This is a genomic window from Nocardioides sp. YIM B13467, assembly GCF_042788075.1.
In the GTDB taxonomy this organism is placed as follows: domain Bacteria; phylum Actinomycetota; class Actinomycetes; order Propionibacteriales; family Nocardioidaceae; genus Nocardioides.
Genome location: NZ_JBHZPJ010000046.1, coordinates 167615 through 398300 on the forward strand (window position 1 = coordinate 167615; position 230686 = coordinate 398300).

At 68.6% G+C, this 230686-nt stretch carries 205 protein-coding genes, 5 tRNA genes and 3 pseudogenes (2 of these 213 cut by a window edge); 80 read left to right on the plus strand and 133 right to left on the minus strand.

Annotated features, from left to right (window positions below; genetic code table 11):
* The 4 genes from ACFX43_RS08135 to ACFX43_RS08150 all read right to left on the minus strand — a co-directional run.
* A protein-coding gene (locus ACFX43_RS08135) for a sulfurtransferase (protein ID WP_378819245.1) crosses the window boundary here: on the minus strand, window positions 1–8 show its beginning. The gene continues 841 nt to the left of window position 1, outside the view; the window shows 8 of its 849 coding nt (coding positions 1–8); the start codon lies at window positions 6–8; the stop codon falls past the left edge of the window.
* A 38-nt stretch (window positions 9–46) separates the two neighbouring features.
* A complete protein-coding gene (locus ACFX43_RS08140; RefSeq protein WP_378819248.1) occupies window positions 47–493 on the minus strand; it encodes a DUF4395 domain-containing protein in 447 nt (148 codons plus the stop codon).
* Window positions 494–735: 242 nt separating this feature from the next.
* Window positions 736–1197, minus strand: coding sequence for a thioredoxin family protein (locus ACFX43_RS08145; protein ID WP_378819251.1), 462 nt, complete (start codon window positions 1195–1197; stop codon window positions 736–738).
* A gap of 29 nt (window positions 1198–1226) precedes the next feature.
* On the minus strand, window positions 1227–1517 hold the full coding sequence (locus ACFX43_RS08150) for a MerR family transcriptional regulator (RefSeq protein ID WP_378819254.1): 291 nt from the start codon (window positions 1515–1517) through the stop codon (window positions 1227–1229).
* Between the two features lie 94 nt (window positions 1518–1611).
* Here ACFX43_RS08150 and ACFX43_RS08155 point away from each other — a divergent pair, with 94 nt between their 5' ends.
* The gene (locus tag ACFX43_RS08155) at window positions 1612–2046 is read left to right on the plus strand and encodes an Hsp20/alpha crystallin family protein (protein ID WP_378819257.1); all 435 of its coding nucleotides are present in this window, start codon (window positions 1612–1614) and stop codon (window positions 2044–2046) included.
* A 90-nt stretch (window positions 2047–2136) separates the two neighbouring features.
* Here the strand turns inward: ACFX43_RS08155 and ACFX43_RS08160 are convergent, their stop codons facing one another.
* Window positions 2137–2406, minus strand: a complete 270-nt coding sequence (locus ACFX43_RS08160) for a MoaD/ThiS family protein (RefSeq protein WP_378819259.1) — start codon at window positions 2404–2406, stop codon at window positions 2137–2139.
* A 122-nt stretch (window positions 2407–2528) separates the two neighbouring features.
* Here ACFX43_RS08160 and ACFX43_RS08165 point away from each other — a divergent pair, with 122 nt between their 5' ends.
* From ACFX43_RS08165 to ACFX43_RS08180, 4 genes are all read left to right on the plus strand, one after another.
* Window positions 2529–3275, plus strand: coding sequence for a response regulator transcription factor (locus tag ACFX43_RS08165; RefSeq protein ID WP_160026765.1), 747 nt, complete (start codon window positions 2529–2531; stop codon window positions 3273–3275).
* Between the two features lie 9 nt (window positions 3276–3284).
* On the plus strand, window positions 3285–4103 hold the full coding sequence (gene mshD, locus ACFX43_RS08170; RefSeq protein ID WP_378819262.1) for a mycothiol synthase: 819 nt from the start codon (window positions 3285–3287) through the stop codon (window positions 4101–4103).
* 11 nt (window positions 4104–4114) lie between these two features.
* Entirely contained in the window at window positions 4115–5101 is a 987-nt protein-coding gene (locus ACFX43_RS08175) for an ADP-ribosylglycohydrolase family protein (protein ID WP_378819265.1), read from the plus strand.
* A 345-nt stretch (window positions 5102–5446) separates the two neighbouring features.
* A complete protein-coding gene (locus tag ACFX43_RS08180; RefSeq protein ID WP_378819268.1) occupies window positions 5447–5737 on the plus strand; it encodes a hypothetical protein in 291 nt (96 codons plus the stop codon).
* A 25-nt stretch (window positions 5738–5762) separates the two neighbouring features.
* On the opposite strand, the gene ACFX43_RS08185 is transcribed toward ACFX43_RS08180, so the two are convergent.
* From ACFX43_RS08185 to ACFX43_RS08195, 3 genes are read right to left on the minus strand one after another with little or no spacing between them, the layout of a single operon-like run.
* A complete protein-coding gene (locus ACFX43_RS08185) occupies window positions 5763–6722 on the minus strand; it encodes a YgfZ/GcvT domain-containing protein (protein ID WP_378819271.1) in 960 nt (319 codons plus the stop codon).
* 12 nt (window positions 6723–6734) lie between these two features.
* Window positions 6735–7163 (minus strand): Fur family transcriptional regulator, encoded by a 429-nt coding sequence (locus ACFX43_RS08190; RefSeq protein WP_378819274.1) that lies wholly within the window; start codon window positions 7161–7163, stop codon window positions 6735–6737.
* A gap of 5 nt (window positions 7164–7168) precedes the next feature.
* A complete protein-coding gene (locus tag ACFX43_RS08195) occupies window positions 7169–7669 on the minus strand; it encodes an FABP family protein (RefSeq protein ID WP_378819277.1) in 501 nt (166 codons plus the stop codon).
* A 60-nt stretch (window positions 7670–7729) separates the two neighbouring features.
* Between ACFX43_RS08195 and ACFX43_RS08200 the strand changes: the two genes are divergently transcribed.
* Window positions 7730–8089, plus strand: a complete 360-nt coding sequence (locus tag ACFX43_RS08200; protein WP_378819279.1) for a DsrE family protein — start codon at window positions 7730–7732, stop codon at window positions 8087–8089.
* A gap of 102 nt (window positions 8090–8191) precedes the next feature.
* Complete coding sequence (locus tag ACFX43_RS08205) at window positions 8192–10819, plus strand: hypothetical protein (protein WP_378819282.1); 2628 nt, start codon at window positions 8192–8194, stop codon at window positions 10817–10819.
* Between the two features lie 88 nt (window positions 10820–10907).
* Here the strand turns inward: ACFX43_RS08205 and ACFX43_RS08210 are convergent, their stop codons facing one another.
* Window positions 10908–11954, minus strand: a complete 1047-nt coding sequence (locus ACFX43_RS08210; RefSeq protein WP_378819285.1) for an alpha/beta hydrolase — start codon at window positions 11952–11954, stop codon at window positions 10908–10910.
* Window positions 11955–12076: 122 nt separating this feature from the next.
* Here ACFX43_RS08210 and ACFX43_RS08215 point away from each other — a divergent pair, with 122 nt between their 5' ends.
* The 3 genes and pseudogenes from ACFX43_RS08215 (at window position 12077) to ACFX43_RS08225 (ending at window position 15978) form a co-directional block, all read left to right on the plus strand.
* Window positions 12077–14272: an RNA degradosome polyphosphate kinase gene (locus tag ACFX43_RS08215; protein WP_378819288.1), complete on the plus strand. Its 2196-nt coding sequence runs from the start codon at window positions 12077–12079 to the stop codon at window positions 14270–14272.
* An 82-nt stretch (window positions 14273–14354) separates the two neighbouring features.
* On the plus strand, window positions 14355–14972 hold the full coding sequence (locus tag ACFX43_RS08220; protein WP_350842069.1) for a DUF47 family protein: 618 nt from the start codon (window positions 14355–14357) through the stop codon (window positions 14970–14972).
* A gap of 4 nt (window positions 14973–14976) precedes the next feature.
* Window positions 14977–15978, plus strand: a pseudogene (locus ACFX43_RS08225) (anion permease).
* Between the two features lie 70 nt (window positions 15979–16048).
* Here the strand turns inward: ACFX43_RS08225 and pstB are convergent.
* The 5 genes from pstB to ACFX43_RS08250 all read right to left on the minus strand — a co-directional run bounded on the left by pstB (window position 16049) and on the right by ACFX43_RS08250 (window position 21103).
* Window positions 16049–16822, minus strand: a complete 774-nt coding sequence (gene pstB / locus ACFX43_RS08230) for a phosphate ABC transporter ATP-binding protein PstB (protein ID WP_141801331.1) — start codon at window positions 16820–16822, stop codon at window positions 16049–16051.
* Between the two features lie 9 nt (window positions 16823–16831).
* Complete coding sequence (gene pstA, locus ACFX43_RS08235; protein WP_378819292.1) at window positions 16832–17905, minus strand: phosphate ABC transporter permease PstA; 1074 nt, start codon at window positions 17903–17905, stop codon at window positions 16832–16834.
* Complete coding sequence (pstC, locus tag ACFX43_RS08240) at window positions 17902–18861, minus strand: phosphate ABC transporter permease subunit PstC (protein ID WP_378819294.1); 960 nt, start codon at window positions 18859–18861, stop codon at window positions 17902–17904. Before pstC ends, pstA begins: the two co-directional genes overlap by 4 nt.
* Window positions 18862–18961: 100 nt before the next feature.
* The gene (pstS, locus tag ACFX43_RS08245) at window positions 18962–20059 is read right to left on the minus strand and encodes a phosphate ABC transporter substrate-binding protein PstS (RefSeq protein ID WP_378819297.1); all 1098 of its coding nucleotides are present in this window, start codon (window positions 20057–20059) and stop codon (window positions 18962–18964) included.
* A gap of 177 nt (window positions 20060–20236) precedes the next feature.
* Window positions 20237–21103: an NUDIX domain-containing protein gene (locus ACFX43_RS08250; protein ID WP_378819300.1), complete on the minus strand. Its 867-nt coding sequence runs from the start codon at window positions 21101–21103 to the stop codon at window positions 20237–20239.
* Window positions 21104–21153: 50 nt separating this feature from the next.
* Here ACFX43_RS08250 and ACFX43_RS08255 point away from each other — a divergent pair, with 50 nt between their 5' ends.
* Complete coding sequence (locus ACFX43_RS08255) at window positions 21154–22287, plus strand: hypothetical protein (RefSeq protein WP_378819303.1); 1134 nt, start codon at window positions 21154–21156, stop codon at window positions 22285–22287.
* A 5-nt stretch (window positions 22288–22292) separates the two neighbouring features.
* On the opposite strand, the gene ACFX43_RS08260 is transcribed toward ACFX43_RS08255, so the two are convergent.
* From ACFX43_RS08260 to ACFX43_RS08280, 5 genes are all read right to left on the minus strand, one after another.
* Window positions 22293–22439, minus strand: coding sequence for a hypothetical protein (locus ACFX43_RS08260; protein ID WP_165111317.1), 147 nt, complete (start codon window positions 22437–22439; stop codon window positions 22293–22295).
* A gap of 244 nt (window positions 22440–22683) precedes the next feature.
* Window positions 22684–22887, minus strand: a complete 204-nt coding sequence (locus ACFX43_RS08265) for a cold-shock protein (protein WP_045548871.1) — start codon at window positions 22885–22887, stop codon at window positions 22684–22686.
* A gap of 350 nt (window positions 22888–23237) precedes the next feature.
* Window positions 23238–24386, minus strand: a complete 1149-nt coding sequence (locus ACFX43_RS08270) for an MFS transporter (protein WP_378819307.1) — start codon at window positions 24384–24386, stop codon at window positions 23238–23240.
* Window positions 24387–24582: 196 nt separating this feature from the next.
* Window positions 24583–24655, minus strand: a tRNA-Lys gene (locus ACFX43_RS08275).
* Window positions 24656–24686: 31 nt separating this feature from the next.
* Window positions 24687–25562: a helix-turn-helix domain-containing protein gene (locus tag ACFX43_RS08280; protein WP_378819309.1), complete on the minus strand. Its 876-nt coding sequence runs from the start codon at window positions 25560–25562 to the stop codon at window positions 24687–24689.
* A gap of 165 nt (window positions 25563–25727) precedes the next feature.
* Between ACFX43_RS08280 and ACFX43_RS08285 the strand changes: the two genes are divergently transcribed.
* On the plus strand, window positions 25728–26426 hold the full coding sequence (locus ACFX43_RS08285; protein ID WP_378819312.1) for a TetR/AcrR family transcriptional regulator: 699 nt from the start codon (window positions 25728–25730) through the stop codon (window positions 26424–26426).
* Between the two features lie 58 nt (window positions 26427–26484).
* On the opposite strand, the gene ACFX43_RS08290 is transcribed toward ACFX43_RS08285, so the two are convergent.
* The 12 genes from ACFX43_RS08290 to ACFX43_RS08345 all read right to left on the minus strand — a co-directional run bounded on the left by ACFX43_RS08290 (window position 26485) and on the right by ACFX43_RS08345 (window position 40877).
* Window positions 26485–28320, minus strand: coding sequence for a bifunctional metallophosphatase/5'-nucleotidase (locus tag ACFX43_RS08290; protein ID WP_378819315.1), 1836 nt, complete (start codon window positions 28318–28320; stop codon window positions 26485–26487).
* Window positions 28321–28458: 138 nt separating this feature from the next.
* Window positions 28459–29778, minus strand: coding sequence for a M20 family metallopeptidase (locus tag ACFX43_RS08295; RefSeq protein ID WP_378819317.1), 1320 nt, complete (start codon window positions 29776–29778; stop codon window positions 28459–28461).
* A gap of 25 nt (window positions 29779–29803) precedes the next feature.
* Window positions 29804–31627 (minus strand): serine hydrolase, encoded by a 1824-nt coding sequence (locus ACFX43_RS08300; protein WP_378819319.1) that lies wholly within the window; start codon window positions 31625–31627, stop codon window positions 29804–29806.
* Between the two features lie 67 nt (window positions 31628–31694).
* Window positions 31695–33170, minus strand: coding sequence for an amidase (locus tag ACFX43_RS08305; RefSeq protein WP_378819321.1), 1476 nt, complete (start codon window positions 33168–33170; stop codon window positions 31695–31697).
* Between the two features lie 19 nt (window positions 33171–33189).
* Complete coding sequence (locus ACFX43_RS08310) at window positions 33190–34800, minus strand: AbgT family transporter (RefSeq protein WP_378819324.1); 1611 nt, start codon at window positions 34798–34800, stop codon at window positions 33190–33192.
* Between the two features lie 106 nt (window positions 34801–34906).
* A complete protein-coding gene (gene mgrA / locus ACFX43_RS08315; protein WP_378819326.1) occupies window positions 34907–35968 on the minus strand; it encodes an L-glyceraldehyde 3-phosphate reductase in 1062 nt (353 codons plus the stop codon).
* The gene (locus tag ACFX43_RS08320; RefSeq protein WP_378819329.1) at window positions 35965–36378 is read right to left on the minus strand and encodes a DoxX family protein; all 414 of its coding nucleotides are present in this window, start codon (window positions 36376–36378) and stop codon (window positions 35965–35967) included. Before ACFX43_RS08320 ends, mgrA begins: the two co-directional genes overlap by 4 nt.
* 42 nt (window positions 36379–36420) lie before the next feature.
* The gene (locus ACFX43_RS08325) at window positions 36421–37665 is read right to left on the minus strand and encodes a type II toxin-antitoxin system HipA family toxin (protein ID WP_378819331.1); all 1245 of its coding nucleotides are present in this window, start codon (window positions 37663–37665) and stop codon (window positions 36421–36423) included.
* Window positions 37649–37993, minus strand: a complete 345-nt coding sequence (locus ACFX43_RS08330) for a helix-turn-helix domain-containing protein (RefSeq protein WP_378819334.1) — start codon at window positions 37991–37993, stop codon at window positions 37649–37651. Before ACFX43_RS08330 ends, ACFX43_RS08325 begins: the two co-directional genes overlap by 17 nt.
* A gap of 78 nt (window positions 37994–38071) precedes the next feature.
* Window positions 38072–39097, minus strand: coding sequence for a 4-hydroxy-2-oxovalerate aldolase (gene dmpG, locus ACFX43_RS08335; RefSeq protein ID WP_378819337.1), 1026 nt, complete (start codon window positions 39095–39097; stop codon window positions 38072–38074).
* Complete coding sequence (locus ACFX43_RS08340; RefSeq protein WP_378840794.1) at window positions 39094–40068, minus strand: acetaldehyde dehydrogenase (acetylating); 975 nt, start codon at window positions 40066–40068, stop codon at window positions 39094–39096. The genes dmpG and ACFX43_RS08340 overlap by 4 nt, the downstream gene beginning before the upstream one ends.
* Window positions 40069–40073: 5 nt before the next feature.
* Window positions 40074–40877 (minus strand): 2-keto-4-pentenoate hydratase, encoded by an 804-nt coding sequence (locus ACFX43_RS08345; RefSeq protein ID WP_378819339.1) that lies wholly within the window; start codon window positions 40875–40877, stop codon window positions 40074–40076.
* Between the two features lie 69 nt (window positions 40878–40946).
* Here ACFX43_RS08345 and ACFX43_RS08350 point away from each other — a divergent pair, with 69 nt between their 5' ends.
* Window positions 40947–41717, plus strand: a complete 771-nt coding sequence (locus ACFX43_RS08350; RefSeq protein WP_378819342.1) for an IclR family transcriptional regulator — start codon at window positions 40947–40949, stop codon at window positions 41715–41717.
* A 6-nt stretch (window positions 41718–41723) separates the two neighbouring features.
* Here the strand turns inward: ACFX43_RS08350 and ACFX43_RS08355 are convergent, their stop codons facing one another.
* The 6 genes from ACFX43_RS08355 to ACFX43_RS08380 form a co-directional block, all read right to left on the minus strand.
* Window positions 41724–42002, minus strand: a complete 279-nt coding sequence (locus tag ACFX43_RS08355; protein ID WP_378819344.1) for a hypothetical protein — start codon at window positions 42000–42002, stop codon at window positions 41724–41726.
* 34 nt (window positions 42003–42036) lie between these two features.
* Window positions 42037–42570: a GNAT family N-acetyltransferase gene (locus tag ACFX43_RS08360; protein WP_378819347.1), complete on the minus strand. Its 534-nt coding sequence runs from the start codon at window positions 42568–42570 to the stop codon at window positions 42037–42039.
* A gap of 60 nt (window positions 42571–42630) precedes the next feature.
* Window positions 42631–43707, minus strand: a complete 1077-nt coding sequence (locus tag ACFX43_RS08365; RefSeq protein WP_378819350.1) for a PDR/VanB family oxidoreductase — start codon at window positions 43705–43707, stop codon at window positions 42631–42633.
* Complete coding sequence (locus ACFX43_RS08370; RefSeq protein ID WP_378819353.1) at window positions 43704–44615, minus strand: metal-dependent hydrolase; 912 nt, start codon at window positions 44613–44615, stop codon at window positions 43704–43706. Before ACFX43_RS08370 ends, ACFX43_RS08365 begins: the two co-directional genes overlap by 4 nt.
* Window positions 44612–45451: an alpha/beta fold hydrolase gene (locus ACFX43_RS08375; RefSeq protein ID WP_378819355.1), complete on the minus strand. Its 840-nt coding sequence runs from the start codon at window positions 45449–45451 to the stop codon at window positions 44612–44614. Before ACFX43_RS08375 ends, ACFX43_RS08370 begins: the two co-directional genes overlap by 4 nt.
* 144 nt (window positions 45452–45595) lie before the next feature.
* Window positions 45596–47038, minus strand: coding sequence for an NAD(P)/FAD-dependent oxidoreductase (locus ACFX43_RS08380; RefSeq protein WP_378819357.1), 1443 nt, complete (start codon window positions 47036–47038; stop codon window positions 45596–45598).
* 310 nt (window positions 47039–47348) lie between these two features.
* Between ACFX43_RS08380 and ACFX43_RS08385 the strand changes: the two genes are divergently transcribed.
* The 3 genes from ACFX43_RS08385 to crcB are packed head-to-tail and all read left to right on the plus strand — an operon-like array spanning window position 47349 to window position 49162.
* Complete coding sequence (locus ACFX43_RS08385; protein WP_378819360.1) at window positions 47349–48290, plus strand: ATP-binding protein; 942 nt, start codon at window positions 47349–47351, stop codon at window positions 48288–48290.
* A gap of 18 nt (window positions 48291–48308) precedes the next feature.
* Entirely contained in the window at window positions 48309–48797 is a 489-nt protein-coding gene (locus ACFX43_RS08390) for a fluoride efflux transporter FluC (protein WP_378819363.1), read from the plus strand.
* The gene (gene crcB / locus ACFX43_RS08395) at window positions 48794–49162 is read left to right on the plus strand and encodes a fluoride efflux transporter CrcB (protein WP_378819366.1); all 369 of its coding nucleotides are present in this window, start codon (window positions 48794–48796) and stop codon (window positions 49160–49162) included. The genes ACFX43_RS08390 and crcB overlap by 4 nt, the downstream gene beginning before the upstream one ends.
* Here the strand turns inward: crcB and ACFX43_RS08400 are convergent.
* Together ACFX43_RS08400 and ACFX43_RS08405 are read right to left on the minus strand one after the other, a co-directional pair.
* Window positions 49159–49515 (minus strand): metallopeptidase family protein, encoded by a 357-nt coding sequence (locus ACFX43_RS08400; RefSeq protein ID WP_378819369.1) that lies wholly within the window; start codon window positions 49513–49515, stop codon window positions 49159–49161. The genes crcB and ACFX43_RS08400 overlap by 4 nt on opposite strands.
* A 30-nt stretch (window positions 49516–49545) precedes the next feature.
* A complete protein-coding gene (locus tag ACFX43_RS08405; RefSeq protein ID WP_091046290.1) occupies window positions 49546–49893 on the minus strand; it encodes a WhiB family transcriptional regulator in 348 nt (115 codons plus the stop codon).
* Between the two features lie 282 nt (window positions 49894–50175).
* On the opposite strand from ACFX43_RS08405, the gene ACFX43_RS08410 reads away from it, so the two are divergent.
* On the plus strand, window positions 50176–51219 hold the full coding sequence (locus ACFX43_RS08410; RefSeq protein ID WP_378819373.1) for a hypothetical protein: 1044 nt from the start codon (window positions 50176–50178) through the stop codon (window positions 51217–51219).
* Window positions 51220–51326: 107 nt separating this feature from the next.
* Here ACFX43_RS08410 and ACFX43_RS08415 read toward each other — a convergent pair whose 3' ends face one another.
* From ACFX43_RS08415 to ACFX43_RS08440, 6 genes are all read right to left on the minus strand, one after another.
* Window positions 51327–52061 (minus strand): hypothetical protein, encoded by a 735-nt coding sequence (locus ACFX43_RS08415; RefSeq protein ID WP_355019591.1) that lies wholly within the window; start codon window positions 52059–52061, stop codon window positions 51327–51329.
* A 503-nt stretch (window positions 52062–52564) separates the two neighbouring features.
* Window positions 52565–52638 (minus strand) — tRNA-Asp (locus ACFX43_RS08420).
* A 77-nt stretch (window positions 52639–52715) separates the two neighbouring features.
* A complete protein-coding gene (locus ACFX43_RS08425; protein WP_378819376.1) occupies window positions 52716–54524 on the minus strand; it encodes a hypothetical protein in 1809 nt (602 codons plus the stop codon).
* A 51-nt stretch (window positions 54525–54575) separates the two neighbouring features.
* Window positions 54576–55217: a response regulator gene (locus tag ACFX43_RS08430; protein ID WP_378819379.1), complete on the minus strand. Its 642-nt coding sequence runs from the start codon at window positions 55215–55217 to the stop codon at window positions 54576–54578.
* Complete coding sequence (gene macS / locus ACFX43_RS08435) at window positions 55214–56347, minus strand: MacS family sensor histidine kinase (protein WP_378819382.1); 1134 nt, start codon at window positions 56345–56347, stop codon at window positions 55214–55216. The genes ACFX43_RS08430 and macS overlap by 4 nt, the downstream gene beginning before the upstream one ends.
* Before the next feature lie 108 nt (window positions 56348–56455).
* A tRNA-Glu gene (locus tag ACFX43_RS08440) sits at window positions 56456–56528 on the minus strand.
* 115 nt (window positions 56529–56643) lie between these two features.
* Here ACFX43_RS08440 and ACFX43_RS08445 point away from each other — a divergent pair.
* From ACFX43_RS08445 to ACFX43_RS08455, 3 genes are all read left to right on the plus strand, one after another.
* Window positions 56644–56717, plus strand: a tRNA-Phe gene (locus ACFX43_RS08445).
* A gap of 125 nt (window positions 56718–56842) precedes the next feature.
* Complete coding sequence (locus tag ACFX43_RS08450; RefSeq protein ID WP_378819384.1) at window positions 56843–60262, plus strand: SCO7613 C-terminal domain-containing membrane protein; 3420 nt, start codon at window positions 56843–56845, stop codon at window positions 60260–60262.
* Window positions 60263–60295: 33 nt separating this feature from the next.
* Entirely contained in the window at window positions 60296–61609 is a 1314-nt protein-coding gene (locus ACFX43_RS08455) for a hypothetical protein (RefSeq protein WP_378819386.1), read from the plus strand.
* 42 nt (window positions 61610–61651) lie between these two features.
* Here ACFX43_RS08455 and ACFX43_RS08460 read toward each other — a convergent pair whose 3' ends face one another.
* Window positions 61652–61843, minus strand: a complete 192-nt coding sequence (locus ACFX43_RS08460; RefSeq protein ID WP_160026710.1) for a DUF3073 family protein — start codon at window positions 61841–61843, stop codon at window positions 61652–61654.
* A 288-nt stretch (window positions 61844–62131) separates the two neighbouring features.
* Between ACFX43_RS08460 and ACFX43_RS08465 the strand changes: the two genes are divergently transcribed.
* A complete protein-coding gene (locus ACFX43_RS08465; RefSeq protein ID WP_378819389.1) occupies window positions 62132–64264 on the plus strand; it encodes a PhoX family protein in 2133 nt (710 codons plus the stop codon).
* Window positions 64265–64372: 108 nt separating this feature from the next.
* On the opposite strand, the gene purM is transcribed toward ACFX43_RS08465, so the two are convergent.
* Window positions 64373–65434, minus strand: coding sequence for a phosphoribosylformylglycinamidine cyclo-ligase (gene purM / locus ACFX43_RS08470; RefSeq protein ID WP_378819392.1), 1062 nt, complete (start codon window positions 65432–65434; stop codon window positions 64373–64375).
* A gap of 14 nt (window positions 65435–65448) precedes the next feature.
* Window positions 65449–66966: an amidophosphoribosyltransferase gene (purF, locus tag ACFX43_RS08475; RefSeq protein WP_350661121.1), complete on the minus strand. Its 1518-nt coding sequence runs from the start codon at window positions 66964–66966 to the stop codon at window positions 65449–65451.
* Between the two features lie 179 nt (window positions 66967–67145).
* Between purF and ACFX43_RS08480 the strand changes: the two genes are divergently transcribed.
* From ACFX43_RS08480 to ACFX43_RS08490, 3 genes are all read left to right on the plus strand, one after another.
* Window positions 67146–69035, plus strand: coding sequence for an ATP-binding protein (locus ACFX43_RS08480; protein ID WP_378819395.1), 1890 nt, complete (start codon window positions 67146–67148; stop codon window positions 69033–69035).
* A gap of 47 nt (window positions 69036–69082) precedes the next feature.
* A complete protein-coding gene (locus ACFX43_RS08485) occupies window positions 69083–70924 on the plus strand; it encodes an ATP-binding protein (RefSeq protein ID WP_378819397.1) in 1842 nt (613 codons plus the stop codon).
* A 173-nt stretch (window positions 70925–71097) separates the two neighbouring features.
* Window positions 71098–72867: a sensor histidine kinase gene (locus tag ACFX43_RS08490; RefSeq protein ID WP_378819399.1), complete on the plus strand. Its 1770-nt coding sequence runs from the start codon at window positions 71098–71100 to the stop codon at window positions 72865–72867.
* Here ACFX43_RS08490 and ACFX43_RS08495 read toward each other — a convergent pair.
* Entirely contained in the window at window positions 72864–74228 is a 1365-nt protein-coding gene (locus tag ACFX43_RS08495) for a dipeptidase (protein ID WP_378819402.1), read from the minus strand. The two genes, ACFX43_RS08490 and ACFX43_RS08495, sit on opposite strands and share 4 nt — an antisense overlap.
* Window positions 74229–74237: 9 nt before the next feature.
* Window positions 74238–74594: a sterol carrier family protein gene (locus tag ACFX43_RS08500; RefSeq protein ID WP_378819404.1), complete on the minus strand. Its 357-nt coding sequence runs from the start codon at window positions 74592–74594 to the stop codon at window positions 74238–74240.
* A gap of 63 nt (window positions 74595–74657) precedes the next feature.
* Here ACFX43_RS08500 and ACFX43_RS08505 point away from each other — a divergent pair, with 63 nt between their 5' ends.
* From ACFX43_RS08505 to ACFX43_RS08515, 3 genes are read left to right on the plus strand one after another with little or no spacing between them, the layout of a single operon-like run.
* Window positions 74658–75386, plus strand: coding sequence for a hypothetical protein (locus ACFX43_RS08505; protein WP_378819406.1), 729 nt, complete (start codon window positions 74658–74660; stop codon window positions 75384–75386).
* A gap of 9 nt (window positions 75387–75395) precedes the next feature.
* Window positions 75396–76184 carry a serine hydrolase gene (locus tag ACFX43_RS08510; RefSeq protein WP_378819409.1) on the plus strand — a complete coding sequence of 263 codons (789 nt, stop codon included), beginning with the start codon at window positions 75396–75398 and terminating at the stop codon, window positions 76182–76184.
* A gap of 8 nt (window positions 76185–76192) precedes the next feature.
* Window positions 76193–76753, plus strand: coding sequence for a GNAT family N-acetyltransferase (locus ACFX43_RS08515; protein WP_378819411.1), 561 nt, complete (start codon window positions 76193–76195; stop codon window positions 76751–76753).
* On the opposite strand, the gene ACFX43_RS08520 is transcribed toward ACFX43_RS08515, so the two are convergent.
* Window positions 76733–77689 carry a helix-turn-helix transcriptional regulator gene (locus ACFX43_RS08520; RefSeq protein WP_378819413.1) on the minus strand — a complete coding sequence of 319 codons (957 nt, stop codon included), beginning with the start codon at window positions 77687–77689 and terminating at the stop codon, window positions 76733–76735. The two genes, ACFX43_RS08515 and ACFX43_RS08520, sit on opposite strands and share 21 nt — an antisense overlap.
* Window positions 77690–77906: 217 nt before the next feature.
* Here ACFX43_RS08520 and ACFX43_RS08525 point away from each other — a divergent pair, with 217 nt between their 5' ends.
* From ACFX43_RS08525 to ACFX43_RS08535, 3 genes are read left to right on the plus strand one after another with little or no spacing between them, the layout of a single operon-like run.
* Window positions 77907–78932: an ATP-binding cassette domain-containing protein gene (locus ACFX43_RS08525; RefSeq protein ID WP_378819416.1), complete on the plus strand. Its 1026-nt coding sequence runs from the start codon at window positions 77907–77909 to the stop codon at window positions 78930–78932.
* Complete coding sequence (locus ACFX43_RS08530; protein WP_378819419.1) at window positions 78929–79735, plus strand: ABC transporter permease; 807 nt, start codon at window positions 78929–78931, stop codon at window positions 79733–79735. Before ACFX43_RS08525 ends, ACFX43_RS08530 begins: the two co-directional genes overlap by 4 nt.
* Window positions 79736–79790: 55 nt before the next feature.
* A complete protein-coding gene (locus ACFX43_RS08535) occupies window positions 79791–81293 on the plus strand; it encodes a DHA2 family efflux MFS transporter permease subunit (protein WP_378819422.1) in 1503 nt (500 codons plus the stop codon).
* A 3-nt stretch (window positions 81294–81296) separates the two neighbouring features.
* Here ACFX43_RS08535 and ACFX43_RS08540 read toward each other — a convergent pair whose 3' ends face one another.
* Window positions 81297–82337, minus strand: coding sequence for a CAP domain-containing protein (locus ACFX43_RS08540; RefSeq protein WP_378819424.1), 1041 nt, complete (start codon window positions 82335–82337; stop codon window positions 81297–81299).
* A gap of 20 nt (window positions 82338–82357) precedes the next feature.
* Entirely contained in the window at window positions 82358–83089 is a 732-nt protein-coding gene (locus ACFX43_RS08545; protein ID WP_378819427.1) for a TetR/AcrR family transcriptional regulator, read from the minus strand.
* Window positions 83090–83192: 103 nt separating this feature from the next.
* Here ACFX43_RS08545 and ACFX43_RS08550 point away from each other — a divergent pair, with 103 nt between their 5' ends.
* On the plus strand, window positions 83193–83942 hold the full coding sequence (locus ACFX43_RS08550) for a DUF2306 domain-containing protein (RefSeq protein ID WP_378819430.1): 750 nt from the start codon (window positions 83193–83195) through the stop codon (window positions 83940–83942).
* Here ACFX43_RS08550 and purL read toward each other — a convergent pair.
* Together purL and ACFX43_RS08560 are read right to left on the minus strand one after the other, a co-directional pair.
* Complete coding sequence (gene purL / locus ACFX43_RS08555; protein WP_378819433.1) at window positions 83861–86149, minus strand: phosphoribosylformylglycinamidine synthase subunit PurL; 2289 nt, start codon at window positions 86147–86149, stop codon at window positions 83861–83863. The genes ACFX43_RS08550 and purL overlap by 82 nt on opposite strands.
* A gap of 41 nt (window positions 86150–86190) precedes the next feature.
* Complete coding sequence (locus tag ACFX43_RS08560) at window positions 86191–86835, minus strand: hypothetical protein (protein ID WP_378819436.1); 645 nt, start codon at window positions 86833–86835, stop codon at window positions 86191–86193.
* Window positions 86836–87017: 182 nt separating this feature from the next.
* Here ACFX43_RS08560 and ACFX43_RS08565 point away from each other — a divergent pair, with 182 nt between their 5' ends.
* Window positions 87018–88409 carry a sulfatase-like hydrolase/transferase gene (locus ACFX43_RS08565; protein ID WP_378819439.1) on the plus strand — a complete coding sequence of 464 codons (1392 nt, stop codon included), beginning with the start codon at window positions 87018–87020 and terminating at the stop codon, window positions 88407–88409.
* A gap of 326 nt (window positions 88410–88735) precedes the next feature.
* Window positions 88736–89830 (plus strand): tetratricopeptide repeat protein, encoded by a 1095-nt coding sequence (locus tag ACFX43_RS08570; protein WP_378819441.1) that lies wholly within the window; start codon window positions 88736–88738, stop codon window positions 89828–89830.
* 5 nt (window positions 89831–89835) lie between these two features.
* Here the strand turns inward: ACFX43_RS08570 and ACFX43_RS08575 are convergent, their stop codons facing one another.
* The gene (locus tag ACFX43_RS08575) at window positions 89836–91461 is read right to left on the minus strand and encodes a long-chain fatty acid--CoA ligase (protein ID WP_378819444.1); all 1626 of its coding nucleotides are present in this window, start codon (window positions 91459–91461) and stop codon (window positions 89836–89838) included.
* A 115-nt stretch (window positions 91462–91576) separates the two neighbouring features.
* On the opposite strand from ACFX43_RS08575, the gene ACFX43_RS08580 reads away from it, so the two are divergent.
* On the plus strand, window positions 91577–92641 hold the full coding sequence (locus ACFX43_RS08580; protein WP_378819447.1) for a DUF1152 domain-containing protein: 1065 nt from the start codon (window positions 91577–91579) through the stop codon (window positions 92639–92641).
* A gap of 6 nt (window positions 92642–92647) precedes the next feature.
* Here ACFX43_RS08580 and ACFX43_RS08585 read toward each other — a convergent pair whose 3' ends face one another.
* Window positions 92648–94078 (minus strand): PLP-dependent aminotransferase family protein, encoded by a 1431-nt coding sequence (locus ACFX43_RS08585; RefSeq protein WP_378819450.1) that lies wholly within the window; start codon window positions 94076–94078, stop codon window positions 92648–92650.
* Between the two features lie 78 nt (window positions 94079–94156).
* Here ACFX43_RS08585 and ACFX43_RS08590 point away from each other — a divergent pair, with 78 nt between their 5' ends.
* Window positions 94157–94780, plus strand: a complete 624-nt coding sequence (locus ACFX43_RS08590) for a YitT family protein (protein WP_378819453.1) — start codon at window positions 94157–94159, stop codon at window positions 94778–94780.
* 22 nt (window positions 94781–94802) lie between these two features.
* Here the strand turns inward: ACFX43_RS08590 and ACFX43_RS08595 are convergent.
* A tRNA-Arg gene (locus ACFX43_RS08595) sits at window positions 94803–94879 on the minus strand.
* Between the two features lie 468 nt (window positions 94880–95347).
* On the opposite strand from ACFX43_RS08595, the gene ACFX43_RS08600 reads away from it, so the two are divergent.
* Window positions 95348–97096: a hypothetical protein gene (locus ACFX43_RS08600; RefSeq protein WP_378819455.1), complete on the plus strand. Its 1749-nt coding sequence runs from the start codon at window positions 95348–95350 to the stop codon at window positions 97094–97096.
* A gap of 19 nt (window positions 97097–97115) precedes the next feature.
* Here the strand turns inward: ACFX43_RS08600 and ACFX43_RS08605 are convergent, their stop codons facing one another.
* Window positions 97116–97943: an N-acetylmuramoyl-L-alanine amidase gene (locus ACFX43_RS08605; RefSeq protein ID WP_378819458.1), complete on the minus strand. Its 828-nt coding sequence runs from the start codon at window positions 97941–97943 to the stop codon at window positions 97116–97118.
* 17 nt (window positions 97944–97960) lie between these two features.
* The gene (locus ACFX43_RS08610; protein ID WP_378819461.1) at window positions 97961–99385 is read right to left on the minus strand and encodes an aminopeptidase P family protein; all 1425 of its coding nucleotides are present in this window, start codon (window positions 99383–99385) and stop codon (window positions 97961–97963) included.
* Window positions 99386–99509: 124 nt separating this feature from the next.
* Here ACFX43_RS08610 and ACFX43_RS08615 point away from each other — a divergent pair, with 124 nt between their 5' ends.
* The 5 genes from ACFX43_RS08615 (at window position 99510) to ettA (ending at window position 106861) form a co-directional block, all read left to right on the plus strand.
* Window positions 99510–100676 carry a PrsW family intramembrane metalloprotease gene (locus ACFX43_RS08615; protein WP_378819464.1) on the plus strand — a complete coding sequence of 389 codons (1167 nt, stop codon included), beginning with the start codon at window positions 99510–99512 and terminating at the stop codon, window positions 100674–100676.
* The gene (locus ACFX43_RS08620; RefSeq protein WP_378819467.1) at window positions 100673–102538 is read left to right on the plus strand and encodes a dynamin family protein; all 1866 of its coding nucleotides are present in this window, start codon (window positions 100673–100675) and stop codon (window positions 102536–102538) included. The genes ACFX43_RS08615 and ACFX43_RS08620 overlap by 4 nt, the downstream gene beginning before the upstream one ends.
* Window positions 102539–102580: 42 nt before the next feature.
* Window positions 102581–104233 carry a GTP-binding protein gene (locus ACFX43_RS08625; RefSeq protein ID WP_378819470.1) on the plus strand — a complete coding sequence of 551 codons (1653 nt, stop codon included), beginning with the start codon at window positions 102581–102583 and terminating at the stop codon, window positions 104231–104233.
* A 312-nt stretch (window positions 104234–104545) separates the two neighbouring features.
* Complete coding sequence (gene ssb / locus ACFX43_RS08630; protein WP_378819472.1) at window positions 104546–105097, plus strand: single-stranded DNA-binding protein; 552 nt, start codon at window positions 104546–104548, stop codon at window positions 105095–105097.
* Window positions 105098–105178: 81 nt separating this feature from the next.
* Window positions 105179–106861, plus strand: coding sequence for an energy-dependent translational throttle protein EttA (ettA, locus tag ACFX43_RS08635; protein ID WP_378819475.1), 1683 nt, complete (start codon window positions 105179–105181; stop codon window positions 106859–106861).
* 81 nt (window positions 106862–106942) lie between these two features.
* On the opposite strand, the gene ACFX43_RS08640 is transcribed toward ettA, so the two are convergent.
* Window positions 106943–108238: an MFS transporter gene (locus ACFX43_RS08640; protein WP_378819478.1), complete on the minus strand. Its 1296-nt coding sequence runs from the start codon at window positions 108236–108238 to the stop codon at window positions 106943–106945.
* Window positions 108239–108446: 208 nt separating this feature from the next.
* On the opposite strand from ACFX43_RS08640, the gene ACFX43_RS08645 reads away from it, so the two are divergent.
* Entirely contained in the window at window positions 108447–108926 is a 480-nt protein-coding gene (locus ACFX43_RS08645; protein ID WP_378819482.1) for a MarR family winged helix-turn-helix transcriptional regulator, read from the plus strand.
* Window positions 108927–108972: 46 nt separating this feature from the next.
* Here ACFX43_RS08645 and ACFX43_RS08650 read toward each other — a convergent pair whose 3' ends face one another.
* Entirely contained in the window at window positions 108973–110187 is a 1215-nt protein-coding gene (locus ACFX43_RS08650) for an acetyl-CoA C-acetyltransferase (protein WP_378819485.1), read from the minus strand.
* Between the two features lie 136 nt (window positions 110188–110323).
* On the opposite strand from ACFX43_RS08650, the gene ACFX43_RS08655 reads away from it, so the two are divergent.
* Window positions 110324–111166, plus strand: a complete 843-nt coding sequence (locus ACFX43_RS08655; RefSeq protein WP_378819487.1) for an acyl-CoA thioesterase — start codon at window positions 110324–110326, stop codon at window positions 111164–111166.
* Between the two features lie 6 nt (window positions 111167–111172).
* Here the strand turns inward: ACFX43_RS08655 and ACFX43_RS08660 are convergent, their stop codons facing one another.
* The 3 genes from ACFX43_RS08660 to corA form a co-directional block, all read right to left on the minus strand.
* Complete coding sequence (locus ACFX43_RS08660) at window positions 111173–111733, minus strand: hypothetical protein (protein WP_378819490.1); 561 nt, start codon at window positions 111731–111733, stop codon at window positions 111173–111175.
* A 120-nt stretch (window positions 111734–111853) separates the two neighbouring features.
* Window positions 111854–112882, minus strand: a complete 1029-nt coding sequence (locus ACFX43_RS08665) for a magnesium transporter CorA family protein (RefSeq protein WP_378819493.1) — start codon at window positions 112880–112882, stop codon at window positions 111854–111856.
* A gap of 17 nt (window positions 112883–112899) precedes the next feature.
* Window positions 112900–114042 carry a magnesium/cobalt transporter CorA gene (gene corA / locus ACFX43_RS08670; RefSeq protein ID WP_378819496.1) on the minus strand — a complete coding sequence of 381 codons (1143 nt, stop codon included), beginning with the start codon at window positions 114040–114042 and terminating at the stop codon, window positions 112900–112902.
* Window positions 114043–114349: 307 nt separating this feature from the next.
* On the opposite strand from corA, the gene ACFX43_RS08675 reads away from it, so the two are divergent.
* From ACFX43_RS08675 to ACFX43_RS08700, 6 genes are read left to right on the plus strand one after another with little or no spacing between them, the layout of a single operon-like run.
* Window positions 114350–114502 carry a hypothetical protein gene (locus ACFX43_RS08675; protein WP_378819498.1) on the plus strand — a complete coding sequence of 51 codons (153 nt, stop codon included), beginning with the start codon at window positions 114350–114352 and terminating at the stop codon, window positions 114500–114502.
* On the plus strand, window positions 114499–116163 hold the full coding sequence (gene kdpA, locus ACFX43_RS08680) for a potassium-transporting ATPase subunit KdpA (RefSeq protein WP_378819500.1): 1665 nt from the start codon (window positions 114499–114501) through the stop codon (window positions 116161–116163). The genes ACFX43_RS08675 and kdpA overlap by 4 nt, the downstream gene beginning before the upstream one ends.
* On the plus strand, window positions 116160–118232 hold the full coding sequence (gene kdpB / locus ACFX43_RS08685) for a potassium-transporting ATPase subunit KdpB (RefSeq protein WP_378819503.1): 2073 nt from the start codon (window positions 116160–116162) through the stop codon (window positions 118230–118232). The genes kdpA and kdpB overlap by 4 nt, the downstream gene beginning before the upstream one ends.
* 14 nt (window positions 118233–118246) lie before the next feature.
* Window positions 118247–118858, plus strand: coding sequence for a potassium-transporting ATPase subunit KdpC (kdpC, locus tag ACFX43_RS08690; RefSeq protein ID WP_378819505.1), 612 nt, complete (start codon window positions 118247–118249; stop codon window positions 118856–118858).
* 8 nt (window positions 118859–118866) lie between these two features.
* The gene (locus tag ACFX43_RS08695; RefSeq protein WP_378819508.1) at window positions 118867–121413 is read left to right on the plus strand and encodes a DUF4118 domain-containing protein; all 2547 of its coding nucleotides are present in this window, start codon (window positions 118867–118869) and stop codon (window positions 121411–121413) included.
* Complete coding sequence (locus tag ACFX43_RS08700; RefSeq protein WP_378819511.1) at window positions 121410–122096, plus strand: response regulator; 687 nt, start codon at window positions 121410–121412, stop codon at window positions 122094–122096. Before ACFX43_RS08695 ends, ACFX43_RS08700 begins: the two co-directional genes overlap by 4 nt.
* On the opposite strand, the gene ACFX43_RS08705 is transcribed toward ACFX43_RS08700, so the two are convergent.
* Complete coding sequence (locus tag ACFX43_RS08705) at window positions 122072–122395, minus strand: hypothetical protein (RefSeq protein ID WP_378819514.1); 324 nt, start codon at window positions 122393–122395, stop codon at window positions 122072–122074. The genes ACFX43_RS08700 and ACFX43_RS08705 overlap by 25 nt on opposite strands.
* Window positions 122396–122629: 234 nt before the next feature.
* On the opposite strand from ACFX43_RS08705, the gene ACFX43_RS08710 reads away from it, so the two are divergent.
* Entirely contained in the window at window positions 122630–124441 is a 1812-nt protein-coding gene (locus ACFX43_RS08710) for an amino acid transporter (protein ID WP_378840798.1), read from the plus strand.
* Window positions 124442–124447: 6 nt separating this feature from the next.
* On the opposite strand, the gene ACFX43_RS08715 is transcribed toward ACFX43_RS08710, so the two are convergent.
* The 3 genes from ACFX43_RS08715 to ACFX43_RS08725 all read right to left on the minus strand — a co-directional run bounded on the left by ACFX43_RS08715 (window position 124448) and on the right by ACFX43_RS08725 (window position 126902).
* Window positions 124448–125116 (minus strand): potassium channel family protein, encoded by a 669-nt coding sequence (locus ACFX43_RS08715; RefSeq protein WP_378819516.1) that lies wholly within the window; start codon window positions 125114–125116, stop codon window positions 124448–124450.
* The gene (locus ACFX43_RS08720; RefSeq protein ID WP_378819519.1) at window positions 125109–126467 is read right to left on the minus strand and encodes a TrkH family potassium uptake protein; all 1359 of its coding nucleotides are present in this window, start codon (window positions 126465–126467) and stop codon (window positions 125109–125111) included. Before ACFX43_RS08720 ends, ACFX43_RS08715 begins: the two co-directional genes overlap by 8 nt.
* Window positions 126468–126530: 63 nt before the next feature.
* Window positions 126531–126902: a globin gene (locus tag ACFX43_RS08725; protein WP_160025142.1), complete on the minus strand. Its 372-nt coding sequence runs from the start codon at window positions 126900–126902 to the stop codon at window positions 126531–126533.
* A gap of 86 nt (window positions 126903–126988) precedes the next feature.
* On the opposite strand from ACFX43_RS08725, the gene ACFX43_RS08730 reads away from it, so the two are divergent.
* Window positions 126989–127414, plus strand: coding sequence for an OsmC family peroxiredoxin (locus ACFX43_RS08730; protein WP_378819522.1), 426 nt, complete (start codon window positions 126989–126991; stop codon window positions 127412–127414).
* Window positions 127415–127474: 60 nt separating this feature from the next.
* Here the strand turns inward: ACFX43_RS08730 and ACFX43_RS08735 are convergent, their stop codons facing one another.
* Window positions 127475–128419, minus strand: coding sequence for a mechanosensitive ion channel family protein (locus ACFX43_RS08735; RefSeq protein WP_378819524.1), 945 nt, complete (start codon window positions 128417–128419; stop codon window positions 127475–127477).
* A gap of 120 nt (window positions 128420–128539) precedes the next feature.
* Between ACFX43_RS08735 and ACFX43_RS08740 the strand changes: the two genes are divergently transcribed.
* Complete coding sequence (locus tag ACFX43_RS08740; RefSeq protein WP_160025139.1) at window positions 128540–128830, plus strand: hypothetical protein; 291 nt, start codon at window positions 128540–128542, stop codon at window positions 128828–128830.
* A 29-nt stretch (window positions 128831–128859) separates the two neighbouring features.
* Here ACFX43_RS08740 and helR read toward each other — a convergent pair whose 3' ends face one another.
* Together helR and pepN are read right to left on the minus strand one after the other, a co-directional pair.
* Entirely contained in the window at window positions 128860–131088 is a 2229-nt protein-coding gene (gene helR, locus ACFX43_RS08745) for an RNA polymerase recycling motor ATPase HelR (protein ID WP_378819527.1), read from the minus strand.
* A gap of 199 nt (window positions 131089–131287) precedes the next feature.
* Complete coding sequence (pepN, locus tag ACFX43_RS08750; RefSeq protein ID WP_378819530.1) at window positions 131288–133831, minus strand: aminopeptidase N; 2544 nt, start codon at window positions 133829–133831, stop codon at window positions 131288–131290.
* A 201-nt stretch (window positions 133832–134032) separates the two neighbouring features.
* Here pepN and ACFX43_RS08755 point away from each other — a divergent pair, with 201 nt between their 5' ends.
* The 7 genes from ACFX43_RS08755 to ACFX43_RS08785 all read left to right on the plus strand — a co-directional run bounded on the left by ACFX43_RS08755 (window position 134033) and on the right by ACFX43_RS08785 (window position 141450).
* On the plus strand, window positions 134033–135709 hold the full coding sequence (locus ACFX43_RS08755) for a CHAP domain-containing protein (protein WP_378819533.1): 1677 nt from the start codon (window positions 134033–134035) through the stop codon (window positions 135707–135709).
* 40 nt (window positions 135710–135749) lie between these two features.
* Window positions 135750–136394, plus strand: a complete 645-nt coding sequence (locus ACFX43_RS08760; protein WP_378819535.1) for a DsbA family protein — start codon at window positions 135750–135752, stop codon at window positions 136392–136394.
* 59 nt (window positions 136395–136453) lie between these two features.
* The gene (locus tag ACFX43_RS08765; RefSeq protein ID WP_378819538.1) at window positions 136454–137005 is read left to right on the plus strand and encodes a TIGR03086 family metal-binding protein; all 552 of its coding nucleotides are present in this window, start codon (window positions 136454–136456) and stop codon (window positions 137003–137005) included.
* Between the two features lie 12 nt (window positions 137006–137017).
* Entirely contained in the window at window positions 137018–137575 is a 558-nt protein-coding gene (locus ACFX43_RS08770) for a maleylpyruvate isomerase family mycothiol-dependent enzyme (protein ID WP_378819541.1), read from the plus strand.
* Between the two features lie 77 nt (window positions 137576–137652).
* On the plus strand, window positions 137653–138870 hold the full coding sequence (locus tag ACFX43_RS08775; protein ID WP_378819542.1) for a peptidoglycan recognition protein: 1218 nt from the start codon (window positions 137653–137655) through the stop codon (window positions 138868–138870).
* A gap of 55 nt (window positions 138871–138925) precedes the next feature.
* Complete coding sequence (metG, locus tag ACFX43_RS08780) at window positions 138926–140731, plus strand: methionine--tRNA ligase (protein WP_378819544.1); 1806 nt, start codon at window positions 138926–138928, stop codon at window positions 140729–140731.
* 53 nt (window positions 140732–140784) lie between these two features.
* A complete protein-coding gene (locus ACFX43_RS08785; RefSeq protein ID WP_378819547.1) occupies window positions 140785–141450 on the plus strand; it encodes a CTP synthase in 666 nt (221 codons plus the stop codon).
* A gap of 6 nt (window positions 141451–141456) precedes the next feature.
* Here the strand turns inward: ACFX43_RS08785 and ACFX43_RS08790 are convergent, their stop codons facing one another.
* Complete coding sequence (locus ACFX43_RS08790; RefSeq protein WP_378819550.1) at window positions 141457–142182, minus strand: GPP34 family phosphoprotein; 726 nt, start codon at window positions 142180–142182, stop codon at window positions 141457–141459.
* A 7-nt stretch (window positions 142183–142189) separates the two neighbouring features.
* A complete protein-coding gene (locus tag ACFX43_RS08795) occupies window positions 142190–143146 on the minus strand; it encodes a helix-turn-helix transcriptional regulator (protein WP_378819552.1) in 957 nt (318 codons plus the stop codon).
* A gap of 113 nt (window positions 143147–143259) precedes the next feature.
* Between ACFX43_RS08795 and ACFX43_RS08800 the strand changes: the two genes are divergently transcribed.
* Window positions 143260–144381, plus strand: coding sequence for an epoxide hydrolase family protein (locus ACFX43_RS08800; RefSeq protein WP_378819554.1), 1122 nt, complete (start codon window positions 143260–143262; stop codon window positions 144379–144381).
* A 58-nt stretch (window positions 144382–144439) separates the two neighbouring features.
* Here the strand turns inward: ACFX43_RS08800 and ACFX43_RS08805 are convergent, their stop codons facing one another.
* The 3 genes from ACFX43_RS08805 to ACFX43_RS08815 all read right to left on the minus strand — a co-directional run bounded on the left by ACFX43_RS08805 (window position 144440) and on the right by ACFX43_RS08815 (window position 146778).
* Window positions 144440–145105 (minus strand): GPP34 family phosphoprotein, encoded by a 666-nt coding sequence (locus ACFX43_RS08805; protein WP_378819557.1) that lies wholly within the window; start codon window positions 145103–145105, stop codon window positions 144440–144442.
* A gap of 69 nt (window positions 145106–145174) precedes the next feature.
* Window positions 145175–145618, minus strand: coding sequence for a VOC family protein (locus ACFX43_RS08810; RefSeq protein ID WP_378819560.1), 444 nt, complete (start codon window positions 145616–145618; stop codon window positions 145175–145177).
* A gap of 68 nt (window positions 145619–145686) precedes the next feature.
* Entirely contained in the window at window positions 145687–146778 is a 1092-nt protein-coding gene (locus tag ACFX43_RS08815; protein WP_378819563.1) for a DNA glycosylase AlkZ-like family protein, read from the minus strand.
* A 153-nt stretch (window positions 146779–146931) separates the two neighbouring features.
* On the opposite strand from ACFX43_RS08815, the gene ACFX43_RS08820 reads away from it, so the two are divergent.
* From ACFX43_RS08820 to yjfF, 4 genes are all read left to right on the plus strand, one after another.
* Window positions 146932–147909: an ABC transporter substrate-binding protein gene (locus tag ACFX43_RS08820; RefSeq protein WP_378819566.1), complete on the plus strand. Its 978-nt coding sequence runs from the start codon at window positions 146932–146934 to the stop codon at window positions 147907–147909.
* 132 nt (window positions 147910–148041) lie between these two features.
* Window positions 148042–149625, plus strand: a complete 1584-nt coding sequence (locus ACFX43_RS08825; protein WP_378819569.1) for a sugar ABC transporter ATP-binding protein — start codon at window positions 148042–148044, stop codon at window positions 149623–149625.
* Complete coding sequence (locus tag ACFX43_RS08830; RefSeq protein WP_378819572.1) at window positions 149618–150679, plus strand: ABC transporter permease; 1062 nt, start codon at window positions 149618–149620, stop codon at window positions 150677–150679. Before ACFX43_RS08825 ends, ACFX43_RS08830 begins: the two co-directional genes overlap by 8 nt.
* A complete protein-coding gene (gene yjfF, locus ACFX43_RS08835) occupies window positions 150676–151680 on the plus strand; it encodes a galactofuranose ABC transporter, permease protein YjfF (protein ID WP_378819575.1) in 1005 nt (334 codons plus the stop codon). Before ACFX43_RS08830 ends, yjfF begins: the two co-directional genes overlap by 4 nt.
* Before the next feature lie 146 nt (window positions 151681–151826).
* On the opposite strand, the gene ACFX43_RS08840 is transcribed toward yjfF, so the two are convergent.
* The 17 genes from ACFX43_RS08840 to ACFX43_RS08920 form a co-directional block, all read right to left on the minus strand.
* Window positions 151827–152198 carry a DoxX family protein gene (locus tag ACFX43_RS08840; protein ID WP_378819578.1) on the minus strand — a complete coding sequence of 124 codons (372 nt, stop codon included), beginning with the start codon at window positions 152196–152198 and terminating at the stop codon, window positions 151827–151829.
* A gap of 191 nt (window positions 152199–152389) precedes the next feature.
* Window positions 152390–153421: a hypothetical protein gene (locus ACFX43_RS08845; protein ID WP_378819581.1), complete on the minus strand. Its 1032-nt coding sequence runs from the start codon at window positions 153419–153421 to the stop codon at window positions 152390–152392.
* Window positions 153422–153457: 36 nt separating this feature from the next.
* Window positions 153458–155032 (minus strand): glutamine-hydrolyzing GMP synthase, encoded by a 1575-nt coding sequence (gene guaA / locus ACFX43_RS08850; RefSeq protein ID WP_378819584.1) that lies wholly within the window; start codon window positions 155030–155032, stop codon window positions 153458–153460.
* 269 nt (window positions 155033–155301) lie between these two features.
* Window positions 155302–157020, minus strand: coding sequence for a GMC oxidoreductase (locus ACFX43_RS08855; RefSeq protein ID WP_378819586.1), 1719 nt, complete (start codon window positions 157018–157020; stop codon window positions 155302–155304).
* Entirely contained in the window at window positions 157017–158639 is a 1623-nt protein-coding gene (locus ACFX43_RS08860) for a succinic semialdehyde dehydrogenase (RefSeq protein WP_378819589.1), read from the minus strand. Before ACFX43_RS08860 ends, ACFX43_RS08855 begins: the two co-directional genes overlap by 4 nt.
* Window positions 158640–158896: 257 nt before the next feature.
* Complete coding sequence (locus ACFX43_RS08865; protein ID WP_378819592.1) at window positions 158897–159412, minus strand: hypothetical protein; 516 nt, start codon at window positions 159410–159412, stop codon at window positions 158897–158899.
* Window positions 159413–159973: 561 nt separating this feature from the next.
* Window positions 159974–160570 (minus strand): hypothetical protein, encoded by a 597-nt coding sequence (locus ACFX43_RS08870; RefSeq protein WP_378819594.1) that lies wholly within the window; start codon window positions 160568–160570, stop codon window positions 159974–159976.
* Window positions 160571–160613: 43 nt separating this feature from the next.
* Window positions 160614–162353 carry a glycerol-3-phosphate dehydrogenase/oxidase gene (locus ACFX43_RS08875; RefSeq protein WP_378819597.1) on the minus strand — a complete coding sequence of 580 codons (1740 nt, stop codon included), beginning with the start codon at window positions 162351–162353 and terminating at the stop codon, window positions 160614–160616.
* Window positions 162354–162437: 84 nt separating this feature from the next.
* Window positions 162438–163019: a C40 family peptidase gene (locus ACFX43_RS08880; protein WP_378819600.1), complete on the minus strand. Its 582-nt coding sequence runs from the start codon at window positions 163017–163019 to the stop codon at window positions 162438–162440.
* Window positions 163016–164176, minus strand: a complete 1161-nt coding sequence (locus ACFX43_RS08885) for a dipeptide epimerase (RefSeq protein WP_378819603.1) — start codon at window positions 164174–164176, stop codon at window positions 163016–163018. The genes ACFX43_RS08880 and ACFX43_RS08885 overlap by 4 nt, the downstream gene beginning before the upstream one ends.
* Window positions 164173–164943, minus strand: a complete 771-nt coding sequence (locus ACFX43_RS08890; RefSeq protein ID WP_378819606.1) for a serine hydrolase — start codon at window positions 164941–164943, stop codon at window positions 164173–164175. The genes ACFX43_RS08885 and ACFX43_RS08890 overlap by 4 nt, the downstream gene beginning before the upstream one ends.
* Before the next feature lie 10 nt (window positions 164944–164953).
* Window positions 164954–165733, minus strand: a complete 780-nt coding sequence (locus ACFX43_RS08895; RefSeq protein WP_378819609.1) for an SDR family oxidoreductase — start codon at window positions 165731–165733, stop codon at window positions 164954–164956.
* A 105-nt stretch (window positions 165734–165838) separates the two neighbouring features.
* Window positions 165839–167167: an ABC transporter substrate-binding protein gene (locus ACFX43_RS08900; protein WP_378819611.1), complete on the minus strand. Its 1329-nt coding sequence runs from the start codon at window positions 167165–167167 to the stop codon at window positions 165839–165841.
* Window positions 167164–168258, minus strand: coding sequence for a branched-chain amino acid ABC transporter permease (locus ACFX43_RS08905; RefSeq protein WP_378819614.1), 1095 nt, complete (start codon window positions 168256–168258; stop codon window positions 167164–167166). The genes ACFX43_RS08900 and ACFX43_RS08905 overlap by 4 nt, the downstream gene beginning before the upstream one ends.
* A gap of 3 nt (window positions 168259–168261) precedes the next feature.
* Entirely contained in the window at window positions 168262–169140 is an 879-nt protein-coding gene (locus ACFX43_RS08910; RefSeq protein ID WP_355020746.1) for a branched-chain amino acid ABC transporter permease, read from the minus strand.
* A 12-nt stretch (window positions 169141–169152) separates the two neighbouring features.
* Window positions 169153–169857: an ABC transporter ATP-binding protein gene (locus ACFX43_RS08915; RefSeq protein WP_378819617.1), complete on the minus strand. Its 705-nt coding sequence runs from the start codon at window positions 169855–169857 to the stop codon at window positions 169153–169155.
* Window positions 169857–170675, minus strand: coding sequence for an ABC transporter ATP-binding protein (locus ACFX43_RS08920; RefSeq protein WP_378819619.1), 819 nt, complete (start codon window positions 170673–170675; stop codon window positions 169857–169859). The genes ACFX43_RS08915 and ACFX43_RS08920 overlap by 1 nt, the downstream gene beginning before the upstream one ends.
* A gap of 156 nt (window positions 170676–170831) precedes the next feature.
* Between ACFX43_RS08920 and ACFX43_RS08925 the strand changes: the two genes are divergently transcribed.
* Window positions 170832–172046, plus strand: a complete 1215-nt coding sequence (locus ACFX43_RS08925; protein ID WP_378819622.1) for a PucR family transcriptional regulator — start codon at window positions 170832–170834, stop codon at window positions 172044–172046.
* A 72-nt stretch (window positions 172047–172118) separates the two neighbouring features.
* Here ACFX43_RS08925 and ACFX43_RS08930 read toward each other — a convergent pair whose 3' ends face one another.
* Genes ACFX43_RS08930 through ACFX43_RS08965 form a run of 8 tightly spaced genes read right to left on the minus strand, consistent with a single transcriptional unit; the run spans window position 172119 to window position 179822 of the window.
* Complete coding sequence (locus ACFX43_RS08930; RefSeq protein WP_378819625.1) at window positions 172119–173201, minus strand: acyl-CoA dehydrogenase family protein; 1083 nt, start codon at window positions 173199–173201, stop codon at window positions 172119–172121.
* Complete coding sequence (locus ACFX43_RS08935) at window positions 173198–174385, minus strand: acyl-CoA dehydrogenase family protein (RefSeq protein WP_378819628.1); 1188 nt, start codon at window positions 174383–174385, stop codon at window positions 173198–173200. The genes ACFX43_RS08930 and ACFX43_RS08935 overlap by 4 nt, the downstream gene beginning before the upstream one ends.
* On the minus strand, window positions 174382–175614 hold the full coding sequence (locus ACFX43_RS08940; protein ID WP_378819631.1) for an acyl-CoA dehydrogenase family protein: 1233 nt from the start codon (window positions 175612–175614) through the stop codon (window positions 174382–174384). Before ACFX43_RS08940 ends, ACFX43_RS08935 begins: the two co-directional genes overlap by 4 nt.
* A 3-nt stretch (window positions 175615–175617) precedes the next feature.
* Window positions 175618–176652: a phosphotransferase family protein gene (locus ACFX43_RS08945; RefSeq protein WP_378819633.1), complete on the minus strand. Its 1035-nt coding sequence runs from the start codon at window positions 176650–176652 to the stop codon at window positions 175618–175620.
* Entirely contained in the window at window positions 176649–177284 is a 636-nt protein-coding gene (locus ACFX43_RS08950; protein ID WP_378819636.1) for an HAD family hydrolase, read from the minus strand. The genes ACFX43_RS08945 and ACFX43_RS08950 overlap by 4 nt, the downstream gene beginning before the upstream one ends.
* Window positions 177281–178282 carry an NADPH:quinone oxidoreductase family protein gene (locus ACFX43_RS08955; protein WP_378819639.1) on the minus strand — a complete coding sequence of 334 codons (1002 nt, stop codon included), beginning with the start codon at window positions 178280–178282 and terminating at the stop codon, window positions 177281–177283. Before ACFX43_RS08955 ends, ACFX43_RS08950 begins: the two co-directional genes overlap by 4 nt.
* On the minus strand, window positions 178279–179067 hold the full coding sequence (locus ACFX43_RS08960; RefSeq protein ID WP_378819642.1) for an SDR family oxidoreductase: 789 nt from the start codon (window positions 179065–179067) through the stop codon (window positions 178279–178281). Before ACFX43_RS08960 ends, ACFX43_RS08955 begins: the two co-directional genes overlap by 4 nt.
* Window positions 179067–179822: an SDR family oxidoreductase gene (locus ACFX43_RS08965; protein WP_378819644.1), complete on the minus strand. Its 756-nt coding sequence runs from the start codon at window positions 179820–179822 to the stop codon at window positions 179067–179069. The genes ACFX43_RS08960 and ACFX43_RS08965 overlap by 1 nt, the downstream gene beginning before the upstream one ends.
* Before the next feature lie 294 nt (window positions 179823–180116).
* Between ACFX43_RS08965 and lysS the strand changes: the two genes are divergently transcribed.
* Both lysS and ACFX43_RS08975 read left to right on the plus strand, forming a co-directional pair.
* Window positions 180117–181616 carry a lysine--tRNA ligase gene (gene lysS / locus ACFX43_RS08970; RefSeq protein WP_032872208.1) on the plus strand — a complete coding sequence of 500 codons (1500 nt, stop codon included), beginning with the start codon at window positions 180117–180119 and terminating at the stop codon, window positions 181614–181616.
* Window positions 181617–182046: 430 nt separating this feature from the next.
* Entirely contained in the window at window positions 182047–182772 is a 726-nt protein-coding gene (locus tag ACFX43_RS08975) for a LuxR C-terminal-related transcriptional regulator (protein WP_378819648.1), read from the plus strand.
* Between the two features lie 83 nt (window positions 182773–182855).
* Here the strand turns inward: ACFX43_RS08975 and ACFX43_RS08980 are convergent, their stop codons facing one another.
* Genes ACFX43_RS08980 through ACFX43_RS08990 form a run of 3 tightly spaced genes read right to left on the minus strand, consistent with a single transcriptional unit; the run spans window position 182856 to window position 184464 of the window.
* Entirely contained in the window at window positions 182856–183884 is a 1029-nt protein-coding gene (locus ACFX43_RS08980) for an alpha/beta fold hydrolase (protein ID WP_378819651.1), read from the minus strand.
* A 30-nt stretch (window positions 183885–183914) separates the two neighbouring features.
* Window positions 183915–184064 carry a hypothetical protein gene (locus tag ACFX43_RS08985; protein WP_378819653.1) on the minus strand — a complete coding sequence of 50 codons (150 nt, stop codon included), beginning with the start codon at window positions 184062–184064 and terminating at the stop codon, window positions 183915–183917.
* Entirely contained in the window at window positions 184030–184464 is a 435-nt protein-coding gene (locus tag ACFX43_RS08990) for an Ohr family peroxiredoxin (RefSeq protein WP_378819656.1), read from the minus strand. Before ACFX43_RS08990 ends, ACFX43_RS08985 begins: the two co-directional genes overlap by 35 nt.
* Window positions 184465–184636: 172 nt before the next feature.
* Here ACFX43_RS08990 and ACFX43_RS08995 point away from each other — a divergent pair.
* Window positions 184637–185050, plus strand: a pseudogene (locus tag ACFX43_RS08995) (ATP-binding protein); the annotation flags it as partial.
* 534 nt (window positions 185051–185584) lie between these two features.
* On the opposite strand, the pseudogene ACFX43_RS09000 reads toward ACFX43_RS08995, so the two are convergent.
* From ACFX43_RS09000 to ACFX43_RS09010, 3 genes and pseudogenes are all read right to left on the minus strand, one after another.
* A pseudogene (locus tag ACFX43_RS09000) lies at window positions 185585–187237 on the minus strand (CTP synthase); the annotation flags it as partial.
* Between the two features lie 14 nt (window positions 187238–187251).
* Window positions 187252–188898, minus strand: a complete 1647-nt coding sequence (gene steA / locus ACFX43_RS09005) for a putative cytokinetic ring protein SteA (protein ID WP_378819659.1) — start codon at window positions 188896–188898, stop codon at window positions 187252–187254.
* A 23-nt stretch (window positions 188899–188921) separates the two neighbouring features.
* Complete coding sequence (locus tag ACFX43_RS09010) at window positions 188922–189347, minus strand: condensation domain-containing protein (protein ID WP_378819661.1); 426 nt, start codon at window positions 189345–189347, stop codon at window positions 188922–188924.
* A gap of 56 nt (window positions 189348–189403) precedes the next feature.
* On the opposite strand from ACFX43_RS09010, the gene ACFX43_RS09015 reads away from it, so the two are divergent.
* From ACFX43_RS09015 to ACFX43_RS09025, 3 genes are all read left to right on the plus strand, one after another.
* Window positions 189404–190135: a hypothetical protein gene (locus tag ACFX43_RS09015; protein ID WP_378819663.1), complete on the plus strand. Its 732-nt coding sequence runs from the start codon at window positions 189404–189406 to the stop codon at window positions 190133–190135.
* Between the two features lie 73 nt (window positions 190136–190208).
* Window positions 190209–190850, plus strand: coding sequence for a hypothetical protein (locus ACFX43_RS09020; protein ID WP_378819666.1), 642 nt, complete (start codon window positions 190209–190211; stop codon window positions 190848–190850).
* A gap of 332 nt (window positions 190851–191182) precedes the next feature.
* Window positions 191183–193714 (plus strand): LuxR C-terminal-related transcriptional regulator, encoded by a 2532-nt coding sequence (locus tag ACFX43_RS09025; protein ID WP_378819669.1) that lies wholly within the window; start codon window positions 191183–191185, stop codon window positions 193712–193714.
* Between the two features lie 57 nt (window positions 193715–193771).
* Here the strand turns inward: ACFX43_RS09025 and ACFX43_RS09030 are convergent, their stop codons facing one another.
* From ACFX43_RS09030 to ACFX43_RS09050, 5 genes are read right to left on the minus strand one after another with little or no spacing between them, the layout of a single operon-like run.
* Window positions 193772–194416 carry an HdeD family acid-resistance protein gene (locus ACFX43_RS09030; RefSeq protein ID WP_378819670.1) on the minus strand — a complete coding sequence of 215 codons (645 nt, stop codon included), beginning with the start codon at window positions 194414–194416 and terminating at the stop codon, window positions 193772–193774.
* 1 nt (window position 194417) lies between these two features.
* Complete coding sequence (locus ACFX43_RS09035) at window positions 194418–194843, minus strand: hypothetical protein (protein WP_378819673.1); 426 nt, start codon at window positions 194841–194843, stop codon at window positions 194418–194420.
* 60 nt (window positions 194844–194903) lie between these two features.
* Window positions 194904–195449 carry a DUF1269 domain-containing protein gene (locus ACFX43_RS09040; RefSeq protein ID WP_378819676.1) on the minus strand — a complete coding sequence of 182 codons (546 nt, stop codon included), beginning with the start codon at window positions 195447–195449 and terminating at the stop codon, window positions 194904–194906.
* Between the two features lie 25 nt (window positions 195450–195474).
* The gene (locus ACFX43_RS09045) at window positions 195475–195798 is read right to left on the minus strand and encodes an SHOCT domain-containing protein (protein WP_378819679.1); all 324 of its coding nucleotides are present in this window, start codon (window positions 195796–195798) and stop codon (window positions 195475–195477) included.
* Between the two features lie 14 nt (window positions 195799–195812).
* Window positions 195813–196232, minus strand: coding sequence for a DUF6325 family protein (locus ACFX43_RS09050; protein WP_378819681.1), 420 nt, complete (start codon window positions 196230–196232; stop codon window positions 195813–195815).
* A 168-nt stretch (window positions 196233–196400) separates the two neighbouring features.
* Here ACFX43_RS09050 and ACFX43_RS09055 point away from each other — a divergent pair, with 168 nt between their 5' ends.
* Complete coding sequence (locus ACFX43_RS09055; RefSeq protein WP_378819684.1) at window positions 196401–198137, plus strand: SulP family inorganic anion transporter; 1737 nt, start codon at window positions 196401–196403, stop codon at window positions 198135–198137.
* On the opposite strand, the gene cls is transcribed toward ACFX43_RS09055, so the two are convergent.
* The 3 genes from cls to ACFX43_RS09070 are packed head-to-tail and all read right to left on the minus strand — an operon-like array spanning window position 198109 to window position 201130.
* Entirely contained in the window at window positions 198109–199587 is a 1479-nt protein-coding gene (cls, locus tag ACFX43_RS09060; RefSeq protein ID WP_378819687.1) for a cardiolipin synthase, read from the minus strand. The genes ACFX43_RS09055 and cls overlap by 29 nt on opposite strands.
* Window positions 199587–200255: a GAP family protein gene (locus ACFX43_RS09065; RefSeq protein WP_378819689.1), complete on the minus strand. Its 669-nt coding sequence runs from the start codon at window positions 200253–200255 to the stop codon at window positions 199587–199589. The genes cls and ACFX43_RS09065 overlap by 1 nt, the downstream gene beginning before the upstream one ends.
* A gap of 35 nt (window positions 200256–200290) precedes the next feature.
* Entirely contained in the window at window positions 200291–201130 is an 840-nt protein-coding gene (locus ACFX43_RS09070) for a YhjD/YihY/BrkB family envelope integrity protein (RefSeq protein WP_378819690.1), read from the minus strand.
* Window positions 201131–201280: 150 nt separating this feature from the next.
* Between ACFX43_RS09070 and ACFX43_RS09075 the strand changes: the two genes are divergently transcribed.
* Window positions 201281–201481 carry a hypothetical protein gene (locus ACFX43_RS09075; protein ID WP_378819693.1) on the plus strand — a complete coding sequence of 67 codons (201 nt, stop codon included), beginning with the start codon at window positions 201281–201283 and terminating at the stop codon, window positions 201479–201481.
* Here ACFX43_RS09075 and ACFX43_RS09080 read toward each other — a convergent pair.
* On the minus strand, window positions 201428–202552 hold the full coding sequence (locus tag ACFX43_RS09080; RefSeq protein WP_378819696.1) for an AI-2E family transporter: 1125 nt from the start codon (window positions 202550–202552) through the stop codon (window positions 201428–201430). The two genes, ACFX43_RS09075 and ACFX43_RS09080, sit on opposite strands and share 54 nt — an antisense overlap.
* Window positions 202553–202822: 270 nt before the next feature.
* On the opposite strand from ACFX43_RS09080, the gene ACFX43_RS09085 reads away from it, so the two are divergent.
* Complete coding sequence (locus tag ACFX43_RS09085) at window positions 202823–205366, plus strand: LuxR C-terminal-related transcriptional regulator (RefSeq protein ID WP_378819698.1); 2544 nt, start codon at window positions 202823–202825, stop codon at window positions 205364–205366.
* A gap of 21 nt (window positions 205367–205387) precedes the next feature.
* On the opposite strand, the gene ACFX43_RS09090 is transcribed toward ACFX43_RS09085, so the two are convergent.
* The 3 genes from ACFX43_RS09090 to ACFX43_RS09100 are packed head-to-tail and all read right to left on the minus strand — an operon-like array spanning window position 205388 to window position 206854.
* Window positions 205388–205840 carry a DUF6069 family protein gene (locus tag ACFX43_RS09090; protein WP_378819701.1) on the minus strand — a complete coding sequence of 151 codons (453 nt, stop codon included), beginning with the start codon at window positions 205838–205840 and terminating at the stop codon, window positions 205388–205390.
* 8 nt (window positions 205841–205848) lie between these two features.
* Window positions 205849–206364: a DUF1269 domain-containing protein gene (locus ACFX43_RS09095; RefSeq protein WP_378819704.1), complete on the minus strand. Its 516-nt coding sequence runs from the start codon at window positions 206362–206364 to the stop codon at window positions 205849–205851.
* A 4-nt stretch (window positions 206365–206368) separates the two neighbouring features.
* The gene (locus ACFX43_RS09100; RefSeq protein ID WP_378819707.1) at window positions 206369–206854 is read right to left on the minus strand and encodes a DUF1269 domain-containing protein; all 486 of its coding nucleotides are present in this window, start codon (window positions 206852–206854) and stop codon (window positions 206369–206371) included.
* Window positions 206855–206992: 138 nt separating this feature from the next.
* On the opposite strand from ACFX43_RS09100, the gene ACFX43_RS09105 reads away from it, so the two are divergent.
* Window positions 206993–207193, plus strand: a complete 201-nt coding sequence (locus ACFX43_RS09105) for a hypothetical protein (protein WP_160023944.1) — start codon at window positions 206993–206995, stop codon at window positions 207191–207193.
* A 23-nt stretch (window positions 207194–207216) separates the two neighbouring features.
* On the opposite strand, the gene ACFX43_RS09110 is transcribed toward ACFX43_RS09105, so the two are convergent.
* Genes ACFX43_RS09110 through ACFX43_RS09120 form a run of 3 tightly spaced genes read right to left on the minus strand, consistent with a single transcriptional unit; the run spans window position 207217 to window position 210558 of the window.
* The gene (locus ACFX43_RS09110; protein ID WP_378819709.1) at window positions 207217–208116 is read right to left on the minus strand and encodes an HAD family hydrolase; all 900 of its coding nucleotides are present in this window, start codon (window positions 208114–208116) and stop codon (window positions 207217–207219) included.
* Complete coding sequence (locus tag ACFX43_RS09115) at window positions 208113–209057, minus strand: formylglycine-generating enzyme family protein (RefSeq protein WP_378819712.1); 945 nt, start codon at window positions 209055–209057, stop codon at window positions 208113–208115. Before ACFX43_RS09115 ends, ACFX43_RS09110 begins: the two co-directional genes overlap by 4 nt.
* A gap of 1 nt (window position 209058) precedes the next feature.
* Window positions 209059–210558 (minus strand): arylsulfatase, encoded by a 1500-nt coding sequence (locus ACFX43_RS09120; RefSeq protein ID WP_378819715.1) that lies wholly within the window; start codon window positions 210556–210558, stop codon window positions 209059–209061.
* A gap of 108 nt (window positions 210559–210666) precedes the next feature.
* On the opposite strand from ACFX43_RS09120, the gene ACFX43_RS09125 reads away from it, so the two are divergent.
* Window positions 210667–212241, plus strand: coding sequence for a SulP family inorganic anion transporter (locus ACFX43_RS09125; protein WP_378819718.1), 1575 nt, complete (start codon window positions 210667–210669; stop codon window positions 212239–212241).
* A 257-nt stretch (window positions 212242–212498) separates the two neighbouring features.
* On the plus strand, window positions 212499–214109 hold the full coding sequence (locus tag ACFX43_RS09130; protein ID WP_378819721.1) for an ABC-F family ATP-binding cassette domain-containing protein: 1611 nt from the start codon (window positions 212499–212501) through the stop codon (window positions 214107–214109).
* A 9-nt stretch (window positions 214110–214118) separates the two neighbouring features.
* On the opposite strand, the gene ACFX43_RS09135 is transcribed toward ACFX43_RS09130, so the two are convergent.
* Entirely contained in the window at window positions 214119–214835 is a 717-nt protein-coding gene (locus ACFX43_RS09135) for a class E sortase (RefSeq protein WP_378819724.1), read from the minus strand.
* A 520-nt stretch (window positions 214836–215355) separates the two neighbouring features.
* On the opposite strand from ACFX43_RS09135, the gene ACFX43_RS09140 reads away from it, so the two are divergent.
* Window positions 215356–216354, plus strand: a complete 999-nt coding sequence (locus tag ACFX43_RS09140; RefSeq protein WP_378819727.1) for a DUF3644 domain-containing protein — start codon at window positions 215356–215358, stop codon at window positions 216352–216354.
* 228 nt (window positions 216355–216582) lie between these two features.
* On the opposite strand, the gene ACFX43_RS09145 is transcribed toward ACFX43_RS09140, so the two are convergent.
* The 9 genes from ACFX43_RS09145 to ACFX43_RS09185 all read right to left on the minus strand — a co-directional run bounded on the left by ACFX43_RS09145 (window position 216583) and on the right by ACFX43_RS09185 (window position 228104).
* Window positions 216583–217023: a DUF488 family protein gene (locus ACFX43_RS09145; RefSeq protein ID WP_378819730.1), complete on the minus strand. Its 441-nt coding sequence runs from the start codon at window positions 217021–217023 to the stop codon at window positions 216583–216585.
* A complete protein-coding gene (locus ACFX43_RS09150; RefSeq protein ID WP_378819733.1) occupies window positions 217023–217634 on the minus strand; it encodes a DUF488 family protein in 612 nt (203 codons plus the stop codon). The genes ACFX43_RS09145 and ACFX43_RS09150 overlap by 1 nt, the downstream gene beginning before the upstream one ends.
* A 13-nt stretch (window positions 217635–217647) precedes the next feature.
* Complete coding sequence (locus ACFX43_RS09155; RefSeq protein WP_378819736.1) at window positions 217648–218460, minus strand: hypothetical protein; 813 nt, start codon at window positions 218458–218460, stop codon at window positions 217648–217650.
* A 224-nt stretch (window positions 218461–218684) separates the two neighbouring features.
* Complete coding sequence (locus ACFX43_RS09160; protein WP_378819739.1) at window positions 218685–219758, minus strand: class I SAM-dependent methyltransferase; 1074 nt, start codon at window positions 219756–219758, stop codon at window positions 218685–218687.
* Between the two features lie 133 nt (window positions 219759–219891).
* Window positions 219892–221088, minus strand: a complete 1197-nt coding sequence (locus ACFX43_RS09165) for a hypothetical protein (RefSeq protein ID WP_378819742.1) — start codon at window positions 221086–221088, stop codon at window positions 219892–219894.
* A gap of 126 nt (window positions 221089–221214) precedes the next feature.
* Window positions 221215–224343: a type I restriction endonuclease subunit R gene (locus ACFX43_RS09170; protein WP_378819744.1), complete on the minus strand. Its 3129-nt coding sequence runs from the start codon at window positions 224341–224343 to the stop codon at window positions 221215–221217.
* Between the two features lie 142 nt (window positions 224344–224485).
* On the minus strand, window positions 224486–225100 hold the full coding sequence (locus tag ACFX43_RS09175; RefSeq protein WP_378819747.1) for a hypothetical protein: 615 nt from the start codon (window positions 225098–225100) through the stop codon (window positions 224486–224488).
* Entirely contained in the window at window positions 225100–226329 is a 1230-nt protein-coding gene (locus tag ACFX43_RS09180; protein ID WP_378819750.1) for a hypothetical protein, read from the minus strand. Before ACFX43_RS09180 ends, ACFX43_RS09175 begins: the two co-directional genes overlap by 1 nt.
* On the minus strand, window positions 226326–228104 hold the full coding sequence (locus ACFX43_RS09185; RefSeq protein ID WP_378819753.1) for an N-6 DNA methylase: 1779 nt from the start codon (window positions 228102–228104) through the stop codon (window positions 226326–226328). The genes ACFX43_RS09180 and ACFX43_RS09185 overlap by 4 nt, the downstream gene beginning before the upstream one ends.
* Window positions 228105–228532: 428 nt before the next feature.
* Between ACFX43_RS09185 and ACFX43_RS09190 the strand changes: the two genes are divergently transcribed.
* Both ACFX43_RS09190 and ACFX43_RS09195 read left to right on the plus strand, forming a co-directional pair.
* Complete coding sequence (locus ACFX43_RS09190) at window positions 228533–229972, plus strand: helix-turn-helix domain-containing protein (RefSeq protein WP_378819756.1); 1440 nt, start codon at window positions 228533–228535, stop codon at window positions 229970–229972.
* A 10-nt stretch (window positions 229973–229982) separates the two neighbouring features.
* Window positions 229983–230686, plus strand: the 5' portion of a protein-coding gene (locus ACFX43_RS09195) for a phosphotransferase (protein WP_378819758.1). 229 nt of this gene lie beyond the right edge of the window; 704 of the gene's 933 nt are visible here — the first part of the coding sequence; its start codon is at window positions 229983–229985; the stop codon falls past the right edge of the window.

The following is a 230686-nucleotide window of genomic DNA, read 5'->3' on the forward strand; positions in this document are numbered from 1 at the left end:
CGGGTCATCTAGGTACCTTTCGTTGGTGTTTCTTGCGTTCAGGGGATCAGGCGAAGCGCCTGATCAGCAGGTAGAGCTCGCAGCCGAGGCAGAACCGGAAGACGGCGTTGAGCACGGCCGCCACCAGCGCGAGGCCGAGGGCGATCTGCGCCACGAGCGTGGCGCCGAGGAGGTAGCCCAGGAGCGCGACCAGGAGGAAGGCGAGGCCGACCCCCTGGGCGAACCGGGGCGGGGCCGGGTCCTCGAGCTCGTCCGGGGCGCCGAGGCGGGGACGTACGAACTTCTTGAAGAGCCAGGCATGCGGGGTCCGCTGAACGCCGAGACCTGCCCCGATCGCGAAGAGCACGGTCTGGATGACCGTGACCACCAGAGCCCACGGCTGCGGGAGCAGCAGAGCCAGGATGATCACGACAACGGTCAGCGCCGCAGTGAACTGCGGGCCACGGGGGTCGATTCCGGTCTGTGTCGCCGTCTGGCCTGAGGTCTCGGACATAGGTGTGCTCCTGCGAGAGTGGAGGGGAGGTCGTCAGGACGAGCCTGACAGGCGAAAGCGATCCCCGGGGTCGACCAGGTCGACAAATCTCAGGGAATCAGCGGCAGGAACGACACAGCGCCGAGCGCACGCGGCAGTGATCCACTGCGCGGCGCTTGGTCAGCATGGTCGAGAACATGCGATGACAGTAGCGCGATGCTCGACGGCCACGAAACGAATGTCTCGCCATATGGACGAGCGTGTCAGGATTCGAGATTCACGGCAGGAATCGCACTCAGGACCTGCTCCTTGCGCGGAGCGCCCGAGGCACGTGCGATCTCATTGCCGGAGCCGTCGATCACCAGGGTCGTCGGCGTACGCAGGATGTCGAGGCGGCGCACCAGGTCGAGGTGGTGCTCGGCGTCGATCTCGACATGCACCACGCCCGGGACGATCTCGGCGACCTCACCCAGGATCCGCCGGGTCGCCCGGCAGGGCGCGCAGAAGGCACTGGAGAACTGCACCAGGGTCGCGCGCGCACCGAGCTCGGCCTCACCCAGTGCGTCTGTGACCGCGTCCCACGCGTGCGGCTCGGGCGGGTGATCCTCGTGGGTCACGTGGAGCTCCTTCGTGCCTCGGAAGCGGCCGTCGGTGAGCAGCCGGGACAGGCCGAAGCCGAGGGCGACGACTATCGCGATGACGGCGATCCAGGCTCCGGTGCTCATGGAACTATTGAACCGGTAACCCGCCCGACTCATTCCCTCGGTGCACGCCGAAGCCTCTCGTTGGCCGCCTCCAGGCGGCGTACGTCCTCCTCCAGAGCGAGCACGCGGGCGATGCCGGCGAGGTTGAGGCCGTCGGCGAGAAGGTCGCGGATGCGGACCAGACGCTCGACGTCGGCGCGGGAGTAGAGCCGGGTGCCACCCGAGGTCCGCGCAGGATCCACCAGCCCCCGCCGCTCGTAGACGCGGAGGTTCTGGATCTGCATGTCGGCCATCTCTGCGGCCACCGAGATGGCGTAGACAGCCCTGGTTCGCTCCGTCACGCGATCAATTCTGACACGTGGGGTTGAAATCATCTAGCGCATGGGATATATGAAAGGTGTATCCGTTGATATAGATCCCGTGAGGAGGGAAACCATGCTGATCCGAAGCACCGATCCGTTCCGCGAGTTCGATCGCATCACCCAGCAGCTCCTGGGCGGCGGCACCACCAACCGACCGGCCGTGATGCCCATGGATGCCTGGCGCGAGGGCGACCGGTTCGTCATCGAGTTCGACCTTCCCGGCGTCAGCCCGGACACGATCGACCTGGATGTCGAGCGCAACGTGCTCACCGTCAAGGCCGAGCGGGTCGCCAGGAACGGCGACTGGCAGATGCTCGCCAACGAGCGCGTCCGCGGCAGCTTCAGCCGTCAGCTCGTGCTCGGCGACAACCTCGACCTCGACCACATCGAGGCTGCGTACGACGCCGGCGTGCTGCGCCTGGTCGTGCCGGTCGCCGAGAAGGCCAAGCCGCGCAAGATCCAGATCGCCACGAGCGCCAAGCCGGAGCCCGCCGCGATCGAATCCTGAGGGAAGGTCCTGCCCGCCCCGGCAGGCCCTTACGCAGGTGAGTCGCCGGGTGCGGGGCTCCAGCCTCTGTCGAAACCAGCCTCTGTGGAACTAGCCGCCGGCGAACGGCGGCAGGAACTCGACCGTCGACCCCGGCGGGACCTCGATCCCGCCGGGGTCGCCCGTACCCGCCGGACGGTCGCCGATGAGCGCCGAGCAGACCTTCAGGACCTCAGGGAGGCGGGTGTCGGCATGCAGCGCCGCGGCGCGGCGTACGACTTCTGCCAGTGTCAACGGGCCGTCGACCTCGAACCGGTCGGACGGAGTCCCGGCCGCTGACTTCGCCGCGGCCCAGTAGCGGACCTCTATAACATTCGTCACTTTCTCGTGGACAACCTTCCTATGTCACCGTGAGGTTTCGTTAATATGGTGCAACGATCACCTCACCGAGGCTCAATGTTGCGTTTCGGTGCTCCTCTTTCTCTGACCGAGAGGCACCCCCAATGAGCTCGCTTCTGTTGCTGACCAGTTCGCTCCAGCCTTCGGCAGATGTCCTTCCCGGGCTTTCGCTCCTCGGCCATCAGGTGAAGATCCTTCCTGCTGAAGGTAGCGCGCTTCTCGAGGCGCCGGACTCCGACCTGCTGCTCGTAGACGGCCGGCAGGACCTCGCCCAGGCCCGTGACCTGTGTCGTCTGATCCGCACAACCGGCACCGACATCCCCGTTCTGCTGATCGCCACCGAGGGTGGCCTCGCCGTCGTCGCCCACGACTGGGGCATGGACGACGTCGTGCTGCACACCTGCGGTCCGGCGGAGCTCGAGGCCCGGATCAAGCTCGCGATCGGCCGCATCTCGGCGGCCCGCGAGGCCTCCGACCCCGAAGCCCACGTCATCCGCTCCGGCGAGGTCGTCGTCGACGACGCCACCTATACCGCCAAGATCGGCGGCCGCCCGCTCGACCTGACCTTCAAGGAGTTCGAGCTCCTGAAGTTCCTCGCCCAGCACCCGGGCCGCGTCTTCTCCCGCCAGCAGCTGCTGCAGGAGGTGTGGGGCTACGACTACTTCGGCGGCACCCGCACCGTCGACGTCCACGTACGTCGTCTGCGCGCCAAGCTCGGCCCGGAGAACGAGACCCTCATCGGCACCGTCCGCAACGTCGGCTACCGCTTCGTGCTGCCGTCGAAGAACAACGAGGCCGCCGCCGACGGCGCCCGGCTGACCCCGTCACCTCGCCTGGGGGCCGACGCCTAGGCTGCTCCTATGGCACTCACCGTCGATCAGGTCCTGGCCATCGCGAAGGCGACCGAGGCGTACGACGGCGTGGCGCCGCTCGATGAGGCGACCCTCCTGACGCTGCGTAACCGTCCTGAGGACGCCGCGATCTGGGGTGACGTACGCGGCTTCGGGCTGATGATCGGCACCGAGCTGTCGCTGGTGGTGCTGACCCAGCATCGCGGTGTCGGCCTGGGTCGCCAGCTGCTGCTCCGGGCGCCGTCACTGACGCCCGGGACGACGGCGTGGTCCCACGGGGACAACCCCGCCGCCGCCCGGCTGGCCGCGACACAGGGGTGGGAGCGCACCCGTGAGCTATGGGTGATGCGGCGCCCGGTCTCCGGTCTTCCGCCGGCTCCGGAGACCCCGGACGGCATCCTCGTACGCGGCTTCGAGCCCGGCGACGAGGCCGAGCTGCTTCGGGTCAACGCCGCCGCGTTCGCGCACCATCCCGAGCAGGGATCGCTGGACGAGGCCGGTCTGCGGGAGCGGATGGCGGAGTCGTGGTTCGACCCGTCCGGGCTGGTCACCGCGTGGGAGGGCGACAAGCTCCTGGCGTTCCACTGGACCAAGCGCCACAGCGAGACCAAGGGCGAGGTCTACGTCGTCGGTGTCGATCCAGCCGCTCAGGGCCGCGGCCTCGGCAAGCTGGTCACCCTCCTCGGGCTGAACCATCTGGCTGCTGTCGGCGTCGAGCGGATCCATCTCTATGTCGAGGGCGACAACACCCCGGCCGTACGTCTCTACGAGGGCCTCGGTTTCACCCGTGCCGCGGCGGACACGCACGTCCAGTACACCCGCGGCTAGTCTCTGGTCGCGTGACGCTGACCGATTCCCATCTCACCAAGTCTCAGAGTGACCGGGCCGTCGGGGCCATCGTCGGGACCGCTGTCGCGGACGCGCTCGGGGCTCACTACGAGTTCGACCGCCCTCGGCTCGGCGCGGACGAGAAGGCGCAGATGCTCGGCGGCGGGCTCGGCCCGTTCGCGCCCGGGGAGTGGACCGACGACACGACGATGTCGTGGTGCATCCTCGACGCCGCTGCGGGCGGTCTCGACCTGCGTACCGAGGAGGGGCTGACCGCGGTCGCCCGCAACTTCCGGACGTGGGCGGAGTCGGAGCCGAAGGACATCGGCAACCAGACCGCGCGGGTGCTCGACAACGCAGGTCCCGCGCCGACCGCCGCGCAGCTGCAACAGGTCTCTGAGAAGCTGCACGCGACGACCGGCCACACGGGAGGCAACGGCTCCCTGATGCGGACCGCTCCGGTCCCGCTCCGCTATCTCGGCGACCGCCCGGCAGTCGCCGAGGCAGCCGCCGCGGTGAGCGCCCTGACCCACTGGGACGAGCACGCCCGGTCCGGTTGCGTCCTGTGGTCCCTGGCGATCGAGCACGCGGTGATGCACGGCGAGCTCGACGTACGCTCCGGCCTCTCCCTCCTCTCCCCCGCCGAAGCCACCTTCTGGACCGAGAAGCTCGACGAGGCCGAGGCCGCGCCGCCGGCGACCTTCAGCCCCAACGGCTGGGTCGTCTCCGCGCTGCAGGCCGCCTGGTCCTCGATCGCCCAGACCCCGGTACCCGAACCCGACCCGGCGAGCCACTACGTCGACGCGCTCAACACCGCCATCCGGATCGGCAACGACACCGACACCGTCGCCGCCATTGCCGGTGGCCTCCTCGGTGCCCGCTGGGGCGCTACCGCCATCCCGGCGGAGTGGCGCGCCCTCAGCCACGGCTACCCCGGCATCCCCGGCGACTTCCTCGCCAGGCTCGCCCTCGACACCGTGGCCGCCGGCCGGCGCTGATCGGTGGCGCTGACCGACAGCAAGGTCGTCGGCGCCGCTCAGACAGAGATGTCGGTGCTCACGCCTACCGTCGCCATATGAAGCTCACCGCCCGGGCTGCCGCCGAGACGATCTCAGCCGCTCACAACATCGGCCTGCGAGATGCGGCGCGGGTGCTGACGGCCGGACTCGCTGGGCCGGCGACCAGGCAAGGGAGTGCGCTTCTCTATGACGAACAGCGGCTCGACGAGCTCCTCGAGCGCCCTGAATGCCCGGTCTCAGAGCTCGACCGGTGGCGCCCGTTGGTCGTCCGAGTCGACGTCGATCTACCTCGCACGCCTCAGCAGCTTGGATCCACCGGCCGGCATGCGACACCCCTTGATCGGCGTCGTCGCCGACTGGGTGGCTGTTGGCGCCGAGATCACCGGATACGACGAGGGCCGCTTCCGCCTCGAGCCGCCAGGGCCCTGGTTCGACTCGTTCCTGGATACCTGGCTGCCACTCCCGCCGAGGCGGCGCTGGGTCCTTTGGGGCGCGCCCGCGAGCGAGATCCAGGCCGGTGGCCGGCCTGAACGTACGGCATCTCAGGCGGCCTACAGGACCTCGCGCGACTGGCTGAGCGGCGATCTACCCGTCCGCTCGAACGGACGGTTCTGACCGACCCCAGGCAAGGTTGACCCGCTCAGCGCAAGGGGCGGATGTGGAGGCCGATCTCGGGGTCGACGAGGACCTCCTGAGCTACCGGCATCCCGTCCACGACGAGCTGCGCATCCACGGGTACGTTGCGCTTGACCAGCCCCAACGCGATCGGGCCGAGCTCGTGGTGGCGAGCCGACGAGCCGACGAAGCCGACCGTCTTCTCACCGAAGACCAGCTCCGAACCAGCAGCGGGCAGCCGGTTCTCCGAGCCGTCGAGGTGGAGCAGCACCAAGCGCCGCGGCGGGCGGCCGAGCGTGTGGACGCGAGCGACCGTCTCCTGGCCGCGGTAGCAGCCCTTGTCGAGATGGACCGCGTACTCCGGGCCGACGGTCTCCTCCGAACCCGGCACCCAGCCGACCTCGTTGGGGATCGTGCGCGCGTCGGTGTCCACGCCGAACCGCGGCTCACCGCGCTCGATCCGAAGAGCCTCGAACGCCCAGAACCCGCAGGCAGGGCCCGCGGCAGCGGCGTACGTCTCCAACGACTCGCGCGGGACGAACGAGTAGCCCTGCGCGGGACGCCAGACCGAAGCCTGCGACGCGTCAGACGTGACCGTCACATCTGACCAGAACTTCATCCGCTCCAGATAGGCGACCAGAGCCTCGCCGGCACCGGGCTCGGTCCACGCCAGGAAGGAGGAGCCGTCGTCGACGCCGGAGAAGAAGTGCTCGACATGTCCCTGCGGGGACAGGATCAGGGCCGAGGTCCAGACCCCGGGCGCCAGTCCCTCGAAGGCCTGCGAGGTCAGCGAGTGCAGCCAGGTCAGCCGGTCGGGACCGGCGATCCGTAGGACGTCACGGTGGGAGAGGTCGACGAATCCCTCACCGGAGGCCAACGTCCGCTGCTCCAGGTTGAACGATCCGTAGTGCGCGGCGACGGGTGCGTCGGCACCGTCACCGGCGACAGCACCGGGCAGGGACAGAAGCGGGCTGGCAGTCATCATGCTGTGCTCCTACTAGGGCTCGGAAGAACAGTCGACGCACGCCCCGAAGACCGTCAGATGAGCGACATCTACCTCGAAGGCGTACTCCTGGCGCAGCCGCTCGCAGATACCGTCGGCCACTGAAGGGTCAACACTGGTCACCTTCTGACACTTCCTGCAAACTGCATGAAAATGTGGCCTCCCCGAGACCGAGTGGTAGGTCGACGCCCGCTCGCCCAGGTGGGCGTGCCGAACCAGCCCCAGCTCCTCGAGCACCTCGAGGTTGCGGTAGACGGTGGAGAGGTTGATCGCCGAGGACGACTCACGTACCACCGCGAGCACCTCCTCCGGGGTGGCGTGCCGCAGCCGCTCGACGGCGCCGAGGACCAGCTCGCGCTGGGGCGTGAGTCGATAGCCCTTCGCCCGAAGGGCCTCGCGCCAGTCCTCAGCGGCCTCGGTCATCGCGACTACTTGACCCGCTTGAGCCGCGCCCACAGGTGCGGCTGCAGCGCCTGACCCATCGCGGCCATGTCGTACGCATAGAGAAGATCGCCCTCGACGTTGCCGTAGAGGCGTTTGCCGGCGGTGTACTCCTTCGCGGTCTCCGTGCGGGCGACCGCGTCGGTGGTGAGTTCGAGCTTCCCGCCCGCGGCCTTGCCGTACCACACCTCGACGACGCCGGTGCTGTGCGTCATCACCCACTCGACCTCGCCTTCGGGACGGAAGCGGAGGAAGCCGGTCTCCAGCGCCGCGTCGCGCACCTTGTCCCCCGTCTCGGGGTCGATGACCCACGAGCGCGCGAAGTAGTGGAAGAACGGCCGCCCGTCGTGGGTGAAGATCAGCTCCTGCCCGAACTCGAACTTGTCGATCGTCGGATAGTCACCGTGCCCGTTGCCCTGCCAGGTGCCGAGCATCCACGCACAGGGACCGGCATCGGGGTGAAGGTTCTCCGGAAGTTCGAAAGCCACACGCCGAGTTTAGGCCGTACGTCGGCTTCGACCCGAAACGCAAGCGCTAGTGTGCTCGGCATGCAAGAACTCGTGGTGAAGGTGACCGTGGGTGCCGAGGCGCCCGAGCGTACGAACCAGGCCTTCACGGTCGCCTCCGCGGCCGCGACCGCCGGCGCGAAGGTGTCCCTCTGGCTCACCGGTGAGGCGACCTGGTTCGCGGTGCCCGGGAAAGCGGAGGAGTTCACGCTGGAGAACGCGGCGCCGCTGCAGGAGCTGATCGGGCTGGTCATCGAGTCCGGCCAGGTGACCGTTTGCAGCCAGTGCGCCTCGCGCCGCGACCTGTCCGAGGACGACCTCATCGACGGCGTCTCCATCAAGGGCGCGGTCGTGTTCGCCGAGGAGATCCTGCGCGACGGCGTTCAGGCACTCGTCTACTGAGACTCCTTACCAGAACTACAGCAATGTAGTTCCAGGTAGCAGGCGTGTTAATCCTCTCGGAGACTCCACACACCGCCTACTTCGCCGTTAGCATTCACCCTCGTGAGCACGCAGACCCCCAGTGGCAAGTGGTGGAGCCGTGATTCGGCCGCCCAGCCGGGTGACGACGAGGACCTGACGGCGCGTGCTGCGGAGTTGGCCCGCGCCGCTGCCGCAGCCGAGTCACTTCGCATCGCAGCCGAGCAGGCGGCAGCCGAGCAGGCGGCCGAGCGGCTGGTTGCCGAGGAGGCTGCCGCCGAACACGCCACCGCCCGTGGGAAGGCCGACGAGACCGCCAAGCTCCACGCCCAGCTGGCCGCCGACGCCCACCAGGCGCGTGAGGTCGCGGAGAAGGCAGCCGAGAAGTATGCCCTCGCCAGGGTCGAGGCCGAGAAGCTCGCCGACACCCGGGCCAAGGAGCGCGCCGAGGCCGAGGAGGCCGCGGTCGCGAGGGGCAAGGAGCTGGAGGCGGCCGAGCGCCGCCTGCTCGAGGCGGCCCGTGTCGCCGAGGAGCAGGCCAGCGCACGCACCGAGGCCGAGGAGTCCGCCCGCGCCAGAGCCGAGGAGGCCGCCGCCGCGGCCACTTCCGCCGCTGAGGCTCACACCAAGGCGGCCGAGCACGCCGAGCTGGCCCAGGCCGCCTACGCCGCGCGCAGCGTCGCGGAGGCAGCCGCCGAGGATCGCCTCGAGGAGATGGACGAGCTTCGCGACGCGCTGGCGGCAGCCGAGAAGGCCGCCCGCAAGGCCGCGGACGAGGCCCGCGCCGCCTATGAGGCACGCAGCGAGGCCGAGGCCGCCGCCGAGGCCGCTTACACCGCCCGCGCCGCGGCCGACACCCGATCCGAGGAGCTCGCGCGGATGCGCGAGGAGGCCGACGCGGCCGCAGCCGGCCGGGCCGACGAGGCGCTGGCCGCGTTCACCGCGCGCCAGGCCGCCGAGCAGGCCGCCAACGACCGGGCGACCGAGGCCGAGAAGGCAGCCGCTGCGCGCATCACGGCCGAGGAGTCCGCGGTCGCGATGGCGACCCAGGCCGAGCTTGCCGAGCAGGCCCGCAAGGAGGCCGAGGCTGCGGCCGAGGCCGCCTATGCCGCCGCTGAGGCGGCCGCGACCGCCCGCGCCGAGGCCGAGGAAGCGGCGAAGGAGGCCTTCGAGGAGCGCAAGGCCGCCGACGCCAATGCCGAGGACCACGCGATGACCCGGGCCGCGGCCGAGGCCACCGCGGCCGACCAGTACGCCGTGGCAGCTGAGGCGCTTGCCGCGCGCACCGAGGCGGAGGAGGCCGCGCTGCGCGCCTTCAAGGCCGCCGATGCCGCCAACGACGCCCGTCTCGAGGCCGAGAAGAGCGCGAAGCAGTACGCCGAGTTCGCCGCTGCCGCCGCGCACGAGGCCAACGAGAACGAGGAGCGCTACCGGCAGCTCACCGAGCTCGCCTCCCAGGCCGAGCAGGCGGCCGAGTCCGCCAACCTCGCCCGGATGGCGGCCGACCAGCGCGCCTCCGAGCATGCCGATCTCGCGGTGCAGGCCCTGGAGGGCCGGCGCGCCGCCGAGCGCGCCGCGACCGAGGCCAACGAGGGTCGTCGCGCTGCGGAGTCCGCGCTGCGCACCGCCCACGAGTCGATGACCGAGCTCATCACCGGACAGGCTCGCGAGCGTGAAGAGGCCGAGCGCCGGATGACGGAGATGATGAACCGTCTCGCCGACGTCCAGCAGCAGGCCGCCGACGCCGTACGCCTTCGGGCCGAGGCCGAGGAGGTCGCCGGCCAGAAGGCGATCGACCGTCAGGCCGTCGAGGCCTCGATCCTGCACAACACCCAGCTGGTCGAGCAGGCCATCGTGGACCGGCAGATCGCCGAGCGCCGCAGCGCCCAGCTCGCCAAGCAGCTCGCCGACCTGCGCGAGGCCGTCATGCTCGCGGTCAAGGGTGGCAGCACCAACAAGCGTGCGATGCAGGCCCTCGAGCTCACCCTCGCCGCGACCCCGTCGCCGCCCGAGGCGCAGTTCCCGATCCCGGACGCTCCTGACGAGCCGCTCGTGGTCGAGCCCCTCGAGCCGGTCGAGCCCGTGAAGGCCACCGCTCCCGCGCCGGTCGACTCACCGGCAGCGCCGCCGGCCGGTCCTCCGACCGCGCCCGTGACGCTGCCCGAGCGGCAGACCGGCAAGAAGGAGGCCAACAAGTCGCAGTCCGAGGGCTCGCCCGCGCAGCCGGCGGACCTGCCCGACACCCCGAGCGACTCCCTCCCCCAGCGCTCGAGCGGCTGGCTGGCGGCGGTCAAGCTCGCCGAGTCCGGCAAGTTCCCCGGAGCCAAGATCCCCGGCGCTGGCAGCTCCGTGCCCGAGGCCGCCGCGGCTGCCGACGACGCGCCTGCCGACGAGTCGGAGGGCGAGCCGGTCGGCACCAAGAGGCTCACCGTCCGCACCTTCAGGCCCGAGGACGGCTCGCTCATGACCGAGAGCACCGTCACGGTCACCGAGGAGGGTGTGCTCGACGTACGCAAGGACGAGCAGACCCACACCTACGACCTCTACGACACCCACACCGACATCACCATCAAGGGTGAGCCGGCCGCCGACGAGTGGGTCGTCGAGTTCAACACCGACGAGGCGGGTGCGGTCCAGGTCGACAAGTCGATGGTCGACCCCGAAGCGTTCCAGCGGGAGGTTCTCCGCTGGCGCCCCGACATGGCTGGCTGAGCGGCTTGCTGGGATACCCGGTTAACCGGGTATCCCTGCACTTCTCAGGCGTTGCAACGCCTGAGAAGTGCAGGAAACACCTGAGAAGTCAGAGGTTGTCGCGCAGGACCTGCGCGATCTCGAGCACAGCGGCGCGTGAGGTACGCCCGGCGCCGACCACGTTCAGGAACCCGTGGATCTGGTCGGCGAAGCGCCGGTGCACAACCTTCACCCCGGCCTCGTCGAGCTTGGCGGCGTACGCCTCGCCCTCATCACGCAGCGGGTCGAAGCCCGCAGTCGCGACGTACGCCGGGGCGATCCCGGTAGCCGGGATCTCCGCGTACAGCGGGGCGTGGCGCGGGTCGCGGCGGTCGATGCCCTCGGGCAGGTAGTTGTCGGTGGCGGCGGCGATGAAGTCGGCGGTCAGGTAGAAGCCCTCGCTGAGGTCCTCGCGGCTACGGGTGTTCGCCTCCGACTGGGTCACCGGGTAGATGAGCAGCTGGAACGCGCAGTCCTCACCGACGGCGAGCGCGACCCCGGCGGCCAGGTTGCCGCCAGCCGAGTCACCGCCGACACCGATCCGAGCCGGGTCCGCACCGAGCTCGGCCGCATGCTCGACCGCCCACCGGAACGCCGCCACCGAGTCGTCGTACGCCGCCGGGAACGGTGACTCCGGCGCAAGGCGGTAGTCCATCGAGAGCACCTTGACGCCCGACTCGCTGGCCAGCAGCCGGCAGGGAGCGTCGTGGCTGTCGAGGTCACCGAAGATGAAGCCGCCGCCGTGCAGGAAGACCAGCAGCGGCGCATTGCCCGAGGCGCCCTCCGGGACGTAGAGCCGCGCCTTGAGCCCCGCGGCCCAGAGCTCGCGCACCGACCCGATCTCCTGACGACCGCCTCCGAGCTGCGACTGCCGCAGCAGCGCCACCCGCCCCTTCGGGATCGGCAGTGTCGACGGGTCCGGCTCCCCCGACACCTTCATCAGCGCGAGCATGATCTGCGTGTCCACCGCGAGCGCCTGCCCGTCGTACGTCACCGGCTTGCCGACGAGCCGCCGCTGCAGCGGCGCCGGGAGGTTCAGCGCCGCCGTGAACGCGGGTCGCTTCACCGGCACCAGCAACGGATCGATCAGGGACGAGACGCGAGCAAGAATCGACATGTGCCCAAAGTACCGGTTATCAGGGACATCGTGTAACAGGTAGTTCACCTGGCGACCGGGCCAAAGGTCAGAGTTCGGATCACGTCTCCCCCAAAGACACGCAGGTGAGTCACACTGGCCTCATGAGTCTCGACCCGCAGGCCCCCACCCGCTCGGCCGAGGACACCGTGAGCCTCACCGCGGTTCCTGACCAGCCGTTCGACGTCGAGCCCGAATACATCCCGGACCACGAGGCGCTGGCCGAGGTCGAGAAGTACGAGGACAGATTCCTCGACCGGGAGCTGTCCTGGCTGCGGTTCAACGAGCGGGTGCTGGAGCTGGCGGAGGACGAGACGCTGCCGCTGCTGGAGCGCGTACGTTTCCTAGCGATCTTCACCTCCAACCTGGACGAGTTCTTCATGGTCCGGGTGGCTGGCCTGAAGCGGCGGATCGCGGCGGGGGTGGCGGTCAAGGCCGCTTCCGGCCTGATGCCGCGTGAGGTCCTCGAGGTGATCTGGCGTACGACCCGGGAGCTCTCCGAGCGGCATGCCGAGGTGTTCCGCGGCAAGATCAAGCCGGCGCTGCTCGAGGAGGGCATCCAGCTGCTGCACTGGGAGGACCTCACCCCCGAGGAGGTCAAGGCCTGCAAGAAGCTGTTCAAGGAGCGGGTCTACCCGGTGCTGACGCCGCTCGCGGTGGATCCGGCCCACCCGTTCCCCTACATCTCCGGCCTCTCGCTCAACCTCGCCGTCCGGCTGAGGGACCCGAAGACCAAGAAGAAGCACTTCGCCCGGGTGAAGGTCCCGCCGATCTTCAGCCGCTTCGTGCCGCTGGGCAACGACCGCTTCGTACCGCTCGAGGAGGTCATGAGTGAGCGTCTGTCCAAGCTGTTCCCGGGCATGGAGATCCTCGAGGTGCACACCTTCCGGGTCACTCGCAACGAGGATCTCGAGGTCGAGGAGGACGACACCGAGAACCTCCTCACCGCGCTGGAGAAGGAGCTGCTCAGGCGGCGTTTCGGCCCTCCCGTACGCCTCGAGGTGCAGGAGTCGATGACCGACTCGACGCTCGACCTGCTGGTCTCCGAGCTCGGCATCTCCGACAAGGAGGTCTTCCGGCTGCCCGGTCCGCTCGACCTGCGCGGGCTGCACGGCATCGCCGACATCGACCGCGAGCAGCTGAAGTATCCGGCCTTCGTGCCGAGCACCCACCCGGCGCTAGCGCCGGTCGAGAGCGCCGCGCCGGTCGACGTCTTCAAGGCGGCCCGCCGTGGTGACGTACTCCTGCAGCATCCCTACGACTCGTTCGCGACCAGCGTGCAGCGCTTCATCGAGCAGGCCGCGGCCGACCCGCGGGTGCTGGCGATCAAGCAGACCCTCTACCGCACCTCCGGCGACTCCCCCATCATCGACGCCCTGATCGACGCCGCCGAGGCGGGCAAGCAGGTGCTGGTGCTGGTCGAGATCAAGGCCCGCTTCGACGAGGTGGCCAACATCCGCTGGGCGCGCAAGCTCGAGCAGGCCGGCTGCCACGTGGTCTACGGGCTGGTCGGCCTGAAGACCCACTGCAAGCTGGCGATGGTGGTCCGCGAGGAGCCCGACGGCACGATCCGTCGCTACACCCACATCGGCACCGGCAACTACAACCCGAAGACCTCCAGGCTCTACGAGGACATGGGGCTGATCACCACCAACGAGGGCATCGGCGAGGACGTCGCCCACCTGTTCAACAACCTGTCCGGGTGGAGCCGGGAGGCGACGTACGAGCAGCTTCTGGTGGCCCCCGGCAACGTGCGCAACGGCCTGATCGAGCAGATCCACGCCGAGGTCGCCCACCATCTGGCGGGGCGGCCGGCGAGGATCCGGCTCAAGGCCAACTCGGTGGTGGACGAGGCCATCATCGACGCGCTCTACCTGGCCTCCCAGGCAGGCGTGCCCGTGCAGCTGCTGGTGCGTGGCATCTGCGCGCTCCGTCCGGGCGTGGAGGGACTGAGCGAGACCATCGAGGTGCGCTCGATCCTGGGCCGGTTCCTGGAGCATTCGCGGATCTTCTGGTTCGAGAACGGCACCGCCGACGACGGGGACGGCCCGAGCGCCTGGATCGGCTCGGCCGACATGATGCACCGCAACCTCGACCGACGGGTGGAGGCCCTCGTACGTCTCCCCACCCCCGAGCTCGTGGCCGAGGTCGGCGCACTGTTCGATCTTGCATTCGAACCGACCACGGATGCCTGGCTCCTCGGGCCCGACGGGACCTGGACCCGAAACCACGCTCCCAACCATCTCCAGGCGATGTTGATCACACGACAGCGCCAGCGCAGGCGCGCCGCGGCGGGCTGAACACGCCCCTGGCTTTCGTCGTGTCAAGCGGACTCGCCTAACATGAGCCCGCAGGTCTGCCTCATCCAGCCAGGAGCCCCCCGTGCGTTTCCGAATCCGCCCGGTCGACACGTCGTTCTACGACCTGTTCACCGAGTCCGCCAACCACCTCGTCGGTGGTGTCTCGCTGCTCGCCGAGATGCTCAGCGACACAGCCGATCGCGAGGACGTCGCGCGACGGATGCGCGACGCGGAGCACGCCGCCGACGAGACCACCCACGAGATCGTCAAGAAGGTCAACTCGACCTTCGTCACGCCGTTCGACCGCGAGGACATCTACGCCCTCGGCTCCGGTCTCGACGACGTGATGGACTCGATGGACGAGGTCGTCGACCAGATCTTCGTCTACGGCGTCAACATCCTGCCCCCGGAGCTCTCCGACCAGGTCACCGTGCTCCAGCGGTGCGCCGAGCTGACCGCGGCGGCGATGCCCAAGCTGCGCTCGATGAAGGAGCTCTCCGAGTACTGGATCGAGATCAACCGTCTCGAGAACCAGGGCGACAAGAACCACCGTCGCATCCTCGCCAAGCTATTTTCCGGTGAGTACGACGCGATGGAGGTCCTCAAGCTGAAGGACATCGTCGAGTCCCTCGAGGACGCGATCGACGGCTTCGAGAAGGTCGCGAACACCGTCGAGCAGATCGCCGTCAAGGAATCCTGACACCGTGGAACTTGCCATCGTCATCGCGGTGGTCGTCGTCGCCCTGGTCTTCGACTACACCAACGGCTTCCACGACGCCGCCAACGCCATCGCAACCTCCGTCTCCACGCGCGCGCTCACGCCGCGCATCGCCCTCCTGCTCGCGGCGGTGATGAACTTCGTCGGTGCGTTCCTGGGCCAGAAGGTCGCCCACACCGTCTCCGACACGATCACGCCACCATCAGGGGCACATGGTCTGACCGTGGTGATGGCCGGCCTGCTCGGCGCGATCGCCTGGAACATGATCACCTGGTACTTCGGTCTTCCCTCGTCCTCGTCGCACGCGCTCATCGGTGGTCTGGCCGGTTCGGCGATCGCCGCCGGCGCGTTCGTCAACTGGATGACGGTGCTGGAGAAGGTCGTCATCCCGATGTTCATCTCGCCAGTGGTCGCCTTCGGCCTCGGGTTCGGCGTGATGCTCGCGATCATGTGGATCTTCCGCCGCGCCAACCAGCACAAGGCTCAGAAGGGCTTCCGGATCGCCCAGACGATCTCGGCCGCCGCGATGGCTCTCGGTCACGGCCTCCAGGACGCCCAGAAGACGATGGGCGTCATCTTCCTCGCCCTGGTCACCGGTGGCTTCCTCACGGCCGACGACGACCTCCCGTTCTGGGTGATCGCCGCAGCCGCGACCGCCATCTCCCTCGGCACCATGTCCGGCGGCTGGCGCATCATGCGCACCCTCGGCCGTCGCATCATCCACCTGGACCCGTCCCGCGGCTTCGCCGCCGAGTCGGTCGCCGCCTCGGTGCTCTACTCCACGGCGTACATCTGGGAGGCCCCGATCTCGACCACCCACACGATCACCTCGGCGATCATGGGTGTCGGCGCAACCAAGCGGTTCTCCGCGGTCCGCTAGGGTATCGCGAAGTCCATCGTCGCCGCGTGGGTATTCACCTTCCCGGCAGCCGGCACCGCCGCAGCCCTGGTCTACCTGCTCTGCCACTTCGTCTTCCAGCTGCCCTGATCCTGGCCGACGAGAACCGCCCTGCACCGTGTCGGTGCAGGGCGGTTTCGCATGTGGCGCGTGCGCCGGCTCAGCCGAAGCGACCGGAGATGTACGCCTCGGTGTCCGGGTTGTCCGGCTTGGTGAACATCTGCTTGGTGGGGTTGAACTCCACCAGGTGGCCCGGCTGGCCGGCGGCCTTCAGGTTGAAGAAGCCGGTGTCGTCGGAGACACGGGCGGCCTGCTGCATGTTGTGGGTGACGATCACGATCGTGTAGTCGGACTTCAGCTCGTGGATGAGGTCCTCGATCGCGGCGGTCGAGATCGGGTCGAGAGCCGAGCACGGCTCGTCCATGAGCAGCACCTCCGGCTGGACCGCGATCGCACGGGCGATGCAGAGCCGCTGCTGCTGACCACCGGACAGGCCCATGCCGGGCTTGCCGAGACGGTCCTTGACCTCGTTCCACAGGTTGGCGCCGCGCAGCGCGCTCTCCACGATCGAGTCCGCCTCGGACTTCTTGATCCGCTTGGAGTTGAGCTTGTTGCCGGCGAGCACGTTGTCGTAGATCGACATCGTCGGGAACGGGTTGGGCCGCTGGAAGACCATACCGACCTTGCGGCGTACGGCCACCGGGTCGACGTTCGGCCCGTAGATGTCCTGACCGGCGATCTGGATCTTCCCCTCGACGTACGCGCCGGGGATGACCTCGTGCATCCGGTTGAGGGTGCGCAGGAAGGTCGACTTGCCGCAGCCGGAGGGCCCGATGAAGGCGGTCACCGACTTCGGCTTGATGGACATGGAGACGTCCTCGACGGCCTTGAAGTCGCCGTAGAAGATGCTGGCGTCCTTGACTTGAATGGACATGTGTTTCTCCTAGCGCCCGGTCTTGGGGGCGAAGATCGTGCCGACGATACGGGCGATGAGGTTGAGGACCATGACGAGGATGAAGAGCACCAGTGCTCCACCCCAGGCGTACTCGACGCCCTTCGCCGTGGCCTCGGACAGCTGGGTGTAGATGAAGACCGGCACGGTCATCATCGGGCTGTCATCGAAGGCGTTGGTGTTCAGGTTCGGGTTGAACCCGGAGGCGACCAGCAGCGGCGCGGTCTCGCCGATCACTCGCGAGATCGCGAGCACGACGCCGGTGATGATGCCGCCGATGGCGGTCGGGAGCACCATCCGGGTGATGGTGCGCCACTTCGGCACCCCGAGCGCGTACGCCGCCTCCCGCAGGTCGTCCGGGACCAGCTTGAGCATCTCCTCGGTCGAGCGGACGACGGTCGGGATCATCAGCAGCGAGAGCGCGATACCGCCACCGAAGCCGAAGCGCGTGCCCGGCCCGACGATCAGGGTGAAGAGCGCGAACGCGAACAGACCCGCGACGATCGACGGGATGCCGGTCATGACGTCGACCAGGAAGGTGATCGCCTTGGCGAGGCGGTTGCCCTTGCCGTACTCGATCAGGTAGATCGCGGTCATGATGCCGATCGGGATCGAGATCAGCGCGGCGATGCCGGTGACGATCAGGGTGCCCATCAGAGCGTGGTAGAGGCCGCCCTGCTCATCGCCGGTGACCGAGCGCATCGAGAAGGTGAGGAACTCCGGGCTGATGGTCGCGGCACCGCGGGCGACGACCATGTAGACCAGCCAGATCAGCGGGATGACCGCGACCCCGAAGGCCGTCCACACCAGCCCGGTGACGAACTTGTCGGTCGCCGAGCGACGGTTCTCCACGAGCAGCGCCCACAGTGGGTAGCCGATCAGGAACCCGAGCAGGCCGATGACGGCGGCCCCGACGATGCTCACACCGAGCACCAGGGCCAGGCCGCCGAGGGCGACCGCGGCGACGCCGACCAGCCACTGGGCTCCTCGCGGGAGGGTGGCGTGGGACAGCTGGGTCTCCTGCTGAGCCGCGTCGTTCACAGAGGGGTCGATGTTGCTGCTCACTTGGCCCTCCCTCGGGCGACGATCCAGCGGGCGAGTGCGTTGATCAGGAAGGTGAAGGCGAACAGCACGAGGCCGGTCGCGATCAGCACGGAGAGTCGGTCGGGCGTGCTCTCCTTGTAGCCCTGAGCGATGTGAGCCGCGATCGTCTGCGGGTTGTTGGTGCCAATGATGAACAGCGAGATCAAGACCTTCGGCGAGGCGATCATCGCGATCGCCATGGTCTCACCGAGGGCCCGGCCGAGGCCGAGCATGACCGCGGAGACCATGCCGGAGCGGGCGTAGGGGAAGACCGCGTAGCGGATCATCTCCCAGCGGGTCGCACCGAGCGCGAGAGCCGCCTCCTCGTGCAGTCGCGGCGTCTGCGCGAAGACCTCGCGGCAGATCGAGGTGATGATCGGCAGGATCATCACGGCCAGCACGATCGAGGCGGTGAACAGCGTACGACCGTTGCCGGAGGGCTGGCCGTCGAAGAACGGCAGCCAGGCGAGGTTCTCGGAGAGCCAGGCGTGGGCCGGCACCAGGTAGGGGCCGAGCGCCACCGCACCCCACAGGCCGAAGACGACCGACGGGACCGCGGCGAGCAGGTCGATGACGTACGCCACCGGGGTGGCGATCCGGCGCGGGGCGTAGTGGCTGATGAAGAGCGCGATCGCCACGCTGAAGGGGACCGCGACGATCAGTGCCAGTACGGCGGCGTACATGGTGGCGTACAGCAGGGGCACGACCAGGCCCAGGAACGAGCCCTGGCCGGCGTAGTGCTGCTCGTCCACGTTGAAGCCCGGGATGCCCTCGATGCCCAGGAAGATGAAGACGGCTGCCAGCGCCACCAGAATCAGAGTGGCGGCGATGACGGCGAGGCCTCGGAAGACGACATCACCCACCGAGCCACGGCCGGAGGAAAGCTCCGACTTCGGGTCAACGCCAGGGTCGGCGCCGGGGTCAGCGGCGACAGTCACAAGGCATTCCTCGACTTTCTTGTTTGGGTTCTTAAGACAGCCGTACGGGCGGCGGCCGCAGCCACCGCCCGAACGGCGATCAGGTCAGACGTACCGGCACTTACTTGATGCCGCCGACCAGGTCGAGAGCCTTGTCGGCGATCTCACGGTCGAGCGGCGCGGAGCCGGCCTCCTCGGCGGCGACCTCCTGGCCCTCCTCGGAGAGGATGTACTCCAGGTAGCCCTTCACGTTGGCCGCGTCCTCGGCGTTCTCGTAGGTCGGGCAGGCCAGCAGGTAGGAGACCAGCACGACCGGGTAGACGCCGGCCTCGGTGGTGGTGCGGGCGACCTCGACGGCCATGTCGCTGTCGCTGGTGCCGACCGACTTCGAGGCGGCCAGGATCTTCGCGGCGGCCTCGGCGGTCGGCTCGACGAAGTCCTCGCCGACCTTGACCTTGGCGGTGGCGAGGTCGTTCTCGCGCGCCGCCGACTCGTCCATGAAGCCGATGTAGCCGGCACCCTGCATGGCGGTCACGACACCGGAGGTGCCGTCGCCGCCCTCGCCACCCTTGATGGAGGCGGGCCACTCACCGGAGGGCTCCTCGGCCCAGCCACCGGCGGCCGCGAGGTACTCGGTGAAGTTCTCCTGGGTGCCGGAGTCGTCGGAGCGGTGGACCGGGGTGATCGCGGTGTCCGGAAGCTTCGCGTCCGGGTTCGTGGCGGCGATCGCCGGGTCGTTCCACTTGGTGATCTTGCCCGCGAAGATGTCGGCGATCGTCTTGGGGTCGAGGTTGAGCTCGTCGACACCCTCGACGTTGAAGACGACGGCGATCGGCGAGACGTAGCCGGGAACCTGGATCGGGTCGGCGCCGCACTGCTCCTTGGCCTTGCTCAGCTCGCCCTCGTCGTCGTTGAGAGCGGAGTCGGTGCCGGCGAAGAGGTAGCCGCCGGTGATGAAACCCTCACGACCCGAGCCGGAGCCCACGGGCTCGTAGACGACGCTGAGGTCGGGGTTGGCGTCCTGGATGCCGGCGACCCATGCCGCCTGGCCCTTTTCCTGCGAGGAGGCTCCGCCACCCTTGAGGGTGCCCGAGAGGGTGCCTTCCCCGTCGCTGCCGCTGTTCTGCTCGTTGGCAGCGCCGCAGGCGCTGATCGCAAGAGCAAGGGCCGCAGCCGTGATGCCCGGGACGAGTGCCCGGCGCAGCGAGGTGGTGTTCACGCAAGTCTCCTGATTGATGATGCAGTCGATTCGGAGTTGTCGCGATGACCGTAAGGAGCCGAGGTGGACGGGAAACTCGGCGAAGGTGAACACAGGCTGAACGAGGAATTCAAAGTCGGTGGCAAATCAGTGTCAGTTCCGGGCACAGGAGATGAACAGGCAGGCCTCAAGCCTCTGTTAGACCTGAAATGCCTCAACAGCACGCACTTCACCTGCGCGCACGTGCAGCACCATCAGCTCGCCCTTCGCCAGCTTCGGGTCACGCATCCCCAGCCCCTCGAAGACCCACGGCAGCACCGGTCGGTGCGTGCAGATCACCGTCGGAACGGCCAGGTCACGCAGGGTGTCCGCAGCCAGGGCCGACACGCTACCTTCCTCCGCACCCTCCTCGCTCAGCAGGCTCATCTGCTCGGACGCAATGCCGGCGAGCCCGGCGTACGGCGCGACGGACTGCGTGCAGCGAACACTCGGCGAGGTGATCACCCGGCGGATGTCGTAGGCCATCAGCATGCCTGCGAGAGCGACCGCCTGGGTCCGGCCGGTGTCGTCGAGCGGCCGCTCCTGGTCTGAACGGGACCAGGCCGAACGGCCGACGGACGAGGCGTGACGGAGTACCACGAGGGGCGTGGTGGGGTCGCGTACGTCCTCGGCCTGCTGGAGCGTCGCCCGGTCGTGCGGGTAGGTGAGCCGCTGGCGCGCCTCGTCCACCGGCAGCCACTCGACGTCATCGATCTCGTCGTTGATCAAGTAGCCCTCGACGTCGTCGTCGGCGCCGACAGCGGTGCGGCCGACCCAGTAGTGGACCACCTTCTGCCCCGCCTCGACGGGATAGCGCTGCTGCTGGAGCGGGCGGCCGAGCGCGACCCGCAGGCCGGTCTCCTCGCGCACCTCGCGGATCGCGGCCACCGGCACCGTCTCGCCGGGGTCGACCTTTCCCTTGGGAAAGGACCAGTCGTCGTACTTGGGTCTGTGGACCAGTGCCACCTCCGGCAGGTCGTCGTGCTCGCGAAAAACCACTACGCCTGCGGCCGGGATCTCGGGCATGCGCACAGGGTATGTCGTGAAGGCGGCTGATTCGTCTAAGGTTCCTCGCAATGCTCCGCACCCCCCAGCTTCTCGGCCGCCCCAGGACGTGGGCAGACCGGTCGTCCCGAGTCGTACGCGCCCACCCCTTGTTGACCATCGCGGTGGGCGTCGTCGTCGTTGCGCTCGTCATCTTCCTCGCCCGAGCATGGGCGACCCGCGGGGGCGACCTCGACGAGGCGCTGCGGCTGGCTCCCGCCGAGGCGACCCGGGTCTCCTTCACCGACTGGACGGGAATCCGCGAGAGCGTCGGTGCCGATCTCGATGCCGACTCCACGCCGGAGGAGGTCCACGAGATGATCGACGAGGCCTATACGAAGGACCTCACCTCGACCTCGGTGCTCCCCGACGCCTCCGGTCTGCTGCAGCAGCACTTCGGCTGGTCACCCGCGACCCTCGACTGGGAGCTCTACACCCAGTCCACCGAGGGAGCGCTCATGATCGGGCACCTCGAGGACATGGACGCCGACCATCTCGTCGAGCAGCTCACCTCGATGGGGTTCACCGCTCCCGAGGACGATCCCGCGGACGGCGGCGTCTGGGACGGCACCCTGGTCCCGTTCTCCAGCTTCACCGACTCCGGCATCGACTCGACGATCAGCCCGCAGCTCACCTACATCGCCTTCCTGCCCGAGGATGACCTCATCCTCGCCTCGGACGGCAGGCGCTATCTGAGCGACCAGATCGAGAGCCTCGGCGACGGCGACCTGCACGAGCCGATGACGGACGCCGCCGACCGGCTCGGCGACCCTCTCTCCGCGTTCGTGTACGACGGCGACTTCACCTGCACCGAGATCGGGCTGGGCGGTGCCTCGGCCGCCGACCAGGACCAGGCAGACGGCCTCATCGACGCCGCCGGAGACATCAACCCGATCGCGGGCTTCGCCATGGCAGCCGAGTCGAACGGCGACGTACGTGTCGCGATGTCGTTCGAGAACGACGACCAGGCGCGTACGAACGCCGACACGCGGGCCAAGCTCGCCGTCGGCCCGGCGCCCGGCCAGGGCGGCACGTTCGACGAGCGGTTCGAGCTCGGAAAGGTGGCGGCCGAGGACGAGGTCGTCACCATGCAGCTACGGCCGAAGGACGGCGCGGCCGTGCTCTCCGACCTGGCGAACGGGCCGCTGCTCTTCGCGACCTGCTGACGCCTTTAGGGGATGATCCCGAGGATGCGGTCGATCTCCTCTTGGGAGAGGTGATCCTCGGACTCGCTGGCGGCGACGATGAGATTGGTCGTGAGCTCGACCTCGAGGAGCAGCTCGGGATCTTCCAGTGTCACATCGAACTGATCAGCCACGCTCGCCGCCTCCTCACGTCACGCTCAAAAAGCTCGTCTTCACATCATCGCCCAGTCTTGGTGGATCTGCGCGCTGATCCACCAAGAACCATCAAAAGTTGTCACATCAAGCGTGACACAGAAGCCTGAGAGGGCCCCAATCAGACCACGAGGCCCCAGCCGAACGGCTGGGGCCTCGTTGCAGATGATCATTGTCGGCAGGTGCCGAACCCGAGATCGCCTTAGCTACTCATAGAGCCTTGTTTCAGAGAGGGCGAACGTTCTCCGCCTGCGGGCCCTTCGGACCCTGGGTGACGTCGAACTCGACCTTCTGGTTCTCGTCCAGCGACTTGTAGCCGTTGGTCTGGATCGCAGAGTAGTGAACGAAGACGTCGTCGCCGCCGTCCTCCTGCGCAATGAAGCCGAAACCCTTCTCGGCGTTGAACCACTTAACGGTGCCCTGAGCCATCTGCTCGTTACTCCTTAGTCGGGGCGAGAGGCCACCAGGTTCGGTAGCCCCGCATCAGGGGCGGGTGACACGTCGCTCCGACCTGTGTTCCCGGACCGGGGTCCGGGCGGGCACAGAGCAGAAACGCCGTTGGATCACAAACTCCGCAGGCGTCAGACCTTCTGGAACTTGCACCTGTTGCGGGAGTGACACTAGCAACTCACGCGCCTGTGCGAACCCCCCTTGACCGATCGTTTTACGCGCGAAGCGGTGAAGGTTGCGCAACAGAGCCGTGAAACGACCGCTCAGCGGGACGTACGTCCACCGATTCCGAAACGGAGGAAACGCCTTCGGTGACTCGAAGACTGTCCTCATCGAGCGGGCGCGGCCGACTGGCTCGGCGGGCGGATCAGCAGGGTGAGCGTTGCGGCGATCCCGATGGCTGACGCCGCGATCATGGCGGCGGCCGGCCAGCCGAACAGCTCCACCGTCGCGGCCCCGCAAGCGGTTCCCACGCTGCCACCCACGAAGTAGACCAGCATGTACGCGCTGTTGAAGCGGGCCGGTGCCGCTGGATCGATGGCCAGAACTGCGCTCTGGTTGGCCACCTGCGCAGCGAACAGCCCTGCATCGAAGACGGCCAGGCAGATCAGCGTCACGACCGTGTTCGCAAGGCTGAAGCCCACCGTAGCGGCAGCTACTCCTGCCAGTACGAGGCCGACAACGATCACCCGGCGAGCACCGAAGCGGTCCGTGCCACGCCCTGCGACCTGGGTGGCAAGGATGCCTGAAAGGCCGGCCAGTGCGTACAGACCGATACGCTCGGCCGGGTACGAGAACGGCGGCTCGGAGAGCGCCACCGCCATCCCCGCCCAGATCACACAGAACGCGAAGAACCACAGTGAGCCACACAGGGCCGCAAGACGTAGGGTCGAATGGAGTGCGAACAAGCCAGGCAGGGAGCGCAGCGTGGCGAGGTAGCCACGCTGCGTGGTGCCGAGTGACTTCGGGACCGCGACCAGGCAGCACACCGCGACGAGGCCGCAGGCCGTAGCGAACACCAGCAGCATCCCGCGCCAGCCGATCTCGTCTGCTAGCCACCCGCCCACGATCCGGCCGGCAAGGATGCCGGCCGAGATGCCGGCGGTCACGATCCCCAGGACGGTTGCCCGCCGCTGCCGAGGAGCCAAACGGCTTGCGACCGAGCTCAGACCGGCCCCGACCGCTGAGCACGCCCCGACCACTCCGACAACCGGACCGAGCAGTATTGCGGTGGGGACCGCCGCACTCGCAGCGAGCGCACATGCAAGGACCCCGAACTGAGCGGCCAGAACCCGCGCAGGGGCGAAGCGGTCGACCAGCGGCACGAGCAGCGCAAGTCCGATCATGTAGCCGATCGGTCCGAACGCGAGCGCGATCCCGACCGCAGCGATCTGCGTGCCCAACGAGTCCGCCACATCCGCGATCGCTGGCTGCATCGGGTAGATCGTCGACGTGCCGAGGGCGGCCGCAACCGACATGAACAGGACTGCAGGACCACGTAGTGAGGCGGAAGCAGGAGCCGGGGATCTGGAATCTGTATGCACCCGACTGACCGTAGAGAAGCACGACCTGCGCTACTGGCGGGATTGCGACGTCACCGTCCCCCGGCGACTGCTGCGCCCATTGCGGAGCCAGGCCCCAAGTCGCATGCGCGACTTGGGGCCTGGTTGCAGGTAGGCCGTGTCGGTCTCGAACCGACGACCCATGGATTAAAAGTCCACTGCTCTACCAACTGAGCTAACGGCCCGCCGGGAGTCTACCGGAGCAGCGGCCGTGTCCTATTCGTGGTCGCCCAGCCGCGCCGACGACTTTCCGCGCTCGCTGATGATCCGGGCGCATCGCTCGGCGGCCGCCTCGCCGGTCAGCGCGTGCTCGAGCAGGAGCTGCGTCCAGCGCTCATAGCGGGCGACCTCGACCGGATCGGCGATCTCGAGGTCGCCGGCGCTGGTCTCGAGGGTGACGATCCGGTCGCGCTGGTCCCAGCCGTGCTGGACCAGAAGGGGGAAGCTCTCGAAGGGGACGATCCCGATCGTCGCCTGGGTGGTGGTCGCCAGGTTGGCGATGTGCTCGATCTGGGCGCGCATGATGTCGGGCGAGCCCACCAGGTGATGGAGGGCGGCCTCGCCGACCAGGATGGTGATCGTCCGGCCGGGCTCGTAGAGGATCGCCGAGCGACGGAGCCTGGCCGCGATCACGTGGGAGACCTCTCCGGCAACGGCATCCCGGTCATGCGAACCACCCGCCAGCGCCAAGAGGGCACGCGCGTAGTCGGGGGTCTGCAACAGCTCGGGGACACTGTGCGGCTGGTAGCTGGTCAGGACCTTCGTGGCCACCTCGGTCGCTGCGTACGCATCTTGATGCTGCTCCGCACCGCCGCCGCTCGGATGAGCGTCGCGGAACGCGGCGTGCTCCTGGTCGGCGCGGGCGCGCAGCGCGAGCAGCATCTCCCGGTCGGCACCCACCGCGGCCGCCCAGGCACGGACCTCGGCCTCGGAGACCGACTGCCGGCCGGACTCGATCTTCGACACCTTTGGCTGGGACCAGCCCGAGCCCAGGGCATCCGCCAGACCGGCTCCGGTCAGGCCGGCGGCGCGACGGGCATCCCGGAGCGCCTCGGTCAGTGCTTCACGGGCTCGACGGTTGGGGCGCGGCACGGCGACAGCCTCCTTCGACAGCTTCGACAGGTTCGACAGATTCGGCGAACCACCATCGTGCCCGATGGGCATACGATACGTCCAGATGCACATCATGATTGGCAAGATCGAAATATTATGCTCTACTGAATCCGGGGTCGACGTCGACAGGAAGGCAGGGCCTCGATGAGCATCCGACGAACCCACCCCGGACGACCACGCCTCGTCCCCTCGAACACGGCAGCCCCACCGCGCGAGCAGGTGCTTCACGCCGCGGCGCAGCTGTTCGTGACCAAAGGCTTCGCGGCGACCTCCACACGGGAGATCGCCGACAAGGTCGGGATCAGGCAGGCGTCGCTCTACTACCACTTCACCGGCAAGGACGAGATCCTCGCCGAGCTCCTGGAGCGATCCGTCCGACCCACCGTCGATCGGGTCGACCAGATCGAGCAGCTGACCGCGTCCGCGGGCCCCGAGGCCACGCTCTACCTGCTGGCCCTCGTCGACATCCACACGCTCGCCGAGGCGCCGGACAACATCGGCATGCTGGCCACCCATCCCGACGTGACCAGCAGCGACGCGTTCGACGCCTTTCGCAGCATTCGCGCCGAGCTCGCCGATGCCTACGGGCGGATCGCCACCCGGGCCGCGACGCGCGGCGTCGCGACAGCGGCCGAGCCGGGCCACCTCGGGGAGATGCTCATGCATCTGGTCGAGGTCACCACCACCCTCCGCGGCAGCGGTGCGCCGATCGACGACGCGACCGCCGCCGTCATCGCCTCGACCTGCCTGCGCGCGTGCGGGATCCCCGACAGTCGCATCACCCCGGCAGCCTCGTCCGCGACCACCCTCGTCGACGGGCTGTCGATGAAGGCGCCGACATGACAGCGGGCCCGACCGGCTCTGAGCTGGTCGGGCCCGCTGCGTACGAACGAATCTTCGTTCAGTGGGTCCCGGTGATGCGGTCGAGCGGGCCCGGGGTGTAGGGCGAGTTGGCCTCCAGGTAGTTGGCGAAGGCGTCGATGTCGAGGCCGCCGTAGTAGGGGTCGGTGCCCTTGGTGAAGGCCGCGAAGGCGTCGCCGCCGCCCTGCAGGAAGTTGTTGGTCACGACCCGGTAGGACGCGGCCTTGTCGATCGGCTGGCCGTTGAGCGTGACCGATCCGTCGACGGGACCCGAGGGGCTGATCTGGTAGGAGAAGCCCTCCGAGACCTGCAGGATCTTGTGGGACGCGGCGTTGGCTCCGGTGACCTGCTGGGTGAGCAGGTCGTAGATGTCCTGGCCGGTCATGGTCAGCGAGACGAGGTAGTTGTTGAACGGCTGCACCGTGAACGCCTCGTCGTAGGTGACCTCACCGACGGCCTCCCCGTAGGGCGAGTTGGTCGCGGTCAGGTCGGCGCGGATGCCGCCCGGGTTCATGAACGCGATCACCGGCGTCTGCCCGTTGACGACCGTCGACTGGTCGGCGAGCTGGGCGTCGGCGATGAGGTCACCGAGGGCGCTCTCGCCGGAGGCGTTGGTGGTGCGGGTGACGTCACCGGAGATCGAACCGAGCACCCGGGAGGCGATCGGGGTGACCAGCTCCTTGTAGGTGTTGATCAGCGTGGTCTGCTCGGGGGCCTTCGCCACGTCACGGGTGACGAGAAGGTTCGAGCCCTTGACCGACGAGCGGACGATGTCGCGCGACTTGAGGTTGTACTTCAAGTTGGTCTCGGTGTAGAGCCGGCCGAAGGACGATGCCGAGGTGATCAGGCGGGACTTGCCCTCGGGGTCCGGTACGTCGCAGACGTAGGGGTTGTGGGTGTGTCCGGTGACCACCATGTCGATCTCGGGGTCGAGATTCTGGGCGATCGGCACGATCGGCGAGCCGGCGACGAGCTCGCCGCCGCCTTCGCAGGTGTAGTCGTACCTGGCGTTGACGTCGTAGACCGTGCCGGTGGCGGGGTCGGTCCACTTCTCCCTCGGCAGGTTGGCACCCTCGTGGATCAGAGTGACGATCGCCTTGACGCCCTTCTTCTTCAGCTTGGGCACGAGCGCGTTGGCGGTCTCGACCTCGTCCTTGAAGGTGAGGCCCTTGACCCCCTCGGCGGTGACGATGTCGGGAGTGCCCTCCAGGGTCATGCCGATGAAGCCGATCTTGACGCCGTCGATCTCCTTGATCGCGTAGGACGGCAGGATCGTCTTGCCGCTCGCGTCCTCGATCACGTTGGAGGCGAGGATGTCGAAGTCGGCGCCCGCGTACTCGTGGGCGGCGCAGGAGTTCTGGTTGTCCTCGCCGTCGCCGTCGTCGATGCAGCCGCCGTCGGCGATGCGCTGCAGCTCCTTGTAGCCCTCGTCGAACTCGTGGTTGCCGACCGCGGTCACGTCCAGGCCGAGCTTGTTGAGCGCCTCGATGGACGGCTCGTCGTGGAAGGCGGCCGAGAGCAGCGGCGAGGCGCCGATCAGGTCACCCGCGGCGACGGTCAGGGAACGGTCGTGGCCCTTGCGCGCCTCGGCCAGGTGGGAGGCGAGGTATTCCACGCCGCCCACGTTGACGGTGTCATCGACCGGCTTGCCGGTGGCTGGGTCGATGTGGTGTCCGGTGACCAGTCGCCCGCTCGAACCCGACGGCGCCTCGAGATTGCCGTGGAAGTCGTTGAACGAGAGCAGCTGGACATCGACCAGGTTCTTCCCTGGTTTGGCTGAGGCAGAGTTCGCGAGCGGAGTGGCAACTGCGGCGGCCGCTAGGGCGACGACGGCAACGGCCACAGCGGGGCGAAGAGTTCGGGTGAAACGAGGCATTGCTGTGCTCCCCATCTGAGTGATCAACGAGGGGAACAATGCCCCTTCGGGTTCTGATTGTGAAGAGGTAACAGGATTACCGCCGCCGAATCGTCATCAACCGTTAATCAGTGGCAAATTTTTGCTTCGGGCTCCGCTTCAGCCAAAAAATTCGGTAACGTCCACCGCCCCGCCGGCCTCCTCGAACTCGTCGCGGACCGTCTCCCGCAGTTTCGCGTCGGAGAGGTAGTCGGCAGCCACCCCGGCGAGGCCGTAGGCGGCATCGACGAGCACCTCGTCGGCGTACGGCGTGACCGCGGCAGCGGCGAACTCGCGGCTGTGCAGCGACACGTCGGGCTCGGCGATCTTGACCATCGCATGCAGGCCGGGGACCCGGAAGGAGACGTTGCCGAAGTCGGTGGAGCCGGCGAGCAGGTCAGGGACGACGCCGGGCGCGAGGACGGTGTGGTTGCGCTCCTGGTAGCGACGGTTCCACGCCTGCGCCAGTCCGCTGTTGTTGCGGATCGGCAGGTAGACCGGCGACGTGTCCCAGCTGAACTCGACACCGCAGCCAGTCATCAGCGCCGCGCCCATCGCCATCTCCTCGAGCCGCTGGGAGAGGATCTTGAGCGTCTCCGGGTAGGTGGAGCGTACGTAGAACTCGATCGAGGCGTGCTCCGGGATCACGTTGGGGCGCAGGCCGCCGTCGGTGATGATCGCGTGCACCCGGTCGGTCGGCGGCATCTGCTGCCGGTTGAGCGCGACGCCGGTGTAGAGCAGGTTGGCCGCGTCCAGGGCGTTGCGCCCCATGAACGGCTGGATCGAGGCGTGCGCCGGCACCCCCACATACGTCACCTTCAGCTGCCTCCGGCCCAGGAAGACCGGCTCGGAGCTGTCGTAGGTGAACGGGTGGACCATGATCGCCGCGTCGACGCCGTCGAAGGCGCCCTTCTGCGCCATCAGCTCCTTGCCGCCGCCGCCCTCCTCGGCCGGGGTGCCGAGCCAGATCACGCGGCCACCGAGCTTGTCGATCACGCTCGCGATCGCCAGGAACGCGCCCACGCCGACCGTGGCGATCAGGTTGTGGCCGCAGCCGTGACCGATGCCGGGGAGCGCGTCGTACTCGGAGAGCACCGCGATCGTCGGACCCTCCTTGGTGCCACCCGCCGAGGCGTACAGGGCGGTCGGCAGGCCGTAGGCACCACGCGCGACCTCGATGCCGTGAGCCTCGACGAACTCGGCCAGACCGGCCGAGCTCCGGTGCTCCTCGAAGCCGGTCTCCGGGTGCTCCGCGAGGTCGTGGGAGACCGCTACCAGCTCGGGTCCCAGGTCCACGAGCTTGTCGCGGATCGCGTCCAGGATCCCCTTCGGCGCACCCGCCGAGGTCGACTCGGCGGCCTTCGTGATGAGCGCCTTGGCGTCTGTTTCGTCGCGGAGCTGGTTGACCAGGAACGGGTTCGGCTGCTGCGGCTGGCTCATGTGGCCAGAGGCTATCGGTGATGTGTCATCGATCGCTGAGGGCCCAGCCGTCGGCGACGATGCGTGCCTCGTCGGCGGGTCGGGAGGAGTCGAACGACGTACGCCGCCCCTGGCTCACCACGATGCCGTCGACGTAGATTCCGCGACCCTGGGAGGACGAGTCGGTCTCGTAGGTCCACCGCACCGTGGTCGTGCCGTCCGGGAGCTCGGCGCGGCCGCACAGCCATCGGCGGCCGCCGTAGCCGTTGACCGCCTCGCTGGTCTCCCAGCTCCAGTCACCACCCTCGAGCGTCCAGGGCAGCGGGCTGAAGGTGGTGCCGTCGGTGGAGTACTGCAGCCGGCCGAAGTCGAAGCGTGGCTCGGTGTCGAAGTAGTAGTCGAAGCGGACCTTCGCGCCGTCGGTGGCCGCGAGCGGCACGTCGAGCGTCGCCTTCTTCGCGTTCGTGCGACCCGAGAACCACGACGTACGTCCCCTCGCCGGCCGGACCGCCGAGGCCATGCCGAGCGCGTCGGAGACGGCGCGTCGGGAGGGGTTGTTGCTGCCCCAGTCGCGGCTGGGGTGGACGCGGTTGGTCATGAGCACGACGAGCTGGTGGCCGATCGGGTCCATCACGATGCTGGTGCCGGTGTAGCCGGTGTGACCGAAGGAGACCGGGGACCAGATCGGGCCGTGGTACCAGGTCGTGGCGAGCTCCCAGCCGAGGCCACGAGAGCTGGTGAACCGGGCTCCGGTGTAGTCGCGCAGCGACAGCCTGACCGTGTCCTCCTTCAGGATCCTGGTGCCGTTGTAGACGCCGCCGTTGAGGTACATCTGGCCGAACCTGGCCATGTCGGCCGCGGTCGAGAAGACGCCCGCGTGACCGGCGACGCCACCGAGCGCCCAGGCGTTCTCGTCGTGCACCTCGCCACGGATCATCGGGCGTCCCGCCCAGGGCTGGTACTCGGTCGCGGCGACACGGTCGAGGCGGTCGGCGGGCGGGTTGTACATGGTGTCGCGCATTCCGAGCGGCTCGGTGATGTGGTCGCGGACGTAGACATCGAGCTTCTTCCCCGAGACCCGCTCGACCAGGAGCCCGAGGGTGATCAGGTTGATGTCGGAGTAGCGGTAGATCTGCTCGGGCGCGTGCGTCGGCGTCGTGTCCATGATCGCCGCAACGCGCTCGTCATAGGTGTCGTAGCCCGCCCACAGCGACGGCGACGGGCCGGCGAGCAGGCCGGAGACGTGGGTGAGGAGATGGCGTACGAGGATCGCGTCCTTGCCGTGCGACGCGAACTCCGGCAGGTAGGTGACCACCGGCGCCTCGAGGTCGAGGCTGCCCTGCTCCATCAGCTGGAGGATCGCGGTCGTGGTGAGGAGCTTCGACATCGAGGCGATGTCCCACATCGTGTCCAGCCCGGCCGCGACCTGCTGATCGGCCGGGAGCTCGACGACGGTGGTGCCGTCGAGGCCGTATCGGAGCGCCTTGCCCACGCTCTCGTGGGCGACGATGACGCCGTCCTTGACCGCGATCGCGGTGGCCCCTGCGTACAGGGGGTGGGCAGGGTTCTCCGTCGTCGGCTCGAGGAACCGGGTCAGCTCGGTGCGGATCCTCGCGATCTGCGCCGGGTCGAGGCCGACCTGGCGGGCATGGCCGGGACGCAGGACGGTGCGCGGGGTGAAGGTCAGCTCGTCCGGCGTGATCGTCGGTGGCTGGCCGGCCAGCGAGGCCAGCGCCCTGATCGCCTTGGTGGGGTCCTCCGGGGTCGAGGCCACCGCGGCACCGCCGAGGAGAGTCATCGCGACTCCGCCCAGGGTGCCGCCGAGAAGCGTGCGCCGAGAGGTCATGAGCATGTCCGGAGACGGTGTCATACCCCGATACTGCCGCTCCGGCGCGAGCTTCGTGCGTGAAAGGAAATTTTCTTTCACGGCGCAGGTCTCAGAGCGTCGGCCAGTGCTCCGCCCACGGCTTCGTCTGCTCCAGCTGAGCTGCGACCTGCAGCAGCAGGCCGTCGTCGCCGAGCTGGCCGGAGAGCTGGATGCCCAGCGGCAGTCCGGTGGCGGTCCGGTAGGTCGGCACCGAGATCGCCGGGCGTCCGGTGATGTTGGCGAGCTGGGTGTAGGGCACCCAGCCGAGGTTCTCGGCGACCAGCTGGTCGATCATCCCGGTCGCGCGCATGACCCGTCCGCCGTGCACCTTGTGCAGCACCCGTGCCGCGGTCTGGAGCGCCTTGGGCGTGGTCAGCTGCCCGACCTTCAGCGGCGGCTTCGCCAACGTCGGAGTCAGCAGCAGGTCGTACGTCTCGTGGAACGCGCTGAGGCGGCGTACGTGGTTGCGGCGGTTGATGTGCGCAAGCTCGACGGCGACCACTCCCCCGGCCCGGCCGAGCTCGGCCACGGCCAGGGTGTCGGCCTCGAAGTCGGCGTTCTTGGCTCCGACGCGGAGCTTGGCCTCGGCGACCTCGGCAGCGGCGGAGGCGAACCAGATGGTGAGGAAGTCGCGGCCGAGCTCGGCGGCGTCGTAGGGCGCCTCGACCTCCTCGACGTCGTGGCCGAGCGCTTCGAGGGCCTTGGCCGCATCCTCGACGGCCGCGATCGCCTCCGGGTCGGGCGCGGTGATCGAGGACGTCGAGGTGAACCCGATCCGGAGCTTGCGCGGCGCGGTCGCGATGGCCTCGGAGAAGGCCGCGCCGGGGTGCGGCGCGTGGATCATCGCCATCGGCTGGTCACCGATGAGCGCGTCGTAGAGCCCGGCCGCGTCGCGGACCGTGCGGGTCACCACGCCCTGGACGACGAAGCCGTTGGACGCATCCAGGCTCTGCGGGCCCAGCGGCAGCAGCCCGCGGGTGGTCTTCAGACCGACCAGGCCGTTGCAGGCAGCCGGGATCCGGATGGACCCGCCGCCGTCGTTGGCGCCGGCGGCTGGGACGATCCCGGCGCCGACCGCGGCCCCGGAGCCACCCGAGGAGCCGCCGGGCGTGTGGTCCGTGTTCCACGGGTTGCGCGCGGCGCCGAACAGCTCCGGCTCGGTGATCCCCTTCGACCCGAACTCCGGGGTGTTCGTCTTGCCGAAGATCACCAGGCCCGCGTCCAGGGCACTCTGGGTGAAGTAGGAGTGCTCCTCGGCGACGTCGTCGACGAGCGACCGCGAGCCGTAGGTCGTCGGGTGCCCCTGATACTCCTGAGCCAGGTCCTTCACCAAGAACGGCACCCCGGCGAACGGCCCGCTCGGGCCGTCGCCGGAGACCTGGGCGTCGGCCTCGGGGATGTCCGCGACGATCGCGTTGATCCGCGGATTCACCGCCGCCGCCCGTTCCCGCGCCGCGGCCAGGACCTCGGCCGCGGTCACCTCCTTGGCAGCGACCAGCTGCGCCAGCCCGGTGGCGTCGTACGTCAGATACTCATCGACCCGCATGAGCGCAGGCTAGGGCATTTCAGTCCATCCGTGGGCTGACTCCCGGCCCGACGTCGAGCCCACCGAAGTAGAAGACCGTCAGCACCAGCAGCCAGGCGACCCAGAACGGGATCACGAACGGGAGGGTGCGGGAGATCAGGGTGCCGAGACCTGCTGCCGGTTCGTACTTTCTGATCATCATCAGCACGACGAACATGTAGGGGTTCATCGGCGTGATCACCTGGGTCGCACTGTCGCCGATGCGGAAGGCGGCCTGGGTGAAGCCAGGCTCGAAGCCGATCAGCGCGAACATCGGCACGAAGACCGCACCCATGATCGTGTACATCGAAGATCCGCTGATGATGAACAGGTTCAGGATCGAGCACAGGATGATGAAGCCGATGATCACCGGGAAGCCGGTAAGGCCGGTGGCCTGCAGCCCGTCGGCGCCGACCTTGGCGAGCGCGGGACCGACGTTGGACCAGTTGAACAGCGCGATGAACTGTCCGAGCATGAACGCCAGCACCAGGAACGGTGCCATCTCCTTGATGCCCTCACCCATCACCTTCGGCACGTCGGCGGCGGTCTCGAGGGTGCCCGCGACGAATCCGTAGACGATCCCCGGGGCGAGGAAGAGCACGAAGGTGATGAAGACGATCGAGTCCATCAGCGCGGACTCCGGCAGGAAGTTCCCGTCGTCGTTGCGCCAGGGCGAGCCCTGCGGGAGCACTGCCAGGACCATCGCGACCGCCAGGACCGTGCCGGTCGCGATCGCCGCCCGGAGCGCCTTGCGCTCCTGCGGCGTGAGCTGGGCATCCAGCGGCTGTCGGTGGCTCCTCAGGGCCGCGGCGACCTCTTCGTCGTTGCTCTGGAAGCGGTCGTCCGCGTCGCCTTCGACCTCGTCGGTCGGGACGTTCTGACGGACCATCCTCGGCTCGAGGACCCGGTCGATGATGAAGCCGGCGACCAGCGCGAGCACGATCGCCGAGGCGACGTTGAAGTAGTAGTTGGAGACCGGCGTCACCGCGGCGCCCGGGTCGGGGAGCGTCGCGGTCACCGAGTTGGTGATCCCGGAGAAGAGCGCGTCCAGGCTGGTCACCACCAGGCTGGTCGAGTAACCGGCGCCGGTGGCTGCGAACCCACCGACAAGGCCCGCCATCGGGTGCCTGCCGGCGGCCTTGAACACCGCGGCGGCCAGCGGCGGGATGACGATCATCGACGCGTCCGCCATCACGCTCGCGGTGACGCCGACGACCCCGAGGGCGTACGGCAGCAGCCACCGCGGCGCGGAGGCCAGGGTGAGGCGGATCCCCGCCGCGAGCAGCCCCGTCCGCTCTGCGACCGTCACGGCGAGCAGGATCGTCACCACGGTCAGCAGCGGCGGGAACCCGATGAAGTTCGCGCCGATGTTGACCGTGAGCCAGGTCAGCCCCTCGGCCGTGAAGAGCCCGTTGATCACGAGCGGCTCGTCGGCGCCGGGGAGGGTCACCTGGGTGTCCATGGCGGCCAGGAGTGTCGAGATCACCCCGACGACCAGGAACAGGATCAGGAACAGGATGAACGGGTCCGGCAGCTTGTTGCCGGTCCTCTCGACCCAGGCGAGCACCCGGTCGCCTCGCGTCGATGCGTTCGGTTCAGTGGTTGCGGACATACAGCTCTCCTACCGAGTCGGAGCGTGGGTTCGCCTGCAACAACGAAGGCCCCGCGACGCTAACAAATCAGCATCTCGGGCCGGCGCGATTTGGTGGGGCCGTTGGTCAGTTGAAGATCTCCCGGTAGTCACCCTCGACCCGGTCGCGCTTCCACAGGTCGATGCCGGTGGAGGCGGCGTACTCGTCGATCCTGGTCAGCTCCTCGGTCGTGAGCTCGGGGCCGGAGAGCGCGCCGATGCAGTCGGTGACCTGCTCGGGGCGAGAGGCGCCGATGACGACCGAGGTCATCCGCGGATCGCGCAGCGCCCAGGCGAGCGCCATCTGAGCGAGCGTCTGGCCACGGTCGACGGCGAGGGCGTTGAGCGACTCGATGCCGGCGAGCGTCTCGGGCGTGAGTGCCTCCGGGGTCAGGAAGCGGGCCTTGGCAGCGCGCGAGTCCTCCGGGATGCCACCACCACCGAGGTACTTGTTCGTCAGCAGCCCCTGCGCCAGCGGCGAGAAGGAGATCGCACCGGCCCCGACCTCGTCGAGCGTGTCCAGCAGGCCATCGGTCTCGAGCCAGCGGTTGAGGATGGAGTAGGACGGCTGGTGGATCAGCAGCGGCGTACCGAGGTCGCGCAGGATCGCCGCCGCCTCACGGGTCAGCGCCGAGGAGTAGGAGCTCAGTCCGACGTAGAGCGCCTTCCCGGACCGCACGATCTGGTCGAGGGCGCCCATCGTCTCCTCCAGCGGCGTGCTGGGGTCGGGGCGGTGGTGGTAGTAGATGTCGACGTAGTCGAGCCCCATCCGCTTCAGGGACTGGTCGAGGCTGGAGATCAGGTACTTCCGCGAGCCGCCGATCTTGCCGTACGGCCCCGGCCACATGTCCCAGCCGGCCTTGGTCGAGATCACCAGCTCGTCGCGCAGCCCGGCGAAGTCCTCGCGCAGATGGCGGCCGAAGTTCTCCTCGGCAGACCCGTAGGGCGGGCCGTAGTTGTTGGCCAGGTCGAAGTGGGTGATGCCCGCGTCGAAGGCCGTACGCAGGATCGCCCGCTGCCGCTCGAACGCCAGGTCGTCACCGAAGTTGTGCCACAGCCCGAGGCTGACCGCGGGCAGATCCAGGCCGCTGTGCCCGGTCCGCCGATACTGCATCGCGTCGTAGCGGGACTCCGAAGGAACGTACGTCATGCGCCGATCCCCTTTCCGGCGCGCAGCGCCACCTTGATCATCGGCCACTGCAGCGGCAGCCGCGCGACCGTACCAGCGAAGAACCCGGCCGACTTGGGGGTCCGCTTCCGGTTCGCCCGCTTCCCCGCATCGACGCTCATCTGCACGTTGGCCGGGAACACACCCACCAGCAGCGCGGCACTCGCGAGCCCCGCGATCCGACGGGTCTTCGGGTGCAGCAGCCCCAGCCCGCAGACGATCTCCGCGACCCCGGAGACCTCGACCACCTTGCGCGCATCCGGCAGCGCCGACGGCACGATCGGCTCGAAGACCTGCGGCCTCACCAGATGCAGGGTCCCCGACCCGAGGAACAATGCGGCCAACCCGGCCAGCGGCAGATCGAGCCGCGAAGAAGAAGATTCAGTGCTCACGGGACGACTCTGTCACGCTCGCCCAACGTGGGAGCCGGGCAGTCACCCAGTGACCCCAGGACTCCCGGATCGGCCTGCTGGATCGCCGTTGCGGAGATTTCTTACGAAGCTCGTGATGTCTTGGTGGAGCCTCGGGTGCGCACCCTCCAGCGGGTCCTCTTTCCCGACCACATCCGCGATGTCCGCAAGGCATTCGGCCACGATGGAGTCGGCACGACGTACGCCCCACGTCGTGATCTCGGCGACCAGATCAGCCGTCGTGAGACCGGCGTGGCGGTAGGTCCCGTTGACGGCGAGAGCCATCTTCCCGTCGATGTCGGCGATGTGGGTCTGGGGTACGACGTCGTAGGCGGGCGCTAGGCGGGGCTCGTTGTCGAGTGGATGGAGGATGCCAAGGTTCTTGGCGTGCATGTCGAGGTTGCCGACGGCGACCGCGAGCACGGCCATCTGCGCGAGGGTCACCATGTCAGCCGACTGCGTGGTCCGCTGGAGCGTGTCGGCGATACGACGCAGGCTCACCAGACCGCCGTATTCCTGGTATTTCTGATCACCCGAGGCTCCCAGCGCCTGGCTGAAGTCCTCTTGATGGATCCGACCGGCGGCCGAGCGGTCGAAGCGCTCGATGACCAGAGTCGGCAGACCGTCGAAGTCGTCGATCCAGGCGTCGTGACGGGCCAGCCCGAGCGCTCGCGAGATCCGGGCGCCGTACTCCTCGTCGAAGATCACGCTCGGACGCCGGTCCAGCCGCGGCTTGAGGATGTGGGTCGTCGGATGACCGCCCAGTGCCTGCGCCCAACCACCGTCCTGACGAACCAGAACGACCTTCGGCTGCACGCCCGCGAGAGACGACTTCCCGAGCAACGGCTCGTTGGCCAGCGGCGCACCGACCGGATCCTCGAGCAGTTGCCGGATTCCGACATCGCCGACCGGTTGAAGCGAAGGCGTCTTCGGCTCCGTCGGGTCATCGAGATCCCAGATCTGGAGCGCTCCCGCGACATCACGACCGTAGCGAGCGAGGAAACCCAAGGTGTCCCCGCGACGCAGCCCCGCCTGACGCAGCATGTAGTCGTACTGGTCGCCCTCGGGCAGCAGCTCAGCGAACCAGTTGCGGCGCCGCGAGGCCTGATGTTTGCGTGACACGGCGACGAGCGGAACCGCCACCGAGAGCACGGAGCTGTTCGCGCCGAAACGATCGACTCCGTCACTGCTCGGGACGAAGTCGTACGTCGCAGGCTGGCCGGTCAGCTCGCCGACGACCGTGCCGTAGAGCTCAACGGCGAGACGCATCGCGCTCGTCCTCCCAGGTGGCGGTCAGCTCGACTCCGGTTGCGCGCATCATGTCGAGCAGGCGGCGCACATAGATCGTCGACTTGCCCGATTCGACGTCACTGACCGTGCTCTGCGGCACTCCGACCGTATCCGCCAGCTCCGTCTGCGTCATCCCGCTAGCCAACCTTGCCTGCTGAACCGCCAGCCCGAAGTCGGCCGGCGCCCGCAATCGCGCACGACTCATCTCGATCGCTCCTTCCATCGCGATTTCACGATAGATCCAGAGTATCGCGAAATCGCGATAACACAACGGTATCGTGATTTCCTGATACCCGCATGACGGCACCCTTGGCAGCCTGAACCACCGTGACAAACTCGAAGATCGCAGCCACCTGGTGACTGCGATCTTCGAGTTAAAGGCTGATCAGGCGCCGGCAGCGTCCCGCTCTTCAAGCTTCGTGAGGCAGATGTCGACGATCATGTCCTCCTGACCGCCCACCAGTCCCCGGCGTCCGCACTCCATGAGGATGTCGCGGGTGTCGACGCCGTAGCGGGCGCTCGCGTTCTCGGCGTGGCGGAGGAAGGACGAGTAGACGCCGGCGTAGCCCATAGTGAGGGTCTCGCGGTCGACGCGTACGGGGCGGTCCTGGAGCGGGCGGACGATGTCGTCGGCGGCGTCCTGGAGCTTGAACAGGTCGCAGTTGTGCTTGAAGCCCGACAGGTTGGCGACCGCGATGAACGCCTCGATCGGACAGTTGCCGGCGCCGGCGCCGTGACCGGCGAGGGAGGCGTCGACGCGGTAGACGCCGTTCTCGACGGCGACGACCGAGTTGGCCACCGACAGCGACAGGTTCTCGTGGGCGTGGATGCCGATCTCGGTCTCGTCATCGAGCACGGATCGGTAGGCGCGGACCCGGTCGCGTACGTCGTTCATCGTCAGGCGGCCGCCGGAGTCGGTGACATAGACGCAGTGCGCGCCGTAGGACTCCATCAGCTTGGCCTGCTCGGCGAGCTGCTCGGGCGGGGCCATGTGGGAGAGCATCAGGAAGCCCGAGACGTCCATGCCCATCTCGCGCGCGGCGGCGATGTGCTGGGCCGACACGTCGGCCTCGGTGCAGTGGGTCGCGACCCGGACCGAGCGGACACCCAGGTCGTAGGCCCGCTCGAGGTCGTGGATGGTGCCGACGCCGGGAAGCAGCAGGGTCGTCAGGCGGGCGTTCTTGATGACCGAGGCCGCGGCTTCGATCCACTCCCAGTCGCTGTTGGAGCCGGGGCCGTAGTTGACCGAGCCGCCGGTCAGGCCGTCGCCGTGGGCGACCTCGATGGCATCGACGCCGGCCTCGTCGGCGGCGATGACGATCCGCTTGACGTCCTCGGGCGTGATCCGGTGGCGTACGGCATGCATGCCGTCGCGCAGCGAGACCTCTTGGACGTAGATGGGCGTGCTCACTTGGCGGCCTCCTTGGAAGCGGCGATGCGCTCGGCCATCTGCAATGCGGCCGAGGTCATGATGTCGAGGTTCCCTGCGTACGCAGGGAGGTAGTGCGCGGCGCCCTCGACCTCGAGGAACACCGACACCTGATGGGTGGGCCGGGTCGTCTCACCCTCGGCCAGCAGCGTCTCCACCGGCTGATCCGAGGGGATCTCCTGCACCTGCACCTTCTGCTTGAGCCGGTAGCCGGGGACGTACGCAGCGACGTCACCGACCATCTTCTCGACCGACTCGGTGATCTCCGCAGTCAGCTCCTCCAGGGAGCGCGACCCGCCCTCGACCAGCGCGTAGACGGTGTCGCGCATGATCAGCGGCGGCTCGGCCGGGTTCAGGATGATGATCGCCTTGCCGCGCTTGGCGCCACCGACCTGCACGATCGCGCCCGAGGTGGTCTCGGTGAACTCGTCGATGTTGGCCCGGGTGCCGGGACCGGCGGAGCGCGAGGAGATCGAGGCGACGATCTCGCCGTAGGCGACCGGCACCACCCGAGCGACCGCAGCCACGATCGGGATCGTCGCCTGCCCGCCGCAGGTCACCATGTTCACGTTCGGGGCGTCGATGTGCTCATCGATGTTGACGGCCGGGATGACGTACGGCCCGATCGCCGCGGGGGTGAGGTCGATCAGCCGCTTCCCGTAGGGCTCCAGCGCGGCCGCGTTGGCGACGTGCGCCTTGGCCGAGGTCGCGTCGAAGACGATCTCGATGTCGTCGAACCCCGGCAGCCCGATCAGCCCCTCGACCCCGTCGGCGGTCGTCGCGAAACCGAACCGCTCCGCCCGGGCGAGCCCATCGGAGGACGGGTCGATCCCGACCATCGCGCCCATCTCCAGGTGCTGCGACGTACGCATCACCTTGATCATCAGGTCAGTGCCGATGTTGCCCGACCCGATGATCGCCACTTTGGTCTTGGCTGTGCTTTCCGCTGGCATGGAGGTCACTTCCCTACGCTGAAGGCCACCGAGCCGAGGCCCGACACGGTGGAACGAACGGTGTTGCCCGGGCCGATCGGCCGCATCGGCCCGAGCGCGCCGGAGAGGATGAGCTGGCCGGCGCGCAGCGGCTCCCCGAAGTCGCGCGCGTAGCGAGCCAGCCACTGGACGGCGTTGACGGGGTCGCCCAGGCACGCCGCCCCGGTCCCGGTCGAGACCTCCTCGTCGTCGATCGACATCGACATCGAGACGTCCTTGGGCTCGAACTCGTCCAGCCGCCGGCGCTCGGTCCCGAGGACGTAGGCACCAGCGGAGGCGTTGTCCGCGACGGTGTCACCGAAGGCGATCTTCCAGTCGGCGATCCGGCTGCCGCAGATCTCGATCGCGGCAACGGCGTAGTCGATGGCCTCCCGGACCTGGCCGTAGGAGAGGTCACCCTCGGCCAGGTCGGCGGCGAGCACGAAGGCGATCTCGGCCTCGGCCCGCGGCTGCAGGATCGCGTCGGCGGGGATCACTCCCCCGTCGGGGTGGGCCATGTCGTCGAAGAGCACACCGAAGTCGGGGGTATCCACGCCGATCTGCTCCTGCACCGCCTTGGACGTGAGCCCGATCTTGCGGCCCACGATCTTCGCCCCGCCGGCGAGCCGGGTGGCGGTCAGGCGCTCCTGGATCGCGTACGCCGTCTTCAGGTCGGTCGCGTCCAGCAGGTCCCGCATCGGCGGCACGGGGGTGCCCGTCGCCGAGGCGGTCAGCAGCCGTTCTGCCGCGGCATCGACGGCAGCATCGGACGGGGAGGTCACTTCGTTCATATCCCCACGGTCTCAGCAGACGGGCGAAAGAAGCGGGGTAGGCGTCCCGCTGACCGGTACGGTGATCTCATGCCGCACCAGCCTGCCGATCTCGACACCGTGCTCGGCAAGGCGGTGACCATCCTGCGGGCCTTCACGGTCGACGATCAGGTGCTCTCGCTGGCCGAGCTCGTACGCCGCACCGGACTCCCGAAGGCGACCGCCCACCGGGTCGCCGGTGACCTGGTCACCAACCGCCTCCTGGACCGCACCAACCTCGGCTACCGCCTCTCCGGCGGCCTCTTCGAGCTCGGCATGCGGGCCTCGGTCGAGCGCTCGCTCCTGGAGCTGGCGATGCCGTTCCTCCAGGACCTCTACGAGCGCACCCACGAGACCGTCCACCTGGGCGTACGCGAGGGCCACGACGTCGTCTACGTCGCCAAGATCGGCGGCCACCGCCAGGCCAAGTCACCCTCCCGGCCGGGCGGCCGGATGCCGGTCCACTGCACAGCGATCGGCAAGGTCCTGCTCGCGTACGCAGATCCCGAGGTGCAGCAGGAGGTCCTCAGCAGCCCCCTCGAGCGGCGTACGCCTCACACGATCGTGGCGCCTGGCCTGCTGGAGCGACAGCTCGCCGCCGTGCTCGAGAACGGCGTCGCCTTCGAGCGCGAGGAGTCAGCCGCCGGGCTGCAGTGCATCGCGGCCCCGGTCCTCGCCGAGGGCGGCGACAAGGCGATCGCCGCGATCAGCGTCACCGGCCCGGTGGGCCGCTTCCGCCCCGAGGCCCACGTGACCATCGTCCGGGCCGCGGCTCAGGGCCTCTCCAGCCTGGCGAGTCGCCGCCGCTCCCTGTCCAGCTGACGCGGGTCAGTCCGTGCGTGCCGGCGGCAGGTCGGCCAACCTCGCGTCCGGATGCGCTCGAACGGCGTCGAGGAGCTCCAGCCACCCCCGGCCGACCTCGTCGAGCCTGTCCTCCGAGACGAGCCGGAAGGCAGCGGCGCGCAGCACATCGACACCCACCCCGGGCGTACGTCCGGTGCTGCGCAGCGCCGTCAGCACCTCCTCGACCTGATCGGCAGGCGCGGCGGGGTCACCGGCCAGCGCCCACTCCACCTCCCCCTCGGTCGCGACGCCCTCCTCGTTCACGCGGCCGCCTCGATGGTCGCTCGCTGGCGCTCGCTCATAGCTTCACCCAGTAGCGCCGGGTGAGGCCGTAGCCGTACGCAGCCGCGTCGATGACGTCCTGGAGCTCACCGCTCTGGGACTCGATCGTGCGCGCCGAGGCACCGTTGTCCTCGTCACAGGTGATCAGGACGCGCTCGAGACCCAGCGCCCGGGCCTCGTCGAGCACCAGACCCAACGCTCGCCGGGCGTGCCCCTGACGACGAGACGAGGGCCGCACCGAGTAGCCGATGTGCCCACCCACGTTCTCGAGGAACTCGTTGAGCTCGTGCCGAAGCTGGATGAACCCGACGACCTGGCCGTCGTCGGTGATCCAGAAGGACGAGGCGTGCACCCTCCCGGCGGGCGGCGGGATCATGAGGTTCCTGTCCCGCGCGGTCTTCGCGACCAGCCGCTCGCACGCCTCGCGGCTCACGTCGGCGGCCTCCTCGTCGGGGATGGCGGCGCCGTCGACATGAGCCCCGCCGAACTCGGCGACGGACGCCGCCCAGGAGTCGTAGAGATCGAGCGAGGGAAGGGCAAGTGCTGTCATGTCGCAAGCAGACCAGTCAACGGCCCGCCGGAACAAACCGATATCGCAGAACGACGGGTATCAGCCGTCGATCACCACGGTCCCCTTCGCACGCGAGACGCACAGGATCATGTGACCCTCGCGCTCGTAGTCGGCCAGCGCGTGGTCGCGATGCTCGACCTCACCCTCCAGCACCCGCACCCGGCAGGTGCCACAGAACCCCTGCTGACAGGAGTACGCCTGGGTCGGCCGCACGCGGCGGACCGCCGTCAACGCCGACTCCTCGGCGCCCACCTCCACGTCGACGTCGGAGTCCCCGAGGCGTACCCGGAACGGGCGGCCGCCGAGCACGGGCGGTGGGGAGAACCGCTCGTAGTGCAGCGTGTCGATCTGCGGATCGGGGATCTGCGCGCGGATCGCGTCGATCATCGGCATCGGCCCGCAGCAGTAGAGCGCAGCGCCCTCCGGCGCCAGCGAGATGATCTTGGCCGCGTCCGGGACGCCCATTTCGTCGTCTGGCCACAGCTGGATCTCGTGGTCGCCGACGATCTCCCGGATCTCAGCGAGGAACGGCATCGTCTCGCGCGAGCGGCCGGTGTAGACGAACTCGTACGGCACACCCCGCCGGACCACGTCGCGCAGCATCGGCAGGATCGGGGTGATCCCGATGCCACCCGCGACGAAGAGGTAGCCGGCGGACGAGTCGACGAACGGGAAGGCGTTGCGCGGCCCCTTCAGGACGAGCCGGTCGCCGACGGCGAGGAAGTGCGCCTCGACGGAGCCGCCGCCTCCGCCCGCGGTCGGCTCGATCCGCCGCACGCTGATCCGGTAGGCGGAGAGGTCGTCGGGGTCGGAGTTGAGCGAGTACTGCCGCAGCCGGCCGCTGGGCAGCACCACGTCGACGTGCGCGCCCGGGTCCCAGGACGGCAGATCGGTGCCGTCCTCACGCTCGAACCAGATCGCCTTGACGTCGAGGCCCTCCTCGTCGATCCGGCTGACGCGTACGTGCAGGTCGCGGTCGATCCTGCCGAGCGGCTTGCGGCGCCGCCAGGATCGGTAGGCGGCCTTGGTCCAGTAGCCCCCGACGATCGCCTCGAAGCCCCGGTAGAGCCGCGAGTCGGGGATGTCCGGGACGGCGTAGTGGGCGGGGCCGGTCACTGCGCCTCCGCGATGGCGTCGGCTCGCAACGCCGCCGGCGACTTGGCCAGGTAGCTCACCGCTTGGGCGGTCGAGCCCTCCTTGGACGGGTCATAGTTGGGCAGGAAGAACTTCCAGGTCGCCCACCCGATGCGTACGACGCCCGGCACCAGCCCGCGGCGCTCGGCGTCGATCAGCTTGATCAGCCCCGCCTTCGGTCGCTTCGCCGGATCGGGCTCGGTCGGATCGTTCTTCATCAGGTAGCCGGCACCTCGCCACCACAGGACGAGCAGGGCGGTGCCGCCGAGCAGGTACGAGCGAACCCGACGGACGTAGCGCCCGTCGACATGCTGGAAGACGTCGTAGGCCACGTTGCGGTGCTCGACCTCCTCGGCGCCGTGCCAGCGCAGCAGGTCGAGCATCGTCTCGTCGGCGCCGGCCTCGTCGAGCGCGGGCGAGTTGAGGACCCAGTTGCCGAGCACGGCGGTGAGGTGCTCGAGGCCCGCGATGATCGCGGCGCGCTCGATCAGCCACTCCTCCTTGGCCCGGCCGGTCAGGTCGCGGTCGCCCAGGATCTTGCGGAACAGGGCCTCGATCTCGGCCGCGAACGGACGTACGTCGAGACCGTTGTCGGTGAAGTAGTCCTGCACCTCCTGGTGGGCGGCGGCGTGCACGCCCTCCTGGCCGATGAAGCCGATCACGTCCTCGCGCAGCTGGTCGTCCTCGATCAGCGGCAGGATCTCGGAGAACACCTTGACGAACCACCGCTCGCCCTCGGGCAGCAGCAGATGCAGCACGTTGACGTAGTGGGAGGCGAAGACCTCGCCTGGGATCCACACCAGCGGCAGCTTGCTCCAGTCGAACTTCACGTTCCGCGGGTGGAGGGCCACCTTGGCCGGCTCGTGCCCGCGCTTGCTCTCCTTGCTCATCGCACACCCTCCTTCTCGATGAAGGCCGCGATCTCGCCCGCGACCAGCTCCGGATCCGCGGCCACCACCCAGTGTCCGCCGTCGATGACCTGGGTGACCAGCGACGTCGCGTACGCCCGGGGTGCCTCCGTCTGCAGCGGCACCGTCACGTAGTCGTCGTCACGTGGGGCGATCACCAGCACCGGCACCTCCGTCGACCGTGGCGACGGACGGAGCAGCTTGCCGAGGAAGTTGGCCCGGTAGAGCTCGACACCGTTGACCTGGTCCTTCGTCGGCCGCTCCTCGCCACCGACGAACTTGGCGAGCAGCCCCGAGCGCACCATCGCCTCGGGCAGCAGCGGCAGCTGGAAGGCGAAGACGTACCAGGAGTGGGCCAGCTGCCGCAGCGAGCTCCCCAGGTGGGTCCGCTCGCGCAGCCAGGTGGTCGCCATCCCGAGGTCGGGCCCCGAGATCGACACGTACGTCGCGATCCGGCTGCTCAGCGCCGGATCGGTCACCGACTCCCAGGTCTGGATCGAGCCCCAGTCGTGCGCCGCGACGTGCACCGGCGCGTCGGGTGAGACGGCGTCGATGACCGCCTTGAAGTCTGCCGAGAGCTGCGCCAGGCGGTAGCCGGCGGTCGAGTCCGGAACCCCCGACTCCCCCGTGCCGCGTACGTCATAGGCGACGACGTGGAAGCGCTCGGCGAGCACCTTTGCGACCCCGTCCCAGACGGAGTGGTTGTCGGGGTAGCCGTGGACGAGCACCACGGTCTCGGCATCGGCCGGCCCCTGCTCGTAGACAGCGAGCGTAAGCCCGTCGGTGGTGTCGACCACCCTCTTGGTCACCTCGGTCACGCGTCCTCCTCCGTCGCAGGCATCTCATCAGCAGTTTAATGAGACACCGTGTCCGCGAACAATAGCAAGCACGGATCCTGGATGGCGGAAACGGACCGACCCGCCGCAGACACGGTCGGCGGCGGGTCGGTCAGGAAGCGGTGGCTACGAGGCGCTGTGGGAGTCGGCCAGGCGCGACTCCTCGGCGGCTTGCTCCTCGAGCTCCTTGCGGCGGCGTTCGACCTGCAGAGCGACCTCGGCAGGGTCGTCGATGAGCGCGGCCATCCCGCCTGGGACACGTTCGAGCGCCTCCCGGGCGAAGATCTGCTGCATGGTGGTGGTGCGCTCGGAGCGGTCCTTGCCGATGAACGACATCATCCAGTGCAGGGTCGCGGTGAGCCGGTTGCGGAACCCGGTCATGTAGGCCAGGTGAACCAGCAGCCAGCCGAACCAGGCGAGGACGCCGGAGAGCTTGAAGCTGCCCATCATCAGGACCGCGTTGAAGCGGGAGATGGTGGCCATCGAGCCCTTGTCGAAGTACTTGAAGTTGCCGGGCTCCGGCTTGTTCTTCAGACGGGCCTTGATCGTCTTGGCCGAGTGCTTGCCGCCCTGGATCGCGACCTGCGCCACACCGGGAAGGTGGTCGAGGCTGATCATGTCGCCGACCACGAAGATCTCGGGGTGACCCGGCAAGGTCAGGTCGGGGTTGACGGAGATCCGACCTGCCCGGTCGAGCTCAGCGCCGGTCTGCTTCGCGAGTGTCTTGCCCAGCTCGGAGGCCTGGACGCCGGCGGCCCAGATCTTCGCGATCGAGCCGATCCGCTCGGTCCTGCCGTCCTTGAACTTCATCTCGATGCCGAACTCGTCGACGTGCGTGACCATCGCGCCGAGGATGACCTCGACACCGGCCTTCTCCAGCGCCTTCTCCGCCTTGGCGCCGAGCTTCTCCCCGAACGGCGGCAGCACCTGCGGCGCTGCGTCGACGAGCACGACTCGCGCCTTCTCCGAGGAGATGTGGGTGAAGTCGTTCTTGAGTACGCGGTGGGACAGCTCAGCGATCTGGCCGGCCATCTCCACACCGGTCGGGCCGGCACCCACGACGACGAAGGTGAGCAGGTCGCCGATCGGCTCGCCGCGCGAGGCGGTCAGCTCGGCGATCTCGAAGGCACCGAAGATACGCCCGCGCAGCTCGAGCGCGTCGTCGATCGACTTCATGCCGGGGGCGAACTCGGCGAAGTGGTCGTTGCCGAAGTAGGACTGCCCGGCGCCGGCAGCGACGATCAGCGAGTCGTACTCGACGTTGATCTCCTGGTTGAGAATCTGCGCCTTGACCTGCTTGGACTCGGTGTCGATCTCGGTCACCTCGCCGAGCAGCACTCTGGCGTTCTTCTGCCGGTGCAGGATGTCTCGGGTCGGCGGGGCGATCTCGCCCTGCGAGAGGATCCCGGTCGCCACCTGGTAGAGCAGCGGCTGGAACAGGTGATGGGTCGTCTTCGCGATCAAGGTCACCTCGACGTCGTCGCGGCCCTTGAACGCCTTCGCGGAGAAAAGACCCCCGAAACCGGAACCGATGATGACGACCCGGTGCTTTGCCTGGTCCGCTGACATTGACTAATCCCCTACCTCAAACGAGATCTTTTGAACGTTCCACCTCATATTCTGAACCATCGCGGCGGATCTGTTCATTCCCGGGCGCGACTACTTCGTCACAGTTGCCGGGCAGTCGCAGAGCATGTGTTCCCGCCGCGTGTCCGTTACCGAGTCGAAACCCCTTGACTTTAATCTGTGAGGGCGACCGGGACCTTGTGCCCTAGTGGTCCATGGCCCGGATCAGACACCTTCAAGTGCGGAAAATTCTTGCAACGAACAGCACACAACGAGACCGTGTGGATCCCGACCCGCGAGATCGGAGGAGAACATGCCGTTGAGCCGGCCAGCTCTCCTGCTCCGCACCGGTTCCCGCGCCGTCCAGGACGCCCGCGTCTGGGTCCGAGCGGCCTGCGAGGAGATCGAGCGCACCGACCTCGTCGACTGCGCTGAGTTCGGCGTCTCCGAGCTCGTCTCCAACGCGCTCTTCCACGGCACCGCCCCGGTCACGATCCGGATGCGCGGCACCGTCGGCCACCCGCGCGTCGAGATCCGTGATGGCTCGACCGAGCCGCCCCTGCTGCCGGTCCCGCTCGCCCTCGACGACGAGGACGAGGTCCTGCTGACGGTCGGTCGCGGCCTCTCGATCGTGGCCAGCGTCTCGGACGCCTGGGGCGCCGACATCGACGCGTCCGGCAAGACCGTCTGGTTCACCCCCGCGGCCGAGATCGACGAGGGCGACGGCGTCGAGGGCGTGATCACCGGACCTCCCGGCGCTCCCCCGAAGCCCGAGCGCCTCGGCACCGAGGCGGTCGAGGTCAGCATCCTCGGCGTACCTCTCGCCCTCTACAGGGGCTTCCAGCATCACTTCCGGGAGCTGCGGCGCGAAGTACGCCTCCTCTCGCTCGCCCACGCCAACGACTACCCGCTCGCCGCCAGCCTCTCGGCCCTGTTCGGCTCGCTGGAGCGCCAGCTCCTCGACGGCCTCGGCCACGGCCAGCTCTCCGGGGTGATCGGGTCGGGCTCGGGCCGCGACCGGGAGACGGCGGACCTGCACGTACGCATGCCGCGGTCCGCGGCCGAGACGATGCGCCGCTTCCTCGACATGCTCGATCTCATCGACGAGTTCTGCCGTCAGGAGCGGCTGCTCGTCCTGGCCCGCTCGCCCGAGCAGGTCACCTTCCAGCGCTGGTTCCTCGGCGAATACCTCACCCAGGCCGCCGGCGGCCGCCCCACCAGGTGGAGCGCGGCGCAGATGACCGGGCTCCATTAGAAGCCGTACGCTGTCGGCGTGCTGCGTGAGCATGGCGACCTGCTCGCCCCCATAGCTGCTGGCGGAGCACTCGGCTCGCTGGCCCGCTGGGGCCTCACCACCGTCCTCCCCCACGGCGGCCACTCCTGGCCGTGGGCGACCTTCCTCACCAACGTCTCCGGCTGCCTGCTGCTGGGCGCGCTGATGGCATTCGTCCTGGGCCCGTGGTCCTCTGTCCCGTTCTGGGGCCGCTACCTGCGCCCGTTCCTCGGGGTCGGCGTGCTCGGTGGCTACACCACGTTCTCGACCTACGAGCTCGAGACGTACGTCCTGGGCGGTCACGCGCCCGCACTCGCGATGCTCTACCTGCTCGCCTCGGTGGTATCCGGGATCGGCGCCGCCTGGCTCGGGCTGACGCTCGGCCGGGTGGTCGTGCTCGACAGCGGCCGCAAGGTCGTGGTCGACGGCATCGACCCCGACCTCGATCCCGACCCGGCCCCGGATCCGTGCCGAGGAGACGAGCGATGACCGCGCTCCTGGTCCTGCTCGGCGGCGCGATCGGTGCGCCGGCGCGCTACCTGACCGACCTCTACGTCCGGGAGTGGACCGGCACGGACTTCCCTTGGGGGACGATGGCGGTCAACGCCGTCGGCTCGCTCTTGCTCGGCCTGCTGGCCGGAGCGGCCGCGAGCGGCGTACTTCCCGGGTGGGTGCTCACCCTGGTCGGAACCGGTTTCTGCGGGGCCCTGACGACGTTCTCGACCTTCTCCTACGAGACCGTCCGCCTGGCCGAGGACGGCCGGTGGCGATCGGCCGCGCTGAACGTCCTCGGCTCCCTCGCCGTCGGGACGGCCGCGGTCAGCCTCGGCTGGTTTGTCGGCTCAGCCGTCTAGGCCCAGCCGAGCTGGTGAAGCTTCTCGTCGTCGATGCCGAAGTGGTGGGCGATCTCGTGGACGACGGTGATGCGGATCTCGGCGGCCAGGTCGATCTCGTCCACGCACATCTGCTGGAGAGGCTGGCGGAAGATGAAGATCCGGTCCGGCAGCGTGAGGCCGTAGAGGTCGTTGCGGTCGGTCAGCGCCACGCCGTCGTAGAGACCGAGGGTGTCTTGGGGCTCGCCCTCGGGCGGCCACTCCTCGACGAGCACGACGAGGTTGTGCACCTGGGCGGCCAGCTCGTCCGGAATGGCGTCGAGCGCCTGGTCCACGAGTTCGTCGAAGCGCTCCGGGCTTATCTCAATCCCCACAGAAGACATTCTGCCGGGTGACAGTTACCGCTACGCAACTGCTTCCGAAGTATTTTTCCGAAGGTTTGCGCGAGCCTGGCGCTCCAGGTCCCGCTGACGGAGCTCTCCGTTGCGCGGGCGACCGCGGGTGCGCTTGCGAGCGACGACGATTCCCTCGTAGAAGACCTCGCCTCCCCACACGCCGTGCGGCTCCTGCCGGGCGATCGCACCCTGCAGGCAGGAGCGCTGCAGCGGACACGTACGACACAGCTCCTTGGCGCGGTCCGCGTCCGCGCTGGTCGCGGCGAACCACAGATCGCCGTCCTCGATCGCGCACGGCAGCTCGCTCCAGTGCACGCCGGTCGTCTCTCTTGCCGTCGCCACAGGCGAACCAGTCATCACAGCCCCATCCCCTCGCTGATCCCCGTCGTCAGGGATACCCACAGAAGAGGGTGGTCGGATGGCCTGTCAGTTTTCTGTCAATAGGCAGGTGCTTGGAGCGGTCACGCAGAGTTGAGATGTCATCTACATCAGGGGATTCCACAACATCGCGACCCTGCTGGTACAAACTGTCCACACTAGAGGGAGGAAGGGCTAGGGTTTGCGAACATGCGCTCAATGAGAAGGGCCTCGGCGTCCATCACCGTAGGCCACCGACCCGTGGAGGATTTCCACCGACGGATGGCGCATGATCCCAACAGTCGAGCCATCGCCTCGGAGACCCGCGACTGGCTGCTGGTGAAGTCCCTGCTGCAGCCCGGTGAGGTCCAGTGGGCCCGGGTCGCGGTCAAGTTTCCTCACGAGGGGAACGCCTCGGGTCACGCCTTCCTGACCGACCGCCGGGTGATGTTCGAATTCCACGAGCGCGTCTTCTCCGTCAACCTGGCCGTCCTCACCTTCATCGGCGTTCCGCCGCCGCCCAGCCTGGGCGACTTCATCATCGAGGCGCTGGTCCCCGGATCGTCCTACTCCACGACGATGAAGATCCGGGACAAGGACGCCTTCCACGACTTCTTCCCGACCCTCGACTACGCCGCGCGAGCCGCCGGCGCGCAGGTGAACGTCGACGCCAGCTGGGGTGGCGAGTACGGCACCGGGAACCCCTACGGTCAGCCCTCCCCGAACAGCTACGGCGTCGCGCCCGCCCCAGGGTCCTACCCCAACGCGGGCTCCTACCCGAACACCGGCTCCTACTACCCCAACCAGGGTCCGTACGGAACCAACACCGGCTCCTACGGCCAGGCGCCGAACACAGGTGCCCAGCGCGCCGTCGGCAACGGCTACGCCGGACAGCAGGGGGCCCAGCAGCGTGCCCGCGAGGAGGCCGCGCTGATCGAGGCCAACCTCGCCCACGCGCTGCCCGCCTTCCTGCACGAGGGCGAGTCGATCGTCGCCGGGGCCGACATGATCCAGAACATGACCGACGTCGAGATGAAGGTGATGGCCACCGAGTCACGCCTGATCGTCGTCGAGGGCAACATCCTGTGGGCCTCCCCGCTGGAGCACACCCACGTCATCTACGCCGGTGGCGAGCGCAGCCACCTGCGGCTGCTGGCCGACCGGGTCACCGAGACCATGGCGCTGACCCCGGGACCGCCGACGGCCAACCCGTCCGACCGGCGCCGTCTCGTACTTCGTACGCTGCGCGACGCCGCTGCCGGCGAGCAGCTGCACAACCACCTGACCACCAACGGTGGCCAGGTCTTCGACGCCTGGCCCGAGTAGTCGCCGCGGCGTACGAGATCTGCTTCTACATACGACGAGAGCCCCAGCCGCGTGGCTGGGGCTCCGTCTTTGCTGCTGTGTGGATCTCGACCCGCGGGTCGCGGACTTCAGTCCTGCGGGTTGAAGAACAGACCGAGGGCGACCGCCCAGACGAGGTGCCACAGGTAGACACCCAGGACGGTGCCCCACCCGAGGTTGATCGAGAAGAAGCCCGGGTCGATGCCGATGACGTCCTCCGGGTGCAGGGCCGGGATCCACCAACCGCAGGAAGCGGTGGCGAGGAACATACCCATGCCGAGCGAGCGCGCGAGGTTGCTCGAGGTGGTGTGGGTCTTGCCGAGCCACGGGAAGATCACCAGAGCGTAGGCGAGCGCGAAGACCATGCCGTTGAAGTAGTGGAAGCCCATACCGGCGAACCACTGCGAGACGGCGAAGCCGGCCTCGTTGGCGGTGGCGTTCGGGGTCAGGATGACGCCGTTGAAGAACGCGAAGTCCAGCGGGCCCTCCATGATGCCGAGGCCGTAGATCCAGTAGCCGAACATCGTGGCGAGCTGGGTGGCACCGAAGCCGGCGACGAGAGCACCGATCAGACGGTTGTTGTTGACGAACTGCGGCCAGTGCGTTCCGGTCGTCTGCGCCATCACGGCCGGCTGCTGGATCGCCGGCTCCTGGTACTGCGGCTGGGCCTGGGACTGCTGCGGACGCTGGTCCCAACCAAGGGCGGGGGGCTGCTGCTGCGCGGGGGCGGCCGGGGTGCGGTAGGCACCGTTCGTCTGCATCCGTGACGCAAGCTCGTCCGCACTCGCCGCATGGGGCGGCCGATGCGGGTAGTACGACGACATGGTGGTGTTGCCTCCTGAATACCGAACGTCTTAGTCGTTCCCCCGTGCCCTGCCGAATTGCGACGTCGACACAAGCGGCAGAATCCTCTCACGAGAGGACAGCAGCCCGCACGTTACCGCCAAATCGGCTTATATCCCACAGGGACGAACGGCCCGAACCGGGGGTGAGATCGAGGGATCTCTGGCCCGAGACTCCTGCCGAAGCAGGACGACCACCCTCCCACGCTCGAAGCCTCCCGCGCTCGCCACACTCCGGCGTGTCCCCCGCTCCGGGAACAACACCCGACCCACAAGTCACACGTGAAGAAACAAGACCCTCCAGCCACAGCACCAAGCCAGCGCAAGACGAAGGATCTCCACGAGATCGGCCACCGCATGAGCGAACGATCCCCCGAGGAACCTAAGGGGGTGCGGGGGATATCCCCCGCCGCGGCCGGAGGCCGCCATGTAAATCGAGAAACGACGTGGGCTGCTTTGCAGCCACACGTCGTCTTCGTTTCGAGCGACCCTGACGAGACTTGAACTCGCGACCTCCGCCGTGACAGGGCGGCGCGCTAACCAACTGCGCTACAGGGCCTTGTTTGTTTCCGCTGTGTGCGGCAACGAGAAAAACATAGCCCATGGGTGCGGGGGATTCACAATCGGGGAGGGGTCCTACTCCTCGAAGGGCTCCTCGCCCTTCGGTTCCTCGTCGGTGAGGCCCTCCACGAGCCGGTTCTTGACCATGTAGGCCATGGCCCGTTCGGCCGCGCGGGCCTTGCGCCGGAGGGCCTCGACACCGGGAGCCTTCTCGTCGCTGTAGGCCGCGAGCCGGGCGACCTCGCGCCCGGTCTGACGCTGGATCTCGGACATCGCGAGCCAGACGCCGAGGTCCTGCTCGAGGCCTTCGCGGGAGCGCAGGATCGCGGCGGTGAGGAGCTGGATGACGGTGACCTCGACGTCCTCGGCGGTGGACGAGCTCGAGACGAGGGTGGCGGCGATCGTGCCGGCGCCGGTGGTGGTGATCGCACCGGCGGTGACGAGTCCGCCGACCATCCCGCCGGGTCCGAAGGCGGAGAGGGCGCCGATGATCGCCGCTCCCCCGGCGAGCCCGGCAGGGGCGGCGAGCGCGAGCCCGATCGGTCCGGCGACCAGCACGGCCGCACCGATGCCGATGCCGACCCACAGCTTCCACTGGTCGACCGGGTAGACGGCCTTCGAGGCGGACTGCATGGCGATGTGCAGGTTCTCGCCGAGCCCGCCCCCGAGCCCCATCCAGACCGTCAGGTCGTGGAATGCCTGCCGGCGTACGTCGTCGGGGACGTCGATCTCGTAGGGTCGCACCGGGTTGGCGGTCGCCAGCGCCACCAGGGCGAGGACGGCCTCCTCCTTGGAGAGCTGGGTCAGCGGCTTGGGCCGGGGCAGGTCCCGGTCGCTGGGACCCGCCGGAAATGGCACTGTCGGCGAGACGCGCAGGTCGAGGAGCTGTTGGGGGATGCGTACGCCGTCGGTCCGGTAGTTCTCGATCAGCCGTTCCAGCACCTCGTGCTGGACGACACGCAGGGCGGCGCCGAAGCGCTCCTGGGTGGCGCCCTTGAGGTGGTCGCGCACGAACTGGGCGTAGGCGAGCCACAGGGCCAGGCGGACCTCGAGCGAGTTCAGGGCGACGTCGGGGGTGCCCTCGACGATCGCGAGCTCCTTGGTGAGGGAGCCGAACAGGCCGCGCCCGATCGCGGTGGCGACCGGCTTGGAACGGAGGTAGGTGGTGGTGCGGTGGTCGAGGCCGAGCCCGACCTGGAGGTCGAGCGCCCACGGGAAGTGGCGCCAGATGCCGCGCAGGCCGGTCACCGCGTCGCCGTTGCTCCAGACGTTGACCCACCAGCCGACGTGGTCGACCGGCGCCTTCATCTCCAGGCGGTCGGAGTCCTCGTGGAGGTTCGGGTGGGCGGCCGGGCTGCCGATCGTCACCAGCCCGGTGACCGTCAGCTTCGGCGGGAGCCGGCGCAGCAGGTCGATCGCGATGATCGAGCCGAGACTGTGGCCGACGATGACGATCTCGCCCTCCTCGGGGAGCTCGTCGAGGACCATCCGCAGCGTACGTGCCCGGATGCCGGGTTTGGTCACGTAGTTGTGGGCCTGACGGAGGACGCGCAGCACGATCGGCGCCAGCGAGTCGGTGACGCCGACCGGCGAGGCGGGCACCGGTTCGCCGAGGATCGACTCGAGCTCGGCGGTCGCGCGCTCGACCCGGCGGCGTACGTCCCTCTGGTCGGCCGCGCTCAGCCTCGGCGTGGTGACCGGCGGGATCTTGATGGTCTTGTCGCCGTCGTCGGTGCGGAGCACGTCGGGATACTTCGGCGCGATCACCTCGACCTCGTCGAGCCCCGGGTAGCCGGCAGCCTGCAGCGAGCTGTCCAACGCGCGGCGCCAGGCGTCGCGGGGGTCGCCGTTGCCGACGCCGTGAAGGTAGAGAAGCGAGACCACCTCTCGATTCTCTCCCATGCCGGGAGCAGCTCCGCCTATTTGGCGGACGGGTCAGTCGGCGTCCAGGCCCTGCTCGATGGCGTAGCGGGTGAGCTCGACGCGGTTGTGCATCTGGAGCTTGCGCAGGGTGTTCTGTACGTGGTTCTGGACCGTGCGGTGGGAGAGCACGAGGCGGTCGGCGATCTGGCGGTAGCTCAGCCCCTTGGCGACGAGCTTGAGGATCTCGGTCTCGCGGTCGGTGAGCGCGGGCTTGTCGCCGCGCACCTCGGTGGCGGCGCTGTGCTGGAACTCGCCCAGGACCAGACCGGCGAGGCCGGGGGTGAAGACCGGGTCGCCGGCGGCGACGCGGCGTACGGCCTCCAGGAGCTCGTCGCGGGAGGCCGACTTGACCAGGTAGCCGGTCGCGCCGGCCTTGACCGCGGCGAGCACGTCGTTCTGCTCGCCCGAGGCGGAGAGGATGAGGACCTTGGCCACCGGGTGCAGCGCGATGATCTCGGTGGTGACCTGGACACCGTCGGGCTCGGGGATGTGCAGGTCGAGCACCACCACCTCCGGCCGGGTCGCGGCGAACCGGGTGATCGCCTCACGGCCGGTGCTGGCGGTGGCGACGACTTCGAAGCCCGCACCGGTCAGATCACGCTCGACCGCGTCGCGCCACATCGGGTGGTCGTCGACGACCATCACTCTGCTCATGTACGCACTCCTGTTCGGGGGACCGTGAGCTCCCACTCGGTCCCGGTTGCTCCGGTGATCAGTTCTGCCTTGCCGCCGAGATCCTCGATCCGGCCACGGATCGACTCGCTGATGCCGAGCCTGCCCTGCGCCCCGGCCTCGACGACCCGGCCGTCCGCGATGCCCGGCCCGTCGTCACGCACCGAGACCTCGACGTGGTCGGGGAAGGCCTGCAGGAGCACCCAGGCACGGGCGTCCTCGCCGACATGGCGGCGTACGTTGTCCAGGGCCGCGCGGGTCGCCGCGACGATCTCCTCGGCCGGGTGTGCGGGCGTCTCGACGGCGGTAGCGGGTCCGGAGACGGTCACGGTGCCGGTCTCGAGCTCGGCGAGAGCGGCGGCCAGGTCGACCATCCCGACGGCCGGGCCGCGGCCGGGCTGCTCGCCGCGGACCAGCGCTCGCAGCTCCCGCTCCTGCTCCCCCGCCAGCCTCCCCAGCTCGGCGGCGTCACCACCCAGCTCGCCTCCGCGGCGCTGGACCAGGGCCAGGACCTGGAGCACCCCGTCGTGGACCGCCCGGGCGAGCCGTGCCCGCTCCTCGGCCCTGGCCGCGGCGCGCTGGGCCTCGTCTCTTTCCAGCGCCATCCGCTGCACCGACTCGCACATGTAGCCGACCACCGGGCCCCCGATGACCAGCAGGAACGCGTTGCCGTAGATCGACTGGTCGATCTCCTGCCGCAGCACCAGGTCGACGGCCGCCAGCGCCGCCCCGGCCAGCAGCCCGCCGATCCAGCGGTAGTGGATCGCGCACGCGAGCAGCGCGCCGCTCACCCAGAACCCCGGCACGCTCGCCTGGAACCCCGGCCCCTTCACCAGCGGGGTCACGAGCAGGAGCCCGAGCGCGATCGCCAGGTCGGCGCCGACGAGCACCGCCGTGCGGCGGGCGGGTGCTGCGTACGCCCAGACGGCGAAGGCGGTCCACCCCACCATGACCAGCGCACAGATCAGCGCGGCCGCGGGCGGGTCGAAGTTGGCGGCGCGGTAGATGGTCAGCCCGACCGCGTTGATGAGCACGACCACGCGCAGGACCGCCAGCGCCCGGAAGAGCCGGCTCTCGACCTCGATCGCCGCTGGCGACGTCCACGCACTCACAGTCGGAAGTGTCGCATCCGAGCGCCCCGGCGCGTCCTGGATATGAGTATCCGTGCGGATGCCGGCCGGGCCGTCGCGCGGCGAGACTCGAGACATGGAAAGACTGTGTACCCCCTACCGGATTCGAACCGGCGCTACCGCCGTGAAAGGGCGGGGTCCTGGGCCGCTAGACGAAGGGGGCCTGCCGGGACATCCTAGAGGTCTGCGTCCGGGGCCGCCAAAGCGAGGCCGTACGTCCGGTTTCGGGTCCCGATTCGGAACGTCGCGGTCGCTTCCGGTAATGTTTCACCTCGCTTGGGCAGGTAGCTCAGTTGGTACGAGCGATCGCCTGAAAAGTGATAGGTCGGCGGTTCGACCCCGCCCCTGCCCACAAGCAACAACCGGCTTCGACCTGCAGTTATGGGTCGAAGCCGGTTGTCATTCTGGATCAAGTCTCAGCGCACACCCTGCGTTTCCCGCACGCGCTTCGGCGGATCTACGCAAGGATGGTTGGCTGTGAAGTACGCCGATCCTGGTCGCTGCCCCGACTGCCGGGAGGCCTTCGAGCCCGGCACCAGCCCCTGCCCGCACTGTGGGCTGCCGCTGGAGAACGCCGTCGCGCAAGAGCTCTACGGCACCCTGCTGCGGGCCGACGTACTCATGACGCGGTTGCGCTCGATCCGGGAGGAGGCGAGCCGAGCCGCGCGACGGACCCCGCCGCCCGCTCCCCTGCCGGTCTCCGCGCCGCCCGCGGCACCGCCGCAGATCCAGCCCGAGCCCGAGGCCATGCCGCTCGCGGCCCCGGCCGCGACCGCGATGGCCGGACCGGCGCCGTTCCCCGGTGCTCCGGTCGCCCGGCGGGCGCCGATCACGGTGCCACTGATCCTGGTCGGCGTCGGCGTGCTGTTCCTGCTGGTCGCCGGCGTCATCTTCCTCGCGGTCGCCTGGGCCACGATGGGCGTCGGCGGCCGCACCACGATGCTGCTCGTCTTCACCGCACTCTTCACGATCGGTGGCGCGGTGCTGATGCATCTCGAGCTGCGGGCCGGCACCGAAGGCGTCTGGACGCTCGCGCTGGGACTGCTCGCCCTGGACATAGCCGGGATGAAGTACGCCGGTTGGCTCGACGGAGTCGACTGGGACCGTGGCTTCCTGGTCATCGTCGGCGTGGTCGTCTTCCTGGCCGGCACCGCGATGTCCCTGATCGGCGCGCGCAGCGAGAAGCTCACCGCGGTGATCGGGCCACAGGTGGCGGCCGCCGCCGGCGTACTCACCGCCCTGATCGGTCTCGAGCTCATCTCCGACCTCATCTGGTTCCCGCTGATCGCAGCGGTCATCGCCCTCCTCGTGGTGATCGTGGCGAGCAAGACCGAGCTGCAGGCGCTGACCCTCGGCTCGATGGTCGTGATGGCGGGCTTCTGGTTGATGCTGCTCGTCCGCGGCCTGGCCGATCCCGCCCTGACCGGTTCCGAGCTGCTGCGCGGCGGCACCCTGCCGCTGCTGCTCGGCGCCGCCGCGGTGCTGACGGTCGTGGCGCTGCTGTTCCCGCTGCCCAAGGACGCGAAGGTCGCGATGGTCGGCGTGTCTCTCCTGATCACCGCCTACACCTTCACCCAGCCCGCTCTCGATGACGGCGCGGTCACCCTGACGGTCGTGGCCGTGGTGGTCACCCTGGTCGCCGCCGGCGCGCTCGTCGCGCTCCCCCGGCCCTGGCGCTGGGCCGCCGCCGCGTTGACGCCGTACGCCGTGGGCCTGGGCATCACCGTCCTCATCCTGGCGGTCTCGGCCGCCGTCCGGCTCGCGGCCGTTCCCTGGACCGAGTCCGCGTTCTCCCCGGTCACTGGTCCGGAGCCGTTGCTGCCGGGCTGGCTGACGCTGCCGGCGATGCTCGCGATCCTCGCCCTCGGGACCGCCTGGTTCTACCGGTACAACCCGCCCGCTTTCCGCACCTACCGACCCACGATCGGCTGGATCACCTTCTCGGGCGGCGTCTCCGGGTTCGCGATCACGGCCGCCTGCTACGGCGCTCCGCTGCTGTTCCCGGCGCTGTTGCTGCTCGGTGTCGCCGTCGCGCTGGCCTGGTGGGCGGAGCGGTGGCCACGGCTCCTCGCCGCCGGCATCTTCGGGCTGGTCGCGCTCGCCGCGGCGCTGCCCAGCGATCTGCTCACCGTAGTCGTCGCGCTCGGGCTGGCGGCGGTGGCTGCGTACGCGGGTCAGGGTCTGCTCGGCGCCGACCGCGAGGTCGCTGCGAGCTACTCGGTCACGACGCTCACCCTCGGTCTGTGGTCGCTCGCGCCGCTGATCGACGTGGAGCGGCAGTGGGCCGCGTGCGTGATCGTCACGGTCCTCGGACTGATCACGCTCTTCCGCTTCCGCGGGTCGGGCTGGTGGGCGGCCGTGGCCTGCGCCGCGATCTCGATCGGGATCGGCGCCGCCGACGTGACCTGGGCGGCGGTCTTGCTGACCATCGCCACCATCCTCGCTGCGGCCATCGGCCTGCACCACCGCCAGCCTCCCGCGCTGGCCGTGGCGGGCACTGTCGGGCTCGGCGCGGCCACGGCCGCGGTCCTCTCCAACGACGTGCTCGCGCTGGCCGTGACCCTCATCCTCACCGCCCTGGGCATCATCGTCGACCGCGTCCAGTCCGGCACGACCCGGGAGGTCGCGACCGCCTACTGGATCCTCGCCCTGACCGCCACCGTGTGGCAGGCGGCCCGGCTGGCCGACATCGAGCGTCCCTACACCGCTGTGGTGGTCGTCGTGGCGATGGGCGTCATCGTGCTCGTACGCCGCAGTCCCGCCATCGAGGCCGCGGCCGCCACCGGTGCCGCGGTGTCGATCGGCCTGGGTGCCTTCGAGGCCGGGGCGCTCGACACCGACTGGCTGGCGATCCTGCTGCTGATCGCCGGTGTCATGTGCATCGCGACGATCCTGCGACACGAGCCGCAGCAGTCCGGGCCACGGCTCACTGTCGCCGGTCTGCTCGGTCTGGGATCGCTCGGCGCCGCCTTCACCAACGAGCTGCTGGCGCTGGTCGTGGCCGGGGTGCTCACCGCCGCGGCGGTCGCCGTCGACCGGCTCACCCAGGAGTTGCAGACCAAGGCCGTCACCGCGCCCTACTGGATCATCACGCTGACCGCGTTCTGCTGGATGTTCGCCAACCTCAACGACATCCCCAAGCCGTACGCCGCGGCCGGGATCATCGTCATCCTGGCCGTCGTGACGATCTTCCGGCTGCTGCCCTCGGCCGAGATCACCGCCGCCGTCGCCGCGGTCGTCACGATCGTCGTCGGCACGGTCAGCCTCGGTCCCGAGATCGTCCTGACCCCGGACGGGCCCACCGCGGTCGGATCTCGCGGAGTAGATCTGCCCTGGCTGAGCATCCTGCTGATCCTGGCCGGCGCCGCCGTCTCCGCGCATGCGATCGCCCACCACGAGCGTCGCTGGCTGGGTTGGGCCGGTGCCGGCCTGGCGACCATCGCGCTGTGGATCCGGCTGGCCGACACCTCGGTCACGACCTGGGAGTACTACACCCTGCCGCCCGCGATCGCGCTGGTCGTCTTCGGCGTGGTCAAGCTCCGCCTCGACCGGGAGGTCGCCTCGCTGCCGGTACTCGGGCCGGGCGTCTTCCTCGCGCTCATCCCGTCCGTCCCGGCAGCACTCCAGGACCCGGTCTCGATGCGGACCGCCGTGCTCGGCATCGCCTGCCTGGTCTTCATCCTCGGCGGCGCCTGGCTGCGTTGGGCAGCACCGTTGGTCGGTGGCGCCCTGGTCGCCTCGGTCCTGGCTCTGGCGCAGATGCCGTCGGCGCAGGCGCTGCAGCAGTGGTGGGTGCTCGGCGCGGCCGGACTTCTGCTGCTCTTCCTCGGCATCACCTGGGAGGCGCGGCTCCACGACCTGCGCCGGGCCACCGCCTATGTGCGGGGGCTCCGTTAGGCGGACGCCCACGCACCCGGAAGACTGGAGCCGATGTTCCCCGAATTCGAGATCGTACGTCGCCAGCGACCCGTCACGATCGCGGTCGAGTCCAGCACCTTCTCCCGGCCCGCGGCCAACGCCGCGATCGAGGCGGCCTGCGACGGCCCGGTCTCGCTGAGCCTCACCTCTGGTGGGGATGTGCTCACCGGGAGCTACGACGGGCGGCGGGTGTGGCTCGAGGTGACGACCGGGTCACGGCGTACCTCTCACGCGAGCCGGCGCCACGGCAGGGTCGGACGCGGGGTCGGACGCGGGGTCGGCCGGTTCGCGCTGACGCTGACCGGGACGATGTTGACCGCGCTGACCTATGAGGGTGGCGCGTGGGTGGCCAGAGCACGGGTCGATCTCACCGAGGTCGGGATCGAGCCGCGAGACGAGTCCTGGCTCGCCGGCCTGACCGCCGGCCACGAGGGCTCCGCCGAGGACGTACGCAGCGGCGCCTTCGGACAGCTCGGCCTGCGCGACATCCGGGTGGTGACGTACGCCGACGGCTCGCCGTTCCGCGAGGAAGACGGCACCTTGCTGCTCACCGCCACCAGCGCCGGGCCGGGTTTCTTCCCCACGGCGCACACCTCGGTGTGGGCGCTGGACCCGGTGACGTACGACCTCGTCCATCGCGGCGCGCTCTACTTCCGCCGGGACGGCCTGGTCTACGGCGACCACGCGACCCACCTCGTGCGCGACGGCGACGAGTGGCTGGTCACGACGAGCACGTGGGGAGGGTTCAAGGCACCCGACAAGACCGACCCGGGCAAGCCGTGGAGCCCGGTCGGGGTCACGATCGGCCGCTCACGCGCGGACCTCACCCGAGGCGAGCACGTCCTCGACTCGACCCCGCTCGCGCTGCCGACGGACGGGCTGATGTCGGTCGGCGTCTGGGATCCCCACGTCCTACGCCGCGACGACGAGTGGCTGGTCGGCTACGTCAGCGCCAGGAAGTACTTCGACTTCCATACGGTGCTCGCCAGCGGACCAAGCCTGGACGCGCTCAGCCTCCGGGCAGCGCGAACCGACCGGACAGCCACCGAGGGCACCACGCTTGTCCCGCTGGGCGGCACAGTGGTCGTCGGCGCCAGCGACGGACGCGACAACCCGCGTCGCGTCCGTGCTCGCTACCCGATCTTCGACCTGGACCTCAACGAGGTCGCAGAGCTCCGATCGGCGTACGTCACGAACCTTCCGTGGCCCACTTTGATCCCGGTGGGGGACGAGTGGTTGCACGTCGCCTTCGACGGCACGCCTCACGGCGGCCGGCTACCCGGCTACGGCACTCACGGGGAGGTAGTGATCAGCCGATCAGTCTGAGGGGATGTCGACCAGGACGTTGCCGCCGTTGGCCGACAAGCCCTAGTCGCGCGAGGATCCCGCGTCGTAATCCGACCAGTCGTCGTAGTCGTCCGGCTTCGGATCGGACTTCTGACTGGTGTCTTCATCACCATGAAGTTCGCGCGCAAGGGCCCCGAAGTCCGTCTCATAGGTCCGGTACTTCAGGTCGCGTGCGACCTTCGTCTGCTTGGCTTTCGCTCGGCCGCGCCCCATAGGGTCCAGCCCCCTCGTCGCACTTGGCCGGGATAGTCCCGGGCTGTTCACAGGTTTCTCGTAGGGATAACGCTACCGGTTCATGCCAAGAATCCGCACGCCGGGGTGTCGAAAATCCGTTCGCTAGGAGCGAATGTTACTGAGGTCACACGAATCTGAGCCTGATGACTCGTCATTCGCCGTTCACCCTGACGACAGATTGAGGGGTCGGACGGTTGTCTCACCGCGCATAGCCTCCCTTCCGATTCTTGGGAGACCTGACAACAACGCGTCTTGAACGGAAATGCAGTGACCGAACTGAGCGACATCCAGACCGACACCGCCTGTCCCTCGTGCAGCGACGAGGCTGCGCCCGCCGTCACCGACGGCCGGCGCTCCATGTTGTCCCTGCTTCCCATGGCCGGACACACGCGCGGCAAGCGCAGCGCGGTGACCTGCGCCCTCAAGTGCGACAGCGCTTGCGCCAAGCCCGCGCCCAACACCTCCGACAACGGCTACTTCCGTGACATCGCCGGCAAGGCGCTCAGCCGCCGCCACGCGCTGGGCCTGGCCGGTGCGGGCGCGGTCGCTCTCGCGGTCGGCAGCAGCGGCCTGGCGGCCGCCGCCAGCCCCGTCCAGGCGGGTCTCGCCGCCGGGCGCGGCCACGGCGGGCGTACGAACCTGCCGTTCAAGGCGATCACCCCCGTCGCGGCCACCGAGGACACCTTCGTGGTGCCCCAGGGCTACACCTGGGAGCCGATCATCCGCTGGGGCGACCCGATCCTGCCCGGCGGCGTTCCCTTCGACGCCAACAGCCAGACCGCCGAGAAGCAGGCGCTCGCCTGGGGCTACAACAACGACTACACCGACGTCATCGTGACCAACAAGGCCGGCACCAAGGCCCTGCTGTGCTGCAACCACGAGTACGTCAACCCGGACATCATGTTCCCGCCGGACCTCGACGCCACCGAGCAACTCGAGATCGCGATGGCCGCCCACGGTTTCGGGATCGTCGAGCTCGAGCGCTCCGCGCCGGGCAAGAAGTGGAACTACGTGCCGTCGGCTCCGAAGAACCGTCGCATCACGGCCTCGACCCCGTTCGAGTTCACCGGTCCCGCTGCCGGCAGCGACCTGCTCAAGACCGCGGCCGACCCGACCGGCACCGTCGCGCTGGGCACGATCGGCAACTGCGCCGGTGGCACCACGCCCTGGGGCACGATCCTGTCGGGCGAGGAGAACTTCAACGGCTACTTCCGTGCCACCGGCACCTCGGCGGCGGAGAAGCGCTACGGCCTGACCGATGCTGCCTCGACGTACGGCTGGGAGGCCATCGAGCCGCGCTTCGACGCGCGCTCGGCCGACTACGCCAACGAGCCGAACCGGTTCGGCTACATCGTGGAGATCGACCCGACCGACCCCACCTCGACCCCGCGCAAGCACACCATGCTCGGCCGCCTCAAGCACGAGGGCGCGAACGTCGTCATCGCCGACAACGGTCACGTGGTGGCCTACACCGGCGACGACGAGCGGTTCGACTACCTCTACAAGTTCGTCTCCAAGGGCCGCTACGACAAGCGCAACCGTCGCAAGAACCTCGAGCTCCTCACCGAGGGCAGCCTCTACGTCGCCCGCTTCCACGGCGACTCCCCCGCCACCGAGATCGACGGCACCGGCAAGCTGCCCAGCGACGGCAAGTTCGACGGCTACGGCCAGTGGATCCCGCTCGTCGTCAACGGCCGCAGCAAGGTCTCCGGGATGAGCGTCGAGGAGGTCCTCGTCCACACGCGCCTGGCCGCCGACAAAGCCGGCGCCACCAAGATGGACCGCTGCGAGGACGTACAGCCCTCGCCGAAGACCGGCAAGGTCTATGTCGCCTGCACCAACAACTCGCAGCGCGGCACCACCGGCAAGGCCGGCGTGGACGAGGCCAACCCGCGCAACACCAACCGCGACGGCCACGTCATCGAGATCACCGAGGACGACGGCGACCACACCTCGCGCGTCTTCCGGTGGAACCTCGTGATCGTCGCCGGCGACCCGGCCACCAACGCGTCCACCTACTTCGCGGGCTACCCGAAGGACAAGGTCTCGCCGATCTCCTGCCCGGACAACCTGGCCTTCGACTCCGAGGGCAACCTCTGGATCTCCACCGACGGCCAGCCGAGCTCGATCCAGAAGCTCGACGGGCTGTTCAAGGTCCCGCTGGAGGGTCGCGAGCGCGGCCACGTCCAGCAGTTCCTCGCGGTGCCTCGCGACGCCGAGACCTGCGGCCCGGTCATCCACGACCGCGACGGGTCGGTCTTCGTCGCCGTCCAGCACCCGGGCGAGGAAGGCACCTGGGACGCGCAGAACTCCCTCTTCCCCGACTACGTCGAGGGCACCGCCGGTGAGGGCGAGTTCGCCGGCCCGCGGCCCTCGGTCGTACAGGTCCTCAAGGGCTGATCGTCATCGTGACGGGATACCCGGTTAACCGGTGAAACCTGCACTTCTCAGGTGCTGCAATGCCAGAGAAGTGCAGGAATACCCTGTTAACCGGGTATTCCTACGAGCTCACCAGCCCGCGTAAGAACCCGTCAACTCGACCTTGCCGCCGGGCGTGGCGGTGACCTCACCGGCGGCCCAGGCGCGGATGTCGTAGCCGGCGAGGATGCGTACGGCCTCGTCGACGTCCTCGGGGTCGATCAGTGCGACCATGCCGACGCCGCAGTTGAGGGTCATCTCCAGGTCCTGCAGGGCCACGGAACCGGTGCGGCGGACGAGGTCGAAGACGGGCGCCGGGGTCCAGGTGGTGCGGTCGATGCGCGCGGAGAGCTCCGACGGCATGACCCGCTCCAGGTTGGCGGCGAGGCCGCCTCCGGTGACGTGGGACATGGCGTGGGTCCTGGTCCCGCGGGCCAGGTCCAGACATGCCTTGGCGTAGACGCGGGTCGGGGTGAGGAGCTCCTCGCCGAGCGTACGGCCGAACTCGGCGACCTGCGCGTCGAGCGTGTAGGCGCCGGAGTTGAGCAGCACGTGGCGGACCAGGGAGTAGCCGTTGGAGTGCAGGCCGGAGGCCCCCATGGCGAGGACGACGTCGCCTTCCTTGACCAGGTTCGCACCGAGCAGGTTGTCGGCCTCGACGACGCCCGTGGCAGCGCCGGCCACGTCGTACTCGTCGGCCCCGAGCAGCCCCGGGTGCTCAGCGGTCTCGCCGCCGACCAGCGCACAGCCGGCCTCGACACAGGCCTCCGCGATGCCCTTGACGATCGCCGCGACCCGCTCCGGGACGACCTTCCCGGTGGCGATGTAGTCGGTCATGAACAGCGGCTCGGCGCCGCAGACGACCAGGTCGTCGACGACCATGCCGACCAGGTCGAACCCGATCGTGTCGTGCTTGTCCAGCGCCTGCGCGATCGCGACCTTGGTGCCGACACCGTCGGTGGAGGTGGCCAGCAGCGGGCGCTCGTACGCCTTCAGGGCACTCGCGTCGAAGAGACCCGCGAAGCCACCGACCCCGCCGAGCACCTCGGGGCGCCGGGACTTCTCGATCCAGACCTTCATCAGATCCACGGCGCGGTCGCCGGCGTGGATGTCGACACCTGCTGCGGCGTACGCGTTCTGGCTCTGGCTCACTGGTGGATCTCCGATCACGGGTTGTTCAGGACCGGCAGGGCCTTGCCCTCGGTCGGGGACTGCAGCGAGACCTCGAGGAGGTGCTTGCCGAGCATGCTCTCGTCGGGCAGCTCTACGGGGTATTCGCCGGTGAAGCAGGCGGTGCAGAGCGAGGTGCGCTCCTGGCGGGTCGCCGAGATCATCCCGTCGAGGGAGATGTAACCGAGCGAGTCCGCACCGACGGAGGCGGCGATCTCGTCGACGGAGAGACCGTTGGCGATCAGCTCGGCGCGGGTGGCGAAGTCGATGCCGTAGAAGCACGGCCACTTGACGGGCGGCGACGAGATCCGCACGTGGACCTCCAGGGCGCCTGCCTCACGCAGCATCCGCACCTGGGCGCGCTGGGTGTTGCCACGCACGATCGAGTCGTCGACCACGACGACCTTCTTGCCGCGCACCATGTGCTCGAGCACGTTCAGCTTGAGCCGGATGCCGAGCTGGCGCAGGGTCTGGGAGGGCTGGATGAAGGTGCGCCCCACGTAGCCGTTCTTCACGAACGCCTGGCCGAAGGGCAGGCCGCTCTCCAGCGCGTAGCCAGTCGCGGCGGGGATGCCGGATTCGGGCACCGGGATGACCAGGTCGGCGTCGACGGGGAACTCGCGAGCCAGTTCGCGGCCCATCTCGACGCGGGACTCGTGGACGTTGCGGCCGGCGATGTTGGCGTCGGGGCGGGCCAGGTAGACGTACTCGAAGACGCAGCCCTTGCGGTCGGCCTCGGCGAACCGCACCGAGCGCAGGCCGGACTCGTCGATGATGATCATCTCGCCGGGCTCGACCTCGCGGACCACGCTCGCGCCGACGGTGGCCAGCGCGGCGTCCTCCGACGCGATCACCCAGCCGCGGTCGAGGCGGCCGAGGACCAGCGGACGGATGCCCTGCGGGTCACGCGCGGCGAACAGGGTGTCCTCGTTCATCCACACCAGCGAGAAGGCGCCGTTGATCGTCGGCAGCACCTCCAGCGCGCGCGCCTCCAGCGAGGAGTCGGGGTGGAAGGCGAGCAGCTCGGTGAGCAGCGAGGTGTCGTTGGTCGAGACCGGGGCGTGGCGGCCCTCGGAGTGCTCGGGCAGCGCCTCGACGGCCGAGCGCATCTCGGCGACGTTGATCAGGTTGCCGTTGTGGCCGAGGGCGACGGAGCCGTCCGGCGTCGGCTTGAAGATCGGCTGCGCGTTCTCCCACACCGAGGCTCCGGTGGTGGAGTAGCGGGCGTGGCCGATGGCGACGTGGCCCTTGAGCGACTCCAGGGTCGGCTCGTCGAAGACCTGGCTGACCAGGCCCATGTCCTTGTAGACCAGGATCTGACGCCCGTTGCTGACCGCGATGCCCGCCGACTCCTGGCCACGGTGCTGCAGCGCGTACAGGCCGAAGTACGTCAGCTTCGCGACGTCCTCGCCCGGCGCCCACACACCGAAGACACCGCAGTGGTCCTGGGGACCCTGGTCGTGGGGGTCGAGGGCGGCGGTGAGCCGGCCGTCGCCACCCTTGCGTCGGGACACGTGCCTACCTGAGCTGGTGAGGTTGACCACGGCATCGAGTGTAAGGGCGTACGCAGGCGATCACCGAACCCTTGACAGTCCTGTAAGGGTGGTCACATGAACGTCTCGGAATCATGAATGTAAAGAACGATCCACGTCTGCCCTACCGCCCGGGACCGACATCCCGGATAATCGATCCGATGACTTCTCCAGCGCCCAAGCCCGCCGGCGGGCACCGACTGACGGTGCCACCGGGATTCGCCCCACCACCGTTGGGCGGGAAACGCGCCAGAAGCGACCTCACCACGACGATGACCACGATCACGACCGATCTGGCCGAGATCGGTGGTCTGCTCACACCTGGTGAGGATCTCTCCGACCTCCAGCTGATCGCCGACAGCCTGACCGCGCTGGCGGGATTCGAGATGGCCACGATCAGCGTCGCGCGGGCCGACGGCCACCTCCACATGGTGGTCGTCTCCGGCCAGGACTCCGCCCGCGCGGACCTGCTCGGCACCGTGACCCCGATCGAGCGGCTCGAGGCCGAGCTCGCCCGGGCCGACGACTGGGGCATCTTCAAGTTCGTGCCGGCGGAGCGGCTGGACCCGACCGCGGACGTGTACGGCTGGATCCCGACGATGACGACGGTCGACGCCGCCGGCGCCTGGAACCCGCTCGACCTGCTGGTCGCGCCGCTGCGCGACGACGCCGGAAAGCTCCGCGGGACCCTGATCGTCGACGTACCGACCGACGGGCTGCGCCCCAACCCGGAGAAGCGCGCCGTGCTCGGCCGCCACGCGGTGCAGGCGCAGCGCGCCATCCTGCTCGCCCTGGAGCGTGAGGAGCTCTCCGAGCAGGTACGCCTCGCCGAGGCCGCCCGCGACGTGATCCGCCGCGCCGGGCGCGAGCTGGACCCCGACGAGATCCTCAACTCGCTGAGCACCGGGCTGGTCGACGTGCTCGACCTGACCGACTTCTGGCTGCACATGTCCAAGCCGGGGGGCCGCGGCATCCGCACCAAGGTCTACCGGGAGGACTTCAAGCTCCCGATCGAGGACCTGACCAGCCCGTTCATGGTCGACTACGGGCAATACCTCTGGGACCAACGCAGCATCACCGTGCAGACCCCCGACGGCGCCGAGCGGCTCCCCCACCCCGACCCGGAGACGCAGCAGCTGATCACCGAGTGGATCCGCCACTACAAGGTCGGCTCGATCGTCGGGGTCCCGATCGGCTCCGGCCAGACGTGGTACGGCGCGATGCTCCTCGGCCGCGGTCCCGACAAGCCCCACTGGAGCGAGCTCGAGCTGATCACGGCCGCCGACCTCGGCCGCGACTTCGGCCGTGTGGTCCACAACTCCAGGGCCTACCTGCGCCAGAAGGCGGCGGTCGACTCCCTGCGTGAGCTCGAGGCCCATAAGAGCCGGCTGATCGCGACGGTCGCCCACGAGCTGAAGAACCCGCTCTCCGCGTTCCGGTGGAACATCGAGTCGCTCCCCTACGCGGAGTCCGAGGAGGAGTACGCCGAGGTGCTGACCGCACTGACGCGCAACCGCGACCGCACCGAGAAGATCGTGGCCGACCTGGCGATGCTGTCGAAGGTCTCCGACCCCGACCACCTGCCGACCACGGTGCCGATCCAGGTCGCGCCCGTGCTCGAGGAGGTCCACAGCCAGCTCAGCGCCGAGATGCCCACCAGCGACGCCCACGAGCTCGTCTTCGAGATGCCGTCCGACGACGTCTACGTGACCCTGGCTCCGGGTGATCTGGACCGGGTCGTGATCAACCTGGTCACCAACGCGATCAAGTACAGCCCCGAGGGCGGTCAGGTCATCGTGAGCACGCGCACCAGCCCCGGCTGGTTCGAGCTCCGGGTGACCGACCACGGCCTCGGGATCTCGCCGGAGGACCAGGACCGGCTCTTCACCGAGTTCTTCCGCTCGACCAACCCCACAGCCCTCAAACAACCAGGCACCGGACTCGGTCTGACGATCGTGTCTCGAATCGTCAGTCGACGCGGCGGACTGATATCCGTCGACTCGACCCCTGGCGTGGGAAGCACATTCCGTGTGACGCTGCCCATTGTTTAACCTTACGCACCGGTAACGGGTTGCATTTCCATCTCGGCGGAGAACTCATGACCAGTACGCCCTCAGAGGGTCCGGACGCGCCAAGCGGCGCCTCCGAGGCGTACCCGAGCCCGGATCCCGGTCTGCAGCTGATCGCGGAGGGGGTCACCGAGCTCGTCGGCTTCGGCGCCGCCGTCATCAACATCCGCCGCGGGGACGAGTTCGAGATCGTCGCGGCGTACGGGGACGAGACCGGCCACACCGTCGAGGGCGAGATGACCGTCGCCGAGATGCTCGGCACCCGGTTCCCGGTTTCGGTGGTCACCGACCTGCTGGACATGTCCGTGGACTGGGGCGACATCAAGTTCGTCCCCCACGAGAAGAACACCATCGGCGAGGCGGAGGGCTACTGGGTCCCCGACACCGACGAGGACATCCTGAAGGACCCGCAGGACTGGCACCGGCTCGACGAGCTCCTGGCGCCCTTCTACGACGAGAACGGCGAGCTCGTCGGAGTGCTGTCGATCGACCGTCCGACCAACGGCCGCCGGCCAGGCCGGCGCCAGCAGCGGATCCTCAACCGGTTCGCCCGCCAGGCGCGGCGAGCGGTGCTGCTGAGCCTGCAGCGCGAGTACCTCGAGGAGCGGGCCAACAACCTGATCGAGGCCCAGAGCTTCCTGCGCGAGGCCAACTCCCAGCTCGGTCTCACCGGGGTGCTCGAGGCCACCCAGGAGGCGATGAGCCGCGGTCTCGACGCCGACGGTCTCTACGTGCAGGCCCAGGACGGCGAGGGCGGGTCCGTGGCGTACGCCTCGCCCGGCCTGGGTTGGACCGCCACCGAGAGCAACATCGCGGCCGGTCAGGCCTACCAGAGCACCCGGCTGTGGAACCAGGGCCAGCACGCCATCGTCAACCGCGAGCTGCTCCTCCAAGCGCTGCATCACGGTGGTGCCGAGCGAAGGAAGTTCGCCAAGATCGGCATCGAGTTCCTCGATGCCGTCGGGGCCGACTCGCTCCTGGTCGTGCCGATCGGTGTGGAGACCACGGCGCTGGGTCATCTCGTGCTGGTGCGCGGCTCGGGCAGGCCGCGCTGGACCGACGCCGAGGGGCGCCTCGCGATGGAGTTCGGTCGCGACTTCGGGCGCATCGTGCTCACCTCCAACGCCTACACCCAGGAGCGTGACCTCGCCCAGCGACTGGCCACCGCCGACAAGGTGCACAGCCGGCTCATCGAGGCCGTCGCGCAGGAGCTGCACAACCCGCTGACCGCCCTCACCACCGGCATCGACGCGATGCGTCACGAGGACCGCGGATCGCCGACCTGGTTCCAGCAGGTCGGCAACCTGATCAGCCGGTCCGACCAGCTGGTCGCGATGGTCGACGACCTGCTGCTGTTCTCCCGCTTTTCCGACCCCTCCTCGCGGCCGACCCTGACCTACGTCGACCTGACCTCTCTCCTGCAGGAGATCTACGAGCAGAGGACGTACGAGTCGGAGAAGCGTGGCATCGAGGTGAGCATCGACGTGCCCTCGCGCAGCGTCCAGGTGCTGGGCGACCGCAGCGAGATCAAGGCGGCGATCCTCCGGCTGGTCGACAACGCGCTGGTCTACACCCACCGCGGCGGCCACGTGCGGCTCTACATCGTGGAGAGCGCCAGCGAGGCGGCCATCTCGGTGACCGACAACGGCGTCGGCATCCCCGCGGCGGAGCAGATCCAGGTCTTCACCGAGTTCTACCGCGGCTCCAGCCAGGCGATCGGCGGCCGGAAGGGCGTCGGCCTCGGGCTCAGCATCGTCGACCGGGTCGCGCGCCGCCATGACGGCCGCGTCACGCTGCGCTCGGAGCCCGGCACCGGCACCCGCGTCTCCCTAGTCCTTCCGTTGGCCAACGACGCCACCTCGCTTGGTTAACCAAACGTCACAATCTGGTCGAGACGGACGCCTACGGCTGCACAGCGCGCGCGTTTCGTGCAACACTCCGTGGTGCCCAGGTCCTCAGGACTGCCACGCAGTTGCAACACCCTCCCTGACCGACCTACCCGAGAGCAAGGATGCCCCCACCACAGTCAGTCGATGCCCTCGACGTGCCTGCGAGCACGCCGAGCAGGACGTCGCTGCCGGTGGCGGATCCCGCGCTCCAGATGATCTCCGAAGGCATCTGCGAGCTGCTCGGCTTCGGCATCTCCGCGATCAACGTCGTCCGTGGTGACGAGCTCGAGGTGGTCGCGGTCCACGGCTTCACCAGCGGCCTGAACGCACACGGGCGGCGGCAGACGGCCGAGGAGATCCTCGGCACCCGGTGGGCCCTCTCCGACCTGCGTGACAACCTCTCCCGCGGCGAGAACTGGGGCTCTTGGCGGTTCATCCCCCAGGAGCGGGTGAACCTTCACGAGGGCAGCTGGGTCTCCACCACCAACATGATCGACGCCCCCGACGCGTGGCACCCCCACGACATGCTGATCGCGCCGATCCTCGGTGACGACGGCTCCATCCAGGGCTGCCTCTCGGTGGACATGCCGGTCAGCGGGCGCCGACCCGACTTCACCCAGCGCCGGGTGCTCAACCGGTTCGCCAAGCGCGCCCAGCGGGTCGTGCGGGGCTACCTCGAGCGCGAGCGGCTCTACGAACGCGCAGCGAACCTCGAGACCGCCAAGGAGTTCCTGCGCGACGCCAGCTCCAAGCTCAGCCTCGCCGACGTGCTCGACGCCAGCCACGACGCGTTGATCCGCGGCCTGGGCGCCGACGGGATCTGGATGGCGACCAAAGGTCCCCACAACGAGATGGTCGTGCACGCCACCCCGGGCCTCAGCTGGGACCCCGACCCGGGCCTGGCCGCGCTCACCTCGCGGAACACTTCCCGCTACTGGGCGGATGGCACCTACTCGATCCTGTGCCGCGAGCGGATCACGGACTCCTCGGAGTGGAACGAGCAGGCCAGCGTCGTCAACAAGTTCTTCGAGACCCTGGGAGCGGGGAGCGCCCTGGTCGTACCGGTCGGCGCCGACCACGAGTGGCTCGGCCACATCGTCCTGCTCCGTTCGCCCGGTCGGCCCACCTGGACCGACGCGGAGGGCCGGCTGGCGATGGAGCTGGGCCGCGACTTCGGACGCATCGTGCTCACCGCCAACGCCTACACGCAGGAGCGCGACCTCGCCCAGCAGCTCGCCCGCGCCGATCGCGAGCGCAACCGGCTGATCGAGGCCGTGGCCCGCGAGCTCCGGATCCCGGTGAACGCGCTCGGCACCTCGCTCAATGCGCTGGCCGGCGAGCAGGCCAACACCCTGCCGTGGATCGTCCAGGTGGAGACGCTGACCGTACGCAGCGCCCAGATCGAGGGCATCGTCAGCGACCTCCTCCTCCTGTCCCGGATCCGCGACCCAGCCAACGCCCCCGGCGAGACCACGATCGAGGTCTCCGAGATGCTCGACGACGTGCTCGACGAGCTCGATCCCGACGCGGCGCAGAAGGACATCGAGTGCGTCCTGACGACCCCGACGGGACCTGCGTACGTCGTCGGTGACCCGCGCGAGCTGCGCGCGGCCTTCCTGCACCTGGTGAAGAACGCGCTGACCTACAGCTACCGCGGCTCGCGGGTGCAGGTGATGCTCTACAGCGCCGGCAGCGAGGTCACGATCATCGTCGCCGACGCCGGTGTCGGCATCGCCTACGAGGAGCAGCCGGAGGTCTTCGACCCGTTCTACCGAGGCTCCAACTCCGCGCTGGGTGGTTCGCGCGGAGCTGGGCTCGGGTTGACGCTGGTCGAGCAGATCACCAGGCGCCACCACGGGTTGGTCGAGCTCGACTCACGCCCTGGTGAGGGCACCCGGGTGGCGCTGACGCTGCCTGGGAGCTAAGAGGCGCCCAGCTTCTGGAGCAGCAGCGCCTCGGCGACGACGACCCTCCGGAACTCGGCGAGGTGGAGCCCCTCGTTGGCGCCGTGGGCGCGGGTGTCGGGGTCCTCGACGCCGGTGACGAGCACCGATGCCTGCGGGAAGGCCTCGAGGAACTCCGCGATGAACGGGATCGAGCCGCCCACGCCCATGTCAATCGGGGCGGTGCCGTCCCAGGCCTCGGTGAAGGCGGCACGGGCCGCGTCGTAGGCCGGGCCGGTCGCGTCCAGGGCGATCGGCTCACCGGTGTCGACGACCTTGGTGGTCAGCTCCGCGCCCCACGGGACGTGCTTCTCCAGGTGCTGGGTGAGGGCGGCGACGGCGTTCTCACCGGTGTCGCCGGGGGCGATCCGAATGGTGACCTTGGCGCGCGCGGTCGGGGACAGCGTGTTGGAGGCGCCGTCGACCTTCGGAGCGTCCAGGCCGGTGATCGTGATCGCCGGCTGCGTCCACATCCGCTCGACGGCGCTGCCCTTGCCGACCCACTGCAGGCCGGCGAGAGCCCCGGACTCGGCACGGAGCCGCTCCTCGGGGTAGTCGACGTCGGCTGCCGGACCGGATACGAGCCCCTCCACCGCGGGAGCGCCGTCCTCGTCCCAGAGGCTGTTGAGGAGGCGTACGAGGGCCATGATCGCGTCGGGAGCCAAGCCGCCCCACATGCCGGAGTGGACCGCGTGACCCAGGGTGCGGAGCTCGACGTCGACGCGGATCAGACCGCGCAGCGACGTCGTCAGTGCCGGGACGCCGATGTCCCAGTTGCCGGAGTCGGCGATGACGATGACGTCGGCCCTCAGCTTGTCCTGGTACTTCCCGAGCAGCTCGGGGAGCGTCGCGGAGGCGACCTCCTCCTCGCCCTCGATGAAGAGGCGCACGGTGACGGGGAGCTCACCGTTCTCGTCGAGGCTGGCAAGCGCCCGGACGGCGCCGATGTGGGCCGCGATGCCGGCCTTGTCGTCGGCCGCACCGCGTCCGTAGAGCCGGTCGCCGACCTCGGTGGGCACGAACGGCGGGGTGTCCCAGTCGGCGTGGTCGTTCTCCGGCTGGACGTCGTGGTGGGCGTAGAGCAGCACCGTCGGGGCACCCTCGGGGCCCTTCTTCTCACCGACGATGGCCGGCGGGGCGCCGTCGAAGGCACGCACGATCTCCACGTCGAAGCCCTCGGCCGCGAAGAGGTCGCGGGTCTTCTCCGCGCTCTTCTCGACCTCGCTCAGGCGCTCGGGGTCCGCGCTGACCGACTCGATCCGCACCAGGTCCTCGAGGTCCTTGCGGATCCCGGGGAAGAGGTCGTCTACACGGGCCTTGATGTCTTCGGTGGAGTGGCTCATAGGGTGAGATTACAAGGGCAGGTAAGCAGACAGGTCGGTGCGTTCTCCTGAAGCCCTGACCCGGGCCTGATCGACGGCATCGGACCAGGTCATCGCCCCGGTGGCGAGGGCGATCCAGGTGACCGCGTCGGTCTCGATCACCGCCGGCGGAGTGCCGCGGGTGTGCCTGACCCCTTCGACGCACTGCACCGCGGCGTACGGCGGGACGCGCACCTCGACGCTCCTGCCCGGCGCACGCTCCTCGAGCACGGCGAGGAAGTGCTTGGTGAGGAGGCGGAGATCTGCCTTGGCGGGCTCCTCGGCGCGTACGCGATCCAGGGCATCGGCCACGTCGGCGGCCGCCGCGGGCTTGAGTCGAGCTGGCACGTCCTCACCCTATCTGCGGCAGTTGCCCACCTCGGCGGCGCACGGCCACTACGCTCCGTTGACGTGGGACTGGAGAGACTCGAGTCGGAGATGGTGCTGACGACCGTCGAGACGCTGCACGGACGGATCGCGGCACGCTTCCCCGACCGGGGCCTGGTGAAGGTCGCCGAGGAGCTGGCCGGCCTGATCAGGGAGTCCTCCGGCGTCGGGGACCGGCTCCGGCAACGGTTGGTGTGGACGCGTGCGGTCTCCCGCGTGCTCATCCTGGCCGTCTTCGCGCTGACGCTGGCCGCCATCATCTGGGGCCTCGCGACGGCGTTCGGCGACGAGACGCTCACCGGCGTCCAGTGGCTGCCGCTGATGGAGAGCACCGTCAACGACCTCATCTTCGCCGCGGTGGCGGTCTTCTTCCTCTACACGATCCCGGAGCGGCTGCTGCGGTCGCGGGCGCTGAAGCTTCTGCACCGGCTGCGCTCGCTGGCCCACATCATCGACATGCACCAGCTCACCAAGGACCCCGAGCGGTTGCGTACCGGGTTCACGCCGACCCCGGCCAGCGTCCGGCTCACCCTCGACGCCGACGAGCTGATCCACTACCTGGAGTACTGCTCCGAATTGCTCAGCCTCGTCGGCAAGACGGCCGCACTGTGTGCCGAGGACTCCCAGGACAACGTCGTCCTGGACACGGTCAGCACCGTCGAGGGCCTCACCGTCGACCTCTCCCGCAAGATCTGGCAGAAGATCCAGGTCGTCGGCGAGCTGCGTGAGGACCAGTCCTCCTCATCTGTTTAGGTCCGTTGTATGAGTTCACGGACGGAATGGTCGATCCTCGCGGTCGACACCGGCTCCGGTGAGACCCTCGTCGAGTCCGCCCCGGCCCTGCTGCTGCCGACTGCCAGCGTCGCCAAGATCTTCCTGCTGCACCACCTCGCCGAGCTGCTCGACGAGGACCCGTCGCTGGGAGAGCTGATGCTGCGCAAGGACGGCGTCGCGCCGGTCGCCGACAGCGGCCTGTGGCAATATCTCGACGCCCCCGCGCTGACCATGACCGACTGCGCCCGGCTGGTCGGCGCGGTCTCGGACAACCTGGCCACCAACGTGCTCCTCGACCACGTCGGTCTCGCTCCGGTCCAGGCCGTCGCGCGGCGGCTGGCCGCGGGCGGGTCGATGCTGAACGACTCGGTCCGGGACGTACGCAGGCCCGAGGACCCGCCGATGCTCTCCATCGGCTGTGCCGCCGACTGGGTCGCCTACTTCCGTACGCCGCACCCGACCGTCATGTCCTGGCTGGCGCCATCAACGGACCTGTCGATGGTCTCCGCGGCCTTCGGCCTGGATCCGCTGGCCCACGCCGATCCTTCCCCTACAGATCTGGGCGACCTGCGGGTGTGGAGCAAGACCGGCACCGACGACGGTGTCCGCGCCGAGGTCGGGCTGCTCGACGTCGGCGGCCGGCAGGCGGCGTACGCGGTCATCTGCCGTTTCCAGGGGGAGGTCATCCCGGTGCTGGCTCAGATGCGGGCGTACGGCACGCTGATCCTGGATGCGTTGCAGGGCGGCTACGCTCCAGGTCCCGGTCCGGCACGGTAGGAGATCAGTTGTTCAGCATCGACCTCGGGAACGGCGCGGAGATGGTCCTGCGTGACCGATCGACCGACTTCGCCGTCCACAAGCTCATCAACACCAACCTCGACCACCTCCGCGAATGGGAGCCGTGGGCTCACGGGCAGCAGACCATGCTCAGCGTCGCCGGGTTCGGCACCTACCTGCTGGACCAGTGGGTCAAGGGCGAGGCGGTCCCGTGCGTCATCCGCCAGGACGGCCAGGTCGCCGGCGCCACGACCGCGCGGATCAACCTCTACGAGAAGTCGGCCACGATCGGCTACTGGCTGGGCGAGGCGTACGAGGGCCGTGGCCTGATCACCCGGGCCGTCTCGGCGCTGCTGGACACCCTCTTCAACGAGTACGACATCGCCCGGGCGATCATCGACACCTCGGTCATGAACAAGCGCAGCCGTGCGGTCGCCGAGCGTCTCGGCTTCACCCACGAGGGCACCATGCGCGGCGCACAGGCCTATCCGGGCGAGCGCCGGGACCTGGTGGTCTACGGGCTCCTGCGCGAGGAGTGGCTGGCCCGATCAGGACGTGACGGCGCCTGAGCGGACGAACCGCTCCCCCACCCGCTTGACCAGCTCGGCCAGCTCGGCGGGCTGCTCGACCGTGAAGTCGGCCTCGACGCCGGCGAGGATCATCATCGGCCAGCTCAGATCGTCGACCTGCATCCGCAGCCGGCAGCCACCCTCGGCGGGCTCGACCTCGCCCCAGCGCCCCACCCGACGCGCTACCACGTCGGGCTCGACGCCGAAGAGGACGCAGACGTCGAAGGCCGCCGGACGGGAGCGGATCCCCGCCTGCACGTACGCCGCCGCGTCCCCGCCCGGGATCTCGCGGGGGCGGAACATCTGGCCGGTGGTCATGGGGTCGCTGACCCGGTCGACGCGGAAGGAGCGCCAGTCCTGGCGCACCCGGTCGTAGGCGAGGAGATACCAGCGGTTGCCGAGCGTCACCAACCGGTGGGGCTCGACGCGGCGCTGGGTCGGCTCGGCCTCGGGCGCCCGATAGGTGAAGGTGAGCGCCTCGTCGTCGCGGCAGGCCTGCGCCAGGATCCCGAGCACGCCGGCGTCCAGCGGCACCCGGCCGCCCCAGGGGATGGAGTCGGTCTGCGAGGTGACCGCGTCCATCCGCCGCCGCAGCCGCGGCGGCATCAGCGCGACGACCTTCCCCAGCGCCTGGGCGGAGATGTCCCCCATCCCCGCGACCATGCCGGCGGCCGCGGTGCGCAGCCCGACGGCGATCGCGACCGCCTCCTCGTCGTCGAGCAGCAACGGCGGCAGCGCGTTGCCGGCCCGGAGCTGGTAGCCGCCGGCCACCCCTCGCGTGGCGTCCACGTCATAGCCGAGATCGCGCAGCCGCTCGATGTCGCGCCGCAGCGTACGGTCGCTGACCTCGAGGCGTACGGACAGCTCCGTGCCGGGCCAGAAACGGTGGGTCTGCAGCAGGGAGAGGAGCTGCAGCATCCGGGCGCTCGTGCTCATGAAACCGACCTTAGGCGCCATTGCGGTCAGTTCGTGGCCTGATTCCTGGTGGAACCTGTTGGATCGAGCCCGCACGTCGGTCGGCTCGCCCCCTCCTCGAGCCGACCGACGCCGCGCTACCCCTCTCTTACCCACTCGCCGGGCTTCTAAACCGGATCCGGGAAGAAAGTTTCGAAAGCGGACAGAAGCTGACCGGATGAGGTCAGAGGCTGAAGACATGACGAACCACAGCAACCAGCGGCCGGTGATCCGCACTCAGGCGCTGACCAGGCACTTCACCCGAAGCAAGAAGACCGTCGAGGCCGTACGCGGGCTCGATCTCGAGATCCACCAAGGTGAGCTCGTCGCCTTCCTCGGTCCCAACGGAGCGGGCAAGTCGACCACCTTGCGGATGCTGACCACCCTCATCCCGCCCACCTCGGGCACCGCCGAGGTCGCCGGCCACGACGTCGTCCGCTCACGCGGCGCCGTCCGGCGCTCGATCGGCTACGTCGGCCAGGGCAACGCCGCCGCGTTCATCCAGCGCGGCCGCGATGAGCTGATGTCCCAGGCTCGCGCCCACGGCATCCCGAGAGCCGCCGCGAAGGCGCGCATCGAGGAGCTGCTCGTGGCCTTCGACCTCCAGGAGTACGCCGACCGCCCGGTCCAGACGCTCAGCGGGGGCCAGCGGCGGCGGCTCGACATCGCGATCGGGCTGCTCAACCACCCCGAGGTGCTGTTCCTGGACGAGCCGTCGACCGGCCTCGATCCGCAGAACCGCGCCAACCTGCAGGAGCAGATCCGCCGCCTCCACGAGGACGGCACCACGATCGTGCTCACCACCCACTACCTCGAGGAGGCCGACGCGCTCGCCGGACGGGTGATCGTCATCGACCACGGCGTGGTGATCGCCGACGACACCGCCACCCGGCTCAAGGAGAGGCTCGGCGACCTGGTGCTCCTCGGCTTCGGGACCGAGGCGGACGCCACGGCCGCCGCGGCCCGCGCCGAGTCGGCACTGTCCGGTCCGACCGTCATCGAGCGCACCGGGACGCAGCTCTCGATCCGCTCGCCGCGCGGCGCCGACAACGCGCCGGCGATGGCCATCGACCTGGCCGCCCACGGCACCCCCGCGATCCGCATGGAGGTCCACACCCCCACCCTCGACGACGTCTTCCTCGACCTGACCGGCCGCAGCCTGCGCGAGTCGGCCCAGTCCACCTCCCAGTCCGCCACCACCCAGACCGAAGGAGCAGCAGCATGACCACCCTCACCGTCCCGACCGCACAGGTCCGGAGCACCACCCGAGTGCCGAGCCGCCCGACCGGCTTCCTCACCGACACCGGGACCGTGCTGCTCCGCGAGCTCACGCCCAAGCTGCGCCAGCCCGCCTCGATGCTCTTCGCGATGATGCAGCCGCTGGTCTTCCTGGGTCTCTTCGCGCCGCTCCTGCCCGCCGTCGAGAGCGGGAGCGCGCTGCAGTGGTTCGTGCCGGGCATCGTCGTCATGACCGCGCTGATGGGCGCCTCGATGACCGGCGCGGACCTGACCGCCGAGATCCGCTCCGGCTCCCACGAGCGGCTGCTCGTCTCGCCCCTCTCCCGGCCGTCCCTCCTGGTCGGGCGGGCCCTGAAGGAGGTCGTGCCGGTGCTGTTCCAGACGGCCGTCATCCTCGCCGTGGTGACCCCGTTCAGCTTCGACCTCCACCTCGGCGGGGTCCTGGTCGGAGCCGTCATCGTCTCGCTCTTCGCGATCGGCCTCGGTGCGCTCAGCTTCGCCCTGGCCACCGCCGCGAAGGAGCAGGACTGGGTCTTCTGGACGGTCCAGCAGATGCTGATCTTCCCGCTGCTGCTCCTCTCCGGCGTCCTTCTCCCCCTCGACGGCGCCCCCGGCTGGCTGCGGTTCCTCAGCGACATCAACCCGATGACGTACGTCGTCGAGGCCGAGCGGGCGCTCTTCGCCGGTCAGTTCCCGGCCGATGTCGTCATCGGCGGTTTCATCGCGGCCGCTGCCGTCGCGGCGGGCGGGGTGCTCGTCGGCGTACGGACGATGGAGAGGTCGAGCTGAAGTCGGGCCGAAACCCCCTTGATCTCAAGTTCACTTTAGCTTCCACACTGGACGCATGACACCCCGACTCCGCACGGCCCCGAGCCCGACAACGATCGTGCTCACCGTCATCGCCGGCACGGTGATGATCCCGATCGACATCACGATCGTCGCGGTCGCGATCGCCCGTCTCTCCCAGGAGACGGGCGCTTCGCTGCCGGTGATCCAATGGGTCGCCACCGGCTACACGCTCGCTCTGGCAACGGTCATCCCGGCCGCGGCCTGGGCGATCAGCCGGTTCGGCGCCCGCCAGGTCTTCCTGACCGCGATCGGCGTCTTCACGATCGGATCCGGCCTGGTCGCGGCCTCGTGGAACGTCGAGTCGCTGATCGCGTTCCGGGTGCTGCAGGGGCTGGGCGGCGGCTTCGTCATGCCGGCCGCGATGACCCTGACGCTGCGCTCGGCGCCGCCCGAGGAGCGTGGCCGGCTGATGGCCCTGATGGGTCTGCCGGTGCTGGTCGGCCCCGTCTTCGGACCGGTGCTCGGCGGCTGGCTGCTCGACACGATGTCGTGGCGGTGGATGTTCCTGATCAACCTGCCGCTGGGCCTGATCGGCCTCGTCCTCGGGATGCGCAACCTGCCGCGCCTGGAGCGCGGTCCGAGCGCCCGCCTGGACGTACGCGGCCTGCTCCTGCTTCCGCCCGCGATGGCGCTGCTCGTGCTGGGCACCTCGTTCGCCGAGGGCACGCTGTTCGAGGCGCAGGTGCTGGTCCCGATCGGGGCCGGGATCGTCCTGGTGGCGCTCTTCGTCCGGCACGCGCTCCGCGCCGCCGCTCCCCTGCTCGACATCCGGCTCCTCGGCCGTCGCCTGACCGGCGGTAGCGCCGCACTGCTGGTCTGCTTCGCCGGCGGCTACTTCGGGTCGATGATCCTGGTGCCGCTCTACTGGCAGGTCGTACGCGGCGAGTCCGCGACCACCGCAGGACTGCTGATGGCTCCCGCCGGCATCGCGGCCGGGATCATGATCCAGGTCTCCGGCCGACTCATCGACCGCTTCCCGCCGCTGCCGGTGATCGGCTCGGGCATCGTGATCTCCACCCTGGGCTTCGGTGCCCTGGCGCTCCAGCTGAGCGCGGACGCGCCGATGCTGGCCCTGGCCACGACCCACGCCATCGCGACCGCGGGCGCCGGGTTCGTGATGCTGCCGACCATGACCATCGCCACCCGCTACCTCGAGGACAGCGCCATCCCGGCCGGCTCGACGATGATCAACGTGCTGAACCAGGTCGCCACCGCCCTGTGCACCGCCGGCGTCTCGGTTCTCCTGGCCGCTGCACTCTCGTCCCGTCTTCCCGGACTGGGCAGCGATGGCATCGGAGCGCTCAGCTCCCTCGCTCCCGCCGAGCGAGCAGCCGTCGCGCCGCTGGCCGCCGAGGCCCTGCAGGTCGCGTTCTGGCTGCCGGTCACGATGATGGCGATCTCGGGCGTGGTCGCGTTCCTCGTCTTCCGGCGTACGCCGTCGGCTCGGAGCGTCTCCATCGACAGCCCGCGGCCTGTCGCCGCCGCGGTCGGCGACTAGGTCCTACCAGGGGCGGCGGTCGCCGGGATACCGGTCGGGGCCGCCCGGGTTGGGGCGACCAGGATTCGGGTAACCCGGGTTGGGGTGACCCGGACCGGGTCCGGCGGGATGGACCTGGCCCCGATAGACCGGTCCGCCGCCGGGGTACGGCCCGACGGGCCGGACGTGCCGAGGGCCCTGCGGGTCAGGCCGGGGTGGTTCGCGGCGCCGGCGCCGGGCCAGGAGCAGAGCGATGAGCAGCCCCAGACCCGACAGCGCGAGCATCCCGACGGCGATCTCGACATAGCCGATCCCGAAGAGCCCGCTCGAGCCAGGAGTCGGACCGCCGGAGGCGTCGGTGAACGTCACCGGGCCCGCCGTCTCCGAGTCGCCCACGGGCGCGACCGAGGAAGACTCCGACTCGGAGTGTGACGCCGAGGGCGACGTCGACGGCGACGCGGAAACGGACGCGGAGGGCGTACGCGACGGGGTCGGCGAAGCCGTCGCCGACTTCTTGGGCTTCGCGGTCTGCCGAGGAGTCGGTGCCTTGGTCTCCGTCGGGGTGGTCGGCGCCGGCGCGGTAATGGCCTTCGGCTTCTCGGTCGGCCGCACGCCCGGCGGGTACTTCGCGAAGACCTGGACGCCCCAGCTGGTGCCGTCGACCTTCACGAAGGCGATCCCGATGTGGGTGTAGTCGCCCAGGATGTTGGCCCGGTGCCCGTCGGAGTTCATCCAGCCCCGATGCATCTCCGCGCCGGTCGGGTAGCCCATGGCGACGTTCTCCCCGACCCCCTGCCACCCCTCCGGCACCTGCTCGGCGAGGTCGGGGTTGTGCGAGAGCGCCCGGTCGGCGGCGATCTTGTAGGCCCACTTCCGCGCCAGACCGTCGAGGGCGGAGTCGCGCGTCAGCGGGTCCAGGCCAGCGTCAGCACGAGCGGAGTTCGCCAGCCGCTTGATCGTTCCACCCTCCCCCGCGGACGCCGGACCAGCGCTGACGAGCAGCGCGGCAACCGCCAGCAGAAGGGCGAGGACATAGGACGCGGGGCGATGCAGGTGGGGGAACATCCCCGCCAGGGTATCTACCTTTACTTGGGAGTGCTGCGTCCCGTGTGGCGCTCGATGTGGGCAGCGATCCCCGCCATCAGCAGGCCCTGCCCGAAGGCCGACGGGTCGTCGGAGTCGGACTCCTCGCCCGGCCCAGCGGGCCGCCAGGTGGCCATCGACTCCATCAGGTTCGGGAAACGCTCCGGATCCGCGTACGTCACGAGCATCTCCTCGAACCTCGCATAGGGGTTCTCCGGGAACCGGGCGGCCTCGATCTCGATCCTCGCCTCACCCAAGGCGTACTGCGAGATGATGCCCAGAATCGCCATCTTCTCCTCGGGGGGCAGCGTCACCTCGCGGAGGTAGTAGAACCCGAGATCGATCCAGGCGAGGCGGTTCGGCCCGGGAAGCGTGCCGACGAGAGGCAGATCGAGGAACCACGGCCGACTCAGCGACAGGTCGACCTGCGCGCGCATCCAGGCTGCCAGACCATCGCGCCAGCCCAGGTCGCGCGACGGCGCCGGCAGCTCCGCACAGAGACGGTCGGCGAGCAGGATGAGCAGCTCATCCTTGTTCTTCACGTGCCGATACAGCGCCATCGGGGAGCGGCCCAGCGCCTCGGCGACCCGCGCCATCGAGACAGCGGCGAGGCCCTGCTCATCAGCGATGACGTAGGCGGCCTCGACGATCTGGGCAACGCTCAGCGCCGGCTTGGGGCCGCGTCGGCCGGGCGGGGACTTGCCCCACAGACGAGGGATCAGGTCGGAACTCATCCCCTCCATCATGCCCTGCTCCCTCCAGAAACGGGTTGACCGCGTCTCGCTTCTGCGTACGCTATAAACTGTTAATCACGTACGCTATTAGATCGGACAGCTGATGAGCACTTCGCAACGACCTCTGGCACGCCAGTGGTGGGTCTTCCCGCTGGCCGCCGCGACGGTGATCTTCCTGGTGACGGCGCTGCCGCGGTACGTCGGGCTGGATCCGTCGCAGTCGCTCGTCGAGACCGACCGCGGGCCGGTGTTCTACCCGGCGCTGGTGACACACATCTTCTTCGGCTCGGTGATGCTCTGCTGCGGCGTACTCCAGCTGTGGCCGTGGCTGCGCGCGAACCATCCGACGGTGCACCGCTGGACCGGGCGCACCTATGTCGTCACTGCGATCCCCACCGGCGTGGGGGCGCTGGTCACCAGCCAGTTCCCCGCCGCCGGACCGTCCCAACAGGTCGGCAACACCTTCTTGGCCGTGCTGTTTCTGCTGTTCACCGTGCAGGGCTACCGGGCCGTGCGGCAGCGGCGGTTCAAGGACCACCGGGAGTGGATGTACCGCAGCTATGCGATGGCGTTCTCGATCGTCGCCAACCGCTTCTGGAATGTGGTCCTGCTCATGATCTACGTGCCGGAGGCCATGACCGGCAACGACATCGGCCTCGATGACCCCACCCTCGCCAGCGCCGCCTCGGCCTCAGCGTGGGTCAGCTGGGTCGTGAACCTGCTGATCGCCGAGTGGATCATCCACCGCAAGCCGCGCCGGCGACGCACCGATCAGGCCAGCGCGTCCCGCAGGGTCGAGCGCCAGACGCCGGTGAGCTCCTCGAGCGGGATCTCGACGCTGCCGCCGTCGTAGGAGATCGAGTACGCAGCACCACCCGTCACACCGAGCTGCGTCGCCGCGACCCCGTGGCGCTCGGCCAGCGAGGTGAGCCGCTCGACGTCGGCGGCCTTCACGGTGACGACCGCGCGGGCGACCGACTCCGAGAAGAGCGCGACGAACGGGTCGCCGGCGAGCGTGACCGAGACGCCGATCCCCGACGACATCGCCGGCTCGGCCAGCGCCTGCATCAGGCCACCGTCGGAGAGGTCGTGGGCGGAGGTGACGAACCGCGCCTCCAGCAGCAGCTCGCCGAGCGCCTTCTCGGCCGCCAGGTTCACCTTGGGCGGCAGCCCGCCGAGGTGGCCGTGCACGACGTGGGCCCACTCCGAGCCGGAGAGCTCCTCGTGGGTCTCACCGAGCAGGACGACGACCTCGTCGGCCGCCTGGAAGTCCGAAGGCGTACGCGTGGTGACGTCCTCGATCACACCGAGCGTCGCGACCACCGGCGTGGGGTGGATGGCGGTCTCGCCGGTCTGGTTGTAGAGGGAGACGTTGCCGCCGGTGACCGGGATGCCGAGCTCGAGGCAGGCGTCCTTCAGGCCGCGGGTGGCCTCGGCGAACTGCCACATCACGTCGGGGTCCTCCGGGGAGCCGAAGTTGAGGCAGTCGGAGATGGCCAGCGGCTTGGCGCCGACGGAGGCCACGTTGCGGTAGGACTCGGAGAGCGCGAGCTGGGCACCGGCGTAGGGGTCCAGCTTGGCGAAGCGCCCGTTGGCGTCGGTGGCGAGCGCGACACCGAGGTTGGTCGACTCGTCGACGCGGATCATGCCGCCGTCGGCAGGCTGGGAGAGGACGGTGTTGCCGCGCACGTAGCGGTCGTACTGCTCGGTGATCCAGGACTTGTCGCACAGGTTCTCCGAGGCGACGAGCTTCAGGATGGTCTCGCGGAGCTCGTCGGCAGAAGCCGCGCGCGGGAGCTTCTCGGCCACGTCGGCCTGCAGCGCGTCCTGCCACGCCGGGCGGGCGTAGGGGCGCTGGTAGACGGGGCCGTCGTGGGCGACGGTGCGCGGGTCGACGTCGACGATCGGCTCGCCGTGCCAGTCGACGCGGAGCCGGCCCTCGCCGGTGACGGTGCCGATCGTGGCGGCCTCGACGTCCCACTTGTCGCAGATGGCCATGAAGGTGGCCTCGTCCTCGGGCGCGATGACGGCCATCATCCGCTCCTGGGACTCGCTCATCAGGATCTCCTCCGGCGCGAGCGTCGAGTCGCGCAGCGGGACCTTGGTCAGTTCGACGTGCATGCCGCCGTCACCGGCAGCGGCGAGCTCGGAGGTGGCACACGAGATGCCGGCCGCACCGAAGTCCTGGATGCCGCGGACGATGCCGGCGGCGAAGAGCTCGAGGGTGCACTCGATCAGCAGCTTCTCCATGAACGGGTCGCCGACCTGAACGCTCGGGCGCTTCGCCGGACCGTCCTCGTCGAACTCGACGCTGGCGAGGATCGAGGCGCCGCCGATGCCGTCGCCACCGGTGCGCGCGCCGTACATGATCACCAGGTTGCCGGCGCCCGACGCCTTGGCGAGGTGGAGGTCCTCGTGACGCAGTACGCCGACGCAGAGCGCGTTGACCAGCGGGTTGCCGAGGTAGGAGGCGTCGAAGACGGCCTCACCACCGATGTTGGGCAGACCGAGGCAGTTGCCGTAGTGACCGATGCCGGACACGATCCCGGGCAGCACCCGATGGGTGTCCTCCTCGGACAGCGGTCCGAAGCGGAGCGGGTCCATGACGGCGACCGGCCGCGCGCCCATCGCGAGGATGTCGCGGACGATGCCGCCGACGCCGGTCGCGGCGCCCTGGTGGGGCTCGACGTAGGAGGGGTGGTTGTGGGACTCGACCTTGAAGGTGACCGCGTAGCCCTGCCCGACGTCGAGCACGCCCGCGTTCTCACCGATGCCGGCGAGCATCTTGCCGGCCGGGGTCTCCTGCGGGATCTCGCCGAACTGCTTCAGGTGCACCTTGGAGGACTTGTAGGAGCAGTGCTCCGACCACATCACCGAGTACATCGCCAGCTCCGCGCCGGTCGGCCGGCGGCCGAGGATGCGCTTGATCTCGGCGTACTCGTCCTCCTTCAGGCCGAGCTCGGCCCAGGGCTGCTCGCGGTCGGGGTCACCGGCAGCGTGGTGCACGGTGTCCAGGAGCGGAAGATCGGACGCAACGGCAGCGGACGAAGTCTCGGTCACGGGCAGAAATCTACGTCAGAAGTGCCCAATCCCCTTAGTCGTCAGCGGGGCAGCCCGCGCCACTCGCGCAGGTCGCGGATCTCACCGAACTCGTGGAGCGCCTGCCGAGCCACCTCGCCGTCCCCGGCGTAGGCGGCGACGCTCCAGCCGTGACCCTCCACCATCTCGGCGGTGACCCAGGAGGCCTCGCCGTGCGGGGTGGGCAACCGGCGCGGGCGCCAGAACAGCGACATCGCGCCGTCGAGGCGCTGCTCGATCATCGGGGTCGAGCCGATGGCGGCGTACTTCCTCTGGCCGGTCCGCCACTCGCTCCAGTAGGCGTAGTGGAGGTAGACCTGGGAGCCGCGCCAGGACATCGAGCACTCCACGAAGAGGTCGCGCGCCTCGGTCTCACCAGGGGCGCACTCAGCGCTCCGGGCAGCGTCCTCGTAGCCCGGGAAGACCCACTTCATGCCGTCCGTGCCGCGCGGGTCCGGGCACCGGGTCAGGGAACCGGAGCCGTTGCCGTCCCAGCAGACGTAGGGCGTGTTGACCTGCCTGGTGGTCGAGCTGACCTGGTCGGCGACCGCGAACGGCCCGATCACCTCGCCGCCGTGAGCGACATGGATGATCCCGGCGACCGTGAGCGCGAGCATGACCGTGATCGCGAAGAGGACCGGCGTCACCCGATCGCGTCGCTGCTGCACAGGCCCCCACCCCCTTGGCGATCCGTTCCTTTACCAAGGTAACGCCGCCAGGCGGGTTTGGTTAGGGCCCATATGTAACGGGACCAACGTCCTGTCGCGTCCACCAGCCGAGACCTCTGCCCACCGACTGAACCACGACCTAGTCTTCTATTCGTAGTTATTCACTAAAGAAAGGCTATACGGTGTCCTCCCCCAGCACGTTCAGCCGACGCAGCCTGCTCGCCACCGGGGCGGGCGCGGTCGCCGCCACCGGCCTCGCCACCCCCGCCAACGCAGCCGCCGAGGTCCCGTTCAAGGCGCGTAAGGTCAACCGGCCCAAGCGCAAGCCCAACCTCCTGGTCATCTTGGGCGACGACCTCGGCTGGGCCGATCTGTCCGCCTACGGCTCCCCTGACATCAAGACGCCCAACCTGGACCGGCTCGCGGCCTCGGGCGTGCGGTTCACCGATGCGTACTCCGCCTCCTCGGTCTGCTCCCCCACCCGTTTCGGCCTCTACACCGGGCGCTACCCCGGTCGCCTCGCCGGCGGGCTGCCGGAGCCGATCGCGTCCCCCAACGAGCTACACGGGATCCCGCTCGACCACCCGACGCTGGCCTCGCTGCTCAAGGACCAGGGCTACGCGACAGCGCTCTTCGGCAAGTGGCACTGCGGATTCCTGCCCTGGTACAGCCCGACCCGGGTCGGCTGGGACGAGTTCTTCGGCAACTTCTCCGGCGGGATCGACTACTTCTCGAAGTTCAGCCACAACGGGGCGTACGACCTCTACGAGGACGAGGTGGAGGTCGAGGACCTTCGCTACTACACCGAGATCGTCACCGAGAAGGCCGTCGGCTTCATCGAGCGCGACCACGACGCCCCCTGGCTCCTCAACCTCAACTTCACCACCCCGCACTGGCCCTGGGAGGGACCCGAGGACAAGGCGGTGAGCGATGAGCTGACCGCCCGGATCGAGGGCGGTGAGAAGGGCGTGCTCTTCCACAACGACGGCGGCTCGCTGGCGACGTACAAGACCATGGTCGAGGACCTCGACCAGTCGATCGGCCAGGTCCTCCGGGCGCTCGAGCGCACCGGCCAGCTCCGCGACACCGTCGTCTTCTTCGCCAGCGACAACGGCGGCGAGCGGTTCTCCAACGTGTGGCCGTTCACCGGAGCGAAGTCGAGCCTCAACGAGGGCGGCATCCGGGTGCCCACCATCCTGAGCTGGCCCGGCACCCTGCCCGGCCGCCAGGTCAGCGACGAGCCGGCGGTCACGACCGACTGGACCGCGACCTTCCTGGAGCTCGCCGGCGCGACGCCGTCGCCGGAGTATCCGCTGGACGGCACCAGCCTGGTGCCGCTCCTCTTCGGCGGCCGGCCGCGCGAGACCCAAGACCTCTTCTGGCGCATGCGCGGACAGCGGGCGCTGCGCCGGGGCTCGCTGAAGTACCTGCAGCTCGACGGCACCGACCACCTCTACGACCTGAGCGAGGACGTACGCGAGCAGGCTGACCTGGCCCGGAAGCGGCCCGAGGATCTGGCGGAGCTCCGTGCGGCCTGGGAGAAGATCGACGAGACCCTGCTGGCGTACTCCTGACGTACGCCTGGCGAGTCCACTGGTAACTAAGTGACGGTTGTGACTACCGTGACGAAATATGGGGGACTTCACCAGGTTCAAGTACGTCAGACGGGTACTCGGCGCAGGCTTGATCTCGGGCGTCGTCGGCGTCGGGGGGGGGGGGAAAACCCNGCGAGTCCCGCCTGGACGGGTTCGGCGGCGGGCGTGGTGACCTCCGGGCGACCTTCTCGTGGTCGGTCCAGCACCTGCCCGATGCCGCGGCCGAGCTGTTCCGGCTGATCGGCCTGCATCCCGGGCCGACGCTCACCGTCCTGGCCGCGGCCAGCCTGGCCGGGATCTCTCGTGTGCGGGCCCGTCGCCTGCTCGACGAGCTCACCGAGGCCAACCTGCTGACCGAGGTCGCGCCCGCCCGGTTCGTGCTGCACGACCTGCTCCGGGAGTATGCCGCCGACCTCGCCACCGGCGAGCCCGCGGAGGTCCGTGAGGCGGCCGAGCTGCGGATGATCGACCACTACGTCTTCAGCGCTCGGGCGGTGCACAGCGCCTACGACCCGCACCAGCGCCACCTCGATGCGCTGGAGCCGATGCGCGACGGGGTCACCCCCGAGGTCGTCGGCGACAGCGTCGAGGCGCTGGCCTGGATCGGCACCCAGCTGCCGGTGATCTCCCGGGTGATCGACGTCGCCGTCGCCCGGGGAATCGCACCCGACCGGATCGTGCTGCTCGTCGGTGCCCTCGAGCGTCTGCTCGACCTCCAGGGACGCTGGATCGAGCTGGCCGCGCTGGCCGAGGCCGCGCTCCCGGGTGTGCGCCGCAGCGTCTCGCAGGGCGGCGACCCCGCCGGGCTCGGCGTCATGCACCGCGCCGCCGGGGCGGCCTGCGGGCGGCTGGGGCGCGTCGAGGACGCCCTCGACCACCTCGGCCGGGCCCTCGATCTGGCGATGGAGTCCGCCGACCTGGTGGGCGAGGGAAAGACCCTGCATCGGCTGGCCACCGTGGCCACCGCCTCCGGCGATCATGCCGGGGCTGCGGCGTACGCAGCTCGGGCGGCGGAGGTCTTCGCTCGCGCGGGCGACCCGATCCGGGCGGCCTGGACGACCGGGCGGCTGGGTCTCTACGAGGCCCTCGACGGTGCGTACGAGGCCGGGCTCCGTCACTGCGAGGCGGCGCTCGCGGACCTGCGCCGGGTGGCGCCCGGCTACCGCAGCGAGGGCAACGTCATCGCCACCATCGGCTGGATCCACCAGCAGCTCGGCTCCGTCGACGAGGCGGCCGGTCACTTCGAGGAGGCTGTGACCAAGCTCCGTGCCGCCGGTGACCTGCCCGGCCTGGCCGACGCGCTCGGCCACCTGGCCGACGCCCGCGCCGCCCTCGGGAAGGACGAGGACGCCCGCTGCGCGAGGGTCGAGTCCGCCTCGATCCTCGCGCAGCTGGGCTGACTGCCTTAAGCCGTGGGCAGCTTGTAGTCGGCGTACTCCTCACGCAGGGTCTTCTTGGAGAACTTCCCGACCGAGGTCTTGGGCACCTCGTCGATGAAGACCACGTCGTCGGGCACCTGCCACTTGCCCAGGTTGTCGGCGAGGTAGCCGAGCAGCTCCTCCTTGGTCACCGACTCGCCGTCCTTGACCACCGCGAAGGCCAGCGGCCGCTCGCCCCACTTCGGGTGCGGCACCGCGACGACGGCCGCCTCGGCGATGCTCGGGTGGCCCATGATGAGGTTCTCGATCGCGACGGTCGAGATCCACTCGCCACCGGACTTCACCAGGTCCTTGGTGCGGTCGACGATGCGTACGTAGCCCAGTGGGTCGATCGCAGCGATGTCACCGGTGCGCAGCCAGCCGTCGGGTGAGAACGACGTCGGTGCGTCGACCTTGTAGTAGCCCGACGCGATCCACGGGCCGCGGCACTCGAGCTCGCCGGTCGTCTCGCCGTCCCAGGGAAGCTCGTCGGTGGTCCCGGGCTCCACGATGCGGAGCTCGACGCCGACGGCCGGGATGCCAGGGGACGTACGGTAGTCGGCCTTCTCCTCCTCGGAGAGGTCCGTGATCTCGGCGCGCTCGTTGTACACGCTGCCGAGCGGCGACATCTCGGTCATGCCCCACGCCTGGGTGATCGGCAGGCCGATCGCCTCGCGCCAGGCCTCCGAGAGCGACTTCGGCACCGCGGACCCGCCGCAGATGACCACCCGCAGCGAGGAGAGATCGGCGTCCTTGAGCAGCGGGACCATGCCCATCCAGATCGTCGGTACGCCGGCCGCGATCGTGACCTTCTCGGCCTCGAGGAGCTTGATGATGCCGGCGGGCGAGAGGTCGGGACCGGGCAGGATCAGGTTGGCGCCGGCCAGCAGGGAGGAGTGGGCGAAGCCCCAGCCGTTGGCGTGGAAGAAGGGCACCACCGGAAGCACGCGGTCGCGGTCGTTGGTGCCGAAGAGGGTGCCGGCCAGAGAGGCCAGCGCGTGCAGGTACTGCGAGCGATGGGTGTAGACGACGCCCTTCGGGTTGCCGGTGGTGCCGGAGGTGTAGCAGATCCCGGCAGCGGTGCGCTCGTCGGTGACCCGGCCCTCGATCACCGCCTCCTCGGCGTCGGCCATCAGCTCCTCGTAGGAGACGACCCGCGGATCGTCGGGGAGCGGCGTCGGCGCCCCGTCATCCATCACGACCACGTGCTTGAGCGTGGTCAGCTGGGGGAGAAGCGGAGCCAGCAGACCGAGCAGCGACCGGTCCACGAAGACGGCCTCGTCCTCGGCATGGTTGAAGGTGTAGACCAGCTGCTCGGGGAAGTAGCGGATGTTGCCGGTGTGCAGCACCCGGCCGGTGCAGGGGACGGAGTAGTAGAGCGCGAGGTGGCGCAGGGTGTTCCACGCGAAGCTCGCCACCCGGCCGTCCTCGGAGATGCCGAGCCGGTCGAGGACGGTGGCCTGCTTGCGTACCTCCACGGCCAGGTCCTTGAACGTGTTGCGCTCCAGACCTGTGGCGGTCTTGGTGACGATCTCCCGCGTCGGGAAGACGCGCTCGGCGCGCCGGATGATCGTGTCGATGGTCAGCGGTGCGTCCTGGATCAGTCCTTGCATGCTGCACATCGTGACCCAACGTGGCGCGCGTCACAACGAGTTCCCGCGAACTTCTTGCCGGGCGATGCGGCCGACCAGGTGGCGCGCCGGATGCCCAGCGGTCAGAATCGTCTGCGTGAGCACTCTCTTCGTCGCGGCCGGTGGTGGGGGTGATGCGCTCGGCGTGCTCCTGGCGCGTCGGGTCCTCGAGCCCGAGATGGACGACGGCGATGTGTTCGTGTCGACCTGCGCCTGGGAACGGCTCCGCATCGACCCGGTGCCCGGGCCGCGCTCACGGGGCGACTTCATCGGGCTCCGCCTGGTCGATGGTGTCCGGGCGGAGATATCGACCACGACGGACACCCTTCCTCCGGGCCGGTCCGTGCTGCCGCGGCTTGCCGGCGACGTCGAGGCGCGCCTCTTCCTGCACGACCTCGCGGACGGTGCGGTCGGACTCGCCGAGCAGCTCCAGCATCTCGCTCGGGCCCTCGGCGCCGACTCGCTCACGGTCGTCGACGTCGGTGGTGACGTGGTCGCCCGGGGAGACGAGCCCGGCCTGCTGAGTCCGTTGGCCGACTCGCTCACGCTGGCCGCGGCGTTGCGCAGCGGCCTGCCGGTGCGGCTCGCCGTCGTCGGCCCCGGCGTGGACGGGGAGCTCCCCGCCGAGCAGGTGATCGCCATCCTCGGCGGGCTCGGTGGGACTCATGTGGGAACGCTGGGGACCGCGGACGTGGACCGGGTCGGCGACTCGCTCGGCTGGCATCCCACCGAGGCGACGACGCTGGCCGCGGCAGCCGCGCGCGGCCTTCGGGGCGCCGTGGAGATGAGACGAGGACAGACCCCCGTCCCGGTGAGCGAGGCGAGTGCGACCGTGTGGCGCCTCGATGCCGTCGTGACGTACGACTTCCCGCTGGCCGAGGCGCTGATCAACACCCGCTCTCTGGGGAGCGCCGAGACGATCATCCGCGGCATCACCGTCGACGAGCTCGACTACGAGCGGCGGCGGGCCCGGGAGCGTCGCGAGATCCCGTCGCGAACCGTGACCGCAGCCGACGTCGCGAACGCGAGCCTGGCCCGAGGGGCCTCGCACATCACCACTCGCCGGCTCCTGGAGGCGACGAGCGGGGACGTACCGAGCTATGAGTCGGCACGCTTCGACGGGCTCGGGCTGTGGGCCCTGGATGCCCTCGCCCGGGGCTGAGCCCGGTCAGACAACGGCCTCGGAGGTGGTGAGGGCCAGAGCCGGGGTGGAGGCGGCACGCGGCCAGACCTCGGCGAGGATCTCGACCCCGCGCCGGACGAGCTCGGGCCTGGGCGTGATCGCCAGCCGCAGGTGACGCTCGTAGGCGCCGTCGACCCCGAACCTGGGCCCTGCGGTGACGAGCAGTCCGTGGGGTCTGGCGGCGAGGGTGAGCTGGGAGCTGACCGGCGCGGGCAGGCCGACCCAGGCGGAGAGGCCGCCGTCGATACGCGGCGGCAGCTCCCAGTCGGGAAGGTGCTCGCGCATCGCGTGGTAGAGCGCGGCGCGGCCGGCGGCGAGCTGGTCGGCTCGCTCGCGCAGGATCTCGGGGAGGTGCCGGAACAGGATCGTGGTGACCAGCTGCTCCCAGATCGGGGTGCCGAGGTCGGTGGCCGAGCGTCCGCTGGCGATCTGGGTCAGCAGCACCGGGTCGGCGCGGATCCAGCCGACCCGCAGCCCGCCCCACAGCATCTTGCTCGCCGAGCCGATGTGAACGACGCGGGCCTGGTGCTCCCCGGCCATCGCGGCCAGCGGCGGGAACGTGTGGGGGCGGTCGATGTTCAGCTCGGCGGTGGTGTCGTCGGCCACGAGGAGGGTGTCGACCTTCGCAGCGGCGTGCAGCAGCCGGAGCCGGTCCTCGGTCGACATCGAGCGAGACGTCGGGTTGTGGAAGTCGGGCATGACGTACGCCATCACCGGGGTCGTCCGGGCGATGGCCGCCTCCATCGCGGGCATGTCCCAGCCGGCGTCGGTGGTCACCGGACTCGTGATGATCCGGGCTCCGGCGAGGCTCAGGGCGTCGTACGCGTTGGGGTAGGACGGGCTCTCGGCGTAGGCCCGGTCGCCGCGACTGATGACGGTGCGGGCGAGCAGGGCGATCGCGCTCTGGCCACCGGTGGTCACCATGATCTGGTCGGGGTCGGTCGGCAGACCGCGATCGGTGTAGCGCGCCGCGATCTCGGCGCGAAGCTCCTCGATGCCCCACAGCGTGTAGCCGGGGCCGGTCATGTGGTCGGCCAGCCGCCTGGTCGCCTCGACGGCGGCCTCCGGGAGCCGCCGGGTGGCCGGCAGGGTGGCCCTGACCAGGTCGATCTCGCCGCCCTCGGTGAACGAGTCGGGTGCGGTGGGTGGCAGCTTCGTCGTCGTACCCGACCCCTGGACGCTCAGCGCGTAGCCGTGCTCACGCAGGCGGCGGTAGGCGGCCGTGATCGTGGTGCGGCTCAGCATGAGCCGCTCGGAGAGCTCGCGCTCGGAGGGGAGACGTACGTCCGCGGAGAGCCGCCCGTCGATCAGCAGCAGCTGGATCCGTTCGGCGAGGTTCTCGTACGCCGGGCCCTCCCCTTGCCACTGACCGAGCAGGCCAGCGAGCGCAGTGGCACCGATTCTTCCGCGAGGCATGAGGCCACCTTACCGTGATTGGCTTCTTTACCTTCGATTGGACCCGTGATTGGCTTTGCGATCGTGAAGGATCTCTCTGTGAAGTCGCTCTCTTGGTTGATAACTGGACTCTTCCTCTACGGCATCGCACTCGCGATGCTCGTGCAGGGCTCGCTGGGGCTGGCGCCGTGGAACACGCTGGCATCGGGACTCGTCGAGATCACCGGGATCTCCTTCGGGATGATGACCAACCTGATCGGGCTCGTCGTCCTGCTGCTCTGGATCCCGCTGCGACAGCGGCCCGGCGTCGGCACCGTGCTGAACGTCCTGCTCGTCGGCACCTCGGCGGAGATCGGCCTGTTGCTGCTTCCGCAACCGTCGGACCTGGTTTCCCAGGTCGCGCTCTTCACCGGCGGCCTGCTCCTGCTGGCCGCGGCGACGGGAATCTACATCGCGCCCGGCCTGGGCCCGGGCCCGCGCGACGGCCTGATGACCGGCCTGCACGAGCGGACCGGTGCCCCGGTCTGGCTCTGCCGTGCGGGCGTCGAGATCACCGTGCTGGCGGCCGGCTGGCTCCTCGGCGGAATGGTCGGCATCGGCACTGTTGCCGAGGCGCTGCTCATCGGTCCGATGGTGCACCGCACCCTGCCGTTCTTCCGGACGATGTACGCCGGGCGGCCGGACGCCGCCGCGGTCGCCGCCGAAACACGCGCGAGTGCATGATTTAACCCACACGAATTTCCTGTGGCGCCCCCGACAGGATTCGAACCTGTGACCGTCGGATTAGAAGGCCGATGCTCTATCCAGCTGAGCTACGGAGGCGTGGCCTGTGTGAGCACCCCGCTGGAAGGGGGTTTGCGCAGGCCGCGCACGATCTTACCGGTGCCCGTATCCCTTGTGTGCATCGGAATCCGAAACGCTGGCCGGAGTGTTACCAAGGTGTGGGGGGTATTTGGGTGCACTGTCCCCGCACTGTCGACGTGAGTGTCCGATTGGCGGACCACGAGGGTTCGAGACTGGGCCCGATCATCGGTAAGGTCCCCGGACATGACTATGGAGTCCATGTGCACCTCGTGCGGTGCAGCCGTCACCGGTATGCGCTTCTGCACAGGTTGTGGGACCCCCGTCAGAAGCGCTCATCAGCCGCCGTCGCAGGGTGCACCGGAGCCGGTCGCACCGCCGCGACTGCCGCAGCGGGGTGCCGATCCTGAGCAGGGTGGTCTGTCGTTGCCGAGGCGTGGGCAGGGAGCCGCTGCGCCCGCACCCGAGGCCGACACGGAGGCGGCCCCGTTGCCGCTCGAGCAGGTCAGGCGTACGCCGGGGGCCTCGATGGCGCCCCAGCTGAGCATGACCGCGCCCAGCGGTGAGCAGCCGGCCTTCGGTGGTGGCATGGCCCCGCCGCCGGCAGGTTCGGATGGTGGTGGCCTGTTCGGACTGGCGGCGCGTACGCCGAAGTTCGAGCCGGAGCTCGCCTCCCAGTCGCAGTCGCTCTTCCTGCCCAAGCGCAAGCGCGTCGCGGAGGAGCCCGAGCCGGCCCCGGAGCCGGATCCCGAGCCCGAGGCACAGGTGGCCGCGCCCGCGCCGCTGCCGGATCTCCCGACGCGGCCGGCCGCACAGGAGCGCGCGCCCGAGCCGCCTGCTCCCGCGCCCGCGCCCACCCCGCAGATGCCGGAACCGCAGGTGCCGCAGACCCCGGAGCCCATGGCCGCGCCTCCGCTGCCCGAGCGTCCGGCCGCGGCGTACCACCAGAGCGCGGAGCACCCGACCTTCGTCGAGCCCGCGCCGCAGTTCGGCGGCCCGGCCCCCGAGGCGGCCTACGAGGCGACCCACGAGGCGATGCCGCCGGTCGAGCGACGCCAGCCCGAGCCGGTCCGTCCGGACGAGACCCAAGTCGCGATGAGCCCTCGGTTCGACGCCGTCGACGAGGAGGCCTCCGGGGGCACCCGTCCGCGTGACGAGTTCGAGCAGTTCGCGCCGCCGCAGCCGCAGTTCGACGCCCCGGCGCCCGAGTCGCGCTACGACGACGGTCAGTCCGATCTCGGCCAGCCCGACCAGGGCCAGCAGGCCCCGACGTACGGCGACCCCGCCTACGCCCCGCTCGCACCGCAGCTCGAGCCGGACCAGGCCCAGTGGTCGCAGGGCTACGACAAGCCCTATGACCAGCCGTACGGCCAGGGCCCCGACCAGGGCTTCGACCAGGCGTACGAGCAGCCCTACGGCCAGCCGCAGGACCGGTCCCAGGACGAGTTCGGCCAGCCGTACGGTGACCCCTACGGCCAGAACCCCTACACCGACGCCACCCTCGTCGGGCAGCCGCCGGTCGGCGGTGGGCCCAACACCCCGGCACCGCCGCCGATGGCGCCGCAGGGCTACGACCCGTACGGGAACGGCTACGACGCCCGCTACGAGCCGCAGCGCGGTCAGGGCAAGGGACCTGGTGGTCTCGACCTCAAGCGCTGGGGCCTGATCGTCCTCGCGCTGGCCGTCGTCGTCGCGATCATCGCCTTCGTCATCGGCCTGATCAACAGCAACGGCGACGACGCCAACGCCGAGACCGGCACCACCCAGGGCGCGACCACGACCGAGGGCGGTGCCGCGGCCGAGGCGAAGAAGATCGACGACCTCATCAAGACCTCGGCCAAGGACAAGGCGGCCATCGGTGCCGCTCAGGCCGACCTCGAGGCGTGCGAGAACATCGACGAGGCGATCCAGACCTTCCAGGACGCCGCGGCCTCCCGCGAGAAGCTGGCTGCGGATGTCGCCAAGATCGACACCGCCGTCCTTCCGGGGTCGCGGAAGCTCGTCAAGAACCTCGAGTCCGCGTGGATGACCTCGCAGAACGCCGACCTGGCCTTCGCCGCCTGGGGCGAGAAGCGCAAGGTCAACGCCGACGGCGAGTGCGTGGGTGGCAAGGGCAAGCTGGAGAAGGCGACCACGCTCAGCCTGGCCAGCCACGACCCGAAGAAAGCGGCGGCCAAGGCGTGGGGGCCGATCGCGGAGGAGTACAACCTCGAGCCCGTCGAGTGGACGAAGCTCTGAGCTGAGCTCAGTCCTGGGCTCAGCGTGAGCGGAGGTACGCCGCCATCGCCCGTTTGATGGCGGCGGCCGTCCGCTCCTGGAACTGGTCCGACTTCAGCAGGCGCGCGTCCTCGGCGTTGCGCATGTTGCCCGTCTCGAGCAGCACCTGCGGCACCGTGGTGAGGTTGAGGCCGGCCAGGTCGTCGCGCTCCACGAACCCGCCCTCACCGAGGTAGGAGGCCAGCGGCATCCCGGTCTTCCGCATCTCGGTGCGGAGCAGTTCGGCGTAGTGTCGCGAGGGCTCGACGACCTCGTCGTTGGTGCCCGAGGGCACCGGGATCAGCAGCGAGTAGCCCCGCTCGGAGGCGGCCGCGCCGTCGGCGTGGATGTCGATCGCGACGTCGGCCTTCGCGTCGTTGATGATCTTCGCCCGCTCGTCGATGCACGGCCCGACCCCGTCGTTGCTGTCGCGGGTCATGACCACCTTCGCGCCGGACTCGCGCAGATCGGCCGCGAGCTTCGTGGCCACGGCCCAGGTGAAATCCGTCTCCGGGTAGCCGTCGTCGGTCGCGGTGCCCGTCGTGTTGCACGGGCTCTGCGAGCGCCCGTTCCACACCGGCTCGTTGATCACCTCGGGCGCGCCCGCGTTGCCGCCGTTGTGGCCCGGGTCGATCCCGACCACCGCGCCCTCGAAGACGTTGTCGGCCGACTCCGCCCCGGGGGCCGACGTCGACGAGGCCTCGGGACCCGCGGACGAGGCGGGTCCCGAGGTCGGAGCACGACCGGCGCTGCACGCGGCCACCGGCAGCACGAGCAGCACGACAGCCGCGAGAGATGCCCTCCGGCGTACGTCTTCCTTCACGGCCATCGGGCGACACTCGCCTCTCAGAGGTGCTGACCCATCCACGCCTCGACGTCGTCGGCCGTACGCGGCAGGCCGGCGGAGAGGTTCACGGAGCCGTCCTTGGTGACGACGATGTCGTCCTCGATGCGGATGCCGATGCCGCGCAGCTCCTCGGGGACGAGCTTGTCCTCCTTCTGGAAGTAGAGGCCCGGCTCGACGGTGAGGACCATGCCCTCCTGCAGCGGTCCCTCGATGTAGGCCTCCTTCGACGCGGAGGCGCAGTCGTGGACGTCGAGGCCGAGCATGTGGGAGACGCCGTGGAGGGTCCAGCGAGAGTAGGTCTTGTTGTCCTCGGAGAGCGCCTCGTCGACCGAGACCGGCAGCAGACCGAGGTCGTCGAGACCGTGGGCGAGGATCTCCATCGCGGCGAAGTGGCCGGCCCGGAAGGTCACGCCCGGGCGGATCGCCTCGATGCCGGCCTGCTGGGCCTTGTAGACGAGCTCGTAGAGGTTGCGCTGCAGCGGCGTGAAGGTCCCGGAGATGGGAAGGGTGCGGGTGATGTCGGCGGTGTAGAGGTTGTGGCCCTCGACGCCCATGTCGAGCAGCACCAGCTCACCGGGGACGATCGGGCCGTCGTTGTCGATCCAGTGCAGCGTGGTGGCGTGGGACCCGCCACCGACGATCGAGTCGTAGCCGAGGTCGTTGCCCTCCGCACGCGCGCGGCGGAAGAAGGTGCCCTCGATCCAGCGCTCGCCGTGCTTCAGGACCTGGTCCCACTCGCGCACCGCGTCGGTGAAGCCGCGCACGGTGATGTCGCAGGCCTCCTTGAGCTCGCCGAGCTCCCACTCGTCCTTGATCAGGCGCAGCTCGGAGAGCGCCTTGGCGAACTCCTCGTCGCGGGAGGCCTCGGCCGGGGCGACCAGCTTGTCGACGTCGGCCGAGACTCCGCGGAGGACGCGGGTCGGGGTGTTGCCGGAGAGGTCGGACTCGAGCTGGTCGACGTGGCGTACCTCGATGCCCAGCGAGTCGGAGAGCTCACGGGCCGAGGGACGCGCACCGGCCCAGAGCGCGCCGTACTGCCGGTCGCGGAAGAACTCGTCGGTGTCGCGGCCGCTGCGCGGGCGGGCGTACAGGACCGAGCTGCCGTCCGGCTCGATCACGACGACGGCGTCGGAGGTCTGGTTGCCGGTCAGGTGCACGTGCGCCGTGTCGGCGCGGAAGCGGTAGTCGGTGTCGTTGGCGCGGACCTTGTAGGTGCCGGCCGGGACGACCAGGCGCTCACCCGGGAAGATGCCCGAGAGGCGCTCCCGGCGGGCGGCCGCCCACGGCGTGATCGGATGCTCGGGAACCTCGACCTCGCGGTCGTCCCAGCCCTCCCTCATGAACTTGGACCACGCCTCCGGAACCGTCTGGTCGTGGCTCTCGGTGTGGTCGTCTGCAGGAGTGGGGGCGCCTTTGTCCGTCATACCGGAATCGTACGCCGCGCCGGATCCACAACGCTCGTGAGTTCCCAGGCCACGCGGGTGGCGGGGACGTCTCGATCGGTGTCGGGTCGCACGTGCGGTCCGCACGCCCGATAGTCTGGCGCGCATGGGGGCGATCCCGAAGGATCCGACGAGAAGCAACCGCACGTTCACCATCGTGGTGGGCGTGCTTGTCGTGCTGACCTCTTTGCCGGTGCTCGGCATCGTTCTGCTCAGCACCAGCGTCGTCAACGACCATCTTGCCCCGACCGGTGCGATCCTGGGAGTGCTCTTCGCGGCCATCCCGGTGGTGCCGCTGGTCTATGCCTTCCTATGGCTGGATCGCTACGAACCCGAGCCGAAGTCGCTGCTCGCGCTCGGCCTGGGGTGGGGCGCGTTCGTCGCGGTTGCCGCCGCGCTGATCGTGCAGAGCGTCGGGGCGCTGCTCGCCGGGTGGAGCCAGCCGACCCAGCTCGCGATCGTGGCTCCGGTCACCGAGGAGGCGGCCAAGGGTCTGTTCCTCTTCGTGCTGCTGGTCTGGCGTCGCCACCTCCTCGACGGGGTGCTCGACGGGATCGTCTACGCCGGCATGGTCGGCATCGGCTTCGCCTTCACCGAGAACATCCTCTACCTGGGCGGCACCTACAACGGCACGCCCGGCATGGGCGACAGCTCCACAGGACACATCGGCGAGTTCACCGCCGTCTTCGTGATGCGCTGCCTGTTCAGCCCCTTCGCGCACCCGCTCTTCACCGCCTTCACCGGCATCGGTATCGGCATCGCGGTGGTGACGCGCAAGCGCTGGCTCAAGGTCGTGGCACCGCTGCTGGGCTACGCCATCGCGGTGCTCGCCCACGGCACCTGGAACGGCTCGACACTGCTCTACGACGGGGCCGGGTTCCTGCTGGCGTACGTCGTGGTGATGGTGCCCGCGTTCGTCTCGATGGTGGTCTTCGCGGTGTGGCGGCGAAAGTCCGAGCGGATCGTGCTGACCCGGTCGCTGACCGACGCCGCCCAACGGGGGCTGATTCCCTACACCGACATCGGCTGGGTGGTCGATCTGCGGCGCCGGGAGCAGGCGCGGAGGTTCGCGTCGACCCACGGAGGGGCTCAGGGGGTTGCGGCCATGCGTGAATACCAGCAGGCTGCCATCGAGCTCGGATACTTGCACTGGCGATTCCTGCGCGGCAACCCGCCGCCCGACTTCGCCGCCCGGGGGAGGGCATACGTTGACCGCATCAGTGAGGTACGTCCACACATCGCGTTCCCGAGCGGGCAGGTGATGACCGGATGAGTGAAGACAACAGACACGACGACAACGCGCCGGAGCCTGCTCCTGAGACGCGGCCGGCGGCCTACGAGGCGCTGACCGCGGGGATGCTCGCGGAGAAGCCGACCACCGAGTTCGAGGCCGCCCGGGCCGAGATCGAGGCGTCCGGCGGCGAGAGCAACCGGATGGTGACCTCGCTCATCCAGCTCCACCAGGCGCTGACCGAGGTGACCCTGCCGCTGGACCTGCCCGGCGCCGACGAGCAGCGGGCCGCCAGGCAGAACATGGTCGAGCAGCTCGAGGACTACGTCATCCCGCGGATGATGACCATCGACGCGCCGCTCCTCGCGGTCGTCGGCGGCTCCACGGGCGCCGGCAAGTCGACGCTGGTGAACTCGCTGGTCGGCACCAAGGTGACCACGCCGGGGCTGCTGCGGCCGACGACCCGCTCGCCGGTGCTGGTGCACAACCCCGAAGACGGCCGCTGGTTCGGCCAGGACCGCCTGCTTCCCGAGCTGGAGCGGGTCAACCACCCGACCAACGACCCCGGCGCGCTGCAGCTGGTCGCCAGCGACCGGCTCCACCCCGGCCTGGCGATCCTGGACGCGCCCGACGTCGACTCGGTCGAGGAGGCCAACCGGGTGCTCGCGGCCGAGCTGCTCGCCGCGGCCGACCTGTGGGTCTTCGTCACCTCGGCCGCACGCTACGCCGACCAGGTGCCCTGGGAGTTCCTCCAGCTCGCCGCCAACCGCTCCACCGCGGTGGCCGTGGTGCTCGATCGCACTCCGACCGAGGCCGTCCAGACCGTCGCCGGCCACCTGGCGCGGATGCTCGCCTCGCGCGGGCTCAAGGACTCACCGCTCTTCATCGTCCACGAGGGCGAGGTCTCCGAACAAGGGCTGCTTCCGGCCGAGCACGTCGCCGAGGTACGCGCCTGGCTCGACATGCTCGCCGACGACGCCACCGCGCGACACCAGGTCGTCACCCAGACACTCGACGGTGCGGTGCGGGCGCTGACCCTGGAGGTCCACCCGATCGCCGACACCGCGGACGGTCAGGGAGAGGCCGCGCAGCGGCTGCGTACCGATGCGGACATGGCCTACGACGAGGCGCTCAAGTCGATCATGGCGGCGACCGCCGACGGCACGCTGCTGCGTGGCGAGGTGCTCGCGCGCTGGCAGGAGTTCGTCGGCAGCGGGGAGATCCTCAAGGCGCTCGAGACGAAGGTGGGGATGCTTCGAGACAAGATCCTCGGCTCGATCAAGGGCAAGCCCCAGCAGGCCGAACGGGTGACCGCGGCCGTACAGGGCGGCCTGGAGATGCTGATCCTGGAGCAGTGCGAGGCGGCTGCCGAGAGGGCAGAGGCGGCCTGGCAGATGAGTCCCGCGGGACGCGGGCTGCTCGCCGCCGGCCCCGCCGACCTCGGCCGAGCCTCGCGTGCGCTGCGGCCCAAGGCCGAGCGTGCGGTGCGAGACTGGCAGCAGGACGTGCTCGACATGGTCCGCAGCGAGGGTCAGGACAAACGTACGACCGCGAAGTTCCTCTCCTACGGGGTCAACGGCCTCGGCGTCGCGCTGATGGTGGTCGTCTTCGCCTCCACCGGCGGAGCGCTCGTCGGTGCCGAGGTGGGCATCGCCGGTGGCACCCTCCTGCTCGGCCAGAAGCTGCTGGAGGCGGTCTTCGGCGACCAAGCCGTGCGCGGGCTCGCCTCCCGGGCGCGCAAGGCGCTGGAGGTACGCATCGTGGGGCTCGTCGACGAGGAGCGTGCGCGCTACACGGGTCAGGTCGACGCGCTGCAGATCGACCATGGTGCACCGGAGCGACTGCGGCACGCTGCGCGGAAGGTCGGCGACGCCCGTTTCGCCAGCCAGCGCGGCGATGACTGAGACTTGTCAGACTGAGCTTTTTCAGGAAGGGAAGGGGGATCCTTGAGCGGCCTGCTCGAAGGTGCAAAGAACCTGGTCAGCCGAGGTGGAGACCTCGGTGATCGGCTGGACGGACTGACCGCCGCGACCGTGGCGGCGACGGGACGCCTCGACGACGGACTCGTCGAGGACGCGCGCGCCGTGGTCAACAAGGCTCAGGGACGCCTCAAGCTCTCCGCCGACCACACGGTCGTCGGGGTCGCGGGGGCGACCGGGTCGGGCAAGTCGTCCACGTTCAACGCCCTGACCGGGCTGGAGCTCTCCGCCGTCGGTGTCCGTCGCCCGACCACCTCGTGGGCGACCGCCTGCGTGTGGGGTTCGGAGGGCGCTCAGGAGCTCCTCGAGTGGCTGGGCATCCCCGAGCGTCACCAGACCACCCGCGACTCGATGCTCGACACCCGCCGTGAGGGGCACGAGCTCGACGGCGTGGTGCTGCTCGACCTGCCCGACCACGACTCCACCGAGGTCTCCCACCATCTCGAGGTCGACCGGCTGGTCGAGCTCGCCGACATGCTGGTGTGGGTGCTCGACCCGCAGAAGTACGCCGACGCGGCCATCCACGACCGCTACCTGCAGCCGCTCCGGACCCATTCCGAGATCATGGTCGTGGTGCTCAACCACATCGACCGCGTTCCCGAGGACCGTCGTGAGTCCATGCTGGGTGACGTACGCCGCCTGCTCGACCAGGACGGGCTGCGCAACGTCCCGGTGATCCCGGTCTCGGCCAAGCTCGGCTGGGGGATCCCGCAGCTCAAGACCGAGATCGCCCAGCGGGCAGCGGCGAAGCGGGCCAACAAGTCCCGGCTCTCGGCCGACATCAAGACCGCCGCCGTGAAGCTCGCCAAGGCGTCCGGTGACGCCAAGCCGCGTTCCCTGGCCAAGCCCCGGGTGGAGGCCCTCGAGGACGCCATCTCCGAGGCCGCCGGGGTGCCGACCGTGGTGGACGCGGTCGAGCGGTCCGTACGCACCCGGGCCGGCGCGGCCACGGGCTGGCCGCTGGTCTCGTGGGTCTCCCGGCTGAAGCCGGATCCGTTGAAGCGGCTTCACCTGGCGCTGGGGGAGGAGGCGACCCAGCTGGCCGGGCGCGCCCGGACCTCGCTGCCGCAGACCACCGCCGTCGAGCGCGCGCGGGTCGACACCGAGGTGCGTCAGCTGGCCGACGAGGCCGGCGCCGGGCTCGCCTCGCCGTGGCGCGACGCGATCCGGCGGGCATCGGTCTCGCGGATGGATGACCTCGCCGACCGGCTCGACGCCTCGGTCGGTGGAGTCGACCTGAACGCCGAGCGGCTGCCGCTGTGGACCGGGCTGGTCAAGGCGCTCCAGTGGCTCCTCATCATCCTCGCCACCGTCGGGCTGGTGTGGTCGGTGGCGCTGCTTCTCTCCGGAGCCGCTCAGATCGGCGACGTGACGCCCTCTGTCGCCGGTGTCGAGCTGCCGTACGTCCTCTTCATCGGGGGTGTCGGGCTCGGGCTGGTGCTGTGGGCCGTGTGCCATCTGCTGGTGATCAGCACCGCTCGACGGCGGGCGCGGGCGGCCGATGCGCGGCTGCGTACGGCGGTCGCCGACGTGTCCCGTGAGCTCGTCGTCGATCCGATCGAGACCGAGCTGGCCGCCTACACCGCCCTTCGGCACGGGGTGGCCAAAGCGCTGCGCTGACCAGCAAGTGGCGCGTCCCAGAAGTTCCTAGGCGCTTCGCGCCGCCATGGCACGCACCTCGCGGCGTTGGCGCCGCTCGAAAGACGCCCGGTATGACTTCGCGACGCCGCCTTGCGATGCACGCACCCTGACGACGCCAAGCATCCAGGACCTTCCAGGACGCGCCACCAGCGGGCCGATCACTGTCCACAGGCACGGTTCGATCCGGGGTTGTCCACAGGCGGACGTACGCCGCCCGGAACTGTCGGTGGTCGAGCGCAGGGTTGTCTCCGAGGCCCGCATCAGGCGGGCGCGAACTCTGAGGAGACTACGATGAACGACTCGATCATCACCCTGCGCGGCAACGTCGGCGCCGACCCCGTCGTGCGGAGCGTCGGTGAGTTCTCGGTCGCGAACTTCCGGATGGCGTGCACACCGCGGAAGCTCAACCGGTCCACCGGAGAGTGGAGCGACGGCGTGACGCAATGGTTCTCGGTGAGTGCCTGGCGTCAGCTGGGGGAGAACGTCGGGCGCTCGCTGCGCAAGGGCGACCCCGTGGTCGTCCAGGGACGGCTCTCGGCCCGCAGCTACGTCAACAAGGACGGGCTCGAGGTCAACACCTTCGAGGTCGAGGCGACCGTCGTCGGCCACGACCTCAACCGCGGCATGAGCAGCCTCTCGCGCAACCCGCGCACCCTGGCTGCGGCCGCCGCCCCCGCCCCCGAACCCCGCGATGACGACCCCGAGGGCGACCCGCTCGCCGGCTGGCGGGCGCCGGGCGCGGACCCGTGGGACCAGAAGCCGGCAACCGCGGACGATGGCGAGGCGACTGATGAGACGGAGACCCTTCGACAAGCTCAGGACACCGCCTCTGTGGCGGCCTGATGTGAGCCGGGCGGGTGCCGGGCCCGGTGGCGGGGTGCGCCGGTTGTACCGGCGTGCCTCTCCCTCATTAGGGTGGGCACCATGGCCGACTACATCCTCTCCCTGCGCAATGTGCGCAAGGCCCATGGCGACAAGGTCGTCCTCGACAACGTCACCCTCTCGTTCCTGCACGGTGCCAAGATCGGCGTCGTCGGCCCGAACGGCATGGGTAAGTCCTCGCTGCTCAAGCTGATGGCGGGGCTGGACCATCCCAACAACGGCGACATCGTCCGCGACCAGGACGCGACCGTCGGGATGCTTCAGCAGGAGCCGCCGCTGACCGAGGGCAAGACCGTCCTCGAGAACGTCGAGGAGGCGGTCGGCGAGATCAAGACGAAGATGAAGCGGCTCGAGGACGCCTACATGGAGATGGGTGACCCCGACGCCGACCAGGACGCCCTGATGGCCGAGACCGGCGAGCTCCAGACCTTCCTGGACAACATCAACGCCTGGGACATCGACTCCAAGCTGGAGCAGGCCATGGACGCGCTGCGCTGCCCTCCGGGCGACGCGCTCGTCGACAACCTCTCTGGTGGTGAGCGCCGCCGCGTCGCACTGTGCAAGCTGCTCCTGCAGGAGCCTGACCTGCTGCTCCTCGACGAGCCCACCAACCACCTCGACGCCGAGTCGGTGCAGTGGCTGGAAGGCCACCTGAAGAGCTACAAGGGCGCCGTCTTGGCGGTCACCCACGACCGTTACTTCCTCGACAACGTCGCCGAGTGGATCGCCGAGGTCGACCGCGGCTCGATCCACGGCTACGAGGGCAACTACTCCACCTACCTGGAGACCAAGAAGGACCGTCTCAAGGTCGAGGGCCTCAAGGACGCCAAGCGCGCCCGGATGCTCGAGAAGGAGCTGGAGTGGGTCCGCTCCAACGCCAAGGCCCGCCAGACCAAGTCTAAGTCGCGTCTGGCTCGCTACGAGGAGCTCGCCGCCGAGGCCGACAAGGCCCGCAAGATCGACACCGCCGACATCAACATCCCGCCGGGCCCGCGCCTGGGCGACGTGGTGATGGAGGCCAAGGGCCTGGTCAAGGGCTTCGAGGGCCGCACGCTGTGGGACGACATCTCGTTCTCGCTCCCGCGTGCGGGCATCGTCGGCATCGTCGGCCCCAACGGTGTCGGCAAGACCACGCTGTTCCGGATGATCACCGGCTCCGAGAAGCCCGACGCGGGTGAGCTCAACGTCGGCCAGACGGTGAAGATCTCCTACGTCGACCAGAGCCGCGGCGGCATCGACCCCAACAAGAACGTCTGGGAGGTCGTCTCCGACGGCCTGGACTTCATCAAGGTCGCCAACTTCGAGATGAACTCGCGGGCATACGTCGCCTCCTTCGGCTTCAAGGGTCCCGACCAGCAGAAGAAGGCCGGCGTGCTCTCCGGTGGTGAGCGCAACCGCCTCAACCTCGCGCTCACCCTGAAGCAGGGCGGCAACATGCTGCTGCTCGACGAGCCCACCAACGACCTCGACGTCGAGACGCTCTCCTCGCTCGAGGACGCGCTGCTCGACTTCCCCGGCTGCGCCGTGGTCACCTCCCACGACCGGTGGTTCCTCGACCGCATCGCCACCCACATCCTCGCCTGGGAGGGCACCGAGGAGAAGGAGGGCGAGTGGTTCTGGTTCGAGGGCAACTTCGAGTCCTACGAGGCCAACAAGATCGAGCGTCTCGGCCAGGAGGCCGCCCGCCCCCACCGCGTCACCCACCGTCGCCTCACCCGCGACTGACCAACCCGCGCCGAGTCGGCGCGTTCTGACCAAAACCCACGCCGAGTCGGCTCGTCACAACGAGCCGACTCGGCGCATTTGTCACAGGGTGGCTGGCTCCTGGGTCTCTGCCGGGCGTACGCCGTTCACGGCGGGGGTGATCCGGCGCTCCAGGCGCATCGAGGCGGCGACGATGCCGACACAGCCGACCACCATCAGGACGATGAACGCCGTCGACTGGCCGTGCTCGAGCAGGAACCCGGCGAGGATCGGGCCAATGATCGCCCCGGTCTGGAACGCGGCGGAGTTGATCGCGTTGTAGCGCCCGCGGAGATGGTCGGGCGCCATGTCGTTGGTCAGGGCGGGGTAGGCCGACTGCATCAGCGTCTCGCCGAGGGCGAAGAAGATCCCCTGGAAGGCGACCACGCCGACGATGGCCGCGACGGAGCCGGGCACCAGACCGGTCGCCCCGAACACCACCCAGGCCAGGCCCCAGATCGCGGCGGTGGCGACGAGCACTCGCGTGCGGCGCCGGCCGCTGACCCGGTTCATCACCCAGAACTGGGCGAGCACGATCACCGCGCAGTTCACCACGAATGCGAACCCGATGACGCGAGTGGAGACCTCGGCGATCTGACGCGAGTAGGCCGGGAACCCGCTCTCGATCTGGCCATAGCCCAAGGTCGAGAGCAGCACCCCGATCACCACCAGCCAGATGACCTCGGGACGGCGCAGGATCGTGGCGTACGACGCGGTGGCGTCGGGTTCGTCGGCAGCAGGACGTGCGGCGCGGCCGTGCAGGTGACGCAGCGGGCCGAGCAGGACCAGGGCCGGGATCGTGAAGGTGGCGGCATTGGCGAGGAAGGCGTAGGTGAACGTCTCGGGCCGGCTCACGTCGATGAAGAGACCACCGATGACGCCGCCGACGCCGATGCCGAGGTTGATCAGCGCGAAGTTCACCCCGTAGTAGCGCTGCCGCAGCTCACCCTCGACCACGGTGGCGACCAGGGCGTTCGCGGCCGGCCAGGACACCCCGGCCTGGACGCCCAGAAGGCACAGCGCCGCACCAGCGAGCACCGGGGTGGTGGCGAAGGCGAGCATCACGTCACCGGCGATCGCACACACCAGGCCGCCGAGGATGACGGGACGGGCTCCGTACTTGTCGATCAGGCTGCCCGCCGGGCCGGTGACCACGAAGCCGACGATGGCGATCAGGCCCATCAGGGTGCCGGCGAGACCGAGGTCGAAGCCGCGTACCTCATGCAGGTAGATGATCGTGAACGGCAGCGTCATGCCGCGACCGAGGAGCTGGATCGCGACCGTCGACAGGAGCCAGCGGCCCTCGCGTGGAAGTGCGGCTAGGAAGTCACGGAGACCGAGAGCAGGGGGAGTCGACACCGCACAATCTTCGCCTTTACCCGGGAACGGTGGCGAATTGTTTCTCGAGCCCCGGATCCCGAGGCTGGGGCCATAGGTCCCGGCCCGGTTCATTCGATGGTCCCGGCTGATTCAGGGCTGTCGTCCCGGTTGCGAATCGACAACTTCCTCGCCGTTAAGGGGTGCCAGTGCATGGAACGGCCCGGAGACAGGGCTAACGTAATGCCCCGTGGGTGATGAGACTCGGTGGCTGGACGAAGAGCAACAGCGCTCCTGGCGTGCGCTGATGATGGGGATGACCCTGCTCGATGACCGCCTGGACGCCGACCTACGCACCCGCTTCGACATCTCGCTCCCGGAGTACGAGATCCTCGTCCGCCTCTCCGAGAACGACGGTGCCATGCGGATGGCTCAGCTCGCCGACTCCCTGGCCCACTCGCGCTCCCGGATCACGCACACGATCACCCGGATGGAGCGTGCCGGGCTGGTCGAACGCCGCAACTCGGCCGAGGACGGCCGCGGCGTCGTCGCGACTCTCAGCGACCGTGGCTTCGAGCTGCTGCGCGAGGCGGCTCCGGTCCACGTCACCGGCGTACGCGACTACCTCATCGATCTGGTCAGCGAGGAAGACTTCGCGGCTCTGGGTCGAGTGATGAACGCCGTCTCCGACCATCTGATCAGCGACCGCCCCGGCATCGAGATGCGCTGAGATCTGCCGAGTCGGCGCGTTATAACGCGCCGACTCGGCGGGGAGATCAGATGCGCTCGAGGATCATCGCCATGCCCTGGCCGCCGCCGACGCACATGGTGATCAGACCGGTGGTCTTGTCGTGCCAGTCGAGGCTGTTGAGCATGGTGTTCTGCAGGCGCGCGCCGGTCATGCCGAAGGGGTGACCGACGGCGATGGCGCCGCCGTTGATGTTGAGGCGGTCGATGTCGATGCCGAGGTCCTGGTAGGACGGGATCACCTGGGCCGCGAAGGCCTCGTTGATCTCGACCAGGTCGATGTCGCCGATCGACATGCCGGCGTACTTGAGCGCGTTCCGGGTCGCCTCGACCGGGCCGAGGCCCATGATCTCGGGGGAGAGGCCGGAGACGCCGGTGGACACGATCCGGGCCAGCGGGGTGACGCCGAGCTCGGCGGCCTTGGTGTCGGACATGACCACGACGGCGGCTGCGCCGTCGTTAAGGGCGCAGCAGTTGCCGGCGGTGACGGTGCCGTCCTCGCGGAAGACCGGCTTGAGGCCGGAGATGGCCTCCAGGGTCACGCCCGCGCGGGGGCCGTCGTCGGCCGAGACGACGGTGCCGTCGGGGGTGGTGACCGGGGTGATCTCGCGGGCCCAGAAGCCGTCGGCGATGGCCTTCTCGGCGAGGTTCTGGGAGCGTACGCCGAACTCGTCCATCTCCTGGCGGGAGATGCCGCGCGAGGTGGCGAGGTTCTCAGCGGTCTGGCCCATCGCGATGTAGACGTCCGGCAGCAGGCCGTCCTCACGCGGGTCGTGCCACTTCTCGTTGGACGCGGCGGTCGCGGTGGTCCGCGACTGGGCGTCGTCGAAGAGGTGGTTGACGGTGTCGGGCAGGTGGTCGGAGGTGCCCTTGAAGAAGCGGGACACGGTCTCGACACCGGCCGAGACGATGATGTCGGCCTCGCCGGCCTTGATCCCGTGCAGCGCCATCCGCGAGGTCTGCACCGAGGAGGAGCAGTAGCGGGTGATGGTCGCGCCAGGCACCTTGTCCCAGCCGTTCAGCACGGAGACCACGCGGCCCATGTTGTTGCCCGACTCGCCGCCCGGCAGACCACACCCGAGCAGCAGGTCGTCGATGTCGTTGGGGTCGAGGCCCTCGACCTTGCCGACGGCTTCCTTGGTGATGAGTGCGGCAAGGTCGTCGGGACGGAAGTCCTTCAGAGATCCCTTGTTGGCTCGCCCGATCGGGGTGCGGGCGGCGGCGACGATGACTGCCTCAGGCATGAAGACTCCCGGTTACTGATGAGTAGGTAGAACTGTGGTCGACACCATACTCGCCCGGACAGCGTCTGGTCGCCAGGCCCAGTGCCCAAGATGATCTGGAAGGATCGGCCACGTGCGCCACCTCTACGAATGCCCCATGCGTTGGGCCGACCTCGACATGCTCGGCCACGTCAACAACGTCGTCTACGTCGACTACCTCCAAGAGGCGCGCGTGGACATGCTGCGCACGCACGCCCGGAGCCCGCAGACCCAGGGCCTGGCCGAGGGAGTCGTGGTGGCCAGCCACCAGGTCACGTACGTCGCCCCACTGCTCTTCGACTTCACGCCGGTCTACGTCGAGTCGTGGGTGACCGACATCCGGGCGGCCAGCTTCACGATGGCCTACGAGATCTTCCGCGATCAGGCCGACGGCACCCGCAAGGTCTTCCTGCGAGCGAGCACGGTCCTGGCGCCGTACGTCTTCGCCACCGAGTCGCCGCGCCGGCTCAAGCCCGAGGAGAAGGCCAACCTCCAGCCGTACCTCGAGGCTTACCCGGAGGAATGGTCGCCGAAGCCGCTCGCCCTGGGCGAGCCGAAACGGCTCGAGGACGGGCGCTTCCCGCTCTTCGTCCGCTTCTCCGACGTCGACGCCTACGGGCACGTGAACAATGTGAAGTACTTCGAGTACTTCCAGGAGTCGCGGCTGGCACTGATGATGCGGCTCAGGTCGCACCACGGCATCGAAGGCTGGCCGTCCGTCGTGGTCGCGCAGACCGACGTCACCTACCACGCACCGGTCCTCGCCCGTTCGGAGCCGTACGACGTGTGGAGCTACGTCTCTCGGCTGGGCACCAAGTCGATGACGATCGAGTCCGAGATCGCCGACGGAGACCTCAGGCTCGCCCGCGGGCAGGTCACGCTGGTCTTCTACGACCTGGAGTCCGGGAAGGCCATCGAGCCCAGCCCGCAGGTGCGTGCGGCCGTCGAGAGCGTGCTCTAGGCAGCCTCAGTCGCGCCGGTCGTCATCGTCGCAGTCGTCGCGGCGGTCGTAGCGGTGCTCATAGTGCTGGTCGCGCCGGCAGTCGTCGCCGTCGTCGCTGTCGCGGTCGCCGTACCAGCCATCCGGGTCCCACTGACTCCAGTCCCAGCCGTCCTGGGTCGCGGTGAAGTCCTGGCTGGGCATGGCCGGGACCTGACCTGAGGTCTCGTCCGACTTCTCGCCGCCGCGCGTCTTCCGGGCGCTCAGCGTGCTGCCCTCGGTGGGCTGGTTCGCGTTCGGTGTGGACTCGGGCGGCGCGAGCAGGTCACGGGAGGCGAGCTGGGTGGCGAGCGAGGCGTCGGGGGGAGGGGGCAGCGTGCCGACCGAGGTGTCCTCGGCGGCGTCGATGGGCTCGGGCGGACCGGTCGGGCCATCGGCGAGCCGGGTCTCCAGGCCGGTCGCCTGCTGCGCGGGCCGGCTCGACTGGTCCGGTCCGATCGACCGTATCCCTCCGATGAGCAGTGCCATCGCGACGAGGGCGACGACTGCAAGCCCGACTCCGACGATAGCCCGCTGAATTGCCCGCATGCGTCCTCCGAGAGCGCTCTGGTCAACTAAATGTTCTGCTTGAGTCCAGTAGCCTCCCAGTGCTTGCGTCGGTTGTCGAGAAGCGGGACCTTTGTCAGCGTTTCTTCAGCCGGCCCCGCATCACAGCCAGCGTCTGGCCTTGAGCAGCACGTACAGCACGATCGCGGCGACCACGATGATGCCGCTCGAGACGATGAAGCCGCTGAGCTGACCGAAGCCGGGGTAGGGGACGTTCTGACCGAAGAAGCCGGTGACCAGGGTCGGAGCGGCGATGATGGCGACCCACGCCGAGATCCGGCGCATGTCGTCGTTCTGCCGCACCGAAGTGGCGGCGAGCTCCTCGGTGGCCAGCGCCAGGTGAGTGCTGGTGCGAGCCTGGTAGAAGTCGATCACTCCGCGCACGAACTCGCCCTGCCCGTCGGCCATCGTGCGCACCATGTCGAACCGGTCGGCCAGCTCGGCCGCTCGTGCCGCCAGGCCCGCGACCGGTCCGGTCCCGCGCCGCGCCACCGCGCGACATGTCTCGGCGCTGTGCGTGGCGATGGTGCGTACGGTCAGCAGTGCGTGACCGACCTGGAACAGGTCCTCCAGAAGAGTCGCCGGATCGTCGTCGGGGTCGTCATCGGTGACCTGCTGCTCGATCCGCCCGGACTCGCGGGCGAGGTCGGCGACGAGCTGCGTCTCGCGGCGGATCATCGATGAGGCGATGGCGTGGGACAGGTCCCAGGACGTACGCAGGGCGACGTCGCCCTTCAGGATCCGCCGCCGCACGTGGTCGGTGTCGATGTGGGCCACCTCAGGCGCGACGACCGGGTTGACCGGACCGTGCACGGTGACCAGGTAGTTCGCGCCGATGAACTGGTCGAGCTCGACGTAGTGGACGTGCCCACCGGTCCCGAGCTTCGGGGCGTGCAGCACCGTGAAGACGTGGTCCTCGTAGAAGTGGAACTTCGAGATGTGGTTGCGGGCCATGCAGTCGCCCAGAGCGAGCGCGTGGAAGGGGAACCACTGTCCGAGCTGCTCGGATGCCGCCTCGTCGCACTGCGGCACGTCGATCCACACCACGGTGTCCGGCTCGTCGAGCAGATCGGGGACCTCCTTCGGGACGTGCTCGGTGAGCCCGGTCGGGCGCAGTGCGTAGACGATCATGTGTGGGGGGCCTCTCCTCAGATCCAGTTGCGGCGGCGGAAGAGGATATAGAGGACGACGTTGACGGTCAGCATCAGCCCGAGCGCCATGAAATATCCGTAGCGCCACTGCAGCTCGGGCATGAAGTCGAAGTTCATCCCGTATACCGTGCCGACCAGCGTGGGCGCGAACAGGATCGCTGCCCAGCCGGAGATCTTCTTGACCTCGTCGTTCTGCTGCACGCTGAGCTCGCTGAGCGCCTTCATCTCCTCGTTCTGCTGCTGCGCGACGAGGGTGGCGTTGACAGTCAGGATGTCGCGCAGCAGGTTGCGGAACTCGTCGATCTGCTCGACGGTCCCGATCACGTGGTCCTCGACGTCGCGCAGGTAGCGCTGGAGCTCCTCGTCGGTGCGGTACTTGGAGAACCCGGCGGCCAGGGAGCGTACGACGCCCAGCAGGGGCCGGGTCGCCCGCTGGAACTCGACCACCTCGCGGGAGAGCTCGTAGATGCGACGGGAGACCTGGGTGTCGCCGCGGAACATCTCGGTCTCGATCTCGTCGATGTCGTTGGCGAGTCCGGCCACCACCGGCGCGTAGCCGTCGACGACGCGGTCGAGGATGGCGTACAGCACCGCCTCCGGACCGAGCCGGAGCAGGTCGGGGTTGCTCTCCATCCGGCGGCGGACCGGCGAGAGGTCGGGCTGGGTGCCGTGCCGGACGGTGAGCACGAAGTCGGGACCGACGAAGAGGTGCAGCTCACCGAAGTCGATGTTCTCCGTCTCGTCGACGTACCAGGCTGCCCGCAGCACCACGAACAGCGTCTCGTCGTAGCGCTCGATCTTCGGCCGCTGGTGAGCCAGGATGGCATCCTCGACGGCGAGCTCGTGCAGGCCGAACTCCTCGGCCAGCGAGGCCAGCTCGTGCTGGTTGGGCTGGTAGAGACCTATCCAGGCCATCGCATCGTCGTGGTCGTGGAGCGAGCGGTACGTCTCGGCCAGCGTGGAGGGGGAGTCGACCCGGTCGCCGCCGACGTAGACGGCGCTGTCGATCATGCTGCCGCGAGCCGCCGGCTCAGGCGTCGAGGACCGACCGCCTCCGCCATGCAGCGACGGGGTCGTCGGGGGGTCGGAACGGCGCTGCTTGGTGAGTGCGCGCAGGGACTTGAACGGGTGCTCGGACATGATGGCCTCCGGGGATGATGCGAGCGGGATCGCGACGCGGGAACGCGACGCACCAGCCCGGCACGCTCTCCAGGTGGCCGGACCGGTCAGGGCGAGGTGGTACTCGGAGGTTGGCCGTCCATCTCAGCCACCTCCTCTTCCCTCGCTCCCGGTGCAAACCGACTGCCTGTATGTCCGCGCGGAGCCACGTCCGCACCGGCACATGGTAGGCGCCCCCGGTCAAGGATGCGTCAATCGTGAGGCGTACGCCGTCAGGGAACCGTCAAGGCCGGACCTGACCGGCCTCAGGCGGGGCTCCAATGAAGTCGTGCTAGATCTCGTCTACATCCTCATCACGCTGGTGTCCTTCGCAGGGCTCGCCGCGCTCGTCGGTCTCATCGACCGGCGGTTGGGCCAGCCCGCCGACACCGACACCGGCGCCGCCCCCACCGAGACCGAGCCGCGGGCGGTGAGCCGATGAGCCCCGTCGCCGCCGCCGTCCTGCAGATCGTCGTCCTGATCGCGGCGCTGGCCCTCGCGGTCCCTCTCTTCGGCCGCTATCTCGCCCACATCTACACCAGCCCGAAGCACCTGCGCGCCGAGGCCGTGGCCTACCGGGCGCTCAAGGTCGACGCTGAGGCCGACCAGCACTGGCGCTCCTACGCGATGTCGGCGTTGGGCTTCTCGCTGGCCGGGATCCTGTTCCTCTTCGCCTTCGGCCGGCTGCAGAACCTGCTGCCGCTCGATGGCGGCTTCGATCCGCTGCCCAGCGACGGTGCCTGGAACACCGCGGTCTCGTTCGTGACCAACACCAACTGGCAGTGGTACTCCGGTGAGGCGGCCACCGGTCACCTGATCCAGATGGCCGGGCTGGCGGTGCAGAACTTCGTCTCCGCCGCGGTCGGACTGTCCGTCGCCGCCGCCTTCGCGCGCGGGCTCGCCCGCACCCGCAGCCAGGGGAGGATCGGCAACTTCTGGGTCGATCTGGTGCGTACGACGGTCCGCGTTCTGCTGCCGGCCGCGTTCGTGGTCGCGATCGTGCTGGTCGCGGCCGGGGCGGTGCAGAACCTGCACGCCGTGCACGAGATGACCACGCTGACCGGCGGCACCCAGCCCCTGACCGGCGGCCCGGTCGCCAGCCAGGAGGCGATCAAGGAGCTCGGCACCAACGGCGGCGGCTTCTACAACGTCAACTCCGCCCATCCCTTCGAGAACCCCAACCCGTTCACCAACCTGCTCGAGATCTGGGCGCTGCTCGTGCTGCCGTTCTCGATGGCCTGGGCCTTCGGCCTGATCGTCAAGGACAAGCGCCAAGGGGGCGCGGTGCTGGCCACGATGGGCACCCTTCTCATCGTCGGCATCACCCTGCTGACCTGGGCCGAGATGGCCGGCCCCGGCACCGCCCCGCAGCTGGCCGGAGCCGCGATGGAGGGCAAGGAGACCCGCTTCGGCGAGGCGGCCACGGCGCTCTTCGCCGCGGCCACCACCGGCACCTCGACCGGTGCCGTCAACGGCATGCACGAGAGCCTGACCGCACCCGGTGGCGGCGTCGCACTGTTCGGCATGATGCTCGGCGAGATCGCGCCGGGCGGTGTCGGCTCCGGTCTCTACGGCATGCTCATGCTCGCCGTGGTCACGGTCTTCCTGTGCGGCCTGATGGTGGGACGTACGCCTGAATACCTCGGCAAGAAGATCAGCCGCGACGAGATGGTGCTGGTCGCGGTCTACATCCTGACCACCCCGATCCTGGTGCTGGTCGGCGCGGCGATCGCGCTGACCGCTCCGGCCGGGCTGGCAGGCCTCTCGACCGACGGCCCGCACGGTCTCTCCGAGGCCTTGTACGCGGTCACCTCAGCCTCGAACAACAACGGATCCGCCTTCGCCGGCATCACCTCGGGCACCCCGTTCTGGAACACGCTGCTCGGGATGCTGATGCTGCTCGGCCGGTTCGTCCCGATGGTCTTCGTGCTCGCCCTGGCGGGCCGGTTCGCGACCGCCAACCGGCTGCCGGACAACGCCGGCACCCTGCCCACCCACCGCCCGCTCTTCGTAGCCCTGCTGACCGGCGTCGCGCTGGTCGTCGTCGGCCTGACCTTCGTCCCGGCTCTCATGCTGGGCCCGATCGTGGAGTCCCTGTCATGACCCAGACCCCCGTACGTACCCGTGAAGAAGACACCGAGCACCACAACCATGTCGAGGCGGCACCGTCGGTGCTCACGACCAAGCAGATCGCCGAAGCGGTGCCTGGGGCGCTGCGCAAGCTCGACCCCCGCAAGCTGGTGGCGACGCCCGTCATGCTCGTGGTCGAGATCGGTGCGGCCGCCACGACCGTCATGTCGGTCCTCGACCCATCGGTGATGGGCTGGCTGGTCACCGTCTGGCTGTGGCTCACCGTCGTCTTCGGTGCCCTGGCCGAGTCGGTCGCCGAGGGTCGCGGCAAGGCCCAGGCGGCCAGCCTGCGTGCCCTGCAGACCGAGACCACCGCGCGCCGCCTGCAGGGTGGTCTCGGTGGTGCCGAGGAGGTCGTCGCCTCCACCAGCCTGCGTGCCGGCGACGTCGTCGTGGTCGAGGCCGGCGAGCGTATCCCCGGTGACGGCGACGTCATCGAGGGGGTCGCGAGCGTCGACGAGAGCGCGGTGACCGGCGAGTCCGCCCCGGTGATCCGCGAGTCCGGCGGCGACCGGTCAGCGGTCACGGGCGGCACACTGGTCCTCTCGGACCGGATCGTCGTCCGGATCACCTCCGACCCGGGCCACTCCTTCGTGGACCGGATGATCGCCCTCGTCGAGGGCTCGGAGCGGCAGCGTACGCCGAACGAGATCGCGCTCAACGTGCTCCTGACCAGCCTGACCGCGATCTTCGTGGTCGTCTGCTGGAGCCTCTACTACCTGGCCGGCTACTCCGGCGCGCACCAGTCCTGGCTGGTCCTGACCGCGCTGCTGGTCTGCCTGATCCCGACCACCATCGGTGCGCTGCTGAGCGCCATCGGCATCGCCGGCATGGACCGGCTCGTACGCCGCAACGTTCTGGCGATGTCGGGAAGGGCCGTCGAGGCGGCCGGTGACGTCGACGTGCTCCTGCTCGACAAGACCGGCACGATCACGTACGGCAACCGGCAGGCGTACGAGATCATCCCGGTCACCGGGGTCACGCTGACCGGCGCCGAGAACGCAGCGGTCCTGGCCAGCCTCTCCGACCAGACTCCCGAGGGCCGCAGCATCCTGACTCTCGTGGGTCGCTCCATGGGCGGGCCGCCAGAGGCCACGATGGTCGAGTTCTCCGCCACCACCCGGATGTCCGGCCTGGACAGCCCCGGCCTGAGCGTACGCAAGGGCGCCGCCTCCGCGGTGACGGCCTGGGTCAAGGAGAACGGGGGCCAGGTGCCTCCGGAGACCGCGGTGATCGTCTCCGAGATCGCCGAGACCGGTGGCACGCCGCTCGTTGTCGCCGAGCACCGCAACAGCGACCCGGCACGGGTGCTGGGCGTCGTACATCTCAAGGACGTCGTCAAGGACGGCATCCGCGAGCGGTTCGACGAGCTGCGCGCGATGGGCATCAAGACGGTCATGATCACCGGCGACAACGCGGCGACCGCCGCGGCGATCGCCAAGGAGGCGGGCGTCGACGACTTCCTCGCCGAGGCGACGCCGGAGGACAAGCTCGCGCTGATCCGCCAAGAGCAGCGCGGCGGACGGATGGTCGCGATGTGCGGCGACGGCACCAACGACGCGCCCGCGCTCGCGCAGGCCGACGTCGGTGTCGCGATGAACACCGGGACGACCGCGGCCAAGGAGGCCGGCAACATGGTCGATCTCGACTCCGACCCGACCAAGCTGATCGACGTGGTCGAGATCGGCAAGCAGCTGCTGATCACCCGGGGGGCGCTGACCACCTTCTCGGTGGCCAACGACGTCGCGAAGTACTTCGCGATCCTGCCCGCGATGTTCGTCGGCGCCTTCCCCGCGCTGGACGTCCTCAACATCATGCGGCTCTCCTCGCCGGAGTCGGCCATCGTCTCCGCGGTGGTCTTCAACGCGCTGATCATCATCGCGCTGATCCCGCTGGCACTGCGCGGCGTGCGCTACCGGCCGTCCTCGGCCTCGGCCCTGCTGCGCCGCAACCTGCTGCTCTACGGGGTCGGCGGCCTGATCGTGCCGTTCGTCGGCATCAAGCTGCTCGACCTCGTCATCTCCCTCATCCCAGGACTGTGACCAAGGAACCGAACATGTCTGATCTCTTTGCACTGCTACGTCACTCCCTCGCCGGGCTCCGCGTGCTCATCGCCGCGACCCTGCTGTGCGGGATCGCCTACCCGCTCGTCGTCACCGGCGTCGCCCAGACCGCCTTCGGATGGCGTGCCGACGGCTCCCTGGTCACCGAGACCGGCGCGCACACCGACGACCCCGCCGAGGCGGTCGGCTCGGCCCTGATCGGGCAGGGGAACGACGACGAGGGGCTCTTCTATCCGCGCCCCAGCGCGGCTGGTGACGGCTGGGACACGCTGTCCACCTACGGCTCCAACCTCGGCCCGGAGGACCCGGACCTGGTCAAGGCGATCACGGAGCGCCAGCGCGAGATCGCCGCGCGCGAGGGCGTCTCGGTCGACCAGGTCCCCGCCGACGCCGTCACCACCTCCGCATCCGGCATCGACCCGGACATCTCACCGGCTTACGCAGCCCTCCAGGTGTCCCGGGTGGCCCGTGCCAACGGGCTCTCGGAGGGGGCGGTGACGGCGCTGGTGACCGAGCACACCGACGGCCGGACCTTCGGGGTCCTCGGTGAGCCACGGGTCAATGTGCTCGAGCTCAACATCGCGGTGCGCGCGCAGAGAGGTTGAATAGGGACGTGCAGACCACGTCAACGGACGGACGGTCCCCGCGGAAGCGGGGCCGTCTGACCGTCTATCTCGGAGCCGCGCCAGGCGTCGGCAAGACGTACGCCATGCTCGGCGAGGCGCAGCGGCGCCAGGCGCGGGGGACCGATGTGGTCGTCGGGTTCGTCGAGACCCACGACCGCAGCAACACCGCGCGCCAGATCGTGGGGCTCGAGGTGATCCCGCGCCGGGAGATCGACTATCGCGGCGCGACCTTCACCGAGCTCGACGTGGAGGCGGTGATCGCCCGCGACCCGAAGGTGGTCTGCATCGACGAGCTCGCGCACACCAACGTGCCCGGCAGCCGGCACACCAAACGGGCCCAGGACGTCGAGCAGATCCGGGCGGCCGGGATCGACGTGATCACCACCGTCAACATCCAGCACCTGGAGTCGCTCAACGACGAGGTCGAACGCATCACCGGCGTACGCCAGCGGGAGACCGTGCCCGACGAGGTGGTCCGCACCGCCGACCAGATCCAGCTCGTCGACATGGCGCCCGACGCGCTGCGGCGGCGGATGGCCCACGGCAACATCTACAAGCCCGAGAACATCGACGCGAGCCTGACGTCCTACTTCCGGGTCGGCAACCTGACCGCGCTGCGCGAGCTGGCGCTGCTGTGGCTGGCCGACCGGGTCGACGACGCGCTCGGCGACTACCGCCGCGAGCACCGGATCGAGCACCCCTGGCCGACCAAGGAGCGGATCGTGGTCGCGGTCACCGGCGGCCCGGAGTCGGAGACGCTGCTGCGGCGAGCGGCCCGGCTGTGCCAGCGCGCGAAGGGGTCCGAGCTGCTGGCGGTGCATGTGGTCACCGCCGATGGGCTGGCCAGGCCGGAGACCGGGTCGATCGAGCGCGTCCAGGCGCTGACCGCGTCGCTGGACGGCACCTTCCACAGCGTCGTCGGCGAGGACGCGGCGACCGCCGTCGTCGACTTCGCAACCGGTGCCAACGCCACCATGATCATCGTCGGCGTCTCCCGCCACGGGCGGCTGCGAAGGCTCTTCACCGGCACCACCGGAGACCGGATCGCCACCGCGGCCGGCTCGATCGACGTACACCTCGTCACCCACGACGAGATCGCCCGCGGCTCGCGGGCCCGCGGCGGCCTCGGCTCACCGCTCAGCCGCACCCGGCAGACCCTGGGCTGGCTCAGCGCGCTCCTGGTGCCCTCGGCTCTGGTCTGGCTGCTCCACAACGACGGCATCGAGGGCGACATCTCCGACCAGCTCCCGCTGGCCAGCATGCTGCTGCTCGCCGCCACCGTCCTGGTCGCGCTCGTGGGCGGGCGCTGGCCCGCGGTGGTCGCCGCCCTGGCCGGGTTCGCCCATCTGAACTGGTGGTTCACCCAGCCCGTACACCGCTTCACCATCGCCGAGCCACGCAATCTGGTGATGCTGATGATCTTCGTCGCGGTCGCGGTCGGCGTCGCCACTGTCGTCGACCGTGCCTCCCGGCGAGCGGCCGAAGCACGCCAGGCCAGGGGAGAGGCGGCGACGATGGGAGCACTGTCCCGCTCGGTGCTCACCGGCCAGGACACCGCCGAGGCGGTCGTGAACCGGGTGCGCGAGACCTTCGCCCAGCAGGCGGTGGTCCTGCTGGAGGAGACACCGCAGGGATGGGTGCGGCTGGCGGGTGCCGGGATCGGCTACCCGGCAGACCCGGACCAGGGCGACGCCCAGGTGGCCGTCGACGACACCCACGTGATCGTCCTGCGCGGCACCCCGCTCCGGGCACGCGACCGACGGGTCCTGGAGGCCTTCGCGGTCCAGACGTCGCTGGTGCTGGAGCATCGCCGACTGCGCGACCAGGCCGACCGCGCCCTCGCCCTCGAGCGGGCGGAGCAGACCTCGACGGCCCTGCTTCGAGCGGTCTCTCACGACCTGCGTACGCCGCTGGCGACGATGCGGGCCTCCCTCGACGGTCTGCTCGTGGGCAGGGTGCCGGAGGAGGACCGCAAGGAGCTCGTCGAGTCGGCCGCGACCTCCGCCGACCAGCTCGAGGCGCTCATCGACAACCTGCTCGACCTCTCCCGGGTCGAGGCGGGTCTGGTGCACCCCGCGATGCGGGACGTAAGCCTGGAGGAGTCGCTGCCGCTGGCGGTCGCCGGCCTGCCGCCCGGGTCGATCGCCTTCGAGGTCGGCGAGGACACCCCGCTCGTACGCACCGACTCGGGCCTGCTCGAGCGCATCGTCGCCAACCTGGTCAGCAACGCGGTCCGAGTCAGCCGTCAGGGGCCCAACGCCGGCGAGCCGGTGCGCGTACTCGCGCACGAGACACCGGAGACTGTGGAGGTGATGATCGTCGATCGCGGACCTGGGGTGCCCGAGGAGCAGCGGGACCGGATGTTCGAGCCGTTCCAGCGTCTCGACGACACCTCGGCCGGCGGGCTGGGGCTCGGTCTGGCCGTGGCCAGGGGCCTGAGCGAGGCGCTGGGCATCCGGCTCTCGGCCGAGGACACCCCTGGAGGCGGCCTGACGATGGTCGTCGCGGTGCCGCGCGCGAGGAGTGGGAGGTGAGCCGCGTACTCGTCGTGGACGACGAGCCCGCGCTGCTGCGGGCGCTCGCCATCAACCTGCGCGCCGCCGGCTGGGAGGTCGAGACGGCGACGGACGGCCGCTCGGCGCTCGCCGCCGCCGCGGCCACCCACCCCGACGTCGTCCTTCTCGACCTCGGTCTCCCGGACCTGGACGGCACCGAGGTGATCGAGGGGCTGCGGGGCTGGACCCAGGTGCCGGTGGTCGTGCTCTCGGCCCGCCAGCATGGCGACGACAAGATCGAGGCGCTCGACCTGGGCGCCGACGACTACGTCACCAAGCCGTTCGCGATGAACGAGCTGATGGCGCGGCTGCGAGCTGCCGTACGCCGTTCCCAGGAGTCAGCGCCGCCGGCCGCGACCACCCTCGCCGTCGGCGACCTGGAGATCGACTTCGCCCGCAAGCGGGTGCACAAGGCCGGGAACGACGTACGCCTCACCCCGACCGAGTGGTCCTTCCTGGAGCTGCTCGCACGCAACGTGGGCCGGCTGGTCCCGCGCGAGCAGATCCTCAAGGAGGTCTGGGGTCCCGCGTATGCGCGCGAGACCCACTACCTGCGTGTCTACGCCGCCCAACTGCGCCGCAAGCTCGAGGACGACCCATCGCATCCGCGCTACCTGGTCACCACCTCCGGGGTCGGTTACACCCTGGACCCGGGGGAGTAGAGCGAGGCCACGACCCCCAGCACCAGGAGCAGCGCCAGGTGGCGCAGGTCGCTGGCGGCGAAGGTCAGCTGCCCGCCGGTGTTGACGGCGAACCCGGTGACCAGCCCCCAACCGGTCAACGCCAGCAGCAGGGCGTACGGAACGGTCAACATCAGCGCGGCCCCCGTGCTCATGGCGACCATCGTGATCAGCCAAGCCGAGAAGCCGACGCCGGCCACGGTGAGGACCGCCGTGGCCACCAGCAGCATGGCGGCCGCCGCTCCGGCGCGTACCGCCGTGACCTTCTCCAACAGCTCCATTTCTCCAGCCTGAGCCCATGATTGGGCTCCGACGGGGGTCTGGACGCTCCTCTGACACCAGCCCTGCGTAATCTTGACGGAATCCTTACGCCTTCCCGCGAGGCTCGGATGAGGCATCCGGGTCCACCGACCTGAAGAATTGTTCGGGTGACCGCAGTGATCGCGGCGAGCAGCGCCCCCGGCGCGGCAGAGCCCACCGAGACCCACGAGAAGAAGCATTCGTGGTGGCAGGTGATGTGCCTGACCGGCGTCGACTACTTCTCGACGCTGGGCTATCAGCCGGGCATCGCGGCCCTCGCCGCCGGGCTCTTGTCCCCGATCGCGACGCTGGTGCTGGTCGGGCTGACCCTGCTGGGTGCGCTCCCGGTCTACCGCCGCGTCGCGGCCGAGAGCCCGCACGGTCAGGGCTCGATCGCGATGCTGGAGCGGCTGCTGTCCCGCTGGGGCGGCAAGGCGTTCGTGCTCGCCCTGCTCGGCTTCGCGGCCACCGACTTCATCATCACGATGACCCTCTCTGCCGCCGACGGCGCCGCGCACGTGGTGGAGAACCCGCTCTTCCCGTCCACCTGGGACGGGCACAACATGCTCATCACCCTTGTGCTGCTGGCAGCCCTGGCCGCGGTCTTCCTGAAGGGGTTCAAGGAGGCGATCGGGATCGCGGTCGGCCTGGTGGTCACCTTCCTCACCCTCAACGCCGTCGTCATCGCCGTCGGTCTGGTGCACGTGTTCAGCGACCCGAGCGTCTTCACCCGCTGGAACGACGCCCTCTTCGTCGAGCACGGCAACACCACGACGATGATCGCGGTCTCGCTCCTGGTCTTTCCCAAGCTCGCCCTAGGGATGAGCGGCTTCGAGACCGGTGTCGCGGTGATGCCGCAGGTCAGAGGGGACAAGACCGACACCGAGGAGAACCCCGCAGGACGGATCCGTGGCACCAAGAAGCTGCTCACCGCGGCCGCCCTGACGATGAGTGTGTTCCTGATCGCCTCTTCCTGGGTGACCACCCTGCTGATCCCCACCGAGGAGTTCCAGGAGGGCGGCGCCGCCAACGGGCGCGCGCTGGCCTACCTCGCCCACGACTACCTCGGCAGCGCGTTCGGCACCGTCTACGACGTCTCCACCATCCTCATCCTCTGGTTCGCTGGCGCCTCGGCGATGGCCGGCCTGCTCAACCTGATCCCGCGCTACCTGCCGCGCTACGGGATGTCACCGGAGTGGGCGGCAGCGACCCGGCCGCTGGTGGTGACCATCTCGGCGGCAGCGTTCCTGATCACCTGGATCTTCGACGCCGACGTGGACGCCCAGGGCGGGGCGTACGCGACGGGTGTGCTGGTCCTGATGCTCTCCGCCGCGGTGGCCGTGACGTTGGCTGCGCACAAGGCCGGCCAGCGGGTCCGGGCGGTCCTGTTCGGCCTGATCGCGGCCGTGTTCGCCTACACCACGGTCTCCAACGTGATCGAGCGTCCCGACGGCGTCAAGATCGCGGCCTGCTTCATCGCCGCGATCATCGGGGTCTCGCTGGTCTCCCGGATCATGCGTTCCTTCGAGCTGCGCGTGACGAGCGTCGAGCTCGACAAGAAGGCCGAGATGTTCCTGCGCGAGGGTGCGCGCCGTCAGATCCGGCTGATCGCCAACGAGCACGAGGGCACCGAGGGGCCGGAGGAGTACGAGGACAAGCTGCGCCAGATGGTCCTCGACAACGACCTGGCCGACGACGGCGACATCATCTTCGTCGAGGTCCTGGTCACCGACCCGTCCGACTTCGAAGGCACTCTGAAGGTACGCGGAGAGGTGACCGGACGCCGACGGGTGCTGCGTCTGGAGGCGCCGGCGGTGCCCAACGCGCTGGCCGCCGTCCTGCTCCACGTCCGCGACGTCACCGGCGTGGTGCCGCACATCTACTTCGAGTGGACCGAGGGCAACCCGGTCACCAACCTGCTGCGGTTCCTGTTCATTGGAGTCGGCGAGGTCGCCCCGACCACCCGAGAGATTCTGCGCCGTGCCGAGCCTGACAGGTCGCGACGGCCGCATGTCCACGTGGGTTGAGGCGGCCTAGAGCCGCGCGAAGGCCTCGACCTTGTGCTGGGGCCCGGAGACGACGATCTCGTCGTCGGCGCGGATAACGGTCTCAGGCGTCGTGTAGGTGAACCTGCCTCCAGCAGGCTTGACCCCGACGACGGTGACTCCATAGGCCTGGCGAACCCCGACACCGGTGAGGCTGCGGTTGTGCAGCGCTGCTGGCGGCCGGGTCTTGACGAAGACATACCCGTCGTCGAACTCGATGTAGTCCAGCATCCGTCCTCGGACCAGGTGAGCGACGCGCTGTCCCATGTCGTGCTCGGGACGGACGACGCGGTGGACCCCGATCTGGGTGAGGATCCGCGCGTGCGGTGCGCTGATCGCCTTCGCCCAGACGTTGCGTACGCCGAGGTGAACCGCGACGGAGGCGGTGAGGATGCTCGCCTCGATGTCGGTGCCGATGCTGACGACCACGGTGCCGAACTCGCCCAGGCCGAGCTCCCGCATCGCGTCCTCGCTGGTCGTGTCGGCCTCGACCACGTGGGTGAGCAGGCCGGCGTGCTCCTGCACCGTCCGCGGGTTCATGTCGGCGGCGAGGACCTCCTCGCCCTCTTCGACCAGCTCCAGGGCGAGTGCGCTGCCGAACCGGCCGAGGCCGAGCACAGCGACGCCGCCGTGGGTGGTGGTGTCTTTCCTAGCCAATGAGGGGCCGTCCTTCCGGGAAGCGGTGCAGTCGCTCGCGGTCGCGGAGCGCCAGTGCGGAGACGAGGGTGATCGGGCCGATCCTGCCGACGAACATCATCGCGATGAGGACGAGCTGACCGCCCGAGGGGACGTCGTAGGTGAGGTTGGCCGACAGGCCCACCGTGGCGAAGGCGGAGACCGCCTCGAAGAGCACCTGATGGGTGGGTGCCTCGACCAGATGGAGCAGGGCGATGGTGCCGGAGACCACGAAGCCGACCGAGAGCAACGCGACCGTGAGCGCCTGACGGATGGCGCGCGGGTCGATACGCCGGTCGAAGGCTTCGACCTCGTGCTGGCCGCGCACCTCGGCGAGGATGACGAAGAAGAGCAGCATGAACGTGGTGATCTTGAGCCCGCCCGCGGTGCCCGCCGACCCGCCGCCGATGAGCATCAGTACGTCCGCGCCGAGCAGGGTGCCTTCGTTCATCAGCTCGTAGTCGAGGCTGTTGAACCCGGCCGTACGCGTCATGGTGCTCTGGAAGAAGCCGGCCAGCACCTTCCCGGGCCCGCTCAGCGCTCCAAGGGTGTCGGGGTTGCGCCACTCCGTGGCGATGAAGAACACCGACCCGATGATCAGCAGGCCGATGGTGCCCGAGACGGTCATCTTCGTGTGCATGCTCCACATCCGCACCTTCGTACGCTGCAGCAGCTCCAGCCACACCGGGAAGCCGAGGCCGCCAGCGATCACGGCGACGGCGATGGGCAGACAGATCCAGGGGTCGTCGACGTAGCTCATCAGCGAGTCCGACCGCAGCGCGAACCCGGCGTTGTTGAAGGCGGAGATCGCGTGGAAGACGCCGTCGTAGGCGGCACGCTCGGGGGAGGAGCCGTAGCCCAGCCAGAACCGCAGCGCCAAGGGGATCGCGATGATCACCTCGATGACCAGGCTGATCCCAACCACTCCCTTGACCACGCTGCGGACGTCGCCGAGTCCCGAGCTGGTGTGTTCCACCGCGGCGGTGAGCCGAAAGCGCAGCCCGAGGCGGCGGAAGACGATCAGCGCCAGCAATGAGGCCAGCGTCATGATCCCGATCCCGCCGACCTGGATCAGCCCGAGGATGGTGACCTCGCCGAAGGTCGACCAGTAGGTCGGGGTGTCGACCACGACCAGACCAGTGACGCAGACCGCGCTGGTCGAGGTGAACAACGCGGTCAGGAACGGCGCGTGGCCGGGTTCGGTGCGCGCCACCGGGAGCATCAGGAGCAGCGTGCCGATCAGGATCGTGACCGCGAACCCGGCGACGACGACCTGGCCCGGATGGCGCAGCAGCGGTCGTGGACGGCGCGCCCGGCGGGTAGGGGAGCTCATCGACACGGGCGCCACTCTAGAGGCACGACGTGCGCAGGCGTGGCGAGCGGGACCGCCGGAGGGTCAGCTGGGAGTGTTGATCATGAAGTTGGCCGCGTGCTCGGCGTACGCCCAGAACTGCGCGTCCTGCTCCGGGGTCAGCCCGGCGGCGTCGAGGCCTTCGCGGAAGTGCTGGAGCCAGCGGTCGCGGGCCTCCGAGGTGACCTCGAACGGGGCGTGACGCATCCGCAGCCGCGGGTGGCCACGCTGCTCGGAGTAGGTCGTCGGGCCGCCCCAGTACTGAGCCAGGAAGAGCGTCAGCCGCTCCTGCGCCGGACCGAGATCCTCCTCGGGATACATCGGCCGCATCAGCTCGTCGGTCGCCACGCCCTCGTAGAACTTGGCCACGATCGTGCGGATGGTGTCCATCCCGCCGATCTCCTCATAAAACGTCACTGAGCCATTCTTCCACGCGGGTCCGCGCTCGCCTGCCGTGGCAGGATCGGGGGCGTACGCATTCACACGAACTTTGGGAGATAACGATGGCCACCACCCGCACCGCCACCACCGTCTGGGAGGGCTCGCTCTTCGAGGGCGCCGGCAAGGTGACGCTGGACTCCTCGGGCCTGGGGACCTACGACGTCTCGTGGCCGGCCCGCACGGAGGCGCCCGGCGGCAAGACCAGCCCCGAGGAGCTCATCGCCGCCGCCCACTCCTCCTGCTTCTCGATGGCCTTCTCCAACGGCCTGGCCCAGAACGGCACTCCGCCGACCAGCCTGCAGACCAGCGCCGAGGTCGAGTTCACCCCCGGCAAGGGCATCACCGGCATCAAGTTGACCACCCGTGGGGTGGTCGAGGGGCTCGACAACGATGCCTTCGTCAGCCTCGCCGAGGCCGCCAAGGCCGGCTGCCCGGTCAGCCAGGCTCTCACCGGCACCACCATCACCCTCGACGCCGCCCTCGCCTGAAATCTCGCCTGAAATGAGGTGATGCCCCGGCCGAAGCCGGGGCATCACTGGCGGCGTATGTCAGGCCGTCTGCTCCTCGGCAGCGGCCGCCTTCTCGTCACGGTGCCAGATGACCCGCTGCGGGAACGGCATCTCGATGCCCTCGTAGTCGAGGCGGGCCTTGATCCGCTGGCGCATCTCGCGCGCGATCGCCCACTGCTTGAGCGGCAGGGTCTTGATGAGCACCCGCACGGTGATGGCGTCGGCGGCCAGTGCCTCGACGCCGGTGACCTCGGGCTCCTCGATGATCTGGCCCTTGAAGTCCTCGTCGACCCACAGGTCGTGGGAGACCTCGCGCAGCACGCGCTGCACCTTGTTGAGGTCCTCGTTGTAGCCGACGCCGACGTCGATGACGGCACGAGCCCAGTTCTGACTGTGGTTGCCGACGGTGAGGATCTCGCCGTTGGGGATGTACCAGACAGTGCCGTCGAGCGAGCGCAGCCGGGTGATCCGCAGCGTCACGGCCTCGACGGTGCCGCTGATGTTGTTGACCTCGATGCTGTCACCGACGCCGTACTGGTCCTCGATGATCATGAAGATGCCGGACAGGTAGTCCCGCACCAGCGACTGGGCGCCGAAACCGAGCGCCAGACCGACGATCCCGGCCGAGGCGATGATCGGGGCGATGTTGATGCCGAGCTGGTCCAGGATCATGGTGGCGAAGATCGCGACCATGACGCCCGTGACGACGCTCTTGAACAGAGAGCCGATCGCCTGGGCGCGCTGACTGCGGCGCGATGACGCGACGCTGGTGTCGCCTCCCTCGGCCATCTTGGTGATCTTGCCGCTCAGCCCGGGGGCCTCCACGGCGCGGACGACGACCTTGTCGATCACCCGGTGCAGGATCCAGCGGAGCACGATCGCCAGCAGGATCAGGCCGACGATGCGCAGCGGGATTCCGATCACCCAGTTGCCGAGCGTCGACCAGGAGACCGAGACCAGTGGGGGATTCGGGGGAATGGACATGGGTTCCAGTATCCAGCGCGTTCAAGGCCGGCGGCCAATCCCCGGCCGGGCATCGACACCCACCGCGGGGACGAGGGGCAGAGATGAGAACCGGGACGTACGCCGGTTAGTATCTGCCCCGTGAGCAACCAGATCCTGCGCCGCGCCGGCCTCCTCGGCGCCTCCGCCTCCGCCGCCGTCGTCGCCTCTGTTGCTACCGCCGGCCCCGCCAGCGCCGAGGTCCCCAACGGCTGGCCGGTCGCCGAGGAGATGACCGCCTCCGGTCTGCTCCTGCTCATCCTGCTCATCCCGGTGATCCTGATGGTGGTCATCTCCCTGCTGGTGCTCCTGCCGGGTGTGTTCCGCGGCGAGGGGCTGCTGCCCAAGCCCCACAAGGCCGAGGACGACAACCTCCCCGCCGCGACGCACTGACCCCTTCGGGCCGGTCAGTTGAGGCCGTTTCAGCTGAGAATGGCCAGCTGCTGGGTCGCTCGCGTCATCGCGACGTAGCGGTCCACGGCACCCTCGATCCCGGTCCCGTACGTCTCTGGGTCGATGAGGACGACCAGGTCGAACTCGAGCCCCTTGGCGTGCACGGGGCTCAACCGGCGTACGCGGCCTTCGTTCTGATCCGCTGAGTTGGCGGCGATGACACAGGCGACCCCCTCCTCGTTCTCGGCGAGCCAGGTGTCCAGGATCACGTCGAGATCCGCGACGGGGCCGTGGACGACCGGGATGCCGGAGGCGCGGATCGACGTGGGCACGTTGGCGTCGGGGAGCGCTGCCCGGATGACCGGCTCGGCCTCGGTCATCACCTCCTCGGGCGTGCGGTAGTTGATGCTCAGGCCGGCCATCTCGATCCGGTCCAGACCGACGCGCTCGAGCCGCTCCTGCCACGACTCGGTGAACCCGTGCCGCGCCTGGGCGCGGTCGCCGACGATCGTGAAGCTGCGCGATGGGCAGCGACTGATCAGCATCTGCCACTCGGCGTCGGTCAGCTCCTGCGCCTCGTCGACGACGATGTGCGCGAACGGGCCGGCGTACGGGTCTAGCTCCTCCGGTTCTCGCACCGAGTCGTCGAGGAGGGCGGTGCGCAGGTCCTGGCCGCGCAGCATCGACATCACCTTCATGTCGGAGTCGTCGTGGCTGATCAGGTCCGAGACGACCTCGGCCTTTGCCTTCCGGTCGGCGGCCGCCGCTGCCTTCTGGGCGCTCCGGCGCCGCGAGGCGTCGGGGTCGCCGAGCCGGCGGTGGGCGGCGTCGAGCAGCGGCAGGTCCGCCTCGGTCCAGTCCGTGGGGTCCTCGCGCTGCAGCGTCTTCACCTCCTCGGGGGTGAGCCAGGGCGCGCACATCCGCAGGAACGCGGGCACCTCCCACAGGTCGCCGACGATGTCGGCCGGTCGCAGCCGCGGCCAGACCTCGCCGAAGATGTCGAGCAGCCCGGCGTTGGTCTCCAGCGACGCGCGCAGGGCGTCGGTCGAGTCCTCGTCGACGAGCCCGTACGCGTCGAACTCGTCCTCCTCCTGGTCCTCGTCGCCCCAGTCGTCGATATCTGCGTCGTAGTCGCGGTCCGGGTCGGCGCCGGTGTTCTCCTGGATCCTCTCGGTCACGATCCTCAGCAGCGCCTCCCAGACCTGGTCGCGGGCGTCGTTGTGCGGCGTACCCGGCTCGGCCGCGGCGATCGCCTCGGCCCAGTCGCCGGTGCTGATCACCGCGTCGCCGTAGGGGGTCTCGACCAGAGTCGGCTTCGACGGAGGCTTCTCGTAGAGCGCCACCGCCGGCTCGATCGCCGCGACCATCCGGGCGTCGGCCTTGAGCCGGGCGACCTCAGCGTCCGTCTCGGGCACCAGCGAGGCACCCTCGGGCACCATCCGACGCAGCGTGGTGGTGCGTACGCCCTCCTCGCCCAAGCTCGGCAGCACGTCCGCGACATAGGAGAGGTAGGGCTCGTGCGGTCCCACGAACAGCACCCCGCCCTTGCCCTCGCCCAGGCGCGGGTCGGAGTAGAGGAGGTACGCCGTGCGGTGCAGCGCCACCACGGTCTTGCCCGTCCCCGGGCCGCCGTCGACGACCAGGGCACCCCGCGAGGACGCTCGGACGATCGCGTCCTGGTCGGCCTGGATGGTGCCGAGCACGTCGCGCATCCGCGGCGAGCGGCTGCTGCCGAGCGTGGCGATGAAGGCCGACTGGTCATCGAGGGCGGCATGGCCCTCGAGCCCCTCGGCGGTGAACACCTCGTCCCAGTAGTCGGTGATCCGACCGTTGGTCCAGCGGTAGCGGCGCCGGCTCAGCAGCCCGCGAGGGTCGGCGTGCGTGGCCGCGAAGAACGGCTCCGCCGCAGGCGAGCGCCAGTCGACCAGCAGCCGTCGCCCGTCGCTGGCGGTCAGCCCGAGCCGGCCGATGTAGATGGTGCTGCCCGAGTCGGTGACGATCCGCCCCAGGCACAGGTCCAGGCTGAACCTGCGAAGCATCCTCAGCTGTCCACCGATCCGGTGCACCTCCAGATCGCGGTCCATCGCCTCCTGCCCGTGCCCGCCCGGGCGGCGGCGTACGTCGTCCAGCCGTTCGTTCAGCTCAGAGATCTGCTCCTCGAGGCTCTTCGCGATGGCAGCGAAGTGCTGCTCGTCCTCGGCGATCAATGCCGGGTCCGCCTTGGCGTCGTGACGACCCGCGAGATCGAATGCTTGCAACGTTGAATCCCCTGTCTGATCAGGCACTTTACCTGTTCGAGGAGGAGATTCTGCCCCAATCCGGGGGTCTTGCGGCAAGCCCCTATATGCGCTATAAAGTTGTTAGTGGAAGGGAGACATTCCCTTCCTTTCTTGGTTTTCGAGCAGATACGAAGGACCCCCGGAAGCAGGTGCTCCCGGGGGTCCTTCGTGTGTGGTGCTACTGCGCGTCGCGCTCCTGAGCGGCGAGGGCGCGGGCGACCTCGTCACGTCCCTCGCGGACGTACCGCTTGGCGGCGGGCTCGGCGGGGGAGGTCTCCAGCCACTTGTCGGCCTTCTCCAGGAGCTCGGGGGAGGCAGCCGGCTTGGGGAAGATGAACTCCAGCACCGTCGAGGCGCGGTGGGTGCCGAGGTGCTCCCAGAGGGTGTCGGCGGCCTCGAAGTAGCGGTCGATGTAGGGCGCCAGCACCTCGTCCTGCCCGGCCCGCTGGAACGAGAGCACGATCGAGCGCGCGGTCTCGTTGGCCACGTCGGTGCGGACGACGACCGACTCCCAGGCGGCTTCCTTGGCCTCGGCGGTCGGCTGCGCGGCGCGGGCGGCGGCCGCCTTCTCCTGGCCGGAGATGGTGTTGTCGCGCTCGAGCTCGGCGGCGATCTCGGCCTCACCGAAGGTGCCCGAGGCGGCCAGTCCGGTGACGAGCGCCCAGCGCAGGTCCTGGTCGATGTCGAGACCGTCGAAGGCCAGGTCGCCGGAGAGCAGACCCTTGAGGTCGGCGATCGCGGCCTCGGAGCGGGCTGCGGCGGCGTACGTCCGGGCGAAGGTCAGCTGGTGGTCGCTGCTCGGTGCGGCGGCCGCCAGCAGCTCCCGGAGACCGGTCTCCCAGCGCGCCTTGAGGGCGTCGCGGTTGGCCGGGGCCGAGAACGAGCCCACCGCTTGGGCGGCGAAGACCGGGATCCGGGTGACGCCCCAGGCGTCGGTCTCCTGGCCGATGTTGGCGAGCACGAGCTCGACGAAGTCGCTCGCCCGCATCTCCGCGTCGCGGGTCATGTCCCAGGTCGCACCCCAGATCAGCGCGCGCGAGAGGGAGTCGTCCAGCGCGGACAGCGACGACAGCGCGGTGGCCAGCGAGCGCTCGTCGAGCCGGATCTTGGCGTACGTCAGGTCGCCCTCGTTCAGCAGCAGCAGGTCGGGCTGCTTGACGCCCTCGAGCTGGGGAACCGAGGTCAGCTCGCCGGTGACGTCGATCTCGAACGCGTCGCGGCGCACGAGCGAGCCGTCGATCAGGTCGTAGAGACCGAGGCCGATGCGGTGGCGACGCAGGGTCGGGTAGTCGGCAGCGGCGCTCTGGCGGACAGCGAAGGTGGCGTAGGAGCCGTCCTCGGCGAGCGTGAACTCGGGCGCGAGGGTGTTGACGCCGGCGGTCTGCAGCCACTCCTGGGCCCAGCCCTGAAGCTCACGCCCGGAGGCGGCCTCGAGGTGGCGCAGCAGGTCCTTGAACTCGGAGTTCCCGTAGGCGAACTCCTTGAAGTAGGCCTTCAGCCCCTCCAGGAAGGGCTCCAGCCCGACCCACGCCACCAGCTGCTTCAGGACCGAGGCGCCCTTGGCGTAGGTGATCATGTCGAAGTTGACCTCGACGGCCTGCAGGTCGTAGTTGTCCGCGGCGATCGGGTGCGTCGTGGGCAGCTGGTCCTGGCGGTAGCCGGTCTGCTTGCGCGCGTTGGTGAAGCCGGTCCAGGCGTCGGTGAACTCGGTCGCGTTGGCCTGGGCGTGGTAGCAGGCCCACTCGGCGAAGGACTCGTTGAGCCAGAGGTCGTCCCACCACTTCATGGTGACCAGGTCGCCGAACCACATGTGCGCCATCTCGTGCAGGATCACCGAGGCGCGGAAGTCGTAGAAGGAGCGCGGCTGCTTGGAGCGCGGCAGGTATTCGTCGCGCAGCGTCACGGCGCCGGCGTTCTCCATCGCGCCCATGTTGTACTCGGGCACGTAGAGCTGGTCGTACTTCCCGAAGGGGTAGGGGAAGTCGAAGGCGTCCTCGAAGAACTCGAAGCCCTGCTTGGTGATCTTCACGACCTCGTCACGGTCGAGGTGGGGGACCAGCGACTGGCGGCAGTAGTGACCCAGCGGGATGGTGCCGAACTTGCCCTCGTAGACGTCCTGGACCTCGTGGTACTCACCGGCGATCAGCGCGGTGATGTAGGTCGACATCTTCTTGGTGGGCTCGAAGTCCCAGGTCGCACGGCCGTCGCCGAGCGGCTTCGGCTCGGGTGTGACCGCGTTGGAGACGACCTTCCAGCCCTCGGGAGCGGTCACGTGGAAGGTGAAGACGGACTTGAGGTCGGGCTGCTCGAAGGTGGTGTAGACGCGGCGCGCGTCGGGGACCTCGAACTGGGAGTAGAGGTAGACGCGGTCGTCGGCGGGGTCGACGAAGCGGTGCAGCCCCTCGCCGGTGTGGGAGTAGGCGCAGTCGGCCTTGACGATCAGCACGTTCTCGGCCTCGAGGCCGTCGAGTTGGATCCGGGAGTCCTGGTACGCCACCGCGGGGTCGAGCGCCACGCCGTTGAGCGTGATCTCGTGGACGGTCGCGCCGACCAGATCGGCGAAGGTCGAGGCGCCGGCCTCGGTGGAGGTGAAGGTGATCGTCGTCGTCGAACCGAAGGTCTCAGCACCCGTGGTGAGGTCGAGATCGATGTCGTACGAGAGGACGTCGAGTAGCGCGGCCCTAGCGGTGGCTTCGGCGCGCGTGAGATTGGTTCCAGGCATGCCTGGATCCTCTCATTCTGCTCGGATTTCGAGACATTTATATCGCCGTTGTTGCCCGTTCTTGGGAGTCGCTGAGCGTGGAAAGTAAAAATACAGTGTTGTAATTCCGACACACCGGTATCAATGGTTGACAACTTTCTCTAGGGTGCTCATGTGCCCCTCAAGTCACAGAAACACCAGTATTCACAGGAGTCGCGCCGGGTGGGGAAGCCTGGCGGGGCGCTGCGCCGGGCTTTGGTCACCGGCGCGGTTCTGCTGCTCGTCGGCCTCGGTGTGCAAGTCATCCCCAAGTTGGCATCACCGGCGCACGCGGGCTCGATCACGCTCTGCTCCGGCTTCTCGGACTGCCGCAGCAAGGGCTACTCCACCGGCGGCTACGAGAGTGCGTGGGGGAGCATGTACTGGCGGATGTACGCCGGTCGGAACTGCACCAACTACGTCGCGTACAAGCTGATCCAGACCGGCCTGCCGAACGCTCGCCCCTGGTCGGGCGAGGGCAACGCCACCAACTGGGGCGTCGCGCTGAGCAGGCTGACGAACCGGACGCCGACCGTCGGCTCGGTCGCCTGGTGGCACTCCTCGCACCCGAGCGCGAGCCGCTTCGGGCACGTCGCGATGGTCGAGAAGGTCGGCGCGGACACCATCACGATCTCGGAGTCGAACTACGGCAGCGACATCAGCTGGCGCCGGATCGGCAAGGACTCGGTGAACTACCCGACCGGGTTCATCCACATCAACGACAAGGGGACACCGTCGACGAAACGCCTCTCGGTCACCAAGCGGCCCACGGTCGAGGGCACCGCACAGGTCGGCAAGGCGGTCACCGTCAACACCGGCTCGTGGAGCCCGAACCCGAACAAGATCCGCTACCAGTGGATCGTCGACAAGAAGCCGATCCCGGGCGCGACCAACAAGACCTTCCGCATTCCCGGCCACCTCGCCGGCAAGCAGATCGCGGCGGTGCTCACCGGCACCCGCCGGGACTACAGCGAGGCCAGGACGATGAGCGAGATCCTGCCCCCGATCAAGCAGGGCACGTTCAAGGTCCTGGCGCAGCCGAAGATCACCGGCACCCAGAAGGTCGGCTCGACGATCTCCGTCGGTGGGGCGGACTACGAGCCGTCGGCCAAGATCGGCGAGGTCAGGTGGTACGCCGACAAGCAGCTGATCACGCGCACCAAGTCCCGCTTCCTGAAGGTGCCCGCAACGGCCTCCGGGAAGAGGATCGGCGCGGTCGTCGTCGGTGTCCAGGAGGGCTACCGCCCGAAGAACTCGTACGCCTTCGCCGACACGCTCGTCGGCGGTGGCAAGGCTCCGCAGCAACCGGCGGAGCCGCCGAGCGGCGGCGAGCTGTCGCAGACCGAGGCCGGCTTCGTGAAGGGCGGCACTCGTCTCGGCGGCCTGATGCAGGTCGACCCGGGCAGCTTCAGCGAGGCAGTCGACCTCTCCTACCAGTGGACGCGTGAAGGCGCGCCGATCTCCGGTGCCACGACGGAGAAGTACCGTCCGACTGATGCCGACGTCGGCCACCGTCTCAGCGTCACCGTGGTCGCCCACTCCAGCAGCGGCCAGACGCTGACCAAGACGTACGGCCCCAGCGGCCGGGTCCGCGTCAAGCCGAGCGTCAAGGTCACCGCGACCGGCGGCTCCCGGGAGGCGAAGGTGGCCGTCCAGGTCACCGCGCCGGGCTACCTGCCCACCGGGACGGTCAAGATCACGACCAACGGCGGACGTACGGTCACCAAGACGCTCAGTGGTGGCGCGGCCGGTGTCACCTTCGTCAAGCTCCCCGCGGGCGAGTACGCCGTCACCGCCGCCTACAGCGGCGACGAGGTCGCCTACTGGGCCAGCGGGGGTGACTTCACCACCGTCAACTGACGGCCGGAACAGATCCGTGGCGGGGGTGGTTCAGTGTCATATGACACAGACCTCCCCCGCTGCGCCGTCCGAGAAGGCCTCCGAGAAGACCGCCGCCGACTTCTGGTTCGACCCCGCCTGTCCGTTCGCCTGGATCACCTCGCGCTGGATCCTCGAGGTCGAGAAGGTGCGTGACGTCGAGGTGACCTGGCACATCATGAGCCTGGCGTACCTGAACCAGGACAAGGACATCCCCGAGGACTACCGGAAGATGCTCGCGACCGCCTGGGGCCCGGTGCGGGTCTGCATGGCGGTGCAGAACGAGTACGGCCAGGAGAAGCTCGCCGAGATCTACACGGCGCTCGGCACCCGACGCCACGTGGAGAAGAAGGACTTCACCCGCGAGGTCATCGAGGACGCGCTGGCCTCGGTCGAGCTGCCCGTCGAGCTCGCCGACGCGATGGACGACTCCTCGTTCGACGAGGACATCGCCAAGTCCCACCACGAGGGCATGGACCAGGTCGGCAACGACGTCGGCACCCCGACGATCGCGATGAACGGCTCGGCCTTCTTCGGCCCGGTCATCTCCAAGGCGCCCAAGGGCGAGGAGGCCGGCAAGCTCTGGGACGGATTCCAGCTGATCACCGCCTACCCCTACGTCTACGAGCTCAAGCGCGCCCGGGTCCACGACCTCGACTTCAGCTGAGTCCTGCCCAGGAGGAATTTGGCGGTGACGCCGAGGTCATCCAGTCGTACGTTGGCTGGGTGACTACTAAAGACGAGGCAGGAATTCTCTCGAGGGCGCTGGACCAGACCGGCGACCTGCTCGATCGGGTGCACGCCGAGACCGTCTCGCGGCCGACGCCGTGCCGGCAGTGGGACGTCGGCACGCTGGCCGACCACGTGATCGCGGACAGCGCCAACTTCGTCACGATGCTTCGTGGCGGTGAGCCCGACTGGGGCGCGCCCGCGCCGCACGTCAGCGAGAGCTGGGGACCGACGTTCAAGGTCGGCGCCGACGACGTCCTCCACGCCTGGGACCAGGGTCCGGGCACCGACGGCTGGGAGGGCGGCGCGTCGGTGCCGGTCGGCCTGCTCGTCGCCGAGTACGCCACCCACTCCTGGGACCTCGCGCAGGCGCTCGACGTCCCGACCTCCGAGCTCGACCCGGAGCTGGCCGAGGTGGGGCTGGCCTTCATGAAGGCGACCCTGAAGCCGGAGATGCGCACCGGTGCGTTCGACGCCGAGGTGGCGGCACCCGAGGGTGCTGGGGCGTACGAGCGGCTGGCTGCTTTCGCCGGACGGCAGGTCTCCTGAGATCATGGTCGTGTGGTTGACCAGATGGGAGTGTTCGCGCTGCAGCGGGCACTGACGCAGGCAGCAGAGCTTCTCGACACCGTCACGGCGGACGACCTGACCCGGCCGACGCCGTGCCCCGAGTGGGACCTGCGCAAGCTGGCCAACCACATGATCGCCCAGCCACGCGTCTTCGTGACGATGCTCCAGGGCTCGCCGCCGGGATGGGACGGGCGTGAGGACTACGCGGTCAACCTGGGCGAGGAGCTCCGCACCAGGGGCAACGCGCTGATCAACCTGTGGCGCGAGGTCGGCCCCGACGACATGGTGATGATCGACCCCGACTGGCAGTCCGCCGAGATCGCGGTCCACACCTGGGACCTGTGCGCGGCGCTCGGCCGCCCGACCGACGGCCTCGACGAGGCAGTCGCGCAACGGGCGGTCGTCGCGATGGACCGCATCCTTGGGCCGGAGCGCAAGGGGCGGGCCTTCGCCAACGCGCTCTCGGCGCCGGACGGGTCGGGTGCCTATGAGCACCTGGCTGCGTACGCCGGACGGCCGGTGCCGTTCGAGCCGGCCACGTCGCACTAGTCACAGACGCCTCAAACGACACACCGAACACATGCGTTTGCGGCATGTCGGGCTGTTGGTTCTCCAAAATCAAGGGTATGGCCAGCTTCCCCCGCGTCATCACCATGACCTTGACCGCTGTCGTTGTCGGCGCGTCGATGCTCGTGCCTGCGATCGGTTCGGCGATCGATCCGGCGGCCGCCCAGGACAGCCAGCTGATCAAGCTGCCTCGTCTCGAGGACGGCATCGCCACCCGTGACGTGAAGCTGCCCCCGCGGCTGACCGAGCGGTCCTCCGCCGCGGCCTCGACGGAGAAGCTGCGTACGACCACCTTCTCGATGGTCGGGGTCTCCTGGACCGGCGCGGAGACGCCCCAGGTCGAGGTGCGGGTGAGCAAGTCGGACCGGTGGCGCGAGTGGCAGACGCTGCCGCTGCAGCAGGACCTGCCCGACGGCGCCGAAGGGGACGTCGCCGCGCGCGGCAAGGTCGAGCGCCGCGGCACCCAGCCGGTGTGGACCGGCCGGGCCAGCGGCATCCAGGTGCGGGTCGAGGGGGCGCAGCCCAAGGACCTGAAGCTGACCCTGATCAACACCGGGCCGCAGGAGGACGTCAAGGCTCCGAAGAAGGAGGCCGACGACCTGGGCTACGGAAGTGCGTCCAACGGCAGTTCCGCCAACGGCCGGGTCGCGCGGTCGCGACCGAAGTGGGCGCCGAAGCCGACGATCTTCACCCGGTCGCAGTGGGGTGCCAACAACTCCTGGCGCAACGGCCGCCCGGAGTACAACAGCTCGCTCAAGCAGGTCCACATCCACCACACCGCCACGAGCAACAACTACTCCAAGGGCGACGTGCCGGGGATCATCCGCGGCATCTACAGCTATCACACCAGGTCGCTGGGGTGGTTCGACATCGCCTACAACTTCCTCATCGACAAGTACGGCCGCGCCTGGGAGGGCCGCTCCGGCGGCATCGACCGGCTCGTCAAGGGCGCGCACACGCGTGGCTTCAACCACCAGTCGATGGGCATCGCTCTGATCGGCAACTTCGAGAACGTACGTCCCTCCGACGACGCCCTCATCAAGACCGAGCGGATGGCGGCCTGGAAGCTCGACATGGCCGGTCGCGACGAGCGCGGAACGCTCGAGACGATCTCGCAGGGGAGCGACCGGTTCCCGGCTGGCCGGCGGGTGAAGGTCTGGGTCATCGACGGCCACTTCCACACCAACGAGACCTCCTGCCCGGGTGCTCAGCTCGCCAAGTGGCTGCCGTGGATCCGGAAGTACGCCTACCAGCGGGACCAGATGTTCAACCCGTGACCGGGTTGCCGGTGTCGATATAAAACGAGTGGCTTCCTCTCCCTAGGATGGGGCCATGAGCAATGTTCTGTCCGCAGTCGCCTGGCCGTACGCCAACGGCCCGCGCCACATCGGCCACGTGGCCGGGTTCGGCGTGCCCTCCGACGTCTTCAGTCGGTACATGCGGATGGCGGGCCACGACGTGCTCATGGTCTCCGGCTCCGACGAGCACGGCACCCCGATCCTGATCGCCGCCGACGAGGCCGGCGTGACGCCCCAGGAGCTCGTCGACAAGAACCACCGGATCATCGTCGAGGACCTGGTCTCGCTCGGTCTGACGTACGACCTGTTCACCCGTACCACCTCGGCCAACCACCACACGGTGGTGCAGGACCTGTTCCTCGGGGTCTACGGGAACGGCTACTTCATCGAGCAGACCTCGAAGGGCGCGATCTCGCCGTCGACCGGGCGGACGCTGCCGGACCGCTACATCGAGGGCACCTGCCCGATCTGTGGCGCCGACGGCGCGCGCGGTGACCAGTGCGACAACTGCGGCAACCAGCTCGACCCTGACCAGTTGATCAACCCGGTGTCCAAGATCAACGGTGAGACGCCGGAGTTCGTCGAGACTCAGCACTTCTTCCTGGACCTGCCGGCGCTGGCGGACGCGCTGCACGCCTACCTCGACGAGCGTGAGCAGACCGGTCTGTGGCGTCCCAACGTGATCCGGTTCTCGCAGAACATCCTCAAGGAGATCCGCCCGCGTGCGATGACCCGCGACATCGACTGGGGCATCCGGGTTCCGCTCGACGGCTGGCGGGACAACCCGACCAAGCGGATGTACGTCTGGTTCGACGCCGTCATCGGCTACCTGTCCGCCTCGATCGAGTGGGCCCGGCGCGCGGGTGACCCCGAGGCCTGGCGTCGCTGGTGGAACGACCCCGAGGCGTTGACCTACTACTTCATGGGCAAGGACAACATCGTCTTCCACGCCCAGATCTGGCCGGCGGAGCTGCTGGCCTACGGGGGGCGTGGTGCGAAGGGCGGCGAGCCCGGGCCGTACGGCGATCTCAACCTGCCTACCGAGGTCGTCTCCTCGGAGTACTTGACGATGGAGGGCAAGAAGTTCTCCTCTTCCAAGAAGATCGTGATCTACGTGCGCGACCTCCTCTCGCGCTACCAGCCCGACGCGTTCCGCTACTTCGTGGCTGCCGCCGGCCCCGAGTCGAACGACTCCGACTTCACCTGGGCGGAGTTCGTGCGGCGTACGAACGACGAGCTCGTCGCCGGCTGGGGCAACCTGGTCAACCGCACCGCCACCCTGATCGCGAAGAACTTCGGCGAGCTGCCCGCCGCCGGCACCCTGACCGAGGCGGACCAGGCGATCCTGGACACCGTCGGCGCCGCGTTCGGCACGGTGGGCGACCTGATCGGCCGTCACCGGCAGAAGCAGGCGATCGGCGAGGCGATGCGTGCGGTCGGCGACGTCAACAAGTACGTCACCGACCTCGAGCCGTGGAAGCTGGCCAAGGCTCCCGAGGACCGCGAGCGCCTCGGCACCGTGCTGCACGTGATGGCGCAGTGCGTTGCCGACCTCAACCTGATCCTGTCCCCGTTCCTGCCGTTCTCCGCCAACGAGATCGACAAGGCGCTCGGCGGCAAGGGTGAGGTCGCCCCGATGCCCCGCATCGAGGAGGTCGAGGACCTCGACGACGGCAAGCCCTACCCGATCATCACCGGCGACTACTCGGGTGCGCCCACCTGGGAGCGCCACGACATCGTCGTCGGCACCCCGGTCGCCAAGCCCACCCCGGTCTTCCAGAAGCTGGACACCGCGATCATCGACGAGGAGCTCGACCGCCTGGGCATCAAGCCGGAGTAGCGGCTGCGGTAATCGGTTGGATCGAGCCCGGCATGGCTGGGACGATTCGGCGCATGATCGCACTGCTCGGCGACGACCGGGGACACCGTAGCCATCAGGAGCTCAACGCGCTTCGGCCGCAGCTGGCTGAGCTCGGGGTCGAGACGGAGTGGGTGCCGACCGACTCCGGGTTCGACGTCACGGCCTACGACGGGGTCTGGCTGGTTCCCGGGTCGCCCTACGCCTCCGATGCCGCGGTCGTCGACGCTCTCACCGTGGTGCGGGAGCGGGAGATCCCGTTCCTCGGGGTGTGCGGCGGGATGCAGTACGCGGTGCTCGAGTGGACCCGCAACGTACTCGGATCCGCGGCGACCCACGCCGAGTCCGACGGTGCGGGAGACGACAACGCCGTGGCCGCGCTGGCCTGCTCGCTCTACGGCGAGGAGCGGCTGGTGACCCCGGTCCCCGGCACCCGTTTCGCGGGCTGGCAGCCGGAGCCGTTCGTCGGCCTGCACTTCTGCAACTACGCGCCCACAGCCGAGGCCGTGGCAACGCTGGAGAAGATCGGTGTCGTCGTCGGCGCCACCGCTGACGACGCCGGAGCGGAGGTCCTGGAGTTCCCGGACCACCCCTTCTACGTCACCAGCATGTTCCAGCCCCACATCGGCGCGCTCGCCGGCGCCCCCGTCCATCCGCTCGTGCGCGCGTTCATAGGGGCCGCTGGTCGACGGAACGACTGAGTTCGTTCAGCCACCGCTTCCGCCGTCGCCGCCACCCCCTCCTCCACCATCTCCGCCCCCGCCGTCTCCGCCGAAGCCACCTCCGCCGCCACCACCGAACCAGTCACCTCCGCGGTGAATGGCTCGGAAGACGCTGCGTAGGGCGGCAACGGCCCAATCGCCCTGAGCGATGTGATCCGCGCGGAGCTTGACGAAGGCCGGCGATACGTCGGGGGAGAAGAAGAGTAGATGGATCTGGTCGACGGCGGCGAGGAGACCGATCAAGGTAGCCGTGCGCCGACTCGGGTGGGCGCCCTCGAACAGAGCGGCGGCGAGGTGGCGGCGTACGTCCTGCTTGTAGCTGATCTCGGGGGCCGGCCAGACGGTCCGGGGGCCGAGGAAGCGTTTCTGTTCCTCCCGGCGAAGCAGGCCGCGGTGGACGAGGCGGTCGGCGAGATGTCCGAACATCTGGTTGCCGCTGCTCCTGACAAGGGCCATCGGGCGTGGTCTCCCGCCGGCGAGCGTCAGGGCGCGCTGGAGGCAGGGATCCGTGGGGATCCGGACTCCGGTCGGGTGCACTTCCGGTGTGCGCCTGACCGGATCGAGGTGCAGTTGGACCGCTCCGGAGAGCGCGAGCTCGGACACCAGCGCGCCGCCGGCGAGGAGGTCGAGCGTCCCCATGTCGAGCCCGCCGACGGGACGCCCACTGAAGTCTTCGAGCAAGAGCAGCGCGAGGTCTTCCGCGATCAGCACGAGGTCGTCATTCCGGTTGGGTGATGGCAGCGGCGTAGCGGTTCGCCAGGACCTTGAGGTGGTCGCGCAGTTCCGGGGGTGACTCGACGGTGAAGTCGAGGCCGAGCATGCCGATCCAGACGGCGACGACCTCGAGGCTGTCACCGCCGGTGACCAGGACGCTGCGGTCGGGGGCGATCGGCTCGACGGTGCCGACGGCGGGGTTGATGCGAGAGATGACCTCCTCGGCCGAGGCGGCGATGATCAGGCGGGCGTGGACGGCCCAGCCGGTGCGGGCGACCTCGCGTACGACGAACTCGGTGAGGTCGAAGCTCGGGTCGGCAGGACGGAACGGGCGGCCGCCGGGGACCTTGAGTCGCAGCCAGTCGACGCGCAGCGGCAGCCAGGCGTCGGCGCGGGGGTCGCGGGCGACGAGGTACCAGCGGCGCTGCCAGGCGATCAACCGGTAGGGCTCGACCTCGATGGGCTCGTCGCGGTAGTCGGCGCGTACGCCGACATGGTCCCGAATAGCGGTGGCCAGCGCCTGCAGCGTGCCGGCGTCGACGTCCGGGTCGGGGACGTTGCTGTCGGTGTTGACGGGGCCGGCGTCCATCGCGTCGACCACCGCGGCCAGCTTGCGACGCAGGTGGTCGGGCAGGACCTGCTCGAGCTTGCCAAGCGCTCTGGCACTGGTCTCCGCGACACCGGTGATGCCCGTCGCGGCACGCAGCCCGACGGCGACAGCGAGGGCCTCCTCGTCATCGAGCAGCAGCGGTGGAAGCTTCCCGCCGGAACCGAGTCGGTAGCGCCCACCCGGGCCGCGCACCGACTCCACCGGATAGCCGAGCTTGCGCAGCTTGGTCATGTCGTTGCGCACGGTGCGCTCGGAGACGTCGAGCCGGGTGGCCAGGTCGGCGCCGGTCCAGCCGGCCGAGGACTGCAGCAGACCGAGGAGCGCGAGCAGTCGCGCAGAGGTTTCCAGCACGGGCTCAGCGTGCGGGAAAAAAGATTCGCGGGCCAGTGGAATTCCGGAATCAGGCTTGCCGGAACCCTTCATAACGTGGGTCTCACAAGGTCGGAAACCACCAAGGAGAAGTCATGAACACGCAGGTCAACACCGGAATCAGCGCCAAGTCCAACGGCGAGATCAGCACCGTCACGGTCGAGTTCCCGCAGGCAGAGCTCGACGACCTCCGCACCCGCCTGGAGCGCACCCGGTTCGCCCCCAGTGTGCCCGGCGACTCCTGGGACTACGGCACCCCGACGGCCTACCTCGCCGACATGGTCGAGCGCTGGAAGAGCTTCGACTGGCGCGCGGTCGAGGCGCGCATCAACGCCGTCCCCAACCACCTGACCGAGATCGACGGCCAGGTCATCCACTTCGTCCACGTACCCTCCTCGAACCCGGACGCCAAGGCTCTCCTCCTCGCCCACACCTACCCCGGCTCGTTCCTGGAGTTCCTGCCGATGATCGAGTCGCTGACGGACGAGTTCCACCTGGTGATCCCGGAGCTGCCCGGCTTCGGGCTCTCGACGCCGGTGGTCGACACCGGCTGGACGATGAAGCGGGCGGCCGAGGCGTACGACGTTCTCATGCGCCGGCTGGGCTACGACTCCTACGGGGTGCACGGCAGCGACGGCGGCGCGATGATCGGTCGCGAGCTGGCCCTGCTGAACCCGGAGGGCTTCCTCGGCGCGCACGTGCTGCAGCTCTTCTCGTTCCCGTCGGGCGACCCGAGCGAGTTCGAGGGCTTCGGACCGAAGGAGTACGCCGCGCTCGAGCACATGCAGTGGTTCCAGTCGGTCGGCGGCTACAACGCCATGAACGGCTCCCGGCCGCAGACGATCGGTGCGGCGCTGGCCGACTCGCCGGTCGGCACGCTGGCCTACAGCGAGCTCTTCGAGTCCTTCGGCAACGGCACCTCGCTGGTCACCCCCGAGCAGGTCATCGAGCAGGCGACCTACTACTGGCTCACCAACTCCTACGCCTCGGCGGCGCGCTACCACTACGAGGAGGGGCACGCCGAGCGTGAGCCTGAGGTCTCCCAGGGCCGGATCGGTGTCGCCGTCTTCAAGGACGACTTCCAGACCATCAGGTCGTTGGCCGAGCGGGACAACGCCAACATCCAGCACTGGTCGGAGTTCTCCGAGGGCGGCCACTACGCGGCCATGGAACGTCCCGAGGACGTCGCCGCCGACCTGCGGGTGTTCTTCGCCTGACCGCCTCGCACGAACCCGAGGATCGCAGCCCCTCCGCGGCTGCGATCCTCGGGTTTTGTCAGGTGGTTGTCGTGGTGACGGTGGTGGCGACCATCACCGCGGTCATGACCGCGGTGACCTCGTCCATCGCGTCCTTGACGCCCTTGGCGGCCCAGTCGCCGCGGGCGATCTCCTTGGCCCGCTTCTTCACCGCTCCAGCGCCGACGGCGCTCGTGTCGACCACCTTGTGGGCGAGGTCGATCGAGGAGAGGAGGGCGATCAGCGGGCCGGTGCGCGCGTCAGGTGCGGCGCCCTGGATGAGGACGGCGACCAGGTGGCCGCGTACGGCGTTCTCATGGGTCGAGTCCGCGGCCGGCCAGGTCGTGCGCGGGAAGAGGCCGAGGATCTTCTCGTCGCGGCGCTTGAGGATGTTGCGGTCGCACAGCCGCGCGGCGAGCGCCTCGTGCAGCCCCTTGCCGAGATTTGTGACGGCGTTCTTGGCCGCCAGTGGCTTGGCCGCCAACACGTCGTACGCAGCGGCCAGGACAGGCTCGTCCGGCCGCCGGCCCGGCACCGCCATGGCCTTGGCCGGGGTGAGCCCGGACTTGGGGACGACCTGGACCGAGCCCACCATGACGAGTTCGGTCAGGATCGCTCCGCCCAGTGCCTGCTGGACCCAGGACGAGGCGAGCGTGCCCTTCTCGTCATCGAGCACGAGCAGCAGCAGGTCTTCGGCGATCAGCATGTATCGACGGTAAAACGACTCGCTGCCCTGCGCCTCCTACGAAAGACGGATCTTTGCTCGGACCTTCGTCTAGGCCTGTGCCGACTCGGGGCCGGCGACGTCGAACATCCAGCTCACGCCGAACTTGTCGTCGAACTGGCCGAAGTAGTCGCCCCACGGAGCCTGCGCGAACGGCATCCCGGGCGTGCCGCCCTCGGAGAGCTTGGCGTAGTAGTCGGCGAAGCGTGGGTGGTCGGCGGGGTCGGCGCTGGTCATCGCGACGGTGACGCCGGCCGTCGGGGCGACGTAGTCCATCCCCAGAGGCGTGTCGGCGGCCATCAGGACGAGGCCGTCGTCGAGGGTGAGCGAGCCGTGCATGACCAGGTCCTTCGTCTCCGGCTCCACTGGGCCCATCGCGTCACCCATCGAGCCGAAGGTCGTCGTCTCGACGGTGCCGCCGAGCACCGACCGGTAGAACTCGAGCGCCTCGGCGGCCTCGGACTTGAAGCTGATGTAGGGGTTGAGCGTTGCCATTCGGATCGTCTCCTTTGATCGAATTCCGACCCCATCGCCCAACACACTAAGCGCAGTGCAGGCCGCTGTCACGGGTGGACGATCTCGACCCCCAGCCACCCGGCCAGCGCCTCGATCTCGGCCTCCACCGCGTCACCGATCTCGGCGGTCCACCCGAAGTCCTCATGCACCGCGAAGACGTTCATCACCCGCTTCTTGTGGTCCACCTTCGCGTCGAGCTTCCCGACGAGCCGCTCGCCGTACAGGATCGGGAGGGCGAAGTAGCCCCAGCGGCGCTTGGCGGCCGGCTTGTACATCTCCAGGACGTACTCGAACCCGAACAGGTCCAGCGCCCGGTCGCGGTCGTAGACGAGACGGTCGAAGGGGGAGAGCAGGGCAGCTCGTGGCGCGAACCCGTCCTCGAGGGCGGCCAGGGCCTCGGGGTCGACCCGCCACTCGCCGTCGACGCCGGCCACGGTGCACGGGACGCCCGCGTCCCCGGCGCCGAGCACCTCGCCGCCGGAGGAGTCCTTCCGCCCGGGGCGGGCGATCCCGAGCGAGGCCAACCTGCGCACCGTCTCCACCCGGAGGGCGTCGTCGGCGGAAGGAAGTCGCAGGTCGGAGGGGTAGACGCGCTCGGCGAGATCCCAGGTGCGCAGCTTGCCGCGGCGGCCGGCGATCGCGACCTCGCCCATCCGGTTGAGCAGCTCGATCATCCGCAGGACGTTCTTGTCGTTGGTCCACCCGGTCGAGGCCCAGGGCACCTCGGCGGTGTCCTCGATCTCGCCGGCCACGAGCGGACCGTCGGCTCGCAGGTGATCCAGGACCTGCGTACGGAATCTCTTGTTGGCCTCCACCCACTCGACGGCCGTGGGATGGATCCGGCCCGGAGACAGGACCAGGACCGTCTCGATCTCATCCATCGGGAAGATGAAGCTGGAGAACTCCACCAGCGAGCGCTCCTGCTCGAGGGCGAAGGTCAGATCCGAATGATCGTACGCATCCCCCAACCGCGACCACGCCACCAGATCCGCGCTCGGCGCGATCGCCCTGGTCGGGTCGATCTGCAGAAGCGTCAGCTGATCGACCGTCTCCACCAGTGAGACGGGCCGGTGCGCGTCGAGGAGCTGGGCGCGGACGGCGATCCGTCGCGCCTGTTCCGGGGTCAGCGTGAGCGTCATGGTCGACACAGTATGGGGAGTTCCGGACGACCTGCTGCCGATTCGAACCGATCTTCCGATTCCGCTTGACCGCGCCGATGTTAACGCTCACACTGGGTCGCATCGTGACGACGGTCACACTGGCCGCCGCAGTAAAAACACTGGAGGACGACAGTGAAGAAGACCCTCATCGGGCTGTGTGCGCTCGCTATGGGTGGGATGTCGCTCAGCGCGTGTGGCGGCAGCGAAGCCGCCGACGACGGCTCGATCACCATGGGCTTCGCCCAGGTCGGCGCCGAGAGTGGCTGGCGCACCGCGAACACCACATCGATCCAGGACTCGGCCAAGGAGGCCGGCATCGACCTGAAGTTCTCCGACGCTCAGCAGAAGCAGGAGAACCAGATCAAGTCGATCCGGTCCTACATCCAGCAGAAGGTGGACGTCATCGCGTTCAGCCCGGTCGTCGAGACCGGCTGGGACGCCGTGCTCCAGGAGGCCAAGCGCGCCAAGATCCCCGTCGTGCTGACCGACCGGGCCGTGGACACCGAGGACACCTCGCTCTACGTCACCTTCATCGGCTCCGACTTCGTCGAGGAGGGTGAGAAGGCAGGACAGTGGCTGGTCGACAACGCCGACGCCTCCGACGTCGACAAGGACGGCGCGGTCAACGTCGTCGAGCTTCAGGGCACCACCGGATCGGCTCCGGCGATCGACCGCAAGAAGGGGTTCGAGGACAAGATCTCCGCGGACTCCAAGATCAAGATCACCGAGTCGCAGACCGGTGACTTCACCCGTGACGGCGGCAAGCAGGTCATGGAGGCCTTCTTGCAGTCCAACCCGAAGATCGACGTCGTCTACGCCCACAACGACGACATGGGACTGGGTGCGATCGAGGCGATCAAGGCAGCCGGCAAGAAGCCCGGCACCGACATCAAGATCATCACCGTCGACGCGGTCAAGGACGGCATGACCGCGCTGGCCGCCGGCGAGATCAACTTCATCGTCGAGTGCAGCCCGTTGCTCGGGCCGCAGCTGATGGACGTCGCCGAGAAGGTCGTCGCCGGCGAGGAGGTCCCCGACCGCATCGTCACCGAGGAGACCACCTTCACCCCGGAGCAGGCCGCTGAGGCGCTGCCCGACCGCAAGTACTGACGCCACTGACCGAGGTGCCTCGGTGAGGCGTCGCTTCCCTCGTGGAGCTCCACGAGGGAAGCGCGCGCCCACCGAGTCACCTCGGTGAGCATTCCGCCGCCATCCCCCGACCCCGCCAGGAGCCAGTACGACATGAGCCAGGCAGAAATGAAGCCACCCCGACCGGTGGTGGAGATGCTCGACGTCTCCATCACGTTCGGAGCGGTCCGAGCGCTCGACAGCGTCTCGCTGCGACTCCTGCCGGGGGAGGTGCACGCGCTCATGGGGGAGAACGGAGCCGGGAAGTCGACGCTGATCAAGGCCCTGACCGGGGTCTACACGATCGACTCGGGACGGGTGGAGATCGCCGGCGTCGAGACCCAGTTCGCCACCCCGGCCGCGGCTCAGCACGCCGGGATCAGCACGGTCTACCAGGAGGTCAACCTGGTGCCGAACCTCACCGTGGCTGAGAACATGCTCCTCGGCCGCGAGCCGCGCCGCCTCAACGGGATCGGCCCGATCGACCGCCGGGCGATGAACCGCCGCGCCGCCGCCTCGCTGCAGGGCCTCGGCATCGACATCGACCCCGGGTCAGAGCTCGGCAGCCACCCGATCGCCGTCCAGCAGCTCGTCGCGATCGCGCGTGCCGTCGACACCGACGCCCGGGTGCTCATCCTCGACGAGCCGACCTCCAGCCTCGACGCCGACGAGGTGGCCAGGCTCTTCGAGGTGATGCGCAGGCTGCGTGACCAGGGCACTGCGATCGTCTTCGTCTCCCACTTCCTCGACCAGGTCTTCGAGATCTCCGACCGGATGACGATCCTGCGCAACGGCCGCGTGGTGGGTGAGCGGCTGGTCGAGGGGACCACCCAGCTGGAGCTGGTGCAGCTGATGATCGGCCGCGACCTCCAGGTCCTCGAACGCCTCGACCATGCCGTGCACGAGGCATCCGAGGAGGCGGCGACCGAGCAGCGCCTCCCGGTGCTGAGCGCCGTCGGACTGGGCCGGAAGGGGAGTCTCGAGGCCACCGATCTCACCTTGTACCCCGGCGAGGTCGTCGGCATCGCCGGCCTGCTCGGCTCGGGGCGTACGGAGCTTGCCCGGCTGCTGTTCGGCGCCGATGCCCCGGACACCGGAGACCTCACCGTTCGCGGCTCGAGCCGGCGGAGGCTGCGCAGCCCTCGGCACGCGATCGACCGCAAGCTCGCCTTCTGCAGCGAGGACCGCAAGGCCGAGGGAGTCTTCGAGGAGCTCTCCGTGGCCGACAACATGCTGCTCGGCCTGCAGGCCACCCGTGGCTGGCTGCGGCCGATCCCGACGGCCACCCGCGACAAGCTGGTCAAGGAGTTCATGACCGCTCTCGACGTACGCCCGGCCGACCCGAGCCTGCCGATGCGGAGTCTGTCCGGTGGCAACCAGCAGAAGGTTCTGCTGGCACGCTGGCTGATCACGGAGCCCGACGTACTTCTGCTCGACGAGCCCACCCGCGGCATCGACATCGGTGCCAAGACCCAGATCCAGCAGCTCGTCGCCGATCTCGCCGAGAAGGGGATGAGCGTGGTCTTCATCTCCGCCGAGCTCGAGGAGGTGCTTCGGCTGAGCCACCGGCTGGTGGTCCTCAAGGACCGCCGCAAGATCGCTGAGCGGCCCAACCGAGGTATCGATGTCAATGACGTACTCGAGATCATCACCGGCGAACCCGGCGGCCTCGCCGAGAAGGAGCGAGCAGATGCCTGAGAACATCAGACCGGGCAAGGGGCTCGGCGCCCGCGCGATGGCCCACCGCCTCTTCTGGCCGCTGGCCGCGCTCGGTGCGCTGCTGGTGGTCAACCTGATCGCGACGCCGACCTTCTTCAACGTACGCATCCAGGACGGTCATCTCTTCGGCAGCCTGGTCGACATCGTCCGCAACGGTGCCCCGGTGCTGCTGGTCGCGATCGGGATGACGCTGGTCATCGCGACCCGAGGGATCGACCTCTCGGTCGGGGCGGTGGCGGCGATCGCCGGCGCCGTCGCCTGCGTCTACATCGTCAAGAGTCCCGCCGACGGAGCCCTGGGCACGGCCGTCGTCGCGATCACGATGGCACTCGCGGTCTGCGTCGCGCTGGGGCTGTGGAACGGCTTTCTGGTCGCGGTGGTCGGCATCCAGCCGATCATCGCCACGCTGGTCCTGATGGTCGCCGGCCGCGGGATCGCGATGCTGGTGACCGGCGGCCAGATCACCACCGTCAACAACGACGCCTTCGCCGCGCTGGCCTCGGGCCATCTGCTCACCCTCCCCGTCGCCGCTCTGATCGCGCTCGGTGTCTTCGCGGCCACCCAGATCGTCGTACGCCGCACCGCGCTCGGCCTACTCATCGAGTCGGTCGGGATCAACCCGGAGGCGAGCCGGCTGGCCGGCGTACGCTCCCGCACGATCATCTGGACCGTCTACGTCTTCGCGGCGCTGTGCGCCGGCACCGCCGGCCTGATCATCGCCGCCAACACCCACTCGGTGAACGCCAACAGCCTCGGACTGTGGATCGAGCTGGACGCCATCCTGGCCGTCGTCATCGGAGGTACGTCCCTGGCCGGCGGCCGCTTCTCGCTGACCGGCACCCTGGTCGGGGCGATGCTGATCGCCACCCTCACCCGGACCATCCCCAACATCGGCATCCCGGCCGAGGCCAACTATCTGTTCAAGGCGCTGGTGGTCGTGGTCGTGTGCCTGCTGCAGTCGCCGAAGGCGCGGGCGGTGCTGCAACGGCGCAGCGACCGTACGCCGACCAGCCGCGAGGAGGCTGTCGCATGAGTGTTCAGGTGCCCGCGATCGAGACCGGGCTCATCGCCCGGGTCGCACGCTACAGCCCGCCACGCCGCTACCTGCCCGTGCTCGGCACGTTCGCGCTGTTCATCGGCATGTTCGGTGTCGGCGGGATCCGCTATGAGGGGTTCGCCGACCCGCAGGTCTTCCTGACCCTGTTGCTCGACAACGCGTTTCTGATCGTGCTCGCGGTGGGGATGACGTTCGTGATCCTCACCGGCGGGATCGACCTCTCGGTCGGCTCCAACGTGGCCCTCTCGACGCTGATCGCGGCCCGGACGCTCGAGCTCGGCCTGCCGGTGGTCGCGGTGATCGTGATCGTGCTCCTGTCCGGCACCCTGCTCGGCACCGCGATGGGGCTATTGATCCACTACTTCGACATCCAGCCCTTCATCGCCACCTTGGCGGGCATGTTCCTGGCCCGCGGGCTCTGCTACCTGATCAGCGTCGACTCGATCCCGATCAAGGACGAGACCTTCTCGGCCATCGCGTTCGGCACGATCACTCTGCCAGGTGGCTACTACCTCGGGTGGACGGCGGTCTTCGCGCTGGTGATCGTCGCGGTCGCTGCGTACGTCCTCTCCTCGACCCGCTTCGGACGCACCGTCTACGCGCTCGGCGGCAGCGAGCCGTCGGCGCTGCTGATGGGGTTGCCGGTCGCGGCGACCAAGGTCGGGGTGTACGCGATCAGCGGGCTGTGTGCTGCGCTGGGCGGGCTGCTGTTCGCGCTCTACACACTCTCGGGCTACTCGCTGCACGCGGTCGGGATGGAGCTCGACGCGATCGCAGCCGTCGTCATCGGTGGCACGCTGCTCACCGGCGGTCGTGGGTTCGTGATCGGGTCGCTGCTCGGGGTGCTCGTGCTCGGCACGATCCAGACCTTCATCTCCTTCGACGGCACGCTGTCGTCTTGGTGGACTCGGATCTCGATCGGGGTGCTGGTGCTCGTGTTTGTCGTCGCGCAGCGGGTGTTGACTCGGCGGGGGTAGTGCCGGTTTTCCCTTGTTGGGTGCTGTGTCTCGTGGTTGGGGTTTGCCGCCGACCCTTTCGGGGAGGGTGTTCTCGCCGTCGTCCGGAGTAAAGGACGGCCTTCGGCCGCCGGCTTCGCCGGTCGCCTGCGGCGATCCTNCGGGATTCAGGCGGTGACCAGACCGCGCAGCCGCTCGTCGCGCGGCCAGGCACCGGCCCAGACGAGGACAGCGGTGGCGATGGCGAAGACGGTGTTGAAGGCCGGCTGCCCGAAGACCAGGTTCACGGTGACCGCGCCGCCCAGGTAGGCGGTGATCAGGACCGTCCCCATCGCCCGAGTGGCCGGGACGTGGTAGGCGACCAGCGACAGACCGAGGACCGCGCCGCAGACGACGGGGAACCAGCCGGGTGCGCCGATCTTGTCGTTGAAGTCCATGACGGGCTCGACCTGCAGCAGGTGCGTGACGATGTCGAAGCCGAGGAACAGGGTGACCAGGACGGTGATGACCCAGCCGGCTCGTTGTGCGTTGGTGCTCATCTCGATCTCCTCAGAGGTGGGTGGTGATGCTCTTACCCACGCGTCGAGCTGGAACCCGGGATCTCGACATCGCCCTTCGAAACTTTCTCGAGCGCCGCGCAGAATCCCGCCATGGCGGGAAAATGCGGCCAGAACCGCGGTGGCAGGTGCGCACTTTCCCGCCATGGCGGGAAAGTGCCCCCGGGCGCCCGCTACGCCAGCAGCGCGCGAGCCTCCGGCGAGTCGTAGAAGCTCGAGAGCCGGCGGCGGATCAGCTGCTCGAGGACGCCGGCCTCGGCGAGCGCCTCGATCACCGGCGGACCGAAGCGGAGCGCCTCCTCGACCAGGTCGTCGCGGCCCAGACCCCACTCCTCCAGGAGCCGGTCGAGGGTGAAGCTCCCATAGGTGTCGAAGAAGAAGTCGACACCCGTGTCGACCAGGGCCTGCAGGTATTCGGAGTCGCGGACGTCGAGCCAGACCTGGTAGAGCCCGACGAAGAGCGCGACCAGCTGCTCGTCGTCGACCAGGTCGGCGAGCTCGCGCACCGGACGGGTCGCGAGCGCGTCCCAGACCTCCAGCAGCGCGTCGTGCACCTCCTCGTCGGTGACCGAGCTCGCGGCGGTGTCGGTGAGGTAGCCGAGCAGCGCTCCGGCGCCCCGCTCCGCGAGCTCGCGAGCGCTCTGGTCCACGGCCGCCCCGACCGGGGTGCCCTTCACCGTGTCCGCCATCCGGCCGGCGACGCGTTCGGCGATCGAGAAGCCGAGCGAGCCGCCCGGCAGGTTGTCGGCGAGTCTGCGGCCGGTGTCGACGGCACCCCTGGCGGTGCCGCGCATCAAGGTGCCGACGCCGGCCTGGATCCCGGAGTTGTCGGCCAGGCTGCGCAGGACCTGCTGACGCAGCGTACGCATCTCGACCAGGGCCTCGACGAGCTCGGCGATCCGGGGCCGGCTGACCACCTTGCCCAGCGGCGTCTCGTTGGCGGGATGCGCCTTGAGCCTCGTCGCGAGCGCCCCGGCGACCTCCGGGATCGCGCCCGGGAGCCGGAAGGTGCTGACGTACTTCAGCGCGACCTCCTTGATCAGGTCGCGAGGCATCACCTGGTCGAGGGTCAGCTCACTGGCGGCGCGCAGCGCGAAGTCGATCTCGCCGGTGACGAGATCGAGGAAGCGTACGCCGCGCATCGCCGCCATCTCATGGGCGACATGTGCGTCGAGGAGTCGTCGAGCGAGGTCCGGCTCAGTCATGGACGACATTGTCCATGGCCGAGACCGCTCAACGAGTCATTCCCACTCGATGGTGCCCGGGGGCTTCGAGGTGATGTCGACGGTGACCCGGTTGATCTCGCTCACCTCGTTGGTGATCCGGGTCGAGATGCGCTCCATGACGTCGTAGGGCAGCCGGGCCCAGTCAGCGGTCATCGCGTCCTCGGAGGTGACCGGGCGGAGCACGACGGGGTGGCCGTAGGTGCGGCCGTCGCCCTGGACGCCGACCGAGCGGACGTCGGCGAGCAGCACGACCGGCATCTGCCAGATGTCGCGGTCGAGGCCGGCGAGGGTCATCTCCTCGCGGGCGATCGCGTCGGCCTCGCGCAGGATATCGAGCCTCTCCTTGGTGACCTCGCCGATGATGCGGATGCCCAGGCCGGGGCCGGGGAACGGCTGGCGCTGGACGATCTCGTCGGGCAGGCCGAGCTGGGAGCCGACGGCGCGCACCTCGTCCTTGAAGAGCTCACGCAGCGGCTCGACCAGCTCGAACTCGAGGTCCTCGGGGAGGCCGCCGACGTTGTGGTGGGACTTGATGTTGGAGGTGCCGGCACCGCCGCCGGACTCGACGACGTCGGGGTAGAGGGTGCCCTGGACGAGGAAGGCGACCTTCTCGTCGCTGTCACCCAGGATCTCGACCTCGGCGCGCTCGAAGCAGCGGATGAACTCGCGGCCGATGATCTTGCGCTTCTCCTCCGGGTCGGTGACCCCGGCGAGCGCGTCGAGGAACTCCTTCTCGGCGTCGACGATCTTCAGCTCGGCGCCGGTCGACTCCCGGAACGCCTTCTCGATCGCGACCGACTCGTTCTTCCGCATCAGACCGTGGTCGACGTAGACGCAGGTCAGCCGGTCACCGATCGCCTTGGCGACGATGGCTGCGGCGACCGCGGAGTCGACGCCGCCCGAGAGCGCGCAGATCGCGCGGTGGTCACCGATCTGCTCGCGGACCCGCTCGATCTGGTCCTCGGCGATGTTGCCGATGGTCCAGGTCTGGCGCGCGCCGGCGATGTCCCACAGGAAGTGCTCGAGCACCTTCTGCCCGTGCTCGGAGTGGAGCACCTCGGGGTGCCACTGCACGCCCGCGAGCTGCTTCTCGACGTTCTCGAAGGCCGCCACCGGGGTGTCGGCGGTGCTCGCGAGCACGGTGAAGCCCTTGGGCGCCTCGGAGACCGAGTCGCCGTGCGACATCCACACGTTGTGGGCCGGCGGGATGTCCTTGAGCAGCGTGCCGGAGACACCGACGGTGACCGGCGTGCGGCCGTACTCCCGCGCCCCGTTGTCGTCGACGGTCCCGCCCAGGCCCTGGGCCATCAGCTGGAACCCGTAGCACATCCCGAACACCGGGGTGCCCGCGGTGAACAGGCTGTTGTCGATGGCGGGGGCGCCCTCGGCGTACACGCTCGAAGGGCCGCCGGAGAGGATGATCGCCTTCGGGTTCTTGGCGAGCATCTCCTCGACCGGCATCGAGTGCGGCACGATCTCGGAGTAGACCTTCGCCTCACGTACGCGGCGGGCGATCAGCTGCGCATACTGCGCACCGAAGTCCACCACGAGAACCAGATCGTGCTCTTCCGCCCCAGGAGCCTGCGTCATGCACGAATCCTAACGACGACGTACGCCGCGAGCCGAATCTCCTGCGGCTCGCTTGAAAATGCACCAGGGCCCGGCCGGGGAGGGAGGTGGCCGGGCCCTGATTGCCCGAGGCAAAACTGTCCCGGACGTAAGACCCGGCATGTATTAGGGAGGGAGCAATCCCGGGTCTGATCACTCCAACGAACTCTCTTAACCCCGGTTACGGGTCAACTAAGAACTTCCTGCCAGAAAATTCCTGCGCAGCCCGTGTCACCTGGGCAACAGATTGGTCACCGTACGTCAACGATGGGCAGCTGCAGGGCACCCGGCGCACTCGCGGGCACCGCGGGCGAGGCCGGCCTGACGGGCTGGATCCGCGCATAGCCCGCACCGAGCTCCGGCCGCGGGTCGGCCTGGTCCTTGTTGGGCCAGAACGCCATCGCCCGCTCGGCCTGTGCGGTGATCGTCAGCGACGGGTTCACGCCCAGGTTGGCGGAGATCGCGGAGCCGTCGACGACGTGCAGGCCGTCATAGCCGTAGAGCCGCTGGTAGGGGTCGATCACGCCGGTGTCCACCGAGTCGCCGATGGTGCAGCCGCCGATGAAGTGGGCGGTCATCGGCTTGTTGAACGGCTCACCGATCGTGCCGCCGGCATACCCCGGCTTCTCGCCCGAGCTCATCACCCCGGCCATCTTCCGCACGGCGTCGAGGCCGGCGGGGATCCAGGTCGGGTTGGGCTTGCCGTGGCCCTGCTTGGACGACAACCGCCACCCGAAGATCGTGCGCTTCGGGAAGGTCGTGATCGAGTTGTCCAGCGCCTGCATGACCAGCGCGATGACGGTGCGCTCGGACCAGTGCTTGAAGTCGTAGAACGTACGCAGCGACCGCCGCTGCAGCCACATCTCCTTGAGCCACCGGCGGAGGCGATGGGGACCACCTTCGGTGAGCACCGTCTGCATCGCCGCGATCGCGTTGCTGCCGTGCCCGTAGCGGACCGGCTCGATGTGGGTGTGCTCGTCGGGGTGCCACGAGGAGGTGATCGCAACACCCTCGGTGTAGTCGATGGCGGTGTCCGGGGCGATCGCGCCCAGGATCGACTCGGAGTTGGTGCGGGTCAGCTCACCCAGGCGCGGCGAGATCTGTGGGAGGTCGCCGGTGCGCTTGAGCTTGTGGAGCAACTTCTGGGTGCCGAGCGATGCCGCCGAGAAGATCACCTGGTCGGCGGTGAACCGCTTCGTGCGGCCGATGCCCAGCTTGGCCTTCGTGGAGCGGGTCTCGATGACGTACCCGCCTCCGGTCTTGGCCGGGTAGACGCGGGTGACCGTGGTCAGCGGGTGCACCTCGGCGCCGTTCTTCTCGGCCAGGTAGAGGTAGTTCTTGACCAGGGTGTTCTTCGCGTTGTGGCGGCAGCCGGTCATGCACTCGCCGCAGTTGGTGCACGTACGCCGGTCGGGGCCCTCCCCGCCGAAGTAGGGGTCGGCCACCTCCTGGCCGGGCACGTGGCCCGGGCCTCCGAAGAAGACGCCGACCGGCGCCTTGTGGAAGGTGTCACCGCGTCCGGCCTCGGCCGCGACCTTCTGCATGACCTCGTCGGCAGGGGTCAGATGGGGGTAGAGGGTGACGCCGAGCATCCGCTTGGCCTGCTCGTAGTAGGGAGCGAGCTCGTCCTTCCAGTCGGTGATGTGGCTCCAGGAAGGGTCCTCGTAGAACGGGTCGAGCGGCTCGTAGAGGGTGTTGGCGTAGACCAGCGAGCCGCCACCGACCCCGGCACCGGCCATGATGACCGCGTCCTTGACCATGTCGATGCGCTGGATCCCGTAGCAGCCGATCGCCGGCGCCCAGAGGTATTTGCGCAGGTCGAAGGAGGTGTTGGGCAGCTCGTCGTCGCTGAACCGGCGACCCGCCTCGACCACTCCGACGGAGTAGCCCTTCTCGGTCAGGCGCAGCGCGCTGACCGATCCACCGAAACCCGACCCGATGACGAGTACGTCGTAGTGGCTCTTGCTCATGCGCGGCCCAGCGCCTTCAGGGCGCGCAGCGAGGCGGTCATGAACTTGGCGTACGCCTGGTCGCTCATCCCGAACTGCGGGGCGAAGCGCAGGACGGCCTGGGACGCGACCGACTGGGTCTCGGTGTAGCGCAGAATGCCCTCGACACCCTGGCGACGGCCCTGGCCGGACTCGCGCATGCCGCCCATCGGGGCGTCGATGCTGGCGAAGGTGGCGCCGAAGGCCTCGTTGATGTTGATCGTGCCGCACTTGATCTGCCGGGCGATGCGGCGGGCGCGCGAGGTGTCGCGGCTGTAGATCGAGCCGTTGAGGCCGTACTCACCGTCGTTGGCGCGCTCGATCGCCTCCTCCTCGCTGTGGAAGCGGTAGATCGAGACGACTGGGCCGAAGGTCTCGTTGCCGAAGCAGGTCATCTCCGGGGTGACACCCTCGAGGATGGTCGGCTCGAAGAAGAACGGCGCCAGGTCGGGGCGGGCCTTGCCGCCGGTGAGCACGCGGGCGCCCTTGGAGACGGCGTCCTCGACGTGGGCGGTCGCGGTGTCGACCTGGGCCTGAGAGATCAGGGTGCCCATGTCGTTCTCCCACCCGAGGGTGGCGCCGAGGGTCATCGCCTGGGTGCGGGCGACGAAGCGCTCCACGAACCGGTCGTAGACCTTGTCGTCGACGAAGAGCCGCTCGACGCTCACGCACAGCTGGCCGGAGTTGGAGAAGACCGCACGGGTCGCGCCCTCGGCCGCCTTCTCGATGTCGGCGTCACGGAGCACCAGCATCGGGTTCTTCCCACCGAGCTCGAGGCTGGCGCCGATCAGCCGCTCCGCGGCCTGCTTGGCGACGAGCTTGCCGGTGTTGGTCGAGCCGGTGAAGCAGACGTAGTCGGCGCGCTGGATGATGCTGGTGCCGATCTTCGAGCCCGGGCCGGCGACGACGGTCCACAGGTTCTCCGGGAGCCCGGCCTCGGCCAGCAGCTCGGCTCCGAGGAGCGCACTGAGCATGGTCTGCGAGTCGGGCTTGATGACGACCGCGTTGCCGGCGGCGATCGCGGCCAGGCCGTCGCACAACGCCATCGTGAACGGGTAGTTCCACGGGCTGATGATGCCGACGACACCCTTGGGGACGTGGTTGAGCTCGACCCGGGTGAGCACCGGGATGACGCCGAGCTTGCGCTCGGTGTCGAGGATCTTGCTGCTCCGGCGCCCGTAGTAGCGCGCCGTCAGAGCGATGTGCAGCGGCTCGTCGAAGGCGTGCTTGCGGGCCTTGCCCGACTCCAGCACGATCAGGTCGAGGATCTCGTCCTGCCGGTCGAGGACGAGGTCGTGCAGCTTGATCAGGATGCGCTCGCGCTCGGTGACCGGGGTCGCGGCCCACTTCTCCTGCGCGACCCGGGCCTTGGCGAAGGCCGCGGCGACATCGTCATCGCTCGACTGCGGGATGTGCGCCAGCGGCGCCCCGTTGAGCGGACTGATGACCTCTCGGGACTCCCCCGTGGTCGCCACGACGCGGCCGGTCAGGCGGGAGACGTAGTCAGGCTCGAGGGCCAGGGACGCCGTGGCGTCGTGCTCGGGGTCGAGCGGGCCCTCGACGATCGGGCCGCCGGAAGAGGTCGGGTTCGAAGCGCTCATGTACCGAGAGTATGTGACGGGCGTCTCGGACGCCAGACAGCCGTCCCACTAACTGGCCGATCGAGCCGTCACCTCCGTCAACCGGCATCGCTAGAGCGCGCTCCCACGACATCCAACGACCTATGGCTGAGGCGCGCGGCGGCCGACCCGAACACATCCAATAAATCGGTCCTCGGCTGTTGAGACGACAGATTCGTCAGAACCATGCACGCCAGGCTGCTACACGCCACTGCTGCACCTGGCTTGCAAAACCGCACTCAGGCCAAAGAGTCTGCCTCAGCATTGTTCTCGGCGATCATCCCTCGGAAGAAATCCGAGAAGGTCTCGTACCTTTCGATTTCCGCACCTGCAAGCCAGATAACCGGTGCAGATCGGTTCGGTTCTCTCACACACGGCATGACCAGGATGTCGATGTCCGTTCGTGACACACCGATCGGAACCCAGCGGTCGAAATCATCCTCGCTCCCGATCGCCATCTCATCCTCGGTCACGCGCACGAGTTCCTCGGCTTCGGCGAAAGCGGCGCTGCCGAAGTCTGACGTCCCGAACAGATCGATGTCTTGCAAGATGGCAGGCCAACCGTCCGCACGCGACAGGAAATCGGCATACTCACGGTCCACCGGACAGAGCGTCACGGCGGCAATTTCTGCAATCCGCCGTGGCTCGGCGGGCGGCCGGCGTGACGCATGACGCCAGCGGCCCTCTTGGTCATTGACCGCCAGCCTTCGCTTGGCCGCTTCCATTTCTGCAAAGAGCACCGACCAGTCAGTCACCGTCCACCCCCATTATTTCACCAGCACGAAACTCTTTGGCTTGCACCCCCACCCCACACCGCTGCCTACGACGGTTGTCCGACGATGTCCCGGTCGAACGGCAAATTCGCGAAGGCGCGGGGGAACAAGGCGCGCGAGGACGCGCGTGACCAACTGCATGGAGACGACTCCCAAGAAGAACAGAACGGAGCCGCCCCCACGGCTTGAGCAGGGAGAACCTAAGGACCCAGGGGGTATCCGGCAATAGTCACTCCGGGCCATTGTTTTTGCGTCGACCAACCTGTTATCGGCATCAGCTATGAGGTGGACGCAGGTCAGGCCAGGCCTGAGACGACACTCACGCCGTCGCCAGCCGATCAGTGTCCCGATGACAGGATTGACATCGGCTTTGCGCAGGTCACATGGAAGACATCGGGTTGACTACGTTGCAGGAGGCAAAGGAGATGGCAGCGACCCGGTCTCGCCGACAAGACCGACTCCCATGACACCCGCTGCGGGTATCGATGTGATGAACGTCTCGGCGCTGTCACGGACCGCCGGCACGCGAAGAAGCCACACGGTTCAGGCGGGCTGGATCTCCGCGGCCCACCACAAATAGCTGTAACGCTCGGCGGGAAGGTCGATGTCGACGCGATCGAGCGGCAGCCGGTCGAGCGCGTGCACGGTGCACTCCTCCGCCGGCGCGGCTCGGTAGAGATACGCGTCCAACGGCCATTTCGTACGCAGCCACTCGTCCAGCCGCTCGGCGACCGACGCGCCGAGCCCGAGCTCTCGGTCCTGGCGAAGCCAGTAGCTGACCCGGGCGGTGGACCCACCTGCGTACCTGAGCAGGGTCTGGGCGTCGGCGCCCATCGCCTCCAGGTAGGGGAACAGGGGCTGCACATAGAGACAGCCGAGCGAGGAGGTGCCCTCGGGGTCGAGGAAGAGGTAGGTGAAGGCCCGTTTTGCCTGGTGGTCGGACCAGTGCCGGATCACCAGCGGCAGGTTGTCGTCGCTGCCGAAGCCTTCCAGCGGCCACCTGCCGCAGCTGTGGTCGCGGATCACGTCCGGGCTGGCCAGGTAGGCCTCGGTGTCCAGGTCGAGCAGTTCGGGGCGGAGCGGAGCGAGCACGAAATCGTCGGTGGCCAGCGGCTCGGGGGGATCAGCGACCAAGAACATGGAGTCAGATTGCTACGTCAACCGGTTGCTCCGCCACGGCAATTCAGACGAGGTCCTCGACCTCCAGCCGCGCGCGGTCGGCCTCCTCGTCGGTGACCTGGAGCTGGGAGAGGCGCTCGGCCTCGATGCGGCGCAGGTAGTGGTCGACCTCCTCCTTGGCGCGCTGCTCGTCCCAGCCGAGCTCGTCGGCCATGATCTTGGCGACCCCTGGGGCAGCGCTCACGCCGCGGTCGAAGGTCTCCATCGAGATCCGGGTGCGGCGCTCGAGCACGTCGTCGAGGTGGCGAGCGCCCTCGTTGTTGACGGCATAGACGACCTCGGCGGCCAGGTAGTCCTCGGCTCCTTCCAGGGGCAGCGCGAGCGGGCGGCGCTCCTGGATGAGGTCGAGCACGTCGTCGATCAGGCCGCCGTGACGGCCCAGGAGGTGGTCGATCCGGGCGACGTGGAGGCCGGAGCGGCGGGCGAGCAGGACGCGCTGGTTCGAGCGGGTCTCGAAGCCCTCCGCCCCGACCAGACGGACCTTGTCGGTGATCGAGTCGCGCAGAGTCATGTTGGTGGTCGTGCCGAGCGAGTGGGCCGCGGCGTCGACGGCGTCCTTGGCCATCACCCGGTAGGTCGTCAGCTTGCCGCCGGCGATCAGCACCAGACCCGGCAGCGGCGTGACCACGGTGTGCTCGCGGCTGAGACCGGCGGTCTGGTCGGACTCGCCCGTCAGGAGCGGGCGGAGCCCGGCGTACACGCCTTCGACGTCCTCGAGGTCGAGCGGCACGCGCAGGATCGCGTTGACGTGCTCCAGGACGTACTCGATGTCGGTCTTGGAGGCCGCCGGGTGGGCGAGGTCGTAGGTCCACGGGGTGTCGGTGGTGCCGATGATCCAGTGGCGGCCCCACGGGATCACGAAGAGCACCGACTTCTCGGTGCGGACGATGAAGCCCGACTCGGAGCGGATCCGGTCGCGCGGGACGACGAGGTGGATCCCCTTGGACGCCTTGACGTGCAGGGCGCCGCGGCCCCCGACCATCGCCTGGATCTCGTCGGTCCAGACCCCGGCGGCGTTGACGACCGTCTTGGCCCGGATGACCAGGTCCTGGTCGTGCTCGAGGTCGCGGGCCCGGACCCCGACGACCCGCTCGCCCTCACGCAGGAAACCGGTCACCTGGACCCGGGTCGCGATGTGGGCGCCGTGGGAGGCGGCGGTGCGTGCGATCGTCATGACCAGGCGGGCGTCGTCGACCTGGGCGTCGTAGTACTGGATCGCACCGGTGATCGCGTCGGTGCGGAAGTCGGGGGCGATCCGGGCGACGCCGCGGCGGGTGAGGTGGCGGTGGCGCGGCAGGCCGGAGTTGCCCATCCCGGAGAGCGGCCCGAAGCTGGCCATCCCGTCGTAGAGCGCGAGGCCGGCGCCGATGTAGGCGCGCTCCCACACCGGGTTGGTCAGCGGGTAGAGGAACGGCACCGGCCGGACCAGGTGCGGGGCCAGGGTGTTGAGCAGCAGCCCACGCTCCTGGAGCGCCTCGCGGACCAGCTCGAAGTCGAGCATCTCGAGGTAGCGAAGCCCGCCGTGGACGAGCTTCGAGCTCCGCGAGCTCGTTCCCGAGGCCAGGTCGCGCTGCTCCACCAGCCCCGTGCTCAGGCCTCTGGTGACCGCGTCCAGCGCCACCCCGGCGCCGGTCACACCCCCACCGACGACGAGTACGTCGAGCTCGGTCTCCCCCGCGGCGCCGACCATCGTGCCGATCGCGAGGTCGCGGCTGTGTGGACTCAGTGCCCCTGTACGAGTCATACGTTCGAAGTTAACCCACCACGTCGAATTGTCACTTCTGGCGCGCGAGAATTCACCGGCGCCGACTGATATGTCACGCCGGCGTCACAGACGGGCGGCGCTGACCAGGGCCGAGAGGCGGTCGGGAGGCATCGGCTCCTCGACGACGACCATCTTGTCGCCGTCGGCGTGGATCATCGGACGTGCGCCATCGGGCTCCGGGGGCGCGGTCGCGATCGCCACGTGAGTGATGCGGTCGCCGGGCTCCTGGGCGAAGAAGTAGAGGTCGCCGGCGGTGACCTCGTCGAGGTCGATCGCCGCGAGCGCGGCGGCCTGGTCGCGGGCGTCTCGCGGGAGACGTACGCCGATGGCCTCTGCGGCTCGGAAGATCAGGCCGGAGCAGTCGATGCCGGCCTCGGTCGTGCCGCCCCAGACGTAGGGGACGCCGAGATAGCTCCGAGCCTTGCTCAGCAGGGTGGCCACAGGCTCGGCGAGGGCGGCGGTCGGCAGCCAGCCGGGATAGCCCCGCTCATCCTTGGTGGACGAGTGGGAGGGGACGACGACGTACGTCCAGTCCCCCTGGGTCTTCAGGACGACGACCTCCTCGCCGGGGACGACCTCGGTCTCGTGCTCGGCGTCGTCGGCGGGCTCGGCCACGACGAAGGTGGGCTGGCTGACGGTGGTCATGAGAGGACTCCTTCGATGCCGAGGCCGTTGGCCTGGGGGAAGACGATGCGGGGGCCGTCGTAGCTGATCCCCCCGGCGTACGGACTGGTCTTCGCCCACCAGCCCGCGTCGAGGTCCTGCTCGCCGGGGATGCCTGCCGCCGCGACCAGGGCCGCGGCCGCGCCGATGCCGAGGTGCGACTCCATCATGCAGCCGACGAGTCGGCCGAGGCCGTGGCCCTTCGCGATCTCCAGCAGCTCGATCGCAGGCGTCAGCCCGCCGCACTTGGCCAGCTTGATGTTTACCGCATCCGCCGCGCCGGCGCGGATCACGTCGACGAGGTCCTCGAGATCGAAGACCGACTCGTCGGCCAGGATCTTGTAGGGCTGGTGACGCCGGACGTACGCCATCGCCTCCAGGTCACGTCGGGCGACGGGCTGTTCGACGAACTCGAGCTCGACATCCTGGTCGGCCAGGGTCGTCAGCACCGTCACCGCCTCGTCTGCGCGCCAGCCGGTGTTGGCGTCGAGCCGAAGTACGCACCCCGGCGCGGCCTCGCGCGCCGCGAGCACCCGCTCGGCGTCGCCCTCGGCATCGGTCCCGACCTTGATCTTGAGCGTCGTGAACCCGTCTCGCGCTCGGGTCGCCGCCGCCTCCGCCAGCTCGTCGGGGGTGCCTACGGAGAGGGTCATGTCGGTGGTGAGGTGCGTTGGAATACCCGGTTCACCGGGTATTCCTGCACTTCTCAGGTGTTGCATTGCCTGAGAAGTGCAGGAAGTGCCTGAGCGGTGTGACGCATGGGACTCCAGATGCTTGGTCATCGACACACCTGCCCGCCGGGCGACGAGATCGTGCAGCGCGATATCGGCGGCCATCTTGGCCGAGCGGTTGCCGACGACCGAGCCCTGGATCAGGCCCGCCGAGGTCAGATCGGCAGCGGCACCGACCAGCACGTCGGAGATGGGCCCCTCGAGCGCCGCGGCGGACCCGGCGAGCGAGTCACCGGTGACCCTCCAGACCTGCGGCGCCTCGCCCCACCCGACACACCCGTCGGAGTCCTCGACGGTGACGACGACCGTCTCCGCGAACTCCGTACGCCGCAGGGCGGTCACGAACGGGGTGTGCAGCGGCACCCGGACTCGCTGGGTGCGCACCGCGACCACGCGCGGGTAAGTCACAGGGTCGACCACAGATAGCGCGCGACCTCGCTGATCCGGAACTCCGACTCGTCGTCGTCCAGGCCGGACGTGAGCACGACCATCACCTGCGGTTCACCCTCGGCGGGCCGGATGATCGCCATGTCGTGGCGTACGCCGTCGACCCAGCCGGTCTTGTTGCCGACCACCGCGTCCTCGGGCACACCGAGCGGGATCGCGTCGCGATACTCCTGGGCGACCAGGATCCCCTCGAGCTCGGCGGTCGACTCTGGCGACAGCAGCCGGCCGGAGGCGAGCTTGGTGAGCAGCTTGCCCATGTCGTTGGCGGTCACCAGGTTCTGCAGCCCGGCCTCGCGCGCGGGCGCGTCCTCGATCCCCCGCGAGACCGTCGTCATCGGCGTCACGCCGGCATCGGCGAGCACTGCGGCGACCTCGTCGAGCCCGACCCGCTCGAGCACGAGATTGACGGCCAGGTTGCCGGAGACGGTCAGGGAGCGGCGTACGAGATCACCCAGCGGCAGCGGAGACCCGACCGCCGCCCAGGTGTCGGGGTCCTGGTCCTCGGCCGGGTCCATCTCGAAACGTGACCCGACGACGGCGGAGTCGAAGTCGGGATGCACCGTGATCGGCTCGTCCAGCGACAGCAGCCCGCGGTCGCGCAGCCGATAGGCGGCGATCGCGACGGGCACCTTCATCAGGCTCGCCGCATAGTGCTGCTGGTTGACGTTCTGCGCCTGCGTCGGGATGCCGTCGAGGCCACTGAGCCAAGTCGAGACCAAAGGTTCCACGTCGGTGAGACTAGTCGGTCCGGTCGAGCTCCTGCCGGACTCGGTTCACGTCGTCGATCCAGGCGTCGACGTCCGAGGCACGCGTGGCGTACTCCTCGGCCACGTCGGGCTCGAGCGAGATCCAGAACTGCGAGCTCTGCCCAGCCTCCCAGACGGCGTCCGCGACCTCCTCAGCGGTGAGCGCGCCCTCGGCCGACCGGAAACCCGGGAGTCCGGAGGAGCGCTCGAGCATCGCCGTCTTCACGCTGCGCGCGACGATCGCCTGGGCGACGATCCCCTGATGCCGGTACGTCGCAGCGAGCCACTCCGCGAAGGCGATCTCGGCGTGCTCGGTGGCCGCGTAGGACGGCGAGCCGAGCAGCGTGAGGAGACCCGCGGAGGAGGAGGTGACCACGAACCGACCAGCACCGCGGGCGACCCACTCCGGCAGCAGCAGCCGCGCGGCGCGTACGTGGGCGAGGACGTTGACCTCGTACGAGGTCATCCAGGCGTGGTCGGAGGCCTCGAGGCCGCGGCCGCGCTCGACTCCCGCGTTGCCGTACCAGGCGTCGATCTTGCCGAGCTCCTCCCGGGCAGCGTCCACGAGCGCCGCGGTGCCGGCGGCCGAGGCGGCGTCGCCGGGAACTGCAAGGGCGTCGATCGAGTCGGCCACCGAGCGGAGCTCGGCGTCGTCGATGTCGGCAACGACGACGCGACACCCCTCCGCTGCGAACCGCACGGCCAGGGCCTTCCCGATCCCTCGGGCTGCTCCGGTCACAACCACCCCGCTCCCGGGTGCGAGTACGTTCACGGACCGACCACCTCCAGTGGCGTTAGTGAGGGTTAATCACTGTAACCGAGGCCGGTCCGTGAACGTGCGGCAACCTACTGATCAGTACCGATCACTCCGCCCATCTCATTCGGGCAGCCCCGACGAGGGCGGCGCGTCCGAGGCGGCGCTGTCGTCCTCCTCGATGGCGGCGTCACCGATGTCGGTGACGAGAACCGGCGTGAGCGGCTCGGAGGCACCGTTCTTGATCTCGACCACGCTCATCCCGGAGATGCCCAGGTGGGAGTCCTCGGAGAACCGGAACGGAGCCATCCCGGGTCCTTCGAAGGAGGAACCCTCCTTCTCGATCGTCTCCACGATCGACTCGCGGGTCAGGTCCTTGCCGTTGGCCTGCAGCGCCTGGACGAAGGTGTAGGCCTGCGACATGCCGTAGATCCGGTAGTTGGTCAGCTTCTCCGAGCCCTTCTTGGAGTACTCGTCCCAGACCTTCTGCCACAGCTTGACCCACTCGTCGTCAGGAGCGTCGACGCCGGAGATGTACTCGGTCGTCATCATCCCGTCCATCAGCTTCACGCCCTGCTCGGCCGGGATCTTGCCCTTGGTCATCGAGGCCAGCAGCCCACCGACCAGCGTCGGGTCCGACCCGACGTTCGAGTAGAACCACTTCGACTGGAAGCCGACGCCCTGCGCGGCGATCTGGCTCAGCGCGGTGTAGGACGGCGTGTTGAAGCCGATCACCAGGTCGACGCCCTTGGACTTGAACGAGGACATCTGCGGGGAGAAGTCGGTCGACCCACCCGGCGTGTACTTCTGTACGTCGACGATCTGGGCGTCGAGGAACTGGCGCGCGCCCTTCTCGCCGTCCTCGCCGAAGTCGTCGTCCTGCAGGAAGAGACCGACCTTGGCGTCGGGCATGTTCTCCTTGACGTACTGACCGATGACCTTGCCCTCGATCTCGTAGTCCGGCTGCCAGCCGAACGTCATCGGCGAGCCGGCCGGGTCGTCGCCCCACTGCAGCGAGCCGCTGGAGACGAAGAGGTCGGGGATGCCGTCGTCGTTGAGGCGCTGCACGACCGCGCGGTGCGTGGGGGTGCCGAGGCCGCCGACCATCGCGAAGATCTCGTCCTGCAGGATCATGTCGTTGGTGACGGCGCTGGTGTTCGTCGGGTTGTAGGCGTCGTCCTTGACGACCATCTCGATGTCTCGGCCGTGGACGCCACCGTTGTCGTTGACGTACTCATAGAACGCCTGATGTCCGGACGGGATCTCCGAGTAGCCGGGCGCGGCCGGGCCGGTCAGCGGGAAGTGCGCACCGACCTTGATCGAGGTGTCGGTGACGCCGACCGCCGTCCCGTCCTCGGAGGGCCGCTCCTTACCCGCGCCACAGGCCGCGAGGAGGGAGGCAGTGGTGAGGACGCAGACGACCTGTACGGCTCTGCGTGCAGTGCTTCTCATGTTGTCTTCTCCTTGGTTGACCCGAGAGATGAGGTGAGAGATGTGCGTGCCAGGAACGTGCGCAGGCTGCCGACGATCCCCGCCGGAGCGAGGAGGATGACGAGCATCAGCACCAGCCCGTAGACCACCGGGGTGACCTCCGCGGCCTGGGTTGCGCTGAGCCCGACCGACTCCCCGAGATCGGTGGCGAAGTGAGGAAGAAAGGCGAGTACGCCGGCCCCGATGAGCGCTCCGGTCAGGCTGCCGAGCCCGCCCAGGACGACCGCGGCCAGGAGCGTCAGCGAGAGCGTGATCGTGAACGCGCCGGGCGCCGTGAGACGTACGTTCATGGCCATCAGGCCGCCGGCGAGCCCGGCAGCCATGGCGCTGACGGTGAAGGCGACCACGCGGGCACGGCCCAGGTGGATGCCGGCCAGCTCGGCGGAGACGTCGTCGTCCCGCACCGCGCGCCAGCGCCGGCCGACCCGGGAGCGGCTCAGGTTGGCGAGCGCCACGAAGGTGATCGCGAGGAGCAGCCAGCCGAGGTAGGCGAGGAAGGAGTACTGGTCGATCTCGACGGCGGTGAAGAACCAGACCAGGTCCTGGATCCAAGCCGGGAGGTCGGTCGCGCGGGGCACCGGCACCTGGAGTCCCTGCTCGCCGCCGAGGACCTCCCACTGGTTGGCCAACCGGGGCACCGCCACGGCCAGCGTCAGGGTCGCGCCGGCGATGTACGGCCCGTGCAGCCGCGCCGCCGGGACCCCGACGACCACCCCGACCACGGCGCAGACCGCGATCGCGACGAGCAGGGCGACGAAGACGTCGGCCAGGGTCTCGCCGCCGGTGCGCTCGAGCACCAGGGTGGCGGCGTACGCCCCGACGGCCATGAGCGCCCCGTGGCCCAGCGAGAGCTGGCCGGAGAGGCCGGTCAGGAGCGTGAGACCGCCGGCCGCGATGGCGAAGTAGGCCATCTCGGCGTAGCGGGTCTGCAGGTACTGGCTGGAGCTGCCGATGACCGCCATCGCCACCACGAAGGCGACCAGGGCCACGACGAGGTGGCGTGCCAGCGGCACGGACGTCACCGGACGGAGGAGAGAGCGCAGACGTTCCATGGGTCAGACCCTCCTGGCCGCAGCCGCAGCGAACAGGCCGCTGGGGCGTACCAGCAGCACCACCATCAAGATCCCGAGCGCGACCAGCGGCGCCAGGTGCTCACCGACGTAGCCGGTGACGTAAGAGAGCGAGAGCCCGAGGATCAGCCCGCCGATCACCGACCCGAGCGGCGAGTCGAGGCCGCCCAGCACGGCGGCGATGAAGCCGTAGATCACGAACGGGTCCATGAACGCCGGGTTCACCAGGTCGCCACCGGCGATGAGCATCCCGGCCACCGCGCCCACGGCCGCGGCGAGCGCCCAGCCGAGGGTGAGCATGCGGCCGACGCGTACGCCCAGGAGCCGGGAGACCTCGCCGTTGAACGCGGCCGCCCGCATCCGCAGCCCCAGGTCGGTGAAGCGGAAGAGGACCACGAGCCCGGCCATCACGAGAGCGACCACGACGATCGTCAGGATGCCGAACGGGGTGATGCCGATCGAGGCGTCCCCGACATTGATCGCGTTGGTGCTGACCGGGGCCGGGAAGCCGCGGTGCTGGACGCCGAAGGTGATCGCGGTCAGGCCGTGGAGCACCATGAACAGCCCGAGGGTGAGGATCACCGCGTTGAGCTCGGCCTTGCCCTCGACCGGGCGGATGATCACCCGCTCGATCACGGCGCCGAGCCCGAACCCGGCGGCGATCGCTGCCATGAAGGCGACCCAGTAGGGCACATCGGCGTTGATCAGCGAGAGCGCGATGTAGGTAGTCACCATCGCCATCGCCGCCTGGGCGAAGTTGACGATCCGGGTCGAGCGCCAGATCAGGCACAGGGCCAGCGCGAACGCGGCGTAGACCGCGCCCAGGACCAGCCCTCCGAGGGTGGTGTCGAGAAACTGCTGCATGTCTGCTTCTCCTCAGAACCCGAGATAGGCGTGGCGGAGCTGCTCGTCGGCGGCCAGCTCGGCGGCCGGCGCCGAGGCGACGACCTTGCCGAGGTTGAGCACGACTCCGTGGTCAGCGATGGACAGGGCACTGCGGGCGTTCTGCTCGACCAGGACGACGGTGAGCTCCTCGGTCTGCACCAGTCCGCGGAGCAGGTCGAAGATCTGGGCCACCACCCGGGGCGCGAGTCCCAGGGAGGGCTCGTCGAGCAGGAGTACGGTCGGCCGCGCCATCAGCGCGCGGCCGATGACGAGCATCTGCCGCTCACCGCCCGAGAGCATGTGGGCGGTGGCCTCGCGGCGCTCGCCCAGGCGCGGGAAGAGCTCGAAGACCCGCTCGACCGGCATCGGCTCGGAGCCGGTCGCGCGGTGCAGCCCGCCGAGCCGGAGGTTCTCGGTGACGGTCAGCTCGGCGATCACGCCGCGCCCCTCCGGGACGTGGGAGAGGCCGTACGAGGTCAGCTTCTCGGTCGCGGTGCGCGTGATGTCCTTGCCGTTCAGCTTCACGCTGCCCCTGCTGGACTTCACCAGGCCGGACACGGTGCGCAGCAGCGTGGTCTTGCCGGCGCCGTTGGCGCCCAGGACGGCGGTGACCTGGCCTCTCGAGGCGGTGAAGGTGACGCCGTTGAGCGCCTTGACAGGTCCGTACGCAGCGCTCAGGTCCTCGACGGCGAACATCAGGCCTCCTCGGCAACGGTCAGTGCATGGACCTCGGCGGCGTCGTCGTGCTCGACCTGGTCACCCAGGTAGGCGGCGAGGACGGCCGGGTCGTTGCGGATCTCGTCCGGTGAGCCAGCCGCGATGACGCGACCGAAGTCGAGCACCGTGATCCGGTGGCAGACCGACATCACCAGGTCCATGTGGTGCTCGACGAGCATCACGGCGGTGCGCTCGGTCAGCCCGGTGATGATCTCGCCGAGCTCGGTCATCTCCTCGGCGCTCAGCCCGCTGGCGGGCTCGTCGAGGAGCAGCAGCTCCGGCTCGGCCACCAGGGCACGGGCGAGCGCGACCTTCTTCCGGATCGGGTAGGGCAGGCTGCCGGGGTAGCGGGCGGCGTACGACTCGATCCCGAGCTCGCCGAGGACCTCCCTCGCCTTGGCGGCCAGCCGGGCGTCGTCGCGGTGGCCGAGCCCGAGCAGGCCGCGCACGAAGCCGGCGCGGGCGAGACGGTCGGCGCCGACCATCACGTTGTCGAGCACCGTCATCCGCTCGAAGAGCCCGAGCCCCTGCAGGGTCCGGGCGATGCCGTGGCCGGCGAGCTGGTGCGGGCGGAGGTCGCGGATCGTCTCGCCGCGCAGGCGGAGCTCGCCCTCGGCGGGGCTGACGAAGCCGCACACGACGTTGAACAATGTGGTCTTGCCGGCACCGTTGGGGCCGATGACGCCGAGCACCTCATGGGGCGCGACCTCCAAGGAGACGTCCTCGAGGGCGCGTACGCCGCCGAACCGGACCGAGACTCCCTCGACCGCGAACAGCGGTGGGTCTTCGCCAGGCATCTGCATCATGCTCCCTTCACCCGTTGTGACGGCTATCACTTTGGACTCTCCGCACAACTGGGGATATGGGCAGTGAGCACAAAATCTTTCGGGCGCTCCGACCGGGATTCCCTGGACTACTGGCGGATACGGCAGTGGGCATGGGACGCTCCGCACATGGGTGTGACGAGTGACACAGCTCCCGACGCGGAACTCCGCCCGCTGGTGGAGCGTGCCTGGGCCTCGCTGGTGAGCCAGGCGGACGCGATCGCCGACGACATCACGCTGACCCTGATCGCGATCCAGCCGGAGTGGCACCAGAACGCCGAGCCGTCGGTGCGCGCCGATCTGCGCTCGAGCACGCGGGAGCACGTACGCCGCGGCATCCGGGCCATGGCCGGACTGACCCCGGGAGCCAATCCCGTCGACCTGTGGCGCGAGACCGGTCGGCGGCGGGCGCGGCAGGGCGTACCTCTGGAGTACTGCCTCAACGCCTACACCGTCGGCACCCGGATGCTGTGGGAGGCGATGGTCCACCAGCAGGAGGAGCTCGGGATCGACGACCGGGTGATGGTGCTCGCCGGGCGCCAGGTGTGGACCGACCTGGACGTGCAGAACTCGGTCATGTCGGGGGCCTACCGGAAGGAGGCGGCGCTGCTGCAGCGTCGCGACCTGCAGCTCCAGGGCCGGCTACTCGACGGGCTCGCCGAGGGTCGCGGTGGCGATCCCGCGTTCGCCGCCGAGGTGCAGGACATCCTCGGGGTCGCCGCCGACGCGCGGATGGCCTGCGTGGTCGCGGCCTTCGACGGCAACCGCGACTCACCACTACGCAACCCCGACGACCGGTTGGAGAAGGCCGGCCTGGTGTCGTTCTGGCACGTACGCGGCGACCACCACTTCGGGCTGGTCCCGTTGGGGTCGCGCCCGGTCGCGGAGGCCGTCGCCGATCTGGTCGAACAGCTCGCCTGCTGCAACTCGGGCCGGGTCGGGATCGCCACCGCCGACGACCTCAGCGGCTTCGGCACCGCCTTCCAGCTCGCCACGCACACGGTGGAGACGGTGCCCCGGGGGCGTACGGACATCGCGGTCGTCGACGACCGTCTGCCACAGGTGCTGCTGACCGCCTCGCCCGCGGTCTCCCACCTGCTCGTACGCCGCACCCTCGGCCCGATCCTGGCGCAGCCGACCCACCAGTCCGACGTGCTGCTGGCGACGCTCCGTGCCCTCATCGCGCACGGCGGCTCCCCCACCCATGCCGCCGAGGACCTGATCTGCCACCGCAACACGGTCATCTACCGCATCAAGCAGATCCAGGACCTCACCGCGAAGAGCATCTCCGATCCCCGCGACCGCCTCCTGTTCGCTCTCGCTCTGATGGCACTGGAGAAGTAGCCGAGACGTCACCCGCGTCGGCCGAGGTGGCACCGTGGTGCCACCTAGGCCGACCGGCGTGACGGCTCGGCATCAGATGTCGACCAGGGCCCCCAGACGGTCGCGATGAAGGCCGGGGAGGCCGTACGCGATCTGGTCGGCCTTGGCCCGCTTCAGGTAGAGGTGGGCGGGGTGCTCCCAGGTCATGCCGATACCGCCGTGCAGCTGCACCGCCTCCTCGGCCGCGGTGACGGCCAGGTCACCGCAGTACGCGGCGGCGACGTGGGTCGCGATCTCGGTCTCCTTCGCGTCTCCGAGAGCCAGCGCGCCGGCGGCGTAGCGCGCAGCCGCGCCGGCTCCTTCGACGCTCGTGTAGAGGTCGGCGAGCCGGTGCTTGAGCGCCTGGTAGCCACCGACGATCCGGCCGAACTGCCGCCGGACCTTGAGGTACTCCACCGTCGTGGTCAGGCACCACTGCGCCACCCCGACCTGCTCGGAGGCCATCAGCGCGGCCCCGGCCAGCAGACCGGCACGTACACCCTCGGCACCGTGCTCAGCGGCCACGACCACCTCGCCGGCGGCCGGGTCGAGGGTGACATCGGCGAGCTGGCGGGTCATGTCGAGCGAGCTCACCGGGGCGATCGTCGCCCGGTCCGCGGGGACGGCTCGGATCTCGATGCCGTCGGGGGTCGTCACCGGCACCAGGAGCGTGTCCGCCTCCAGGGCGCCGGCGACCGACCGGATCTCGGTGTCAACGGGCTCGAACGGCTGGACGGTCGTGGTCGCGAGCGACACGGCCAGGGCCGCGGTCCGCTCCCCCGACGCCAGTCCGGCCAGCAGCTCCGCACCGGCCTCGGTGGGCCCGGCCAGCAGGACCGAGGTCGCGACGACAGAGCTGGTCAGGAACGGCACCGGGGCGACCGACCGGCCGAGCTCCTCCAGGACCACGGCGGCCTCGCGGGGGGATGCCCCGGCGCCACCGTAGGACTCCGGGATCAGCAGCCCCGCGAGCCCGAGCTCGCTGGCGAGGCCCTTCCACAGGACCGGCGTGAGCGAGCTGTCCCCGTCGTACGCCTTGACCACGTCGGCCGGCGAGCAGTGCTCGGCCAGGAACGACCTGACCGTGGCACGCAGGTCGGCATCGAGCTCGTTGTCGAGCAGTTCGACATCAGTCATCGCGGGATCTCCTTCCAGGAAACGTCCTTGTCGACCCGGTGCTCCCCGGGAAGACCGAGGACTCGCTCGGCCACGATGTTGCGCAGGATCTCCGAGGTGCCGCCCTCGATGGAGTTGCCCTTGGCGCGCAGGTAGCGATAGACGGCGTCGCGGCCGCCGAAGTCGACATGCTCGGGCCGGACCATCGCCCAGCCGTCGCCGTCCTCGTAGCGAAGGCCCTCCTCGCCGCGAAGCTCCAGATCGAGCCCGGTGAGCTGCTGGTTGACCTTGGCGAAGGTCAGCTTCATCGCCGACCCCTCGGGCCCGGGCTGGCCGACGGCCAGCTTCTGCCGCAGCCTCGCTCCGGTCAGCCGGGCCACCTCCGACTCGACCCACAGCCTCAAGAGCCGGTCGCGCAGCTCCGGGGTGTGGTTCTCCGGATGCGTACGCCACGACTCGGCGACCACGCCGAGCATCCCGCCCTCGCGGGGCATGGCGGCGCCACCGATGGCGACACGCTCGTTGTTGAGGGTGGCGTTGGCGACCTCCCATCCCTGCCCGACGGCGCCGAGGCGGTGGGCGTCAGGGATCCTCACATCGGTCAGGAAGACCTCGTTGAACTCCGCCTCGCCGGTGATCTGGCGCAGCGGCCGCACCTCGACGCCCGGATCGTGCATATCGCACAAGAAGTAGGTCAGACCGCGATGTTTCGGGACGTCCGGGTCGGTGCGGGCGACGAGGATCGCGAAGTCGGCGTTGTGGGCGCCCGAGGTCCACACCTTCTGCCCGTTGACGACCCACTCGTCACCGTCGAGGACGGCTCGGGTCGCCAGGCCGGCGAGGTCGGAGCCGGCCCCGGGCTCGGAGAAGAGCTGGCACCAGATCTCCTCGCCGCACCACAGCGGCTCCAGGAAGCGAGACTTCTGCTCCGGGGTGCCGTAGGCCAGGATCGTCGGCGCAGCCATGCCGAGCCCGATCCCGTTGCGTCGCGGGTTGTTGTCGGGGGCGCCGGCCGCCTCGAAGAGGTCGGAGACCAGCGGCTGCAGGGCGCGGGAGGCGCCGAGACCACCATGGCCCTCGGGGAACGCGACCCACGCCAGCCCGGCCTGGTAGCGGGCGTGCAGGAAGGCGCTCGGGTCCGTCGTCGCAACCGGGTGCTCCGCCAGGAATGACTCGACGCGACCCCGCAGCTCCTCGGGAGTCACTGCCGGCCCTCCCGCCGCGCGGCCTGCTTGCGCAGCTCGGCCTTGGCCAGGGCGTTCTTGTGCACCTCGTCGGGGCCGTCGGCGAAGCGCAGCGTACGGATGCCGGCGTAGGACTTGGCCAGCGGGAAGTCCTGGGAGAGGCCGCCGGCGCCGTGGGCCTGGATCGCCTTGTCGAGGATCCACTGGACGGTCGCGGGGGTGGCGATCTTGATCGCCTGGATCTCGGTGTGGGCGCCCTTGTTGCCGACCGTGTCCATCAGCCAGGCGGTCTTGAGGACGAGGAGCCGCAGCTGCTCGATCCGCACCCGCGACTCGGCGATCCAGTCACGGATCACCCCCTGCTCGGAGAGCGGCTTGCCGAAGGCGACCCGCTCCTCGACGCGGGCACACATCAGCTCGATCGCCCGCTCGGCCAGACCGATGGAGCGCATGCAGTGGTGGATGCGGCCGGGGCCCAGGCGCGCCTGGGCGATCGCGAACCCCATGCCCTCGGTCCCGATGAGATTGCCCGCCGGCACGCGTACGTCGGAGAAGATCAGCTCGGCGTGGCCGCCGTGGTCGTGGTCGTCGTAGCCGAAGACCTCCATGCCGCGCTTGATCGTGAGGCCCGGGGTGTCGCGGGGAACCAGGATCATCGACTGCTGCTTGTGGCGCTCTGCTGACGGGTCGGTCTTGCCCATCACGATGAGGATCTTGGCGTTCGGGTTCATCGCGCCGGTGATCCACCACTTGCGGCCGTTGATGACGTACTCGTCGCCGTCGAGCACGATCGAGGTCTCGATGTTGGTCGCGTCGGAGGAGGCGACTGCCGGCTCGGTCATCGCGAAGGCGCTGCGGATCTGCCCGTCCAGGAGCGGCTCCAGCCACTCCTTCTGCTGCGCCTCGTTGCCGAAGTCGTGCAGCACCTCCATGTTGCCGGTGTCGGGCGCGGCACAGTTGAACGCGGCCGGCGCGAGGTGGCTGCGGCCGGTGATCTCGGCCAGCGGGGCGTACTGCAGGTTGGTCAGGCCGGCTCCGCCCTCACCGGGCAGGAAGAGGTTCCACAGGCCACGCTTGCGGGCCTCGGCGCGGATCTCGCCGAGGACCGGGACACTGTCCCAGGCCCACTTGTCGTCCTGGGCCGCGAGCTGCTCCTCGAAGACGGCCTCGTTCGGCTCGACGTACGTCTTCTGGAAGTTCCATACCGAGGCGACGAGCTCCTCGGTCCTGGCGTCGGGTGCGAAATCCATGCGTCACTTCTCCTTCATTGCAGACAGTCCCATGTCCAGGAGCGGGTGGATCCCGTCCCCGATCTTGTCGAATCCGGGCCCAACGGTCTGGCCCTTGAGGTAGCGGTAGTGGATCCCCTCGAGGATCGCGGCGAGCTTGTAGGCGGCGAGGCCGAGGTAGAAGCCGAACTCGCTCAGATCGCGCGGGCTGGCCGCGTCGTAGCGGGCGATGATCTCGTCCTCGGAGAGCCAACCGGGGGCGTTGCTGACGTCGGTCACGGTGCCGTCGCCGGAGACCGTGGCCATCCGCTGGTAGGTGAGCAGGATCGCCAGGTCGGTGACCGGGTCGCCGAGCGTGGCCATCTCCCAGTCGACGACCGCCTTGATCTGGTCGTCGGCGGAGGTCAGCACGTTGTCGAGCCGGTAGTCGCCGTGCACGATCCCCGGCCCGGTCGAGGCGGCCTCGGCGGCGCCCACCCGCGCCTCCAGCAGCGCGTGGAGTTCGTCGGCTGCGGGGAGGTCGCGGGAGTACGACGCCTCGAGCTGCTTCTTCCAGCGCCTGACCTGGCGCGACAGGAACCCCTCGGGGCGGCCGAACTCGCTCAGCCCGACCGTGGCCGGGTCGACCGCGTGCAGCGCGGCCATCACGTCGATGAGCTGCTCCGAGATGGCCCGGGTCCGCTCGGCACCGAGCGGCTCGAGCTCGCGGGCGTAGCGGTAGGGCCAGCCGTCGACCTTCTCCATCACGTAGAACGGCGCCCCGAGCACCTCCTCGTCGTCGCAGAACGCGTAGGTGAGCGGCACCGGCACGTCGGTGTCGCGCAGCGCGGTGATCACGGTGTGCTCACGCTTCATGTCGTGCGCGGTGGCGAGCACGTGCCCCAGCGGCGGGCGCCGGACGATCCACTCGTGGGTGCCGTCGGTGACGGCGTACGTCAGGTTGGACTTGCCTCCGGAGATGTGGGTGGCGCTCAGGTCCTGGCCGGCGCCTGTCACGTTCTTGGCCAGCCACGGGCCGAGTCGGTCCAGGTCGAGTCCGGGCAGCGATTCGGTCGTCACGCGGCACCTCCGAGTGTGGGAATCTTCCGGGCGAGCGCTGCGCGGGTGCTCGCCGGGTCTGTGTGCAGCAGTGCGTCGAGACCGACCGCCCGGGCGCCGAGGACGTTGGGCTCTGCATCGTCGATGAAGAGGCACTCCTCGGCCGGGAGACCGAGCCTGCTCAGGGTGCGGTCGAAGATCGGTGGCTCCGGCTTCCGCATCGCGACCTCCTCGGAGATCACCACCACCTCGAACAGCGCGTCGACCTGCTTGCGAGGGTAGAAGTTGCCCCAGCTGTTGGAGAGCAGGGCCAGCCGGATGCCGGCGTCGCGGAGCTCCTCGGCCAGCGCGAACATCTCCGGGTTGGGCCGCATCCCGGCGAAGAGCCGGGACAGGACGCCATCGGGATCGACCGGGCTACCGTCGTACGTCTCCAGGCGAGCGGCCAGGAGCTTGTCGAACTCCTTGACCGAGAGCTCGCCGAGCTCGAGGCGGTGGATCGGGGTGCCGGCGTCGGCGTAGCGGCCCAGCCACTCCTTGAGCACCGTCGTGAAGCTCTCCGGCCTGATGCCGTCAGCCTTCAGCCAGGCCCGGATCGAGTCGCCGATGGGCGTGGTCAGCACCCCGCCGTAGTCGAAGATGACAGCCTTCATGCGACGTACACGACCCGTCCGACGGTGGTGCCGTCGGCAAGGCGCTGTACCCCGTCGGCCACCTCGTCCAGGGACAGCTCCTCGCTGACCAGCGGCTTGATCGAGCCTTCGTCCGCCATCCGGGTGAGCTCGCGGTGGCACTCGGCGACCAGGTCGGGCGCGAGCGCGTTGTAGAGGCCCCAGTGGAGCCCGACGATCGAGTAGTTCTTGATCAGCGAGTGGTTGAGCGCCGCCTCCTGGATGCGCCCGCCGGCGAACCCGATGATCAGGATCCGGCCCTCGAAGGCGATGCATTTGGTGGAGCGGTCGTAGGTGTCGCCGCCGACGGGGTCGTAGATCACGTCGGCGCCCTTGCCGCCGGTGACCTCCTTGACCACCTTGACGAAGTCCTCGGTGTGGCGATCGATGATCACGTCCGCGCCGAGCTGCTTGGCGACCGCGGCCTTCTCCGGCCCGCCGACGACGCCGATGACGGTGGCCCCGGCGGCCTTGCCGAGCTGGATCGCGGCGCTGCCGACCCCGCCGGCCGCGGCGTGCACGAGCAGCGTCTCGCCGGGCTGGATGTGGGCGCGGCGGTGGAGTGCGAACCAGCCGGTCTGATAGCCGATGTAGAGGCTCGACGCCTCGGCGTCGGTGAGCGCCTCCGGAGCCGGGAACGTGGTCGCGGCGTCCATCAGCGCGAGCTCGCCGAAGCCGCCGTACGGCAGCGATCCGCCGCCGATGACGCGGTCCCCGACCTTCAGTTCGGTGGTCGAGCCTGTCGAGACCACGCCTTCGCCGAGCGCGACGACCTCACCGCACAGCTCGACGCCGGCGGTGAACGGCAGTTCGGGCTTGACCTGGTAGAGACCTCGGGCCATCAAGACATCCGGGAAGTTGGCGGGGCTGGCCAGCACCTTCACGACGAGCTGTCCGGCTCCGGGGGTCGGGTCGGGCACCTCCTCGAGCCGCATCACGTCCTTGGGCTCGCCGAGCGAGCCGATCCGCCACGCCTTCATACCTGTCCTTCCACGTGCTGCCAGAGTCGATTCATCCCGCTGAGCCACTTGTCGGTCTGCGTCGCCCGCGCGGCGTAGTAGTCGCCCACCTCCGGGTGCGGCAGCACCAGGAAGCGGTCATCGGACGTCGCCTCCCAGGCCGCATCGGCGACCTGCTCGGGCGTCAGCGCTCCGTCGCGGCTGAGCAGGCCCGCCATCGGTCCCGATCGCTCGAGCATCCCGGTCTGTACGCCCTGCGGGCAGATCGCCTGGACGACGATCCCGTGATGGCGGTAGGTCGCCGAGAGCCACTCCGCGAAGGCGACCGCGGCGTGCTTGGTGACCGAGTAGGTCGGCGTACCGACCATCATCAGCAGCCCCGCCGCACTCGCCGTCACCACGAAGCGGCCTGCCCCAGATTCGGTGCCGCGCTCGACCCAGTCGGGGACGAGGAGCCGCGCCGCCCGGACGTGGGCCATCACGTTGACCTCGTGTGACGCCTGCCAGTCCTCCTCGGGACAGTCCAGGCCGATGCCGCGGTCGATGCCGGCATTTCCGTACCACGCGTCGATCTGGCCGAGGTGGTCCTTCGCCGCCTCGACGAGGCGGGCCACGCCCTCGACCGAGGCCGCGTCACCGGCCACCGGGTGGGCGCCGATCTCCTTGGCCGTCTCGGTCAGGCGTACGTCGTCGATGTCGTTGACCACGACGCGGACGCCCTCGGCGACGAGGCGGGCTGCGAGGGCACGGCCGATCCCGCCCGCGGCGCCGGTGACGACGGCGGTGCTGCCTGGGGCCGGCGCCATCAGACGCGTCCGCCGGCGAGGGTGAGGCCGCCGTCGACGGTGACGAGCTGGCCCGTCATCCAGCCGGCGTCCTCGGAGAGGAGGAACGAGGCCACGCCGGCGATGTCCTCGGGGGTGCCGAGGCGCTTGAGCGGGTACGCCGCCGAGACCTCCTGCTCGCGGCCCTCGTAGAGGAGCTCGGCGAACTTGGTCTTCACCACGGCCGGGAGGATCGCGTTGACCCGCACCTTCGGGCCGAGCTCGACCGACAGCTCCTGGGTGATGTAGCTGAGCATCGCCTTGCTCGCGCCGTACGTCGCGATCAGCGGGGTCGGGGCCAGACCGGCCACCGAGGAGATGTTGACGATCGCACCGCCGTGCTCGGACATCCACTCCCGCCAGACCTGCTGGGTCCAGCCGATCGGCGAGAGGCAGTTGACCTCGACGGTCTTGCGGGCCGACTCGCGGTCCATGTCGATCAGGCCGCCGGCCTTCGGGTTGATGCCGGCGTTGTTGACCAGCAGGTCGGCGCTACCGAAGGTGTCGATCGCAGCCTTGACGACCTCCTCCTGGTGGCCGGGGTCGTCGGCCTTGCCGGCGATGCCGAGGGCGACCTCCTTGCCCCCGAGCCCCTCGACCGCCTCCGCGAGCGCCTCGGGCTTGCGCGCCGTGATGACGACCTTCGCCCCCTCGTCCACCAGCCGCTGGGCGATGCCCAGACCGATGCCCCGGCTGGCCCCGGTGATGATCGCCGTACGTCCCTCGAACCTCGACATGCTCATTCCCTCGTGTGCTCGGCTAATCTAAGCGCTTGCTTAGGTGGTGACAGCGGTCACTCTACGGGGTAGCCCAAGAACATGGAAGGTCGGCGTCCAAGCAATGCCGAGAAGTCAGGTACGTCGGCCGAGGCGTCAGTTCTGCAGAACGAGACGTCACTTCTGCAGGTCGAGTTGGCACCCTCGTGACAACTCGGCCTGCACAAGTGACGTCTCGGCGGGAAGAGGCTCTGCGTTCGGGGGGGGGCGGCAGAATCCCGCAATGGCGGGGATGTGCAGCGCCCGNTGATACCAATGAGTCAAGAAGAGCAAAATCATGAGGAATTGAACGACCAGCTGCAAGTCAGACGAGATAAAATGAACCAGCTGAGAGAAAACGGCATTGACCCTTTCGGCGAACGTTTCGAGAGAACGCATCAATCTCAACAGATCATTGACGCCTACCAGGATCTTTCTAAAGAAGAACTGGAAGAAAAAGCGATCGAAGTGACCATTGCAGGCCGTATGATGACAAAGCGCGGAAAAGGGAAAGCCGGCTTTGCGCATCTGCAGGACTTAGAAGGTCAAATTCAAATTTACGTAAGAAAAGACAGTGTCGGCGAAGAACAATATGAAATCTTTAAATCTTCAGACCTGGGAGACGTTATCGGCATCACGGGGAAAGTTTTCAAAACAAACGTAGGCGAGCTTTCTGTCAAAGCGACATCTTTTGAACTGCTGACAAAAGCACTGCGTCCTCTTCCTGATAAATATCATGGGTTAAAAGACGTTGAACAGCGTTACCGCCAGCGCTATCTCGATCTCATCGTAAACCCTGACAGCAAACAAACGTTTATCACACGCAGCAAAATCATCCAAGCGATGAGAAGATACTTAGATGACCATGGATACTTAGAAGTTGAAACACCTACGATGCACAGCATACCGGGAGGAGCGTCTGCACGCCCGTTCATCACGCACCATAACGCGCTCGACATGCCTCTTTATATGCGTATTGCGATTGAACTGCACCTAAAACGCCTGATTGTCGGCGGATTGGAAAAAGTCTACGAAATCGGCCGTGTGTTCCGTAATGAAGGTGTTTCTACACGCCATAACCCTGAATTCACGATGATCGAGCTGTATGAAGCGTACGCCGATTATAAAGATATTATGAGTCTTACGGAAAACCTCGTAGCACATATTGCGCAGGAAGTGCTTGGAAGCACCACAATCCAGTACGGAGAAGAGCAGATTGATCTGAAACCTGAATGGAAACGACTCCACATGGTAGATGCGGTCAAAGAAGCGACAGGTGTAGATTTCTGGAATGAGATGACTGTTGAAGAAGCGCGCGGTCATGCAAAAGAGCATGGTATCGAGATCACAAATTCAATGACGGTAGGTCATATCATCAATGAATTCTTCGAACAAAAAATTGAAGAAACACTCATTCAGCCTACATTTATTTACGGCCACCCTGTAGAGATTTCTCCTCTTGCTAAGAAAAATCCGGAGGACCCTCGCTTTACAGACCGTTTTGAGCTGTTTATCGTCGGCCGTGAGCACGCTAATGCGTTTACGGAGCTGAATGACCCTATTGACCAGAGGGAACGCTTTGAAGCGCAATTAAAAGAAAGAGAAGAAGGAAACGATGAAGCGCATATGATGGATGAAGACTTCGTTGAAGCTCTTGAATACGGCATGCCGCCGACCGGGGGATTGGGTATCGGTATCGACCGCCTTGTCATGCTGTTAACAAATGCTCCGTCTATCAGAGACGTTTTATTATTCCCTCAAATGAGACAACGCTAATAAAAGGGAAGGCGCCGTTTCTGCTTATCGCAGTACGGCGCTTTTTTAGAAACAAGCCGCTCATAAAACTTTTTTGATTTTCTTTTGAAAAACTATTGCACTATTATTTGCGAGGTGGTATATTATTATTCGTTGCCGCTAAACAAGGCGCTGACGAAAAAAAAGAAATTTAAAAAGTTATTGACTTCAAGAGATTGATAAGATAAAATAATAAAGTCGCTTGAACGAAAGACAAAATGATCTTTGAAAACTAAACAAGACAAAACGTACCTGTTAATTCAAAGTTTTAAATAAATCGCACAGCGATGTGCGTAGTCAGTCAAACTACTTTATCGGAGAGTTNTGGCTCGAGTCCCGACAGGGTCGGGGCGACGCCTGTCTGGAGCATGCGACCGAGGCCATCCGACTGTGCACCCAACGGGGCATCCGCATGGGCGAGGCGTGGTGCCTCTACGCCGTTGGCGACCTCGAGCTCGCGGAGGGCGACCCCCGAGCCGCCACGAAGACGTTCCTCGACCTCTCGCGACGGCTCGGCGAATGGGGCATCGCCGACCCCGATCTCTCCCCCGGCGCGGAACTGGTGGATGCCCTGCTCCGCCTCGGCCGCCCCGCCGACGCGGAGGCCGAGGCCCGGCGGTACGCGGCCGCAGCGCGCACGAAGGGTCGACCCTGGTCCGTCGCGCGGGCGCACCGGGCGTTGGGAACCGTGGCAGACCATGGGTCCTTCGACGCTCACTTCGAGGCGGCCATCGAACGTCATGCGGACACCCGTGACCTCTTCGAGGCTGCGCGGACCCACCTCGCGTACGGCGGCCGGCTCCGGCGCGCGGGACGCCGCGTCGATGCCCGCGCACACCTGCGTACCGCGCTCGAGTCCTTCGACGACCTCGGGGCCGACCCGTGGGCCCGGACCACCGCGGCCGAGCTGGAGGCGACAGGTGAGAAGGTGGCGCGACGGGAGGCGTCAGGAGCGGCGTCCCTGACACCGCAGGAGCTGCAGGTGTCGCTGCTCCTCGCCGAGGGCCGCACCACTCGTGAGACCGCGGCCTCGCTCTTCCTCAGCCCGAAGACCGTCGAATACCACCTGAGGAAGGTCTACACGAAGCTGGACATCCACTCCCGTGCCGAGCTCGCCGAAATGCTCCTCGGCTCATGAGGGTCACACCTCGCCCTGCGGGGCCTCGACGACGGCCATGGTGCAGCGAGACGCAGGAGTCGAGACCATCGGTCATGTCGACCTCACAGCCTGTCCGCGTCGAGGACCGCGCGGGCGAAGTCGTCCGGCGCCTCCTGGGGGACGTTGTGCCCGATTCCCGGGAAGGTGCGGTGCTCGTACGGACCGGTGAAGTGGTGGCGGTAGCCCGCTCCGTCGCCGGCCGGGGTGAAGGGATCGGCGGCCGGGTCGATGGTGATCGTCGGCACCGCGATCGGTGGGGCCGCCTCGAGCTTGCGCTCCAGGGCGTCGTAGCGGCGCGCGCCGTCGGCGAGGCCGAGGCGCCAGCGGTAGTTGTGGAGCACGACGTCCACGTAGTCGGGGTTGCCGAACGCCGCTGCCGTGCGAGCGAATGTCGCCTCGTCGAACTCCCAGGTCGGAGAGTTGAACCGCCACACGAGTCTCGCCAGGTCGGTGCCGATCCTCGGGTCGGCGAGGCCCTTCGCGCCGCGCTCGGTGGAGAAGTAGTACTGGTACCACCAGGCCCATTCCGAGGCCGCAGCGATCGGGGCGCGCTGGGCCTCGCGGTTCGTGATCAGGTAACCGGTCACCGACACCAGTGCCTTGACGCGCCGTGGCCAGATCGCGGCGATGATGTCGCCGGTCCGCGAGCCCCAGTCGTAACCGGCGATCACGGCCCTTTCGATCCGCAAGGCGTCCATGAAGTCCGTGATGTCGAGGGCGATCCGGGACTGCTGTGCGTTGCGGAAGGTGTCGGGTGAGCGGAAGGTCGTCGTGCCGAAGCCCCGGAAGTACGGCACCAGAGCTCGGTAGCCCTGCTTCGCCAGGATCGGCGCCACCTCGGCATAGCTGTGGATGTCGTAGGGCCAGCCGTGCAGCAGGATCACCGGCTGACCGTCGCGGGGCCCGAGGTCGACATAACCGACGCTCAGCTCTCCGGCGTCGACCTGGAGGACGTCGTCGAAGGACGTGCTCGCTCGTCCGGGGCGTACCGGTCGGGCAGCCGCCCCCGCCCCTGTCGCTGCCAGCGCCGCCGTCGAAGTCGCGGCCAGGCCCACCGCCTTGGCAAAGGTCCTGCGGTTCATCATGGTCATTCCACCTTCTTCGCTCAGGTCAGGATGTGGTCACACCTGGAACGGGTTCGGGCCGTCGAACCAGCCCAGGGCTGCGTACGCGTCACGGATGAGTGCCTGGGCGGCCCGGGCGAGCGCGTCGCTCGGCTCGGGCCGCCACTCGGCCTCAGGCGACGCGGGCGAAGAAGTCGACGTCGACATTGCCGGTGATCGCCTTCGAGTACGGGCAGATCTGGTGGGCACGCTTGGCCAGCGTGCCGATGGTCTCCTCGTCCAGCCCGCCGACGACGATCTCCAGCTCGGCGCTGAGAAAGAACTCAGCGGTCGGGTCGGTCGTCTCGGCGTGGTTGAGGGTGACGTTCGCGGTCACCTGGATGCTGTCGAACCGGATCCGCTCCTCGGCGGCCGCCCGGCGGAACGCGCCCATGAAGCAGGCGGACCAGCCCGCGGCGAAGAGCTGCTCGGGGTTGGTGGCGCCGCCCGCACCGCCGAGCTCCTTCGGAATGGCCAGGCCCAGATCGATGAGGCCGTCGGGGGACGCGAGGTGGCCGCCGTTGCGCCCCTCGCCGGTCGCGGTCACGGTGCCGGTGTAGTTCGCCATGTCACTTCTCCTTGTGGTTCTGGGTGGGTGTTGCTCGGTGATGTGACGACTTTCGCCGGGGACTCACGGGCCCTGCGCCAGGGAGACCCACTGGTCGGCTCCCTGGCCGACCCGGGAGAATGAACGTGCTCCACTGGTGATGACCGACTCGAGGTGTCGATTGAAGATGGGGATGCCCCTCACGGGGCGGCGGGCCGAGCAGGAGGCATTGGACCGGCTGGTCCGCGGGGTCCGAGCGGGCGAGAGCCGAGTGCTCGTCCTGCGCGGCGAGGCCGGCACCGGCAAGACCGCACTGCTCGACTACCTCGCCGACCGGGCCGGTGGCCGGGTGATCCGAGCCGCTGGTGTCGAGCCCGAGTCGGAGATCGCCTACGCCGGCCTGCAGCAGCTCTGCGCTCCCCTGCTGGACCATCTGGACCGGCTCGCCGAGCCACAGCGTCAGGCACTCTCCACCGCCTTCGGCCTCAGCGCCGGCGATCCCCCGGAGGCCCTCGTGGTCGGGCTCGCGGTGCTCGGGCTGCTGGCGGAGGCCGCGATCGACGAGCCGCTGGTGTGCGTCGTGGACGACGTGCAGTGGCTCGACCGGATGTCGGAGGTGATCCTCACCTTCGTCGCCCGCAGGCTCGATGCGGAGTCGGTCGCGCTCGTCTTCGGCGTTCGCAGTCCCGACGACGAACAGCTGCTGCCTGACCTTCCGGAGCTGCGGATCGAGGGCTTGCCCGATGCCGACGCCCGCGTCCTGCTCGAGTCCGTGCTGCCCGGACCCGTCGACGCGCGGGTCCGGGACCAGATCGTCTCGGAGACCCGCGGCAACCCGCTCGCGCTGCTCGAGCTGCCACGTGGGCTCACCCCAGCGGAGCTGGCGTTCGGGTTCGACGGCCAGAGCGCCAAGCCGGTGGCCAGCCGCGTCGAGCAGGGCTTCCAACGGCGCATCGCCACACTCCCCGAACAGACCCGTACGCTGCTGCTCACCGCCGCGGTCGAGCCGGTCGGCGACGTCACCCTCCTGTGGCGCGCGGCCGAGCGACTCGGCCTCGACCTGGACGCCGCCGCGCCAGCCGAGGCCGCCGACCTGATCTCGATCGGGNACCTCGCTGACCTCGCGGCGCAGGTTGGTCTCGTCGATCGGGAACCGCTGCTCCTTCTGCCGGTCGAGTGCCGCCTTCACCAACCCGGCGAAGAGCGGGTGCGGGCGGGTCGGCCGCGAGCGGAGCTCGGGGTGGGCCTGGGTGGAGACGTAGTAGGGGTGTACGTCGCGGGGCAGCTCGACGAACTCGACGAGCTGGTTGTCCGGCGAGAGGCCGGAGAAGACCAGGCCGGCGTCCTCCAGCTGGTCGCGGTAGGCGTTGTTGACCTCGTAGCGGTGGCGGTGACGCTCCTCGATGGAGGTCTCGCCGTAGACCTCGGCCGCGATCGAGCCCTTCTTGAGCTCGGCCGGGTAGAGACCCAGGCGCATGGTGCCACCGAGGTCGCCCGCGCCCTCGACGTACGCCTTCTGCTCCTCCATCGTCGCGATGACGGGCTCGGGGGTCTCGGCGTCGAACTCGGTGGAGTCGGCCTTCTCCAGGCCGAGCACGTTGCGGGCGTACTCGATGACCATGCACTGCAGGCCCAGGCACAGGCCGAGCGTGGGGATCTGGTGGGCGCGGGTGTAGCTCAGCGCGCCGAGCTTGCCCTCCAGACCGCGGATGCCGAAGCCACCCGGGACGCAGACGGCGTCGACGTCGTGGAGGTTCTTGGCGGCGCCCTCGGGGGTCTCGCACTCGTCGGAGGGGATCCAGCGGATGTTGACCTTGGCCTCGTTGGCGAAACCGCCGGCGCGCAGCGCCTCGCCGACGCTCAGATAGGCGTCGGGCAGGTCGATGTACTTGCCGACCAGGCCGATGGTGAGCTCTTCCTTGGGGTGGTGCACCCGGCGGAGCAGGTCCTCCCACAGCGCCCAGTCGACGTCGCGGAAGGGCAGGTCGAGCTTGCGTACGACATAGGCGTCCAGGCCCTCGCGGTGGAGCACCTTCGGGATGTCGTAGATGCTCGGGGCGTCGGCGGCGGTCACCACGGCGTCCTCGTCGACGTCGCACATGAGCGCGATCTTGCGCTTGATGCCCTCGGGCAGCTCACGGTCGGCGCGGCACACGATGGCGTCGGGCTGGATGCCGATCTGGCGCAGCGCCATCACCGAGTGCTGCGTCGGCTTCGTCTTGAGCTCCTTGGACGGGCCGATGTAAGGCACCAGGGAGACGTGCACGAAGAAGACGTTGTCGCGGCCGAGGCGCTGGCGCACCTGGCGGGCGGCCTCGAGGAACGGCAGCGACTCGATGTCGCCGACGGTGCCGCCGATCTCGGTGATCACCACGTCGATCTCGGGGCCGTGCATGGCCAGGACCCGCTCGGAGATCTCGTCGGTGATGTGCGGGATCACCTGGACGGTCTCGCCGAGGTAGTCGCCGCGGCGCTCCTTGGCGATCACGTTGGAGTAGACCTGCCCGGTGGTCACGTTGGCGTGGCCGACCAGGTCGGTGTCGAGGAACCGCTCGTAGTGGCCGATGTCGAGATCGGTCTCGGCACCGTCGTTGGTCACGAAGACCTCACCGTGCTGGAACGGGTTCATGGTGCCGGGGTCCACGTTGAGGTACGGGTCCAGCTTCTGCATGGTCACGCTCAGACCACGCGAACGGAGAAGACGGCCGAGGGACGATGCCGTCAGGCCCTTTCCCAATGAGGAGGCGACGCCCCCGGTAACGAAAATGTGCTTGGTCAAGCTCGCCGACTTCATGGGCCTCAATCCTATCAACGCTTCAGCAGGCCACCGAAACCTGACGCACCGAAATCGCCACCTTGTTGACTCATCTGTCGAGCCAGCGCGAGCGGAGCGGCGACCTGACCGGTGGTGGTCTCGATGCCGTCGACCGACGCGAACCAGCCCGGCCAGTCGTTGGCGCGCAGCGTCACGAGGTCCTCGGAGCCCGTGGGTGCCGTCACGACCAGGCCTTTCGTGGTCGCCCCGAGGCCTTCGACCAGACCCTCGACCGCGGTCGTGTCCGCGCTGTCCTCGCCGAGGACGACCAGGACGAGGCCGGCCGGTCCGGTCGGTCGTCCCTGGGCCTTGACCAGGTCGCCGGTGAGCAACGCCACAGCGGCGGTCTTGGCGGGCTGGTCGAACGCCGTCGGCGGGTTCGTGCCGGCGTAGGTCTCCCCGATCACCTGGCCCATCCGCTGGTAGGTCGCCTGTTTCGTGTCGCCCCGGCCCAGCTGCTTGACCAGCTGGGTGGCCAGGCTGTCGACGTACTGCTTGCGGTCGGGGTCCAGCAGATTCGGTCGTACGTCGAGCACCCCCGTGGTCTCGCCGCCGGCCGTCTTGATGTTGCCGGTGAGCGCTGCGACCGTCTTCTGGTCGGCGCCGGGAAGGGTGACGACGGCGACCTTCTGGCCGCTGAGCCTGCCGGGCAGGAGCGCGTCGCCGGCCTCGGCGACGAACTGCGCCTCGGCGCTCTGCTGGGGGTCTTTCGCGGCCTTCGTCTCGCTCTCGCCGGAGGTGGGGCTCGCCGCGGCCCCGTCGCCGGCTCTGTTCGCGATTCCCGTGCCGATCGCGGTGAGGTCGTGGTCGGCGGCCCAGACGCCGGCGGGTACACCGATCGCCAGCGCCGTCACCGCCGCCAGGACCGGAAGGACGAGCCGACGGCTGCGGGGCTCCTTGCGGCGCACCGCCGGAACCGCGGACGCGTCGATCAGCGTCGGTCCGAGGGCGAGGCGGGTCAGGTAGGTGCCGGCCAGGCCCGTGCGCTGGTCCTCGAGGAAGTCGGTCAGCGTGGTGCTCAGCCCGGCCCCGACCACCAAGGAGGGGTGCTGGGCGTAGGCGACCAGGAGGGCGGCGTCCTCGGGGGCGAGTGCGGACTCGAACCGCTTCGGCTGCACGCCGATCCGGTCGAGGAGCTCGGTGGCGTTCTCGCTCGCGGAGGCGCCGGGCGCGAGGACGACCTCGGCGGCGCTGGTGAGCACCTTCGGTTCGGGGTAGCTGTCGGTGTCAGGGCCCAGGACGATCACGGCGTGGCGTACCTGCTTCTTGGTCAGCCTCTTCGCCGCGGGGCCCACCGCGATGATGGCCGGGCGCTGCTCGCGCAGGAAGCCGGAGAGGTCGCCGAGGAGCCGGTCCAGGTCGGGATGGTCGGCGACCACCACGACGGGCCGGCCGGCCAGGGGCGTGTCGAGAGGAGGTACGCCGTTACCGTGCAGCAGCACCTCCTCCTCGCGCTTGAGCAGCTCGCTGCTGTTGTGGGTGAAGAGGTCCAGGTGGGAACTCAGGCCCCGCTTGGCGTCCTCGAGGTCTTTGTCGAGGGCCTCCTGGTCGAGCGCACGGCCCGAGGTCAGCAGCTGCTCGCCATCGAAGATCTCGCCGTCGAGGACCCGGGCCTTCCGCCCGTCCACCAGCTTCTCCAACCCCGCCTCGCCGATCTTGTCGATCAGCTCGATCCCGGCGTCGGCCAGCGTCTGCNGACGGCATAGTCTTTATATTGAAGGCGCATCGGCGCAAGCGAACGGCCTGCGTACAGCTCGCCGAATTCTTTTATCAAGGTGTTGACGGACACACCGTCAGAAATAATATGATGCATATCCGTTAATAAAAGATGACGTTCGTCGGATTCTTTCACGAGAGCCGCACGGAAGAGCGGCGCTTCCTCCAGACAAAACGGCCGGACGAATGCGTCAGCTGACTCGGCCTCATCCAGCTGAAACGGTACGCTGTCATGGATGCGCTGCACCGGTTCACCGTCAGGCCCCGTTTCAAAGGACGTTCTGAGCGACTCATGCCGCTCCACAAGCTGCCGGAACGTCTCCTCCAGCCGGCTGCGGTCAAGCGGGCCCGTCAGTTCCAGCACAGCCGGCATATTGTAGCCGACACCGCCNCATCGTTCTCTTCGCCAGGGTCGTCGAGCTCGTCGCCATGCCGGCCCTCGCCGGGCTGCTGATCGTGGTCGGCGTCAGTACCGTCAAGCCGGCCAAGCTGCTCGCGGTCGGCAAGACCGGGCCGGTGCCGCTGACGGTGATGCTGACGACGCTGGTGCTCACCTTGCTGATGCCTTTGCAGTACGCCGTGCTGGTCGGGGTCGGACTGTCGGTGCTGCTCTTCGTGATCGGCCAGTCCTCACGCCTGGTCACGCGCCGGCTGGTGATGGGCGCTGACGACCGGGTCATCGAGACCAACCCTCCGGGGAGCCTCGGCGAACGCGAGGTCGTGGTGCTCCAGCCGTACGGGCCGATCTTCTTCGCCACCGCCAACTCGCTGCGCTCGCAGATGCCGGACCTGACGCCGGCCTCACGCAGGTCCGTGGTGATCCTGCGGCTGCGCGGCGCTGACGACGCCGGCGCCACGCTGCTCGAGGTGCTGCGGACGTACGCCGCCGGGCTCGGCGACCTCGGCAGCAGGCTGGTGATCGTCACCGACAACGAGCGGCTAGTGCGACAGCTGCAGACCGACGACACGCTCGGCTCGGCCGGCTCGGTCTACCAGGGCACCGCGGTGATCTGGGAGGCCACCCGGGAGGCCTACGAGGATGCCGTCGCCTGGGTGGCGCAGGACGACGAGGAGTTCAGCGACCAGGGGCAGCCGTCGTCCGGGCGCGCCTATCACGACCCGCACGAGGGCGACTGGCCGCCCGACCAGATGGCCCTGTAGACGTTGCCAGAATCCGCTCGTTCACCCCTTTCCGGCGATCACCGACACCCCCTGGAGTACGCACCCTGGGATCGTGACGACCACGGTGGCCCCTGAGCACTCGCGTACGGACTGGCGCGAGCTGATCGCGATCCTGCTGCTGTCCGTGACGGCGATCCTGACGGCCTGGACCGGCTTCCAGGCCAGCAAGTGGAGCGGCGCGATGTCGATCTCCTTCTCGCAGGCATCGACGAACCGGATCGAGGCCGCCCGGTTGGAGTCCACGGCCAACCGCAAGCTGTCGGTCCAGGTCGCCCTGTTCACGCAGTGGCTCGAGGCCTACCAGAGCGGCGACACCGAGCTCACCGAGTTCCTCCAGGCGCGCTTCCCGGAGCCGCTGGCCACGGTCTTCCCGGCGTGGCTCGACGCCCGGCCGCTCAAGGACCCCGACGCGCCCGCCACGCCGTTCGACATGGAGGCGTACGTCATCCCCGAGTCCGTTCAGGCGAGCGAGGCGGACAAGGCAGCCGACCGCAAGTTCCGCCAGGCGCTCCGCAACAACCAGCGCGGCGACAACTACACGGTCCTGACCATCGGCTTCGCCTCCGTGCTCTTCTTCGCAGCCCTCTCCGAGCGCATGCGCCGCCGCAGAGCTCAGTGGGCGCTGCTCTGCATCGGCGGCGTGGGTTTCGTGATTCTGGCGATCATCCTGATGACGTTCCCGAAGTTGATCTGATCCCGGTCACCTGAAATAGGTGATCCTTCGCAGTCTTTCGCCATTTACTTTGTGAAGTATCGCGGGAAGCCCGGACGACTATGCCTGGCTCACCGACGGCGTGGTGGCGCTCATCAGCACACTCCCCCAGCACGGCCCACCACGGCGGCGTGGCATCTGAGCTCTGAATGAGGGGAGGGATTGTGCAGCGCAGCAGGTCGGCGCCCGCTACAAGCTCGACGACAGAAGGACCCGCACCGATGCCGCGCCGTGAGGCTGCGGTGGTGATACCCACATCGAGGGCCGGTGACAGCTCCGCCAGTGCGCCATGGCCTCGTCTCCCGAGGGTCTACGTGCCACGCCGCTCACTGTGGGCCGACCTCGACCGCTCCGCCGATGCCGCGATCACGCTGCTGATCGCGCCCGCCGGCGCCGGCAAGACCCTGGGCGTCGCCGGATGGCTGCGGCAACAGACCGGCGACGGACCTCCCCGCGCACAGCGCTGGGTGGACGCCGACGGCTCGATGACCCCCGATCAGCTCTCCGGCATGCTCGACGAGGCAGCAGGGAGCGCGCCCCCTCGCATCGTCATCGACGACGCACACCTGCTTCGCGCGGCCACCCACCGGATGCTCAACGAGCGGCTCAACGACGATCCCGACTCCATGCGTCTGGTGATGATCAGCCGTTGGGACCTGCCCTTCACCAGGCTGGTGCCGGAGCTGCTGGGCAACTTCTCGGTCGTACGAGGCAATGTGCTGCAGCTGACCGACGCCGAGGCCGAGGCGCTCATCGTCGAGCACGCCCGCACCGATTCAAGGCCCGTCATCGACGCCATCGTCCAGCAGGCCCGCGGCTGGTGCGCCGCGGTCGTCCTCGCGGCCCGGTCGGTCCACGCAAGCTCTCCGGGCCGGGCGGGCGAGGCCGCCTTCGAGGACGGAACCATCGGCCTCGGTGACCGGGTGGCGAGCGAGGTGTTCGCGTCGCTGTCCGCCCGCGCGAGGCACCTGCTGCTGTGCACGTCCGCCGAGACCGTCGTGACGGCGAGGACCGCCGCCCATCTCTCCCAGGACCCGAGCGCCGGAGAGACCCTGACCGATCTGGAGAGCACCGGGCTGCTGGTGACCCGCGCGGTCCCGCTCGTCCCCGACGCCGAGGGCGAGGAGGCCTACCGGATCCACCCGCTGCTCGCCGAGGTCGTACGCCGCCGCCTGGTCGCCGGCGGCGTCGACGTCGCCCGGGCGCAGTCGACCGTGGTGCGTGCTGTCCGGATCGACCGGACGCGCGGCGAGGCGCGGGACGCCCTGCGACGGCTCGAAGCCGTCGGCGCCCACGAGGAGATGGCGGTCGTGCTCGCCGACGACGGCGTCAAGACGGCGATGCGCGGTGACGGCGACCGCCTCGGTCCCTTCGCACGCAACCTCGCCGAGCACGTCGAGACGACCCCGAGGGCCTGGTTCGCGCTCGCGGTCGAGGCATGGCTCGACGGCGACGTACCCGAGGCCGAGCACTGGCTCGACCGCTGTCTGGCCGAGCCGGCGGCGATGTCGGAGGAGGAGCTCGCCTGCATCGGGCTGATGCGGGCACGACTCGGCCTCGAGCCCCTGCGTGCCGCGGCCGACCGGGCGGCCGAGGTGGTCAGGGGCAGGCACGGCGCCGGCGGCGAGGCCGACGTCCTGCCGCAGCTGCTCACCGAGCTCGGCATCACCCAGAGCTGGCTCGGTCAGCTCCTGGAGGCGGAGCAGAGCCTCACCTCGGCCATCGGGCTGGCCCGCACCTGGGACATGCCGGCTGTCGGGGCCGATGCCTCAAGCCACCTGGCGATGACCGAATACATGCTGGGCCGCGAGGCGGCCTGCGGAGAGATCGCAGACGAGGCCGCCACCCTGCTCGAGCGGGCTGACCAAGGTCAGCCGCACGGGGCCCGTAGCGACTTCACCCGCACCCGCACGGCGCTGGCTACAGCCCTGGCGCGCACCGCACGACTCCCCTGGCTCGAGCTGGCGCCCATCCCGGACGCGAAGCTCCATCCCGCAGACCTGTGCACCCGGTTCTGGATGAGGCTCCGGGAGGCACACCTCACCCTGTCCGGCCACTCGGTCGTACGCGCCCGCCAGCTCCTCGGCGAGCCGTTGGACCTGCCCGGGGCCTTCCGGCTGCCGGACCATCTGCAGGTCACTCTGCTTCTTAACCGGGCCGAGCTGGCCGCACTGGCGACCGACCGGCGTTCGCTGAAGTCCATTGAGGCCGAGCTCACCGAACGCGGGATGAACGGCGAGGCGGCCCTGGCCAGAGCGCTGCTCGCCGACCTCGACGGAAACCGGCGACTCGCCGCGGACCACTTCGACACAGCCGCCCAGCAGGCGACCTGGTCCCAGCCGATGACCCGAGGGGTCGCGCTCGTCGGGCGCGCGGAGCTGCTCCACGAGCTGGGAGACGTCGACGCGGCGGCCGAAAGCCTCCAGCAGGTCGCGATCGAGACCGAGGTGCGCCAAAACGCGATCCCGTTCCTCGGCTGGACCCGACAGGGGACGCCCGTGCAGACCATGCTGGGACGGTTCCCCGCACTCCGGCCGCGTCGCTGGGTCAGCCGGATCTCGGCCGGCATCGCGGACATGTCCAGCCTGACGACGTACTTCGACCAGGGCACGCCCCGTCCGACCGAGGCGGTCGACGAGGCGGCCGGGCCGCTCCCGGGCCTGAGCGCCAGGGAGCGGGACGTCCTTCGTGAGCTCGCTCGCGGATCGACGTACGCCGACATCAGCGCCGCGCTCTACGTCTCCGAGAACACGGTGAAGACCCACGTCAGCAGCCTGTACGCCAAGCTCGGCGCCTCACGGCGCAGCGAGGCGCTGGCCGTGGCGCGGAGCCTGAACCTCATCTGAGATCTCCGCGCGGACCCGGCCGAGGCGATCGAGCTCGCTCTCGGCCGGGTTCGAACCTCAGCTCTTGGCCTCGGAACGGAGCCGGAAGGCCATCGCGATGGCGATGATGCCGACGACGATCAGCCAGATGCAGGAGATCACCAGGAGCACGCCCAGCGACACCTCCGGGTTGATGAGGAGCACGGCACCGGCGAGGACCGTGATGACGCCGGCGGCGATGTCCCACATACGTCGCCCAGGGGCCGGCCGGAGGATGGCGCCGATGATGTCGACGACGCCTCCGATGACCCACCAGACTCCGAGCAGGATGGTGACGATGAGCAGCGTCTGGACCGGGTCACGCAGGAAGAGCAGGCCGACGACGATCGCCAGCGCCCCCGAGAATCCGACGACCGCTCGCAGACCGCCCTCCATGGACCTGCCTGCCACCGCGGCGATGAGGCGGAACACTCCGGATACGATGATCTGGATCGCCACGATCACCGCCAGGACGACGAGCGTCTGCTTCGGCCAGACCGCCAGGATGACGCCGAGTGCCGTGGTGACCAGCCCGTAGGCCAGAACCAGACCCCAGTAGTCCCCGAGGCCCTCGAACACGGACCCGGAGCCCACGGGACGGTCCAGGGGCGGTGTGGCTGCGCTCGGATCCTGGCCGGCACCCGAGCCCCGTACGTCGGGGCCCGGGATGTCGGAGCTGGACATGTCAGAGATCGACATCGCTCGACATCAGCTGGGCCAGCGACCAGATGACGAAGATGTAGAGCGCCAGCATCGCGAGCGCCCAGAACGGGTAGTAGGGCATGAAGGCGAACGCGGAGATCGAGCCGATGACCGCGATCACGATGCCGGCGATACGGGCCCACGTCTGTCCGAGGAGCAGGCCGATGCCGACGGCTACCGCGATCGCCCCCAGGACGATGTGGATCCAGCCCCAGGCGGTGAGATCGAACTGGTAGACGTAGTCGACGCCCTTGACGTAGACCGTGTCCTCGGCCACGGCAGCGATGCCGGAGAGGATCTGGAAGATGCCTACCGTCGTGAGGATGGTGCCTGCGAAGATCGCGCCGGAGAAGGCGAAGGCGGTCTTGACAGGAGTGTCGTAGCCTCCGCCTTGTGAAGTGGTGCTCATGATGGGGTACTCCCTGTGGTCGTGAGCGGTTTCTCGTCGACCGCTTCAGTGGACGAGAAGTTAGGCCGCTTCGGCCCCGGCGGGCTCACCCGCAACGGGCGATCCTCCGGCACCGAAGACGTCGCGCAGTGCTGCTTCCTGGCCATCGGTCAGGTCGGTGAAGATCGGGTCTGACGGCAGTCGCCCGCCGAGCGCGTCCCTGACCGAGTCGACGACGCTGTCCGTGGTCAGCACGAACAGGGCCGAGGTCCCGGGCGTAACCCGGTCCCTGACCCTGTTGATGAAGCCGTCGTCGATCCCGACGGCGCTCAGTGCATCCGAGACCAGCCCGGTCGCGGTGCCCAGGGCGGCGCCGAGCAGCGGCACGAAGAAGATGAAGCCGAGCACAAGCCCCCAGAAGGACCCGCCCAACGTTCCCCCGCCCACACCCGTCTCCGGATGCAGCTCGGTCGTCCTCAGCTTCGTGGTGCTCGACGGCCAGGAGAGCGCGGCGGCGTCGTGGAGGTCGATGAGGCCCTGATCAGCCAGCTCCTCCAGCACGTGCATGGTCTCCTCGGCGCCCTCAGGAGTGTCGAACCTCCACACGGTCAGAGTTCCTGTCGACATGTCCTCCCCCGCCTCCTGGTATCCATCAGGCGAGCAGTCGCTGCTTGGCGGCTGCGAACTCCGCGTCGCTGAGGATCCCCTGGCTGTGCAGCTCACCCAGCTTGGCCAGCTGCCCGGTCAGATCGCTCTGCGCCGGCGCCGCCGGAGCGGGCGGCGCAGCAGGCTGTGGGGGCGGCTGGGCCGCGGCGTACTGCTGTTGCTCGTACGCCTGTGCCTCGGCCTGTTCCTGGGCTTTGGCCGCCTGCCGGCGGTTGACGGCGTTCGAGGTGGCGGTGGCGGTGCCGGCGATGACTGCCGTACGTGCGGCGGCACCGATGAGGCCGGGCCGGCCCATGCGTCTGCGCAACATGGCGTTTCTCCTCTCTAGCGGGCGGCGGATGCGAAGGCGACGTCGACGTCCTCGGGCGGCACTCGCAGGAACAGCTCGACCTCGGCACCGACGCTGCGGATCTGCCTGACGGCCTCCCGCGCCCAGATCTGCTCGTAGACGACCGCGAGGCCGGCCTGGCCGGGCTCGAGGGCGGTGGCGAAGGTATTGATGTCGGCGTCGCTCAGCAGGTCGTTGGCGTCGATCTGAAGCCCCGACAGCTCGGCAGGCAGACCTTCGGCCTCTTCCAGGTCGAGGGCCCGGAAACTGCCGCCGGCGTCCTTGGACATCAGCACGCAGTCGATGATCCGGATCACTCCGCTCTCGACCGGCTGCCGCAGCACTGCCGCGAGGTCGCCGAGCCCGACGTCCTCCGGCATCGAAAGGAAGAGGATCTCGACCGGGCCGCGTTCCATCGTGCCTCCCACGTATCGCACGCCTGCCGGACGGCAGGACGATTCCGACGCTAGGACGCGATGCGCCCGAGCTGCTCACCCGCATCGGGTGACCTTCGGACGGGTGACCCGAGGCTCACCCCTTCCGGGCGATCCCGGAACAGGCCGGTCGTAGCAGCCTCACCGATCGTGGCCAGACTCGTCGCTCCGTCGTTCAGCGGCTACTCGCCGTCCTGGATCAGGTCCGATGTTCTCGCCGGACTCACCGTCTGGGCCGTGCTCGTACCGGAGTCGTTGGCGTACGCCACCATCGCCGGTGTGCCGCCGGTCGTGGGCCTCTACGCGGCCGTGCCCGCCCTGGTGCTCTACAGCCTGCTCGGCTCCTCGCGCCACCTGATCGTCGCGCCGATGTCGGCCACCGCAGCGCTCTCGGCCGGGATCGTCGCGGACTTCGCGTCCGGCGGGGCCGACGTCGTCGCGCTCACCGTCGGCCTGGCGATCGCGACGGGCATCGTCGCGCTCATCGCCGGCCTGATGCGCCTGGGCTTCCTGGCCGCCTTCATCAGCGAGCCGGTCCTGAGAGGCTTCATCATCGGGCTCGCGCTGACGATCATCATCGGGCAGCTACCGTCACTGGTGGGTGTGGAGAAGGGCTCGGGCAACTTCTTCGAGAAGACCCGGGACCTGCTGCGCCAGCTGGGTGACGTCGATGCCCTGACCATCGCCATCGGGGCGGGCAGCCTCGCTGTCCTGCTCGTGCTCCGGCGGCTGGTCCCGCTCCTTCCTGCCTCCCTGATCGTGGCGCTGGTCTGCATCGGGCTCACCGCACTGCTCGGCCTCGACGAACGCGGGCTCGCCATCGTGGGCCACATCGACGCCGGCCTGCCCGCCATCGGGCTTCCGGACGTGTCGGCTCCCGAGTTCCGCGACCTCCTCGCGGCCGCCGTCGGCGTGATGCTCGTCGGGTTCGCCGAGGGCCTGGGCGCCGCGAAGACGTACGCCGCCAGGAGCGGCTACGACATCGACCCGAACCGCGAGCTGCTCGGCCTGGGCGTCTCCAACCTGGGTGCCGGTCTGGCCAGCGGCATGGTGGTCAACGGCTCGCTGTCCAAGACCGCCGTCAACGGCTCGGCCGGGGCCAAGTCACAGCTCTCGGCGGTGACCGCCGCAGTGCTCACGCTGCTCACCCTGCTCTTCATGACCAAGCTCTTCGCCGACCTTCCCGAGGCCACCCTCGCGGCGATCGTGATCGCCGCGGTGATCGAGCTCGTCGACATCTCCGCCCTGCGCCGGCTGTGGCGGGTCCGGACCGGACAGGTCACCAGGATCTACCAGATCAGCGCCCGCGCCGACTTCGTCGGCGCCGTCGCGGCGCTGATCGGCGTGCTCGTCTTCGACACCCTGCCCGGTCTCGTGATCGGTATCGCCGCCTCGGTCGTCCTGCTCATCGCGCGGACCTCGCGGCCACATATCGCGCCCCTGGCCCCGGTCGAGGGCACCGATGACGACAGTCCGTCCGCGCACCCGGGGCTCTGGGTCGACCAGAGTCGCAACCCGGCGTACGCAGGGGTCCCGGGTGTCCTGGTGGTCAGGGTCGAAGCGCCCCTGCTGTTCGTCAACGCCGACTTCGTACGCGAGCGGGTCCGTGAGCTCGCCACGGACGTGCCGGACCTTCGGCTGGTCGTGCTGGACGGCCGGGCAACGCCGTCGATCGACGTCACCGCCACCGAGATGCTGACCCAGCTGCGTGCCGATCTACAGCGCCTCGGCGCCGACCTGGCGCTCGCCGGCGACGTGGGCCAGGTGCGCGACGTCCTGACCGAGGCCGCCGAGGAAGGCCCGCCGATGGTCTATCCGACCGTCGAGGCCGCCCTCGCGGCGGCTACCCAGCCGGCGGCTACTGAAGAGCCGCCGTCAGGCGCATGACGTTGTCGACGTACGCGGCGCCGCGCCCGCGCCTCGACCACGCCTCGATGCTGAGCTCGCTCGACCTCTCCCGGTAGTCGTCGAGCACGCTCTGCAGGTCGTCGACCACCTGCTCGCTCTCGAGCAGCACGATGACCTCGTAGTTGAGCGCGAAGGAGCGGTAGTCCATGTTCGAGGAGCCGACGACGGCGACCGTGTCGTCGACCGTGAAGAACTTGGTGTGGAGGACGTACGGCGCCGGGTAGAGCCGGATGCGGACGCCGGCGTCGAGGAGGTCGGCGTAGTAGGAGCGCTGAGCGTGGAAGACCATGAACTGGTCGGCGCCCTCGTTCACGAACAGCTCGACCTCGACACCCCGCTGGGCGGCGGTCGTGACGGCGTAGAGAAGCGACTCGTCCGGCACGAAGTAGGGGCTGACCAGGCAGATCCGCGACTGCGCGCCGTAGATCAGCGTGTTGAACAGCCGCAGGTTGTTCTCGGTCACGAAACCGGGACCGCTCGGCACGACCTGGCACGCCACGTTCTCGGCGGCTGGTTCCGTCCGCTGGACCTCCAGAGGCTCGCGCGGAAGGAGCAGGTCCCGGATGCTCTCGGCGGTCTCGGCGTACCAGTCGGTCGCGAAGACGACCGCCAGGTCCCGCACCGCCGGCCCCTCGATCCGGATCATCAGATCGACCCACTCGCGCCCCGCCTTGTGGTTCTTCGGCTTGTTGTAGCCGGGCTCGATGAGGTTCTGCGAGCCCGCGAACGCCACTACGCCGTCGACGACGAGGATCTTGCGGTGGTTGCGCAGGTCCGGCCGGCGGAGCTCACCGCGCAGCGGCCGGACCGGCAGCATCGGCGCCCACTTGATGCCGGAGCCCTCGAGCCGCGACAGCATGTCCTGGTGGCCGGGTATGCCGCGCGAACCGAGGTGGTCGAAGAGGAAGCGCACCTCCACCCCGCGGGCGACGGCGTCGACAAGCGCATCGAAGAAGTCGCTGGTGTCCTCGTCCCAGGCCGAGATGTAGAACTCGACGTGCACGAACCACTTGGCGCTGCGTACGACCTCGGTCATCGCCGCGAACGTCCGTGCATAGTCGGGGTGGACCTCGATCCGGTTGTCCCCGGTCAACGGCAGAGAGCCCAGGCGCTCGTTGAGCCGGACGGCGCCGACCGAGGGGCCCGCCGGAGCCGTCTGTGCCGCTGGGTCGTACCTGATCTCGGCGCTGACCATCTCGTTGACCTGCCGCTGCCATGCCCGGCGCTTGCGGCCGACGCTGGTGCTCCCGAAGAGCAGGAACGCGAGCAGGCCGACCGCAGGCAGCGCCAGGATGAGGAACAGCCAGGCCAGGCCCGTCGACGGCTTCCGGCCACCGGGGATCACGCCCAGCGCCACCACACAGATGGTGATGTGGGCGACGACAAGAGCTGCGCTGACGAGGCTCGCGACCCAGGTGGACCCGTCCATCAGAGCGACCCCACTCCGTCGCCGACCATCTTGACCCCGAGCACGAGGAGGAGAACCGTCATGATGGCGGCGTTGTTGGCGATCATCCAGGCCTTGATGCCCTCCAGCAGCCGGGCCGCGCGCTCGCCGGCCAACAGATAGATGCCGAACGGCACCAGCACGCCCAGACTGGCGACGACGGTGAAGACGGCCATCGCCACGATCCGCTCGCTGGTCACCGCTGTCGCCGTCGCGATCGTGCTGGCGGCCGAGACCACGAGAAGCAGGTTCTTGGGGTTGACCGATCCCAGGAGTACGCCGGTGCCGAACGCCTTGAACGCGTTGAACTCGTCCAGCGCCGCCATCCACGACGGAGTCGGCGCGGGCTCGCCCTCGGCCGGCCTGCCCTGCCAGCTGCGTACCGCGAGCAGGAGAAGCAACGCTCCGAGGACGATCTTCAGCAGGGCCGCCCAGGTCGGGGTCCCCGCGTCTCCCGATCCGGCCGCACCGACGAGCAGCGCGACGAGCGTACCGAGCACGAAGATGCCCGCCAGCCACCCGATGACGAAGGCCGTCCCGTTCGAGCCGGCGTGGCGACTGACCAGCATGAGGACCAGCGCGACGATCGGCATGGGGCTGACGAGCACACCCACGGCGATCGGCAGAGACTCGCCTATTGCTTCACCCATGGCCAGACTTCAGCGCAGGCCGGCCTCCGCCGGCCTCACCTTCTCCGGGTGAGAAACGTACGCACCTGCTGCACGAACCAGGCGATGACCGGGTCCTCGACGAGCAGCCGGCCGAGCAGCGCACCGCCGACGACGATGCCGCCGAAGCCGATCAACCAGGTCGAGAGCGCGAGGATCACGCCCAGCATGCCGAACTGCTCAGCGTTCGACTCGACATAGGTAGGCATCAGCCACGCCGAGCCTCGGCTGTAGAGGACCTGCACGACGCCGGTCAGCACCGCACCCGGGAGCAGCAGCAATCCACGGGCGCGTCCGAACAGCAGCACCCAGCTGCTCCCCCACCAGACGGCGCACGCGCCCAGGATCTGGAGCAACGGACGGAGCAGGTCCCCCGGATCGGTGAGCAGGCTGACCACCGTGTTGACCACCCCGAGGCAGCCCAGCCAGCCAACGACCCAGAGCAGACAGCGACGGGCTCCGCGCAGGCCTCCGACGTGCTCCTGCTCCCAGACCCGCTCGAGCATCCGCTGCACGGCACGGCCGAAGGACGTCGCCGACACGATCGTGATCGCCAGACCCACCGCACCGGTCTCGGAACGTACCTGATCCAGGTCGACCTCCCCTGCCACCTGGCGTACCGCTTCGTCACCGACGCCGGTGACCTGCGAGACCTGTTCCAGGGCTTGCCCGGTGAGGTTGGGCAGGAAGGCCGCGAGCACGACCAGCATGGGCACCATGGCCAGGAGCGCCTGGGCGGCGATCAGCATGCACCGGTCGATGAACTCGATCCGAATGGTCTCCGTGGCGAGCTTCCGCAGCAGGGGGACGTGGGCGACCAAGGCGTCTACCCGGCCCCGCAGGGCAGCCACGTCCACGTGAACAGTGTTCCCCCGGGCTCGTCTGCTCACCCTCGCCCGTTTCCGGTGACCGCTCCTGGCGCCGGGCCGCTTACGTTGGTCGGACCAACGTCCGGGCCACTCGCTGGAGCCAACCATGAACGAACACATGATCGACGTGATGCGCTCATGACCCGGATCCTCATCCGGGTGGGCTCGGCGGTGTCGGACGACGTCATCGAGACGTTCCCCCACCTGACCCGGGCCACGCAGCGGGCGACGACCACCCTGGTGGGTGACCTCGCGGACGCCAAGGAGCTGCAGGGCGTGCTGGACCTACTCAGCTCTCTGGGGGTCGACGTCATCGAGATCGTCACCATCCCCGAGTAGCTCCACCGGGGCGCTTCCCGCGATGAGCGGCATCAGCCAGCGCTTCGCCGGGTCGGCCTCCACGAAGACGGCGCGTACGAACAGGGTGAACGGGACCGCCATCACCGCACCTATCGGGCCCATGATCCAGGACCAGAAGATCAGCGACAGGAACGTCAGCGTCACCGAGAGGCCGACGGCCTCACCGACGACTTTCGGCTGGATCACCGACTGGATCACCACGTTCAAGAGGCAGTAGACGGCGATGACCGCGAGCATGAGCGCGACGTCGTCGTCCAGCAGCGCGAGGATCGCCGGTGGTATCAGCCCGATCACGAAGCCGATGTTCGGGATGTAGTTGGTCAGGAACGCGAGCAGGCCCCATACCAACGGCGCCGGCACGCCCAGCAGGTAGAGAGCGAGGGTGTCGAGAGCGGCGACGATCAGTCCGAACACCGTCGAGACCAGCAGGTAGCGACGCGTCCCGACCGAGAAGGCGGACAGGGCCTCTACGAGGCCCGGGCGCCGGCGGCTGACCGAGGCCAGCTGGCGCGGCAGCGCCGTGGCGTCGATGGCCATGAACAGGCACAGGGCCAGGATGAAGACCATCGTGGACAGCAGTCCGAACATCCCGTTGAGAGCGCCCGAGACCACGGACAGCAGCTTCGAGAGGTCGAACGACTCGACGATCTTGAGCACCTCGTCCGTACCGATGCCGACCTTGGACAGCCAGTCGGTCAGGTCCTGGACGCGCTCCTTGGCGACACCGCTGTAGGTGCCGAGCAAGGTGGCGAAGCGAGCCGCCGCGAGCACCACACACACGCCGAGACCGACGATCCCGGCGACGACGGCGATGATGGAGAGGGCGGTGGCGACGCCGGACGGGAGGCGCTGCGCCAGCCAGTTCCGCGCCGGATGGACGACGATGGTCAGCACCATCGCGAGGAACAGCGGTCCGAGGATGCTGCTTGCCGCCTGCAGACCCGCCACGAGGATCACCACCGCCGCGGATCCCAACAGGACCGCCAGAACCCTGATCTGCGGTTGCCAGCTCGTGGCCGGCTCTTCCGGGCTCTCTGTCCTGAGGCTCACGGCCCCATGGTCTAGCCCGTCCGGCCTGTCGGTCTCACCCGATTGGGGTGAGCGCGACCACCCGACTGTGCGTATCCCCGACCCCGTATCTGGGCCCTTTGACTCCTTACTTCACCGAAGAGTCGCTGATTGGATGGTTGCCGACAAAGACTTACCAGAGACGCGAGGAGCCTTCGTTTGCGTATGTTGGACACCGGTTCTCGCGCCTACGTGCCGCCCACAAGGCTGCGCGTTCCACGGATACTGCCCACGTTCGTCAGCCGGGCTCGGTTGGTCGAGGACGCCGTCGGGCAGTGCCGGTTCACCCTGGTCTGCGCTCCCGCGGGCTACGGGAAGAGCATGCTCGTGGCCGACTGGGCCACCCGCGCCACCGCCCGGGAGGAACCGGTGGCCTGGTTGTCGCTGCACAAGCAGGACGACAGGCCGTACGAGTTCTGGTCGGCGCTGATCGAGGCCGTCGTCCTGGCCGGGCTGCCCGGGAGGACCGAGCAGCTCGACGGATTGACCCCGCCCGCGCAGGGGACCGAGCCGAGGTTCGTCACGAAGGTGGTCGAGTCGCTCGTGGTCGCCGGGGTGCGCTGGATCGTGCTGGACGACGTACATCTGCTCCACGACGACGAGGTGCTCCGCGGGCTCGACATCCTTCTCGCCGAGCTGCCGCCCGAGGTGGGGGTGGTGATGGCGTGCCGGTCCGAGCCGTCGCTCACGCTCCACCGGCTGCGGCTCGACGGGTCGCTCTCGGACGTACGCGGCAAGGACCTCGCCTTCACCGACGTCGAGGCGCTGGAGCTGTTCGCGGCCAGCGACCTACCGATGACGGCCGACGCGATCTCGAATCTCGTCGGCCTGACCGAGGGCTGGGCCGCCGCACTGCGGATGGCGGTGCTCGCGGCAATGGTCGGTGGCGACGACCCTGCCGAGGTCGTCGCGTCCTTCGACGGCGATGTCCGCACGGTGATCGAGTACGTCCTGACCGAGGTCGTCCACCGGCTCGACCCGGAGCTGGTCGAGTTCCTCTACGCGACCTGCGCGCCCCACCATCTGTCCATCGACCTGGCTGCCCACCTCTCCGGCAGACCCGACGCCGGCGCCCTGCTCGACCGGCTGTGCGCGGCGAACGCGCTCGTCAGCCAGTCGGGCGACTCGGCCTGGTACCACTACCACGCCTTGCTGCGGAGCTGCCTGCTCGCCGCTCTGGCCCGACGCGACGTCGAGGCTCCGGCACGCCAGCACCGGGCCGCCGCTGTCTGGCTCGACACGCACGGCGAACCCGCGACCGCGCTGCGGCATGCGGCGCGGGGCGGGGACCACGACCTGCTCGACGCCCTGCTCCGCGCAAACGGACTCCAGATGATCCTCTCCGGCCGCGGCGATCTCGTACGCGCAGCCCTTGCATCCCGCGATGGGATCGCCACCGACCATCGGGTCGCAGTCATCGCCGCTCTGGCGGCGCTTGATGCCAACGACCTTCCTGCGGCCGACGATGCGCTGAGCGTCGTGCCGGCCGGCGATCCACGATCCGAACCGGCGTACGCAGCGATGGTCGCCGCGGCCGTCGTCCAGCGTGCCCTCGCCGGTGGCGACGTCATCGCGGCCCTGCAGGACAGCGCGATCCTCGACATCGCCCTGACGGGTGACAGCGACGTCAACCTGGTGCTCCTCGCTCAGCGCGGACCCGCCCGGATGCGCGCCGGCGACTACCTCGGAGCCATCGACGACCTCGAGCAGGCGCTGGTGCTGGCCCGCAGCCGTCGCTACGACCAGGTCGTGCTCGAGACCATGTCACAGCTGTCCGGGATGACCGGCGCGATGTGCGACTTCAACGCGTCCCTCGACTGGTCCGACCAGGCCATCGCGTTCGCCACCCGGCACGGCTGGCGGGACTCGCCGCGGCTGGCCTACTCCTACCTCGTGGCCGCATGGACCGCCTTCCAGACCGGAGACTGCCAAAGACAGCTGCAGTACGCCGAGCTCGGCATGCGAGCGCTGGACGGCGTGAACAACGCCGAGGTCGAGTTCGGCGTACGCGGCATGCACGCGCTGGCGACCTTCGAGGCCACGACAGGACCGGAGCGGGCTGCGGCCGCCGAGGCCTTCCGGCGGATCTGGCAGATCGAGCCCGCCGAACACGTCTCTCCCGCCGCGATCAGCGCCGTCACGCCCCAGGAGATCCGGGTGGCCCTCGCCATCGGCAGCGAGGACTGGGCGGCGCAGACCGCGGCCCGCGTCCGCGCCCAGATGCCGGGAAGCGCCGAGTGCACGATCCCGGGCGCGCAGATACTCGCCGCCGCCGGACGGACCCGCGACGCGCTGACCGAGCTCGAGCCGGTGCTCGACGGGACCCGCCCGGCCCACGTGCCTACGACCGTCGTCCATGCGCAGGTGCTGGCTGCGGCCCTGGAGTCGTCGCTGGGCAATGACGTCCGCGCGTTCGACGTACTCAGGAAGGCGCTCGAGTGGGCGGTCCCCAACGACTTCCGCCGGCCGTTCATCGACGCGTGGCCACATCTGGAGCCGCTGCTGTCGAGGAACCGCTCACGGTTCGGTCCCGCCGAGGGCTTCGTCTCGGCGCTGCTCGCCCATCACGCCGAGCAGGCGGATCCCGCCGCGGGTGTGATCGACACGCTGCTGAGCGCACGCGAGGTCGACGTGCTCCACGACCTCCCCTCGCGGCTGACGATCCCCGAGATCGCGGAGGCCGAAGGGGTCAGCGAGAACACCGTGAAGACCCACGTACGCTCGATCTACCAGAAGCTGGGGGTCAACACCCGCTCGGCCGCGGTGCGCGAGGCACGGGACCGCGGGCTGATCTGACGCCGCCCCGTCCGCGAGACCTCACCGGACCTCGGGGAGCACCGCGCTCCGTGAGACTGTCGACACCAGCGAGCCGATTGCGATCCCGATCACCAGGTTGATCAGCATGGTGACGAGCTTGGTGTCCAGCCCCGCGTCGGACGTGAACGGCCACAGTGCCGCGATGACGGTGGCCAGGCCGACGATCCACCCGAAGAACGTCCGCGGCTGCGGTGTGGTCAGGAGGAGGATGTGGGCGACGGCCGTGGCCAGCAACCCGGCGATCGCTGCCCAGACGGCGTACCACCACGTCGAGGCATCGCCCCAGACCCCGTCGCCCTCGGGCGCGAGGATGGGTACGTCGAAGATGCCACGGGCGATCACGATGCCGGCGACCGCGAGCAGTGCGGCCACGACCGCGGCGGCGGCGCCGCCCGCCCAGAGCCGGCCGGCGTTCACCGTGGGCTGCAGTCGTCGGGTGGGAGGTTGGTTCATCGCCATGATCAGTCTCCGTCGTCAGTCGGTTCTGTGGTCTCGGCGCGGAGGATGTCCTTGAGCTCCTCGGCGACCTCGTCGTCCAGTTCGGCGTAGACGAGCGTTGGGTTTCCGTGCTTCATGGCCGCGGCGACCGCGTCCGGGTCCCCGTCGCTGCTCAGTACGACGAGTGCGGACTTGCCGGGCCCGAGGTGGCCGGCGACCTCGGTGAGCAGCTCGTCACCGATGCCGGCCTGTCTCAGACGTTGAACCGCGGCCGCGGACGCCGCCCCCACAACGGCGCCCGCGACCGGGTTGAACACGAGGATCCCGAGAAGACCACCGAGCAACGAGCCCTTGGCTGCGGCGCCCGTCGTACGGTGGCGAAGATGGCCGATCTGCGGCTCCTCCGCTCCTGGGAACCAGGTGAGCGTGATGGCGTCATGGACGGTGAGCGCACCACGCTCCTGCAGGTCCTGGAGCCAGACCTCGGCGTCTGAAGCGCCCATGATCCGGTCGTAGACCCACGCGGTCAGGCTGGCCATGACGTCACTCGGCGAAGACCTCGCGCAGCGCCTTCTCCTGCTCACTGCTGAGGTTGGTGAAGATCAGCTCGCCCTCGTGGCCCTTCATGGCCTCGTGCACCTTGTCGATCACAGCGTCGGAGGTCATCAGGAACAGTGCCGAGGTGCCGGGGGTGACCTGGTCGCGGACCTTGTTGATGAAGGCGTCGTCGATGCCCACGTCGGTCAGCGATCCGGTCAGAGCACCGGTCGCCGCGCCGACCGCTGCACCCAGCAGCGGCACGAAGAAGATGAGTCCGAAGAGCATGCCCCAGAACGTGCCGCTCATCGCTCCCATGGCCTTGGTGCTGGTCAGCTGCTTGGTCTTCGGCTTCTTCCTGCCGACCTCCCAGTGCACGGTCGCGGCATCCTCGAGGATGATCAGGTTCTGCCTGACCAGCTCCTCGAGGTTCTTCACAGCTTGGTCTGCGCCTTCGGTCGTGTCGTACTTCCATACCGTCAGGGTCGCCATCGCTTGTCCCTTGCCGTCGTCGTCTGTGTTCGACGCCGACGATTCCGGCACGGCAGGCGTCCAGCATCACCCGAATTCGGTGAACCACGGTGCTGAAGTGATTCGTAGCGTGCGGTACGTGAGCAGTCGAGGAAGACCATGACGAGGGTCCTGATCAGGGTGAACGGTGAACTCTCCCGTGAGCTCCAGAAGGCGTTCCCGCAGCTGGCCGTCCAGGCGCATCACGAGCAGTCGACGCTCACCGGCGAGGTCCCCGACCAGGAGGCGCTGCAGGGTGTCCTGCACGCGCTGCGTGCCGATGACATCGACGTCATCGAGGTCGTCACCATCCCCGACTGACCCGGCCGTGGACGGCCGGTAGGTCAGGCGAAGATCGTCTCCCAGTCGCGAGCCATGCTGATCACGGTCCAGCCGAGCCGGGCACCGACGTCGGTGATCGGCTCGGGCTCGGTGAAGGTCTGTGCGGTGCTGGCGTAGGAGAACTCGCGCTCGGCGTCGTCGTGGTTGACGAGCAGCGCGAGCGTCGGGCCATCGCCGGCCGCCGCCCACTCCAGCATCTCCCGGTCGCCGCCGGAGTTGCCGACGGCGAGGATCGGGCGTCGTCCCAGCTGGGTCTGGATGTTCGACACCTTGGCGGTGCCCTCGTTGGCGGCACCGACCACGCGTCCCGACCGGCTCAGCCGCGGCGGGTCCGGGGCGTAGTCGTACTCGATGAGCGTGCCCACCACCGCCTCGGGCGGCACTCCGTAGAGGTCCTGGCTGATGGCGCGGACGAACTCGGTCCCTCCCCCGGTCACGACGGTCACAGAGAAGTCGCGGCGCCGCAGCTCAGCGATGAGCTCGAGCATCGGCACGTAGGTGCAGGTCCGATGCGGCCGCCCGAGGGTCGGGTGGTCGGCGCGAGCCATGAACTCGCGGGTCCGCGCGGTGAAGTCCTGGGGCGAGAGGCCTACGAACAGGCCGGTGAGAGCCATCGCGATCCGCTCCAGCCCGATGTCGCCGATCGCCTGCTGGTCACCCGAGAGCAGGGCCGCGAACTCCGGCTGCTCCTTCACCGACGGGTCGGCCGCCGCGCTGGCGCGCAGCGCGTCGACGAAGAAGTCGAACTGGACGTACGTGGGACGCTCGCACCACAGGGTGCCGTCGTTGTCGAAGCACGCCATCCGGTCGGCCACGGGCACCTCCTCGGCCGCGTCGAGGAAGGCCGTGACGGCGTCGCGGGTGGCACCCGGACGCCAGGACGGCAGCAGTTGGTCGTTCACGGTGTCTCCTTCGGTTGCTGGGTCCCGGGGCGGCGTACGCATCGGAAGCCCATGTGGCTGGTGCCGGTGTCGACCATCTGCGGGCGACGTGCCGCGGGCCGGTAGCGCAGGCAGTAGGTGTCGGCGCACAGGTGCGAGCCGCCCTTGACGACCTTGCGGGCGATCCGGAACTGGGGCTGTGCGGGGTCGTAGCTCTCGTCCCGGTCCCCGCCACCGGGGTTGGTCGGCAGGCAGCACGGCTTGTCGACCTCCGGCGGGTGGCGTTCGCTCCACCAGTCGTCGGTCCACTCCCAGACGTTGCCGGCCATGTCGAAGAGTCCGTAGCCGTTGGCGGGGAAGCTGCCGACCGGCGCGGTCCGCAGGAAGCCGCTCTCGCCGCTGCTGCGCCAGGGAAAGTCCGGGCCGTCCCACGTGTTGGCCATGATCCTGCCGCCCGGCCGCGGCTCGTCACCCCAGGTGTACGTCGCGCCCTCGAGACCGCCACGGGCGGCGTACTCCCACTCGGCCTCCGTCGGTAGGGACGCGCCGACCCACGCGGCGTAGGCCGAGGCGTCCTCATGGGCGACATGGACGACCGGATGGTCGAGCCGCTTGTCGATCGAGCTCTTCGGTCCGCTGGGGTGCTTCCAGCAGGCGCCGGGCTTCCACCGCCACCACTGGCTGAGGTGGCGGAGGTCGACGGGGCCGCGGGTGGGAACGAAGACCATGGAGCCCGGCTGGAGGTTCTGGGCCGGGGCATCGGGGTACTCGGCCGGGTCGAGCTCCCGCTCGGCGACGGTGACGTAACCGGTGGCGTCGACGAAGGCGGCGAACTGCTCGTTGGTCACTGCCGCCACGTCGATCGCGAAGGCATCGACCCGCACCCGGTGGGTCGGCGCCTCCTCGGGATAGTGGTCGTCTGACCCCATGGTGAAGACGCCACCCGGCAGGCTGACCTGCATCTCAGCTGCTCGGCATGCCGGCCTCGAGCTTCGCCAGCACTTTGTCGACGCTGAAGCTGGGCGGTTCCTGCCGACGCGGGAACTCGGCCAGCGAGCTCACCATCTGGGCGACGTACATCTGGGCCGGAACCGCGAGCCAGGCATGGTCGAGGACCCAGTCGTAGTAGGTGTTGGAGGTGATGTCGGCTCGTTCATACGGGTCCGTGCGCAGGTTGAAGAACTTCGGCACCCGCAGCTGGACGTACGGCTCCGCCCACACCCGCAACGTGCCGGGGGCACGCTGCTCGAGGAACACCAGCTTCCAGTGGTCGAAGCGCAACGCGGTCAGGTCACCGTCGTCGGACACGTAGAAGAAGTGCTGGCGCGGGCTGGTGTCGGTGGCGCCGGTGATGTAGTCGAGCTGGTTGTGCCCGTCGAGGTGCACCCGGTACGTCGTGCCGGCGAGCTCGGTGCCCGCCTTCAGCCGGTCGGCGATGTCGGGGTCGCCCGCCGCGGCGAGCAGGGTCACGAACCAGTCGTTGTGGCTGACGATGCCGTTCAGGACCGTGCCGGCCGGGATGTGCCCGGGCCAGCGGACCATCGCCGGCACTCGGTAGGCACCCTCCCAGTTGGAGTTCTTCTCGTTGCGGAACGGCGTCATGCCGGCATCCGGCCAGCTGTTCATGTGCGGGCCGTTGTCCGTGGAATACATGACGATCGTGTTGTCGGCGAGGTCGTTCTCGTCGAGGTAGTCGAGCACTGAGCCGACCAGCTCGTCGTGGTCGAGCATCGTGTCGTGATACTCCGACTGCCAGCGACCGGCCTTGCCGCGGCTGCCGTCCTTGATGTGCGTACGGAAGTGCATGTGGGTGGTGTTGAGCCACACGAAGAACGGGGTGTCGTTCTCCTGAGCTTCGCTCATGAACCGCAGCGCCTCCGGGACGACCTCGTCGTCGATGGTCTTCATCCGCTCTTTCGTCAGCGGACCGGTGTCCTCGATGCGCTGCCCGCCGTTGCCGTCGGCCCACGTGTGGATCACGCCACGGGGGCCGAACCGCTTCCGGAAGTTCGGAAACTCCTCATCGGTCGGGTAGTCGGGCAGCTCCGGCTCCTCCTCGGCGTTGAGGTGGTAGAGGTTGCCGAAGAACTCGTCGAAGCCGTGCATGGTCGGCAAGAACTCGTCGCGGTCGCCGAAGTGGTTCTTGCCGAACTGGCCGGTGGCGTAGCCGAGCTCCTTGAGCGCCGTGGCGATGGTCGGGTCCTCTGCACGCAGGCCGATGTCGGCGCCGGGGAAGCCGACCTTGGTCAGCCCGGTGCGGTAGGGGTTCTGGCCGGTGATGAACGCCGCGCGACCCGCCGTACAGCTCTGCTCGCCGTAATAGTCGGTGAAGCGGACTCCCTCCTCGGCCACCCGGTCGATGTTCGGAGTGCGGTAGCCCATCAGCCCGTCGCTGTAGCAGCTCAGGTTGCTGATGCCGATGTCGTCGCCCCAGATGACCAGGATGTTGGGCTTGTCGGACATGAAGAACCTCCTCGAGTACTTGCTCGGAGGCTAGGCAGGCCGTCGCTCGGGCGACCTCCCCCGAGTCGGGTGACCTGCCGGACCGCCCGGTCGCGATGGAGTGGGGCGGTGAGGGCGTGGCTGATCCCGACGATGCGCGGCTACGACCGCTCGTGGCTGCGAGGTGACGTGCTCGCCGGGCTCGCGACCGGGACCGTCGTGATCCCCCAGGCGATGGCGTACGCCACGATCGCGGGGATGCCTGCCAGTGTCGGGCTCTACACGTGCTTGCTGCCGATGGCGGCGTACGCCCTCCTGGGTGGCTCACGCGCGCTGAGCGTCTCGACGACGTCGACCATCTCCGTCCTGGTTGCCAGCTCGCTGGCCACCCTGCCGGAGCGTGACCCCGACGAGCTCATGCGGGCCGCGTTCACGCTGACCTTCCTGGTGGGCGTCTGTCTGCTGATCATGCGGCTGGCCCGGCTGGGCGCGCTGGTCGAGAGCGTCTCCCCCGCCACCATGACCGGGATCCGGCTCGGCGTGGGGCTCACCGTCGTCGCCAGCCAGCTGCCGGCTCTGCTCGGCCTGTCGGCGGACCCGGAGGCGGAAGGCTTCCTCGAGGAGCTGGTCGCGGTCGCTCGTCAGCTCCCCGAGCTCTCGGCGGTGACCGCGGTGGTCGGAACCGCCGCGATCGTGATGCTCCTGGTGCTCCGGCGGGTGGCGCCGGCCGTGCCGGGGCCGCTCGTCGTCGTCGCGGCGGGCATCTTGTTGGTGGCGCTCAGCGGCGTGGAGGATCGCGGGCTCGCCCTCATCGACCCGGTGCCGACCGGGCTGCCGTCGCTGAGCCTGCCGGTCGTCAACGACGTGATCGGGCTGCTCCCCGGCGCGATCGCGATCGCGCTCATGTCGTTCCTGGAGACGGTGCTGGTGGCGCGGACCAACCGGCGTCGCCACGAGCCGGCCATCGACGTGGAGCGCGAGCTGGTCGCCACCGGCATCGGCGCCCTGGCCGGTGGACTCACCCAGTCGCTCCCGCCTGCCGGCGGGTTCTCGCAGTCGGCGGTGAACCTTCGCTCGGGTGCTCGCACCCAGCTCTCCGGGCTGGTCACGGTGGGTCTGGCGCTGCTCGTCGCGCTCGCGCTGGCGCCCCTGCTGGCCGACCTGCCCCAGACCATCCTGGCTGCCATGGTGCTGGTCGCGGTGGCCGGTCTGCTCGATCCACGAGAGCTTTGGACGTACGCCGCCATCGACCGGGCAGAGCTCTGGGTCGCCGTGGCCGTCGCTGTCGTCGGTCTGACCGGCGGGATGCTCCTCGGTGTCGCGGTCGGGGTCGGTCTCACCCTGCTGCTGGTCATCCGCTCAGTGAATCGGCCGCGGGTGCGCCTTCTCGAGCGCGCGGGTCCGGGGCCCGCGGGAGTCCTTCCGCTCCTGCTCACCGGCGACCTCTACACCGGCAACGCCCAGGCGACCTACGACGCGGCGCTCGGGCTGGTGCAGGCCTCCGCTCCCCGGACGGTCACCCTCGACATCTCCACCCTCACCCACGTCACCGTCCCGCTGCTCAACACCCTCCGCTCGCTGCGCGACGACCTCGCCTCCGACGGGACCGAGCTGGTGCTCCTCGACGTGCCCGATGACGTGCTTCCCATCCTCCGCCGGGCGCCGTGGTTCGTGGAGGCGGAGCAGGAAGGGTTCGTCGGGTGAGCGGGCCCGCACGGCTGTTAAAGTGAACGCGTGGAGCTGATCGAAGTGGACAAGATCTAGCCACCGGACTGCCGGTGGCTTCGCCCGTGCGGGGATCCCGCATCGGTGAACGATCACTTCTCGACGCACACGCGCGTCCGCCCTTCCCCGGGCGTCGACGCGTGAGGCTCTCCGGCACGTTCGCGTTCCTGTCGACACGTACCTGAATCCCGTCGCGCCCGCTCGGCGCTCGACGGAAGAGACGAGAGAACACAGCCATGTCCACCCCATCTGCCATCACCCTGCGCGACCTGACCTTCGAGTGGCCCGACGGCACCGTCGCGCTCGAACGGGTCAACGGCACCTTCGGCACCGACCGGACCGGTCTGATCGGTCGCAACGGCGCCGGCAAGTCCACCCTGCTCCGCCTCATCGCGGGCGAGCTGACACCGACCTCCGGTCACATCGACGCCGGGGGCGACGTCGGCTATCTGCCGCAGACGCTCACGCTGCGGCGCGACACGACGATCGCCGACCTGCTCGGCATCGACGGCATCCTCGCCGCGATCCGGGCGATCGAGTCCGGCGAGGTAGACCAGCGCCACTTCGACGCGATCGGCGACGACTGGGACATCGAGTCCCGTGCCGACGAGGCCCTGGACCAGATCGGCTTCTCCGCCGCCGACCTCGACCGTCGCGTCGCCGAGATCTCCGGCGGCGAGGGCATGCTGATCGCGATCACCGGCCTCCGCATCCGCCGCACCCCGATCACGCTGCTCGACGAACCCACGAACAACCTGGACCGAGCCACCCGCGCCAAGCTCGCCGAGTTCGTCGACCAGTGGCCGGGGACGCTCGTGGTCGTCAGCCACGACCTCGAGCTGCTCGAGCACATGGACAGCACCACCGAGCTGTTCGGCGGCACGCTGAGCACGTTCGGCGGGCCGTACAGTGCCTGGAAGGAGCACCGGGAGCAGGAGCAGGCCGCCGCCTCGCAGGCCGCCCGGTCCGCGCAGCAGGCGCTCAAGGTCGAGAAGCGGCAGCGCATCGAGGCGGAGACGAAGCTCGCCCGCCGGGAGCGGACCGCGAAGAAGACCCAGAAGGACGGCGGGATCCCGAAGATCCTCGCCGGCAACCGTGCCAGCAAGGCCCAGGCGTCCGCCGGCTCGCTCCGCTCGACGCTCGACGACAAGGTGAAGGCCGCCCAGGCCGCCGTCGACGCAGCGGGTTCCCGCGTACGCAACGAGGAGCACATCCACCTCACCCTCCCCGACCCCGGCGTGCCGCGCGGCCGTCGGATCGCGGAGCTCGCGGACGAGGACCGGACCATTGTGATCCAGGGGCCGGAGCGGGTGGCGCTGATCGGCGCGAACGGCTCCGGCAAGTCGACCCTTCTCGCACATCTCGTGCAGGGATCCGATCCGGTGGCGGGGCGACCGCACGGCCGTCTTCTCACCGACCTGGTGGGCCTCCTCCCCCAGCGCCTCGACGGCCTCGACGACGAGGCCAGCGCGATGGAGAACGTACGCAGCGTGGCACCGGAGCTGCCGCCCGGCACCATCCGCAACCAGCTCGCCCGGCTCCTGCTTCGGGGCGACAGCGTCGACCGCCCGGTCCGTACGCTCTCGGGAGGCGAACGCTTCCGCGTCTCCCTCGCCCGCCTCCTCCTGGCCGACCCGCCCGCCCAGCTGCTGATCCTCGACGAGCCCACCAACAACCTCGACATCACCAGCGTCGAGCAGCTCGCCGAGGCCCTCGACGCCTACCGCGGCGCACTCCTCGTCGTCAGCCACGACCACGGATTCCTGGAGCGGATCGGCATCGACACCGTCATCGAGCTCGACGCGGAGGGGCGAATGCATCAGCGCCGCGACCTTGGCGGTGACTGACGGCGGCCCTCACCGCACGGCCACGAGGACCCCGATCTTGTCGATGCGATGCTCGGGATTGTCGAACTCGTCGGACCAGTAGTTGCCTTCGGCATGGTCCTCGGGGGTGGCGCAGGTCGACAGCGTGATCATCGCGCGGGTGGGCTCCTGGCCGGGTTTGCCGGGGACGGCGGCGCGCTGCGCGCGCAGCGACGCCTCCGACCGGAACGACGTCTCCCGGGTGCCGGTGATGCGATAGACGTACGTGGCCTCCTCGGTGCGCACCCGGACCCGGTCACCTGGTTCAAGCTCGGGCAGCCTGAGGAACGCCTGCGTGGAGGAGAGCCGGTGCGCGGTCACCTGGTAGTTGCCGATCCCGCCCGGGCCGGTGCCGCCGCGAGGACCGTACGGGTTGGCCGCGACGCCGCCGTTCTGGATCTCGGTCCCGGGGGCGTCGTCGGTCCAGCCGCGGTAAGGCACGACCTCGAGGTCGGTGACGCCGATGCGCGGGATGGACAGCTCCCCGCGCATCGGCCGGCCGTCGGAGGACAGCGACGGTGTCTCAGTGGCCGACGGTGAGGGCGGCGCCGTCGAGGAAGTGGATGGTGACGGCGCCGGAGCGGCCGACGATGTGGTGACCGCGGCCGGCTCGTCGACGCCGCCCTCTGGAGTGCCGCACCCAACGAGCACGAGCGCACCGAGTGCGGTGAGTGCCGCGGCGACGCTCCAGCGTGATGTCGTGTTCATAGGGTCGCCTCAAGCGGGTCCGGTTCAGGGAACCTACCGTACGCCGCGGCGAAAGGCCGAGCCGTGGAACCGGACGGACGGGATCAGGACAGCCGGTAGAAACGCCAAGACCCGAACCCCTCAAGCGGGAAGACCTCGAACCCGCTGAAGCCCGCAGCCGACATCGAGCGCTCGACACCCGGAGCGACGTCGTGGACGGCGGGCACGCCGGCCGGTGCCGGACAGAGCCGCTCTTCGCACCACCGCCGATCAGCATCGGCCTCGGACTGCCGAGCGTCATCGCCGAGGTCGTCACGGTGAAGAGCCGGATATCAACAGAATCCCACTCTTCACCGCGCCCAGTCATCTGGTCGACCCGTAGTTAGCGATGGTCTGTTGACCGCCACCGGCGTGTGCTCCACGATCTCCGTATTTGACGCCGTCACGCGAATCAGCCGTCTGTCTCGACGGACTCGTCAAGATTGGTCAAGCCTAGGCGTTCGACGAGCCGGGAACTCGTGTCTAGGAAAAGATGGTGGGCATGAGCACGCCGTACGTCTCGCACCGGCGCCTTATTCAGAATTCGATGGCGGCGATGCTGTCTGCGATCGAGATCTACAACAAGCCGATGATGACCTATCGCGACGAGGTCACGGTCATGCTCATCGTCAACGCGTGGGAACTCGCACTCAAGGCTGCCCTCCGTAAATCCGACGTACGAATCTTCTACCCAAAGAAACGCTACGAGGACTACCGTTCGTTCGCACTCGACACGGCGCTGTCGAAGGTAACCGGCAAGCATTTGTGGCCAGACGACGTCGACGGGGTGGGGGTGACAGCGAACCTCAAGGCACTCGCCGACTACCGTGACCGCGCTATTCACCTCTACAACATCGAGGGGCTTGGCGCGTTAATGTACCCATTTCTGCAGCAGAACGTGCTGAACTACCGAGATTTTGTCCTGAAGATCTTCAAGAAGGATCTGGCGGACTCGATGACCTGGCAGCTGCTTCCTCTTGGCGCCACCGCGCCGTCGGAGTCGGTCCAGTTTATGAAGCCGGGATCCGACAGAACCGCGCTCGCCGAGGTAAAGCAGTTCCTCGATGGCCTGCGTCAATACATGGACGATGCCGAGGCGGCAGGCGGCGACATGGCTCGGGTGGCGACCGTGTACGACATCCACATGCGATCCGTGAAGAAGATGACGAGCGCGGACCTCACAGTCGCGGTTTCACCGACTGCTGACGGCCAGATCATCGTCAAGCGCGCCGACCCAAATCAGACGCATCCGTTCACGATGACTGAGCTACTGGCGAAGGTGAATGCCAAACGCAACGGCCGGAAGGTCACGAGCCACGACCACCAAGCGGTGTGCTGGAAGGAAGGCCTTCGTAACGACCCGAGGTACGCATGGAAGCACAGCAACGCGTTGTCGCCGGTATGGTCGGGGGACGCCGTGAGCCATCTCGCTGGCTTATCTGACGACTACTACGACCAAGTACGCGTCGCCTACCAGAGTCGGGAGCGCCAGAACGGGTGATGCCTAAATGCCCGGGACGCCTGTACTGATGTCATGGTCAACATGTGCTCGCGATGCATCTTCGATCGTCACATCGCGAGAGGACGAATCGTTTGATGGCACTAGCTCAGCGCATCCACCCTCCACGACCATGATCAGCGCCGTACGACGCCCTCATCGGCGTACAACGCGCCAACCCAAGCAGGACCAGCATGGCGAGAGCATGCTGGTTCGACCAGATGCGCGCCGCTAGACAAGATGGGTGATGTGGACGTCTGACCAGTGGCCCGCGAGGTACTCAGCAACCAGTCGCCGGTGGCAGTGGTGCGGCTTTTCTTCGCTGCACAGTAGGACCGAATTGTCCAAAACGGTCGGGTCCAGCGCGGCTTGGATATGGCGCGCGCGCATCAGGCCGAGGAAGGAGTCTTCATACGTTTCCCAGTCGCCTTTGCGCTTCTTCAGGTCATCAAGCATCGCCTGCGTCGGCGCCAAGGTCGGCAGGTGCGTGTATCCCATTCCGCAGAGTTCCATCAGAAAGAATTCCAGATCATCTCGCTTTGCAAACCCCGCAAGCTGGGAGACGTTATTCAGGCGAACGTCCACGAGTCGCGTCGCTCCGGACTCACGCAGCAACCCAAAGAACTTGCGCGCCGTCTTCTTAGTGAATCCAATCGTGAATATTTCGACCATCAGTCCGCCATCACCTCCCGTAAGCTGTCATCGGCATATGCGATTTTGCCCTCCTGACGGCGGAGCGCTTGTCTGGTCAGTTCATCGGCAGAGTGGAGCAAGTCCTCCTCGGCGAGTCCATGAAGTTCTCGCAAACGCATCCGGGCCTGCTCATGGTCCTCCAATCGACCGCCGCCAAGGATATGGACGATCGGAACGCCACGAGACGCGAGTGACTCCGAGATCAAAATCGCCCTGTGACAGTCCAACGGATCCCGTTCCGCACACATGATGGCGATTCGGTGCTCGGCACGACCTGACTCGATACGGTCGAGGCCCTCCTGGTAGGCGGGCGCCTCCGCCAGCCGGTCGAACTGGACCGTGCCGTCGACGTAGCAATTTCGGTCGTCCGAGCGGGCACCAAGTTCCTTACCTAGGAAGACGTAGCTGATCCCCATCGATCCCAGAGACGAACTGAGGGCGTCGCGATTGAACTGCGGATTGAAGCGACTGGCAGGTGTTGACCTGACGTCGGCGATCGCGGAGACGTTGTGCTCTCGAAGCAGGCCGACGAACGCGTCGAACTCATGCGTCGAGTGACCAACGGTGAAGACGGTGCCTGGATCAGGCATTGAGCACCTCTCGTCAAGCCTCTGGTTCGATGATGGCAGCAACCACTTTGTACGAGTATGCCTCGCCGCCACCCGGTGGCGTCCACGGCTCAGCGAGGCTGACGGTGACGATCGCCTGGGGATTCAGTGGGTAGCGGCCGAGCCCCTCGCGAAGATAGGTGGCGTGGTACTCGGGATCGGTGATCTTGAGCTCGTGCTCAACTCCCCGATACTTGAACCACAGGCGGACCTCGGACCTACCGTTCCACGGGTTGTTAGAAACCACCACGGCCGGATCGTCAACATGGACAAGAACGATGGAACTGTCGAACCGAGGGAGATCCTCGGCTCGTACCCTGTCGTGGGTACCGACCGAGGACGAACCATCGTTCGACCATAGTGCGGCGGGCCGGTCGACTATGTCTGCGGCGGCGGCGTATGACCAACGTCCGACGCGTTCCCAGCGATGCGTCGGATCCAGTACCCAGTTCTCGGTCTGGAAATCGGCAGGTGCTGGCTCGAGGAATCCGACTGTGATCACGTCTAGAACGCCGGGCACCGAGCCGTCCGGCAAAGTCTGTTCATCTGAGTTGACCCCATGACCTGGCCGGGAACTCACCGGCCGGACCCAATCGCCGACACCACGATCGGTCACTTCCAGCCCAGCGACGCACGTCCCGCCGTGCTTCCACGAGTTGGCCAGGCACAACAATGTTTTGACATGCGCCATTTCGTCCTCAGTCCCTTCCACCTGGCAGCGCGGAAGTGACGCATTGTCATCGCGGCTGCTTGCCTCGCCACAAAAGGTATGGACGTTGGCACGTGGAGCAGTGGGATCGCCCGCCATGCGTACCGCACCTTGGGTATGCCGCCGTAGTCGCAATCGAGTGCGCAGCGGTGTTCCCCCAAGCACTTCGCCGCTGCGCACTCCCTGGTCACTCGCCAAGCGCGAGCGCGCCGATAACCGCGGCGACGGCCCGGGGATGATGTGATCCTCATCGTGCCGCCTCAAGCGAGCCACTGGTTCAAGATCCACCGTAGGCCGCTGGAAGGCCCGACCTGCGGATGGGATCAGGAGAGCCTGTAGAACCGCCAGAACCCGAATCCCTCGATTGGGAGGACTTCAAACCCGCTGAACCCCGCGGCTTCGCCGTAGCCGTGCAACGTCGATGGGCGCATCACCGTCCCGGTCCCGACGCTCGGCGGCGACGAGAGCCCGTCCGGCAGACACACGAAGAGGCTGAACCCGTACATCATCCGCTCCAGCTCGTCGCCGTCCGGCGCGAAGCTGTCGGCCACGGCCTCGTCCATCACCACCAGGGATCCGCCGGGCACGAGCGTCCTCCGGACCGCGCTGAGCACGTCGACCGGCCGGGGCATGTCGTGCACGCACTCGAAGGCGAAGGCCACATCGACCGTCCCCTCCTCGAGCGTGGCTGCGTCCTGGCACACGAACCGCACCCGGTCCTCAACACCCGCGTCGCGAGCGTTCGCCACTGCCATGTCGACCGACGGCTGGTCGATGTCGATGCCGAGCACGGTGGCCTCGGGGTAGGCGCGAGCCAAGGCGATGCTCGACCATCCCCCACCGCTACCCACGTCGAGAATCCGGCACCCCGGCTCGGAGAGAACGTCGTGGACAGCGGGCACGCCGGCCAGCGCCGGTCCGAGCTGCTTCTCGTACCACGGCCGATTGGCGTCCGCCTGGGACTCCCGAGCGTCATCGCCGAGCTCGTCCCAGCTGACTCCCCCACCATTCCGGTACGCCTCGAGCAGCCGAGGCAGCGCCGGCCCGACCGCCCCGAACATCCTGGCGATGGGCACCAGATAGGCCAAGCTGGTCGAGTCCGTCATCACCTCCGCCGTGCTGGCGGGAATCGCGAAGCGGCGATCGTCAGGCTCGCCGTCCTTATCGACCACCAACAGCCCCACCACCGCCTGCTGCTCGAGCCACTCCCGTGCGTACCGGACCTGTGTCCCCGTACGCCCCGCCAGCTCAACCGCACTCGCGGGCCCCTCATCCGCCAGGGATCGATACCACCCCAGCCGGTCTCCGATGAAGACCGAGACGATCTCGACCGTGCCGAGGAGCGACCCGAAGAGCCGCTCAGCGACTTCATCCGCCGTCTGCTGCGATGCATCCATCGCACCACCATCGCCCGGGTCACGTTCACCCGAGCAGTCCGGTTCGGGCCGTACCGGGTTTCAGGTACCCCCCTTCGACGTGTGCCGTATGCCTTCCGCTGCTCGTTGTTGCACCCCTGCCGGACGGTCGCCGCTACCCGGCGGTCACGGTGCCTCCGAAGAACGCGATCTCGCTGTCGTCCGGATCACCACAGCTGGACTCGATGTAGAACTCCTCGCTGGCCGACGCCTTCTTGATGACGTACTCCACGACGCCGAACTTCGTGGCACCTGGCCGGATCGTGCCGTCGAGGTACTTCGCGCTCTCACCGGCGACGTCGATGTAGGCGTCCTCGTCGTTGCCGGACTCGACGTGAAGCTGTCCAGGGCAGCTGATCGGCTCGAACGAGCCCTCGAAGTCCGGCGGAACGGTGATCTCGTACTTCATGGCGAACCGAGTGTCGCCAGGTTCGGCGACACCGCAGGAACCATCGCCGCAGAAGTCGTCAGTCGTCCCCCACGGCTCGGACTTCTCGACCGTAGTCTTCATCGTGACACCAGATTTCCAGGTGTATTCACCACCGTCGAACGGCAACTGCTCCTCGGCGCTGCTGCCCGGCCCGGTCGCCGCATCCTCGCCTCCTTGCGCGAATCCGTCGATCACCTTCCCGGACGGCTTCTTGCCCTCCTGGACGTCGATCACCCGCTGAGCCGCCGCCGTGGTGAGATCCGCGTACGCCGGGGTCAACGAGTTCGACAGGTCGACGTAGGTGATGGTGACGATCTGGTTCCCGATCCGGGTGAAGGTCATCGCCAGCACGACCGGCAACTCCATAAACGAGTTGCCGCTGGTGCCCGTCGCGACCACATTGACCTGCTCGTCGGCGCCCTCGTGGGACTTCTCCTCGTCCACCGTGAACTCCAGTGAGATCGTCGTTCCCTCGCTGTCGGTCTCCTTGACCTTCTTGCAGCCCTTGAGCGCGTCCCGCACCGAGTCCAGCGCGCCTTCGATCTCGTCAGTGGTCGCGTAGGACGCCACTGCGCTCGACACCGAGGTCACTGCCATGTCGCCGGCAACCTCGTAGGCGCCTTCCGCCTTCGCCTTGGCCTTCCTCCCTTCGGCCGTGCTTTCCGTGCCCTTCATGCACCCCAGCGATTCGTCGTCGCCCTCGTCCTGGCTCGTGGACTCGTTCCACCCGGACCCGAGCGCTGCGAGCGGAACGACCGCGTCATTGACGTCAGCCTCGGACAGCACCTTGGGCTTCGATCCCCCGCACGCCGCCAAGGTCGCGGCCGCGAGCGCCAGTGCCACGCTGACTACCAGCACCTGATTCGTACGCCTCGTCTTCATCGATGTCTCCTCCACAAGGTTGCTCGGAGACAGCGTCCGCTGGCCGTTGACATCGCTAGCGAGCGAAAGCCGTCCTCCCAACGTAAAGAGGCTTTCTCGCGCCGACAAGAGCCCTAGTTCCTCAAATCAACCATGGATGCTTTGATCTACCGCAGCCTCATAAAAGGCTTCAGCGATCGCCGCGATGACTCCATGGATCCCCGGCCCATCTGTGAAGAAGTAGTCGGCCATCGCGTTGTGTGCATCCTGGTTATCTACGACAGCCTCGGTCACGGCGGCTTGGAAGTCCTGGGACTCCATGAACTGCTTCTTCGAATTGACCTTGGTCTGCTTGACCAGGTCGGGATAGCCGAGGAGGCGGGCCACGAGCCCTTGGACGAACTCGCGGATCTGGGATTGCTCGAAAGTCTCGGCACCGAAGAGGTCGTTCATCTTGTCGATGACGACCTGGAGCGCGACATACTTCGGCTCCTTGCGCGCTCCCGAACCGGCGCCTGTGATCCCCTTGAGCTCGCCGTCGCCGACAAGTGAGATGTCGACGGTGATCGACTTGTTGTGCTTGACACCGACGAGTGCGACATCGGAGAGATCGACCTCCGCGCTCCAGGACGACTCCGCGATGACCTTCTCCAGCAGCCGCAGGAAGATTGAGAGCATCTCCATGTAGGGATCGCCGTAGTCCACGATCTGGCTCATGAAGTCATAGAGGCGTACGTAGGTGGAGACGTCCTTGCGGAACAGGTCCAGCGTGTTGAGCGTGACCTTGTCGTCCGCCTCAAGCGCAGTCGCGTAACGGCGGGCGAAGTCGTGCTGCACTGGGCTGATCGCAGCCGAGAGTGCGTTGTTGCCCTTGCGGGCTACCCACAACTCAGCCACCTTGCGGACCTGATCCTCGGTGTAGATCCCGGCGTGCGCCAGCTTGTTCGCGAGGTGGACGACCACGTACGGATCGGTCTCAGTCTCCAGCGAAGCACTCTTGAAGTAAGGCTCGAACGCCGTCCTGATGTCCTCAGGCTTGTTCACGAAGTCGATGACGAAGGTCTTTCGCTTCCGCTCACCGCCGGCCGTCCTGTGAGTCCGGTTCAGGCGTGAGAGCGTCTGCACGGCGGTAACGCCGGAGAGCTTCTTGTCCACGTACATCGCACACAGAAGTGGCTGATCGAAGCCGGTCTGGAACTTATTGGCGACCAGCATGACCTTGTAGGTGTCGCCCTTGAACGACGCCGCCAGGTCCGAGCCCGCGCCTGGGTTCATCGCTGCCTCGGTGAACTCGTCGTCCTCCCCCGGCACCGGCCCCCACTCGGCGGTCCAGACCTCGTGCTCGTCCATCGTCACCGAGCCAGAGAAGGCGACCAACGTCCGATAGCTGTACGTCGGGTCTTCCGCAGCGCGCTTTGCCAGGTAGGCGTCGATGGCCAGCTTGTACTTCACCGCGGCCTTGCGAGAGTCCGTCACCACCATCGCCTTCGCCTTGCCCTCTAGCAGGTGGGCGACGTTGGCGTGGAAGTGCTCGACGATGATCTGGACCTTCTGACTGATGTTGGTCGGGTGCAGCTTCACCCACCTCATCAGTCCCTTCCGGGCGGCAGACTCATCGACGTGGTCGCCGCTCTGAGCCTTGCCAGCGATCTTCAGGGCGGTGTCGTAGGTCTGATAGCCCTTGAGCACGTCGAGGATGTACTCCTCCTCGATCGCCTGCCTCATCGAGTAGAGATGGAACTCGCGCGGCTTCCCGTCTGCGCCCTTGCGCCCAAACAACTCCAGCGTCTTGTTCTTCGGAGTGGCCGTGAAGGCAAGGTAGGAGATGTTCTTCGACTCGGCTCGCTCGGTCATCTCCGAGGCCAGGATCGACTCCGCATCGATCGTGCCGCCCTGCTCGATCTCCGTGATCTCCTCAGCAGTCAGCACCTGCTTGAGCTTCGAGGAGATCTGTCCCGACTGCGACGAGTGCGCCTCGTCGGCGATGACCGCGAACTTCTTCCCCTTCAGCGCCGAGTCCCGCCGGATCTCATCCAGTGCCCACGGGAAGGTCTGCACCGTGACCGCGATGATCAACTCGCCTTGTTTCAGCGCTTGCGCCAACAGGCCCGACTTCGAGGCTGCGCCCGCCTTACGAACGTCCTCCGGACTGATCGTGGCCACGATCTTGCCCGACCCGTCGATCTGTCGGATCGCGTCCTGAAGCTGGGAGTCCAGCACCGTCCGGTCGACGACGACAATGACGGAGTCGAACACCTTCTGGTCATCGACATGCAGGCGTGCGAGCCGGTGCGCGGTCCAGGCGATCGTGTTCGTCTTCCCCGACCCGGCAGAGTGCTCGATCAGGTAGCGATGCCCCACGCCCTCCTGGCGGATCGCGGCCTCGATCTGGGTGACGGCCTCCCACTGGTGGAAACGCGGGAAGAGCATCGCCGTGCGCCGCGCAGAGGCTCCCGTCGCGACGTCCCACTCCTCACGCGACTGCACGATCATCAGCCGCCCGATGATGTTGAGCCAGGAGTGCTTCTCCCACACCCGCTCCCAGAGGTACGCCGTCGCCGACCGCCCGTCCTCCCCCGGCGGGTTCCCGGCACCTTCGTCAAAGCCGGTATTGAACGGCAGGAAGTGGGTCTTGTCCCCCTCGAGCTTCGTCGTCATCGCCGCCAGCTCGTTGGAGACCGCGAAGTGCACCAGCGCCCGGTGCCCGAACGACAACAACGGCTCCGGCCGCCCGTTGGTCAGCGGATGACGATCCTTCTTGTACTGGTTGACCGCCTCCTCCAACGACTGCGTGAAGTCCGTCTTCAACTCCACGGTCGCCACCGGCAGCCCGTTGATGAAGAACACCAGGTCAATCGAGCGGCGGTCGGCGGTCGAGAAGTGCACCTGCCGCATCACCCGCACCCGCATCGCCGCGTAGTGCTCGTTCGTCGTCGCGTTCAGCGACGTCTCCGGCCGGAACTGCGCCATCTTCAGCCGGCCACCGCCGATGTACTGCACTCCGTTGCGCAGGATGTTCAGGGTCCCGCCACCATGCTCCAGCGGCTTGTCGAGCGCAGCCGTCAGCACGTCCAGAAACTTCGTTTGTGACCCCGCGGCCTTGAGCGCCTTCTGATAGGCAGCCCCCTGCGTGCTACCCAGCCACGCGATCAGGTCCTCCGGAAACAGCGCCCGCTCTCTGTCGTAGCCGCTGTCGTCCGCTGAGTAGAGCCACCCGTTGGCTTCGAGATGCGCGCAGATCTCGGTCTCGAAGACGACCTCATTGTGGTCTGCCACCGTGTCACCCTCTCCCTCGGCCCGAACACAGTCTGAGCTTGTAATGTTGTGCTACGTTGCGAATGCAGGCCGCAGAAATGCCGCCCGCATGGCCTTCAGCCCCGCCGAGTGCGGGGCTGTTGTGCGTCACGGCCGATGCCCGTCACGCCACCTCGTCCCCTTCACTTCCGCCACCAACAGCATCGCGCAGTGTTGGTGCCCCGACCTGCCGACGCAAGAATCTTGGTCGCCAGACAAATTTGTCCGCTTCTCGAGCCAGCGCGGCCGGCTCGGCGCGCACGGCATCCCCGGACAACATTGCCCGGGCTGTTCGCTGAAACTCCGATAGCGTCGCCCGGTAGTTGTCCCAGTCGCTCTTGCCGTTGTAGAAGTAATCAACGACCGAGTAGCGAAGCGTCGACGCCAACCCCACGATTGGCTCGTCAGCGATCACAGCGAGTTCTGCGTGCGCTTGATTGAGCTTGGAAAACTCATACTCGGGATTCAGGTCGCCAGGCCCGCCTGGCGGCATATTGGGATCCGCAACGTAATGTTGGATCTTCGTCATCTCGTCCTCCACCGCTGCAATAAACGCTGTAACCGCCCCTCGACGGTCCGTGTAGCGGGCTTCGCGAGCCGCAAAGCGGCGGGCAGCTGCAGCCTGGATTTCGGCGTCCACCCGCGACTCACGCGCCAGTTTGCGCGAATGCCAGTTCCCGATAACCAGGGTGGCGAGCGCAGATGCGACCGGCAGTACGGCAACGACCCAGTCCGGCATCATGCTTCTCCTATCTGGACATCGACCTGACCCGTCACCGCCGCCGTGATCAGCGCCGCCCGGCGCTCGCGGGAGAGTTCGATGAAGCGCACCGTCTCCGCGATCAGCGCGTCAAGCTTTGCAATCTCGTCGTTGAGGTACGCCGCGATCCGTCGCTGATCAGCTGCGGGCGGAACGGCAATCGAAAAGTTCCGAAGCGCGGACAAGGGAAGGTTGTTCGCAAGCCCTTCGGCGCCACTGATCGACTGCCTGACCTGCGTTCTGTAATGGCGAGAGTTCAGAAGCCAGTAGAAGAACCGGGGCTCATGGCCATCCCGTAGACGCAGCCGGAAGAGCTTGTCCGACAGGATCAGGTTGTAGCCGAGCCGATCAACGGTTCCGGCGGAACCCACCAAGTCGGGGGATCCGCTTGCCCGGGATACAAGGAGGTCACCCAACGAAACCGCCAAACGCTCGTCAACTGCGAAGTCGTCAGGAAGGCGCTTGTGCTCCAGCGGATTAAACACCCCTCGATTGACGCATCCCGACTTCAAGACGCCCCAAGACCCAGGCTCCTGCGCCAAATCGGATTCCGCCTGTGGACTCACACCTTGATCGATGCCATCCAGCGCAAACTTGAGCGCATGAACCTCCCAATCGGCGTCTGGATGAAGCGACTCATCGACAACTGCCTGTCGGCGCTCGCGGAGCATCTCGATCAGGCGCTGCTGTTCGTCGATGAGGGTGTCGATGCGGGATGTCTCGCGGTCGAGGTAGTTGGCGATGGATCGCTGCTCTGCCGCCGAAGGCAAGAAGAGCGGGATGCGCGCGAAGGTGCTCCAGTTGCGGAAATCCACGCTGCGCTCGCGAACGCTTGGTGCCTGAGTGGTGAGGAAGCCGGCGGTACCCAGATGCCGCAGCAGACGAGCGATGAACGCCGGATCGTCACCCGCCACTGGCTCGCAAACGTGGTAGACGGGAGAAGCGTTCCCGCGACTATCGGACACACCGACGGCACCGGCAAATCCATCGAGTGCGTGGAAGACCAGGTCGCCGGGGCGGATCTCCTGGTAGCCATTCTCGGTGTCGGAGAACGTGTAACCGTCCTCGCGACGATTGGAGCGCAGGGTGACGACGCCATCTCGGTAAGCAGTGATGACCCCGAGCTCGGGTTGCGCGGGCCGATCGAGCGGTCTCAGAACCCGACGAACCGTCGTCTGCCGCCATCCCTGACGCAGGGTCGGAGTCACCCTTCCACCTCGCGCAGAAGGTCGAGGATCTTGGCGACCTGCTTTTCCAAGTCGGCGTCGATTTCGGCGAGGGGGCGGGGTGGGACGTACTTGTAGAAGTGCCTGGTGAAGGGGATCTCGTAGCCGACCTTGGTCTTGGCGTGATCGATCCAGGCGTCCTCGACGTGGGGCTTGACCTCGGTGTCGAAGTAGGTCTGGACGACTGAGTCGCCGTCGATGACTGTGTTGGTCTCGACACGCTCGCTGGCGCTCGCGGCTCGACCAGCGGAGGCGTAGGTAAAGGGGACATTCTCGGTGTCGCGCTTCTTGGCATCGGGCTTGGGGTTGCCCTTGCGGTCGCGGGCGACCTCCCCGGACTCGTCCAATAGGGGGCGCTCGACGGTGATGGTCCAGTAGCCAAACTCCTCGTTGCGGAGCACCTTAGAGTAGTCGGGATCGGCGTCCTCGAAGGCGGCGTACAGCTTCAGGACCTCGGCGCGGTTGGCATCGCTGATCTCGCGGCCCTTGGCGCCAAGGTTCTTGCGCATCTTGGTCCAAAAGGACGAGCCGTCGATGAGCTGCACCTTGCCCTGGCGCTCGGGACGCTTGGTGTTGTCGAGGATCCAGACGTAGGTCGCAATGCCGGTGTTGAAGAACATGTTGGTTGGCAGCGCGACGATCGCCTCGACCAAGTCATTCTCTAGCAGGTGCCGGCGGATCTCGGAGGGACCCGAACCGGCGGCACCGTTGAAGAGCGGTGAGCCGTTCATGACGATACCGACCCGGCCACCGCCATTCTCGGGCTCCCGCATCCGGTGAGCGAGGTGGAGGAGAAACAGCATCTGGCCATCCGAGGTGGCTGGCAGGCCGGGGGCGAAACGGCCATACGGACCGGCCTGGTCGCGCTCGTCCTTGACCGCCTTGGCGTACTGCTTCCAGTCGACCCCGTAGGGCGGGTTCGACATGGAGAAGTCGAACTTCTTGTCCTTGAAGGCGGGGTCGGTGAGCGTGTTGCCGAAGGCGATGTGGCTCGGGTCGTTGCCCTTGGCAATCAGGTCGGACTTGCAGATGGCGTACGACTGGGGGTTGTACTCCTGGCCGTAGAGCGTCAGCTTGGCCTTGGGGTTCTGCTCCAGCAGGTGTTCCTCGGCCAGGGAGAGCATGCCGCCGGTGCCGGCGGTGGGGTCATAGAGCGTACGGATGATGCCTTCCTCGGTGAGGTCGGAATCCTTCTCGGCGAAGAGCAGGTCGACCAGGAGGCGGATCGCGTCGCGCGGGGTGTAGTGATCACCGGAGGTCTCGTTGGCGGCCTCGTTGAACTTCCGGATGATGTATTCGAACGCATCACCCATGTCGGCGTTGGAGACCACCTCCGGGTGGAGATCGACAGCGCCGAAGGACTTGACCACCTCGCGCAGGAGCTCGGCCTTCTCGAGGGCCAGGATCTCCTTCTTGAAGTCGAAATACTCGAACACGTCAACGTCAGGTGAGAACCGGTCGATGTAGTCGGTCAGGTTGTCCGCCAGGCCGTCGGCGTCGGCCAGCAGGTTGGCGAATGAGAAGTTGGAGGTGTTGTAGAACGTCCGCCCGGTCGCCTTCTTGACCTCGATCTTGAGCCGGTTCGGGTTGTCGAACTTCGCCGCCAGCTCGCGGACGGTCTCCCGGTCGGGCTCGAGAATGCAGTCAAGCCGCCTCAGGATGGTCAACGGCAGGATCACAGTGCCGTACTGGTTGGGCCGGTAGGGGCCACGAAGCTGGTCCGCGATGGACCAGATGAAGCTGCCGAGCTTGCTCACTTCGGGAAAGACTCCTTGCTGGATCTGATTACGTTCCCCATCCTCGCGCAACTTAGTCAGGCGTGTGCGCGAAGGGGCAACTTGGCGAGTCTCTCGATGGCTGCATCAATAGAAGGGTGGCTCGCGAGTGGACGTCACCTATCTGGATGATGCATGGCGCCGCTGGCAGCTGCCCGGACGTGGCCCTCCCACAGGCGTCCGCCAACGAGCGCCCGCGAGACCACTGGCCCATCCCTGTCGTCTGGTGTCCCATCCGCACGGATCGTTCCGAGAGCCCGTGCGGCCGGGGACATCCCGACGCTAAGCAGCAAAGGGCTGTCGCGGCAGGTAGAAGATGCGGACATAAAGCCTGTCCGCATTCCCATTCCTTTACAGACTCCGTCGTGTCGTGTCTTAAATGTGCATCTAAGTCTCGGAAGGGGTGCGGCGTGGGGCAGACGCCGAAGGAGCTGAACCCGTTCGAGTCCGCGCGCGCGTTCTTCGGGGCAGAACTGCGGCATTGGCGAACACAGCGGAGCCTGTCACAGGTTGCGCTCGGCAGGGCGACCCATGACAGCGCCGCCCTCATCGGCCGGTTCGAGAAGGCCGAGCGCTGGCCGAGCCGCGCCGCGGTCCTCCGGCTTGACGAGGCCTTGGAAACGGCCGGAGCCCTGGTGCGGATCTGGGATCGAGCCGACCAGGAGGCCCAACGGCCGCACGACGGCGAGACGACAGCACGGGTCGACACCGGCCTGGGGCTGGAGTGGCACACGGATCTGTCCACGACCGCGAGCACCGTGGCCGCGCTCTGGGACGGAGACGCCGCCTTGGAGTCGGTGCCGCTGCAATGGCTGCCGTCGGTCGACGACGGAGCTCTGCTGCGCTGGCACCTGGAGCAGGCACGACCGACACCGGCTCTGCGGGCTGCGGGCGGGCCAGCTGGATCCGATCGGCCCGGAGGACGCCGACGGCTTAGCCTGCTCGACGTGGAAGCCGTCGCCGCTATGGGCAGCGCGTTCTCGAAGGCCGACCACCAGCTCGGCGGCGGCTATGCGAGGTCGACGCTCGGGCATTACCTACGCACCACGGTGCGCCCGCTGCTCTCGGCGGAGTGCGACGGGGAGGTCCACCGCCAACTGCTCACCACGACCGCGAGGCTGTGCGACCTCGCGGGCTTCATGTCGTTCGACTCCGGCCACCAGGGTCTGGCGCAGCGCTACTTCGTCCAGGCGCTTCGTCTGGCGCGGGCCGTCGACGACGAGGCCCTTGGCGCTCACATCCTTGGCGACATGACCATGCAGGCGCTGCACCTGGACGCTCGCGCTCAGGCGGTCGCGCTGGGCGAGGCCGCTGCCGAAGCCGGCCGCCGGTCGGGCTCGCACATCGTGGCGGCGCGGGCTAGTGCGGTGGCCTCGAGAGCGTTCGCCCGCTCCTCCGACCCTGTCGCCGCGGACAGAGCGATGAACGACGCCGAGCGCGCCCTTCAGTCGGGCGCAAGCGACCGCGACCCGGACTGGATCGGGTTCTTCAACACCGACCAGCTCTCCACCGAGTTCCTCTACTCCTCCTCCGACCTCGGGAGGACCGCACGAGTTGAGGAGTACGCGGCGACCTTGCTCACCACGGCGTCCTCGTCGGCGATGCAGCGGCGGCAGGTCTTGGTCACGGCGACCATCGCCGCGGCGTTCCTCCCGTCCCCCCAACGAGACGGCCACGCCGATCCGATGCGTGCGCTTGAAGCCCTGCGCCGGGTCCTGCCGTTCATCGCCGGCGTGTCCAGCGCCCGCGCGATCGCCGCCGTGAACGCCGTCCGCGGACAGCTCGCCGGCCACCTCGACCCGGACCTGCTCAGAGGGTTCGAGTCCGACCTTCATGATGTGATGCTGTAGAGAGGAACCCGTGGTCGACCTCACCGACGCCGAGCTGCACGAAGCCCTGTCCGAAGCATCGGAGCGCGCCTCGCTCTCCGCCGAGGGGGCGCGGATCATCCATCACTACTCGAACGCGGTGTTCCTCCTCCCAGCCGAGGACGCCGTGGCGAGGATGACCCCTGAATCCCGCTCCGTCGCGCAGATCGGGACCACCCAGCAAGTCGTCCGCTGGCTGTGCGACGACCACGGATTCGGCGCGACCTCGCCGATCGCTGGCACCACTCCCACTGTGGTCCGGCCGCGCCAGGGGGCACCCGGCCTGACGGTGAGCTTCTGGCACTACTACCCCCAACCGGATCCCGCCGAAGCCTTCGACTCGGCTCATCTCGGCTCGCTCCTGCGGGACCTTCACGCCCTGACCGAGCCGCCGCTGGCACTCCCCCGGTGGCGGCCGCTCACCTCGCTGCGCAACGTGCTGACCTCGGAGGGCCCTTACGAAGGCCTCAGCAGCGCGGAGCGTGAATGGCTGCTCGAGGAGGTCGCGTCCGTGACCGAACGGGTCGACAGGTACGACTGGCCGCTGGGGACGGGGCTGATCCATGCCGACGCGTGGGCGGGGAATCTGCTCTGGGACGTCACCGCGAGCGCTGGGCAGCGTGCGATCCTCGGCGACTGGGACGGGGTCAGCATCGGTCCCCGCGAGATGGACCTGATCCCGACATGGCACGCGGC

What these genes read in the sequence shown, in the direction of transcription:
- ACFX43_RS09140 (WP_378819727.1), top strand. Translation starts at nt 215,356, where the DNA reads ATGAGCACGCCGTACGTCTCGCACCGGCGCCTTATTCAGAATTCGATG.
- ACFX43_RS08430 (WP_378819379.1), bottom strand. Translation starts at nt 55,217, where the DNA reads ATGAGCAGAGTGATGGTCGTCGACGACCACCCGATGTGGCGCGACGCG.
- ACFX43_RS08860 (WP_378819589.1), bottom strand. Translation starts at nt 158,639, where the DNA reads ATGAGCGCTTCGAACCCGACCTCTTCCGGCGGCCCGATCGTCGAGGGC.
- ACFX43_RS08285 (WP_378819312.1), top strand. Translation starts at nt 25,728, where the DNA reads ATGAGCATCCGACGAACCCACCCCGGACGACCACGCCTCGTCCCCTCG.
- ACFX43_RS08190 (WP_378819274.1), bottom strand. Translation starts at nt 7,163, where the DNA reads ATGACCGAGGCCGCTGAGGACTGGCGCGAGGCCCTTCGGGCGAAGGGC.
- ACFX43_RS08510 (WP_378819409.1), top strand. Translation starts at nt 75,396, where the DNA reads ATGAGTTCACGGACGGAATGGTCGATCCTCGCGGTCGACACCGGCTCC.
- ACFX43_RS08610 (WP_378819461.1), bottom strand. Translation starts at nt 99,385, where the DNA reads ATGACGGACAAAGGCGCCCCCACTCCTGCAGACGACCACACCGAGAGC.
- ACFX43_RS08200 (WP_378819279.1), top strand. Translation starts at nt 7,730, where the DNA reads ATGCAAGAACTCGTGGTGAAGGTGACCGTGGGTGCCGAGGCGCCCGAG.
- ACFX43_RS08880 (WP_378819600.1), bottom strand. Translation starts at nt 163,019, where the DNA reads ATGACCACCGTCAGCCAGCCCACCTTCGTCGTGGCCGAGCCCGCCGAC.
- ACFX43_RS08905 (WP_378819614.1), bottom strand. Translation starts at nt 168,258, where the DNA reads ATGGAACGTCTGCGCTCTCTCCTCCGTCCGGTGACGTCCGTGCCGCTG.
- ACFX43_RS08980 (WP_378819651.1), bottom strand. Translation starts at nt 183,884, where the DNA reads ATGACCATGATGAACCGCAGGACCTTTGCCAAGGCGGTGGGCCTGGCC.
- ACFX43_RS08990 (WP_378819656.1), bottom strand. Translation starts at nt 184,464, where the DNA reads ATGGCGAACTACACCGGCACCGTGACCGCGACCGGCGAGGGGCGCAAC.
- ACFX43_RS08460 (WP_160026710.1), bottom strand. Translation starts at nt 61,843, where the DNA reads ATGGGGCGCGGCCGAGCGAAAGCCAAGCAGACGAAGGTCGCACGCGAC.
- ACFX43_RS09115 (WP_378819712.1), bottom strand. Translation starts at nt 209,057, where the DNA reads ATGCAGGTCAGCCTGCCGGGTGGCGTCTTCACCATGGGGTCAGACGAC.
- ACFX43_RS09090 (WP_378819701.1), bottom strand. Translation starts at nt 205,840, where the DNA reads ATGAACCAACCTCCCACCCGACGACTGCAGCCCACGGTGAACGCCGGC.
- ACFX43_RS08585 (WP_378819450.1), bottom strand. Translation starts at nt 94,078, where the DNA reads ATGCCTCGCGGAAGAATCGGTGCCACTGCGCTCGCTGGCCTGCTCGGT.
- ACFX43_RS08830 (WP_378819572.1), top strand. Translation starts at nt 149,618, where the DNA reads ATGCCTGAGAACATCAGACCGGGCAAGGGGCTCGGCGCCCGCGCGATG.
- ACFX43_RS08340 (WP_378840794.1), bottom strand. Translation starts at nt 40,068, where the DNA reads ATGCCAGCGGAAAGCACAGCCAAGACCAAAGTGGCGATCATCGGGTCG.
- crcB (WP_378819366.1), top strand. Translation starts at nt 48,794, where the DNA reads ATGACCGCGCTCCTGGTCCTGCTCGGCGGCGCGATCGGTGCGCCGGCG.
- ACFX43_RS09165 (WP_378819742.1), bottom strand. Translation starts at nt 221,088, where the DNA reads ATGAAGACGAGGCGTACGAATCAGGTGCTGGTAGTCAGCGTGGCACTG.
- ACFX43_RS08185 (WP_378819271.1), bottom strand. Translation starts at nt 6,722, where the DNA reads ATGATGACTGCCAGCCCGCTTCTGTCCCTGCCCGGTGCTGTCGCCGGT.
- ACFX43_RS08875 (WP_378819597.1), bottom strand. Translation starts at nt 162,353, where the DNA reads ATGACTCGTACAGGGGCACTGAGTCCACACAGCCGCGACCTCGCGATC.
- ACFX43_RS08405 (WP_091046290.1), bottom strand. Translation starts at nt 49,893, where the DNA reads ATGACTGGTTCGCCTGTGGCGACGGCAAGAGAGACGACCGGCGTGCAC.
- ACFX43_RS09160 (WP_378819739.1), bottom strand. Translation starts at nt 219,758, where the DNA reads ATGGATGCATCGCAGCAGACGGCGGATGAAGTCGCTGAGCGGCTCTTC.
- ACFX43_RS08720 (WP_378819519.1), bottom strand. Translation starts at nt 126,467, where the DNA reads ATGAGCTCCCCTACCCGCCGGGCGCGCCGTCCACGACCGCTGCTGCGC.
- ACFX43_RS08845 (WP_378819581.1), bottom strand. Translation starts at nt 153,421, where the DNA reads ATGACTGAGCCGGACCTCGCTCGACGACTCCTCGACGCACATGTCGCC.
- ACFX43_RS09135 (WP_378819724.1), bottom strand. Translation starts at nt 214,835, where the DNA reads ATGAACACGACATCACGCTGGAGCGTCGCCGCGGCACTCACCGCACTC.
- ACFX43_RS08495 (WP_378819402.1), bottom strand. Translation starts at nt 74,228, where the DNA reads ATGAGCCACTCCACCGAAGACATCAAGGCCCGTGTAGACGACCTCTTC.
- ACFX43_RS08950 (WP_378819636.1), bottom strand. Translation starts at nt 177,284, where the DNA reads ATGAAGGCTGTCATCTTCGACTACGGCGGGGTGCTGACCACGCCCATC.
- ACFX43_RS09145 (WP_378819730.1), bottom strand. Translation starts at nt 217,023, where the DNA reads ATGGTCGAAATATTCACGATTGGATTCACTAAGAAGACGGCGCGCAAG.
- kdpB (WP_378819503.1), top strand. Translation starts at nt 116,160, where the DNA reads ATGACCCAGACCCCCGTACGTACCCGTGAAGAAGACACCGAGCACCAC.
- ACFX43_RS08705 (WP_378819514.1), bottom strand. Translation starts at nt 122,395, where the DNA reads ATGGAGCTGTTGGAGAAGGTCACGGCGGTACGCGCCGGAGCGGCGGCC.
- ACFX43_RS08380 (WP_378819357.1), bottom strand. Translation starts at nt 47,038, where the DNA reads ATGTCAGCGGACCAGGCAAAGCACCGGGTCGTCATCATCGGTTCCGGT.
- ACFX43_RS08215 (WP_378819288.1), top strand. Translation starts at nt 12,077, where the DNA reads ATGAGTCTCGACCCGCAGGCCCCCACCCGCTCGGCCGAGGACACCGTG.
- ACFX43_RS08735 (WP_378819524.1), bottom strand. Translation starts at nt 128,419, where the DNA reads ATGTCCATTCCCCCGAATCCCCCACTGGTCTCGGTCTCCTGGTCGACG.
- ACFX43_RS08350 (WP_378819342.1), top strand. Translation starts at nt 40,947, where the DNA reads ATGCCGCACCAGCCTGCCGATCTCGACACCGTGCTCGGCAAGGCGGTG.
- ACFX43_RS08825 (WP_378819569.1), top strand. Translation starts at nt 148,042, where the DNA reads ATGAGCCAGGCAGAAATGAAGCCACCCCGACCGGTGGTGGAGATGCTC.
- ACFX43_RS08915 (WP_378819617.1), bottom strand. Translation starts at nt 169,857, where the DNA reads ATGTTCGCCGTCGAGGACCTGAGCGCTGCGTACGGACCTGTCAAGGCG.
- ACFX43_RS08180 (WP_378819268.1), top strand. Translation starts at nt 5,447, where the DNA reads ATGCGACACCCCTTGATCGGCGTCGTCGCCGACTGGGTGGCTGTTGGC.
- ACFX43_RS08265 (WP_045548871.1), bottom strand. Translation starts at nt 22,887, where the DNA reads ATGGCTCAGGGCACCGTTAAGTGGTTCAACGCCGAGAAGGGTTTCGGC.
- ACFX43_RS08485 (WP_378819397.1), top strand. Translation starts at nt 69,083, where the DNA reads ATGACCAGTACGCCCTCAGAGGGTCCGGACGCGCCAAGCGGCGCCTCC.
- ACFX43_RS08605 (WP_378819458.1), bottom strand. Translation starts at nt 97,943, where the DNA reads ATGGCCGTGAAGGAAGACGTACGCCGGAGGGCATCTCTCGCGGCTGTC.
- ACFX43_RS08250 (WP_378819300.1), bottom strand. Translation starts at nt 21,103, where the DNA reads ATGCCCGAGATCCCGGCCGCAGGCGTAGTGGTTTTTCGCGAGCACGAC.
- ACFX43_RS08855 (WP_378819586.1), bottom strand. Translation starts at nt 157,020, where the DNA reads ATGAGCAAGAGCCACTACGACGTACTCGTCATCGGGTCGGGTTTCGGT.
- ACFX43_RS08360 (WP_378819347.1), bottom strand. Translation starts at nt 42,570, where the DNA reads ATGACAGCACTTGCCCTTCCCTCGCTCGATCTCTACGACTCCTGGGCG.
- ACFX43_RS08155 (WP_378819257.1), top strand. Translation starts at nt 1,612, where the DNA reads ATGCTGATCCGAAGCACCGATCCGTTCCGCGAGTTCGATCGCATCACC.
- ACFX43_RS08805 (WP_378819557.1), bottom strand. Translation starts at nt 145,105, where the DNA reads ATGCTGATCGCCGAAGACCTGCTGCTGCTCGTGCTCGATGACGAGAAG.
- ACFX43_RS09120 (WP_378819715.1), bottom strand. Translation starts at nt 210,558, where the DNA reads ATGTCCGACAAGCCCAACATCCTGGTCATCTGGGGCGACGACATCGGC.
- ACFX43_RS08530 (WP_378819419.1), top strand. Translation starts at nt 78,929, where the DNA reads ATGACCACCCTCACCGTCCCGACCGCACAGGTCCGGAGCACCACCCGA.
- ACFX43_RS08165 (WP_160026765.1), top strand. Translation starts at nt 2,529, where the DNA reads ATGAGCTCGCTTCTGTTGCTGACCAGTTCGCTCCAGCCTTCGGCAGAT.
- lysS (WP_032872208.1), top strand. Translation starts at nt 180,117, where the DNA reads ATGAGTCAAGAAGAGCAAAATCATGAGGAATTGAACGACCAGCTGCAA.
- ACFX43_RS09105 (WP_160023944.1), top strand. Translation starts at nt 206,993, where the DNA reads ATGACGAGGGTCCTGATCAGGGTGAACGGTGAACTCTCCCGTGAGCTC.
- ACFX43_RS08815 (WP_378819563.1), bottom strand. Translation starts at nt 146,778, where the DNA reads ATGACGCTCACGCTGACCCCGGAACAGGCGCGACGGATCGCCGTCCGC.
- ettA (WP_378819475.1), top strand. Translation starts at nt 105,179, where the DNA reads ATGGCCGACTACATCCTCTCCCTGCGCAATGTGCGCAAGGCCCATGGC.
- ACFX43_RS08550 (WP_378819430.1), top strand. Translation starts at nt 83,193, where the DNA reads ATGAGCACTTCGCAACGACCTCTGGCACGCCAGTGGTGGGTCTTCCCG.
- ACFX43_RS08910 (WP_355020746.1), bottom strand. Translation starts at nt 169,140, where the DNA reads ATGCAGCAGTTTCTCGACACCACCCTCGGAGGGCTGGTCCTGGGCGCG.
- ACFX43_RS08730 (WP_378819522.1), top strand. Translation starts at nt 126,989, where the DNA reads ATGGCCACCACCCGCACCGCCACCACCGTCTGGGAGGGCTCGCTCTTC.
- ACFX43_RS08620 (WP_378819467.1), top strand. Translation starts at nt 100,673, where the DNA reads ATGAGTGAAGACAACAGACACGACGACAACGCGCCGGAGCCTGCTCCT.
- kdpC (WP_378819505.1), top strand. Translation starts at nt 118,247, where the DNA reads ATGTCTGATCTCTTTGCACTGCTACGTCACTCCCTCGCCGGGCTCCGC.
- ACFX43_RS08295 (WP_378819317.1), bottom strand. Translation starts at nt 29,778, where the DNA reads ATGAGCCAGCCGCAGCAGCCGAACCCGTTCCTGGTCAACCAGCTCCGC.
- ACFX43_RS08955 (WP_378819639.1), bottom strand. Translation starts at nt 178,282, where the DNA reads ATGAAGGCGTGGCGGATCGGCTCGCTCGGCGAGCCCAAGGACGTGATG.
- cls (WP_378819687.1), bottom strand. Translation starts at nt 199,587, where the DNA reads ATGGACGGGTCCACCTGGGTCGCGAGCCTCGTCAGCGCAGCTCTTGTC.
- ACFX43_RS08300 (WP_378819319.1), bottom strand. Translation starts at nt 31,627, where the DNA reads ATGACACCGTCTCCGGACATGCTCATGACCTCTCGGCGCACGCTTCTC.
- mshD (WP_378819262.1), top strand. Translation starts at nt 3,285, where the DNA reads ATGGCACTCACCGTCGATCAGGTCCTGGCCATCGCGAAGGCGACCGAG.
- ACFX43_RS08310 (WP_378819324.1), bottom strand. Translation starts at nt 34,800, where the DNA reads ATGTCCGCAACCACTGAACCGAACGCATCGACGCGAGGCGACCGGGTG.
- pstB (WP_141801331.1), bottom strand. Translation starts at nt 16,822, where the DNA reads ATGTCCATTCAAGTCAAGGACGCCAGCATCTTCTACGGCGACTTCAAG.
- ACFX43_RS08270 (WP_378819307.1), bottom strand. Translation starts at nt 24,386, where the DNA reads ATGTCGGTTGCGGCCGCCCTCGGCACGTCGACGATCTACCCGATGCAG.
- ACFX43_RS08525 (WP_378819416.1), top strand. Translation starts at nt 77,907, where the DNA reads ATGACGAACCACAGCAACCAGCGGCCGGTGATCCGCACTCAGGCGCTG.
- ACFX43_RS09155 (WP_378819736.1), bottom strand. Translation starts at nt 218,460, where the DNA reads ATGGCGGGCGATCCCACTGCTCCACGTGCCAACGTCCATACCTTTTGT.
- ACFX43_RS09030 (WP_378819670.1), bottom strand. Translation starts at nt 194,416, where the DNA reads ATGTCCAGCTCCGACATCCCGGGCCCCGACGTACGGGGCTCGGGTGCC.
- corA (WP_378819496.1), bottom strand. Translation starts at nt 114,042, where the DNA reads ATGTCCGAGCACCCGTTCAAGTCCCTGCGCGCACTCACCAAGCAGCGC.
- ACFX43_RS08660 (WP_378819490.1), bottom strand. Translation starts at nt 111,733, where the DNA reads ATGCGGGCAATTCAGCGGGCTATCGTCGGAGTCGGGCTTGCAGTCGTC.
- ACFX43_RS08665 (WP_378819493.1), bottom strand. Translation starts at nt 112,882, where the DNA reads ATGATCGTCTACGCACTGCGCCCGACCGGGCTCACCGAGCACGTCCCG.
- ACFX43_RS08480 (WP_378819395.1), top strand. Translation starts at nt 67,146, where the DNA reads ATGACTTCTCCAGCGCCCAAGCCCGCCGGCGGGCACCGACTGACGGTG.
- ACFX43_RS08325 (WP_378819331.1), bottom strand. Translation starts at nt 37,665, where the DNA reads ATGCGTCTCGCCGTTGAGCTCTACGGCACGGTCGTCGGCGAGCTGACC.
- ACFX43_RS08710 (WP_378840798.1), top strand. Translation starts at nt 122,630, where the DNA reads ATGTGCCTGACCGGCGTCGACTACTTCTCGACGCTGGGCTATCAGCCG.
- ACFX43_RS08540 (WP_378819424.1), bottom strand. Translation starts at nt 82,337, where the DNA reads ATGTTCCCCCACCTGCATCGCCCCGCGTCCTATGTCCTCGCCCTTCTG.
- ACFX43_RS08800 (WP_378819554.1), top strand. Translation starts at nt 143,260, where the DNA reads ATGAACACGCAGGTCAACACCGGAATCAGCGCCAAGTCCAACGGCGAG.
- ACFX43_RS09035 (WP_378819673.1), bottom strand. Translation starts at nt 194,843, where the DNA reads ATGAGCACCACTTCACAAGGCGGAGGCTACGACACTCCTGTCAAGACC.
- ACFX43_RS09065 (WP_378819689.1), bottom strand. Translation starts at nt 200,255, where the DNA reads ATGGGTGAAGCAATAGGCGAGTCTCTGCCGATCGCCGTGGGTGTGCTC.
- ACFX43_RS08520 (WP_378819413.1), bottom strand. Translation starts at nt 77,689, where the DNA reads ATGAGCACGAGCGCCCGGATGCTGCAGCTCCTCTCCCTGCTGCAGACC.
- ACFX43_RS08960 (WP_378819642.1), bottom strand. Translation starts at nt 179,067, where the DNA reads ATGGCGCCGGCCCCAGGCAGCACCGCCGTCGTCACCGGCGCCGCGGGC.
- ACFX43_RS08140 (WP_378819248.1), bottom strand. Translation starts at nt 493, where the DNA reads ATGTCCGAGACCTCAGGCCAGACGGCGACACAGACCGGAATCGACCCC.
- ACFX43_RS09015 (WP_378819663.1), top strand. Translation starts at nt 189,404, where the DNA reads ATGCCGGCCCTCGCCGGGCTGCTGATCGTGGTCGGCGTCAGTACCGTC.
- ACFX43_RS08345 (WP_378819339.1), bottom strand. Translation starts at nt 40,877, where the DNA reads ATGAACGAAGTGACCTCCCCGTCCGATGCTGCCGTCGATGCCGCGGCA.
- ACFX43_RS09040 (WP_378819676.1), bottom strand. Translation starts at nt 195,449, where the DNA reads ATGTCGACAGGAACTCTGACCGTGTGGAGGTTCGACACTCCTGAGGGC.
- guaA (WP_378819584.1), bottom strand. Translation starts at nt 155,032, where the DNA reads ATGACGCAGGCTCCTGGGGCGGAAGAGCACGATCTGGTTCTCGTGGTG.
- ACFX43_RS08965 (WP_378819644.1), bottom strand. Translation starts at nt 179,822, where the DNA reads ATGTCGAGGTTCGAGGGACGTACGGCGATCATCACCGGGGCCAGCCGG.
- ACFX43_RS09150 (WP_378819733.1), bottom strand. Translation starts at nt 217,634, where the DNA reads ATGCCTGATCCAGGCACCGTCTTCACCGTTGGTCACTCGACGCATGAG.
- ACFX43_RS08655 (WP_378819487.1), top strand. Translation starts at nt 110,324, where the DNA reads ATGCGTTGGGCCGACCTCGACATGCTCGGCCACGTCAACAACGTCGTC.
- ACFX43_RS08145 (WP_378819251.1), bottom strand. Translation starts at nt 1,197, where the DNA reads ATGAGCACCGGAGCCTGGATCGCCGTCATCGCGATAGTCGTCGCCCTC.
- pepN (WP_378819530.1), bottom strand. Translation starts at nt 133,831, where the DNA reads ATGCCTGGAACCAATCTCACGCGCGCCGAAGCCACCGCTAGGGCCGCG.
- ACFX43_RS08305 (WP_378819321.1), bottom strand. Translation starts at nt 33,170, where the DNA reads ATGCGGGTCGATGAGTATCTGACGTACGACGCCACCGGGCTGGCGCAG.
- ACFX43_RS08650 (WP_378819485.1), bottom strand. Translation starts at nt 110,187, where the DNA reads ATGCCTGAGGCAGTCATCGTCGCCGCCGCCCGCACCCCGATCGGGCGA.
- ACFX43_RS08385 (WP_378819360.1), top strand. Translation starts at nt 47,349, where the DNA reads ATGCCGTTGAGCCGGCCAGCTCTCCTGCTCCGCACCGGTTCCCGCGCC.
- ACFX43_RS08785 (WP_378819547.1), top strand. Translation starts at nt 140,785, where the DNA reads ATGATCGCACTGCTCGGCGACGACCGGGGACACCGTAGCCATCAGGAG.
- ssb (WP_378819472.1), top strand. Translation starts at nt 104,546, where the DNA reads ATGAACGACTCGATCATCACCCTGCGCGGCAACGTCGGCGCCGACCCC.
- ACFX43_RS09075 (WP_378819693.1), top strand. Translation starts at nt 201,281, where the DNA reads ATGACCCGGATCCTCATCCGGGTGGGCTCGGCGGTGTCGGACGACGTC.
- ACFX43_RS08985 (WP_378819653.1), bottom strand. Translation starts at nt 184,064, where the DNA reads ATGTCGACGTCGACTTCTTCGCCCGCGTCGCCTGAGGCCGAGTGGCGG.
- ACFX43_RS08575 (WP_378819444.1), bottom strand. Translation starts at nt 91,461, where the DNA reads ATGCAAGGACTGATCCAGGACGCACCGCTGACCATCGACACGATCATC.
- ACFX43_RS09175 (WP_378819747.1), bottom strand. Translation starts at nt 225,100, where the DNA reads ATGCCGGACTGGGTCGTTGCCGTACTGCCGGTCGCATCTGCGCTCGCC.
- ACFX43_RS08370 (WP_378819353.1), bottom strand. Translation starts at nt 44,615, where the DNA reads ATGAGCAAGGAGAGCAAGCGCGGGCACGAGCCGGCCAAGGTGGCCCTC.
- ACFX43_RS08920 (WP_378819619.1), bottom strand. Translation starts at nt 170,675, where the DNA reads ATGCCTGGCGAAGACCCACCGCTGTTCGCGGTCGAGGGAGTCTCGGTC.
- ACFX43_RS08615 (WP_378819464.1), top strand. Translation starts at nt 99,510, where the DNA reads ATGGGGGCGATCCCGAAGGATCCGACGAGAAGCAACCGCACGTTCACC.
- ACFX43_RS08975 (WP_378819648.1), top strand. Translation starts at nt 182,047, where the DNA reads ATGGGCGAGGCGTGGTGCCTCTACGCCGTTGGCGACCTCGAGCTCGCG.
- kdpA (WP_378819500.1), top strand. Translation starts at nt 114,499, where the DNA reads ATGAGCCCCGTCGCCGCCGCCGTCCTGCAGATCGTCGTCCTGATCGCG.
- ACFX43_RS08410 (WP_378819373.1), top strand. Translation starts at nt 50,176, where the DNA reads ATGGCGCATGATCCCAACAGTCGAGCCATCGCCTCGGAGACCCGCGAC.
- ACFX43_RS08925 (WP_378819622.1), top strand. Translation starts at nt 170,832, where the DNA reads ATGGGTGTGACGAGTGACACAGCTCCCGACGCGGAACTCCGCCCGCTG.
- ACFX43_RS08840 (WP_378819578.1), bottom strand. Translation starts at nt 152,198, where the DNA reads ATGAGCACCAACGCACAACGAGCCGGCTGGGTCATCACCGTCCTGGTC.
- metG (WP_378819544.1), top strand. Translation starts at nt 138,926, where the DNA reads ATGAGCAATGTTCTGTCCGCAGTCGCCTGGCCGTACGCCAACGGCCCG.
- ACFX43_RS09100 (WP_378819707.1), bottom strand. Translation starts at nt 206,854, where the DNA reads ATGGCGACCCTGACGGTATGGAAGTACGACACGACCGAAGGCGCAGAC.
- ACFX43_RS08545 (WP_378819427.1), bottom strand. Translation starts at nt 83,089, where the DNA reads ATGAGTTCCGACCTGATCCCTCGTCTGTGGGGCAAGTCCCCGCCCGGC.
- ACFX43_RS08535 (WP_378819422.1), top strand. Translation starts at nt 79,791, where the DNA reads ATGACACCCCGACTCCGCACGGCCCCGAGCCCGACAACGATCGTGCTC.
- ACFX43_RS08210 (WP_378819285.1), bottom strand. Translation starts at nt 11,954, where the DNA reads ATGTCGATTCTTGCTCGCGTCTCGTCCCTGATCGATCCGTTGCTGGTG.
- mgrA (WP_378819326.1), bottom strand. Translation starts at nt 35,968, where the DNA reads ATGACGTACGTTCCTTCGGAGTCCCGCTACGACGCGATGCAGTATCGG.
- ACFX43_RS08775 (WP_378819542.1), top strand. Translation starts at nt 137,653, where the DNA reads ATGGCCAGCTTCCCCCGCGTCATCACCATGACCTTGACCGCTGTCGTT.
- ACFX43_RS08810 (WP_378819560.1), bottom strand. Translation starts at nt 145,618, where the DNA reads ATGGCAACGCTCAACCCCTACATCAGCTTCAAGTCCGAGGCCGCCGAG.
- ACFX43_RS09050 (WP_378819681.1), bottom strand. Translation starts at nt 196,232, where the DNA reads ATGGAACGCGGCCCGGTCGAGATCCTCTTCCTTTCGATGCCGGAGGAC.
- ACFX43_RS08415 (WP_355019591.1), bottom strand. Translation starts at nt 52,061, where the DNA reads ATGTCGTCGTACTACCCGCATCGGCCGCCCCATGCGGCGAGTGCGGAC.
- ACFX43_RS09095 (WP_378819704.1), bottom strand. Translation starts at nt 206,364, where the DNA reads ATGGCCAGCCTGACCGCGTGGGTCTACGACCGGATCATGGGCGCTTCA.
- ACFX43_RS08760 (WP_378819535.1), top strand. Translation starts at nt 135,750, where the DNA reads ATGACACAGACCTCCCCCGCTGCGCCGTCCGAGAAGGCCTCCGAGAAG.
- ACFX43_RS08455 (WP_378819386.1), top strand. Translation starts at nt 60,296, where the DNA reads ATGTTCCCCGAATTCGAGATCGTACGTCGCCAGCGACCCGTCACGATC.
- ACFX43_RS08870 (WP_378819594.1), bottom strand. Translation starts at nt 160,570, where the DNA reads ATGTTCTTGGTCGCTGATCCCCCCGAGCCGCTGGCCACCGACGATTTC.
- ACFX43_RS08255 (WP_378819303.1), top strand. Translation starts at nt 21,154, where the DNA reads ATGCTCCGCACCCCCCAGCTTCTCGGCCGCCCCAGGACGTGGGCAGAC.
- ACFX43_RS08930 (WP_378819625.1), bottom strand. Translation starts at nt 173,201, where the DNA reads ATGACTGATGTCGAACTGCTCGACAACGAGCTCGATGCCGACCTGCGT.
- yjfF (WP_378819575.1), top strand. Translation starts at nt 150,676, where the DNA reads ATGAGTGTTCAGGTGCCCGCGATCGAGACCGGGCTCATCGCCCGGGTC.
- ACFX43_RS08940 (WP_378819631.1), bottom strand. Translation starts at nt 175,614, where the DNA reads ATGGATTTCGCACCCGACGCCAGGACCGAGGAGCTCGTCGCCTCGGTA.
- ACFX43_RS09045 (WP_378819679.1), bottom strand. Translation starts at nt 195,798, where the DNA reads ATGTTGCGCAGACGCATGGGCCGGCCCGGCCTCATCGGTGCCGCCGCA.
- ACFX43_RS08290 (WP_378819315.1), bottom strand. Translation starts at nt 28,320, where the DNA reads ATGCCTCGTTTCACCCGAACTCTTCGCCCCGCTGTGGCCGTTGCCGTC.
- ACFX43_RS09130 (WP_378819721.1), top strand. Translation starts at nt 212,499, where the DNA reads ATGTCCACCCCATCTGCCATCACCCTGCGCGACCTGACCTTCGAGTGG.
- ACFX43_RS08900 (WP_378819611.1), bottom strand. Translation starts at nt 167,167, where the DNA reads ATGAGAAGCACTGCACGCAGAGCCGTACAGGTCGTCTGCGTCCTCACC.